This window comes from Martinezella tropici, assembly GCF_003287875.1.
GTDB lineage: Bacteria > Pseudomonadota > Alphaproteobacteria > Rhizobiales > Rhizobiaceae > Rhizobium > Rhizobium tropici_C.
Genome location: NZ_QMKK01000050.1, coordinates 1 through 205,337, shown reverse-complemented (window position 1 = coordinate 205,337; position 205,337 = coordinate 1). Strand labels below are relative to the sequence as shown.

Annotated in this window: 187 protein-coding genes, 7 tRNA genes and 3 pseudogenes; 83 read left to right on the top strand and 114 right to left on the bottom strand. The window is 60.0% G+C overall.

From position 1 onward, the window contains the following. From tuf to DQ393_RS24390, 4 genes are all read right to left on the bottom strand, one after another. Positions 1–1,145: elongation factor Tu (gene tuf / locus DQ393_RS24405; protein WP_112341912.1), on the bottom strand; the 1,145-nt coding region annotated here is incomplete at its 3' end. 403 nt (positions 1,146–1,548) lie between these two features. Further along, positions 1,549–1,977, bottom strand: coding sequence for a DUF3597 domain-containing protein (locus DQ393_RS24400; protein ID WP_015339583.1), 429 nt, complete (start codon positions 1,975–1,977; stop codon positions 1,549–1,551). 205 nt (positions 1,978–2,182) lie between these two features. After that, positions 2,183–2,256: transfer RNA gene (locus DQ393_RS24395), tRNA-Gly, on the bottom strand. A 26-nt stretch (positions 2,257–2,282) separates the two neighbouring features. After that, a tRNA-Tyr gene (locus DQ393_RS24390) sits at positions 2,283–2,367 on the bottom strand. Between the two features lie 197 nt (positions 2,368–2,564). Between DQ393_RS24390 and rlmB the strand changes: the two genes are divergently transcribed. After that, positions 2,565–3,473 carry a 23S rRNA (guanosine(2251)-2'-O)-methyltransferase RlmB gene (rlmB, locus tag DQ393_RS24385; RefSeq protein ID WP_112344263.1) on the top strand — a complete coding sequence of 303 codons (909 nt, stop codon included), beginning with the start codon at positions 2,565–2,567 and terminating at the stop codon, positions 3,471–3,473. Between the two features lie 40 nt (positions 3,474–3,513). After that, positions 3,514–4,203, top strand: a complete 690-nt coding sequence (locus DQ393_RS24380; protein WP_112344282.1) for an AprI/Inh family metalloprotease inhibitor — start codon at positions 3,514–3,516, stop codon at positions 4,201–4,203. A gap of 58 nt (positions 4,204–4,261) precedes the next feature. On the opposite strand, the gene DQ393_RS24375 is transcribed toward DQ393_RS24380, so the two are convergent. The 3 genes from DQ393_RS24375 to DQ393_RS24365 form a co-directional block, all read right to left on the bottom strand. After that, entirely contained in the window at positions 4,262–4,555 is a 294-nt protein-coding gene (locus tag DQ393_RS24375; protein WP_112344262.1) for a hypothetical protein, read from the bottom strand. 147 nt (positions 4,556–4,702) lie between these two features. Beyond that, the gene (locus DQ393_RS24370; RefSeq protein ID WP_112344261.1) at positions 4,703–4,969 is read right to left on the bottom strand and encodes a hypothetical protein; all 267 of its coding nucleotides are present in this window, start codon (positions 4,967–4,969) and stop codon (positions 4,703–4,705) included. A 131-nt stretch (positions 4,970–5,100) separates the two neighbouring features. Next, positions 5,101–5,176: transfer RNA gene (locus DQ393_RS24365), tRNA-Thr, on the bottom strand. A gap of 170 nt (positions 5,177–5,346) precedes the next feature. Here DQ393_RS24365 and DQ393_RS24360 point away from each other — a divergent pair. Beyond that, positions 5,347–6,120 (top strand): NAD kinase, encoded by a 774-nt coding sequence (locus tag DQ393_RS24360; protein WP_112344260.1) that lies wholly within the window; start codon positions 5,347–5,349, stop codon positions 6,118–6,120. A gap of 85 nt (positions 6,121–6,205) precedes the next feature. Here the strand turns inward: DQ393_RS24360 and prfB are convergent. The 3 genes from prfB to DQ393_RS24345 form a co-directional block, all read right to left on the bottom strand. Continuing rightward, positions 6,206–7,337, bottom strand: a protein-coding gene (gene prfB, locus DQ393_RS24355; RefSeq protein ID WP_112344259.1) for a peptide chain release factor 2 whose coding sequence is annotated in 2 segments (ribosomal slippage) — positions 6,206–7,267 and positions 7,269–7,337 — 1,131 coding nt in all. Because the reading frame shifts where the segments join, the coding sequence is not laid out codon by codon here. 126 nt (positions 7,338–7,463) lie between these two features. Further along, positions 7,464–9,926 (bottom strand): penicillin-binding protein 1A, encoded by a 2,463-nt coding sequence (locus DQ393_RS24350; protein ID WP_112344258.1) that lies wholly within the window; start codon positions 9,924–9,926, stop codon positions 7,464–7,466. A 259-nt stretch (positions 9,927–10,185) separates the two neighbouring features. After that, positions 10,186–11,436: an N-acetylmuramoyl-L-alanine amidase gene (locus DQ393_RS24345; RefSeq protein WP_432422026.1), complete on the bottom strand. Its 1,251-nt coding sequence runs from the start codon at positions 11,434–11,436 to the stop codon at positions 10,186–10,188. A 644-nt stretch (positions 11,437–12,080) separates the two neighbouring features. Between DQ393_RS24345 and DQ393_RS24340 the strand changes: the two genes are divergently transcribed. After that, positions 12,081–14,978, top strand: coding sequence for an Rne/Rng family ribonuclease (locus tag DQ393_RS24340; protein WP_112344256.1), 2,898 nt, complete (start codon positions 12,081–12,083; stop codon positions 14,976–14,978). Positions 14,979–15,136: 158 nt separating this feature from the next. Here DQ393_RS24340 and DQ393_RS24335 read toward each other — a convergent pair whose 3' ends face one another. Then, positions 15,137–16,294, bottom strand: a complete 1,158-nt coding sequence (locus tag DQ393_RS24335; RefSeq protein WP_112344281.1) for a pyridoxal phosphate-dependent aminotransferase — start codon at positions 16,292–16,294, stop codon at positions 15,137–15,139. Positions 16,295–16,506: 212 nt separating this feature from the next. Here DQ393_RS24335 and DQ393_RS24330 point away from each other — a divergent pair, with 212 nt between their 5' ends. The 6 genes from DQ393_RS24330 (at position 16,507) to DQ393_RS24305 (ending at position 21,384) form a co-directional block, all read left to right on the top strand. Then, positions 16,507–17,274 (top strand): DsbA family protein, encoded by a 768-nt coding sequence (locus tag DQ393_RS24330; protein ID WP_112344255.1) that lies wholly within the window; start codon positions 16,507–16,509, stop codon positions 17,272–17,274. A gap of 202 nt (positions 17,275–17,476) precedes the next feature. Then, entirely contained in the window at positions 17,477–17,914 is a 438-nt protein-coding gene (gene aroQ / locus DQ393_RS24325) for a type II 3-dehydroquinate dehydratase (RefSeq protein ID WP_112344254.1), read from the top strand. Between the two features lie 24 nt (positions 17,915–17,938). Then, positions 17,939–18,415: an acetyl-CoA carboxylase biotin carboxyl carrier protein gene (gene accB / locus DQ393_RS24320; RefSeq protein ID WP_112344253.1), complete on the top strand. Its 477-nt coding sequence runs from the start codon at positions 17,939–17,941 to the stop codon at positions 18,413–18,415. A gap of 4 nt (positions 18,416–18,419) precedes the next feature. Continuing rightward, positions 18,420–19,772 (top strand): acetyl-CoA carboxylase biotin carboxylase subunit, encoded by a 1,353-nt coding sequence (accC, locus tag DQ393_RS24315; RefSeq protein ID WP_181592414.1) that lies wholly within the window; start codon positions 18,420–18,422, stop codon positions 19,770–19,772. A 3-nt stretch (positions 19,773–19,775) separates the two neighbouring features. Then, positions 19,776–20,405, top strand: coding sequence for a leucyl/phenylalanyl-tRNA--protein transferase (aat, locus tag DQ393_RS24310; RefSeq protein ID WP_112344252.1), 630 nt, complete (start codon positions 19,776–19,778; stop codon positions 20,403–20,405). A gap of 343 nt (positions 20,406–20,748) precedes the next feature. After that, a complete protein-coding gene (locus DQ393_RS24305; RefSeq protein ID WP_112344251.1) occupies positions 20,749–21,384 on the top strand; it encodes a DUF1062 domain-containing protein in 636 nt (211 codons plus the stop codon). 63 nt (positions 21,385–21,447) lie between these two features. Here DQ393_RS24305 and DQ393_RS24300 read toward each other — a convergent pair whose 3' ends face one another. The 3 genes from DQ393_RS24300 to DQ393_RS24290 all read right to left on the bottom strand — a co-directional run bounded on the left by DQ393_RS24300 (position 21,448) and on the right by DQ393_RS24290 (position 22,910). Further along, the gene (locus DQ393_RS24300; RefSeq protein WP_112344279.1) at positions 21,448–21,888 is read right to left on the bottom strand and encodes a DUF2155 domain-containing protein; all 441 of its coding nucleotides are present in this window, start codon (positions 21,886–21,888) and stop codon (positions 21,448–21,450) included. Positions 21,889–21,991: 103 nt separating this feature from the next. Further along, positions 21,992–22,390, bottom strand: a complete 399-nt coding sequence (locus tag DQ393_RS24295; protein WP_112344250.1) for an NADH:ubiquinone oxidoreductase subunit NDUFA12 — start codon at positions 22,388–22,390, stop codon at positions 21,992–21,994. A gap of 106 nt (positions 22,391–22,496) precedes the next feature. After that, the gene (locus tag DQ393_RS24290; protein ID WP_432422025.1) at positions 22,497–22,910 is read right to left on the bottom strand and encodes a GNAT family N-acetyltransferase; all 414 of its coding nucleotides are present in this window, start codon (positions 22,908–22,910) and stop codon (positions 22,497–22,499) included. A 101-nt stretch (positions 22,911–23,011) separates the two neighbouring features. Between DQ393_RS24290 and DQ393_RS24285 the strand changes: the two genes are divergently transcribed. After that, positions 23,012–23,656, top strand: coding sequence for a hypothetical protein (locus DQ393_RS24285; protein WP_112344248.1), 645 nt, complete (start codon positions 23,012–23,014; stop codon positions 23,654–23,656). A gap of 57 nt (positions 23,657–23,713) precedes the next feature. Here DQ393_RS24285 and DQ393_RS24280 read toward each other — a convergent pair whose 3' ends face one another. From DQ393_RS24280 to DQ393_RS24270, 3 genes are all read right to left on the bottom strand, one after another. Then, positions 23,714–24,217 carry a GNAT family N-acetyltransferase gene (locus DQ393_RS24280; RefSeq protein ID WP_112344247.1) on the bottom strand — a complete coding sequence of 168 codons (504 nt, stop codon included), beginning with the start codon at positions 24,215–24,217 and terminating at the stop codon, positions 23,714–23,716. 3 nt (positions 24,218–24,220) lie between these two features. Further along, positions 24,221–25,726, bottom strand: a complete 1,506-nt coding sequence (gatB, locus tag DQ393_RS24275; RefSeq protein WP_112344246.1) for an Asp-tRNA(Asn)/Glu-tRNA(Gln) amidotransferase subunit GatB — start codon at positions 25,724–25,726, stop codon at positions 24,221–24,223. Between the two features lie 87 nt (positions 25,727–25,813). Next, positions 25,814–26,323 (bottom strand): GNAT family N-acetyltransferase, encoded by a 510-nt coding sequence (locus DQ393_RS24270; RefSeq protein ID WP_112344278.1) that lies wholly within the window; start codon positions 26,321–26,323, stop codon positions 25,814–25,816. A gap of 300 nt (positions 26,324–26,623) precedes the next feature. Between DQ393_RS24270 and DQ393_RS24265 the strand changes: the two genes are divergently transcribed. After that, on the top strand, positions 26,624–26,881 hold the full coding sequence (locus DQ393_RS24265; RefSeq protein ID WP_112344245.1) for a YjhX family toxin: 258 nt from the start codon (positions 26,624–26,626) through the stop codon (positions 26,879–26,881). A gap of 61 nt (positions 26,882–26,942) precedes the next feature. Here DQ393_RS24265 and DQ393_RS24260 read toward each other — a convergent pair whose 3' ends face one another. From DQ393_RS24260 to DQ393_RS24240, 4 genes are all read right to left on the bottom strand, one after another. Continuing rightward, positions 26,943–28,940: a DUF4139 domain-containing protein gene (locus DQ393_RS24260; RefSeq protein ID WP_112344244.1), complete on the bottom strand. Its 1,998-nt coding sequence runs from the start codon at positions 28,938–28,940 to the stop codon at positions 26,943–26,945. A 216-nt stretch (positions 28,941–29,156) separates the two neighbouring features. After that, the gene (gene gatA / locus DQ393_RS24250; protein WP_112344242.1) at positions 29,157–30,638 is read right to left on the bottom strand and encodes an Asp-tRNA(Asn)/Glu-tRNA(Gln) amidotransferase subunit GatA; all 1,482 of its coding nucleotides are present in this window, start codon (positions 30,636–30,638) and stop codon (positions 29,157–29,159) included. Between the two features lie 58 nt (positions 30,639–30,696). Continuing rightward, positions 30,697–30,984, bottom strand: a complete 288-nt coding sequence (gatC, locus tag DQ393_RS24245) for an Asp-tRNA(Asn)/Glu-tRNA(Gln) amidotransferase subunit GatC (protein ID WP_037194314.1) — start codon at positions 30,982–30,984, stop codon at positions 30,697–30,699. An 86-nt stretch (positions 30,985–31,070) separates the two neighbouring features. Further along, positions 31,071–31,781, bottom strand: a complete 711-nt coding sequence (locus DQ393_RS24240) for a metal-dependent hydrolase (RefSeq protein WP_112344241.1) — start codon at positions 31,779–31,781, stop codon at positions 31,071–31,073. Between the two features lie 117 nt (positions 31,782–31,898). Here DQ393_RS24240 and ruvX point away from each other — a divergent pair, with 117 nt between their 5' ends. Continuing rightward, the gene (gene ruvX, locus DQ393_RS24235; protein WP_112344240.1) at positions 31,899–32,393 is read left to right on the top strand and encodes a Holliday junction resolvase RuvX; all 495 of its coding nucleotides are present in this window, start codon (positions 31,899–31,901) and stop codon (positions 32,391–32,393) included. Here the strand turns inward: ruvX and DQ393_RS24230 are convergent. The 4 genes from DQ393_RS24230 to DQ393_RS24215 form a co-directional block, all read right to left on the bottom strand. Beyond that, positions 32,330–32,662, bottom strand: coding sequence for a DUF6105 family protein (locus DQ393_RS24230; RefSeq protein WP_112344239.1), 333 nt, complete (start codon positions 32,660–32,662; stop codon positions 32,330–32,332). The two genes, ruvX and DQ393_RS24230, sit on opposite strands and share 64 nt — an antisense overlap. 299 nt (positions 32,663–32,961) lie before the next feature. Beyond that, positions 32,962–33,618: a TetR/AcrR family transcriptional regulator gene (locus DQ393_RS24225; RefSeq protein ID WP_112344238.1), complete on the bottom strand. Its 657-nt coding sequence runs from the start codon at positions 33,616–33,618 to the stop codon at positions 32,962–32,964. Positions 33,619–33,722: 104 nt separating this feature from the next. After that, positions 33,723–34,340 (bottom strand): GNAT family N-acetyltransferase, encoded by a 618-nt coding sequence (locus DQ393_RS24220; protein WP_112344237.1) that lies wholly within the window; start codon positions 34,338–34,340, stop codon positions 33,723–33,725. A gap of 3 nt (positions 34,341–34,343) precedes the next feature. After that, positions 34,344–36,002 (bottom strand): acyl-CoA dehydrogenase family protein, encoded by a 1,659-nt coding sequence (locus DQ393_RS24215; RefSeq protein ID WP_112344277.1) that lies wholly within the window; start codon positions 36,000–36,002, stop codon positions 34,344–34,346. 183 nt (positions 36,003–36,185) lie between these two features. Here DQ393_RS24215 and DQ393_RS24210 point away from each other — a divergent pair, with 183 nt between their 5' ends. The 10 genes from DQ393_RS24210 (at position 36,186) to rpmG (ending at position 47,789) form a co-directional block, all read left to right on the top strand. After that, the gene (locus tag DQ393_RS24210) at positions 36,186–37,142 is read left to right on the top strand and encodes an aspartate carbamoyltransferase catalytic subunit (protein WP_112344236.1); all 957 of its coding nucleotides are present in this window, start codon (positions 36,186–36,188) and stop codon (positions 37,140–37,142) included. Continuing rightward, positions 37,139–38,428, top strand: a complete 1,290-nt coding sequence (locus DQ393_RS24205) for a dihydroorotase (protein WP_112344235.1) — start codon at positions 37,139–37,141, stop codon at positions 38,426–38,428. Before DQ393_RS24210 ends, DQ393_RS24205 begins: the two co-directional genes overlap by 4 nt. Before the next feature lie 31 nt (positions 38,429–38,459). After that, on the top strand, positions 38,460–39,080 hold the full coding sequence (plsY, locus tag DQ393_RS24200) for a glycerol-3-phosphate 1-O-acyltransferase PlsY (RefSeq protein ID WP_169644910.1): 621 nt from the start codon (positions 38,460–38,462) through the stop codon (positions 39,078–39,080). Continuing rightward, positions 39,080–40,228: a DNA-processing protein DprA gene (gene dprA, locus DQ393_RS24195; protein WP_112344233.1), complete on the top strand. Its 1,149-nt coding sequence runs from the start codon at positions 39,080–39,082 to the stop codon at positions 40,226–40,228. Before plsY ends, dprA begins: the two co-directional genes overlap by 1 nt. Positions 40,229–40,502: 274 nt before the next feature. Beyond that, the gene (topA, locus tag DQ393_RS24190) at positions 40,503–43,172 is read left to right on the top strand and encodes a type I DNA topoisomerase (protein ID WP_112344276.1); all 2,670 of its coding nucleotides are present in this window, start codon (positions 40,503–40,505) and stop codon (positions 43,170–43,172) included. Continuing rightward, positions 43,169–45,547 carry a ribonuclease R gene (rnr, locus tag DQ393_RS24185; protein ID WP_112344232.1) on the top strand — a complete coding sequence of 793 codons (2,379 nt, stop codon included), beginning with the start codon at positions 43,169–43,171 and terminating at the stop codon, positions 45,545–45,547. The genes topA and rnr overlap by 4 nt, the downstream gene beginning before the upstream one ends. Before the next feature lie 31 nt (positions 45,548–45,578). Next, on the top strand, positions 45,579–46,034 hold the full coding sequence (locus DQ393_RS24180) for a DUF983 domain-containing protein (protein WP_112344231.1): 456 nt from the start codon (positions 45,579–45,581) through the stop codon (positions 46,032–46,034). Next, positions 46,031–46,348, top strand: coding sequence for a hypothetical protein (locus DQ393_RS24175; RefSeq protein ID WP_146758994.1), 318 nt, complete (start codon positions 46,031–46,033; stop codon positions 46,346–46,348). Before DQ393_RS24180 ends, DQ393_RS24175 begins: the two co-directional genes overlap by 4 nt. Beyond that, positions 46,341–47,525, top strand: a complete 1,185-nt coding sequence (locus tag DQ393_RS24170) for an MFS transporter (RefSeq protein WP_112344229.1) — start codon at positions 46,341–46,343, stop codon at positions 47,523–47,525. Before DQ393_RS24175 ends, DQ393_RS24170 begins: the two co-directional genes overlap by 8 nt. Before the next feature lie 96 nt (positions 47,526–47,621). Beyond that, the gene (rpmG, locus tag DQ393_RS24165) at positions 47,622–47,789 is read left to right on the top strand and encodes a 50S ribosomal protein L33 (RefSeq protein ID WP_003547442.1); all 168 of its coding nucleotides are present in this window, start codon (positions 47,622–47,624) and stop codon (positions 47,787–47,789) included. An 814-nt stretch (positions 47,790–48,603) separates the two neighbouring features. Here rpmG and DQ393_RS24160 read toward each other — a convergent pair. Together DQ393_RS24160 and DQ393_RS24155 are read right to left on the bottom strand one after the other, a co-directional pair. Further along, positions 48,604–49,977 (bottom strand): PleD family two-component system response regulator, encoded by a 1,374-nt coding sequence (locus DQ393_RS24160; protein WP_112344228.1) that lies wholly within the window; start codon positions 49,975–49,977, stop codon positions 48,604–48,606. Positions 49,978–49,993: 16 nt separating this feature from the next. Next, positions 49,994–50,365 (bottom strand): response regulator, encoded by a 372-nt coding sequence (locus DQ393_RS24155; RefSeq protein WP_028754034.1) that lies wholly within the window; start codon positions 50,363–50,365, stop codon positions 49,994–49,996. 131 nt (positions 50,366–50,496) lie between these two features. Between DQ393_RS24155 and DQ393_RS24150 the strand changes: the two genes are divergently transcribed. Both DQ393_RS24150 and DQ393_RS24145 read left to right on the top strand, forming a co-directional pair. After that, on the top strand, positions 50,497–50,805 hold the full coding sequence (locus DQ393_RS24150; RefSeq protein ID WP_112344227.1) for a DUF3572 domain-containing protein: 309 nt from the start codon (positions 50,497–50,499) through the stop codon (positions 50,803–50,805). Between the two features lie 2 nt (positions 50,806–50,807). After that, complete coding sequence (locus DQ393_RS24145) at positions 50,808–51,455, top strand: hypothetical protein (protein WP_112344226.1); 648 nt, start codon at positions 50,808–50,810, stop codon at positions 51,453–51,455. A 30-nt stretch (positions 51,456–51,485) separates the two neighbouring features. Here DQ393_RS24145 and DQ393_RS24140 read toward each other — a convergent pair whose 3' ends face one another. Beyond that, on the bottom strand, positions 51,486–52,064 hold the full coding sequence (locus DQ393_RS24140; protein ID WP_112344225.1) for a GNAT family N-acetyltransferase: 579 nt from the start codon (positions 52,062–52,064) through the stop codon (positions 51,486–51,488). Positions 52,065–52,147: 83 nt separating this feature from the next. Here DQ393_RS24140 and DQ393_RS24135 point away from each other — a divergent pair, with 83 nt between their 5' ends. The 3 genes from DQ393_RS24135 (at position 52,148) to DQ393_RS24125 (ending at position 56,130) form a co-directional block, all read left to right on the top strand. Then, complete coding sequence (locus DQ393_RS24135; protein ID WP_112344275.1) at positions 52,148–53,437, top strand: DNA polymerase IV; 1,290 nt, start codon at positions 52,148–52,150, stop codon at positions 53,435–53,437. Between the two features lie 188 nt (positions 53,438–53,625). Then, entirely contained in the window at positions 53,626–54,666 is a 1,041-nt protein-coding gene (locus DQ393_RS24130) for a glycoside hydrolase family 25 protein (protein ID WP_112344224.1), read from the top strand. Positions 54,667–54,858: 192 nt separating this feature from the next. Further along, positions 54,859–56,130 (top strand): L,D-transpeptidase family protein, encoded by a 1,272-nt coding sequence (locus DQ393_RS24125; protein WP_112344223.1) that lies wholly within the window; start codon positions 54,859–54,861, stop codon positions 56,128–56,130. Here DQ393_RS24125 and dnaE read toward each other — a convergent pair. Further along, entirely contained in the window at positions 56,127–59,621 is a 3,495-nt protein-coding gene (gene dnaE / locus DQ393_RS24120; RefSeq protein ID WP_112344274.1) for a DNA polymerase III subunit alpha, read from the bottom strand. The two genes, DQ393_RS24125 and dnaE, sit on opposite strands and share 4 nt — an antisense overlap. Positions 59,622–59,976: 355 nt before the next feature. Here dnaE and DQ393_RS24115 point away from each other — a divergent pair, with 355 nt between their 5' ends. Both DQ393_RS24115 and DQ393_RS24110 read left to right on the top strand, forming a co-directional pair. Further along, positions 59,977–60,573, top strand: a complete 597-nt coding sequence (locus DQ393_RS24115) for a hypothetical protein (protein ID WP_112344222.1) — start codon at positions 59,977–59,979, stop codon at positions 60,571–60,573. Positions 60,574–60,648: 75 nt separating this feature from the next. Then, a complete protein-coding gene (locus tag DQ393_RS24110; protein WP_112344221.1) occupies positions 60,649–61,116 on the top strand; it encodes a DUF5680 domain-containing protein in 468 nt (155 codons plus the stop codon). Between the two features lie 109 nt (positions 61,117–61,225). On the opposite strand, the gene DQ393_RS24105 is transcribed toward DQ393_RS24110, so the two are convergent. The 26 genes from DQ393_RS24105 to DQ393_RS23980 all read right to left on the bottom strand — a co-directional run bounded on the left by DQ393_RS24105 (position 61,226) and on the right by DQ393_RS23980 (position 85,748). Further along, positions 61,226–61,909: an ABC transporter ATP-binding protein gene (locus tag DQ393_RS24105; protein WP_112344220.1), complete on the bottom strand. Its 684-nt coding sequence runs from the start codon at positions 61,907–61,909 to the stop codon at positions 61,226–61,228. A gap of 14 nt (positions 61,910–61,923) precedes the next feature. Continuing rightward, on the bottom strand, positions 61,924–63,234 hold the full coding sequence (locus DQ393_RS24100; protein WP_112344219.1) for a lipoprotein-releasing ABC transporter permease subunit: 1,311 nt from the start codon (positions 63,232–63,234) through the stop codon (positions 61,924–61,926). A 27-nt stretch (positions 63,235–63,261) separates the two neighbouring features. Continuing rightward, positions 63,262–64,584, bottom strand: coding sequence for a proline--tRNA ligase (gene proS, locus DQ393_RS24095; RefSeq protein ID WP_112344218.1), 1,323 nt, complete (start codon positions 64,582–64,584; stop codon positions 63,262–63,264). A 622-nt stretch (positions 64,585–65,206) separates the two neighbouring features. Continuing rightward, positions 65,207–65,482, bottom strand: coding sequence for a DUF1467 family protein (locus tag DQ393_RS24090; RefSeq protein WP_112344217.1), 276 nt, complete (start codon positions 65,480–65,482; stop codon positions 65,207–65,209). A 149-nt stretch (positions 65,483–65,631) separates the two neighbouring features. Beyond that, a complete protein-coding gene (gene mce / locus DQ393_RS24085; RefSeq protein ID WP_112344216.1) occupies positions 65,632–66,036 on the bottom strand; it encodes a methylmalonyl-CoA epimerase in 405 nt (134 codons plus the stop codon). 23 nt (positions 66,037–66,059) lie between these two features. Continuing rightward, positions 66,060–67,733 carry a ribonuclease J gene (locus tag DQ393_RS24080; protein ID WP_112344273.1) on the bottom strand — a complete coding sequence of 558 codons (1,674 nt, stop codon included), beginning with the start codon at positions 67,731–67,733 and terminating at the stop codon, positions 66,060–66,062. A 14-nt stretch (positions 67,734–67,747) separates the two neighbouring features. Continuing rightward, complete coding sequence (locus DQ393_RS24075) at positions 67,748–68,512, bottom strand: biotin--[acetyl-CoA-carboxylase] ligase (RefSeq protein ID WP_112344215.1); 765 nt, start codon at positions 68,510–68,512, stop codon at positions 67,748–67,750. Further along, positions 68,512–69,954 (bottom strand): NADH-quinone oxidoreductase subunit NuoN, encoded by a 1,443-nt coding sequence (gene nuoN, locus DQ393_RS24070; protein WP_112344214.1) that lies wholly within the window; start codon positions 69,952–69,954, stop codon positions 68,512–68,514. The genes DQ393_RS24075 and nuoN overlap by 1 nt, the downstream gene beginning before the upstream one ends. A gap of 18 nt (positions 69,955–69,972) precedes the next feature. Continuing rightward, complete coding sequence (locus tag DQ393_RS24065; RefSeq protein WP_112344213.1) at positions 69,973–71,484, bottom strand: NADH-quinone oxidoreductase subunit M; 1,512 nt, start codon at positions 71,482–71,484, stop codon at positions 69,973–69,975. Further along, a complete protein-coding gene (gene nuoL / locus DQ393_RS24060; protein ID WP_112344212.1) occupies positions 71,484–73,478 on the bottom strand; it encodes an NADH-quinone oxidoreductase subunit L in 1,995 nt (664 codons plus the stop codon). Before nuoL ends, DQ393_RS24065 begins: the two co-directional genes overlap by 1 nt. A gap of 7 nt (positions 73,479–73,485) precedes the next feature. Continuing rightward, entirely contained in the window at positions 73,486–73,794 is a 309-nt protein-coding gene (gene nuoK, locus DQ393_RS24055; RefSeq protein WP_007689961.1) for an NADH-quinone oxidoreductase subunit NuoK, read from the bottom strand. Between the two features lie 31 nt (positions 73,795–73,825). Further along, positions 73,826–74,440, bottom strand: coding sequence for an NADH-quinone oxidoreductase subunit J (locus tag DQ393_RS24050; protein ID WP_112344211.1), 615 nt, complete (start codon positions 74,438–74,440; stop codon positions 73,826–73,828). 151 nt (positions 74,441–74,591) lie between these two features. Continuing rightward, a complete protein-coding gene (gene nuoI, locus DQ393_RS24045) occupies positions 74,592–75,083 on the bottom strand; it encodes an NADH-quinone oxidoreductase subunit NuoI (RefSeq protein WP_004122484.1) in 492 nt (163 codons plus the stop codon). 39 nt (positions 75,084–75,122) lie between these two features. Beyond that, a complete protein-coding gene (gene nuoH, locus DQ393_RS24040) occupies positions 75,123–76,166 on the bottom strand; it encodes an NADH-quinone oxidoreductase subunit NuoH (RefSeq protein WP_034507519.1) in 1,044 nt (347 codons plus the stop codon). Between the two features lie 12 nt (positions 76,167–76,178). Beyond that, positions 76,179–78,260, bottom strand: a complete 2,082-nt coding sequence (nuoG, locus tag DQ393_RS24035) for an NADH-quinone oxidoreductase subunit NuoG (protein WP_112344210.1) — start codon at positions 78,258–78,260, stop codon at positions 76,179–76,181. Between the two features lie 242 nt (positions 78,261–78,502). After that, entirely contained in the window at positions 78,503–79,258 is a 756-nt protein-coding gene (locus DQ393_RS24030) for a 5' DNA nuclease (RefSeq protein WP_112344272.1), read from the bottom strand. A gap of 9 nt (positions 79,259–79,267) precedes the next feature. Further along, on the bottom strand, positions 79,268–80,572 hold the full coding sequence (gene nuoF, locus DQ393_RS24025) for an NADH-quinone oxidoreductase subunit NuoF (protein WP_112344209.1): 1,305 nt from the start codon (positions 80,570–80,572) through the stop codon (positions 79,268–79,270). Positions 80,573–80,582: 10 nt separating this feature from the next. Next, complete coding sequence (locus DQ393_RS24020) at positions 80,583–81,719, bottom strand: NADH-quinone oxidoreductase subunit E (protein ID WP_112344208.1); 1,137 nt, start codon at positions 81,717–81,719, stop codon at positions 80,583–80,585. Positions 81,720–81,734: 15 nt separating this feature from the next. Beyond that, a complete protein-coding gene (locus DQ393_RS24015) occupies positions 81,735–82,052 on the bottom strand; it encodes a hypothetical protein (protein ID WP_112344207.1) in 318 nt (105 codons plus the stop codon). Continuing rightward, positions 82,052–83,242 (bottom strand): NADH-quinone oxidoreductase subunit D, encoded by a 1,191-nt coding sequence (locus DQ393_RS24010; protein WP_112344206.1) that lies wholly within the window; start codon positions 83,240–83,242, stop codon positions 82,052–82,054. The genes DQ393_RS24015 and DQ393_RS24010 overlap by 1 nt, the downstream gene beginning before the upstream one ends. Before the next feature lie 60 nt (positions 83,243–83,302). Then, positions 83,303–83,638, bottom strand: a complete 336-nt coding sequence (locus tag DQ393_RS24005; protein ID WP_112344205.1) for a four helix bundle protein — start codon at positions 83,636–83,638, stop codon at positions 83,303–83,305. Positions 83,639–83,728: 90 nt separating this feature from the next. Next, entirely contained in the window at positions 83,729–84,331 is a 603-nt protein-coding gene (locus DQ393_RS24000; protein WP_112344204.1) for an NADH-quinone oxidoreductase subunit C, read from the bottom strand. Between the two features lie 17 nt (positions 84,332–84,348). Then, on the bottom strand, positions 84,349–84,930 hold the full coding sequence (locus DQ393_RS23995) for a NuoB/complex I 20 kDa subunit family protein (RefSeq protein ID WP_015339504.1): 582 nt from the start codon (positions 84,928–84,930) through the stop codon (positions 84,349–84,351). Then, positions 84,921–85,286, bottom strand: a complete 366-nt coding sequence (locus tag DQ393_RS23990; protein ID WP_112344271.1) for an NADH-quinone oxidoreductase subunit A — start codon at positions 85,284–85,286, stop codon at positions 84,921–84,923. Before DQ393_RS23990 ends, DQ393_RS23995 begins: the two co-directional genes overlap by 10 nt. A 258-nt stretch (positions 85,287–85,544) precedes the next feature. Further along, a tRNA-Asp gene (locus tag DQ393_RS23985) sits at positions 85,545–85,621 on the bottom strand. Between the two features lie 50 nt (positions 85,622–85,671). After that, positions 85,672–85,748: transfer RNA gene (locus DQ393_RS23980), tRNA-Asp, on the bottom strand. 392 nt (positions 85,749–86,140) lie between these two features. On the opposite strand from DQ393_RS23980, the gene DQ393_RS23975 reads away from it, so the two are divergent. Then, a tRNA-Val gene (locus DQ393_RS23975) sits at positions 86,141–86,216 on the top strand. A 348-nt stretch (positions 86,217–86,564) separates the two neighbouring features. Here DQ393_RS23975 and DQ393_RS23970 read toward each other — a convergent pair. The 8 genes and pseudogenes from DQ393_RS23970 to DQ393_RS23935 all read right to left on the bottom strand — a co-directional run bounded on the left by DQ393_RS23970 (position 86,565) and on the right by DQ393_RS23935 (position 104,562). After that, complete coding sequence (locus DQ393_RS23970) at positions 86,565–87,863, bottom strand: capsule biosynthesis protein (RefSeq protein ID WP_112344203.1); 1,299 nt, start codon at positions 87,861–87,863, stop codon at positions 86,565–86,567. Then, positions 87,863–89,440 (bottom strand): LTA synthase family protein, encoded by a 1,578-nt coding sequence (locus DQ393_RS23965; protein ID WP_245430441.1) that lies wholly within the window; start codon positions 89,438–89,440, stop codon positions 87,863–87,865. The genes DQ393_RS23970 and DQ393_RS23965 overlap by 1 nt, the downstream gene beginning before the upstream one ends. A 78-nt stretch (positions 89,441–89,518) precedes the next feature. After that, on the bottom strand, positions 89,519–90,373 hold the full coding sequence (locus DQ393_RS23960; RefSeq protein ID WP_112344201.1) for an SDR family oxidoreductase: 855 nt from the start codon (positions 90,371–90,373) through the stop codon (positions 89,519–89,521). Between the two features lie 18 nt (positions 90,374–90,391). Then, positions 90,392–91,810: an aminotransferase class I/II-fold pyridoxal phosphate-dependent enzyme gene (locus tag DQ393_RS23955; protein ID WP_112344200.1), complete on the bottom strand. Its 1,419-nt coding sequence runs from the start codon at positions 91,808–91,810 to the stop codon at positions 90,392–90,394. Positions 91,811–91,812: 2 nt separating this feature from the next. After that, positions 91,813–99,276 carry a type I polyketide synthase gene (locus tag DQ393_RS23950; protein ID WP_112344199.1) on the bottom strand — a complete coding sequence of 2,488 codons (7,464 nt, stop codon included), beginning with the start codon at positions 99,274–99,276 and terminating at the stop codon, positions 91,813–91,815. A 339-nt stretch (positions 99,277–99,615) separates the two neighbouring features. Further along, positions 99,616–99,846: pseudogene (locus DQ393_RS23945) on the bottom strand (polysaccharide biosynthesis/export family protein); the annotation flags it as partial. A 25-nt stretch (positions 99,847–99,871) separates the two neighbouring features. Next, positions 99,872–103,327, bottom strand: coding sequence for an ATP-binding protein (locus tag DQ393_RS23940; RefSeq protein WP_112344198.1), 3,456 nt, complete (start codon positions 103,325–103,327; stop codon positions 99,872–99,874). Then, positions 103,327–104,562 carry a metallophosphoesterase family protein gene (locus DQ393_RS23935; RefSeq protein ID WP_112344197.1) on the bottom strand — a complete coding sequence of 412 codons (1,236 nt, stop codon included), beginning with the start codon at positions 104,560–104,562 and terminating at the stop codon, positions 103,327–103,329. The genes DQ393_RS23940 and DQ393_RS23935 overlap by 1 nt, the downstream gene beginning before the upstream one ends. A gap of 222 nt (positions 104,563–104,784) precedes the next feature. Here DQ393_RS23935 and DQ393_RS23930 point away from each other — a divergent pair, with 222 nt between their 5' ends. Beyond that, positions 104,785–105,771, top strand: coding sequence for an aldo/keto reductase (locus DQ393_RS23930; RefSeq protein WP_112344196.1), 987 nt, complete (start codon positions 104,785–104,787; stop codon positions 105,769–105,771). Between the two features lie 144 nt (positions 105,772–105,915). Further along, positions 105,916–106,653, top strand: coding sequence for an SDR family oxidoreductase (locus DQ393_RS23925; RefSeq protein ID WP_112344195.1), 738 nt, complete (start codon positions 105,916–105,918; stop codon positions 106,651–106,653). Positions 106,654–106,823: 170 nt separating this feature from the next. Here DQ393_RS23925 and DQ393_RS23920 read toward each other — a convergent pair whose 3' ends face one another. Continuing rightward, positions 106,824–107,402, bottom strand: coding sequence for a flavodoxin family protein (locus DQ393_RS23920; protein WP_181592413.1), 579 nt, complete (start codon positions 107,400–107,402; stop codon positions 106,824–106,826). Between the two features lie 183 nt (positions 107,403–107,585). Continuing rightward, the gene (locus DQ393_RS23915; RefSeq protein WP_245430440.1) at positions 107,586–107,936 is read right to left on the bottom strand and encodes a DoxX family protein; all 351 of its coding nucleotides are present in this window, start codon (positions 107,934–107,936) and stop codon (positions 107,586–107,588) included. A gap of 156 nt (positions 107,937–108,092) precedes the next feature. On the opposite strand from DQ393_RS23915, the gene DQ393_RS23910 reads away from it, so the two are divergent. Further along, on the top strand, positions 108,093–108,665 hold the full coding sequence (locus DQ393_RS23910) for a TetR/AcrR family transcriptional regulator (RefSeq protein ID WP_112344192.1): 573 nt from the start codon (positions 108,093–108,095) through the stop codon (positions 108,663–108,665). A gap of 207 nt (positions 108,666–108,872) precedes the next feature. On the opposite strand, the gene hupB is transcribed toward DQ393_RS23910, so the two are convergent. From hupB to clpP, 4 genes are all read right to left on the bottom strand, one after another. Further along, positions 108,873–109,148, bottom strand: coding sequence for a DNA-binding protein HupB (gene hupB, locus DQ393_RS23905; RefSeq protein WP_015339480.1), 276 nt, complete (start codon positions 109,146–109,148; stop codon positions 108,873–108,875). 202 nt (positions 109,149–109,350) lie between these two features. Next, the gene (gene lon, locus DQ393_RS23900) at positions 109,351–111,771 is read right to left on the bottom strand and encodes an endopeptidase La (RefSeq protein WP_112344191.1); all 2,421 of its coding nucleotides are present in this window, start codon (positions 111,769–111,771) and stop codon (positions 109,351–109,353) included. Positions 111,772–112,191: 420 nt separating this feature from the next. Continuing rightward, a complete protein-coding gene (gene clpX, locus DQ393_RS23895; protein WP_047627083.1) occupies positions 112,192–113,469 on the bottom strand; it encodes an ATP-dependent Clp protease ATP-binding subunit ClpX in 1,278 nt (425 codons plus the stop codon). 295 nt (positions 113,470–113,764) lie between these two features. Further along, a complete protein-coding gene (clpP, locus tag DQ393_RS23890; protein ID WP_004122396.1) occupies positions 113,765–114,397 on the bottom strand; it encodes an ATP-dependent Clp endopeptidase proteolytic subunit ClpP in 633 nt (210 codons plus the stop codon). 403 nt (positions 114,398–114,800) lie between these two features. On the opposite strand from clpP, the gene DQ393_RS23885 reads away from it, so the two are divergent. Next, entirely contained in the window at positions 114,801–116,057 is a 1,257-nt protein-coding gene (locus DQ393_RS23885; protein WP_112344190.1) for a GGDEF domain-containing protein, read from the top strand. A gap of 139 nt (positions 116,058–116,196) precedes the next feature. On the opposite strand, the gene pstB is transcribed toward DQ393_RS23885, so the two are convergent. From pstB to DQ393_RS23850, 7 genes are all read right to left on the bottom strand, one after another. Further along, complete coding sequence (gene pstB / locus DQ393_RS23880; protein ID WP_112344189.1) at positions 116,197–117,033, bottom strand: phosphate ABC transporter ATP-binding protein PstB; 837 nt, start codon at positions 117,031–117,033, stop codon at positions 116,197–116,199. A 29-nt stretch (positions 117,034–117,062) separates the two neighbouring features. Further along, positions 117,063–117,914, bottom strand: a complete 852-nt coding sequence (pstA, locus tag DQ393_RS23875) for a phosphate ABC transporter permease PstA (RefSeq protein ID WP_095434489.1) — start codon at positions 117,912–117,914, stop codon at positions 117,063–117,065. Between the two features lie 10 nt (positions 117,915–117,924). Further along, complete coding sequence (pstC, locus tag DQ393_RS23870; protein WP_112344188.1) at positions 117,925–118,896, bottom strand: phosphate ABC transporter permease subunit PstC; 972 nt, start codon at positions 118,894–118,896, stop codon at positions 117,925–117,927. A gap of 76 nt (positions 118,897–118,972) precedes the next feature. After that, positions 118,973–119,944 carry a phosphate ABC transporter substrate-binding protein PstS gene (pstS, locus tag DQ393_RS23865; protein ID WP_245430443.1) on the bottom strand — a complete coding sequence of 324 codons (972 nt, stop codon included), beginning with the start codon at positions 119,942–119,944 and terminating at the stop codon, positions 118,973–118,975. 315 nt (positions 119,945–120,259) lie between these two features. After that, positions 120,260–120,604, bottom strand: a complete 345-nt coding sequence (locus DQ393_RS23860) for a cupin domain-containing protein (protein WP_112344186.1) — start codon at positions 120,602–120,604, stop codon at positions 120,260–120,262. A 138-nt stretch (positions 120,605–120,742) separates the two neighbouring features. Further along, the gene (locus DQ393_RS23855) at positions 120,743–122,026 is read right to left on the bottom strand and encodes an O-acetylhomoserine aminocarboxypropyltransferase (protein ID WP_112344185.1); all 1,284 of its coding nucleotides are present in this window, start codon (positions 122,024–122,026) and stop codon (positions 120,743–120,745) included. Positions 122,027–122,186: 160 nt separating this feature from the next. Then, positions 122,187–122,615 (bottom strand): CoA-binding protein, encoded by a 429-nt coding sequence (locus tag DQ393_RS23850; RefSeq protein WP_112344184.1) that lies wholly within the window; start codon positions 122,613–122,615, stop codon positions 122,187–122,189. A 111-nt stretch (positions 122,616–122,726) separates the two neighbouring features. Here DQ393_RS23850 and DQ393_RS23845 point away from each other — a divergent pair, with 111 nt between their 5' ends. The 9 genes from DQ393_RS23845 to DQ393_RS23805 all read left to right on the top strand — a co-directional run bounded on the left by DQ393_RS23845 (position 122,727) and on the right by DQ393_RS23805 (position 130,473). Continuing rightward, a complete protein-coding gene (locus tag DQ393_RS23845) occupies positions 122,727–123,053 on the top strand; it encodes a hypothetical protein (RefSeq protein WP_112344183.1) in 327 nt (108 codons plus the stop codon). Between the two features lie 848 nt (positions 123,054–123,901). Further along, the gene (locus tag DQ393_RS23840) at positions 123,902–124,738 is read left to right on the top strand and encodes an EamA family transporter (protein ID WP_112344182.1); all 837 of its coding nucleotides are present in this window, start codon (positions 123,902–123,904) and stop codon (positions 124,736–124,738) included. A 237-nt stretch (positions 124,739–124,975) separates the two neighbouring features. Beyond that, entirely contained in the window at positions 124,976–125,440 is a 465-nt protein-coding gene (gene rplM / locus DQ393_RS23835; RefSeq protein WP_004122374.1) for a 50S ribosomal protein L13, read from the top strand. 2 nt (positions 125,441–125,442) lie between these two features. After that, positions 125,443–125,910 carry a 30S ribosomal protein S9 gene (gene rpsI, locus DQ393_RS23830; RefSeq protein ID WP_112344181.1) on the top strand — a complete coding sequence of 156 codons (468 nt, stop codon included), beginning with the start codon at positions 125,443–125,445 and terminating at the stop codon, positions 125,908–125,910. Positions 125,911–126,049: 139 nt separating this feature from the next. Further along, positions 126,050–126,313, top strand: coding sequence for a hypothetical protein (locus DQ393_RS23825; protein ID WP_112344180.1), 264 nt, complete (start codon positions 126,050–126,052; stop codon positions 126,311–126,313). Positions 126,314–126,355: 42 nt separating this feature from the next. Next, positions 126,356–126,733: an antibiotic biosynthesis monooxygenase family protein gene (locus DQ393_RS23820; RefSeq protein ID WP_112344179.1), complete on the top strand. Its 378-nt coding sequence runs from the start codon at positions 126,356–126,358 to the stop codon at positions 126,731–126,733. Beyond that, positions 126,714–127,667 (top strand): agmatinase, encoded by a 954-nt coding sequence (speB, locus tag DQ393_RS23815; RefSeq protein ID WP_112344178.1) that lies wholly within the window; start codon positions 126,714–126,716, stop codon positions 127,665–127,667. The genes DQ393_RS23820 and speB overlap by 20 nt, the downstream gene beginning before the upstream one ends. Positions 127,668–127,803: 136 nt before the next feature. Then, entirely contained in the window at positions 127,804–128,736 is a 933-nt protein-coding gene (gene argC / locus DQ393_RS23810; protein WP_112344177.1) for an N-acetyl-gamma-glutamyl-phosphate reductase, read from the top strand. 429 nt (positions 128,737–129,165) lie between these two features. Next, entirely contained in the window at positions 129,166–130,473 is a 1,308-nt protein-coding gene (locus tag DQ393_RS23805; RefSeq protein ID WP_112344176.1) for a DUF2778 domain-containing protein, read from the top strand. 124 nt (positions 130,474–130,597) lie between these two features. Here DQ393_RS23805 and DQ393_RS23800 read toward each other — a convergent pair whose 3' ends face one another. Beyond that, positions 130,598–131,701 carry a COX15/CtaA family protein gene (locus DQ393_RS23800; protein WP_112344175.1) on the bottom strand — a complete coding sequence of 368 codons (1,104 nt, stop codon included), beginning with the start codon at positions 131,699–131,701 and terminating at the stop codon, positions 130,598–130,600. Between the two features lie 112 nt (positions 131,702–131,813). On the opposite strand from DQ393_RS23800, the gene DQ393_RS23795 reads away from it, so the two are divergent. Together DQ393_RS23795 and DQ393_RS23790 are read left to right on the top strand one after the other, a co-directional pair. After that, a complete protein-coding gene (locus tag DQ393_RS23795) occupies positions 131,814–132,023 on the top strand; it encodes a DUF2842 domain-containing protein (RefSeq protein ID WP_047627098.1) in 210 nt (69 codons plus the stop codon). Between the two features lie 135 nt (positions 132,024–132,158). After that, positions 132,159–133,415, top strand: a complete 1,257-nt coding sequence (locus DQ393_RS23790; RefSeq protein ID WP_112344174.1) for a GNAT family N-acetyltransferase — start codon at positions 132,159–132,161, stop codon at positions 133,413–133,415. Here the strand turns inward: DQ393_RS23790 and DQ393_RS23785 are convergent, their stop codons facing one another. Next, positions 133,416–135,659 (bottom strand): exopolysaccharide transport family protein, encoded by a 2,244-nt coding sequence (locus DQ393_RS23785; RefSeq protein ID WP_112344173.1) that lies wholly within the window; start codon positions 135,657–135,659, stop codon positions 133,416–133,418. It abuts the gene before it with no gap. 191 nt (positions 135,660–135,850) lie between these two features. On the opposite strand from DQ393_RS23785, the gene DQ393_RS23780 reads away from it, so the two are divergent. The 6 genes from DQ393_RS23780 to DQ393_RS23755 all read left to right on the top strand — a co-directional run bounded on the left by DQ393_RS23780 (position 135,851) and on the right by DQ393_RS23755 (position 142,065). After that, complete coding sequence (locus DQ393_RS23780; protein ID WP_112344270.1) at positions 135,851–136,426, top strand: polysaccharide biosynthesis/export family protein; 576 nt, start codon at positions 135,851–135,853, stop codon at positions 136,424–136,426. Positions 136,427–136,437: 11 nt separating this feature from the next. Further along, the gene (locus tag DQ393_RS23775) at positions 136,438–137,583 is read left to right on the top strand and encodes a glycosyltransferase family 4 protein (protein ID WP_112344172.1); all 1,146 of its coding nucleotides are present in this window, start codon (positions 136,438–136,440) and stop codon (positions 137,581–137,583) included. A gap of 76 nt (positions 137,584–137,659) precedes the next feature. Next, complete coding sequence (locus DQ393_RS23770) at positions 137,660–139,219, top strand: undecaprenyl-phosphate glucose phosphotransferase (protein WP_112344171.1); 1,560 nt, start codon at positions 137,660–137,662, stop codon at positions 139,217–139,219. Then, positions 139,216–140,478, top strand: coding sequence for an O-antigen ligase family protein (locus DQ393_RS23765; RefSeq protein WP_112344170.1), 1,263 nt, complete (start codon positions 139,216–139,218; stop codon positions 140,476–140,478). The genes DQ393_RS23770 and DQ393_RS23765 overlap by 4 nt, the downstream gene beginning before the upstream one ends. Beyond that, the gene (locus DQ393_RS23760; protein ID WP_112344169.1) at positions 140,475–141,710 is read left to right on the top strand and encodes a glycosyltransferase family 4 protein; all 1,236 of its coding nucleotides are present in this window, start codon (positions 140,475–140,477) and stop codon (positions 141,708–141,710) included. The genes DQ393_RS23765 and DQ393_RS23760 overlap by 4 nt, the downstream gene beginning before the upstream one ends. A 64-nt stretch (positions 141,711–141,774) precedes the next feature. Next, positions 141,775–142,065 carry a helix-turn-helix domain-containing protein gene (locus DQ393_RS23755; protein WP_112344168.1) on the top strand — a complete coding sequence of 97 codons (291 nt, stop codon included), beginning with the start codon at positions 141,775–141,777 and terminating at the stop codon, positions 142,063–142,065. Between the two features lie 73 nt (positions 142,066–142,138). Here DQ393_RS23755 and DQ393_RS23750 read toward each other — a convergent pair whose 3' ends face one another. Both DQ393_RS23750 and DQ393_RS23745 read right to left on the bottom strand, forming a co-directional pair. Next, entirely contained in the window at positions 142,139–143,161 is a 1,023-nt protein-coding gene (locus DQ393_RS23750; protein ID WP_245430439.1) for an extracellular catalytic domain type 1 short-chain-length polyhydroxyalkanoate depolymerase, read from the bottom strand. Between the two features lie 221 nt (positions 143,162–143,382). Beyond that, the gene (locus DQ393_RS23745; RefSeq protein WP_112344167.1) at positions 143,383–143,595 is read right to left on the bottom strand and encodes a hypothetical protein; all 213 of its coding nucleotides are present in this window, start codon (positions 143,593–143,595) and stop codon (positions 143,383–143,385) included. A gap of 400 nt (positions 143,596–143,995) precedes the next feature. Here DQ393_RS23745 and DQ393_RS33895 point away from each other — a divergent pair, with 400 nt between their 5' ends. Both DQ393_RS33895 and DQ393_RS23735 read left to right on the top strand, forming a co-directional pair. After that, a complete protein-coding gene (locus tag DQ393_RS33895; RefSeq protein WP_245430438.1) occupies positions 143,996–144,184 on the top strand; it encodes a hypothetical protein in 189 nt (62 codons plus the stop codon). A gap of 135 nt (positions 144,185–144,319) precedes the next feature. Further along, entirely contained in the window at positions 144,320–145,018 is a 699-nt protein-coding gene (locus DQ393_RS23735) for a thermonuclease family protein (protein ID WP_112344166.1), read from the top strand. A gap of 38 nt (positions 145,019–145,056) precedes the next feature. Here DQ393_RS23735 and DQ393_RS23730 read toward each other — a convergent pair. Continuing rightward, a tRNA-Pro gene (locus tag DQ393_RS23730) sits at positions 145,057–145,133 on the bottom strand. Between the two features lie 87 nt (positions 145,134–145,220). Then, the gene (locus tag DQ393_RS23725; RefSeq protein ID WP_112344165.1) at positions 145,221–145,625 is read right to left on the bottom strand and encodes a BA14K family protein; all 405 of its coding nucleotides are present in this window, start codon (positions 145,623–145,625) and stop codon (positions 145,221–145,223) included. Between the two features lie 175 nt (positions 145,626–145,800). Between DQ393_RS23725 and DQ393_RS23720 the strand changes: the two genes are divergently transcribed. Then, the gene (locus DQ393_RS23720) at positions 145,801–146,058 is read left to right on the top strand and encodes a hypothetical protein (RefSeq protein ID WP_112344164.1); all 258 of its coding nucleotides are present in this window, start codon (positions 145,801–145,803) and stop codon (positions 146,056–146,058) included. Positions 146,059–146,205: 147 nt separating this feature from the next. On the opposite strand, the gene DQ393_RS23715 is transcribed toward DQ393_RS23720, so the two are convergent. From DQ393_RS23715 to DQ393_RS23680, 8 genes are all read right to left on the bottom strand, one after another. After that, positions 146,206–146,532 carry a hypothetical protein gene (locus DQ393_RS23715; RefSeq protein WP_112344163.1) on the bottom strand — a complete coding sequence of 109 codons (327 nt, stop codon included), beginning with the start codon at positions 146,530–146,532 and terminating at the stop codon, positions 146,206–146,208. A 251-nt stretch (positions 146,533–146,783) separates the two neighbouring features. Further along, positions 146,784–147,890, bottom strand: coding sequence for a porin (locus DQ393_RS23710; protein ID WP_112344162.1), 1,107 nt, complete (start codon positions 147,888–147,890; stop codon positions 146,784–146,786). 347 nt (positions 147,891–148,237) lie between these two features. Next, on the bottom strand, positions 148,238–148,777 hold the full coding sequence (locus DQ393_RS23705) for a MerR family transcriptional regulator (RefSeq protein WP_112344161.1): 540 nt from the start codon (positions 148,775–148,777) through the stop codon (positions 148,238–148,240). Positions 148,778–149,012: 235 nt separating this feature from the next. Continuing rightward, positions 149,013–149,351 carry an integration host factor subunit alpha gene (locus tag DQ393_RS23700; RefSeq protein ID WP_112344160.1) on the bottom strand — a complete coding sequence of 113 codons (339 nt, stop codon included), beginning with the start codon at positions 149,349–149,351 and terminating at the stop codon, positions 149,013–149,015. Positions 149,352–149,458: 107 nt separating this feature from the next. Then, positions 149,459–150,430: a beta-ketoacyl-ACP synthase III gene (locus tag DQ393_RS23695; protein ID WP_112344159.1), complete on the bottom strand. Its 972-nt coding sequence runs from the start codon at positions 150,428–150,430 to the stop codon at positions 149,459–149,461. 19 nt (positions 150,431–150,449) lie between these two features. Then, complete coding sequence (plsX, locus tag DQ393_RS23690; RefSeq protein WP_112344158.1) at positions 150,450–151,496, bottom strand: phosphate acyltransferase PlsX; 1,047 nt, start codon at positions 151,494–151,496, stop codon at positions 150,450–150,452. A 101-nt stretch (positions 151,497–151,597) separates the two neighbouring features. Continuing rightward, on the bottom strand, positions 151,598–152,155 hold the full coding sequence (locus DQ393_RS23685) for a YceD family protein (protein ID WP_112344157.1): 558 nt from the start codon (positions 152,153–152,155) through the stop codon (positions 151,598–151,600). Positions 152,156–152,165: 10 nt separating this feature from the next. Continuing rightward, complete coding sequence (locus DQ393_RS23680; RefSeq protein ID WP_181592412.1) at positions 152,166–152,780, bottom strand: ubiquinol-cytochrome C chaperone family protein; 615 nt, start codon at positions 152,778–152,780, stop codon at positions 152,166–152,168. A gap of 222 nt (positions 152,781–153,002) precedes the next feature. Between DQ393_RS23680 and DQ393_RS23675 the strand changes: the two genes are divergently transcribed. Further along, entirely contained in the window at positions 153,003–153,512 is a 510-nt protein-coding gene (locus tag DQ393_RS23675) for an outer membrane protein assembly factor BamE (RefSeq protein WP_112344155.1), read from the top strand. Between the two features lie 93 nt (positions 153,513–153,605). On the opposite strand, the gene DQ393_RS23670 is transcribed toward DQ393_RS23675, so the two are convergent. From DQ393_RS23670 to ribH, 3 genes are all read right to left on the bottom strand, one after another. Next, entirely contained in the window at positions 153,606–155,744 is a 2,139-nt protein-coding gene (locus DQ393_RS23670) for a sodium-translocating pyrophosphatase (RefSeq protein WP_112344154.1), read from the bottom strand. Between the two features lie 247 nt (positions 155,745–155,991). Continuing rightward, the gene (gene nusB, locus DQ393_RS23665; protein ID WP_112344153.1) at positions 155,992–156,474 is read right to left on the bottom strand and encodes a transcription antitermination factor NusB; all 483 of its coding nucleotides are present in this window, start codon (positions 156,472–156,474) and stop codon (positions 155,992–155,994) included. A gap of 3 nt (positions 156,475–156,477) precedes the next feature. Next, a complete protein-coding gene (gene ribH, locus DQ393_RS23660; protein WP_112344152.1) occupies positions 156,478–156,933 on the bottom strand; it encodes a 6,7-dimethyl-8-ribityllumazine synthase in 456 nt (151 codons plus the stop codon). Between the two features lie 196 nt (positions 156,934–157,129). Here ribH and DQ393_RS23655 point away from each other — a divergent pair, with 196 nt between their 5' ends. Genes DQ393_RS23655 through DQ393_RS23645 form a run of 3 tightly spaced genes read left to right on the top strand, consistent with a single transcriptional unit; the run spans position 157,130 to position 158,703 of the window. Continuing rightward, positions 157,130–157,639: a cupin domain-containing protein gene (locus DQ393_RS23655; RefSeq protein WP_112344151.1), complete on the top strand. Its 510-nt coding sequence runs from the start codon at positions 157,130–157,132 to the stop codon at positions 157,637–157,639. A 41-nt stretch (positions 157,640–157,680) separates the two neighbouring features. Continuing rightward, positions 157,681–158,199 (top strand): GNAT family N-acetyltransferase, encoded by a 519-nt coding sequence (locus DQ393_RS23650; RefSeq protein WP_112344150.1) that lies wholly within the window; start codon positions 157,681–157,683, stop codon positions 158,197–158,199. A gap of 21 nt (positions 158,200–158,220) precedes the next feature. Beyond that, a complete protein-coding gene (locus DQ393_RS23645; RefSeq protein ID WP_112344268.1) occupies positions 158,221–158,703 on the top strand; it encodes a GNAT family N-acetyltransferase in 483 nt (160 codons plus the stop codon). A 47-nt stretch (positions 158,704–158,750) separates the two neighbouring features. Here DQ393_RS23645 and DQ393_RS23640 read toward each other — a convergent pair whose 3' ends face one another. From DQ393_RS23640 to DQ393_RS23605, 7 genes are all read right to left on the bottom strand, one after another. Next, complete coding sequence (locus tag DQ393_RS23640) at positions 158,751–159,371, bottom strand: riboflavin synthase (protein ID WP_112344149.1); 621 nt, start codon at positions 159,369–159,371, stop codon at positions 158,751–158,753. After that, entirely contained in the window at positions 159,371–160,480 is a 1,110-nt protein-coding gene (gene ribD, locus DQ393_RS23635) for a bifunctional diaminohydroxyphosphoribosylaminopyrimidine deaminase/5-amino-6-(5-phosphoribosylamino)uracil reductase RibD (protein WP_112344148.1), read from the bottom strand. The genes DQ393_RS23640 and ribD overlap by 1 nt, the downstream gene beginning before the upstream one ends. A 2-nt stretch (positions 160,481–160,482) precedes the next feature. Then, the gene (nrdR, locus tag DQ393_RS23630; protein WP_112344147.1) at positions 160,483–160,959 is read right to left on the bottom strand and encodes a transcriptional regulator NrdR; all 477 of its coding nucleotides are present in this window, start codon (positions 160,957–160,959) and stop codon (positions 160,483–160,485) included. 9 nt (positions 160,960–160,968) lie between these two features. Beyond that, positions 160,969–162,267 (bottom strand): serine hydroxymethyltransferase, encoded by a 1,299-nt coding sequence (gene glyA, locus DQ393_RS23625; protein WP_112344146.1) that lies wholly within the window; start codon positions 162,265–162,267, stop codon positions 160,969–160,971. Positions 162,268–162,444: 177 nt separating this feature from the next. Continuing rightward, complete coding sequence (locus DQ393_RS23620; RefSeq protein WP_112344145.1) at positions 162,445–163,758, bottom strand: L,D-transpeptidase family protein; 1,314 nt, start codon at positions 163,756–163,758, stop codon at positions 162,445–162,447. Between the two features lie 529 nt (positions 163,759–164,287). After that, positions 164,288–164,803 carry a transcriptional regulator LdtR gene (ldtR, locus tag DQ393_RS23610; RefSeq protein ID WP_112344267.1) on the bottom strand — a complete coding sequence of 172 codons (516 nt, stop codon included), beginning with the start codon at positions 164,801–164,803 and terminating at the stop codon, positions 164,288–164,290. A 133-nt stretch (positions 164,804–164,936) separates the two neighbouring features. Then, entirely contained in the window at positions 164,937–165,377 is a 441-nt protein-coding gene (locus DQ393_RS23605; protein WP_112344143.1) for a DUF6163 family protein, read from the bottom strand. A 143-nt stretch (positions 165,378–165,520) separates the two neighbouring features. On the opposite strand from DQ393_RS23605, the gene hemB reads away from it, so the two are divergent. The 6 genes from hemB to DQ393_RS23575 all read left to right on the top strand — a co-directional run bounded on the left by hemB (position 165,521) and on the right by DQ393_RS23575 (position 169,592). Further along, complete coding sequence (gene hemB, locus DQ393_RS23600; protein WP_112344142.1) at positions 165,521–166,534, top strand: porphobilinogen synthase; 1,014 nt, start codon at positions 165,521–165,523, stop codon at positions 166,532–166,534. A gap of 77 nt (positions 166,535–166,611) precedes the next feature. Beyond that, positions 166,612–167,070: an RDD family protein gene (locus tag DQ393_RS23595; protein ID WP_112344141.1), complete on the top strand. Its 459-nt coding sequence runs from the start codon at positions 166,612–166,614 to the stop codon at positions 167,068–167,070. A gap of 183 nt (positions 167,071–167,253) precedes the next feature. After that, on the top strand, positions 167,254–168,033 hold the full coding sequence (locus tag DQ393_RS23590; RefSeq protein WP_112344140.1) for an arginyltransferase: 780 nt from the start codon (positions 167,254–167,256) through the stop codon (positions 168,031–168,033). Continuing rightward, entirely contained in the window at positions 168,034–168,930 is an 897-nt protein-coding gene (locus DQ393_RS23585) for a DMT family transporter (RefSeq protein WP_112344139.1), read from the top strand. Between the two features lie 51 nt (positions 168,931–168,981). Next, positions 168,982–169,203, top strand: a complete 222-nt coding sequence (locus tag DQ393_RS23580; RefSeq protein ID WP_112344138.1) for an AbrB/MazE/SpoVT family DNA-binding domain-containing protein — start codon at positions 168,982–168,984, stop codon at positions 169,201–169,203. Next, positions 169,200–169,592: a type II toxin-antitoxin system death-on-curing family toxin gene (locus tag DQ393_RS23575; RefSeq protein ID WP_112344137.1), complete on the top strand. Its 393-nt coding sequence runs from the start codon at positions 169,200–169,202 to the stop codon at positions 169,590–169,592. The genes DQ393_RS23580 and DQ393_RS23575 overlap by 4 nt, the downstream gene beginning before the upstream one ends. A gap of 103 nt (positions 169,593–169,695) precedes the next feature. On the opposite strand, the gene parC is transcribed toward DQ393_RS23575, so the two are convergent. Next, the gene (gene parC, locus DQ393_RS23570; protein ID WP_112344136.1) at positions 169,696–171,954 is read right to left on the bottom strand and encodes a DNA topoisomerase IV subunit A; all 2,259 of its coding nucleotides are present in this window, start codon (positions 171,952–171,954) and stop codon (positions 169,696–169,698) included. 231 nt (positions 171,955–172,185) lie between these two features. On the opposite strand from parC, the gene DQ393_RS23565 reads away from it, so the two are divergent. Beyond that, complete coding sequence (locus DQ393_RS23565; RefSeq protein ID WP_112344135.1) at positions 172,186–173,373, top strand: hypothetical protein; 1,188 nt, start codon at positions 172,186–172,188, stop codon at positions 173,371–173,373. A gap of 67 nt (positions 173,374–173,440) precedes the next feature. Here DQ393_RS23565 and DQ393_RS23560 read toward each other — a convergent pair whose 3' ends face one another. Then, entirely contained in the window at positions 173,441–174,097 is a 657-nt protein-coding gene (locus DQ393_RS23560; protein ID WP_181592411.1) for a TetR/AcrR family transcriptional regulator, read from the bottom strand. A 66-nt stretch (positions 174,098–174,163) separates the two neighbouring features. Here DQ393_RS23560 and DQ393_RS23555 point away from each other — a divergent pair, with 66 nt between their 5' ends. Next, positions 174,164–175,333, top strand: coding sequence for a serine hydrolase domain-containing protein (locus DQ393_RS23555; RefSeq protein ID WP_112344134.1), 1,170 nt, complete (start codon positions 174,164–174,166; stop codon positions 175,331–175,333). 74 nt (positions 175,334–175,407) lie between these two features. On the opposite strand, the gene aspS is transcribed toward DQ393_RS23555, so the two are convergent. Then, on the bottom strand, positions 175,408–177,198 hold the full coding sequence (aspS, locus tag DQ393_RS23550; RefSeq protein ID WP_112344133.1) for an aspartate--tRNA ligase: 1,791 nt from the start codon (positions 177,196–177,198) through the stop codon (positions 175,408–175,410). 266 nt (positions 177,199–177,464) lie between these two features. On the opposite strand from aspS, the gene DQ393_RS23545 reads away from it, so the two are divergent. The 4 genes from DQ393_RS23545 (at position 177,465) to DQ393_RS23530 (ending at position 182,936) form a co-directional block, all read left to right on the top strand. Beyond that, positions 177,465–178,856, top strand: coding sequence for a multicopper oxidase family protein (locus tag DQ393_RS23545; protein WP_112344132.1), 1,392 nt, complete (start codon positions 177,465–177,467; stop codon positions 178,854–178,856). Between the two features lie 169 nt (positions 178,857–179,025). After that, the gene (rnd, locus tag DQ393_RS23540) at positions 179,026–180,171 is read left to right on the top strand and encodes a ribonuclease D (protein ID WP_112344131.1); all 1,146 of its coding nucleotides are present in this window, start codon (positions 179,026–179,028) and stop codon (positions 180,169–180,171) included. A gap of 191 nt (positions 180,172–180,362) precedes the next feature. Then, positions 180,363–181,415: an adenylate/guanylate cyclase domain-containing protein gene (locus DQ393_RS23535; RefSeq protein WP_112344130.1), complete on the top strand. Its 1,053-nt coding sequence runs from the start codon at positions 180,363–180,365 to the stop codon at positions 181,413–181,415. A gap of 162 nt (positions 181,416–181,577) precedes the next feature. Further along, the gene (locus tag DQ393_RS23530; RefSeq protein ID WP_112344265.1) at positions 181,578–182,936 is read left to right on the top strand and encodes an esterase-like activity of phytase family protein; all 1,359 of its coding nucleotides are present in this window, start codon (positions 181,578–181,580) and stop codon (positions 182,934–182,936) included. 50 nt (positions 182,937–182,986) lie between these two features. Here the strand turns inward: DQ393_RS23530 and ppx are convergent, their stop codons facing one another. The 4 genes from ppx to DQ393_RS23510 form a co-directional block, all read right to left on the bottom strand. Continuing rightward, positions 182,987–184,507 (bottom strand): exopolyphosphatase, encoded by a 1,521-nt coding sequence (gene ppx, locus DQ393_RS23525; RefSeq protein ID WP_112344129.1) that lies wholly within the window; start codon positions 184,505–184,507, stop codon positions 182,987–182,989. A gap of 11 nt (positions 184,508–184,518) precedes the next feature. Then, positions 184,519–186,720: an RNA degradosome polyphosphate kinase gene (locus DQ393_RS23520; RefSeq protein WP_112344128.1), complete on the bottom strand. Its 2,202-nt coding sequence runs from the start codon at positions 186,718–186,720 to the stop codon at positions 184,519–184,521. 75 nt (positions 186,721–186,795) lie between these two features. Next, positions 186,796–187,509, bottom strand: coding sequence for a DnaA regulatory inactivator HdaA (hdaA, locus tag DQ393_RS23515; protein ID WP_112344127.1), 714 nt, complete (start codon positions 187,507–187,509; stop codon positions 186,796–186,798). Positions 187,510–187,511: 2 nt separating this feature from the next. Next, entirely contained in the window at positions 187,512–188,642 is a 1,131-nt protein-coding gene (locus tag DQ393_RS23510; RefSeq protein ID WP_112344126.1) for an AI-2E family transporter, read from the bottom strand. A 222-nt stretch (positions 188,643–188,864) separates the two neighbouring features. On the opposite strand from DQ393_RS23510, the gene purM reads away from it, so the two are divergent. Together purM and purN are read left to right on the top strand one after the other, a co-directional pair. Next, positions 188,865–189,938 (top strand): phosphoribosylformylglycinamidine cyclo-ligase, encoded by a 1,074-nt coding sequence (purM, locus tag DQ393_RS23505; protein WP_112344125.1) that lies wholly within the window; start codon positions 188,865–188,867, stop codon positions 189,936–189,938. Further along, a complete protein-coding gene (purN, locus tag DQ393_RS23500; protein WP_112344124.1) occupies positions 189,935–190,606 on the top strand; it encodes a phosphoribosylglycinamide formyltransferase in 672 nt (223 codons plus the stop codon). Before purM ends, purN begins: the two co-directional genes overlap by 4 nt. Before the next feature lie 234 nt (positions 190,607–190,840). Here purN and DQ393_RS23495 read toward each other — a convergent pair whose 3' ends face one another. The 3 genes from DQ393_RS23495 to DQ393_RS23485 form a co-directional block, all read right to left on the bottom strand. Further along, entirely contained in the window at positions 190,841–192,010 is a 1,170-nt protein-coding gene (locus tag DQ393_RS23495) for an alpha-D-ribose 1-methylphosphonate 5-triphosphate diphosphatase (protein WP_112344123.1), read from the bottom strand. 140 nt (positions 192,011–192,150) lie between these two features. After that, complete coding sequence (locus DQ393_RS23490; RefSeq protein WP_112344122.1) at positions 192,151–192,744, bottom strand: NUDIX domain-containing protein; 594 nt, start codon at positions 192,742–192,744, stop codon at positions 192,151–192,153. Next, the gene (locus DQ393_RS23485; protein WP_245430437.1) at positions 192,741–194,864 is read right to left on the bottom strand and encodes a molybdopterin-containing oxidoreductase family protein; all 2,124 of its coding nucleotides are present in this window, start codon (positions 194,862–194,864) and stop codon (positions 192,741–192,743) included. Before DQ393_RS23485 ends, DQ393_RS23490 begins: the two co-directional genes overlap by 4 nt. Before the next feature lie 81 nt (positions 194,865–194,945). Between DQ393_RS23485 and DQ393_RS23480 the strand changes: the two genes are divergently transcribed. Then, complete coding sequence (locus DQ393_RS23480) at positions 194,946–195,797, top strand: 23S rRNA (adenine(2030)-N(6))-methyltransferase RlmJ (RefSeq protein WP_112344120.1); 852 nt, start codon at positions 194,946–194,948, stop codon at positions 195,795–195,797. Positions 195,798–195,830: 33 nt separating this feature from the next. Then, positions 195,831–196,424, top strand: coding sequence for a glutathione S-transferase (locus DQ393_RS23475; protein WP_112344119.1), 594 nt, complete (start codon positions 195,831–195,833; stop codon positions 196,422–196,424). Positions 196,425–196,435: 11 nt separating this feature from the next. Here the strand turns inward: DQ393_RS23475 and DQ393_RS23470 are convergent. Beyond that, positions 196,436–196,924, bottom strand: a pseudogene (locus DQ393_RS23470) (LysR substrate-binding domain-containing protein); the annotation flags it as partial. Between DQ393_RS23470 and DQ393_RS23465 the strand changes: the two are divergent. Further along, positions 196,920–197,156 (top strand): annotated as a pseudogene (locus DQ393_RS23465) (short-chain dehydrogenase/reductase); the annotation flags it as partial. The pseudogenes DQ393_RS23470 and DQ393_RS23465 overlap by 5 nt on opposite strands. Before the next feature lie 73 nt (positions 197,157–197,229). Here DQ393_RS23465 and DQ393_RS23460 read toward each other — a convergent pair. Further along, a complete protein-coding gene (locus DQ393_RS23460) occupies positions 197,230–197,862 on the bottom strand; it encodes an outer membrane protein (protein ID WP_112344117.1) in 633 nt (210 codons plus the stop codon). 363 nt (positions 197,863–198,225) lie between these two features. On the opposite strand from DQ393_RS23460, the gene DQ393_RS23455 reads away from it, so the two are divergent. The 5 genes from DQ393_RS23455 (at position 198,226) to DQ393_RS23435 (ending at position 202,678) form a co-directional block, all read left to right on the top strand. Continuing rightward, positions 198,226–198,993: an SDR family oxidoreductase gene (locus DQ393_RS23455; protein ID WP_112344116.1), complete on the top strand. Its 768-nt coding sequence runs from the start codon at positions 198,226–198,228 to the stop codon at positions 198,991–198,993. Continuing rightward, on the top strand, positions 198,990–201,032 hold the full coding sequence (gene uvrC, locus DQ393_RS23450; RefSeq protein WP_112344115.1) for an excinuclease ABC subunit UvrC: 2,043 nt from the start codon (positions 198,990–198,992) through the stop codon (positions 201,030–201,032). Before DQ393_RS23455 ends, uvrC begins: the two co-directional genes overlap by 4 nt. Before the next feature lie 211 nt (positions 201,033–201,243). Then, positions 201,244–201,831, top strand: a complete 588-nt coding sequence (pgsA, locus tag DQ393_RS23445) for a CDP-diacylglycerol--glycerol-3-phosphate 3-phosphatidyltransferase (RefSeq protein WP_112344114.1) — start codon at positions 201,244–201,246, stop codon at positions 201,829–201,831. Continuing rightward, positions 201,831–202,085 carry a molybdopterin converting factor subunit 1 gene (gene moaD / locus DQ393_RS23440; protein WP_069616328.1) on the top strand — a complete coding sequence of 85 codons (255 nt, stop codon included), beginning with the start codon at positions 201,831–201,833 and terminating at the stop codon, positions 202,083–202,085. The genes pgsA and moaD overlap by 1 nt, the downstream gene beginning before the upstream one ends. Positions 202,086–202,210: 125 nt before the next feature. After that, positions 202,211–202,678, top strand: a complete 468-nt coding sequence (locus tag DQ393_RS23435) for a molybdenum cofactor biosynthesis protein MoaE (protein ID WP_112344264.1) — start codon at positions 202,211–202,213, stop codon at positions 202,676–202,678. 3 nt (positions 202,679–202,681) lie between these two features. Here the strand turns inward: DQ393_RS23435 and DQ393_RS23430 are convergent, their stop codons facing one another. After that, positions 202,682–203,578, bottom strand: coding sequence for a branched-chain amino acid ABC transporter permease (locus tag DQ393_RS23430; protein ID WP_112344113.1), 897 nt, complete (start codon positions 203,576–203,578; stop codon positions 202,682–202,684). A gap of 67 nt (positions 203,579–203,645) precedes the next feature. Here DQ393_RS23430 and DQ393_RS23425 point away from each other — a divergent pair, with 67 nt between their 5' ends. After that, entirely contained in the window at positions 203,646–204,194 is a 549-nt protein-coding gene (locus tag DQ393_RS23425) for a CGNR zinc finger domain-containing protein (protein ID WP_112344112.1), read from the top strand. Then, on the top strand, positions 204,191–204,712 hold the full coding sequence (locus DQ393_RS23420; RefSeq protein ID WP_112344111.1) for a hypothetical protein: 522 nt from the start codon (positions 204,191–204,193) through the stop codon (positions 204,710–204,712). The genes DQ393_RS23425 and DQ393_RS23420 overlap by 4 nt, the downstream gene beginning before the upstream one ends. Positions 204,713–204,785: 73 nt before the next feature. Here DQ393_RS23420 and tnpA read toward each other — a convergent pair whose 3' ends face one another. After that, the gene (gene tnpA, locus DQ393_RS23415) at positions 204,786–205,220 is read right to left on the bottom strand and encodes an IS200/IS605 family transposase (protein ID WP_112340015.1); all 435 of its coding nucleotides are present in this window, start codon (positions 205,218–205,220) and stop codon (positions 204,786–204,788) included. Positions 205,221–205,337: the final 117 nt, after the last annotated feature.

Genomic DNA, 205,337 nt, shown 5'->3' with positions numbered 1-205,337 from the left:
CCGACGGTACGGCCGCCTTCGCGGATAGCGAAGCGGAGCTTTTCTTCCATCGCGATCGGAACGATCAGCTCGACGGCAACCGTTACGTTGTCGCCAGGCATAACCATTTCCGTGCCTTCCGGAAGCGTCACGATGCCCGTCACGTCAGTCGTACGGAAGTAGAACTGCGGACGGTAGTTCGTGAAGAACGGCGTATGACGGCCGCCTTCTTCCTTCGTCAGGATGTAGGCTTCTGCCATGAACTTCTTGTGCGGCTTGACGGAACCCGGCTTGCACAGGATCTGGCCACGCTCGACGCCGTCACGGTTCACACCGCGGATCAGCGCGCCGATGTTGTCGCCGGCCTGGCCCTGGTCGAGCAGCTTGCGGAACATTTCAACGCCGGTAACCGTCGTCTTCGACGTCGGACGGATGCCGACGATTTCGACTTCTTCACCAACCTTGACGATACCACGCTCGACGCGGCCCGTCACAACCGTACCACGGCCGGAGATCGAGAACACGTCTTCGATCGGCATCAGGAACGGCTGGTCGATCGGACGCTCAGGCGTCGGGATGTAGGCGTCAACCTGAGCCATCAGCTCGCGGATCGCGTCTTCGCCGATCTTCTTGTCCGAATCTTCAAGAGCAGCAAGCGCCGAACCCTTGACAACCGGAATGTCGTCGCCCGGGAAGTCGTAGGACGACAGAAGTTCGCGAACTTCGAGCTCGACGAGCTCGAGAAGCTCGGCGTCGTCAACCTGGTCGACCTTGTTCAGGAACACGACGATTGCCGGAACGCCAACCTGGCGGGCGAGCAGGATGTGCTCGCGCGTCTGCGGCATCGGGCCGTCGGCGGCCGAGCAAACCAGGATCGCGCCGTCCATCTGTGCAGCACCCGTGATCATGTTCTTGACGTAGTCGGCGTGGCCGGGGCAGTCGACGTGCGCATAGTGGCGGTTCGGCGTCTCGTATTCAACGTGAGCCGTCGAGATCGTGATGCCACGAGCCTTCTCTTCCGGAGCAGCGTCGATTTGGTCATACGCCTTGAACTCGCCGAAGTACTTCGTGATCGCTGCCGTCAAGGACGTCTTGCCGTGGTCGACGTGACCGATCGTCCCGATGTTAACGTGCGGCTTATTGCGCTCAAACTTACTCTTTGCCATTTGAATGCTTCCTGTGAACGTAATGAGTGACCCCGGCGAACCGGTTTAGTGCCGCCGTTTAAGGCTTTCATCGCATTTGCGCAAGACTTAATTGCAGGGCCTATTCCCGGCGAAGTCAGAGCGATTGCGCATGATCCGCAGCCTTCGTCATTCCTTCGCCGCGCAAGTGTCGCCAGCCGATCCGGAAAGACATAAAAGCATTTGCCGGTTCAGGCGCTTAGATAGGAGCGCTCTGGAAAGAATTCCAGATGCAAAACCGAACCGAAGCAGCACTCGCCACCAACGAAATACGCCCTCGCCGAAGGGCAAGGGCGCAAAACCATCAAGCAACGGCGACTAGCGCGCCACGACTTGCTCTCCGGAGGACGGCAAAGCCCACCAGTCCATCCAGGCTCGATGCCTATCAATCGAGAAGATCGGCGGGCACTTTGCCGCCGTTATCGGCGAGCTTCTTCAAAAGAGCCTTGTGCAGGAACATGTTCATCTTGGCGGAATCGCCGGCATCACCAGTGTAGCCGAGCTCCTGAGCCAGCTCCTTGCGCTCCGAAAGGCTCGCATCCATGCCGAGCGCCTTCATGAGATCGACGATCGAATGCTTCCAATCCAGCTTCTGGCCGCTCTTCTTGACGGCGGCGTCGAGGATCGAGGCGATATCCACTGGAGCGGACGGCGCGCTGGTCGCGGGCGATGTTGCTGCCGTGGTCGCTGAAGGAGCCGGTGTCGGCGCAGGCGCCGGATTGGCGGTTGCGGCTGTCGTCGACGGCGCCGGAGCTGCCTCGGCAGCCTTTGCCTGCCCCCAGATTGCACCCTTGATCTTGTCGAAGATACCCATTTGCGCTCTCCCGTTTCGGTTGCCAGAGCAATATGTATCGCTCGCGCGAATATAAGCAACCCTTCATGTCAAATATGCAAAGGTGGCACCAGAGCGAGTGCGGACATGAAAAGGGCACAGCCGCACGCAGAGCAACGAATAGGCAAACATAGAGATCGCTCGGCCCGGAAGCTAGATAATCGACGAGCTAACAATTTGAAAAGATTGGAGCGGGTAGCGGGAATCGAACCCGCGTATTCAGCTTGGAAGGCTGCTGCTCTACCATTGAGCTATACCCGCGCGGGTGATCAAGATCCGATCCGGAATGGTGGAGGGAGTTGGATTTGAACCAACGTAGGCTGAGCCAACGGATTTACAGTCCGTCCCCTTTAACCACTCGGGCATCCCTCCAGTATTCCGACTGGATCTTGCGACCAAGTTGCTCGACCTTGGCGTCGCCGCCGTGATCTGCGCCGCGTATATGACCGGACGATTTCAGTCTGTCAACACAAGGAATTGGCAAAAATGACGAAAAAATTTCAGCCTGTGGGAAAAGCCCGCGGCCGAAAGAGGCTATGCGCCCCGGAAGGCGCTGGTTATAAAGCCGCATGAGCAAAGATAGAACATCCGGCCGCTCCGGCCCTGAAAACACCGCCGACGACAAATCGGCCAAGAACACGCATTACGCCACCCTACGCCGCGCGCATCGCGACGCCAAGCGTGAGCGCGGCGAAATCCCGACACCGGCTCCGCAGAAGCGAAAGCGGGCTGGTGCGGACGATTGGAAGCCGCCGGCGCTCGCGCCCGAGCAGGTCTTTCTCTATGGCCTGCATACGGTCCGCGCCGCGCTTGCCAATCCCGAGCGCCGGAACATCAAGCTGTCGACGACGCAGAATGCGCTGGTGCGGCTGGAAATCGGCCCGGTCGACTCACTCGGCATTCCCGTCGAGATCGTCTCGCCTCAGGATATCGACAAGGTGCTCGGGCCTGAAGCGATCCATCAAGGGGTCATGCTGGAAACCCGCCCCCTGCCCGTGCGTCGCCTCGAGGCATTGAAGGACAGCCCGTTGCTGCTCGTTCTCGATCAGGTGACGGATCCGCACAATGTCGGCGCCATCATGCGCTCGGCCGTGGCCTTCGACGCAGGTGCCGTGATCACGACGCAGCGCCATAGCCCGACCGAATCAGGCGTGCTCGCCAAATCCGCCTCCGGAGCGCTCGAACTCATACCTTATATACAGATCACCAATCTCGCTGATGCGCTCGGCGAACTGCATCGGCTCGGCTTCACGACGATCGGGCTCGATTCGGAAGGGCCGGCGCCGCTGGAAGGCACGTTCAGCGGCGACAAGATCGCGCTTGTGCTCGGCTCGGAGGGCAAGGGGCTGCGTCAGAAGACTCGCGAGACCGTGAATGTACTGGCTCGGCTCGACATGCCCGGCGCCATCAAATCGCTCAATGTCTCGAACGCAGCCGCGATCGCGCTATATGCGACGCGGTCCTATCTCAAATCATAGCGGCGCCTGTGGCGGCCGCGGCATGTCGGGAGAATTTGCCTTGATCCGTGCTTTCGGTCTAGCGGCGGCTTCCGCCGCCTTCGTTCTGACAGTGGCCCAGCCAGTTCCAGCGGCCGACGACGAAGTCGTTCAGGCGCAAACCGGCACATGGCTGGTTGCGCCTGAAAGCGGCGCCAAGGGCTGCCGCCTCACCTTCGGGGCAAACACAGTCCCTGGCGGCCATGAAATCACCGGTGCCGATGCCTGCACGACGCCCCTGCCCGCTCTCGCCAAAGCCCGCGCCTGGAATTTCACGGACGACGGCGCTCTCGCCATTGCCGATGCCGAGGGCAAGCCGTTGATGCGCTTCCAGCAGGAGGAAGGCTCCCCGTGGGAAAGCGAAGGCGGCGACCCTACATGGCTGTTGCCGGCGCTGGGCGATGTCGATCATGTGCCGACCGTCGCAAGCCTTGCCGGCGCGTGGCGCATCCAACGGCCCGACGGAAAGCCGGTCTGCGATATCACGCTGACCACCGACAAGGATCAGGACGGCACCGCCAAAATGTCGCCAGGCGGGGACTGTGCCGCCGAGATCAGCGAGCTCAAGCTTTCGCTCTGGGCGGCCGAAGGCTTCGGGCTGGTGATGCTGGGCAGCGATGGTTCCTCCCTTTCCTTCGACATGAAGCCGGACGGCAGTTTCCAGAAGTCCGAGGAGGAGGAAGGCGAACCGCTCCTGCTGGTCCGCAAATAGGCCGGCCGAAGCATATAGAAGCACGCCCACCGCGAGCGCTACATCAAGCGCTTAAGGCTCATCGTACGATCATCGGCGCCGGGTGCCAGGCCGATTGGCGCCAAAGCACCCTCTCGGTAACCGGGCAGCCATCCTGCAGCTTCGCCCAGGAGGTGACATTGAGGTTCATCTCGCATTGCGCCAGGTAACTCCGCCCCCCGACGGTCATACAGGCGACCTCGCCGACCGCATGCTGCTTTCCATCCGTATTTTTGCAGTAGCAGTTTTCACCCGCTAACGCTGACGCGCCCGTGATCGCCGTGATCACGACAAGCGGCAATCCCAAGACGACATGCCGCGATATCTCGCGCATGAACGTATCCTCCCCGCCATTGACGGGATGAAGTGTATGCCGATTTCTGACGTTGTAAATGCATCTGCAATCCCGGGCAGGCAGGCGAATGGATGCATGAAGAAACGGGGGCGATTTGATGCGGCTCGCCAAGACCTGTCGGCAGGCTCAGTGAACCATAGGGTCCGCGTCGTCAAAGAACGATCTGATGCCGTCGCGCGCGATCGTTGCCAGGAATTCGTCGAACGCCTCGCGGTCGGTCGCGAAGGGCTCTTCCCATTCGATCAGATCTTCTTCCGGCGTAATGACTTCCATCCGCCAGTCGGCATTGGTGCCGGCCGGACGAAAGATATCGACCAAGACGGTCACACCGTCATCGGTGAATTCACCCGAGAGTTCGGAATGCTCTAGCTTGGGCTTCTTAGGCTTGGTCATATGTTTCCAGAGACTTGATATCGCGTTGATGATCTCGCCGACATGCTGAAGGCTTCGGCATCATACATTATTGTGCTGCTGCCGGTTTTTCATACCAGTGATCAACAAGGCATCCAAGTCTTGGAAAAATCTGGTGCCCCCGGCAGGGTTCGAACCCGCGACCCCCTGATTACAAATCAGGTGCTCTACCAACTGAGCTACAAGGGCATATGCGCATGCCAACTAACAGATTTTGAAATCCTGTAAAGGGAAAATCACTCGTTCGGACTTAAAGCTGGGGATCAGCATGTGGCCTCAACGATTTACCAGTCCGATTGAAACGTCTTGTCGCAGAAGGGGAATAACATTACCTAGTATGGCCACTTAAAGGACATTGCATGTCACGCAATCTTCAATCCGTTTGCTTTCTCGCCTCTACCGCGCCGGAGGCTCAGGCGGCGCAGCAGGACCTGATTCGCCTCTATGGCCAGACGCCGCAGGAGAGTGCGGATGTCGTCGTGGCGCTCGGTGGTGACGGCTTCATGCTGCAGACACTGCACAGCACCATGAATTCCGGCAAGTGCGTCTATGGCATGAACCGCGGTTCGATCGGCTTCCTGATGAATGACTATCGAACGGATTGCCTGGCCGAGCGCATAGAGGCGGCCGTCGAAAACGCATTCCATCCGCTGCAGATGACGACGCGCAATGCCGACGGCAGCTCCCGCGTCGCGCTCGCCATCAACGAGGTGTCCTTGTTTCGCCAGTCCTATCAGACGGCGAAACTGAAGGTCGAAATCGACGGTCGGGTCCGTCTGCCGGAGCTGATCTGTGATGGCCTTATGGTAACGACGCCGGCAGGCTCCACGGCTTATAATCTCTCCGCCCATGGCCCTATCCTGCCGCTGGAGGCACCGCTGCTGGCCATGACGCCGGTCAGCGCCTTCCGCCCTCGTCGCTGGCGCGGGGCGCTGCTGCCGAACAAGGTCACGGTCGACATCACCGTGCTCGAAGCGGAAAAGCGCCCGGTCAACGCCGCCGCCGACAATGCCGAGGTCAAGTCCGTTCTCGGCATCCAAATCCGCCAGAGCGAAGATACGACGGCCCGCATTCTTTCGGATCCGGACAGATCGTGGTCGGACCGGATCCTTGCGGAACAGTTTTCGGATTGAAGCTGGAATTTACAACGCGCTTGCCAATAAAAAAGCCCCGACCGGGGCTTTTTTATTGGTTTTATTGGTGCTGGAATGTTCGAACTCACTCGACGTCGTCGACGACCGCATCGGCCGCACCGCTGATGCGATGCGCAAGGGCGGCTTCCATGAATTCGTTGAGATCACCGTCCAGAACGTCGCCGGGCGCGGTACTGGCAACGCCGGTGCGCAGGTCCTTGACCAGCTGGTAGGGTTGCAGGACATAGGAACGGATCTGGTGACCCCAGCCGATATCCGTCTTCGAAGCGGCTTCGGCGTTGGCCGCCTCTTCCCGCTTCATCAATTCCGCCTCGTACATGCGGGCGCGCAGCATGTCCCACGCCTTGGCGCGGTTCTTGTGCTGCGAGCGTTCCTGCTGGCACTGCACGACAATGCCGGTCGGAATATGCGTGATGCGCACGGCCGAATCGGTGGTGTTGACGTGCTGGCCGCCGGCGCCGGACGAGCGATAGGTGTCGATACGGCAATCGCTTTCGTTGATCTCGATCTGGATCGAGTCGTCGACGACCGGGTAGACCCAGATCGAAGAGAACGAGGTGTGGCGGCGCGCATTGCTGTCATAGGGCGAGATACGGACAAGGCGATGCACGCCCGATTCGGTCTTCAGCCAGCCATAGGCATTGTGGCCCTTGATGAGCAGCGTCGCGGACTTGATGCCGGCTTCTTCGCCGTCATGAACTTCCAGGAGTTCCACCTTGAAGCGCTGACGCTCGGCCCAGCGGGTATACATGCGCAGCAGCATGTTCGCCCAGTCCTGGCTCTCGGTACCGCCGGCGCCGGAATGGACTTCGAGATAGGTGTCGTTGGCATCAGCCTCGCCGGAAAGCATGGCTTCCACCTGCCGGCGGGCAGCTTCTGCCTTGAGGGCCTTCAGGGCTTCTTCCGCGTCACGCACGACGTCGTCATCGCCTTCTTCCTCGCCGAGCTCGATCAGCTCGACATTGTCGGCAAGCTGCTGCTCGAGAGCGCGCACGCCGTTGATGCCGTCATCGAGCTGCTGGCGCTCGCGCATCAGCTTCTGCGCTTCGGCGGCGTCATTCCAGAGGGTCGGATCCTCTGCCTTGTTATTCAACCAGTCCAGTCGTCTTATCGCCTGGTCCCAGTCAAAGATGCCTCCTCAGCAGGGTGATAGCCTGCTTGGTTTCATCGACTACTTTCTCGATTTCGGCTCGCATAGTCCCACTTCTTCATTTCACCGCTCGATGCGAACGGCCATCCAATTCAAAGAGTGCTGGTGACATAGATATACATGCCGCTGGTGTAAAGCCCCGCGGCATGACGATCTGACAAATAGGATGGGATCAGAAGAGACCGCCGGCCCCGGACGTAACCGCCTGGTTCGCCTGTGGCGACGTCCTTAGAATTTCCTCCGGCGCCACCTGCGCGGCGGCATCGCCACCACCAATGACCTGGAGGCTCGTTGCCGGGCCGGTACCGGGCTTGAAGGCTTCCATGATGGCATTCGGATCGCCCTGCTGCGCTGCCATGCCGGTCGCGCGATTGACCGCGACCATCGTCATGCCAGCCGGAACCTGGAATTTCTCCGGCGGTTGATCTTTCGTCGCCGCCTGCATGAATTCGTTGAAGACCGGCGCTGCGAGCGCGCCGCCGGTGCCGCCCCGGCCCAGCGTGGTCGGCGTGTCATAGCCGATGTAAAGGCCGGCGACGAGGCTCGGCGTGAAGCCGACGAACCAGGCATCCTTTTCATCGTTGGTGGTGCCGGTCTTGCCGGCGACATCGGTGTTGAGCTTGATCTTGCCCGCGGCCGTACCGCGGATAACGACGCCCTGCATCATCGACGTGACCTGATAGGCCGTCATCGGATCGAGCACCTGCTCGCGATTATCGGCGATGACCGGCTCGTCCTGATTCTGCCAGGCATTCACATTGCAATTGTCGCAGACGCGCTCCTCATGCTTGAAGATCGTCTTGCCGTAGCGGTCCTGGATGCGGTCGATCAGTGTCGGCTTGATCTGCTTGCCACCGTTGGCCATGACCGAATAGGCCGAAACCATGCGCAGCACCGTCGTTTCGCCCGCGCCGAGCGACATGGCGAGAACCGGGTTCATATGGTCGTAGATGCCAAAGCGCTCAGCATATTCGGCCACCAGCGGCATGCCCATATCGGCTGCGAGACGGACCGTCATCAGGTTGCGGGAATGCTCGATGGCGAAGCGTAGCGTGTGCACGCCGCCGCCCTCGCCTTCGTAGTTCGTCGGCTTCCACACATCGCCGTTGCTGAGGGTGATCTGCAGTGGATCGTCAAGAATGACGGATGCCGGCGTATAGCCGTTATCCATCGCGGCGGCGTAGACGAACGGCTTGAACGACGAACCCGGCTGACGCTTGGCCTGGGTCGCGCGGTTGAATTCGGACTGTGCATAGGAGAAGCCGCCGACCATGGCGAGCACGCGGCCGGTATGCGGATCCATGACGACCAGGCCGCCCTGTACCTTCGGCGGCTGGCGCAGGCGATAGCTGCTGGAATCGGCGTTGCCGGTCTTCTGCACGTAAATCACATCGCCGGCGCTCAGCACGCCACTCGGCGATTTCACCGATTTGCCGCCCGCAGACCGGTAGGCCCAGCGCATGTCGGCAGCAGCGATCGTGCCGCGCTTGCGCTCGGGCGAAACCTTGCCGGCCGCATCGACGCTCGGCTGCAATCCGATGTCGACACCCTGATCGGAAGCGGAGAGGACAACGGCGACCTGCCACTCCGGCACGTCGCTCAGCGCTGGAACCTTGGCAAGCTCGGCACCCCAATCCTGCGAAGTCGCGATCTGCTTGAGCGGGCCGCGGTAACCGCGGCGCTCGTCATAATCGACCAGACCGTCCTGCAGGGCCTTGCGTGCCTCGAGCTGCATCTGCGGGTCGAGCGACGTGCGGACGGAAAGGCCGCCTTCATAAAGGGTCTTTTCCCCGTATTGGTCGATCAGCTGTCGGCGGACTTCTTCGGCGAAATAATCCGAGGCGAAGAGCGACGGGCCGCTCTTCGGCGGCACCACGCCGAGCGGCTGCTTTTTTGCCTCTTCACCGTCGCTCTGGCTGACATAGCCGTTCTCCACCATACGGTCGATCACCCAGTTGCGACGGGTCAGCGCTGCCTCGGCGCGGCGGAACGGATTGTAGTTGGACGGTCCCTTAGGAAGCGAGGCCAGATAGGCCGATTCGGCAATGGTGAGCTCGTTGACGGATTTGTCGAAATAGGTGAGCGCGGCGCCGGCGATGCCGTAGGAATTCAGGCCGAAATAGATCTCGTTCAGGTAGAGCTCGAGGATCTTGTCCTTGCTGTAGGCCTGTTCGATGCGGAAGGAGAGAATGGCTTCCTTGATCTTGCGGTCAAAGGTCTGGTCGGCGGAAAGCAGGAAGTTCTTGGCGACCTGCTGCGTGATGGTCGATGCGCCGACGAAGCGGCGGCCGGAACCGATGTTCTGCAGGTTCACCACAATGGCGCGCGCCAGGCCGCCGACGTCGACGCCGGGGTGATTGTAGAAATTCTTGTCTTCCGCGGACAGGAATGCTGCCTTGACGCGATCGGGAATGGCCTGGATCGGCACGAAAAGCCGGTTCTCCCGCGAATATTCCTTCATCAATGCGCCGTTGCCGGCATGAATGCGTGTCGTCACCGGCGGTGCGTATTTCGCAAGCACTTCATAGTCGGGAAGCTCCTTGGAGACCACGCTCAGATAGATGGCCGCCGCAGCCGCCACACCCAGAAACAGGAGGCAGCCCAGCCCAAAGAAATATCCAATCAGTCTGATCATGTGATACTACCGGTGCTTGTTCTTCATGCGGCATGTGCGCGAGATCATCGCATAACCACGGGCGTTTTGCATGCTCGCGGTGTTAATGCAAGACGGCAATGAAACAAAGCCGTGCTTCACTCGCGAGCGGATGATAGTTCGCTGTAAAGGCGGGAATGTGAGCAAAATAGGGCTCGCCCTCGGTATTCCCAGTTTCATGCAATTCTAATATTTAAAGCTGTGACATGGAAGCCACGGCTGATCATGACATTCGGCCCTGTCAGCCGCCGTTCGCGATGATCGATACGCGATATTTTTTTACTGCATCGGCCAGCCTGTCGGCGACCTTTTGCCGCCAATCGAGATCGAGCAGCAGCTTCTCGTCCTCCTTATTGGAGAGAAAACCGAGTTCCAACAGGATCGAGGGCACATCCGGCGCGGTCAGGACCTGGAAACCGGCGTGGCGGTGTGGATTGTTGATCATGGAGATCTGGCCATCGAAGGAGGACAACACATCCTGTGCCAGCGAGATGGAGAAGGCCTGCGTCTCGCGGCGGGTCAGATCCATCAAAATGTCGTTGACGGCAGCCGGCTGTGCCTGAGCGTCGGTCCCGGCGATCTGATCGGACTTGTTTTCACGATCGGCGACCTCGCCGGCAAGCCGGTCCGATGCTTTGTCCGAGATCGTATAGACGGTCGCTCCGCGGATATCCTTCTGCTTCAGCGTATCGGCATGCAGCGAAATGAAAAGCGAGGCGCGATTCTGGCGCGCGATGGTCACCCGCTCCGACAGCGATAAATATTGGTCCTTGTCACGCGTGAGAAAGGCCTTGATGCCGGGCTGGGCATTCAGCTTGTCGGCAAACATCTTCGCGAAGGCAAGCGTAATGTCCTTTTCCTGCGTGACGCCGTCGGTGCCCGTCGCGCCCGCATCGATACCGCCATGACCGGCGTCAACGGCGACGAGGAAGATATTCGGATCGGCCTTCTGCGTCGGCTCGACGGGACCGACGTCCCGGGCGGTATCGTCGCTCGTCCAGCTCTGCTTCTTCACCAGTTCGGCAAATTGTTCGGCAGGCACCATCTCGGCATCGAGCACAAGCCGCTGCCCCTTGCCCCCCTCATCGGCCTGCACCTTGGCCATGACCAGCTTTACCGGCTTTTTTGCAGTCAGCACGATGCGGGCGCTGTCCGCATCCATCGTACCATAGCGGATATCCTTGAAGAGACCGGTCGGCTTGAGATCCGCGGCCGGGAAGCCGAATGCTGTCGCCGGCAGATCGACCACCACGCGGGCGGGATTGTCGAGATAATGAACCGTGAAGGCCGGCTCCCGATCCATATCGATGACGATACGCGTGCGGGCGTCGTCACCGGCTATGCGCGCACCGTAGGCGAGCAACGGGCCATCCGCCGCCATGGCAGGCGCAAACGCCGAAAACACGATAAGAATCACAAGGGCAAGGGCCGCTGCCGCAAATCGCAAAGCCCTCACGCCAATCTCCGCCACATGCCGCAATCCCTTTACCAAGTGTCCAACGCGCCCCATATTGGTTTCAGCGTTGTTTTTGAAGGCCCCAATAGCGGGAACCAGATTTGACGTGATGGCCGCACCGATGATGCGCCGGGGACGAATCGTTGATCGCCGCTCCCCGCGTTCTCATCATCCGACGAATCCATCAATATTATGGCATACTTGGCTTTCCCCTTGCTATTGTGACAGATAAAACATACAACGCATATTAGGGTAGAAGTGTTGACGGGATAGAGTCGCCGCAAAGGCAGCCGCCTCGAGTACCAGGCGCCATAAGCGGCAGTCATCCGCCGTCTGCAGTACTTCCGCTCCAAACAGTGGATATCTGAATTTCTGGTTTCAAACGGGAAGTTCATCGGTGGAGAGCCACCAAACGCTCTTTAGAGAGCACATTCATCGGGCCCCGCTTTGTGGGTCTAAGGCATAGTCGATCTCGCTTGGTTACGGATGTCACCGCAGCAGCTTTTTCAAAAAGTGAACAGACCCCAGGGAAGTAATGCCCCGGCCGCCGTCTGGATGCTGTCATCTCCGAACCACTTGCGACTTTCATTATCCGGTGCAGCAACGGCGGATCATATCCGGCTTGTCCCAGTGACAAGCAGGTCCCCATCCGGTTGCCTGCGCCGAGGAGCACAGCTTTCATGGCAGACAAAATGCTTATCGATGCGTCTCACGAGGAAGAGACGCGCGTCGTTGTCGTTCGCGGGAACCGCATAGAAGAATTTGACTTCGAGTCTCAGCACAAGAAGCAAATCCGCGGCAACATCTATCTTGCAAAAGTAACGAGGGTCGAACCTTCGCTTCAGGCCGCTTTCGTTGACTATGGCGGCAACAGGCACGGCTTCCTGGCCTTTGCCGAAATCCATCCCGACTACTATCAGATCCCCCTCGCCGATCGTCAGGCGCTTCTGAAGGCCGAGGCCGAGGAGCATCGCCGGGACGATGACGTCGAGCACGTCGAAACGGCGCTCGACCTTTCAAAGCAGGAACAGCCCGATATCGGCATCGTTCCCAAGGCGAATGAAGAAGCCGAAGTACCGGCCGCGATCGCGGAAGAAGCCTCCGCTCCGGAGGCAGTCGCGCCCGCCGAGGAAGCAATTCCGGCCAAGAAGGCCAAGCCGCGCCGCAGCCGCAAGAAGGCGGCAGCGGAAGCCCCCGCCGAAGAGACCGCCGCCCCGGAAGCGACGGCAGCCGTCGACGCGCCGAGCGAGGACGAGGACGGTCCGTCTGGCGAAATGGCTGCCATGGTCGAAACCGATTCGATCTCCGAAGACGTCCGCTCCTCCAAGCGCCGTCATGACGACGACGACGATGACGATCACGACCATGAAGAGGAAGTGATCGAATCCGTCGGTGCGGAAGATGCGATGGAAGAGGTTCCCGATCGTGCCCAGCGCAAGCCGCGCAAGCAGTATCGTATCCAGGAAGTCATCAAGCGCCGCCAGATCCTGCTGGTGCAGGTTGCCAAGGAAGAGCGCGGCAACAAGGGTGCGGCACTCACCACCTATCTCTCGCTTGCGGGCCGCTACTCGGTTCTGATGCCGAACACGGCGCGTGGCGGCGGTATTTCCCGCAAGATCACCAATCCGCAGGACCGCAAGCGCCTGAAGGAAATCGCCAAGATGCTCGAAGTGCCGCAGGGCATGGGCGTCATCCTGCGCACGGCCGGCGCCAACCGCACCAAGGTCGAGGTCAAGCGCGATTTCGAATATCTGATGCGCCTGTGGGAAAACGTCCGCACGCTCACGCTCGCCTCGACCGCGCCTTGCCTCGTCTATGAAGAAGGCAGCCTGATCAAGCGCTCGATCCGCGACCTTTACAACAAGGATATCAGCGAGATCATCGTTGCCGGTGAAGAAGGCTATCGTGAAGCGAAAGACTTCATGAAGATGCTGATGCCGAGCCATGCCAAGGTGGTCCAGCCCTATCGCGACATCCACCCGATCTTCTCGCGCTCCGGCATCGAGGCGCAGCTCGACCGTATGCTGCAGCCGCAGGTGACGCTGCGTTCCGGCGGCTATCTGATCATGAACCAGACGGAAGCGCTGGTTTCGATCGACGTCAACTCCGGCCGCTCGACCCGCGAACATTCGATCGAAGACACGGCGCTTCAGACCAACCTGGAAGCTGCAGAGGAAATTGCCCGTCAGCTCCGCCTGCGCGACCTTGCCGGCCTGATCGTCATCGACTTCATCGACATGGAAGAGAAGCGCAACAACCGCGCCGTCGAGAAGAAGCTGAAGGAATGCCTGAAAAACGACCGGGCCCGCATCCAGGTGGGACGCATCTCGCATTTCGGCCTCTTGGAGATGTCGCGTCAGCGCATCCGCGCCTCGGTTCTGGAAAGCACGACGCAGATCTGCTCGCATTGCGGCGGCACCGGTCACGTTCGCTCGCAGTCTTCCGTTGCCCTGCACGTCCTGCGTGGCATCGAGGAATATCTGCTCAAGAACACGACGCATGACATCACCGTGCGCACGACGCCGGACATTGCGCTCTATCTGCTCAACCACAAGCGCCAGACGATCATCGATTATGAAAGCCGCTTCGGCGTCGCGATCGTCATCGATGCCGACAATGCCGTTGGCACGCAGCATTTCGCGATCGATCGCGGCGAGCCGGTCGCCAATCCGGTGAAGATCGAAAGCCTGTTCAACTTCGCAGCCATCCCGGACGATGATGACGACGATGTCGTCATCGAAGCCGAGGAGGACGAGGACGAAGAACTGGAAGAAAAGGCGGCGACCATCACCGAACAGCCCGCCCGCGCCGAAGGCAATGAAAATGGCCGCAAGCGCAAGCGTCGCCGCCGTCGTCGTGGTCGCGGCAACGATGCCCAGGCAGCATCGGCTTCCGAGGACATCTCTGCGGCCGCTACCGCCGAGGACGCTGACAGCGAAGACGACGACGAAGGTGATGCCGGCGCCGAGAACGCCGCATCCGCCGACAATGAAGACGATGCACAGCAGAAGCGCAAGCGCCGCCGGCGCGGCAAGCGCGGTGGTCGTCGCAACCGCGAAAACCAGGGTGGCGAACAGAGCGAAGGCAGCGCGTCGGAAACCGATGAAGCCTTCGAAGCCGATGCAGCCGACGGCGATGACAGCGAAGAAGAGGCAAGCGTCACGGTGGCGGAAATCGCCGTTGCCGAGGGCGAGGCCGCTGTCGAGGCTCAGCCTGCCATGGCAGCCGTCGAGACGGCGGCGACCGTTACCGAGGATGTGAAGCCCGCCAAGGCACGTGGCCGCCGGAAGGCAAAGGCTGCCGAGGCATCGCCAGTCGAGACGCCTGTTGTCGAAGAGGCAGCCGTGATCGAGGGCGAAACCGAAGCGGTAGCCGAAATTGCCAAGGCTCTCGACAATGCAGCCACACCCGAGGCTATCGAGGACGAAGCCAAACCGGCGCGCGCCAACCGCGAGTCCAATGTTTCCTCGTCCGCTCCGGTGGTAACCTCCACCCGTGCCAATGAAGGCGGCGATGGCGAAGGTGAGCCGACCAAGCCGAAGAAGGCTGGCTGGTGGCAGCGCCGCGGATTCTTTTAAGTAGACCGATCTGCAATGAAATAAAAAAATCCGACCGTGGTGACGCGGCCGGATTTTTTGTTTCCCAAGCGCAAAGGCGGCCGGTCACGTGCCAGCGCACGTCTCCGCAACTTGCGGCAGCGCTTTCGCAAGCCCGCACAAATTATTGATTCCGGACTCTATTTCAGCCAGGCGGCCATGCGTTCGGTCGCCTCTTCGATTTCGGCATTCGAGCCGGCATAGGAGATCCGCATTGCGCGATGTCCTTCCACGGGATCGAAGTCGAGGCCGGGCGTGGCAGCGACATTGATTTCCGCCAGCATCTTTCGGGCAAAGGCCATGCTGTCATTTGTGAAACGGCTGACGTCGACATAGGCGTAGAAGGCGCCATCCATCGGCGAGGCAATGCGGAAGCCGATCTCAGGCAGTCGGCGCATGAGGAAATCGCGATTGCGGCCATAGCTTTCGCGATAGATATCAAGCTCGGCGCCTGCGCCGAGTGCCGCCTCGGCGGCGATCTGCGACAATTCCGGCGCAGAAATGTAGAGGCTCTGAGCCACGCGCTCTGTGGGCCGCACCAGCCGTTCCGGCAGAACCATCCAGCCGATGCGCCAGCCGGTCATGCAATAATATTTCGAGAAGGAATTGATGACGATCGCCTCGTCTGTCAGTTCCAGCGCACTCGTCTCCTCGCCGACGAAGGTCAGCCCGTGATAGATCTCGTCGGAGATGAAGGCGATGAAACGGTCGGCGCAATAATCAGCCAGCGCCTTCAGCGCCGCCCTGCCCGTCACCGTGCCTGTGGGATTGGCGGGGCTTGCCAGCAGTACCCCCTTCGAGCACTTGCCGCTTGCCACCTGTGCCGCTTCCAGGCTCTCGGGTGTCAGCGTAAACTGCGTTTCCTCGGTGACCGGTACCTCGACGACATCGAGGCCAAGTGCGGCAAGGATATTGCGATAGGCCGGATAGCCCGGCCGGGCGATGGCGACACTGTCGCCGGCGTCGAATAACGTCAGGAAGGCAAGATTGAAGCCGGCCGACGATCCGGTGGTGATGGCAATCCGCTTCGGGTCGATGCTCAAGCCATGGCGAGCCTGATAATGGGCGGAAAGGGCCTGCCGCAGGGCAAGCGTCCCCAACGCATCGGTATAGCCGATGCGGCCATGGCCTAGGGCTGCGCGTGCTGCCTCCAATGCCGCCTGTGGAGCTGGATGCGAGGGCTGCCCGACCGCCATGGAAATGACCGGGTGCCCGGCCTGACGGCGTCGCGTCGCCTCCGCCAGCACATCCATGGCATGGAAGGGTTCGACATCGCTGCGCTTGGATAGGGAAAACACGGTCAATTCTCTCTCGGATCGGATCGGCAAGCGACATTTGCCGCAATATCGGCTCGTTCACAATCCTGCGATTGCGGCTTTGTCGTGAAAATTCCTGTTTCTGGAAATAAGGACGCACCGTAAATTGTCGATGCATATTTGCGGATGCCGACCCGACGATGCTATGGCGCATTCAAGAATGACGTCTCCGCTCAGATCCAAACGAGGACCCAATGACCTTTTCTCTCAAAAGCCTGCTGACGGTTTCGGCGATTGCCCTGACAGCGTCCTTCGCCACAATCCAGCCGGCCGCCGCGCTGGATGACCAGCAGAAGAAGGAAATCGGGGATTTCATCAAGGAATATCTCGTCGAGCATCCGGAAGTTCTGCTGGATGCCCAGGCAGCGCTCGAAAGGAAGCAGGACGAAGCCCGTATCGCCCAATCATCCCAGGTGATCGACCAGAACAAGGACGCGATCTTCAATTCCAAGGACGATGTGGCCATCGGCAATCCGAAGGGCAACATCACCGTCGTGGAATTCTTCGACTATAATTGCACCTACTGCCGGCATGCGCTCGGCGATATGGACACGCTGCTGAAGCAGGACAAGGATGTGCGTTTCGTTCTCAAGGAATTCCCGATCCTCGGCCAGGATTCGGTTGCCGCTTCCCGTGTCTCCAGTGCTTTCCGCCTGCTTGCACCTGAAAAATACGAGCAATTCCATCGTAAGCTGCTGGGCAGCGACGGGCGCGCCTCCGAAGACGCCGCCATCGAGGTCGCCACTTCGCTCGGCGTCAGCGAATCCGCCATTCGCGCTGAAATGGCAAAGGCGCCGAACACCGATATGATCAAAGCAACCTATCAGCTTGCCTCAGATCTCAACGTGACAGGCACGCCCGCCTATGTGATCGGCAACGAGATGATTTCCGGCGCAATCGGTCTCGACGCCATCAAGCAGAAGATCGCCAACGTCCGTAGTTGCGGAAAGACCAGCTGCTGATCGGCGAGAACCACACTCACGACGGCAAAGCAAATAGCCGTCCGCATTTTGGCAGCTTCGAAACGGCGCCGCGGCTCGACGCGGCGCAAAAATGCCAAAATCGCGGCGTTTCCACACCTAGAGGCATGCAACCTTCGCTCCGGGGCTTTCCTACAGGGCCTCGGGAGTCTATAGGTTGCGCTGCACTTTGACGGAACATCTAATGGCGCAAACAATTTTTGTCCTCAACGGACCCAATTTGAATGCCTTGGGCAAGCGCGAGCCGGGCATCTATGGCGGCAAGACGCTGAAGGATATCGAAGCCGACTGCAAGTCTGCAGGCGAAAGCCTGGGCTTCATTGTCGATTTCCGGCAAAGCAATCATGAAGGCGTGCTGGTCGACTGGATGCATGAAGCGGACGACAAGGCTGCTGGTATCGCGATCAATCCCGGCGCCTATGGTCATACGTCGATCGCGCTGCACGATGCGATCCGCGCCATTTCCATTCCCGTGGTGGAGGTGCATATCTCCAATATTCACGCACGCGAAGAATTCCGGCACAAATCGATGATCGCGCCCGCTGCAAAGGGCATGATCTGTGGTTTCGGACCTTATGGCTACATCCTGGCGCTTCATGCGCTTAAATCCATCACCCAATAACAAAAATACAGGGCAAGAAATCCAATGGCTGAAAAGAAATCGGGTATCGACCAGGCGCTGATTCGCGATCTCGCCAACATTCTCAACGACACCGATCTGACCGAGATCGAAGTCGAGCAGGAAGATCTGCGCATCCGCGTATCGCGTGCCGGCACGACCCAATATGTTCAGGCGCCAATCGCCGCTCCCGCCGCCTATGCCGCTCCGGCTGCAGCAGCTGCTGCAGCCCCGGCCGCCGCGGCGCCTGCAGGCAAGACCCGCAATCCCGACAACGTCGTCAGCGCACCGATGGTCGGTACCGCCTATCTGGCGCCGGCGCCGGGCGCGGCCGCTTTCATCCAGGCCGGCTCGGTCGTGAAGGAAGGCCAGACGCTGCTCATCATCGAAGCCATGAAGACGATGAACCAGATCCCTGCGCCAAAGTCCGGTACCGTGACCGAGATCCTCGTTCAGGACGGACGTCCGGTCGAGTACGGCGAAGCCCTGGTCGTCATAGAGTAAGTCCATGCCCATGATTTCGAAGATTCTCATAGCCAATCGCGGAGAGATCGCCCTGCGGGTGCTGCGCGCCTGCAAGGAACTCGGCATCGCGAGCGTTGCGGTGCATTCCACCGCCGATGCGGACGCGATGCATGTGCGGCTTGCGGATGAGAGCGTTTGCATAGGCCCGCCGCCATCGCGCGAAAGCTATCTCAACATCCACCAGATCGTCGCCGCCTGCGAGATCACCGGCGCGGACGCCGTGCATCCCGGTTATGGATTCCTTTCGGAAAATGCCAAGTTCGCCGATATTCTCGAGGCGCATGGCATCACCTTCATCGGTCCGACGGCGGAGCATATCCGCCTCATGGGCGACAAGATCACTGCCAAGGCCACCGCGCAGCAGCTCGGCATTCCGGTCGTTCCCGGTTCCGACGGCGAGGTGAAGACCGAAGCGGACGCGCTGAAGACGGCGCGCGAGATCGGCTATCCGGTGCTCATCAAGGCAACCGCCGGCGGCGGCGGCCGCGGTATGAAGGTTGCCCGTACGGAAGAAGACTTGATCGAAGCCTGGACGACGGCACGCACCGAAGCGGGCGCCGCCTTCGGTAATGATTCCGTTTATATGGAAAAGTACCTCGGCAAGCCGCGCCATATCGAAATCCAGGTTTTCGGCGACGGCGAAGGCAACGCGGTCCATCTCGGCGAACGCGACTGCTCGCTGCAGCGCCGCCACCAGAAGGTCTGGGAAGAAGCCAATTCCCCGGCGCTCAACGTCGAGCAGCGCATGAAGATCGGCAAGATCTGCGCCGACGCGATGAAGAAGCTGAAGTATCGTGGTGCCGGTACCATCGAGTTTCTCTACGAGAACGGCGAGTTCTATTTCATCGAAATGAACACCCGCCTGCAGGTGGAGCATCCGGTGACGGAAGCCATTACCGGCATCGACCTCGTACACGAGCAGATCCGCGTCGCCTCCGGCGGAGGTCTCTCGGTGACGCAGGATGACGTGCATTTCCAAGGCCATGCCATCGAATGCCGCATCAATGCCGAAGACGCCCGCAGCTTCATCCCCTCGCCCGGCACGATCACGCATTTCCACGCGCCCGGCGGCCTCGGCGTGCGTATCGATTCCGGCGCCTACCAAGGCTACAGGATCCCCCCATACTACGACAGCCTGATCGGCAAGCTGATCGTGCATGGACGCACCCGCGTCGAATGCATGATGCGCCTGCGCCGCGCGCTTGACGAATTCGTGGTGGACGGCATCAAAACCACTCTGCCGCTCTTCCAGGATCTGGTTTCCAACCAGGATATCGCCAACGGCGATTACGATATCCACTGGCTGGAAAACTACCTGGCAAAAACATCGGCCTAACCTGTGCCCGGAGCGCGCGGCAAACATCCCGGCGTTACCCCGGAAATCTTGTTGCGCGCCTATTCCATCGGGCTTTTCCCGATGGCCGAATCGGCAGACGACCCGGAAATCTTCTGGGTCGAGCCGGAATTGCGGGGCATCATCCCTCTCGATACGTTTCACGTCTCCAAGAGCCTCGCCAAGAAAATCCGTCAACATCCCTTCGACATTCGTTTCGACACCGATTTTGAGGCCGTCATCGCGGCTTGCGGCGAGCAGACGAGTGATCGCCCCAGCACATGGATCAACGAGACGATCCGCTCGCTCTACGCCACCCTGCACCATATCGGTCATGCCCATTCGGTAGAGGCTTGGGAAGGCGACAGGCTGGTCGGCGGTCTCTATGGCGTTTCACTGGGGTCGGCTTTCTTTGGCGAAAGCATGTTCTCCCGCCGCACGGATGCTTCAAAGATCTGTCTCGTCTATCTGGTGGAGCGCCTGCGCGAACGCGGCTTCACCCTGCTCGACACACAATTCACCACCGAGCACCTGAAGACATTCGGTGCCATCGACGTGCCGAAGGATGCCTATGCAAAAATGCTGGAGGAGGCGATGGAATCACCCAATCTCAGCTTTTCCGACGATCAGGCATAAACACCGGAAACCCTGGCGTCATCGAACTCACACCACTTCAAATTCCGGTTGCGGTCTGCTATCCCTCCTAGCGAAGAGCGTTGGTGCATAGAGGTTCCACTTTGCCGTCGTAAATACCGGTCTCATCCAGATCACCCAGTGCATCGGAGCGGCAAGACGCCGCTCGCTGCATGTTCATGTCCATCGGGTGATGGCCTGAGACCGGTTTGGCATTGTCAAAACGCGCCTGCGCAGCCACCGCTGTCTCAGCTCTTCAGCCGTCCCGCAATATCGCCATACCGTGCCCTGACGGGCTTGTCTCACCGCCAGCTTGGTGGACTTCCAGACGGAAGACCAAGACGGTATGTGCAATATTCTTCAGGTCCGTTGGACCATTTCTCCTCGAACTTCGCCTCAGCCATGGATCGCCTGCAGCGGCTGCGGAGCTCCGAGACCCTTCAGATCGAGCGGCAAGATCAGGCTCAATGCCAATGGCAAAAGGCTTGATGCCTGGCTGGTCTATAAATGCATCGATTGCGACAAGACCTGGAACCGGACGCTTTTCGAGCGCCGCACCGTTTACGATCTCGGCCCCTCCACGCTCGAGGCACTGCAGCGCAGCGATCCTCAGTGGGTCCGGACGCAGGAATTTGATCTCGACGGGCTGAAGCGGAAAGCCAAGCGCATCGAGGAGCCGCCGGATGCGGCCATCCGGAAAGAGATGGTGCAAGAGGCAAGTAATTGGGTGCTGTTGGAAATCGAGATATCAGCCGAGTTTCCGATGAACCTTCGCCTCGATCGGTTGCTGGCCGCGGAACTGGCAATCTCGCGATCACGGCTCCAGGCTCTCTACGATACAGGCAGATTGAAAGCCGATCCGGAGCGCAGCGATTTCCTGCGGCACAGGCCGAAAGACGGCATGCGGATCACCCTCGACCTGTCAGAGGCCGTAGACCGCCAAGCAATAGGCGACGCGGCGACCAATCCGGAACGAGGCTAAAACTTTGCCCGCAGAAGCCTTGCTTCTGCGGGCTATGCAAATCTGCTGCGTATATCGAGCGGCTTACTTCGCACCGGCGGTGTCCGGCGGCGGAACGTCGGACTTCTGCTTGCACTCTTTCAGCCAGACGTCATAGATCGGGTGCTCGACGGCGTTGAGGCCCGGGCTGTCGGCAAACATCCAGCCGGTGAAAATGCGACGGATGCGGCGGTCGAGGGTAATTTCGTCCACCTCGACGAAACCGTCCACCTTCTGCTGCTCGGTTTCGTCCCGCGAATAACAGGCGCGCGGCGTCACCTGCAGCGCGCCGAACTGCACGGTCTCGTTGATATAGACATCGAAGGTCGTGATGCGGCCGGTGATCTTGTCGAGCCCGGAAAACACGGCGACGGGATTGGTGATGCGGGCGGCCTCAGCGGTGGGGGCTGCCATGATGCCGACGAAGAGAGCAGCACCCATTATAGCCACTGCACGCAAAGAAGCGCTCCGCGTGAAAACCATCATATCCGCCAATCTCCGCTTGGTCTCGGTCAAGGCGCCGAGCATGAGCCGGCATATGTCGCGCCTAAAGCCCAATTGTGGCCAAAGGACGAGCCGGCTTCTCCGCTCAGTTGCCCGGGGTCCAGGCGTCGTAATCGCCGGTCACACGCGGACGCTCGCCGGCAACGGCGAGAGAGCCCGGCGGACGGTATGCCTGCGGCGAGCCAGTCGGATTGGCGCGGTGTTCCTTCTGCCAGTCCTTGGCGACGTAGTTTTCCTTGGTCGGCGGAACGTCGGTACGATGATGCATCCAGCCGTGCCAGCCCGGCGGAATGGCCGAAGCTTCGGCATAGCCCTTGTAGATCACCCAGCGCTTCGGAAGGCCGTAGGAGGACATGCCACCTTCGTAATAGACGTTGCCGAACTCATCCTCGCCGACACGCTTGCCAAACCGCCAGGTCGCAAACCGCGTACCCAAAGTCTGACTGTTCCACCAGGTGAAGGTCTGTACGATGAAATTCCACATGTCTTTTCCTCGATACCCGCTGAGGGGCGAGCGATACCAGAATTCGATAGTTTGCTTATGCCGCCCCTGAACCGGCTTGTCCAGTGATTCCAGCGGGCAAATGGCTTCATTTCAATGTCATCTTGAAGCCCAGATGCGTCGGCTTGAAACCCAGTCTCTCATAGAAGCGATGCGCATCCTTGCGCACCGCATTCGAGGTCAGCTGCACCATCCGCATGCCGCGAACCTTTGCCTCGTCGATGCAGAAATTGATCATCGCCGCCCCGATCCCTTGCCCGCGCATATTAGCTCGCGTCTGGACCGCTTCGATGATCATGGCGGAGGATCCCCGCCCGACCAGCGCCGTCGTGATCATCATCTGGAACGTCCCGACCACTTCTCCGGCGAGTTCGGCGACATACAGCGTCTGATCCGGCGATGCCGCGATAGTGCGAAACGCACGGAGATAATCGTCATAGGCAGAGGGATCGGTCGTATCGCCGTGACCGCCCACGGCATCGGCGGCGAAGAGGCCGATCAAGCCGAGGAGGTCGGATTCTTTCGCTTCCCGGATAAGTAGTTCTTGTGAGGGCAATATATCGTACTTACGTCTTTGTTCCGTGGAGGAACTTAAAGGCAATCATGTCGACCAGCGAAACGTATAGGATCGAATACGACAATTCTGCGTTGGGGTCCGAGGCAGCAGCGTATATATTTTTCACGGTAGGGCTTGTTTTTATAGCCTTTCTTTCAAGAAGCGACATCATCACAAGCATCGCGTGGATATCACTTGCGCTGATGACCGCGTACGTCGCTGTCAAGGCACTGCTAAAGCTTATCTTTCAGGTGCGAAAAGCAATTGTGATCATATCGCCGAAAGGCATAAAGGATGCTCGATTGGGCTCAGATTTTATCCCTTGGGACGACATCGAGAAAATAGACGTCCCCGCGCCACGCCGAAGCCTGGGCAAGATGTTGGGCATCATACTCCTGGGCTTTTGCTTGCTCGTCGTGGCGATAATCCTATCCGAAGGTGGGGTTATCCCTGTCGAGGCGCTCGATTGGAGCCGGCCGGACCACCATGTTTGGTTGCTATTGGCTCCAGGGCGTCGCGTTATGGGGCAACTACGCAGCTCAAAGCACCTCGTCCGCCAAGTGACTGGGGATATGCAGCACGTTTGCATCGCGGTTTCGGATCTGGCCTACCAAAAGCTGGAGCTTCTCGAGCTGATCGTCAAATTCCATGCACGCTACAAAAAAGCAGAGAAAACTGAAGTAGTGGCCTAGCCAACAAAGGCCGCGCTCGTGACCAAAGAGACCGGCACGCGGGCCAAAGGCAACCGACTACTGTGTAGCCAATGGCTTCTCGAATATCAGCGCCGGAATGCCCGATTGCCCGCTGCCGCAGTTTTCCGTGCGGCCAACCTCGACAAAGCCGTGGGCTTGGTAAAAGGCGATGGCCGCCTCGTTCTGCGGATCGACCTCGAGGCGCATGATCTCGGCGTCCGGGAAGCAGGTCTCCAGCTCAGCGAAAATATCGCGGCCGATACCCTCGCGCTGATGCTTTGGGCTGACATAGAGCATGTGAAGCATGACGGTTTTCGTCATCTCTTTGGACATGGCGGCATAGCCCATGCCGCCGATCGTCTTCCCGTCATCGGCCACCAAAAATTCGGAATTCTTGTTCGCCAGCCGCGCCTTCAATGAAGCCGTCGAATGCCAGGAGGCATGCAGCTCACTGACCTTTTCCGGACCGTAGATCCGGTCATAGGTCGCATGCCAGGTCTCGCCGAGCAGAGCGCGGACCTTTTCCAGGTCCTGCTCGCTGGCGGTGCGGACGAAGAACACCGGCTATTCCTCTTCGATGCCGAGCTTGGCCTTGACCAGCGCCTGCACGGCCTGCGGGTTGGCCTTGCCGCCAGTCGACTTCATCACCTGGCCGACGAACCAGCCGGCAAGCGTCGGCTTTGCCTTGACCTTGGCGACTTGATCCGGGTTCGCGGCGATGATCTCGTCGACAGCCTTTTCGATCGCGCCGGTATCGGTGACCTGCTTCATGCCGCGTGCCTCGACGATCTCGGCGGGATCGCCGCCTTCGTTGAGCACGATTTCGAACAGATCCTTGGCGATCTTGCCGGAGATGGTTTCGGCCTTGATCAGATCGATGATCGTGCCGAGCTGGGCAGGCGAAACCGGAGTCTCTTCAATGTCTTTGCCGGTTCTGTTCAGAGCGCCCAGCAGGTCGTTGATGACCCAGTTGGCAGCCATCTTGCCATCGCGGCCGGCGGCAACGGCCTCGAAATAATCGGCGATCGCCTTTTCCGAAACCAGAACTGATGCGTCGTAGATCGAAAGGCCGAGTTCGCGGACGAAACGCTCCTTCTTGTCGTCGGGCAGCTCCGGCAGATGCTCGGCAAGCTCCGTAACGAAGGCATCGTCGAATTCGAGCGGCAGCAGATCCGGATCGGGGAAGTAGCGGTAGTCATGCGCATCTTCCTTGGTGCGCAGGGACCGCGTCTCGCCCTTGTTCGGATCGAACAGGCGGGTTTCCTGGTCGATCGTACCGCCATCCTCCAGAATGCCGATCTGACGGCGCGCTTCATATTCGATCGCCTGGCCGATGAAGCGGATGGAGTTGACGTTCTTGATTTCGCAGCGCGTGCCGAATTCGCCGCCCGGACGGCGGACCGAGACGTTGACGTCGGCGCGCATGGAGCCTTCGTCCATGTTACCGTCGCAGGTGCCAAGATAGCGTACGATCGAGCGCAGCTTCGTCATATAGGCCTTCGCCTCGTCGGCCGAGCGGATATCCGGCTTGGAGACGATTTCCATCAGCGCGACGCCGGAGCGGTTCAGATCGACGTAGGACATGGTGGCGTGCTGATCGTGCATCGACTTGCCGGCATCCTGCTCGAGGTGCAGGCGCTCGATGCCGATCTCGATATCCTCGAACTGGCCCCGACGGTCCGGACCGAGCGAGATGACGATCTTGCCCTCGCCGACGATCGGATCCTTGAACTGCGAGATCTGATAGCCCTGCGGCAGGTCGGGATAGAAATAGTTCTTGCGGTCGAAGATCGAACGCTTGTTGATCTGCGCCTTCAGGCCAAGGCCGGTGCGCACGGCCTGCTTGACGCATTCCTCGTTGATGACGGGCAGCATGCCGGGCATGGCTGCATCGACGAGCGACACATTGGAATTCTGAGGCTTGCCGAACTCCGTCGAGGCGCCGGAGAAGAGCTTGGACTTGCTCAGCACCTGGGCGTGGACTTCCATCCCGATAACGACTTCCCAGTCACCGGTGGCACCGGGAATGAAGCGTTTCGGATCTGGCGTACGGACGTCGACAATGGTCATGGGAAGCTCTTGTATAATGCTGTTTTCTGCTTTGGTGAGGTAGAGCAATTGGCGAGGCGGCGCAAGGCTTTCGGCGTCGGCGGCGTGCTATATGCCCGGGCCATAGACGCCGTCGCTCTCCTCGACCAGCGATTTCGAAAGCCCGACTGTGGGAACATCGCTATCGAGCTTCGGGGAATAGACGATCGACAGCCAGCGGATCTCATAGCCGCGCGCCCTGAAGAAGGCGATGGCGTCGGTATTTCCCGCATGGCTCTGCAGAGAGACCTTTTCCAACCCCTGCTCGCGCACATCCTGCTCAATCCGTGCAAGCAAAGCCGAGCCGAGGCCGCGCCGCGCGAAATCGGGATCGATCCAGAAATCGGAGATCGCCTCGTCGAGCGCTTCGCGCGCTGCCCATCCCACAGCCTCGCCGTTCAACTCGATAACGGTGATCGTCAGCCATAGATTGCTGGTGAAATTGGTAAAGGCTTCGCTTGCACCTTCCAGCAGTTCACCCGTGCCGCCGATCGCGCTCATCGCCTTCTGCCAGGAGCGCAGGCCGATGCTTGCCAGCACCGCCGTTTCACCTTCATGGGCATTGCGAATGTGGATCATCGAGCCCCCGTCGTTTGAAAACAGTAAAGCATCGGGCAAAGGCTTTTGCCAGCGGCGAGATTCGCTGGCACGCCTGGCGGCGGAAAGACCCCTTCAGAGTTGAACTTGACCTCGAGGCGCAACCTGCTTTAGACAGATGCATCAACGGAGTTTTGATGTCTAACTTTTGTCAGTCCCGGTAAAGGCCCCGCTTGCAAGTCTTCTTGCGTGCCGGGCCTGAAAAACGAAGCCCCGACTTCCCGAAGGGAAGGCTCGGATCGTTTTTGTGCGCCGTTTGGCGCTATACGGATTCTGACAACAATGGACATTTCCCGCACCGAACAGCGCATTCTCCACCTGCTCGCCCAGGGCGGGCGCATCGAAATCGAACGCAGCGACAGCAAGAAGATCGAGACCGTCTACTGCTTTACGCGAGACGGCTGGATCTATCCCGATTTCGGCATCGACCTCTTTCGCCGGCTGAAGCGCCTCAAGGCCATCAAATCCAAGGACGGCCATCCCTATCGCATTAGCGAAAAGGGATTGCGGCTGGTGAGGGCGCAGCTGAACAATCGATAGAACAAGCCCGAGAGCCACCCTCTGTTGGGCGGCTCTCGCCGATCGATGTGAGGTGCGGCGATCAGAACGTCCTGATGATGTGACTCACGTGGTCGCCCCGACGATCGCTTTCCTGCTGCACCGCATCGCGCCTTTCATTCATCGAGGCGATTTGATCCTCGCTGTCAGCCAGAGCCTTCAAATAGCGCTTCTTCAAATCGCTGTTGTCAGGCACGGCGCCGAGATTGCGCCTTATCCGCTCCTGCTCATTGACGGTTTTCTCGATTTCGCTATCGAGGCTCGCCAGTTCGTTCTGGATCGCGACCTGCCTTTTGCGTGCATCGGCGAGATTTGTAAGCTTGTCCGTCAGTTCCTTGTCATGGGTCGAGGCCGACCAGCCGAGCAGCATGTCCGGATCGGTATCGACCAGGGCGTAGCTGTTGCTCTGAAGCTGTTCGTCGACAGCCGTCAACACTTTTTCCGCGCCCGCCGGCACGATCGCCTTCAGCCGCTGGTGCGTTGCCGTCTTGCCGAAGCCTTCGGCCGATGAGAACGACCAGCCATCCCTGATCGGGTGCTCGATGATGACGGTTCTTTCCCCATCGAGCGCACCTGACACGGTGTATGTCGTCGTCTGGCGATATTTGACGGTAGCATTCATCACCCCATCGGAAACTTTCAGCGAGGCGATCTCCTCCGTCGGTGTCTGCTGTTCACTGATCGATACCTTTCGGTCGGTCGCAAAGCTGGCGAGGCGCGTGTCATCCTTCGGCAGCGCCGATAGCTGGGAATCGCCGATATAGCCGGTCTTGCTGTCGTAGAGCGTCAGAATCCCCGATGGCATGCTGACCCCGGTGGTGTTCTTGAGCATTACGGCGGCAATGGGATTGCGAAGGACGCTGCCGGCCCGATACATATCCACCATGTCGGCCTCCACGTCCGCATCCATGATCGGCACCGACAAGGTATCACCATTGGCCAGATCATAGATCCCCGGAAGCTCGAAAGTGGCCGAGATATCGCTTTCGGTCGCGGCGGTGGGATTGGTCGCGGCAATCTGCATGGGCGCGGCCGGACTTTCCAGCTCGTCAGCCGCGTACGCCTTTCTGCTGACGCCGCCCATCATCGCTTTTGCAGGCGCTGGTACGGCTCGTTCCTCGACATTTGCCGACAGACGCTGCCGATTGGACAGGTCCCCGCTATCTGCATCAGGAACATTGTTCGACGCGGTATGAACGGGCACTTCCTGCCGCTCTCTCCAATAGAGCTGGTGCAGGCCCTGCTTCAGGGTTACCGGCTCGGCCGAAGTCAGTGTCAACTTGATGCCCTTCCAATCCTCGCCGCTGGCATTTTCCAGCACTGTCCATGCCTGCAAGTGCGCCTTGTTATTTCCATCGATGACGACTTTATAAGCCGTTTTCCAGATCGGCGACGGCACGACATAGGTCAGGCCGACGGCACCGCTGTCCTTCACACCGTTCACCTTGATATCGACGGCGCGCGTGCGGTCGTTCTTGCCGCGAGCGATGGTTGTCGCGGCTTTCGCGATCTTCGCTCTCAGGTCGGGATCTTCAAACCGGACGGAGGCATCTTCACCAAGTGTCAACGTCTCCACCGCTCCATCCTGGTCGATAACAGTCAGCAGGTAAGTCGGGGCCTTCTCGTCGGCCTTCCTCGTCTCGATTCCCAGAATGTTTCCTTCGACAGTCTTGCCGCCGCTGGTGACCGATACTTTGGCGCCCTGCAGCGATGTCAGAAGCGACGGCACGGATGAGAGCGCTTCCAGACTGAACGGCAGGCCCTTGAACGTTTCCTGCAACGGCTGTGGCCCTGCCAGTGAGATGCCGGCCACCGAACCTGCAAACCCGTTGACCACAAGGCTCTTCAGGATGTCATCGACCTGATCGAGCGGCACCTCGATCCGGATCACGCCGTCGCTGTTGACATCAGCCGATCGGGAAACCTGAGCCAAGCCGCCCGAGGACAGGGTGATGGATCGAATGGCCCCATTGTCGGCCGCCAGCGATATCGCTGGACATGACGCGCCGAGGAGCAGGATCGCCGTGACTTGCTTGAGCATGAAGAGACCTTCCGATTCGGTTGCAGAGGACGAGACCACGCGGCTCTCTGCAATTTATGATCGTATTTCGGTCCAAAGTGTGATGGCGTTCAGGCGGAATATTGGCATGCCCAAAAAGGGCCGCCCGGATTTCCGGGCGGCCCTTATGATAAGTAGCATCAGACGTCGCGAAGCTTGACGAGATTGGTCATCAAGCCACTCGTCTCATTGCAGTGCTTACCACCACTTCGCCGGCGTGAACTTGCCGGCGGCCTGTTCGATGACGTGGGCGGTCTTGAAGAGGGTTTCTTCTTCGAACGGCTTGCCGATGAGCTGCAGGCCGAGCGGCAAGCCCTTCTGGTCGAGGCCGGCGGGGACGGCGATGCCCGGCAGGCCAGCCATGTTGACCGTCACCGTGAAGATATCGTTCAGGTACATCTTCACTGGATCGGACGCGAGGTCCTCGTCGGCGATGCCGAAGGCCGAGGATGGGGTGGCGGGCGTCAGGATGGCGTCGACGCCGGCGTTGAAGGCCAGTTCGAAGTCGCGCTTGATCAGCGTGCGAACCTTCTGGGCACGCAGGTAATAGGCGTCGTAATAGCCGGCCGAGAGAACATAGGTGCCGATCATGATGCGGCGCTTCACTTCCTGGCCGAAGCCGGCAGCGCGGGTCTTCTCGTACATGTCGACGATATCCTTGCCGTCGACGCGCAGGCCGTAGCGAACGCCGTCGTAGCGGGCGAGGTTCGAGGAGGCCTCGGCGGGCGCAACGATGTAATAGGCCGGCAGTGCGTATTTCGTATGCGGCAGCGAGATGTTGACGATCTCGGCGCCAGCATCCTTCAGCCAGGCAATACCCTGCTGCCAGAGCGTCTCGATCTCTCCCGGCATGCCGTCGACGCGATATTCGTTCGGGATGCCGATCTTCATACCCTTCAGCGACTGGCCGAGCGCGGCTTCATAATCCGGCACCGGCAGGTCGACCGAGGTCGTATCCTTGGCATCGACACTTGCCATCGACTTCAGAAGGATGGCGGCATCGCGCACGTCGCGGGCAATCGGGCCGGCCTGGTCGAGCGACGAGGCGAAGGCGACGATACCCCAGCGCGAGCAGCGGCCATAGGTCGGCTTGATGCCGACGGTGCCGGTGAAGGCTGCGGGCTGGCGGATGGAGCCGCCGGTGTCCGTGGCCGTCGCGCCGGCGCAGAGATGGGCGGCAACCGCAGCGGCCGACCCGCCGGACGAGCCGCCCGGAACCAGCTGCTGGTTCGAACCTTCGGCACGCCAGGGGTTGATCACCGGGCCGTAATAGGAGCTCTCGTTGGAAGAGCCCATGGCGAACTCATCCATGTTGAGCTTGCCCAGCATGACGGCGCCGTCATTCCAGAGGTTCTGCGTGACGGTCGATTCGTAGTGCGGCTCGAAACCATCCAGGATGTGGCTGCAAGCCTGCGTATGAATGCCTTCCGTGCCGAACAGGTCCTTGATCCCAAGCGGAATGCCTTCCAGCGGACCGGCTTTGCCTTCCGCAAGGCGGGCGTCCGACACCTTGGCCATTGCCAGCGCCTTTTGCGGCGTCACCTTCACATATGCATTGAGCTGAGCATTGGCAGCCTCGATCGCCGAGATATAGGCCTCGGTCAGTTCGGTGGCGGTAATCTCCTTGGCGCGCAGCTTGTCGCGGGCTTCGGCAATGGTCAGGCTGGTCAGTTCGCTCATTTTGTTTCGCTTTAGATCTGGAATTGGGCAACGGGTCGGAAAAGGCTCGAAGGAACCGTTATTCGACGACTTTGGGCACCAGGAAGAAATTCTGATCGGTATTCGGCGCATTGGCGACGATGTCGGCAGCCTTGTTGCCGTCCGTTACTTCGTCGGCTCGCTTCTTCATCGCCATCGGGGTCACCGAGGTCATGGCCTCGACGCCATCGACATTCACTTCGGAGAGCTGCTCGACGAAACCAAGAATGCCGTTCAGCTCGCCCATCATCCGCTGCGCTTCGTCTTCGTTGACGGCGATGCGGGCAAGATGGGCGACGCGTTTGACGGTGGCGAGATCGACGGACATGGCATTCTCCGGATAGGTGACTTATCCACTAAAGTGAATTTGCTTCACGCTATAAAGGCCATGCCCGCCATACGCAACGGGTATCGTCAGGCAGAAACGCTCTCGCCTACCTTCGGCGCGGCAACCGCCGTCTTCGAGCCTTCCATGCCGGCGATGAACTTTTCCGGCGTCTGGTCGATGATCGGGAACGTGCCGTAGTGGCAGGGAATGGCGGTCTTGAAGTTGAAGAAGCGCTGGCAGGCGAGTGCCGCCACAGCACCGCCCATGGTGAAGCGGTCGCCGATCGGCAGGATGCCGATATCGGGCTGATGCAGTTCATTGATCAGCGCCATATCCGAGAAGATGTCCGTATCCCCCATATGGAACAGCGTCGGCTCGTCGTCGAAATGCAGCATCAGGCCGTTCGCATTGCCGAGCGCGTGGGAAACGCCATCCTCGGTGATCTGCGCGGAGGAATGCAGCGCATTGGTGAAAGTGGCCGAGAAGCCGCCAAGGCCGATCGTGCCGCCGGTATTGCCCATTTCCAGCTTCTCGACACCCTTGGTGCCAAGCCAGGAAGCGAGGTCGGCATTGGCGAGAACGACCGCGCCCGTGTCCTTGGCGATCTGAACCGTGTCACCCACATGGTCGCCATGGCCATGCGTCAGCAGGATATGGGTCACGCCGGCGGCGACGTCCTTGATGTTGAGACCGGCGGCCGCAAAAGAAGAATTGTAAGACAGAAATGGATCGATCAGTATTTTTGCCGTCGCCGTTTCAATGCGAAAAGCGGAGTGGCCGAGCCAGGTGATCTTCATTGGATTTCTCCTTATGACTTGATTTGAAATGTAAGGCTGGTGTCTAGGAAATATCTCAAACCGCAACAAAGAAAAGCGGTTAGGACTTCAATTTGTTTTGACAGGAGCACGACCCTGATGACGACGCTGACCATCGAAGATCTAGCCGCGACGCTCCTGCCCGGCCAGCCGATTGCCGGCCTCGATCTCGGTACCAAGACGATCGGACTTGCGATGTCGGATCTCGGGCGACGCTTTGCAACGCCTCGCCCCGTCATCAAGCGCGTGAAGTTCACCCAGGATGCCGAAACATTGCTCGCCTTCGCCGAGAAGGAAAAGGTCGCGGCCTTCGTCATAGGGCTCCCGATGAATATGGATGGCTCTGCCGGACCGCGCGTGCAGGCAACGCGTGCCTTCGTGCGCAGCATGTCGGAAAAGACCGCCCTGCCCTTCGTCTTCTGGGACGAGCGGCTTTCGACCGTTGCCGCCGAGCGGGCGCTTCTCGAAATGGACGTCTCGCGTGCCAAGCGCGCCGAGCGCATCGACTCGGCAGCGGCAAGCTTCATTCTTCAGGGAGCTTTGGACAGGCTGTCGGCGCTCGGAAGGGCAAGCTTGCCCGATTTCGACGACTGACGGCGCTTCCACCATCCGATGATGGCTGCTCGGCGACGAAAGCCGTAGATTGCAAAGACCAGCAGGCTGTCGAAGGCGATGGCGCGCGCCACCAGTGGCGGGATGGTTTCCGGCGGAATGCCGAGGATCTTGCCGTAGATATCGAAGACCAGGTCATGCATCTGCCGCGTCAGCATGAAGATGCCGAAGCTCATGTCGTAATACGACAGATAATACCACGCCCCGAGAAAGGAGACCGGTCCGGCCCAGCAAATCAACAACCACTTCATGCGGTACCCCTTCGACGCTGAAATTGCGTCGTGCCAGCCGAAACGATGAGCCAGTTCGACAGCGCCATGGCGCTCAAAACCATCGCGGGCAGCGTGATATCTAGTGCGAGGACGGCAAAGAACATCACCGCCGTAACGAGAAACACTAATTTAGCGGGTCTCAACCCCATGGCTGCACGCTTGATGGTTAACTAATCATCTTTCAACAGTGACGAGTTAACCGCCGCGGCGCAATGTAAACCATTTGTTAAGGTTAACGGCGAAGCGGGCCTGTGGATATCCCTGCCCGATGGCCGATATCAGCCGTAAACGCCGCGCACGATCCGCTTCAAGGCCGTTGCCGCCTTCTCCCAATCCTTGCCGTTCTTCAAGACGAGACCGGCGCATTGGTCGCTGACGGCCGCAGCCAAGACGATATGCTGGATGGCCGCAAAGATCATGGCATTGACCGCCTGGGCATCGACGCCCTTAGGCGGCACCAGCGAGCCGCGCATGCGTTCGATCCAGCCGGCAAGCGCCTTGGAGCGGGCCTCGGACAATCGGCGCACCTGCTCGCTATTTTCGGAGACTTCCCAGGCGACGATGCGACGCATGAGGGGATCAGCGCGCAAAGCATCGAGAAACAGCATCGAAAGCCGCTCCATCAGATCGCCATAGGTCAAAAGGAACATGCCGCCGGTATCGTCGGGAATGCGATCAGTGACCCAGCTGCCGAGATCGGTGCCGATGGCCTCCACGAGACCATTCAAGCCGCCGTAATAGCGGTAAATCAGCTGCTTGTCGCAGCCGGCGCCGCGGGCAACCGCATTGATGCCGAAATTCTGGAACCCCTCCTCCGCCAGCAGCCGCTTGGCAGCATCGAGGATGGCCTGCTCCGTCGCAGCGCGATTGCGCACGCGCTTTTCCACGACGGGCATTTCCACGGGGATTTTAACGGCAGCGTTTGCGGGGGCCATCGACTCGACTCCAATCTGTCACCGAGCGGTGAATAACAAGCCAAGTCGCCTCGAACAACAAAGCCGAGATGGCTCGCGTCCGCCAAAACGCGCGAATCCACAGATTAGAGATATTGACCAAACCATATCGTGGTCTCGGACGCCAGACCCGGCGGGAGCTCCACGGGAACGAAACCGCGCGATGACCAGAAGCGGACGCCGCCATGATTGCCGCTGTTGGCGCCCAAATGGATGCCTTTGACGCCGCCGGCACGGGCATTCGCGATCCAACGATTGAGCAGTGCAGTGCCGATGCCCCTACCCTGGGCACGCGGCAACAGATTCATATGAATATGCGCAGGGAATCTCTCGACAAGGATCGCAGGCGCCTGCTTGGGATGATGTATGGCCGATATGCGCTCCTGATCCGCATCCCAGAGCGCCGGATCACCCGGCGGATCGGCATAGCTCTGCCGCAAATGCGGCCACCATTCGCGCTCCAGCCGTTCCTCGAACGCCACGGTATCAAAGACGCCTGCAATGTAACCGAAGACACCCTCGTCGTCCTCGGCGACGAAAACCAGTTCGGGATGAAGCGCGGCGTAGGGCGCGGAATAGATGTGGCCGATCAGCCGGCCGTCCCGATGCAGCGGAGCCGCATCCTTGCCGGCATCGCCTGTTGCGAGCGAGATGGCATAGAGTTGATCGATGTCCTCGGGGCGAACGGTTCGAATGGAAGCCATTGCTTATGTCGCCGGCGGATACAGCAGATCGACGATGTAGCTGGCGTCGAAGCGGGAATCGAGCATGCCGTAGGTGGCGCGCCAGCCACCGGCGAGACGCGTCTCGATGAAGGCATCGGCAATCTTGCCGGCTCCGAGGCGATAAAGCTCGGCCGCACCGGCTGCGAGCGCCATCTGCTCGATCAGCAGGCGGGCGGCGCCCTCATCCTGCTCGCAAAGCGCCATGGCGGCACGCAGGACATCAATGGTCTTCTTGCCAGCCGGGCCGAGATCGCGGGCGAGACCGGCAAAGACTGTTTCGAACAGGTCCCTTCCCCGGTTCAACACGCGCAGCACATCAAGCGCCATGACATTGCCGGAGCCTTCCCAGATCGCGTTGACGGGGGCTTCACGATAATGGCGGGCGATCGGACGCTCTTCGATGTAACCGCTGCCGCCGATACACTCCATGGCTTCATAGATCAGCGCCGGCGCGATCTTGCAGCACCAGTATTTGGCAACCGGCGTCATGACCCGGGCATAGGCCGCATCCTCCGAGCTGCCGCTTGCCTTGTCGAAGGCCTCGGCCAGGCGGAAGGCGAGTGCGGTCGCGGCGGCAACATCAAGGGCCATATCGGCAAGCACGCGCGTCATGATCGGTTGATTGACCAGCATCTTGCCGAAGACGCTGCGGCCGCGCGCATGATGCACGGCTTCGGCCAGCGACGCGCGCATGATGCCGGTGGATGCCAGCGCGCAATCGAGCCGCGTCAGCGTCACCATGTCGAGGATCGTGCGGATGCCGGCATCGGGTGCACCGAGCAGGAAGCCGAACGTATCCGTGAACTCGACTTCGGAGGAGGCATTCGAGCGGTTGCCGAGCTTGTCCTTCAGCCGCTGGAAGTGCAGGCCGTTGGCCGAGCCATCCTCCAGAAGCCGCGGCACGAGGAAGCAGCCCATGCCATCCTTGGTCTGCGCCAGCATGATGAAGGCATCGCTCATCGGCGCCGACATGAACCACTTGTGGCCCGAAAGCCTGTAGATGCCTTCGCTGACCTTATCAGCACTCGTCTTGTTGGCGCGCACATCCGTGCCGCCCTGCTTTTCCGTCATGCCCATGCCGATGGTGACGGCACTCTTCTGCATGGCCGGCTTGTTGGACGAATCGTATTTGCGCGACAGGATCTTCGGTGCCCAATCCTTCTGCACCGCCGGGGAAGCCATCATGGCGGCGACCGAGGCGCTGGTCATCGTGAGGGGGCACAGATGGCCGCATTCGAGCTGAGCCGTCAGATAGAAGCGAGCGGCGCGCACCTTGTGCGAGTGACCCTTCGCCTCCGGATCGGCTTGCGCATCCCAGATCGAGGAATGCAGGCCCATCGCCATGGAGCGGCGCATCAGCGCATGCCAGGCCGGATGGAATTCCACGACATCCAGACGCTCGCCGCGCGGGCCGTGGGTGCGCAGCTGCGGCACGCCCTGGTTTGCCATGCGCGCCAGTTCCTGAGCTTCGTGCGAGGTGACGAAACGACCGTGCTGCTCCAGCTCTTCCCGTATCGAACGCGGCAGGCCGGAAGTGAGATCGACGATCAGCGGATCGGAACGATAGGCATTGATACCGGTCCAGAGGCTCGGCTGGTTCAGGTCGGCAAAGGGGTCGTCAGTCCGGGTCGGTTGGGTCATGAATCGCTTGTAGAGCAAGAAGGTTGCAAGGGAAACCGGAAGTTACGTCTCCCAGCAGCATAGGTCCTGTAGCGGGATTCGGGCGAAATTGCATGGGGACACGTAGCCTCGGCGCATGCCGCCGCTTGCCCCGTGGGCGCTCCCTCTTTATAGACCGCCTGACGAAATCCAGAGGGCAGGTTCATGGTCTTCTTTCCCCACCGCCACCTCATCGGCATCAAGGGCCTCACCGAGCAGGATATCACCTATCTTCTCGACAAGGCCGACGAGGCGGTCAAGATCAGCCGCCAGCGCGAGAAAAAGACGTCGACGCTTCGCGGGTTGACGCAGATCAATCTCTTCTTCGAAGCATCGACGCGCACGCAATCCTCCTTCGAACTGGCCGGAAAACGGCTCGGCGCCGATGTGATGAACATGTCCGTCGGCAATTCCTCGGTCAAAAAAGGCGAGACGCTGATCGATACGGCGATGACGCTGAATGCGATGCGGCCTGATGTGCTCGTCATCCGCCATTCGAGCGCGGGCGCCGCAGCACTTCTGGCGCAGAAAGTCTCCTGCTCGGTCGTCAATGCCGGCGACGGCCAGCACGAGCATCCGACCCAGGCGCTTCTCGACGCGCTGACGATCCGCCGCGCCAAGGGCAAGCTTTCACGCATCACCGTGGCGATCTGCGGCGACGTGCTGCATTCGCGCGTGGCCCGCTCGAACATCCTGCTGCTGAACGCCATGGGGGCGCGCGTCCGTGTCGTAGCGCCTGCCACACTGCTGCCGGCCGGCATCGCCGACATGGGCGTCGAGGTCTTCCATTCGATGAAGGAAGGGCTGAAGGATGCCGACGTTGTCATGATGCTGCGGCTGCAGCGCGAGCGCATGTCCGGCGCCTTCGTGCCTTCGGTGCGCGAATATTATCACTTCTACGGCCTCGACGCCGAGACGCTCAAGGCCGCCAAGGAGGATGCGCTCGTCATGCATCCAGGCCCGATGAACCGCGGGGTGGAAATCGCCTCGGAGGTGGCCGATGGCCCGCAAAGCGTCATTGCCGAACAGGTGGAGATGGGCGTCGCCGTGCGCATGGCCGTGATGGAGACCCTGCTCGTTTCGCAGAACCAGGGTCCCCGCACTGAGGGAGTGGGCGCATGAGCAACTCGATCGTCCTCCAGAACGTCCGGATCATCGACCCCTCACGCGATCTCGATGAAGTCGGCGCCATCGTCGTCGAAGACGGCGTGATCGTTGCCTCCGGCAAGGATGCGAAAAACCACGGCATACCCAAAGGCGCGACCATTCGCGATTGCAATGGTCTCGTCGCCATTCCCGGCCTCGTCGATGCGCGCGTGCATGTCGGTGAGCCCGGTGGTGAACATCGCGAAACCATCGCCTCCGCCAGCCGTGCGGCAGCCGCCGGCGGTGTGACCTCCTTTATCATGATGCCGGATACGGATCCGGTCATCGACGATATCGCCCTGGTCGAATTCGTCCGGAAGACGGCGCGCGATACAGCCGCCGTCAACGTCTATCCGGCAGCAGCCCTCACCAAGGGGCTTGCCGGCGAGGAGATGACGGAAATCGGCCTGTTGCGGGAAGCGGGAGCCGTCGTGTTCACCGACGCCCATTCCGGCGTCCACGATAGCCAGGTCCTGCGTCGCATCATGACCTATGCGCGCGAATTCGGCGCGGTGATTTCCTGCGAAACACGCGACAAGTATCTCGGCGCCAACGGCGTCATGCACGAAGGCCTTCTGGCAAGCTGGCTTGGCCTTTCGGGCATCCCGAAGGAAGCCGAACTGATCCCGCTGGAGCGCGACCTCCGCATTGCGACGCTGACACGCAGCCACTATCATGCGGCAATGATTTCCGTGCCGGAATCGGCCGAGGCGATCCGCCTCGCCCGCTCGCGCGGCGCCAAGGTCACCTGCGGCATCTCGATCAACAATCTCGCGCTAAACGAGAACGATATCGGCGAATACCGCACCTTCTTCAAACTCTACCCGCCGCTGCGCTCCGAAGACGATCGCACAGGCATGATCGAGGCGCTGGCCGACGGCACGATCGACATTATCGTCTCCTCGCATGATCCGCAGGATGTGGATACGAAACGCCTGCCGTTCGGAGAGGCCGAAGACGGTGCCGTCGGGCTGGAAACGCTGCTTCCGGCAGCGCTCCGGCTCTATCATAGCGGCCAGGTCAGCCTGATGCGGCTCGTCGATGCGCTCTCGACGCGGCCGGCGCAGATCTTCGGGCTCCCCGCAGGCACGCTGAAGCCGGGCGCCAAGGCCGATATTGCGCTTGTCGATCTGGACGAGCCTTGGCTTGTCGCAAAAGACATGCTTCTGTCGCGCTCGAAGAATACACCCTTCGAAGATGCGAGGATGAGCGGCCGGGCAGTTGCAACCTATGTTGCCGGCAAGCTGGTTCACAGTCTCTAGGGCAGGCCCGAGGGTTTACGGAGAATAAGACGTGATGGCGGATTTCTGGACTTGGCAGCTTACCCCGCAGACCGCGCTCGCCGGCCTCGTCATCGGCTATCTGCTCGGCTCGATCCCATTCGGTCTGCTGCTGACGCGCATGGCCGGCCTCGGCGACGTGCGCAACATCGGCTCGGGCAATATCGGCGCGACCAACGTGCTGCGCACCGGCAACAAGGGGCTTGCGGCCGCGACCCTGCTGCTCGATGCCTTCAAGGGTACGGCCGCCGTCCTGATCACCGCGCATTTCTTCGGCGGCGATGCCGGCGCGCTGGCCGGCTTCGCCGCCTTCATCGGCCACATCTTCCCGATCTGGATCGGCTTCAAGGGCGGCAAGGGTGTGGCGACCTATCTCGGTATCCTGCTTGGTCTTGCGCCGCTGATGGCGCTGATTTTCGCCATCGTCTGGCTGGTCATCGCCTTCACCACACGCTACTCCTCGCTTTCCGCGCTGGTTGCAACCCTTGTCATACCGGTTGTATTGTGGATATTGGGTGTCGACAAGATCGCCGCCGTCATGGCGCTGATGACTATCATCTCCTGGTACAAGCACAGGGCCAATATTATCAGGCTGACCGCCGGGACGGAAAGCAAGATCGGAGCGAAGGGGTAATGGACACAGGCGGCGCAAGACGGATCGGAGTTGCGCTGACCGAAAGACAAAGGATCGCCTGGCTCAGGCTTATCCGCTCCGACAATGTCGGACCATCGACCTTTCGCGATCTCATCCATCATTATGGTTCCGCCGAAGCGGCACTTGCCATGCTACCGGAGCTTTCGCAGCGCGGCGGCTCGACGCGCGCCGTTCGCATCGCCGACGAGCGGGACGCATTGAGGGAGCTCGAGGCGGCGCATCGTTTTGGCGCGCGCTTCGTCGGTATCGGCGAACCGGACTATCCCCCTGCCCTTCGTGAGATCGACGGCGCGCCGCCGCTTCTTGCCGTCAAAGGCAATGTGCCGGCAGCGACACGCCCGGCAATCGGCATGGTCGGCTCGCGAAATGCCTCGATCAGCGGCGCCAAATTCACGGCCATGATCGCCCGCATCTGCGGCGAGGCCGGCTATGCCGTGGTCTCCGGTCTGGCGCGCGGTATCGACACCGCAGCCCACCGCGCCAGCCTCACGACCGGCACGATCGCGGCTTTGGCGGGTGGGCTCGACCAACCCTATCCACCCGAGAATATCGGCCTGCTGAACGAGATATGGGACGGCAATGGGCTCGCCGTCAGCGAAATGCCCTTCGGCTGGGAGCCGCGGGCACGCGACTTTCCGCGCCGCAATCGCCTCATTGCCGGTATCTCGCTCGGTGTCGTGGTCGTCGAAGCGGCAACCCGTTCCGGCTCGCTGATCACCGCCCGTCTTGCCGGCGAATTCGGCCGGCTCGTCTTCGCCGTTCCCGGCTCGCCGCTCGATCCGCGCTGCGAAGGGACGAACGGCCTGCTGAAAGACGGCGCGATGATCGTGACGACGCCGGACGATATCGTCGAAGCGTTGCGGCCGCTCGCCGAGCCGGACCTCTTCCGCCCGCGCCCGGCCGAAGCGCCCGTCGAACGGAGCAAACCGCTTTCTGCGCCGCCCGATGATGCCGAGCGCGACCATATCGTCGAGGCGCTCGGGCCGACGCCGGTCGAAATCGACGATATCGTCCGCCATACCGGCCTGCCGATTGCGGCTGTTCATTCCGTCCTTCTCGAATTGGACATGGCCGGCCGGCTGCATCGGCATCCCGGCGGATTGGTGTCGATCTCCATGCCGGATTGAAAACTGTGACACGCATACCAATTCTAAGCATCGCCGCGCCAAGCTCAAAAATCGCATTACAGCGCCGCGCGTCACATATGACGCGCAAAGGTCGCTGTAACACGTTAAAGGTGCTGTATAATTTTATCCTTCAATCGATTCCGATTTAAGGAATTATGCAGTAGCCTCTTGACCGCGACGATTTCCCTGTCCATGTCGGAAGGCCGGGAAGACGGAAAAACCCGGTATCTCCCGCGCCTTATGTCGGCGCGACCTCTTATTCAGAGACTTGATGATGAACGTTGTAGTGGTGGAATCGCCTGCCAAGGCCAAGACAATCAATAAATATCTGGGACCCGGATATAAGGTTCTTGCATCCTTCGGCCATGTGCGCGACCTGCCCGCCAAAGACGGTTCGGTGCTGCCGGATCAGGATTTCGAAATGCTGTGGGAAGTCGATGGTGCCTCGCAAAAGCGCATCAAGGACATCGCCGACGCGCTAAAAACCTCCGACGGTCTGATTCTGGCGACCGACCCGGATCGCGAGGGTGAAGCCATTTCCTGGCATGTGCTCGACGTGCTGAACAAGAAGCGCGTCATCAACGGCAAGCCGGTGAAGCGCGTCGTCTTCAATGCCATCACCAAGAAGGCGGTGCTCGACGCCATGGCCGAGCCGCGCGACATCGACGTGCCGCTGGTGGATGCCTATCTCGCGCGCCGCGCCCTCGACTATCTCGTCGGCTTCAACCTGTCGCCGGTTCTCTGGCGCAAGCTGCCCGGCGCCCGCTCGGCCGGCCGCGTACAGTCCGTCGCCCTTCGCCTCGTCTGCGACCGCGAGTCGGAGATCGAACGTTTCATCTCGGAAGAATACTGGAATCTTTCCGCGATCCTGAAGACGCCGCGCGGCGACGAGTTCGAAGCCCGCCTCGTATCCGCCGACGGCAAGCGCCTGCAGCCGCGTGCGATCGGCAACGGCGAAGAGGCCGGCAAGCTGAAGGCGCTGCTCGAAGGCGCCTCCTATGTCGTCGACACCGTCGAGGCGAAGCCGGTCAAGCGCAATCCGAGCCCACCCTTCACGACGTCGACGCTGCAGCAGGCCGCCTCCTCGAAGCTTGGCTTCTCAGCCTCGCGCACCATGCAGGTGGCGCAGAAACTCTATGAGGGCGTCGATATCGGCGGCGAAACCGTCGGTCTCATCACCTATATGCGTACCGACGGCGTGCAGATGGCACCGGAAGCGATCGATGCCGCGCGCCACGCCATCGCCAACCAGTTCGGCGACCGTTACCTGCCGGAAAAGGCGCGCTTCTATTCCACCAAGGCAAAGAATGCCCAGGAAGCACACGAGGCGATCCGTCCGACCGACTTCGACCGCGTGCCGGACCGCATCCGCAAGTTCCTCGATGACGACCAGCTGAAGCTTTACGACCTGATCTGGAAGCGCGGCATCGCCAGCCAGATGGCTTCGGCTGAAATCGAGCGCACCACCGTCGAGATCCTGGCCGATAACGCCGGCAAGAAGGCCGGCCTGCGCGCTGTCGGCTCCGTCATCCGTTTCGACGGCTTCATCGCCGCCTATACCGACCAGAAGGAAGACGGCGAGCAGAGCGACGACAGCGAAGAAGGCGGCCGGCTGCCGGAGATCAATGCCCGCGAAAATCTCGCCAAGCAGAAGATCAATTCGACCCAGCATTTCACCGAACCGCCGCCGCGCTATTCGGAAGCATCGCTGATCAAGAAGATGGAAGAACTCGGCATCGGCCGCCCCTCCACCTATGCGGCGACGCTGGCGACGCTGCGCGACCGCGATTACGTGACCATCGACAAGCGCAAGCTGGTGCCGCAGGCCAAGGGACGGCTGGTGACAGCCTTCCTCGAAAGCTTCTTCACCAAATATGTCGAATACGACTTCACCGCCGACTTGGAAGAGAAGCTTGACCGCATCTCCGCAGGCGAGCTGAACTGGAAGGACGTGCTGCGCGACTTCTGGCGCGATTTCTTCGCCCAGATCGAGGACACGAAGGAACTGCGCGTCACCAATGTGCTCGATGCACTGAACGATGCGCTGGCGCCGCTCGTCTTCCCGAAGCGCGAAGACGGCAGCGATCCGCGCATCTGCCAGGTGTGCGGCACGGGCAATCTCTCGCTGAAGCTCGGCAAATACGGCGCCTTCGTCGGTTGCTCGAACTATCCGGAATGCAATTATACCCGCCAGCTTTCGTCGGAAGGCGGTGCGGAGGCTGAATTCAACGGGTTGAACGAGCCGAAGGCGCTCGGTACCGATCCGGTGACCGGCGAAGAGCTGACGCTGCGTTCGGGCCGCTTCGGTCCCTATATCCAGCGCGGCGACGGCAAGGATGCCAAGCGTGCCTCGCTGCCGCGCGGCTGGAAGCCGGAGGATATCGATTATGAGAAGGCGATGGCGCTGATTTCGCTTCCACGCGACATCGGTAAGCACCCCGAGACCGGCAAGATGATCTCGTCCGGCATCGGCCGCTATGGCCCCTTCCTTCTGCATGATGGCAGCTACGCCAACCTCGAAAGCGTCGAGGATGTCTTCACCGTCGGTCTGAACCGCGCCGTCACCGTTCTTGCCGAAAAGCAGAGCAAGGCAGGCGGCGGAGCGCGCGGCGGTACGCCCGCGGCATTGAAGGATCTCGGCGCGCATCCGGACGGCGGCGGCTCGATCACCGTTCGTGACGGCAAATATGGTCCCTACGTCAATTGGGGCAAGGTCAATGCGACCCTGCCGAAGGGCACGGATCCGCAGGCGATCACGGTCGAGGAAGCCCTGGCTCTGATCGCGGCGAAGGCCGGCAAGAGCGGCGGCACCACCAAGAAGGCGCCTGCCAAGGCAAAGGCCGCTGCAGCCGGCGCAAAAGCGACGAAAACAACCGCCAAACCGAAGGCTGCTGCAAAGAAGCCTGCGGCCAAGACGACAGCGAAAAAGAAGAGTGCAGAGTGAGCAGAGAACCGCGCGGCAGGACCTCATCGTCGGAACGGCGTTCCGGCAAACCCGGCCGCGCCGGCAAGGCAGGCGGTGACGCAGAGCCGATGATGGCGATCGTCCACGGCGTTCTGCCGCCGCGCGAGGTCATCCTGCGCTTCATCGCCGACCATCCGCAACAGGCGTCCAAGCGCGAGCTCGCCAAAGCTTTCGGCCTGAAGGGCGAGAGCCGCGTCGCGCTGAAGGACCTTTTGCGCGAGCTTGAAGAAGAAGGCATGGTGCAGAAGAGCCGCAAGTCGCTCATCCGCCCCGGCGCGCTGCCACCGATCGCCGTGCTCGATATCACCACCCGTGACAAGGATGGCATGCTGATCGGCCGTCCCGCCGAATGGGCTGAGGAAAATGTCGTCGCGCCTGCCGTGTTGATCAAGCAATCCTCCTCGCCCGCCGGCCGCAACGGCAAGGGCAAGGCGCCTGTCGCCGGCATGGGTGACCGCATCCTCGCGAAGATCTTCTCGGCCGTGGATCGCGGCGGCCCGGCCTATACGGCCCGCATCATCAAGGTCATCGACAAGCGGCAGGGCGCCTCCATGGGTGTCTTCCGCGAAACGCCGGGCGGCGGCGGACGGCTGATGCCCATCGAACGGCGTGGCGAGGAGATGGTGATCGACCCGGATTATACCGGCGGCGCCAAGGATGGTGATCTGGTCGAAGTCGAAGTGGCGCGTCTCGGCCGCTTCGGCCTGCAGCGCGCCAAGGTCTTGTCGGTCATCGGCTCCGTCGCGTCGGAAAAGGCGATCTCGATGATTGCCATCCATGCACATGGAATCCCACACGTTTTCCCCGCCGCCGTCATCGCGGAAGCCGATACCGCCAAGCCGGCCACCATGTCCCATCGCGAGGATTGGCGCAGCCTGCCGCTGATCACCATCGACCCGGCCGACGCCAAGGACCATGACGACGCCGTCTATGCCGAAATGGATCCCTCACCCGACAATCCGGACGGCGTGATCGTCACAGTCGCCATCGCCGACGTCTCCTGGTACGTGCGCCCGAACTCGCCGCTCGACCGCGAGGCGCTGAAGCGCGGCAATTCGGTCTATTTTCCCGATCGCGTCGTGCCGATGCTGCCGGAGCGCATCTCCAACGATCTCTGCTCGCTGAAAGAAGGCGTCGACCGCCCTGCCCTTGCGGTTCGAATGATCTTCTCCAAGGAAGGCCGCAAGGCCGGCCATACCTTCCATCGCGTCATGATGAAGAGCGCAGCCAAGCTTTCCTACCAGCAGGCGCAGGCGGCGATCGACGGCAAACCCGATGACAAGACCGGACCGATGCTGGAGCCGATCCTGAAGCCGCTCTGGCACGCCTATGAGATTCTGAAAAAGGGCCGCGACCGGCGCCAGCCGCTCGAGCTCGACATGCCGGAGCGCAAGATCCTGCTGAAGCCGGATGGCACCGTCGATCGCGTCTTCGTGCCGCCGCGCCTCGACGCGCATAAGCTCATCGAAGAGATGATGATCCAGGCGAACGTCGCCGCTGCCGAGACGCTGGAAAAGCGGAAGCAGGTGCTGATCTATCGTATCCACGATGGCCCGACGCTCGCCAAGCAGGAAGTGCTGCGCGAATTCCTCGCCACCCTCGGCATTTCACTTGCCAAGGGCGGCAACGTGCGCGCCAACAGCTTCAACGGCATTCTCGCGAAAGCCGAGGGCACAGCGCATCAGACCATGGTCAACGAGATGGTGCTGCGCTCGCAGAGCCAGGCGATCTACAGCCCCGACAATATCGGGCATTTTGGCCTGAACCTGATGAAGTACGCCCACTTCACCTCGCCGATCCGCCGCTATGCCGACTTGATCGTGCATCGCGCTCTTGTCGGCTCGCTCGGCCTCGGCGAAGGCGGGATCACGCCGGACGAAGAAGCCTCGCTCGACGATATCGCTGCCGAAATCTCGACTTTCGAGCGCCGCGCCATGGCTGCCGAGCGCGAGACGGTTGACCGGCTGATCGCCCATCACCTCGCCGGCCGTGTCGGCGCGGAATTCGAGGCGCGCGTCGGCGGCGTCACCAAGTCGGGACTTTTTGTCACCCTGCCGGACTATGGCGCCGACGGTTTCATCCCTATATCTACGCTCGGCACCGATTACTTCATCTATGACGAAGCCCATCAGGCACTGACGGGTGAAAGAACCGGGCTCGGCTATCGTCTCGGCGATGATGTCAGCGTGAGGCTTGCCGAGGCCGTGCCGCTTGCCGGGGCTCTGCGCTTCGAAATGCTGAGCGAAGGCAGGCCGATGCCGACCGCGGTGCGTTCATTCCACAAGGCGACCCGCCGCAACAAGAACCCAGCCCGCAAGGCGCCAGGCACAAGACCGCCGCGCGGACGCAGATAAAAGGCGGCTGCCGGCAGAAGGAAACGCATTCATGACGGGCAGCCCATCCGACTCTCCCACCCGCTTCGGTGGCTCCGATGAAAGCGAACGTCCGCTTGGGCGGTCGATTTCCCGCGGCATGCTGAACCGCTGTCCGCGCTGCGGCACGGGCAGGCTCTTCCGCGCCTTCCTGAAACCGGTGGATCACTGTGCCGTGTGCGGTGAAGAGATCTTTCACCAGCGCGCCGACGACCTGCCGCCCTATCTGGTGATCCTTGTTCTCGGCCACATCATCGTCGGCGGATACATGCTGACGGACATGACTTTCAAATTGCCGCTCTGGGCACATCTTGCCATATGGGCACCCATTACCGTCATCGCGGCTCTTGCCGTCATTCAACCAATCAAGGGCGGTGTCATCGGCCTGCAATGGGCGCTGCGGATGCATGGATTCGGCGGACATGACGACAGTCCGGAAGAATGGGATGAGGGAAACGGCCGGTCGTGACAATGTATGCCCGCCTGCGCAGCCGGCCCGGACGAAGGGCCGAGGTTGTTTCACATCGTTACACTCTTCTATCGGGAATTACGATCGATTCGCCGCATATTCGCGATTCGCGTGAGCTGGTTCATCAGCAACGGCTTGACATCGGCAACATTTCTTGTCTGAACATGCCGCGCGTCAAGGGGACTGCTCCGGAGGGTTTGACCGATCTCATGAAAGCCGACCCGTCACCTGAATTTGGCCAAGCCGTGGCTTTCTATATTGCGCATCCGGATCGATTCGCCTGCCTCATGCTCCAGGATTTAGTTTATGCTTGAACCGACGAACGACAAGGCCGGCCACGTCGAAGAAATTCACTGGCCTTCGCTCGTCGCGGCCATTGCCTCCGTGTCGGCCGTCGGCATCGCCATCGGCCTGGGCCTGCCGCTTCTCAGCATTATTCTCGAAAAGCGTGGCATTCCTTCAAGCCTGATCGGCCTCAACACAGCGATGATGGGCGTTGCCTCGATGCTGGCCGCGGTCATCACGACCAAGCTCGCGCACCGCTTCGGCGTCGTGCAGACGATGATCTGGGCGGTCTTTCTCTCGGCGTTAAGCTCGCTCGGCTTCTATTACGCGGATAACCTGCTGCTGTGGTTTCCGCTGCGAATCGTTTTCCATGGTGCGACCACCACCCTTTTCATCCTGTCGGAATTCTGGATCAACGCCACTTCGCCGCCTTCCAAGCGCGGCTTCGTGCTCGGCCTCTATTCCACGGTGTTCTCGCTCGGCTTTGCGGCCGGCCCCCTGCTCTTCTCTGTGGTCGGCAGCGAGGGCTTGCTGCCCTTCATCGTCGGCGCCTGCATCATCCTCGCGGCCGCCATTCCGATCTTCATTGCGCGCAACGAGAGCCCGATCGTCGACGAGAAGCCCGAACTGCATTTCGTCCGTTACATCTTCCTGGTGCCAACGGCAACGGCGGCTGTCTTCGTGTTCGGCGCGGTCACCGTCGGCGGCGGCTCGCTGTTCACCAGCTATGCGACGCGCCTCGGTTTCAACGAATCGCAGGCCGCCTTGCTGTTGACCGTCATGGGCGTAGGCAATTTCGTCTTCCAGATTCCGCTCGGGCTCCTTGCCGACCGCATGCGCGACAAGCGGCCATTATTGTCGATCATGGCCACCATCGGCCTTATCGGCGCGCTTCTGCTGCCATCGCTGTCATCGAGCTGGATCATTCTCGCCATCATCCTGCTCTTCTGGGGCGGCTGCGTTTCGGGCATGTATACGGTGGGGCTCAGCCATCTGGGCACGCGACTGACCGGGGCCGATCTGGTGGCTGCCAACGCCGCCTTCGTCTTCTGCTATGCCGTCGGCATGGTTCTCGGTCCACCGACGATCGGCACGGCCATGGATCTCGCCAATCCCAGCGGCTTTGCCTGGGCCGTTGCCTTTTTCTTCGGTCTTTATGTCCTGCTTTCGGGGATACGGCTGCTTTTCATGGGCAACAGAGGTTGACTTTTCGGGCGCGATTTGTATTTTCGCGCCAGAATTCGCCGTGGACCTCCGCACTGGCCGTCCACGGCGTTCATTTTTATTAAAGGCAGGACGACTATGGCCAAGGCTACCACCATCAAGATCAAGCTGCTGTCGACGGCCGACACTGGTTTCTTCTACGTCACGACGAAGAACAGCCGTACGATGACGGACAAGATGACGAAGACGAAGTACGACCCGGTTGCGAAGAAGCACGTCGAGTTCAAGGAAACGAAGATCAAGTAAGTTTCCTAAACTTCAGGTTACAAAAAGGTGCAACCTACGGGTTTGCGCCTTTTTTGTTTTTACTGGAGATTTCCGGGACAAAGTCCAATTTTACGACATCATCCGAGCTGAAAAGATAACGCCTGGACGACGAAGAAAAAACGCCGCCTTCGATGACCGAAGAGCGGCGTTTTTGAATTGGGGGCCGGCTAGCCTGCAAAACGGCACGAGGAACCGTTCTCTTTCTGCCTGCCAGCCGACCGACCCCACGACCCAGGAGATGCGGCGGACCTGAGCATCATGGGGTATCTTCAAAACCCTTACGGGCTGTTTGTATATGAGACTAAATTCGCGCGAAATCGAAAGGAAATCAACAAATTCTTAATGATAAAAAATGCTTGTCTTCTCTGATGGTTAAAATTCATGACTTCGGCAAAAAAGAATGTCCGATAGTTTTAATAAACCTGGGTCAAGAAGTCCTAAAGAATAAAGATATAATTCCTGTGGTGAAGGAAAATTCGAAATACATATATTAAAGCACAATTGAATATATAAATTACTTTCAGTTAAACCTTCGCTTCGTGACTTACATATAATGGAAAATTTTCAAATAATCCTCATCTAACAAATAAAATAACGACGAGTTTTCAAGGTTACCGCAAATGCGCACGTATTCATGCGATGTTTAGGAAAAAACTACACGCCTTTTCCTCAGCAATACAAGAGGCGGAGCATCCTGGAGGAACAGAGAACAAATTTCTGAATGCCTGTTCAAAACTTGAAAAATACCTCTCAATATAGAGAGGCGACCTCCGTTTCTTATGGTCTGTTTCCATCAAGCAGCCGAGGCGACGACCCTGTTGCGCCCAGCTCTTTTTGCTTCATAAAGCGCAAGATCGGCCTGTTTCATCAATTGCTCCGGCGTCTCGATCGTGTCTAAACGGGACGAAATGCCGAAGGATGCGGTAATGTTAAGCGGGACACCATTATCTCGTAATTTCACCGGCATATTTTCTACCACAGCGCGCAGGCGCTCGGCGACGGCGGCCGCAATATCGGCCGGGGTGTCCGGCATGATGACAACGAATTCCTCTCCGCCGTAACGGCAGGCCAGATCGGCACCGCGCACCGTAGAGCGGATACGCGCGGCGAACTCCTTCAACACCTCGTCCCCGGCGTCGTGACCATAGGTGTCATTGACGGTCTTGAAACGATCTATGTCGGTGATCAGGACGGAAAGCGGCCGTCCCCGTGCCAGAGAACGATCGAAAAGCACCTTGAGATGATTGTCCAGGTATCGCCTGTTGTGCAAGCCGGTGAGCGCGTCGGTGACGGCAAGCTCGATGGTCTGCTGCACGCTGGCACGCAGCCGGTCGTTATAGCGCTTGCGCCGTATCTGCGTGAGACAACGGGCGACGAGCTCGTTCGGATCGATCGGACGGACGATATAGTCGTTGACGCCAAGATCGAGCGCGCGGACGATGATCTCGTCGGCGCCCTGCTCCGTCACCAGCAACACCGGCAGGAAGCGTGTACGTTCCAACGAGCGAAGTTGCGAGCAGAGCCGAAGCGGATCGTAGTTTTCGAAGTTCGAATTCACGATGACGAGCTCGAACGGCCGCTCGGCGGCCTCGAACAGCGCGGCCTGCGGGTCGGACATTGCGACGACCTGTGCGATCGGCTTCAGCGTGCGGATAATGCGCTCTTGCGAATTGGCGCGACCATCGACCAGAAGCACCTGCCCGGCTTCGTCGGCGCGACCATCACCGGCTCGAAGCAGATCCTCGATGCCGAAATTGCGCGCGGTCTCGCTGCGCACGTTCAATTCGTCGCTCAGCGTCTTAAGGCGAAGAAGGCTCTTGACGCGGGAGATAAGCTGGAGGTCGTTGACCGGCTTCGTCAGGAAGTCGTCGGCGCCGGCCTTCAATCCGCGCACACGGTCTGCCGGCTGGTCGAGCGCGGTCACCATGACGACGGGGATATGGGCCGTACGCGAATCCGACTTCAGGCGCTCGCATACTTCGAATCCGTCCATGCCGGGCATCATGATGTCGAGAAGGATGAGATCGACCTGGGCATTCGCACAAATGGCGAGCGCCTTCAAACCGTCTTCCGCCGTCAGCACTTCGAAATATTCGGCAAGCAGCCGCGCCTCCAGAAGCTTTACGTTGGCGGGGATGTCGTCAACTACCAGGATGCGCGCGGTCATCGGCTTTTCCCCATCATCAGGCGTCGCCCAGATAGGTCTTGATGGTCTCAATGAATTTCGGTACCGAAATCGGCTTGGAAACATAGGCCTCGCATCCGCCCTGGCGAATGCGTTCTTCATCACCCTTCATGGCAAAGGCCGTAACCGCGATTACGGGGATGACGTGGAGATCATCGTCTTCCTTCAGCCATTTGGTGACTTCCAGGCCGGAAACCTCCGGAAGCTGAATATCCATGAGAATCAGATCCGGACGATGCTTGCGCGCGAGATCGAGCGCTTCCATGCCGTTGCGGGTCTGGATCGTCGTATAGCCGGAAGCCTCGATCAGATCGCGAAAGAGCTTCATATTGAGCTCATTGTCTTCTACAATCATTACCTGCTTAGGCATGGAAAGCTGTCCCTGCATCCGGTATTGCATCCATTCTCTCGAAATATAGGGTCGCGAGGAACCGATTCCAGAAATACTTGAATCGCAAACTACCGGCATTTGGTTGAAAAATAGGTAACTTACCCTTCAAAATGCAAAGTAACTTCAAGAACCCGAAGAAGAATGCGGCCGACCCGCAAGAGACTGCGATCGCCGTACTCGGCTGGCTGGCCAACGAACCGGATATGTTCGGCCGTTTCCTGGCACTGACGGGCGTGGAGCCGGCACAGGTGCGCAACGCCATCAACGAGCCCGCCTTTCTTGCCGGCATGCTTGACTTTCTCATGAACCATGAACCGACATTGCTGGCCTTTTGCGAGGCGAACGGCATTCCACCGGAGGCCGTCGCCGCCGCGTCGGCGCATTTTTCGCCACCCGGCCTTGCCTCTGGGGAATATTGACCATGGATGCCCCTTTCGAATTCGACGTATCGCATATCCGGCTGCAGGAACGGCCACTGATCGTCTGCGATGTCGACGACGTCGTCTTGCATTTCTTTGCCCCTTTCCTGACCTTCATCGACGGCGAAGGCTATGAATTCCTGCCACGTTCCTTCCGACTGACCGGCAACATCGTCTCCAAAGACAATGACTCCGCCTTGGAAGAAAAGGAAGTTCACCGGCTGATCGAAGTCTTCTTCGAGGCGCAGGAACAATGGCAGACCCCTTTCGAGCGCGTTGTCGACACGCTCGGCGAATTCTCGAAAGACGCCGATATCGTCTTCCTCACGGCCATGCCGCCACAGTTCTGGGCCCAGAGACGCCGCCTGCTCGACAAGCTCGAACTTGCCTATCCCCTGCTGGCATCGCTGCAGCCGAAAGGGCCGATCGTGCGCTCCCTGCATCGGCGGCGCGGTGTGCCCGTCGCCTTCGTCGACGACATGGCCCATAATCTGCATTCGGTCAGCGAGCATGTTCCGGAATGCCTTCTGATCAATCTGAAGCCCGATTCCATCGTCCACCGCATGGCGCCAGCCGTCGCGGCGGGGATCCCCGAAGCAAACGAATGGAGCCAGGCGGCGCCGCTGATCCAGGCCCATATCGTGCGCTGAAGCCATCTGGCCCGATATCCGCGCCCGGCATCAGAGAACGAGGCGCATCAGCGGCCTGCCATCCTTGCGCTTCGCCACCTCCGAAAATCCGGCCGCTTCGAATATGCGTTGCGAGCCCACATAAAGGCCGACAGATTTCGATTGCTTGGTGCGCTCGATCGGACAGCCCTCCAGCAGCCGCGCACCGGACGCCTTGGCAAAGTCGACGGCCTCCGAGAGCATGCGATGGCTGTATCCCTTGCCACGATCGCGCGCATTCATGAAGAAGCAGCTGACGGCCCAGATCGAGCTATCCTCCGCATCGGCGGGATCGAGCGGGCGGGATACGGTTTTGGGAGAATTCCATTGCGGGAGCTCTGCGCGCGGACCGACCTGCACCCAGGCAATCGGCTGCGCGTCGATATAGCCAAGGAGACCGGGTGGCGGCCCGGCCGCGATGCGCGCCTGCATGAACCGCTTCTTGGCCGCCGCATCCATCGTCTTGCGTTGCGAGGTCGGGACGCGAAAATAGGTGCACCAGCAGCCGTAGCAGGCGCCGCTCGGTCCGAAAAGCGCCTCGAAATCGTCCCAGCGCTCGGGCGTTAATGGCTGCACGCTTAAATTCCGCACTCCCTGCTCCCCGACAGTTTTCCGGCTTGAGACTCACAAGCTTAAAACATAAAGTAGCGATGTTCAATTTTTGTTCTCGTTCAATGACCAATGCGCCCGACAAGATCTCAGGTTTCTGTCGCGATTGCTTGAGCGAGCAATCGATCGCACGAACGCGCTGCCGCAGCTGCGGCAGTCCTCGCCTCGTCTATCACCGCGAACTCTACGGACTGACGCTGGCGCATATCGACTGCGACGCCTTTTATGCCTCGATCGAGAAACGCGACAATCCGGAGCTGGCCGACAAACCCGTCATCATCGGCGGCGGCAAACGCGGCGTCGTCTCCACCGCCTGCTATATCGCCCGCATCCATGGGGTGCGCTCCGCCATGCCGATGTTCAAGGCGCTAGAAGCCTGCCCGCAGGCTGTCGTCATCCGACCGAATATGGAAAAATACGTCCGTGTCGGCCGCGAGGTTCGAGGCATGATGCAGGAACTGACACCCCTGGTGCAGCCGCTTTCGATCGATGAGGCCTTCCTTGAGCTCGACGGCACGCAGCGGCTCCATCACGATCCGCCGGCCCGCATTCTCGCCAGGTTTGCCCGGCGGGTCGAACAGGAAATCGGCATCACCATCTCGGTCGGCCTTTCCTATTGCAAGTTCCTCGCCAAGGTCGCCTCCGACCTGCAGAAGCCGCGCGGCTTCTCCGTCATCGGGCGTGAAGAGGCGCTCTCCTTCCTGGAGCCACGCTCCGTCACGACCATCTGGGGCGTCGGCAAGGCCTTTGCGGCGACGCTCGAAAGCGACGGCATCCGCACCATCGGCCAATTGCAGTCCATGGAGGAAGGCGACCTCATGCGTCGCTACGGCGTCATCGGGCAGCGGCTTTTCCGCCTCGCCCGCGGCATCGACGACCGCACGGTGCATCCAAACGAAGCGGCAAAGAGCGTGTCTTCCGAAACGACTTTCTTCGACGACATTTCGCGCCATGACGATCTTGTGCCGATCCTGCGCGATCTCTCGGAGAAGGTTTCGCGGCGCCTGAAGCGTAGCGGCATTGCCGGGCAGACCGTGGTGCTGAAGCTGAAGACCGCCGACTTCAAGACTCGCACGCGCAACCGCCGCCTGGAAGATCCGACCCAGCTTGCCGACCGGATCTTCCGCACCGGCCTGCGGCTGCTCGAACACGAGACCGACGGCACGAAATTCCGCCTCATCGGCATTGGCGTCACCGACCTTGGCGACGCGGCGCGCGCGGATCCGCCCGATCTTGTCGACGTGCAGTCGACGCGACGCGCAGCAGCAGAAGCTGCCATGGACAAACTCAAAGAAAAATTCGGCAACAGGACGGTCGAGACCGGCTATACGTTCGGCGATAAACGCCATAGATAACAATGCTTAAAAAAGTCACCTACCGGTGATATTGAGCCGTAGCTCAAATAATCACGCCACGCGCGCGATTCTTGAGGGCAAGAAAGCTCGGATTCAAACTTTTTTGGTAAATTTCCATTAGGACTTGGATTCTGTGACTTCCGAACGGCGCGGATCCGCCGTCGATTGTGTTTTGCGTACAGGTTCCTATGCGTCTATCGGCTGTATCGACCATTCTTCTTGCCTGCCTGACGATCTCAGGCTGCGCCGCCCGAGGTGAGCGCGAAGCAGCGCAAGCCAGCCCGCCTTCGAAGGAAACGACCAGTTCCATCGCAAAGAGTAATCGGCCGGTGCCATCGGTCGAAATCGGCGAAACGGTCTCGCGCGTCGAGCAGCAGCAGGCCTTGGCAGTTGCAATGCCGACGGACGTCCGGCCGGAGGCATTTCTGCCCTCCGAACAAGGCGGGGACGACACACCCGTACCGCTGCAGCGGCCGCTCGCCATGCTCGCACCGTCGAATCCCATGCCTCGTGCCATGCGGCAGCAGCCGATGCAGATCTATAGCCACCGCTTCCGCGACGCCAAACCGATCAATTTCGGCTCTTCCACATCGCCCCGGAAGCTTGCCGTGCATGGCGTCGACGTCTCGCGCTGGCAGGGCGAGATCGACTGGGATACGCTGCGCACCCAGGGTGCGAACTTCGTCTACATCAAGGCGACTGATGGAGGCGATCATCTCGATCCGATGTTCAGGAAGAACTGGCGGGCCGCCCAACAGGCCGGCCTGAAACATGGCGCCTATCATTTCTTCTATTGGTGCCGGACGGCCGGTGAGCAGGCTGATTGGTTCATCCGCAACGTGCCGAAGGAGGCAGGCGCGCTTCCGCCCGTCATCGACGTCGAATGGAACGGTGAGTCGAGCTGCAAGCGGCGCCCTTCGCGCGAGCAGGTGCTTGCCAAGATGCAGGTCTTCATGGACAAGCTCGAAAAGCATTATGGCCAGCGCCCGATCGTCTATACGGCGCCGGATTTCTATCGCGACAATCTCAGCGGCGAACTGCTCGACTATCCCTTCTGGCTGCGCGCCGTGGCTCAACATCCGTCCAAGGTCTATCCGGGCCGGAAATGGCTGTTCTGGCAATATTCCGGTTCAGGCGTCTCCCACGGCGTCGAAGGCAGGATCGACCTCAACGCCTTCCACGGCAGCGAGCAGGACTGGCACAACTGGGTAGCCTCCAGCGTCCATTGATCTCCAGATCGCCGTTGATACCTTATGCCGAAGCAGGGCAGCCAGCCTCGCTTCGGCATAGCTGAATCTTGTTTCGAACACGCAACATCAGGATTTAGCGGTAGCGATAAGGCAGGTCTTTTCGGCAAGCCTTCCTTAAACTTCAAAGCATAACCTTGGCAGTACGAGTATTGCGTATTGGTTTGTGTTCATATGAAGCCGTTTCTGTTGCTGGGGCTCGGGCTGTTGTCGGCCACCGCCCTCTCACATCCTTCTCTTGCCGCGCCGGATGCCCGCACGCTGCAGATCGTGGTGTCGAAGGACAGGCAATCGCTTGCCGTCTATGATGGCGACCAGGTGATCGCAACCTCTAAGGTTTCGACCGGCAAGCGGGGCCATACGACACCAAGCGGCATCTTCTCCATTCTGGAAAAGAAGGTCTATCACGAGTCAAATCTCTATTCGGCCGCGCCCATGCCCTACATGCAAAGGCTGACCTGGTCGGGGATCGCGCTGCACGAATCCAACTCGGTTCCGAATTATCCGGCGTCCCACGGCTGCGTGCGCATGCCGAAAGCCTTTGCCAAGATGCTCTATCAGATGACCGAGCGCGGTGTGCATGTTGTGATCGCCAATCAGCCGCTGGTGCCGCAGGCTTTCGAGAGCGCGATGCTGTTCCAGCCGCCGGCAGCACCTCCCCCAGCGCTGTTTTCCGGCATCGAACTGCGCCCAATGACCGCAAGCTTTCTGCCGCAGGGGCAAGCCCTTCAGGTCGCAACGAATGATGTGACTTCGATCCGGATGCCGAAAGTCCAGGAAACCATTGCCCCGCCCGCCGATCCGGCACCGCTCAGCATCCTCATCACCCGGCGCGGCCTGCGCGAGAATGTGCGTGACCTCCAGACCATTCTGAATGGGATGGGTTTTATTACCGGAACGCCCGACGGCATGCTCGGGCCGGCAACGGTGCAGGCGATCGAAGATTTCAGGAAAGCGCATGACATCAAGACGACGGGCAGTCTTGTCAGCCCCGCGCTGATGAAAGCGGTCTATGCTGCCGCCGGCAAGGGCGAACCGCCGAACGGCGCGATCATGGTCCGCCAGAACTTCAAGCCGCTCTTCGAAGGCCCCGCCATCATCGCCGAGCCGCAAGAGGCGCTCGGCGTGCATTTCTTCACAGCCAACGCCATCGACCGGATCAGCGGCAAGGCAGACTGGTTCGGCATGACGCTCGAAGAAGATCTCAGCATGCAGACGAAGAAGCGGTACGGCATCACCAGCGAGGAGCAATCGCAATCGCTCGATGCGGCCGGACAGGCGCTTGCCCGCATCACCATTCCCGACGACGTCCGCCACCGCATCGAGGATTTGCTGACGGCCGGATCCTCGCTGACGATTTCCGACACCGGCGTTGGACCGGAAACCGGCAACGGGACCGATTTCATCACCATCACCAACAATGGTGCGCTTGGGAAAAAGGGCTAAACCAGCTCCACATCGATGACACCAGGCGCCGTACGCAAGGCGGCGGCAATTTCCGGCGTGATGCGATATTTCTCCGGCAGCGCCACCTCGACCTCGCGCAACCCCTCCTCCTTGATGACGATGAAGGAGACGAGGCCGTCACCTTTGGCATTCAGATGCGCGGCAACGGCTTTCAGCGGCCCGGAATCGCGGACATAGACGCGCAGTGCCTTCTGCATCTGTAGCGACTTCTCCTCCAGCGACTGCGCCGTCTGCAGGCGCAGGCTGATGCCTTCCGGACGCTCATCCGCCTGGGCTGTTATAACGAAGGATTTTCCGACTTCGAGCACATCACGATACTGGTTGAGCGTCTCCGAGAAGAGCACGGCTTCGAACTGGCCCGAAGCATCGGAGAAAACGAAGATCCCCATCTTGTTGCCGGTGCGCGTCTTGCGCTCCTGCTTCGAGATCACCGTGCCGGCCAAACGCCCGTTGCTGGCGCCCTGTTTCACCGCGGCCGAGAACTCGGCGAAGGGCTGTACCCGCATCTTGTCGAGCACGCTCTTATAAGTGTCGAGCGGATGTGCCGTCAGATAGAAGCCGAGCACCTGGAATTCGCGCAGCAGCCGCTCCGAAGCAAGCCAGGGCGTATAGGGCGGGAACACGATCTTTTCCGGACCGGAGGCCGCACTTCCGAACATGTCGTGCTGGCCGCTGCGCTTGTTTTCCTGCGCGACCTGGGCATAGCCCATGATGCGATCCAGGCCGGCGATGAGCTGCGCGCGATCGATCTCGAAGCAGTCGAAGGCGCCGGCGCAGATCAGGCTTTCCAGAACGCGGCGGTTGATCTGCTTGGGATCGATGCGAAGGCAGAAATCCTCGATGCTGGCAAAGGGCTGATCGCCGCGCACCTCGACAATGTGATCAACGGCGGATTCGCCCACACCCTTGATGGCCGCCAGCGCATAATAGATGCGGTTGTCACCCGTTTCGAAATGGCGGAAAGAGGTCTGCACCGAGGGCGCGATGACCTCGATGCCCAGGCGCTTGGCATCCTGGCGGAAGTCGTTGACTTTCTCGGTATTGGACATATCGAGCGTCATCGACGCTGCCAGGAACTCCACCGGATAGTGCGCCTTCATATAGGCGGTCTGGTAGGAGACAATGGCGTAGGCTGCGGCGTGCGACTTGTTGAAGCCGTAATTGGCGAACTTGGCGAGCAGATCGAAGATAACGTCGGCCTGCCCCTTCGACACGCCGTTCTTGATGGCGCCATCGACGAAGCGCTCGCGCTGCTGGTCCATCTCCGCCTTGATCTTCTTACCCATGGCGCGGCGCAGAAGATCGGCTTCGCCGAGCGAATAGCCGGAGAGCACCTGGGCGACCTGCATCACCTGCTCCTGGTAAACGATGACGCCTTGCGTTTCTTTCAGCAGGTAGTCGATCTTCGGGTGGATCGACTCGATCTCCTCCTCGCCATGCTTGCGGGCATTATAGACCGGAATATTCTCCATCGGGCCGGGGCGATAGAGGGCAACCAGCGCGATGATATCCTCGATGCAGTCCGGGCGCATGCCGATCAGCGCCTTGCGCATGCCCGCACTTTCCACCTGGAACACGCCGACCGTCTCGCCGCGCGAGAGCATGTCGTAAGTTTTCTTGTCGTCGAGCGGGATGCTGGCGAGATCGATCGAGATGTCGCGCTTGGCGACGAAATCGACCGCCGTCTTCAGGACGGTCAGAGTCTTGAGGCCAAGGAAGTCGAACTTCACGAGGCCGGCCTGCTCCACCCATTTCATGTTGAACTGGGTGACCGGCATATCGGAACGCGGGTCGCGATACATCGGCACCAGCTTCGAAAGCGGGCGGTCGCCGATGACGATACCGGCGGCGTGGGTCGAGGCGTGGCGATAGAGGCCTTCGATCTTCTGGGCGATGTCGAGAAGCCGGGCGACGACCGGCTCCTTGTCCGCCTCCTCCTGCAGGCGCGGCTCCTCCTCGATCGCCTTGCTGAGCGGGGTCGGATTGGCGGGATTGTTCGGCACGAGCTTGCAGATCTTGTCGACCTGGCCGTAGGGCATTTCCAGCACGCGGCCGACGTCGCGAAGGGCGGCGCGCGCCTGCAGCGAACCGAAGGTGATGATCTGCGCCACCTGCTCGCGGCCATATTTGGCCTGCACGTAGCGGATCACCTCTTCACGCCGATCCTGGCAGAAGTCGATATCGAAGTCCGGCATCGAGACGCGTTCCGGATTGAGGAAGCGCTCGAACAGCAGCGAGAAGCGCAGCGGATCGACGTCGGTGATGGTGAGTGCGTAGGCGACCAGCGAGCCCGCACCCGAGCCGCGGCCCGGCCCGACCGGGATATCATGCCGCTTGGCCCATTTGATGAAGTCCGAAACGATCAGGAAGTAGCCGGGGAACTTCATGCGCTCGATGACGCTGAGTTCGAACTCCAGGCGCTCGCGATAATCCTTTTCCTCATAGCCTGGCGCCATGCCGAGCGAGGCGAGACGCTGGTCGAGCCCCTCGACGGCCTGGGCGCGCAGCTCTGCCGACTCGGCGCGCTCGGCCTCCTCCGCATCATCGGTCGCGCCGGTGAAACGCGGCAGGATCGGCTTGCGGGTCTTCAGGATGAAGGAGCAGCGGCGAGCGATCTCGACCGTATTTTCCAGCGCCTCCGGCAGATTGGCGAAAAGCTTCGCCATGTCGGCACGGCTCTTGAGATAATGATCCGGCGTCAGACGAAAACGCGTATCGTCCGAGACGATGGCGTTATGAGCCACCGCCATCAGCGCGTCATGCGCGTCGTAATCGTCACGCGTCGGGAAAAAGGCCTCGTTGGTCGCGACCAGCGGAATCTCATGCTCGTAAGCCATCGAGATCATCTTCTGCTCATGGCGGCGATCATAAGCGCCATGGCGCTGCAATTCGAGATATAGCCGGTCACCGAACAGGCGTTTCAAGGTCAGCAGACGGGAGAGCGCCTGCGCGGCATGCCCCTCCTTCAGCGCCATATCGATCGGCCCGCTCAACGAGCCGGTCAGCGCGATCATGCCTTCCGTGCCGATCTCTTCCAGCCATGAGCTGGTGATGTGAACGGCACTGTTGCCCTCGCCGCCGAGATAGGCGCGGCTGACAAGATCGACAAGGCGTTCATAGCCCCGCTCGGTCGCAGCAAGCAGCACGATGGACGGCAGCTTGGCGAGCGCCTGCTGCGGCCCGCGTTTCTCACTTTCGCTGCCATCTTCCATGTCGATCGATACCTGGCAGCCGATGATCGGCTGCAGACCTTCGTCCATCGCCTTCTGCGAGAATTCGAGAGCAACGAAGAGATTGTTGGTATCGGTAATGGCGATGGCCGGCTGGCTGTCGCTGGCAGCCTTGGCCAATATCTTCTTGAGCGGCAGCGCGCCCTCTAGCAGCGAATAAGCGGAATGAACCCTGAGGTGCACGAATTCCGGCATCTCACCGGCCGACGCTGCCACGCCGCTGCCACCCATATCCGCCATCTCAAACCCTTCCGCATGCCCACATGAATCGGTGTTATTCTCGGCATTGCGGATCGTAAAGTCCATAAGTTGCTCCCATCAAATATGGGAACAGCAAGAGCAAATGGGGATAAAACTTACATCGCCATCATGATGAGGGAAAAGCTGGTGACGAACATGACGATGGAGGTGAATGCTGCAACGTCTCGAATGATATCGGTCATTTACGCGTTCCTTACTCGTTATGTTTCTTTTTTGTTCTATTTTTGTTCGAGAGTCAATAGGAGCATCAATAAATTTCATCGCACGACTTTTCCGTTCTCCGATGGACGCCGGAAATGCCCGGCGCTATTGAGATGCGAACAGGGAGACCACGATGACATCACTTGCCTGCGCTCTCATTCTCCTTTCGCTGACAACTACGGCCCGCGCTGAAGATGCGATCGCGCCCGGCCGCATCATCGACGCCGCGATTGGCGATTGGAACAAGGACGGCAAACCGGATCTCGCACTTCTGGTGGCGCCCTCCCCGGATGATCAGGCCGACAATCCGATCGGCATCCATATCTACCTGCGCGATGACGAACACTCCTTGCTGAAGCTCGCCGCAAGCGCTCCGAACAAAATATGGGGCAGCGTCGAACCCGGCGGCATCGTCGGCCAGGAGCCGTCAATCTCGGCGCTCCCAAACGGCTCGATCGCGATCGTATCGCAGAATGACGCCATCGGCCGCGATCGCTGGACTCAGACATTGACGCTCGCCTATCGCAACAACAACTTCGTGGTGGCCGGCTACACCTACGACTCCCGCGACACGCTCGAACCGGACAACAGTCACAGCTGCGACTATAACGTTTTGACCGGCAAGGTGACCAAGGATGGCAAGACGCTGAAGGCCGATGCCAAGACCGTGACCATCCAAAACTGGCAGGACGATCTCGGCCAGAAGGCCTGCGAAAGCGGGCATCGCTAGCGCATGTTCTCTTTTTGTTCTTTACAAGCCCAACGTTGAATGGCATCCTACCCCCTCACCAAAATGGAGAGGGTCATGCCGGATCTCGCCGAGCTGAACGATTTTATTGTCATCGCCAAAGCGGAGACCTATGTCGGCGATGGCGAGAGGCTGCCGTCCTGCCGCAGCGGCTCACATGATATCGGCTATACAAGCGGCCGCTGGCGCTATCTCGACAGCTATTTCGGCGGCACGGACTTCGCCGGACAGGAGCTTGTGTGGTGTGACGGCGAGCCGGTCTGGGCCATGAATTATTTCGGCCATATCGTCGAGCCTGATCTGATCGACGGCACCCGCGCCGGCATGGTCATCAAGGCGGCACTTCTGCGTCTCTATCTCGATGAAAAGCGCTTTCTCGGCGGCTTCGAGTTCGAACATGCCTACGGCCGCTATATCGACCGCAGCACCGGGTCGTGCAACCACTTCACCGGCCATGAGGCCATCATGGTGAAGGACCGCAAGGCCTATGAACTGGATTATCGCGGCGGCCTGATCGTACCTTAGAGCGGCACAGCGTTTCTCGAAATCACGGAACCGCTCTATATCTTCGTGATCTCACAATTCCGGATGGAAAACCACGCAGCACTGTTCCTGGAATTGCTTCAACGGGCGATCAGACCTCGACCACCTTGCCTTCGCTTAGGGTGACGCGGCGATCCATGCGAGCGGCGAGTTCGTGATTATGGGTGGCGATCAAGGCAGCAAGACCCGACTGGCGCACCAGCGCCTCCAGAGCATCGAAGACGTAATGCGCGGTCGCCGGATCGAGGTTGCCGGTGGGTTCATCCGCCAGCAGCACCAGCGGCGCGTTGGCGACGGCGCGGGCGATCGCGACGCGCTGCTGCTCGCCACCGGACAGCTCCGCCGGGCGGTGATCGGCGCGATGGCCGATGCGCATATAGTCGAGAAGCTGGGCGGCCCGCTCGCTCGCATCCTTGCGCGAGAGGCCGGAAATGAGCTGCGGCATCATGATGTTCTCGAGCGCTGAGAACTCGGGCAACAGATGATGGAACTGATAGACGAAGCCGATCTCGCTGCGGCGCACCGCCGTGCGCCTGTCGTCGGACAAGGCCTCGCAGGCCTGGCCGTTGACGACCACCTCGCCGCCATCGGGATGCTCCAGCAGACCAGCCACGTGCAGCAGCGTCGACTTGCCCGTTCCTGAAGGCGCCACCAGCGCGACGATCTCACCGCTGCGCAAGGCGAAATCGGCCCCCTTCAGGATCGACAGGCGCGTCTCACCCTGCCCGTAATGACGCTCCACGCCCGAAAGCTGGAGAACGACGTTGCGTTTCATCAAATGCGAATTCCTTATTCGTAGCGCAACGCCTGCACCGGATCGAGCCGCGAGGCACGCCAGGCCGGAAAGATCGTAGCAAGGAAGGAAAGCGTGAGAGCCATTACCACAACCGAGACGGTCTCACCGAGATTCATCTGAGCCGGCAATTTGCTGAGGAAATAGACTTCCGGATTGAAGATCACGGTACCCGAAATCCAGGAGAAAAACTGACGGATGGACTCGATATTCAGGCAGACCACAACGCCGAGGATCACACCCGCAAGCGTGCCGACGACGCCAATGGCCGCGCCTGTCATGAAAAAGATACGCATGATGGCGCCCGATGTCGCACCCATGGTGCGCAGGATGGCAATATCGCTGCCTTTGTCCTTCACCAGCATGATCAGGCCGGAGATGATATTCAGGGCTGCGACAAGGACGATCAGCGTCAGGATCATGAACATGGTGTTGCGCTCGACCTGCAGGGCCGAGAAGAAAGTGGCATTGACCTGCCGCCAGTCCGTCAGGAAGATCTGTCGCCCGGCGGCTTCTTCGATCTTCGGCCGCAGCTCATCGACATCGTCGGGATTGGTGACGAAGAGTTCGATCTTTTCGACGATGCCTTCGGCGTTGAAGAAGACCTGCGCCTCCTCCAGTGGCATGAAAACGACCGAAGAATCATATTCCGACATGCCGACCTCGAAGATACCCGAGATCGTGTATGCCTTGACGCGCGGATTGACGCCGAAGGGCGTGACATCGCCGTCCGGCGCCGTGAGCGTGATCTGATCACCGACTGTCAGCCCCAGTTGCCGCGCCAGTCGGCTGCCGACCAGAACACCCTGCCCGGACGCGAAGCCGACCATATCGCCGGAGACAACGTGATCGGAAACCGACTTGAGTTTCGTCAGGTCTTCCGAGCGGATGCCGCGCACCAGTGCGCCAGTGCCCGAGCCACCGCGTCCCGAGGCGAGTGTCTCACCCTCCACGAGCGGCAAGGCCATGGTGACGCCGGGCACGGCGGAAAACTTCTTTGCCAGCTCGGCATAATCACTCAGCGGCGAATCGATGGGCTGTACCACCACATGGCCGTTGAAGCCGAGAATCTGCTTGAAGAGTTCGGCGCGGAAACCGTTCATGACCGCCATGACGATGATCAGCGCCGCGACGCCGAGCATGATGCCGACCAGAGAGAAGCCGGCAATGACCGAAATCGAAGCTTCCTTGCGCCGGGAGCGAAGATAGCGCCAGGCAACGAGCCGTTCGAAACCGGAGAACGGGCGAGACGATGGGCCGGCCTTGAACGAATTTTCCTGCTGTTCCACTGCCGCGCTCACCGCCATTCGCCTTCCATCCTATTTAATCGTCAATCAGCCGGCCAGCCGCTTGATTGCCGCATCGACCGTCATCGTCTCGCGAGCGCCGGTCTTGCGGTCCTTCACTTCCACTTCGCCGCCCGCGATCGAACGCGGCCCGACGATGATCTGCACGGGCACGCCGATCAGATCGGCCGTCGCGAACTTCGTTCCGGCACGCTCGTCGCGATCGTCATAGAGCACGTCCCTGCCGGCCTTCGACAGCGCGGCATAGACGGTTTCGCAGGCGTCATCACAAACCTGATCGCCGGCCTTCATGTTGATCACCACGACATCGAACGGCGCGACCGATTCCGGCCAGATGATTCCGTTCTCGTCATGCGATGCTTCGATGATGGCGGGAACAAGGCGTGTCGGTCCAATACCGTAAGATCCCATGTGGACAGCATGCTCCTTGCCGTCCGGACCCTGCACTTTCGCACCCATCGGCTCGGAATATTTCGTGCCGAAATAGAAGATGTGGCCGACCTCGATACCACGCGCAGACAGGCGATCGCCTTCCGGAATGGCGTTGAAGGCGGCCTCGTCATGCATTTCCGAGGTGGCGGCGTAGACCGAAGTCCATTTATCGAAGATGCTCTTCAGGCTGGCGGCATCATCGAAATTCGTGTCTTCGCCCGGAATGTCGAAATTGACGAAATCCTTGTGGCAAAAAACTTCCGACTCGCCGGTATCAGCAAGAATGATGAATTCGTGGCTGAGATTACCGCCGATCGGGCCGGTATCGGCACGCATCGGGATTGCTCTCAGGCCAAGACGATTGAAGGTGCGCAGATAGGCGGCGAACATCTTGTTATAAGATTGCACTGCGCCTTCCTGCGTCAGATCGAAGGAATAGGCATCCTTCATCATGAATTCGCGCGAGCGCATCGTGCCGAAGCGCGGACGAATCTCATCACGGAACTTCAGCTGGATATGATACAGGTTCAGCGGCAAGTCCTTGTAAGACTTGATATAGGACCGGAAGATGTCGGTGATCATCTCCTCGTTGGTCGGGCCGTAGAGCATCGGACGGTCCTGCCGGTCCCTGATGCGCAGCATTTCCTTGCCGTAAGCGTCGTAGCGGCCGCTTTCCTGCCAGAGCTCGGCCGACTGCAGCGTCGGCATCGACAGCTCGATGGCACCGGAACGGTTCTGCTCCTCGCGGATGATCTTGTTGACTTTGTCGAGCACGCGCTTGCCCAATGGCAGCCAGGAATAGATGCCCTGCGACTGCTGGCGGATCATACCGGTGCGCAGCATGAGCCGATGGGAAACAATTTCAGCCTCCTTGGGGTTTTCCTTCAGGATGGGCATGAAGTAACGAGACAGACGCATGACGCTTGTTCCAGATGGTTTGACGTTCCGCTCGCAGCGGAATCGTTAGTAAATTATGTACTGGAGGCAGTTCATAACTGCTTCGGCGTTGGAAGGAAACCCGCATTCTGCAATAGAAGAATTTGGCAAATGCCCGGAAATACAGGCGATACGGCCTATTTCCGATGTTTCGAAAAAGCGCACGTTTATAAGGATTTACGACGAAAATCTGTCAACAGAAAAATTCTGCGCCACTGTAGCAAAAAAGCAAAAAAAAGGATGACAAAGCTCAATCTTTGAGCTAATTTTAGCTCACAAAAGAGGCAGGAAGGCTAAATTCTTGTCGTTTCGCGGTCAAGTCTTGGGAGGATCAGATCTTAGGCGCGCTCGTTCGCTGCCCCGGTAACGGATAAGGATCACGCGATACTTTAAAACAAGGCTTATAGCCTTGTTTTTTTTTGCTTTCTCAGCCTGATCCTCCGCCGATCAGCCGCTCTCGCGAGAAAGCCCACTTTCAGCCCTTCAGCCAAGATACGACAAACGCACCGGGAATTCTCTGCGCCAGCCACATGACAGGCGTGTGACGAATTGATGGCGATTGCAGGGCCATGCGACTTGGGGCTGCTTTACTCTACTATATAGATCACTGATAGCTTGGAACGATCTTAGGAATGGAATCTATACTCAATCCGAAGTAATGCGACGCGACATACCAGGCGCCGTAAATAAGAGCAGACACCAGCGTCGTGACGAGAACCACCCGCCAGGCCCGAAACTTCGTCGGGGCGCTTTCGACAGTGCCGAGGACCACATGCTCGTCTTCGGCCTGGGTGCGCAGGCCAAACGGCAGGACGGCGAAGAGCGTAATCCACCAGATAACGAAATAAACGGCGAAACTGGCAATGATCTGCTGGGCCATTATGCTCCCTTCGAGACGTGTTTACCCGTCTCCTCCTCTTCCAAACTGCTTATAGGGGCAAAGCGGCCGTCTTTCAAAGTGCCGATCAGCGCACTGAAAGCAGATTCAGATTTTAGGCCAGTTCCGCCCAAAATCATCCGGCTCCGATGTCACACCTGCTCAAGCTCGATGAGCGTGCCGAAGAAATCCTTCGGATGCAGGAAGAGTACGGGCTTGCCATGCGCGCCGATCTTCGGCTCGCCATCGCCAAGCACGCGTGCACCGCTGGCTGTCAGTTGATCGCGTGCCACAAGGATATCCGCGACTTCGTAACAGATATGGTGCATGCCGCCATCCGGGTTCTTGGCGAGGAAGGAGGCAATGGGCGAAGCTTCGCCCAGCGGTTCGAGCAGTTCGACCTTGCTGTTCGGCAGCTCGACGAAAACGACGGTTACGCCGTGCTCCGGCAAGGATTGCGGCGCGGATACAGTTGCGCCGAGCGTCTCGCGATAGGCTCGGGAAGCCACGGCGATATCAGGAACGGCGATCGCGATGTGATTGATGCGTCCCAACATGACCCTCTCCTCCCGATCAGACCTCAGCCGCCGGTGCGCGTGATGAATACGGTCACGACCGGCTTCTTGCCCCAGCCCTGGTTGGCGGCGGCGCGCACTGCTCGGCGAGTGGCCTCCTGCAGCATGTCCAGATCCTTCCGACGCGCGCGCGGAATGCTCTCGATAGCACTAACGATGGCGTCGAAGAGCGTATCCTCCATCTCCTCGCCTTCATCATCATAGGCCGGCAGGCCGATCGGCACGACATCGGGATCGCCGACGATATCATAGCGCGCATCGAGAACGACGTTGACGGCGACGTGGCCGACATAGGAGAGCTTCTTGCGCTCGCCGATGCCCATCTCGTCGAAATCGCCGATCAATATGCCATCTTTGAAGATGCGCCCATGCGGCGCTTCGCCGATCACCTCGACCGGACCGGGCGCAAGACGCACGACATCGCCGTTGCGCACCCGCGGCACGGTGGCAATGCCGCTCTGTTCGGCCAATTCCTTATGCGCGGTCAGATGGGTCGCCTCGCCATGCACGGGGATGACGACCTTCGGACGCGTCCACTCATACATCTTCTGTAATTCGTTGCGCCGGGGATGGCCGGAGACGTGCACCAATGCCTCGGCATCCGTCACCACATGCACGCCCTGTTCGATCAGGCCGTTCTTGATGTCCTGGATCGCCTTCTCATTTCCGGGAATGGCGCGCGAGGAAAAGACGACGATATCGCCTGATGCCAATGCGACATTGCGCATTTCGTCACGCGAGAGTTTCGCCAGCGCGGCTCGGGATTCGCCCTGGCTGCCGGTCAGGATCACCACGACCTTGTCGCGCGGGATATAGCCATATTCGTCTTCGGCGATGAAGGGCTTGATGCCTTCCATGATGCCGATATCGCGGGCGACGTCGACGACGCGCTTCAGCGAGCTGCCGAGCAGCAGCACTTCGCGGCCGGCGGCTTCGGCAGCCTCGGCAATGGTGCGGATGCGGCCGACATTCGACGAGAAGGTGGTGATTGCCACCCTGCCCTCGGCGTCTTCAATGATCCTGCGCAGGCTTTCGGAGACGTCTTTCTCCGAAGGCGAAACACCATCGCGCAGGGCATTGGTGGAATCGCACATCAGCGCCAGCACGCCCTCATCGCCGAGTTGGCGGAAGCGGGTCTCGTCGGTCAGCGGCCCGAGCGACGGCTCGTGATCGATCTTCCAGTCGCCGGTATGGACGACATTGCCGAGCGGCGTGCGGATCATCAGCGACATCGGCTCGGGGATCGAGTGATTGACGGCCACGCCTTCGATCTCGAAGGGGCCGACATTGATGCGATCGCCAGCCCTGAACAGCGTCACCGGGATCTCGCCCATCGACTTCTCATAATCGCGCTTGGCCTCAAGAAGACCGGCGGTAAAGGCAGAGGCATAGATCGGAACATTCAGGCCCGGCCAAAGATCGTTCAGTGCGCCGTAATGATCCTCGTGCGCGTGGGTGATGATGATGCCCTTGAGGTTCTTGCGTTCCTTGGCGAGGAAACGGATATCCGGCAGGACAAGATCGACACCAGGCAGATCCGGTCCCGGGAACGTCACGCCGCAATCGACCATGATCCATTGACGCTGCTCCGCCGGACCATAGCCGTAGAGGGCGAGATTCATTCCGATCTCGCCGACGCCGCCGAGGGGCAGAAACACCAGTTCGTCTTGCTTCGCCATCTGATCCCCAACCATCATCTAAAAAAAACGTCGCCCGCGGCGATCGGCATGATCCTGCCGTCCTCGGTCTCGAGCAGCAACAAGCCATTATCATCGATTCCGGAGAAATGGCCCGAAATCGAGCGATCCGGCAAGTTCACCGTGATGTTTTCCCCTATGCCGCATGCGACTTCGCGCCAGCGCGCTGTGATCTCGCGAACGCCCTTGCCGCGATTCCAGACATCAAGCGCTTCGGACATGGCGCCATAAAGGTGAGCAAACAGCTCATCCGGCGACACCATCGAGCCCTGCTGCCTGAGGCAGGTGACGGGATACATCGGATTGTCAGGCATGACGGCAATATTGATGCCGATGCCGATGACGAGCGCATAGCGGCCGTCGGGCAAGGCCTCGCCTTCGATCAGAATACCGCAGGTTTTCTTGCGGCCGATCAATATGTCATTGGGCCACTTGATCTCTGCAGGTTCTGCGGCCAGCGGCAGCACGCTACGAACAGTCTGATGTACAGCAACCGCGACTGCAAGCGGCAGGGAACCGAGGCGGTCCATCGGAGCGGGATCGATCAGAAGAAGAGAGGCGTAGAGATTGCCGGCTCCCGACACCCAAGGGCGACCGCGGCGACCGCGTCCACCCGTCTGGCGCTCGGCAGTAACCCAAAGGTTCCCGGGATCATCGGCGCGCGCACGCTCGAGGCACACGCTATTCGTGGACGACGTCTCTTGAAGGGCATCGTGCCGGAAGTCGGCGAGCGACTTCCGGCTATTCATGTCAGACGCCATCAAAACAGCGTCGCGGCAGCCAGATCAGCAGCACCGCCGATTGCGCCACCGAAGAAGACATAGGTGATGACGAACAGGCCGGAGAGACCGAAGACGAGGCGCAGCGAACCGGCCGTGCGTGTGAATTCGTCCTTGGCTTCATCGAACCACATCACCTTGATGACGCGCAGATAGTAGTAAGCGCCGACGACCGAGGCCAGAACGCCGATGATGGCGAGCGCATAGAGATGCGCCTGGATAGCCGCGACGAAGACGAAGTACTTTCCGAAGAAGCCTGCGAGCGGCGGAATGCCGGCCAGCGAGAACATCAGCGCCGTCAACACGACCGCCATGAAGGGGTTAGTGGTGGAAAGGCCGGCGAGATCGTCGATGTTTTCAACCTGGCGGCCATCCTTCCGGCGCATCGCCATGATGATGGCAAAGGAGCCGAGCGTCATGACCATGTAGATGACCATGTAGAGCATGACGCCGGAGACGCCGGTCTTGGTGCCGGCGGCGAGGCCGACGAGCGCATAGCCCATGTGACCGATCGACGAATAGGCCATCAGTCGCTTGAAATTACGCTGACCGATCGCGGCGAAGGAGCCGAGCAGCATCGAGGCGATCGAGATGAACACGATGATCTGCTGCCAGTCGGCAAGCACCGGATGGAAAGCGGTGACGACGATGCGGGTCAGGATCGCCATGGCGGCAACCTTCGGCGCGGCCGCGAAGAAAGCGGTAACCGGCGTCGGCGCACCTTCATAAACGTCGGGCGTCCACATGTGGAACGGCACGGCGGAGATCTTGAAGGCGAGGCCGGCAAGCACGAAGACCAGACCGAAGACGAGGCCGAGCGAACGGGTCTCGGCGCTGAGTGCAGTCGCGATCGCATCGAAGGTCGTGTGACCGGTGAAGCCGTAAACCAGCGACATGCCGTAGAGCAGCATGCCCGACGACAGCGCACCGAGAACGAAGTACTTCAGGCCGGCTTCGGTCGACTTGACACTGTCGCGGTTGATGGCGGCGACGACGTAGAGGGCCAGCGACTGCAGTTCCAGCGACAGGTAGAGCGAGATCAGGTCGTGCGCCGAGATCATCAGCAGGATGCCGAGGGTCGCGAGCACAAGCAGAACCGGGAACTCGAAGCGATCGAGCTGCTGCTCGCGCGCCTGTCCCATGCTGAGGAACATGGCGACGATCGAGCCGACCAGCGCGACGATCTTCATGAAGCGGGAGAAGCCGTCGGCGAGATAGGCGCCGCCATAGGCAAGCCCCTCGCCCGGCACGAAGATGATCCAGAGACCGGCCACCGCGAGAAGCGCGATGGCAAGACCGGTGACCGTGGGTCCCGAACGCTCGCCCGAGAAGACGCCGATCATGAGCAGCACAAGCGCACCGACCGCGAGGATGAGCTCCGGAATGGAAAGATGCAGGCTTGCAAGAATTGTGTCAGCAGTCATGTCGAATAAGTCCCGTCATCAATTCATCGACAGCGCAACATTCTGCGCAGCGTGCAGGGCAGCGGTATAATTGTTCACCAGCAGATCCACCGAAGCGGCCGTGGCATCGAAGATCGGAGCCGGATAGACGCCGAAGAGGATCGTGAGCGCGATCAGCGGATAGAGGATCAGCTGTTCACGCGGTGACAGATCCAGAAGCTTCTTCAGGTTTTCCTTTTCCAGCGCACCGAAAATGACGCGGCGGTAGAGCCAGAGCGCGTAAGCCGCCGACAGGATTACGCCGGTCGCGGCAAAGAGCGCAACCCAGGTGTTGGCGCGGAAGACGCCGATCAGGGTCAGGAATTCGCCGATAAAGCCGGACGTGCCAGGCAGACCGACATTGGCCATGGTGAAGACCATCATGGCGACGGCATATTTCGGCATGTTGTTGACCAGGCCGCCATAGGCCACGATCTCGCGGGTATGGGTGCGGTCATAGATCACGCCGACGCAGAGGAAGAGCGCGCCCGAGACGATGCCGTGCGACAGCATCTGGAAGATCGCACCCTGAACGCCCTGCTGGTTGGCCGCGAAGATACCCATGGTCACGTAACCCATGTGGGCGACCGACGAATAGGCGATCAGCTTCTTGATGTCGTCCTGCATCATCGCGACCAGCGAGGTGTAGATGATGGCGATGACCGAGAGCGCGAAGACGAGCGGCGCGAAATATTCCGAAGCGTTCGGGAACATGCCGAGCGAGAAGCGGATGAGACCATAGCCGCCAAGCTTCAGGAGAACACCTGCCAGGATGACCGAGCCTGCCGTCGGCGCCTGAACGTGCGCATCCGGAAGCCAGGTGTGGACCGGCCACATCGGCATCTTCACCGCGAAGGAGGCGAAGAAGGCGAGCCATAGCCAGGTCTGCAGCTGCGGCGGGAACTTGTAAGCAAGCAGCGTCGGGATATCGGTCGTACCGGCCTGCCAGTACATCGCCATGATGGCGAGCAGCATCAGCACGGAGCCGAGCAGCGTGTAGAGGAAGAACTTGTAGCTGGCGTAGACGCGATCCTTGCCGCCCCAGACACCGATGATCAGGAACATCGGAATGAGGCCGGCTTCGAAGAAGACGTAGAACAGCACGATGTCGAGCGACACGAACACGCCGACCATCATCGTCTCGAGGACGAGGAAGGCGATCATGTAGTCCTTCAGCCGCTTTTCGACTGACAGCCAGCTCGCGAGTACGCAGAAGGGCATCAGGAAGGTCGACAGGATGACGAACAGCATGGAGATGCCGTCGACGCCCATATGATAGCTGATGCCGCCGGTCAGCCACTCATGCTTTTCGATCAGCTGGAAGCCCGGATTGGCATTGTCGAACCAGATCCAGACGAACAGCGACACGATGAAGGTGACGATGGTCGTCGCCAGCGAGATGTTCAGGACATTCCGGCGGCCGTTGGCCCCGTTCTCCTGCGTGAACAGCAGGAGAAGGACGCCGACCAGCGGCAGAAACGTGACCGTTGAAAGAATAGGCCAATCGGTCATCAGAGGGAACTCCCGAGCATCATCCAGGTAACGAGGGCGGCAATGCCGAGCAGCATCGCGAAGGCATAGTGATAGAGGTAGCCGGTCTGCAGGCGCACGACGCGGTTGGTGACATCGACGACGCGGGCGGCAATGCCGTTCGGGCCGATGGTGTCGATGACCCCGATGTCGCCCTTCTTCCAAAGGAAGCGGCCAAGCGCCTTGGCGGAGCGGACGAATAGGAAGTCATAGATCTCGTCGAAGTACCACTTGTTCAAGAGGAACTCGTAGAGCACGCGCTGCTGCTGGGCGAGACGGCGCGGCGTTTCCGGCGACTGGATATAGAAATACCAGGCGGTGACGAGGCCGAGCAGCATGGCGATGAACGGGCTGAGCTCAACCCACAGAGGCGCATGTTCCATCTCTTCGAGGATCTTGTTGTCCGGGAGCGTGAACAGCGCATGCTTCCAGAATTCCTCGTAGGCGTGACCGACGAAATCGGCGTTGAAATACATGCCGGCGGCAACAGCGCCGATCGCCAGCAGGTAGAGCGGGATCAGCATGACATTCGGCGATTCATGTACATGGTGCATGACCTCGTGCGACGCGCGGGGTTTGCCGAAGAAGGTCATGAAGATCAGGCGCCAGGAATAGAAGCTGGTGAACATCGCGGCGATGACGAGCAGCGTGAAGGCGAAGCCGGCGGCTGCATTGTGCGAGGCGAAAGCCGCCAGGATGATCGCGTCCTTCGAGATGAAGCCGGCAAAGCCGATGTGGGTCAGCGGGATGCCGACGCCGGTGATTGCCAAGGTGCCGATGATCATCATCCAGAAGGTCTTCTGAATATGCGGGCGCAGTCCGCCCATATGACGCATGTCCTGCTCGCCGTCGACGGCGTGGATGACCGAGCCGGCACAGAGGAAGAGCAGCGCCTTGAAGAAGGCGTGGGTGAACAGATGGAAGATCGCAGCACCATAAGCGCCGACGCCGAGGGCGACGAACATGTAGCCGAGCTGCGAACAGGTCGAGTAGGCGATGACGCGCTTGATGTCGTTCTGCACGAGGCCAACGGTTGCGGCGAAGAAGGCCGTGATCGCGCCGATGATGGTAACGACGGTCAGCGCATCCTGCGACAGTTCGAAGATCGGCGACATGCGGGCGACGAGGAAGACGCCGGCGGTGACCATGGTTGCGGCATGGATGAGCGCCGAAACCGGCGTCGGGCCTTCCATGGCGTCCGGCAGCCAGGTGTGCAGCAGGAACTGCGCCGACTTACCCATCGCGCCCATGAAGAGCAGCAGGCAGACGGCCGTCAGCGCATGGCCGCGATCGAGATGCATGCCGAGGAAATTGAGCACGATATCGCCCGGCTGACCGCCTTGCCCTGCGGCAAAGCTCTGTGCGTTGCCGAAGATGACATCGAAATTGATGGAGCCGAAGAGAACGAAGACGCCGGCAATGCCGAGTACGAAACCGAAGTCGCCGACGCGGTTGACGATGAAGGCCTTGATCGCCGCTGCGGAGGCCGACGGCTTCTTGAACCAGAACCCGATCAGCAGGTAGGAGGCGAGACCGACGCCTTCCCAGCCGAAGAACATCTGGGCAAGGTTGTCGGAGGTCACCAGCATCAGCATGGCGAAGGTGAAGAGCGAGAGATAGGCGAAGAAGCGCGGACGATGCGGATCGTGATGCATGTATCCGATCGAATAGACGTGAACCAGGGTCGAGACCGAATTCACGACGATCAGCATCACCGAGGTCAGCGTGTCGACGCGCAGCGCCCAGGAAACGTCGATGCCGCCGGACTGGATCCAGCGCAGCACTTCAACCTTGATCGGGCCATCCGTATGGCCGAGCGCCACCGTGAAGAAGACGATCCACGAGAGGACGGCCGCGATGATCATCAGGCCGGTGGTAACATATTCCGAAGCCTTGGCGCCGATCGCACGGCCGAAAAGGCCGGCGATAACAGCGCCAATCAGGGGAAGAAAGACGATAGCCTTATATAAGAACATAGCTTTATCAGCCCTTCATCACGTTGACGTCTTCGACGGCGATGGAGCCGCGGTTACGGTAGAAGACGACGAGAATTGCAAGACCGATGGCAGCCTCGGCGGCGGCGACAGTCAAAATGAACAGAGCGAAAACCTGGCCGACGATGTCGTTGAGGAACGACGAGAAGGCGACCATGTTGATGTTGACGGCGAGCAATATGAGCTCGACGGACATCAGGATGATGATGACGTTCTTTCGGTTGAGAAAGATACCGAAAACGCCGAGCACGAAGAGGATGGCGCTGACCGTGAGGTAATGGGAAAGTCCGATGACCATGTTCTTGTTCCTTTGATCCTCGTGCCCCGCCTCAGACGCCCTGCCCCGGCTTGACCTTGACCACCTCGACGGCAGTCGCGGGCGTGCGGGCGACCTGTTGGGAAATGTTCTGGCGCTTGATGTGCGTGCGATGCTTCAGCGTCAGCACGATTGCGCCGATCATCGCGACCAGCAGAACGAGGCCAGCGATCTCGAAGAAATAGACGTAATTGGTATAGAGCACGTCGCCGAGGGCGGCGGTGTTCGTCCGGGTCGCCGGCGCCGGGATCGGCATGGCGACGGATTTGGCAATAGTGGGCGAAATCACACTGCCGCCGATGACGACAATCAGTTCGGCGGCGAGGATAATGCCGATCAGCGCGCCGATCGGGGCATATTCCAGAATGCCGGCTCTCAGCTCGGTGAAGTCGATATCGAGCATCATGACGACGAAGAGGAAGAGAACCGCCACGGCACCGACATAAACGACCAGCAGGATCATCGCCAGGAATTCAGCCCCCATCAACAGGAAGAGGCCAGCCGCGTTGAAGAATACCAGGATAAGGAACAGGACCGAATGGACCGGATTCCGCGCCGAGATGACCATGAACGCCGACGCCACAGCGACAAAGGCGAAGATATAGAAAAAAAGAGCCTGCAGACCCATGTTGGTGCCTTTTTCGTCTTCCCCCGGGCAGCCGGGAGTTTCCCTGCCCGATGGAGCTCGGCCGGACAATAGGTCCGGCAAAGCCCCGGTCTAGATTCAACCGCAACGGCGACAATCGTGGCCGCCTGTCACGGCATATTCAAAACTCCGCTCAGCGGTACGGCGAATCCATCGCGATGTTGCGCGCGATTTCGCGTTCCCAGCGGTCGCCATTGTCGAGTAGCCGCGCCTTGTCGAAGTAGAGCTCTTCGCGGGTCTCGGTGGCAAATTCGAAGTTAGGCCCTTCGACGATAGCGTCGACCGGGCACGCCTCTTGGCAGAAGCCGCAATAGATGCACTTCACCATGTCGATGTCGTAACGCACCGTGCGGCGGGTGCCGTCGTTGCGGCGCGGCCCGGCTTCGATGGTGATGGCCTGGGCAGGACAGATGGCTTCGCAGAGCTTGCAGGCGATGCAGCGCTCTTCACCGTTGGGATAACGGCGCAGCGCATGTTCGCCGCGGAAGCGCGGGCTGACCGGCCCCTTCTCGAAGGGGTAGTTGATCGTCGCCTTCTGCTTGAAGAAATAACGCATCGACAAAAAGAACGCGCCGACGAATTCCTTGAGGAACAGCGAGCTGACGGCGTTGGACAAACCGGCCATCTTAACCTCCAAAACTGCCAGAAGCGGGGAGAGACATCATCATGCCCATCCCGTCAGCTTCAGCACGAATGCAACGATAACGACCATGGCGAGCGACAGCGGCAGGAAAACCTTCCAGCCAAGGCGCATGAGCTGGTCGTAGCGGTAGCGCGGCACGAAGGCCTTGACCATCGCGAACATGAAGAAAACCAGGCACGACTTCAGCAGGAACCAGATGATGCCCGGAACCCAATTCAGGATCCAGATATCGACCGGAGGGAGCCAGCCGCCGAGGAAGAGGATCGTCGTCAGCGAGCACATCAGGACGACGGCGGCATATTCGCCGAGCATGAACATCATGTAGGGCGAAGAGCCGTATTCAACCATGAAGCCGGCAACCAGCTCCGATTCCGCTTCCGGAAGGTCGAAAGGCGGACGGTTCGTTTCAGCCAGAGCCGAAATGAAGAACACGATGAACATCGGGAACAGCGACAGCCAGTGCCAGTCGAGGAACGAGGCCGGCAGGCCGAGCTTGGTGCCGAGGCCGGTCTGCTGTGACAGCACGATATCCGTCAGGTTCAGCGAACCGACGCAGAGCAGGACGGTGACGATGACGAGGCCGATCGAGACTTCGTAGGACACCATCTGTGCCGCCGAGCGCAGCGCGCCGAGGAACGGATACTTCGAATTCGAAGCCCAGCCGCCCATGATGATGCCGTAAACTTCAAGCGACGAGATCGCCAGAATGTAGAGGATGCCGACGTTGATATCGGCAACGACCCAGTTCTGCGCGACAGGCACGACGGCCCAGGTCGACAGTGCCAGCACCACGGAAACCAGCGGAGCCAGCAGGAACACGGTCTTGTTGGCGCCGGCCGGAATGATCGGCTCCTTGAACATGAACTTCAGCAAGTCAGCGAAGGACTGGAACAGACCGAAGGGGCCGACGACGTTCGGGCCGCGGCGCAGCTGGACGGCTGCCCAGATCTTGCGGTCGGCAAGCAGAATGTAGGCGATGAAGATCAGCAGGCAGACCAGGAGCAGCAGAGACTGGCCGATCATGATCAGCGCCGGCCAGAGATAGGTCGAAACGAATGAATCCATAGTCCTCTGCCCTTACTCTGCCGCAACGCGGAAATTGTTGCGGGCCAATGCCGAGCACTCGGCCATGACAGCCGATGCGCGCGTTATCGGGTTCGTCAAATAGAAGTCTTTGATCGGCGAAGCAAATGCCGATTTGCCCATCGCGCCGGCTTTTTTCGCAAGTGCGGCAATTTGGGCGCTATCGCCTTCGGCAATCTCGTCGATCCCGGCGAAATGGGGGAAGGCTGCGTAGAGCTTGGCCCGCAATTCTCTCAGCGAATCAAAGGGAAGCTTCTTGCCGAGTACGTCGGAAAGAGCACGGATGATCGCCCAGTCCTCGCGGGCGTCGCCCGGTGCAAAACCGGCGCGGTTGCCCATCTGGACACGGCCTTCGGTGTTGACCCAGGTGCCCGACTTTTCGGTATAGGCGGCCGCAGGAAGGATGACATCGGCGTTCTGAGCGCCGTTATCGCCATGCGAGCCGATATAGACCGTGAACTTCGCGCTCTTACGGCTGAAGTCGAGTTCATCGGCGCCCAGCAGGAAGAGGACATCCATCGACGATAGCATGGCAGCGGCATTGACCCCCTTTGTGCCCGGCACGAAGCCGAGATCGAGGCCGCCGACGCGCGCGGCTGCCGTGTGCAGCACGGCAAAACCGTTCCAGTCTTCCTTGACGACGCCGACGGCGGCAGCGAGCTTGGCGGCATTTGCCAGAACCTCGGCACCGTCTTCGCGGGTGAGAGCGCCCTGGCCGATGATGATCATCGGCTTCTGCGCATTCTTCAGCACATCGGCGAAGCTGTGCGAGCCGCTGACGAGATCGGCCAGCGTGTCCGGCCCAGCGCCGAGATAATCATAGGAGTAGCGAAGGTCGGCGGCTTCACCGATCACGCCGATCGGGAACTTGCCGCGGCGCCAGCGCTTGCGGATGCGCGAATTCAGCACGGCAGCCTCGAAGCGCGGATTGGCGCCAATGATCAACAGCGCGTCGGCGGCTTCAATACCCTGGATGCTCGGGTTGAAGATGTAGCTTGCGCGGCCGAGCGACGGATCAAGCGCCGTCCCGTCCTGGCGACAGTCGAGATTTTCCGATCCCAGCGACTTCAGCAACTCGCCGAGGGCATACATTTCCTCCACCGAGGCGAGATCGCCGGCGATCGCGCCGATCTTGCCGCCGCTGGTGGCGGAAACGGCCGACTTGATGGCGGCGAAAGCGTCGCTCCAGGTCGCCGGCTGCAGGCGGCCGTCCTTGCGGACATAGGGCTTGTCGAGGCGCTGCGTCTTCAGGCCGTCCCAGATGAAACGGGTCTTGTCGGAGATCCACTCTTCGTTGATCTGCTCGTTGACCCTCGGCAGAACACGCATGACTTCGCGGCCGCGGGTATCGACGCGGATTGCGGAACCTAGAGCGTCCATGACGTCGATCGATTCGGTCTTGTTCAGTTCCCACGGACGAGCCGTGAAGGCGAAGGGCTTCGAGGTCAGCGCGCCAACCGGGCAAAGGTCAACAACGTTGCCCTGCAGCTCGGAGGTCATTGCCTGCTCGAGATAGGTGGTGATTTCAGCATCTTCACCGCGGCCGATGAGACCGAGTTCGGAAATGCCGGCAACTTCCGTCGTGAAGCGGACGCAGCGCGTGCAGTGGATGCAGCGGTTCATCACGGTCTTGACGAGCGGGCCGATATATTTGTCTTCGACGGCGCGCTTGTCTTCCTGATAGCGCGAGCTGTCGATACCGAAGGCCATGGCTTGGTCCTGCAGATCGCATTCGCCGCCCTGGTCGCAGATCGGGCAATCCAGCGGGTGGTTGATCAGCAGGAATTCCATCACGCCTTCGCGGGCCTTCTTGACCATCGGCGTGTTGGTGAAGACTTCCGGAAGCTCGCCGTTCGGGCCGCCGCGGATATCGCGAACACCCATGGCGCAGGATGCCTGCGGCTTCGGCGGGCCGCCTTTCACCTCGACGAGGCACATGCGGCAATTGCCGGCCACCGACAGTCGTTCATGGAAGCAGAAGCGCGGAACTTCGGCGCCGGCTTCCTCGCACGCCTGGATAAGCGTGTAGTGATCCGGAACTTCGATCTCTTTACCGTCAATCTTCAGTTTAGCCATCGTCCACTCAGTCCTATGTCACGTCTCCAGCCCGATCTGGCCGCAGACAATTTCATGATCGCAGACCGGATTGCCATCGGGGAGGCTCAAACGCCTGATAGCACCGGTTTGCTCACAATAAGCTTTGCCAAGCCTTGTCCCCGCAAGACCAGCTTTGCGATCGCAACATCGCGGGCATCCCCGCAATCATCCCAATCGCGTTCATTCACCCTCCCCGGCCACCGGATGCAGCCGAGGAAAACTCAACTCCGCCCTTTCGGCAGCAGCGCCTTCGCCTGGCCGACCCAGTCATCGCGCCGGATGCGACCATCGAAGCCGAGTTCCGTGTCGATCCGCTCGATATCGGCATCGCTCCAGGCGGCGATATCGGCGAAACGCCTGATACCACGTCCGTTCAGCACCTGCTCGAGCTTCGGGCCGACACCCGAAATACGCTTGAGGTCGTCAGCCTTTACCGCGGCCTTGCGGCTGCGAACGGGCGCCGGCTTTGCGGCTATCGGCGCCACCACCTCAACCTTGGCCTTCCTCTCGGCAGGGGCCTTGCTCTTGGCGGGCGCCGTCACGATCTCAGCAGCGGCGACCGGCTTTGCTTCGGCCCTCTTTGCGACTGCCGGCTTCGGCTTGACAGCCGCCGGCTTCGAAACGACCGGCTTAGCGGCAGGCGATGCCTTGACCGGCTTCGCCTCCCCTGCCCCTTCTTTCCTTGCCGTCGGCTCCGCAGCGGCAAGGACATCCTTCTCTTCACCCGGCTCGGCGGCACGCTTGCTTGCCGCCTCGACCGCACCTTGAAACGCACCAAAGAACGCGCCGGCGATCTGTGATGTAACGCCGAAGCCAATGGCTGCCGCAGCAGCGAACGCCGCTGCCGGATGCGCCATCAGCGGATGGATCGGCATGACCGGCGAATCCCGCAGCATATCGGCGGCGATGCGGCCGAAATCGACCGATACGTGATCGCTCGCTCCGCTTCCCTGCCTGATATCCTTGATCTTCGCCATCATCGGTCCTTATTCGGCTGCTTCCAGCACCGCGCCGTGGCTCGTCGCATTGGCGGTGTACTGGTCGATGCGCTTTTCGATCTCCGGACGGAAATTGCGGATCAGACCCTGCACCGGCCATGCGGCGGCGTCACCGAGCGCACAGATAGTATGGCCTTCGATCTGCTTCGTCACCTGGAACAGCATGTCGATCTCGCGCTTCTGGGCGTTGCCGCGTGCCATACGCTCAAGAACGCGCCACATCCAGCCCGTGCCCTCGCGGCACGGCGTACACTGACCGCAGCTCTCATGCTTGAAGAAAGCCGAGATACGGGCAATCGCCTTGATGATGTCGGTCGACTTGTCCATGACGATCGCCGCAGCCGTGCCGAAGGACGACTTGACCTCGCGCAGGCCGTCGAAATCCATCGGGCAGTCGATGATATCGGCGGCCGGAACGACCGGGCACGATGCGCCGCCGGGGATGACGGCCAGCAGATTGTCCCAGCCGCCGCGAATACCGCCGCCATGCTTTTCGACCAGCTCGCGGAACGTGATGCCCATCGTCTCCTCAACCGTGCAGGGACGGTTGACGTGGCCGGAGAGCATGAACAGCTTCGTGCCGACATTGTTCGGACGGCCGAAAGAGGAAAACCAGCCGGCGCCGCGACGCAGGATTGTCGGGGCAACGGCGATGGATTCGACGTTGTTGACGGTCGTCGGGCAGCCGTAGAGACCCATATTGGCCGGGAACGGCGGCTTCAGGCGTGGCTGGCCTTTCTTGCCTTCCAGGCTTTCGAGCAGCGCGGTTTCCTCGCCGCAGATGTAAGCGCCTGCGCCGTGATGAACGAAAACATCAAAATCCCAGCCGAGCTTGTTGTTTGTGCCCAGCAATCCGGCATCATAGCACTCGTCGATCGCTGCCTGCAGAGCTTCGCGCTCGCGCATGTACTCGCCGCGAACGTAGATGTAAGCGGTATTCGCACCCATGGCGAAACCGGCGATGACGCAGCCTTCGATCAACGTATGCGGATCGTGGCGCATGATATCGCGGTCCTTGCACGTGCCCGGTTCGGACTCGTCGGCGTTGACGACCAGATAATGCGGACGACCGTCGCTTTCCTTCGGCATGAAGGACCACTTGAGACCGGTCGGGAAGCCTGCGCCGCCGCGGCCGCGAAGGCCCGAAGCCTTCATCTCGTTGATGATCCAGTCACGACCCTTTTCGAGGATTTGCTTCGTGCCGTCCCAATGGCCGCGCGACATCGCGCCCTTCAGAGACTTATCCTTGAGGCCGTAGATATTGGTAAAGATGCGATCCTGATCCTGTAACATGCTTCACCTCTTACCGCGGCTTCTTGCCGAAGACCTTGATATATTCCGCTTCGCCACCCTTAGCGAGTGCCTCAGCCTGCCTGACCCAATCGTCACGTTCGATCCGGCCCCTGAAATTCAGATAGCCATCGACCCAGCGGCGCTCGGCCTCATTCCAGCTCGCAACCTGTGCGAAGGTGAAAATACCGATTTCATGCAAGGTCCCTTCGATCTTCGGACCGACACCTGAAATGAGCTGCAGATTATCCGGCTGTGCGGGCTTTTCGATACCAGCCGGACGATCCTTGTCATCGAGCGAAGGCTTCTGGGCGCTGCCCGCCTTTTCCGATACAGCTGCGGACGCCGCGGTTCCCGAAAGCGGCTGCGTTTCAGCGGCCTTGGCATTCTTGGCTGCTTCCTTCGGTGCCGTTGCCGGCGTCTTCAGGCTCGTGTTGGTTTCCGCGTCCGTGCTCTTGGCACGGGCAGCTTCGGACGGCGGAACCGAAACAGCCTCGGCGGTCGTCTTGGCCTTGCTTGCTGCGCCCTTTGCCTTCGCCTCATCCGACAGCAAACTCGTCAGACCACCTTCGGGAGCGGAGAAAACGCGATCGATCTGCGGGCCGGTCGGAACTTCACTGCCCTTGCCTGCGGCGAACGCGTCGATGATTTCTTCGAGGCGTGCCGGCGTCAGATCCTCATAGGTATCCTTGCCGATCACCACCATCGGCGCGTTGACGCAGGCGCCCTGACATTCGACCTCTTCCCAAGAAAGCGTGCCATCGGCATTGCGCTCGAAGGCATGGTCGTTGATCCGGCTCTTGCAGACCTTGATCAGCCCTTCGGCACCGCGCAGCATGCAAGGCGTCGTGCCGCAAACCTGGACGTGGGCGCGCGTGCCGACCGGGTGCAGCTGGAACTGGGTGTAGAAGGTTGCGACCTCAAGCGCGCGGATATAGGCCATGTCCAGCATGTCGGCGATCGTTTCGATAGCCGCCTTGGTGACCCAGCCTTCCTGCTCCTGCGCGCGCATCATCAGCGGAATGATCGCGGACTGCTGGCGACCATCGGGATATTTCTTGATCGTCTTTTCAGCCCAGACCGTATTCTCCGCATTGAAGGCGAAGGCGGCAGGCTGGAATTGATCTTCGGCAAGTCGACGAACGGACATCTTTCACGCCTTATCTCAGTTTAAGGACCCACACCGCGTATTCGTCAGGGACGAGAATTCGCAGGCATAGGCCGACTGGTCTTTCTGCATAAACACAACAAACTTGCCACCGTTCGGCACAGCGGCCTTGATTTGATAACCACGGGAAAGGAGATCGGCGATCGTGGAATCCGCGCTCGCCTGTACCTCACTTCCACCTTTTGCAGACTTCCCGCCGATTGCGGTCGAACCCTGCATATTGATGTTCGGCAGGGCCTGTGTGTTGCCCGTCTGCTGGGCCGAAGCGCCGCAGGCAAACAAGATCACAGGGATAGCAACCTGCCAGGCTCGCATCAGCGATCCACCTCACCGAACACGATGTCGAGCGAACCAAGCACCGCGGCGACGTCGGCGAGCTGATGGCCGCGGCACATGAAGTCCATGGCCTGCAGATGCGCATAGCCCGGCGCACGGATCTTGCAGCGATAAGGCTTGTTGGAGCCGTCGGAGACGAGATAGACGCCGAACTCGCCCTTCGGCGCTTCGACAGCCGCGTAAACCTCGCCCGCCGGCACGTGATAGCCTTCGGTGTAGAGCTTGAAGTGGTGGATCAGCGCTTCCATCGAACGCTTCATCTCGCCGCGTTTCGGCGGCACGACCTTGCCGTCGAGCGAGGAAACCGGCCCGACCCTGGCATCCCCCAGCAGGCGATTGACGCACTGCTTCATGATGCGGACGGCTTCGCGCATTTCGATCATGCGGATGAGGTAACGGTCGTAGCAATCGCCGTTCTTGCCGATCGGAATGTCGAATTCGAGATCGGAATAGCATTCATAGGGCTGCGCCTTGCGCAGGTCCCATGCGGCGCCCGAGCCGCGGACCATCACGCCGGAGAAGCCCCAAGCCCAACAGTCTTCCAGCGAGACCACGCCGATATCGACGTTACGCTGCTTGAAGATACGGTTGCCGGTCAGAAGGTCGTCGATATCGTCGAGCGCCTTCAGGAAGGGATCGCACCAGTCGCCGATATCCTGCACGAGCTTTTCGGGGAGATCCTGGTGAACGCCACCCGGACGAATGTAGGCTGCGTGCATGCGAGAGCCGGAGGCGCGCTCATAGAACACCATCAGCTTTTCACGCTCTTCGAAGCCCCACAGCGGCGGCGTCAGCGCGCCGACGTCCATGGCCTGCGTCGTGACATTGAGAAGATGCGACAGGATGCGGCCGATTTCCGAATAGAGCACGCGGATCAGCTGGCAACGGATCGGGATATCGATGCCGAGCAGCTTTTCAACGGCGAGCGCATAGGCGTGTTCCTGATTCATCGGCGCCACGTAGTCGAGGCGGTCGAAATAAGGAACGGCCTGAAGATAGGTCTTCGATTCGATCAGCTTTTCAGTGCCGCGATGCAGCAGGCCGATATGCGGATCGACGCGTTCCACAATTTCGCCGTCCAATTCGAGGACAAGACGCAAAACGCCGTGCGCAGCCGGATGCTGCGGACCGAAATTGATGTTGAAGTTGCGAACGTTATGTTCTGTCATTGCAATGCGCTCCGCTTATTGCAGGCATTAGCCACTAGGCAATAGGCAATAGTGTAACCGTTAGCTCTCATATCCATGTCGTTCGTCCTGCAGCCGGCGGATAAGGGAACGCAGCATCCTTCCGATTTCGTCACTCATCGATATCGCCGACCCAACTTGCTCCAGGGTGACGACGCCTACTCGCGTCGAAATTATCAGATGCGTCTCCAACTCCTTCAGCGAACCTTGTGCAATCTTCAGATGATGGACATAAGCTCCTGTCGCTTCGCGCCCATAACCTTCCGCGATATTTGCCGCGATCGATACGGATGCACGCCGTATTTGCGAGACCAGGCCGTAAATCTCTTCCTTCGGAAATTCCTTGGTCAGAGCATAACATTCTACAGCAAGATCCATGGCGCGCTGCCACACCGTAAGGTCCTGATAGGAATTAATCGCCGTTTGCCATTCTCCTATTGCCTATTGGCTACTGCCTATTGCCTCAGCTTACTGCTTCGCCTTCTCGTCACCCGGGAGCACGTAATCCGTGCCTTCCCAAGGAGATAAAAAGTCGAAATTGCGGAATTCCTGCTTCAGTTCCACTGGCTCATAGACGACGCGCTTGGCGGCATCATCGTAGCGGACTTCGACGAAACCGGTCGTCGGGAAGTCCTTGCGCAGCGGGTGACCTTCGAAACCATAATCGGTCAGGATACGGCGCAGATCCGGGTGTCCGGTGAAAAGAACGCCGTACATGTCCCAGGTTTCGCGCTCGAACCAATCGGCGCCGGGAAAAAGGCCACAAGCAGAGGGTATAGGCCGATCCTCGCCGACAGGAACCTTGACGCGGATGCGCAGGTTCTTCTTCGGCGAAAGAAGATGGTAGACGACATCGAAGCGCTCGGCGCGCTGCGGCCAGTCCACGCCACAGATATCCGTGATGTTGACGAAACCGCATTTGGCGTCGTCACGCAGGAAGGTCAGCAGGGCGATAACGTTTTCGGCCGTCGTCGTCACATTCAATTCGCCGTACTTGATCTCGCTCGATGAGATCAGGGCGCCGCGAACTTCCGTCAGATAAGCCGCGAGCTCGTTCAGGGCTTCACTCATGATACCTGTCCCCTGCCTTACCGTTCGATCGTGCCGGTGCGCCGGATTTTCTTCTGCAGCAGAAGCACGCCGTAAAGCAGCGCCTCCGCCGTGGGAGGACAGCCCGGAATGTAAATATCGATCGGCACCACACGGTCGCAGCCGCGCACGACGGAATAGGAATAGTGATAATAGCCGCCACCGTTGGCGCAGGAGCCCATCGAGATGACGTAGCGCGGCTCGGGCATCTGGTCGTAAACCTTGCGGAGTGCGGGCGCCATCTTGTTGGTGAGCGTGCCGGCGACGATCATGACATCGGACTGGCGTGGCGAGGCACGCGGCGCAAAACCGAAGCGCTCGACGTCGTAACGCGGCATGGAAACCTGCATCATTTCGACAGCGCAGCAGGCAAGACCAAACGTCATCCACATCAGGGAGCCGGTGCGGGCCCAGTTGATCAGCTCGTCGGTGGAGGTGACCAGAAAGCCCTTGTCGGCGAGTTCGTTGTTGATCTCGCCGAAGAACGGATCGTTGCTGCCGACTGGCCTACCGGTCGCGGGATCGATGATCCCCTTCGGCTGCGGCGCTACGAGCGTCGTGTTGCTTGGGGCTACTCCCATTCCAGGGCTCCCTTCTTCCATTCATAGATAAAGCCGATGGTCAGCACCAGCAGGAACACCATCATCGACCAGAAGCCGAACCAGCCGATCGCGCCGAAGGAGACGGCCCACGGGAAGAGGAAGGCGACTTCCAGATCGAAGATGATGAAGAGAATCGATACCAGGTAGAAGCGGATATCGAACTTCATGCGGGCGTCATCGAATGCATTGAAGCCGCATTCATAGGCCGACAGCTTTTCCGAGTCAGGCGCCTTGAAGGCGACGGCAAACGGCGTAATCAACAGCGCCAGGCCAATCACCAGGGCAATACCAATGAAAATCGCTATCGGAATATAGGAACTGAGCAGTCCAGTCATCATGTCCATCCCTGCTTGCGGTCAGCGCCGGGGCGGCGCATCTGAGCGAATGCCCAGCAAGCGAAAGAGCGTTGCAACAGAGCCGTGGTTAGCGCAGGCGGAGCGCGCGCGCAAGCCTTTTGAATCTGTCGTTCGAGGTCCTGTCGAGCGGTTGATATCAATATGTTGCGACGACAACGCGACAAATTGGCGCAAACGCGAAAAGGCTCTTTCGCAATCGCAATAAAATGATGTTTGATTGTAATGGCTTGGAGAGAATGGCGCGAGTGACGGGGCTCGAACCCGCGACCTCCGGCGTGACAGGCCGGCACTCTAACCGACTGAGCTACACCCGCGCATTGCTTGGCCTTTCGGCGCGGTGCCAGATCCGGAATTTACCTTGAAATGGCGCGAGTGACGGGGCTCGAACCCGCGACCTCCGGCGTGACAGGCCGGCACTCTAACCGACTGAGCTACACCCGCATTTCATTTCAAGCATTCCGGATGCTTTCGCACCCATCAAAGCGGCCCTCGCCGTTCGATAAGCGGCTAACTACGGGGTTCGTGTTTGGGTGTCAAGCAGGTTTGAATACAAATCGATGACAGAGTGTGAATTGTTATCGACAAGCCTGTCCGTAATTTTCCGTTCCGTCGATTTGGCATGGCAGGTTCCCGCCTCATGCATTTCATCGGTACCTGATATGCACCGCATTGATCGGCATATCTTCACATTTATGGATGTGGATGACGGGTGGCCAAAGATGCGCAAAATCCAAAAAAATCAAAAAATCTTCACAAACACTCTTGCGGTTTTTCCCCGTTCCGCATAGATCACGGCCACCGAACGCGGCGGGCCGATGACCCGCTTCGCAGAAGGGCGATTAGCTCAGTTGGTAGAGCGCCTCGTTTACACCGAGGATGTCGGGAGTTCGAGTCTCTCATCGCCCACCACTCCCTCTCGAATTCAATCAGCGATTTTTTCAGATCGGAACGATGCTTTTCGTGTCCGAACGGCGGTTTTTCGTGTCCGGTTAAGTGCAGCTCAGTAATTGCCGAAAATAACGACTGCCAGAAGCACGGCGGAAACAAGTACAAGGGCTGCGATGATCATCAGCAGCTCCTTCAGCATGAACCTTTCCATCCTGCTGTCATCCATGATGTTTGCTCCCGGCAAACCGTTATTCGCTTTCCCGGCGTCGAATCGCTGCGCCAGGTTCAGCTCCAGTCCACATGTAAGTCGCCGTATTGTCAATTTCAGGGTCGAAGATCCTTCCTGCGACCGTTTCCTTTTCGTCACGCTCACGGCACATGAATCTTCGATGGCCGTCGCCGCGGCGGCGGGTCGACATAGCCGTCGGGCAGATTGACCGTCCGTGACAACAATCTCTCGGCAATCTCAACGGCGGCGGCACGCGCGCCCTCCCCCGAGCAGAAATTGCCGCGGACCTGTATGGCGGTCGCGAGCAGCTTGAAGAATGCATCGCGCAGCTCCGGCGATGGCGGCCTCGGCTCATGCCAGAATCGATCCAGATCCCCCCGGTCACTCAGGCCCTCTATATCGTAAATCGCCGCGCCGAGCGCCTTGACGGGCTTGCCGGCCCGCAATGCCGTAAGTGCCGCCGTGGAATTGACCGTTACCATCCCCTCGCTCGCGGCCATCAGCCGGTCGAGATCGCCGCCATCTATGAAATGGAGACGGGAGGACAATCCACAGGAAGCGCCGATGTTGTCGACATAGGCCCTCCAATCCATAAGTCCGTTGTCGAGCGGATGCAGTTTCAGGACGAGATGCGTTTCCGGCGCGGCATTTTCCGCAAAAGACCAGAGAATCAGCCTGATGGCATCCTGCTGCCGATGAAAGGGCGAGTGCGCCCGCAGCTGGAAATCGGTCTGAAGCTGCAGTGGATAGACGAAGAATCGCTTGCCGCCGGCAAGCAGATGCTCGACCACGTCCTCCGCTTCACGCGACCTTCTGCTGCTTGAGGGAAGTCTCCTCAACCACCCGGCATATTCCATAAGCGGATGATAGAGCCCATGACGCCGATAGCCCGGATAGAGAAACCATAGAAAGACGGTCGGCAGATAATAGACGAGGTCGTAGAGCGCTTCGGCGAGGAACGTCTGGCTGTAGCGGCGCGTCCAGTCCGGATCGGGCAGATCGGACGCCGCTTCGAGAATATGGCCGGGATCATCCGGAAAATGCGAATTGGAGGAGAGCCCGTCGCGCTCCAGAGTCACCCAATCCGGCCGCAAATATCCCATCTCGACGACGTTGATGCCGACACCCAGCCGGCGCGCCTCCTCGATGGCGACCTTATGATAGGGACGCTCTTCGCCGTGCAATATCATGTCGGTGACATTTTCGACCGCGATTCGCCGGCTGACATATGCGCGCCAGCCGGCAAAATCGCCGCGATAATTGAAGGCGCTGCGCCAGCGCCACGAAACCCAGTCGCCGGCATTGAGGTTGATGCGAATGCAGCGGCTGCCTGCCATTTCCAGGAGTCCGGCGATCTCGATGAAGAGCGGCGAGGATGGCCCCTGCAGAAACAGGAACGTGCGAGGGGTATCGTCCCGTTTCCCCTGCCCGTCGGCCATTACTCCGGAACCTCGGCCCGAAGGCCCGCATAATGCAGCAACGCGCCGATCAGGTTCCACGGCGCCTCTTCCCGCGATGGCTGCGGCTTTTGCGAATGGGCTCGTGCGCGGCCAAGAGGAACGATGACATAATCGGTCCGCGGATCCGGGAACGGGTCGGCGAAGGCCTTCAGCAAAGGCGCGTGATCGCCATAGAAAAGAAGCCAAATCGGGCGATCCAGCCTGTCGAGATGATGGGCAAGATTGCCGAGCGCGTGATCGGCGCGCATCAGCAGCTCGCCATAAATATCCACGGGATCGACCAGATCCCCGCAACGACCCGGCTCCCAGGGACCATGATTCGCCATGGATGCGACAAAGACGAAATTCTTGTCGGTGCCATCATCGTCGATCGTCCGAATCACGCTCTTCGTCAGCGAGAGATCGCTGACATAAGGGCCATCGCGGTCCGGATTGTGATCGAATTCGTCCAGCATCATCATTCGGTCGAAGCCGAGTTGCGGCAATGCCTTGTGACGGAGGAAGAAGGTCTTGTCGTAGGGGTGAATGAACTGCGTTTTCCAGCCCGCTTTCTTGAGTCGCGCCGGCCAGACGACATCCTTGTAATGGCTGGCGCGCAGATAGGGATAGCTGGCGTCGATATGTACATTTTCGGGCAGCAATCCGCTCAAGACAGCAAATTCCGTCCGGAGCGTGTAGCCTCCCTCGAAAACGCTGGTCATGCGGCCCCATTGCGCGGCCCGCTCTCGCAAGCGGTCGAGATTCGGGAGCTTGACGTTTTTGACGCCGAAATGCCTGAGGTCGATGAAGGATTCGGATTGCCAGACGACAATGAGCGGCTCGTCCTCGCCGTGATCCCAAAGCTCCTGAAGCGCCGAGATGAAACGACCGGATAATTCCGAGACGATCGCCTCGCGCCGGACACCGACCCAGATGACGAAATGAAAGACCACGGAAGCGAAGGTGCCGAACCGCACGGTATCGATCTTGACATCGACCTTGCCCAAGAACTTCTGCGTGAAACGGCATACCGGTTCGCTAACAACTCGGCTGAACAGGGCAAGCCAGGGCGCAAAGGCAACGGCAAGCATCAGGAGAACCCAGAGCAAGCCGTTGGAAGCCGGCAGAACCGATGGCTCCATATACATGTAAAGGCCGCTGAGGCCGAATACGTAAGCGAAGGCAATCACCCAGAAGACGATGTTCAGCGACGTCGCGTAGAAAATCTCCTTGTATTTGAAGACATCGACCACCAGCGCTATGTCCGAGAATACCAAGGGCTCCCGGATGAATTCGAATTTTGCCCGCGAAATTCCCGAGAAAATGACGAAGAAGCTGATGACCGCCTGCGTGCTGTAGATGGGGCGCCAGGAAATCGCGAAGAAGGCGGCATAGATCAGTGCAATGACCGGAATTCGCACCGCCCAATCGCAAACGAGGCGCCGCCAGCTTCTTGCCGTGCGGTTCTGCGCATTGACGGCCATCGGCATCGCAAACGGATCGGTCAGGAAGACGATGACGCAGGAAAGCACGAAGCAGGCGACCGTCAAAAGAATTGGAAAATCATGCAGCTTCAAGATCGCGCCATCCAAATGCCTGCTGCCTGTCGCAACGTTTTCCAAATCCGCGGGAACGGATCCGACAATTGTTTCGTATTACTTATCACGATCAAAACCTTGCTCGGCCGTCTCGGCAAGACCGGGATATGCATCCTGCCCAAATATTTTTCGCGTTTTGCGCGAAAGCCACCATTTCAGCACCGGCTTTATCTGCGACCCGAAATAGGCAAGCGCGGTCAGAGACAATCCGAAGTGGATTTTGGCCTGTCCCCGATCCAGCCCGCGAACGATTCTCGCGGCCACCGCCTCCGCGCTCCAAGGCTTGACGGATCCCATCAAGATTTCCGCCTCGCGCGGTCTGCGGGAGATTTCGCGCCGATATTGTGGCGTCAGCGTATCGGGCGGAAAGCAGATGGAAACGCATATGCCGGTGGCCGCCGCCTCGGCACTCAAGGCTTCGGCAAATCCGGCCAATGCCGATTTCGATGCGCAGTAGGCGGTATAGCCGAAGATGCCGATCAGGGCAGCACCCGAGGAGATCATCATGATCCGGCCGCCGTGCCGCCGCTTCATGCCGTTGTAGACAGCGCGAACGGCATTTGCCGTTCCGAGGAAATTGATGGCGATCTGCTCATCGAAAACCGATACCGGCATCGCGTCGAAGACCTGGGGTTCGACGATACCAGCCGAGGCGATGAGGATATCGCAGGGGCCGAAGGACGCCTCGCAAAGCTCCACCGCCTGCGCGGTCTCCTCGGCCGAAGCCACGTCCACGGAACATACCCGGATAAGGGCGCCGTCGATGCCTTGAAGCGATGCGATCTCGGCTCGCGCCTCCTCGAGGCGTCCGGGATGACGGGCGAGAAGCGAAACGCGATCCCCCCTGGCCGCATATAGTTTCGCTATCGCCAGACCAATTCCGCTCGAACCTCCCGTGACGATAACGTGCATGAGACAATCGTCCTGAATTTACGGGCCAGTCGGGGCTAGGCCCATTGGCAGCAATTGCATCATCTTGTCCATATCGAGTGATGCGAGCCCGAAATTGCGGTCCAGCAAACTCTTCAGTTTTTCTGCCGTCAGCGCGACGGCGTGCCGAATTTGCTCTTCGGTATGGTTACAGGTGATGAAGAAGCGAAGCCGCGCCATGCCTTCGGGGACGGCCGGATGGATGATCGGCAGGACATTGATACCTTCGGCCAGCAGATCGTTCGAAAGCTGCGCTGCCCGAAGCGAATCGCCGACGATGACGGGCACGACCGAATGGCCAGCACTGAGGCCGGTATCGAGGCCTGCCGCCCTAGCCTCTTCGAGGAACAGCCGGCCGTTGCGCCCGAGACGTTCGGTTCGCTCGGGCTCGGACTGCAGGATATCGAGACCGGCGATAGCGGCGGCGGCAAGAACGGGCGACAGCCCGACGCTATAGACAAAGCCGCCGGCTTCCGCCTTCAGAATATCGGCAAGCGCACGGCTGCCGGCGATATAGCCGCCGCAACTCGAGGTCGTCTTTGAAAGCGTACCCATCCAGATGTCGACATCCCGGGGATCGAGGCCGAAATGCTCGAAAGTACCGCGCCCCGTCTTGCCGAGAATGCCGAGCGCATGCGCCTCGTCGACCATCAGCCAGAAACCGTAGCGCGCCTTCAGCTCCAGCAGGGCCGGCAGATCGGCGATATCGCCATCCATCGAATAGATGCCTTCGACGACGACCAGGATACGGCGGAAATCGGATGACAGCGTCTTCAGGATGGTCTCGAGGCTGTCGACGTCATTATGCTGGAAGAGCCGGCGTGCTGCACCCGACAGCTTGATGCCGGCGAGCGCGCTGTTGTGAATGAATTCGTCGTGGATCACCAGATCCTGCGGCCCCATGAGGCAGCCGATCGCCGCGACATTGGTCAGATAGCCGCTGACGAAGCAGACGGCGGCATCGACCCCATAGACCGCGGCAAGCTTCCGTTCCAATTCGATATGCCCCGGGCGCTCGCCCGCGACCAGGCGGCTCGCCGAAGCCGAGATACCGAAACGATCGACCGCCTGTTTGGCGCTTGCCGCGACATGCGGATCGGTATTGGTCGCCAGATAGTCATAAGAGGCGAAATTGATGAATTCGCGTCCGCCAATGCGTGTCGTCGCCCCGGCCGCAGCATCGTGCGAGCGATAGAAGGGGTTGGCAACGCCGAGCAATTCACCGGCGATGCGCTGCATTGCGACGCGCTTGTACTCCGGCAAGTCTTCGAACCGCGCTGCCTGGCGCTGTTGTGCCGGCGGCTGCCTGTTCAAACGTTCGGCCCGGTTGCGCCCGGAGGATTCGCCGACGCGACGCATCTGCTCCAGCAGCTTGCTCTTCTTCTGCTCCGCCTGGCTGCCGTCATTAACATCATGCATCGTCACTGAGCGGCCCTTTTTTCCTGTTCCGCGGCATGGCTGCGCGCCAGCTGCTCGACGATCTGGTCATTGCCCGCGGCAGCAGCCTTCACATCGTCGCCATTGCGATTCATGACACGGTCCCGCAAACGGCCGACAACGTCGCCGACCGTCGTGCCCTCGCCGACACCGCTCAAAGGAATGTCGAAACCGGTCTTCTGCTGGAAGCTCATGCCGAGTTCCATCGCCATCAGGCTATCGAGGCCGATATCCTTCAAAACCTTGTCGGGCGTCACGCTATCCTCAGTGACACGCAGAATTGCAGCGATTTCCGCAGCAACGAGCGCATGCAGGGCGGCTCGGGCCTCCTCCTCCGATTTGCCGGTGATCAACTCCCTTAGATCGATGCTGTCTCCCTCGTTCAGAGCTTGACGGCTGCCCGTATACCGCATCAGCGGTTCGAAAAGCGAACGATCGGCGATCGGCAACAGGCGAACGGCATTCCAGTCGATCTCGGCGATCATGACGGCTGCGGCATCAACAGCGCCGGTGTCGGCCAGAATATAGCGCTCCACCTGTTCCAGCGCGTCGCGCGCCTTCAATGCGGCGTTGCCCAGGCGCTTGGACAGAAGATCATTGACCTCGCCGTTGCGCGCAAGGAAGCCCTTGTCGGCGATGGCGCCGAAGCCGACGGCCAAGGCCGGCTTGCCGGCAGCGCGACGCGCGCGAGCCAGGCCTTCCAGATAGCCGTTTGCCATCACATAATTGGCTTGCCCAGGATTGCCGAGCATGGTCGTTGCCGAAGAGAAGAGCAGAAAGAGCTCAAGCTCGTCGCCCCGCGTTAAACGGTCCAGAGTTTCGGCGCCGCGCATCTTGACCTCGAGAACAGGGCGATTGCGCTCGGGCGTCAGATTGGCAAGAAGCGCATCATCCAAGACCATAGCGGCGTGAACGACACCCTTCAGTGTTCCTTCGGCGCGAAGCGATGCAAGCAGCGTCTCGACCGCGGTTGCATCGGTAATATCGCAGGCATGCAGCGTCGCCACGACGCCTCGCCTTGCCCAACCGGCCATCGCCTTCCTGGTTTCCGTGTCGGCAATGCCTCGGCGCGAGCACAAGGCTATGCGGCGCGCGCCTCTGGAGACGAGCCAATCGGCGGCGGAAAGCCCAAAGCCGCCGATACCGCCCGCAACCAGGAAAATGCCCCTGGCATCGAAACGCAAGGATTTTGCCGGAGCCCGCAAGACGCTATCGACCCCCGGAACGGGTGGCCGCACGACAATCTTGCCGATATGGCCGGCATTCTGCATCAAGCGGAATGCATTGCCGATCTCGTCATGGGCGAAGGCGCGATATGGCAGCGGCGTCAGCTTTTCTTCAGCGAAAAGCTGTCCGATCTCGGTGAAAATACGCCGCGCAAGATCGGGCGCATTGACCAGCAGCTGATCCGCATCGATGCCGAAATAGCTGACATTGCGCCGGAAAGGCCGCAGGCCGATCTTGCGGTCGGCATAATAGTCGCGCTTGCCAAGTTCCAGGAAACGACCGAATGGTTTGACCAGCTCGATGCTTCGCTCCATCGCTTCGGAGAAAAGCGAATTAAGAACGAGATCCACGCCCTCGCCGCCGGTAAGACGGCGCACGCCCGAGACGAAATCCAGAGAGCGGGAATCGAGCACATGATCGGCGCCGAGCATTTCAAGGAAGCCGCGCTTCTCGACCGTGCCGGCCGTGGCGATCACCCTGGCACCTCTATGCTTGGCGATCTGGAGTGCCGCCAGACCGACGCCGCCGGCAGCGCCATGGATCAGAATGGTCTCACCCGGCTGAATGCGCCCGAGCTCGACCATCGCATAATAGGCCGTCAGAAAAGCAACCGGCACCGTCGCGGCAGCAGCGGCTTTCATTCGCTCCGGCAGCTTGGTCACGCCGTCGCGCCGGACCCGAACATGGGTCGAGAATGCAGCCGGTCCGATGCCCATAACCGTGTCGCCCGGCTGGAGATCATCGACCGCATCGCCCACGGCCGAAATTCTGCCCGCGAACTCCATGCCGATCGTGGCACCGGCGAAGCCATCTTCCAGGGCCTCTTCGGGCAGGAGACCCATCGCCCACATGACATCGCGGAAGTTGAGGCCGGTGGCTTCGACCGAAACGACGACCTCGCCTTCGCCAGGCACGGGAAGGCTGGTTTCCTCCCAGGCCATGCTGTCCAGGCGACCGGCGACACGCTGGCGAATCGTTGCAGCCTCGAAATCGCGGCGGCTCGCTTCGCCGGCACCGAAGGGGCCGGCAGCGGCTCTGATTTCGCGGACTTTTCCGGTCAGGCGATCCAGAACCCACTCCCTGTTCTCCGTCTCCGCCGCCATTAGCGCGTCGATGACCGCAACAATCCGCTTGTCATCCGCATCGGCATCCAGCAGATGCACATCGAAGGCATCATATTCGTTTTGAAGGACACGTCCGAAGGCCCAAAGGCCCGCATTGGCCTCGTCGACAGGACCAGCCGCCAGCGGGGAACCGCCCGGGGCAACGACGATCAGCCGGAACTTTGCTCCATCGCTTTTCCGCGACAATAGATTAGCCAATTCGGCAAAGACCGACAGACGGGACAGCGAGAGTTCCGTCGCCTCGCCGGACTTCCTGTTTGCGAGATAGACGATCCCACGAGTATCGCGATCGATTGCACCGACGATATTGGCAAGATCTGCAGGCGATGCGCCGAGATCGATGACCGTCATTCTCTTATCGAGTTTGGCCAGGCCGTTCCTGCCTTGCTCCGACAGGATCAGGATCGGCTCGGCGGCTTCAGCGGCGCTCGACGTTTCCGGTCGCCGTTCAGAGACAGCCATCACTGCGATCAGGGAACCTTCGGGGAAGGTCAGCTCGCGGATCCGAGGCTTGGCAAAGCCAAGTGTTTCCAGCAGATCTTCGATCTGTTGCGGCGTACCGAGCCGCCCGACCGGGAATTCCGGCGATTGGCTATCTGCAAACCAGCCGTCGGATAGGCCGAAGACGAAATCATTGAAGGCGCTCGGCGCACGGTCGGCCAGCAACAATTGCCCACCGCCGGCGGCGACCGTCCACAAAATCCGCTTGATGTCGTCATTGTGCCGCATCAGATGCTGGCTCTGATCGCCGGACGCGACGACGACGTCGGCAATGGTACGATCCGCCAGCCTGGCGGGGTCCGTCACGATGACATGCGCATCGCGCTCGAAAGCGATCTCCAGCGCGCGGCGGGCGTGCTCGCGGGGCTCGGCGATGAGAAGGCGTGCGCCAGTCACGGAGGCAGCGGCCGCCAGCTTGCGGCTGAAAGCGGCAGATACGGAACCGATCTCAAGAATGTGCTCGATCTCCCCGGCATTGGCTTTGATGGCGGACGTCAGGGCCTCCGCAAGCAGGGAAAGCCGCCTTTCGCTCAAAGGAGAGTGAAGAAGCATATGCTCCAGGGTCGCTCCACTCGAAATGCTTGTGCCTCGATTCGCTGGCTCCTGCTCCACGACATGCGGCCGGATCATCGCCAAATGCTCGAGTGTCTCGCGATAGGCATTGCCTACGAGAACGGCCTCCGCCACGCGCTCTGCATCCTCGCGATAGATTTCCTGCAGCAATTCAGCCAGCGGAGGCAAAGTCGGCTCTTGCGGAACCTCCCATTTGCCCTCATTTGCCGTCGCTATGCCGGCGTCCTCGAGAATATAGAGGCAATTGACGAGAAACGACCTGAACTCGGCATCGCCGGGTAGGCTGGAGAACGCGACGCTGCCCCTGCGATCGGCTAAGGTCAGCGCTATGTCGTGGCAGGCGCGATAGACCGCCGCATCGAGAAGAAGGCTCGCATTGTTGAGCGCACGGTTTCCTTCGAAGCTCGACTGCGGTGAAATCTGCAATGCGCCGGTGCCGACTTCGTCTCTGCCGGCACGAATGACCGATGGCATGCTCTCGTAGTGAAACGCAACGGACTCCAGCGTTGCCCGGCGGCGCAGTTGCGTGCGGCGGAAGCGGCAATCATCGAGAACCGCTACCGGCTTGCCACTCGCATCGAACAAGGCAAAACATGCCTTGACCGAATTTGCGCTGAACCGATCGATCTCGATCCGCGCCTTGACAATCGATCTTCGCCTGCCGAAAGCCGTCACGGTGCCGAAGTGAACGGGAATATAGGGCGCGCCGGCCTCATCGCCGGACAACTGATCGAACAATGCAACGAGACCGTGAAACGCGGCGTCGACCGACATGGGGTTGAGATTGTAAGTTCCGAAAGGATGCGCAGGTGCGGCCGGCGGCTTCAGATCCACCTCGATGAGATCGTGACCGAAAGCGATCGCCTTTGCCAAAAGCCGGAAATGCGGGCCGTAATGCAGTCCGAAACGTTCTGCGGTTTCATAGGTCACTTCGGAGGTCAGAAGAGATTTGCGATCCCTGCCCGATCGTTCGACAGCTTCGGCGAAGCTCTCGCCGCTCAGAGGCTTGCGGCATCGCCCGACGGCATGCACCGTCCATTCGTCACGGCTGAGGCGTTCGCGCGACCGGATCTCGATATCGCCGGTTTCGGACGACAGGATGGTCGACAGCTCGACCATGTGATCCTGCGACAATTCAAGCGGCCGCATGATTTCGAGATTGCCGATCTCAACCTCGTCCGCCCCATAATATTGCTGTGCCGCCGTAACGGCGATTTCGACGAAGCCGCTGCCGGGCATGATTGCCTTGCCGTCGACCACGTGCTCGGCAAGATCCGGAAAAAGACGAGCGTCGAGATGGTTCTTCCACGTCGAACCATTGAGGTCGGTCCGCCAGCCGAGCAGCGTATAGGGATTCTTTCGGTCGCGACCGAAAATATCGATCTCGTCGGCTGTCGGTTGCGTGCGCAATTCCATCGGTTCGAACGGCAGGGACGGCAGCCTGACGAAAGCGTTGCGCGTGGCGCTGCCGCGTGCGCGTAGCGCCGGCGCACCGTTGGCGACTGCCCTCGCGAATGATTGTGAAACCGGATCGTGACCGGCAACGGGCGCTTCGCGCAGCAAGGTCGGTATGGCAATGACTTGAACCGAAGCTTGCTTGGCGATCTCCGTCACATAGTTGGACAGGATCGGGCGCGGCGAAATTTCGATGAAGAGGTTGCATCCCATCGCCATGGCCGTCTGACAGCCGGCCTTGAAGAGTACGGGATCGCGGACGTTCCGCCACCAGTATTGCGTATCGAGCAGCCGCCCGTCGCGCAGTTCGCCAGTCACGGTCGAAATGAAGGTCCCTGCCCCGCTATCAGGCGCCAGATCGGGCAGATCGGTCAGAAAGGCATCTCTGGCACGATCGATGATCGGGTGATGGAACGGATAGTTGATATCGAGAATGTGCACGACGATCTGGGATTTGCGCGCCGCATCCCTGAAAGCTTCCACCTCGTCGACCGGCCCGGAGATCGTTACCGAATTCGGCGCATTGATCGCCGCAATACAGATATTGTCGAGGCCATGGGACCTCGCAAAAGCCAAGGCGGCATCCTCGCCCAGTACAACGGCAGCCATCTTGCCTTCGCCGGCAAGAAGATCCTGATGCAGCGAGCGCTTGGCGACGATTGCGACCGCCTCGGCAGCCGTCAGCGCCTTGGCGGCATAAGCTGCGGCGATTTCGCCGACCGAATGGCCGAGAACGGCATCCGGCCTGACACCCATCGACCACAGGCAGTCCGAGAGAGACGCCTGGATTGCAAACAGCAGCGGTTGCGCAATCTTGGTATCGGCAAGCCGAGCGGAAAGATCCGCGGCGACCAGTATATCCGTCAGCTTCTCGCCGAGATAATATTCGAAAAGGGCGCTGAAGGATTGAAAGCATTGGCGGAAATGGCGGTTTTCCTCGTAGGCACCCACACCCATGCCTGCCCATTGCGACCCATTGCCGGAAAAGACGAAGGCAATCCTGGCGGCTTGCGCCGGTGCCTCGCCCGCCTCGCCGACCAACATTTTGCCGGACAGGTGCGCGTCGATCGCGGCAAGTATCGCCGCACTATCCTTCGCCCGCGCCGCAAAACGATGACGCATAGGCTCGCGATTGGCAGCGGCGGAGGAGACGATCTGCCGCGCGTCCCTGGGCTCGGCGCTTTCAAGACGCATTTTGTATTCCGCGAGCAACTTTGAAAGCGCGGAAGCCGTATGGGCGCTCGCCGCAAAAACTAGCCCCTCGCCTCTGATTTGCGGCTCGGGCGGAGCAACCGGATCGGGATCACTGATGACGACGTGTGCGTTGGTGCCACCAAAACCAAAAGAGTTGATACCAGCAAAACGCGGTTGCTTCGCAGGGAGCAATTCGATCGCGGATGTATTGACGCGGACGTTCAAACCTTCGAAGTCGATCGCCTCGTTGGGGCGGTCGAAATGCAGGGAAGCCGGAAGGAAATTATTCTCCAGCGCGATGATTGCCTTCAGCAGTCCGAACAGGCCGGATGCGGGTTCGGTATGGCCGATATTGGTCTTGATCGACCCGATTGGCACCGGCGCCCGCCGGTTGCGTCCTATGACTTCGCCGATCGCCCAGATTTCGGCGGGATCGCCGACTTTCGTTCCCGTTCCATGGCCTTCGATGAAGGCAATGCGATTGACATCGATCGCATGCCCTTCATAGATCGACTGCAGCAAGGCTGCCTGCGCCTCCCGCGACGGCATGGAGATGCCGTTGGTCCGCCCCGAGGAATTGACGCCAATGGCATAGATCCTGGCATAGCTGCGGTCCTTCTCGCGCAGGGCGACATCCGTGCGACGCAACACGATCGCCGCACCGCCTTCTGCCCGAACATAACCGCGTCCATCGTCGTCATAGGCGCGGCAGAGGCCTTCCGGCGACAGCATGCGCGCCTGTGCAAAGCCGACAAAGGACATCGGATGGAGCAGGACATTGATGCCGCCAACGATTGCGGTATCGATTTCGCCGCCTTCCAACGCCCTGACCGCCTGGTCGAGCGCCACAAGCGACGAGGAACAGGCCGTGTCGATCGTCATGCTTGGCCCGCGCAGGCCGAATATGTGCGAGATGCGATTGGAAACGATCGAAAGCGTATTGCCCGTCATGAAATACGGGCCGCCCGAGGCTGGATCTTCAAGCGTCAGGTTCCCGTGCTCAAGGGAAGATGCGCCGACATAGACGCCGACCCGCTGCCCCTCGAAACCGTCAATCGGCAGATTTGCATCTTCCAAAGCCCGCAAGACGACATTGAGAAGGATGCGCTGCTGCGGGTCCATCTGCATCGCTTCGCGCTGGGAGAGGCCGAAAACCATGGGGTCGAAGGCGTAGACATTGTCAAGAACGCCGGCCGCATATGTGTAGGTCTTGCCCGGAACGCCCACAGCCGGATGCCAAAAGCGAGCGAGATCCCAGCGCTCTTCAGGTATACGGCTTATCGTGCAACGTCCTTCCTTGAGGACAAGCTGCAGTTCTTCAATCGAACCCGCCCCGGGGGCAACGCTTGCGCGTCCGATAATTTCAACCGTCATGATATCTCAGCAATATTCTACGAAGTGCACCAGGCTGACCAATTTCAATATCAACTGCCCACATCATCATTATCTATGGTTGTCACTGATAAAAAATCTGCGTGTACAACCAGTATGCGGCAGTGCAACAACCGATGCAATATGAGATCTCTCAGCCCCTCACCGCGTAGAAAATCGCTGCCCTTGTTCACGTTCCCTGTAATTATTTCCGCATTCAGTTCGCGACGAATTCCGCCCGTTCACAAGGCATGATCCGTCACGATCATACAGATGTCGGCACTCACCAACGAATAGAGGCACAAGCAGCCGTCGCCAGAGCTGCAAAGCCCCATCGCCCGGCTACTGTCCCAGATTCGCCGCAGTCGCCGCTCCTTGCGAGGCAATACCCAATGGCGTGCCGATAAGGTTCAAGAATTTTCGAATATCAACCGACGGATGACGCGAGACATAGATAACGTCGCGGCTCTTGACCGGAAAGGTCTGTCCAACGACCAGGCTATCGGGATTGGACATGTCAAAACGGTAGACGATCGGATAGCGTCCCTTGGCATCGGGCACCATCCCCGTCGATGCCGTAGCGCGATCTGCGAGCCGGTCAGAGCTGGATCAGATCCAGATCCTTGCCGATTTCGCTTTTGGCAATGTCGACCACACTTCTCTCATGGGTAAAGAGGATCGTCTGGAAGCGATCGGCCGTTGCGGCCAGTACCTGTAGACCGGCGCTGACGCGCTCGTCGTCGAAGGTCTGGAAGATGTCGTCGACGATCAACGGCGCAGGCTCGTTGCGGGCGGAATAGTCTTCGAGGAATGCCAGCCGCAGCGCGAAATAAAGCTGATCGCCAGTGCCTTCGCTCAAGCCGTCGAGCGGCACGCGTTCGCCGGCCGCGCGTTCCGCGAGCAACTGCAGCGCGTCGCTTTCATCGTGGGCTTCGACCAGGCGGGAGAAGCGGCCACCCGTCAGCTGCGAGAATAGCTCGCCGGCACGCCGGATGACCGGATCGGCCTGCCTTTCGCGATAAGCCTCCATCGAACCGGCGAGCATGCGGGCCGCAATCTTCAGGACAACCCATTGCCGCGCGAGATCCTTTGCCTCCTGCTCGGCCGAGAGCTTTTCAAAAACCGCGTATTCGGCGCTGACACCTGTTTCCAGCGCCTGCCGCTGGCGGCGGTTCTCCGCCAGCCGTGCGGAAAGTTCGCCATGCACGGCGAACTGCCGCTGGTCTTCCTCGGTCAGCCGCTCGATTTCGAGATCGGCGGCGACGCGTTCGAAGCCGGCCAGCTCGGCGCGAAGATCGTCTTCGGCCTTGCCGTCAGCCTGCTGGCGGAAACGATCGCGGCTTTCGACGAGCCGGGCGGTGAGACGCGTGCGTTCGCGCAGGCGAGAGAGGAGTGCCGGCAGGTCCTCCATACCGCCTAGATCTGCAGTCAGATGATCGAGTTCAGCAACAATGGCTGCGAGCGCAGCCTCCTGGCGTGCCACGAGCCCTTCCCCGCGCTGCTGCTCTTCTTCCAGGGCGTCGCGCTTCTTCAACTCGCCGCGCGTGGCGTTGACGCGGGTGTGCAGCGCCTCGGCAGCAGCATCCGGTGGCAGATGGTCCAGCTCATAACCGCTATTGGCGGCAAGGGTCGCCAGTCGCCGCTCGAAATCCGCCATGTCGCGCCGCATGCCATTGACCCTACGCAGGCGGTTTTCGCGCTCCGCCAGGACATCGGGCAGCTCCTGCCATGCCTTCAGGGCGGCACTCGCCATCTCCAGGGTCGTGTCGGACGGCAGACCGAGCAGTTCCGCGGCTTTGGCGAATGCGCCGCGCCAATCGGTGTACTGTCGTTCCAAGCTCTGTTGCTGGTCGTCGAACCGGGCCAGCCGTTCACGCGCCGCGCCGATCTCCCCTTCTCGCGTGCGGCTTTCGCTCCAGCGTTCGGACAGAAGACGCAGATGCTTGCGCAGACCTTCCGCAATCGCTGCCGGCGGAAGGCGGCCGCTCTTATAGTCGGTTGCCTCGACGATATCCTGCAGAGCGGGCAAGACGCGGTCTTCGGCCAACGCATTCTCATCCCGTTGATCGACTAGCTCTCGCAACGCCTTGCGCTCGCGTCGCAACAGCTCTACTCCGCGGCGCCATTCCAGCATCGTCGATGGGTCGATGGCATCGACGCCGCAAGGCTCAAAAAGGGCTGCAAAGGCTGCCTGTGCATCCTTCAGCGCTTTCTCGCAACCCCTGAGCCGACCGTAAGCCTCCTCCCGCTCCTGCATTAGACGCGCCTGCCGCAAACGATAATCGGCATGGCGTGCGACACGATCCGCATCACTAAGGGCGGCATCGGCCAGACGGTCCGCCTCGGCCACGCTGACGGTCAGTGCCGCAAGCAGCTTAGTCTCCGGCACGGCGCCGTCCGTCCATCTCTGCTGGATGACGGCCCATTGCGCATCGCGATTTTCACGCGCGGCGATGAGCTGTTCGCGCGCGACGATCGGCCCGGTGCGCTCGGCATCCACAAGCGTTCGTGCTATCTCAGCCAGTTGCTCATCGTAGGTCTGCAGCTTGGCGGTAGCCTCACGCACCTTCGATCGAGCGGCGTCGATGATATCGCGATGTCCTGTAATCTCCGGCACTTCCGGCAGCGGTACCGAGAACAATGCACCAATGTCACCGACAGGTGGCTGCAGCCGCGCGGCTGCCTCATGAAGATCGGCTTCGGTGCGACGTATCTGCGTTTCCAGTCCGTCGAGGCGGGCCAAGGCAGAGAGATCGCTGCCCAAAGCCTCAAGCTGGTCAATATAAGGTCTCGGGTCGATCAGCCGCCCGTTGAGGCTGTCCTTCTCGAGCGTGGCCAAATGCTTGCGCTCACTGTCCGCTTGCTCGGCAAGCGACTGCCTCTGCCGCGCAAGCTGCCTGCCCTGCTCCACCAGCTCTGAAAGGCGCACGCGGTCAATATCGCTCGGCTGCTGCCGTTCCAGCTCGGCTTCGGCAAGACCGAGGCGACGGGCAAGCTGCGAGAGCGTCATGTCGTAACCGGCAAGCTCCTGATCGACGCGCGGCAGATCGTGACGCTGGGCGCGGTAGTTGCCGGTATCGGCAAAGAGCTGCGTGATATCGCCCGACATCTGCAGCAGCGCTTCATCCACCTGGATGCCTGCGAGGTCTTCCTCGGCGCGCGCAACAGCTTGCCGAGCACGGCGCAGTTCCTCTTCGCTTGCCTGCCTCTCGCGCAATCTCTGTTCGAGCGTATCGGCGAAGCCATCCGGTATGGCGGCGAGATCGGAAAGGCCGTCGAGTGCTTGGCTTTCCGCATCGATCTCGGCGAGCAAGGGCTGCAGGGTCTTCAGCCGCTGGAGCCGGTCCAGCGCCTCGCGTGTGCTGCGGCGCTCCGCCTGCAGGCGCGCAAGTTCCGTCTCCAGCTCGGCCGCTTCGGCAAGCAGCTTCTTCCAGTCGCCGGACTTCAACTCGTTGTCTCGCTCTGCCTTGCGGGCATCTTCGTACCGGTCGAGAGCCTGATAGAAGCCGCGATCCTTCGAGCGCCTGGCTGCATAGATGCCGTCGGCTTCAACTTCCAATGACTGGCGCAGGCGGGACAGGCCGGTCAGGCCGGACGCCGCCGAGAACAGCAGGCTGCCGATCTCGCCGCCGCTGCGCAACATGGCGGTCGCGCCTTGCCGCAGTCGCTGCGAATCGAGGCCGAAGGCACGCTCGAAGACATCGCGGCTTAAATTGCCGAGGAAGGGCGAAAGTACATCTTCGGCGAGCGCCGTCTCCTTATCGTCGGGCGCGAGAAGCGTCCCCTTGCGGCCACGGCGGCGGCGGAAACTCAAGCATGTACCATCGCGCGCGCGGATGTCTGCTCCGATCCGCAAAGCCCCGGGTTCATGCAGGAAGCTTTGCTCGGCCGCCGTCGGGAAACCGAACAGCAGATCGGAGATTGCGCTGAGAGCCGAGGATTTGCCAGCCTCGTTCGGACCATAGATCACATGCAACCGCGCACCGGAACGAAAATCGATCGGGCGATCGGTCAGCGCGCCATAGCGGAGAATATCGAGGCGGGTGAAGCGCATCAGCCTGCCCTCTGCCCGCGCGCCAGCAGCAATTGCCGCGCCTCTTCGATGAGGGTGTCCATGCCGTCGTCCAGCGGCAATTCCGTTGCGCCAAGGCCACCCGGCAGGCGCACGGCGATCTCGTCGATCAACCGGTGAGCTTCCGCCAGAATATCCGCATCGCCGGCATGGTCTGCCAGTAGCTGGCGCAGATCAAGCACGCCGTCCGCCTCTGCCGATCTTTCCGGCAGCGGTTCCAGCCGCAGTTCCAGCTTTTCCAGCCAGATATCCTCATGCACGCGGTGGCAGGCGGCTTCCACCTCATCGCGCCATTGCTGGCGGTTGGCAGCTATCACACCGTGTAATGGCGTCACACCGGAAAGCCGGACGCGCAGCGCGGTCATACGACCCGCCATCTCATCGGCAATTGGCTGCACCGCCTGCTCCACATGGCGCAGGATCGCCGCCTGATCGTCCTCCGGATCGACGACAATATCGGCCTGCGCAAAACGGGCCTCGTCGACGATGATGCGCTCATGCACGATGCGTCCGTCTTCGACGGTCACCAGTACCGCACCCTTGGCACCGCGTTCGCGAATGTTGCGTCCCTGCAGATTGCCCGGAAAAATGACGAGCGGATCCTGCGCCACCACTTCATAGTCGTGCACGTGGCCGAGCGCCCAATAGTCATAGCCGCGCGATCGCAGGTCGTCGACAGAGCATGGAGCATAAGGCGCATGCGGCTCGCGGCCGGTGAGCGAGGTGTGAAGAATGCCGATATTGAACCAGCCGGAGACGGGTGCGGGGTAGGAAATCGCCAGATTGTCGTTGGCGGAGCGTTCGGCAAAGCCCTGGCCATGAAGCGCCACCTTCAGCGCTTCCAGCCTGACGCTGCCCGGCTTGCCCGTCGGAAATTCGTGGACGTTTGGCGGCAATGTGATGGTCTTGGTGATGACGCTTGCCGCATCGTGATTGCCGCGCAGCAGATAGACCGGAATGCCCGCGCGCTCCAGCCGCGCCATCTCGCGATTGAAGAACAGGCCGATCTTGTTGTCCTTCCAGTCGCCGTCATAGACATCGCCGGCAATCACAAAGAAATCGACGCCCCTTTCAATCGCCAGATCGACAAGCGTCGAGAACGCCTTGCGACTGGCTTCGACGAAGACCGCAGCGACGGCGGCATCCTTCAGAGCCAGGCCTTGAAAGGGGCTGCCAAGGTGCAGATCGGCGGCATGAATGAAACTGAAAGAGGGCATGGGTTCCGATAGCAGTCAGATATCCGGACTTTCCTTTTAAGGAAACGGAGACGCGATGAACACCGCATGCACCACTTCATCCAATGGTTTCGCAAGCCAGGTGGAGTCTGTCATATTTCTCAGTCACGCGATTGCGATCCGCAATCGCCGATCCGCGCTTGTGGCCCTGTCGGGCGGCTGCTACTGCGCTATCATCTTACGAATAAAGAGAGGAGACTTTTCATGAGACATCATGCTTTCGGACGGACGCCCTTTATCGTGACCGATGTCGGCTTCGGCGCCTGGCAGATCGGCGGCGCATGGGGCGATGTCAGCGAGGCCGATGGCCGCGCAGCATTGAACGCCGCCCTCGATGCCGGCATGACCTTCATCGATACCGCCGACGTTTATGGCGATGGCCGCTCGGAAAAGATCATCGCCGACGTCCTGAAGGCGCGTGGCGGCGAGCGCCCGATGGTGGCAACAAAGGCTGGCCGCCGGCTGAACCCGCATGTGGCCGAGGGCTATACCAAGGCCAATCTGGAAGGCTTCATCGACCGCAGCCTGAAGAACCTCGGCGTCGAGAGCCTTGATCTCGTGCAGCTTCACTGCCCGCCGACTGAAGTTCTTTATCGGCCCGAAGTCTTCGCCGGTCTCGACGAACTGCACAAGGCCGGAAAAATCAAGGGATATGGCGTCAGCGTCGCACTGGTCGAGGAGGCGCTGAAGGCGATCGAGTATCCGGGCGTGCTCAGCATCCAGATCATCTACAACATCTTCCGACAGCGTCCCGATCACCTGTTCTTCAAGGAAGCCAAGCGCAAGAACGTGGCCGTCATCGCCCGCGTTCCCCTCGCCTCCGGCCTGCTCTCCGGCAAGATCACCCGCGATACGCAATTCGCCAGCGACGACCACCGCAGCTTCAACCGCCATGGCGAGGCCTTCGACGTCGGCGAGACCTTTGCCGGCGTACCGTTCGAAGTCGGTCTTCAGGCCGTGGAGGAGGTGCGCAAGCTGGTTCCGGCCGGCGTGAGCATGGCAGCTTTTGCGCTGCGTTGGATCCTGATGAACGAGGCCGTCACCGTCGTCATCCCTGGTGCCCGCAATGCCGAGCAGGCCAAGGCCAATGCCGCCGCGGCCGATCTGGCTCCCCTTTCAGCCGATGTCATGGCAGCCACGCGCGAGATCTACGAGCGTCTGATCGCGCCGCATGTTCACCATCGCTGGTAACATCCATATCTGAAATGGTGGCCGGAAGGCGCTTTCGGCCACCATGGGCATGTTGTTCCGTAGGTGCGGGGACGGCATCAATATGCTGCCCAAGCTTGATGCCATTGAGGAAAAGGGGCCGGACAGGTTCCAAGGAGGAATGTCATGAAAGTAGCGCTGGTAACGGGCGCCTCTCGCGGTCTGGGTGCGGTGATCGCCTTGGAGCTTGCCGAGGCTGGCTGGGCCGTCGCCGTCAATTATGCGAGCGATACGCGGGGTGCCGAGAGGGTTGTCGAGACCATCCGGCAGCGTGGCGGGCAGGCATTTGCCGCCCGGTTCAGCGTGATCGACAAGGACCAGCTTGTGGACGGGCTGGAAAAGATCAGGGCATCGCTCGGACCCGTCGATCTCATCGTCAACAATGCGACGGGTCCCCAGCCGGACATGCCGCTGATGGAGCAATCCTGGCGGACTTACCTCGACCAGCTCGAATTCTTCGTCAAGGCGCCGCTGGAGCTGCTTCAGGCCGTACTTCCCGATTGGCGGGCGCGCAAATCCGGCCGCGTCATCAACATCGGTTCCGAGATCGCCGAGCTCGGCAATCCGAATTTCGGCAATTATGCCTCCGCCAAGGGCGCCATGTTATCGATGACGCGCTCCTGGGCGAGAGAGCTGGCGCCGGAGGGGATTACGGTCAATCTCGTTGCGCCCGGCTGGATTCCGGTCGAGCGTCATGCCGGCGCTTCGCAAGAAGCAAGGGACGGCTATCTCGCTCATACGCCTATGGCCCGTTTCGGCACGCCCGAAGATATCGCCGATGCCGTCGTCTTTCTCGCTTCCAGCAAGGCAGATTTCATCACCGGCCAGAAGCTCGCGGTCAATGGCGGGCGGACATTGCTCTGATATCACCAGGCGGCGAAAACGGATCAATGGTGCAGCCGGGCGAGCAGAGCGAGCAGCCTCGGTTATTGCCTGTTTCCTGACATCGCCACGTGCGGATCGGCCGATCAGGTTGCAGGCAAACTGCTCTGCTCGCCGGAATCTCCTGTCTTTCACATGCTGAGGTTACGGCATCAGGCACCTTGAGCCGACGCGAACCGCTGCGCAACTCGCGCAACGCGCTCGCCGTAAGCTCGAGCAGTTTCCAGGTCGCCGATCGACATTTCGCTCGGGGCTGCGTCGGCATCGCATTGCGCCATTGGCGCGATGTAGGATCCCATCCTGTTTGCATCGTCGCGCTTCGAAGCCTTCACGTTCGCCGGCTTTACCCCCAAACTGACCCAAAGACCTCCGTGCTGCCCCGCCAGAAGAACGAAGTATTCGAGAGTATTGAGTTTATCGCCGTTCAAACTGGCGCTGTTGGTGAAGCCTCCGAAAACCTTGTCCTGCCATTTGCTGGTGAACCAAGCCTTCGAGGACGTATCGGCGAACTTCTTAAATTGCCAGCTCGGGCCACCCATGTAGGTGGGCGATCCGAAGACGATGGCGTCGGCGGCGTCCAACGCGGCCCATCCGTCATCGGAAAGGTTGCCATCCGCATCGATGGCGCAAAGTACCGCGCCCGCCCCTTCCGCTACGGCTTCCGCCATCCGCTGGGTGTGGCCGTAGCCGGAATGATAGACGACGACTGTGCTTGCCGTGCGATTTGACATGATGGTTTTGGCCTCCTTCTGGCCATTGCTTTGCGCTTTCCGGAAGCGAGGTCGCTCCGACCGGCGTCTTCTTCCAGGTGGATTGATGACAGAGGGTGGAGAAACCCGACGCCCCGGCGGGGGTTTTCTTCGGGCAGCTATGCACAGGCCTTCATCTGGAAGGCACTTGTTTGCCGCCAGATTTCAGACTTGGCCGCTGATACCCGCCAGTGCCAGCAGCAACAGGAACACGAAAGGTGGCGGAAGTTCTCGATAGTTCCGGATACGAAAAATGGCAGCGATCGCGACGAGCATGATGCAGGCGCCCAATACAATCCCGATATATCGGGTGCCGGCTGTAACCAAAAGCACCGCGGTTGCGAGCTCAAAGGCAGCCGTGACCCAGCACCACCAGAACGGAAATCGAAGTTGCACGAACCCCGCGCGGATTTTCGGATGTCCGCTCGCGTTGACGACAGCGCCAACGAGAAACGCCCAGGCGGCCAGCCAGACGAGGATGGTATCGAGTGACGTTGTGCCTGTGAAAAGTTTCATGGGAAGACTCATTGATATTCTCTTCGCTGATGAACCGAGCGTATGAAGCTGTTATAGCGATAATAATTATTCTAGCATTGCTAGTTTGTCAATCGACGTTCCTTTTGATAGTTTCGCATCAGGAAAATCGCGGCGCATGCAGATTGAGGACGCAGGGTGGGTATCAGCGAACGCAAGACTCGAGAGCGAGGCGAACGTGAACGCAGGATCGTCGTCGCTGCGAGGACGATCGCGGAACGTGACGGCTGGGCTTCCGTCACGATCCGGCGTCTCGCGGAGGAAATAGAATACAGTCAGCCGGTTCTCTATTCGCATTTCGAAAATCGCGATCAGATCGTCGGAGCGGTCGCGCTCGAAGGTTTCGGCGAATTGGCCGCGATACTCCGCGCCGCAATCCGGCCATCGTCCACGTCAAAGGAGCGCGTGGAAGACGTCGCAACCGCTTATCTTGATTTCGCTTTCGATCGCCCTGCGATGTACGAGGCAATGTTCGTCCTGCCGACCGGGCTTCGTTTCGCCAGATCCGACACGCCGGCTCAGCTTCGCGATGGTTTTGGAGCCATGGCGACGGTGATCGCGCCGTTCTCCCAGGATGCGGATACCGCTACCGAAACCTTCTGGGCAGCACTTCACGGTTTGGCAGAGCTTGAACGCCACGGGCGGATAAGACCCGCTTTTCGGGCTCAACGTATCGCGCTCATTACGCAGATGGTGTCGGGTCAACCCTGAGAACGCGTCTTGCGATTAACCTGATCGCGCATAGATGGCTTGGAAAATGCGGGATAAGGCGAAGGGTATAAGCGCTTGGAGTTTGGCTGTTGAGGCCCAAAGCAGCCACGGTGGCATTGCTGCAGGAAGCCACAAAAAAGGGCCCGCAAACGCGGGCCCCGATGTTGTCCACCCGCAAGGCAAAGCCTCGCGGCGGGTGAAAACGAATTAGCTGTTGACCGAGTCCTTCAGGCCCTTGCCGGGCGTGAACTTCGGTACGTTGCGAGCAGGAATATCGACCTCAGCGCCGGTGGACGGGTTACGGCCCTTCGTGGCTGCACGGTGGGAAACGGTGAAGCTGCCGAAACCAGCGAGGCGAATGTCGCCACCCTTCTTCAGTTCAGCCTGGACAGTATCGAAAACAGCGTCAACAGCGGAAGCAGCGTCAGCCTTCGTGATACCGGCCTTCTCGGCCACTGCGGACACGAGCTCATTCTTGTTCATGTTTCCACCCCTTTCTTTGGTATGAAACGACTTATCAGTAAGCGGGGCGCAAAATAGGAATGCTCTTACCCGCCGCAACCCCAAAAGCCCTGCAAATCAAGGAAAAGCAAGCACCGCCGTGCGCTTTTCACAAAAAAAGACCGGCAAAATTGCCGGTCTTTTCGCCTTTTGGATCAATTCGACAGAATTGAGGCGAAGAGCCTCAATGAGCGATGGTCGAACCGACTTCGTCAACGCCTTCAACGGTAGCAATTACAGGCGTTTCCACGGTGCCGTCCCATTCGATCGGCTCGGGCCGGCGAACAAGCGCGTGCTTGATCACCTCACCCATGCGCGACACGGGGATGATTTCCATGCTGTTCTTCACGTTGTCCGGAATCTCCGCCAGATCCTTGGCGTTTTCTTCCGGGATCAGCACCTTCTTGATGCCGCCGCGCAGTGCCGCCAGCAGCTTTTCCTTCAGGCCGCCGATCGGCAGCACGCGGCCGCGCAGCGTGATTTCACCCGTCATGGCCACATCCTTGGAAACCGGGATGCCAGTCATGATCGAGACGATCGCGGTTGCCATGGCAACACCGGCCGACGGACCATCCTTCGGCGTCGCACCTTCCGGCAGATGCACGTGGATGTCGCTCTTGTCGAAGCGCGGCGGTTCGATACCGAAATCGACGGCGCGCGAACGGACGTAAGACGCCGCCGCCGAAATCGATTCCTTCATGACTTCCTTCAGGTTGCCGGTGACCGTCATGCGGCCCTTCCCCGGCATCATCACGCCTTCGATCGTCAGCAGCTCGCCACCGACCTCAGTCCAGGCGAGACCGGTCACGACACCGACCTGATCCTCGCGCTCGGCTTCGCCATGGCGGAAGCGCGGAACGCCCAGATATTCGTCGATATTCGCAGCGGTGATCGCAACGGACTTGGTCTTGCCCTTGATGATCTCGGTGACCGCCTTGCGGGCGAGCTTCATCAATTCGCGCTCGAAGTTACGCACACCGGCTTCGCGGGTGTACTGCTGGCTGATCGCCATCAGGGCATCGTCGCTGACCGAGAATTCATTCGGCTGCAGCGCATGTTCCTTGATGGCCTTCGGCAGCAGGTGCCGCTTGGCGATTTCGCGCTTCTCGTCTTCGGTATAGCCGGCGATACGGATGATCTCCATGCGGTCCATCAGGGGCGCAGGGATATTCAAGGTATTCGCCGTCGTGATGAACATCACGTCCGACAGGTCATATTCGACTTCCAGGTAGTGATCCATGAAGGTCGAGTTCTGCGCCGGGTCCAGCACCTCCAGCAGGGCCGAAGACGGATCGCCGCGATAGTCCTGGCCGAGCTTGTCGATTTCGTCCAGCAGGAAGAGCGGGTTGGACTTCTTGGCCTTCTTCATCGACTGGATGACCTTGCCGGGCATCGAGCCGATATAAGTGCGGCGGTGACCGCGGATCTCGGCTTCGTCGCGAACGCCGCCAAGCGCCATGCGGACATACTCACGGCCGGTCGCCTTGGCGATCGACTGGGCAAGCGAGGTCTTGCCGACGCCCGGAGGGCCGACGAGGCACAGGATCGGTCCCTTGATCTTGGTCGCGCGCGCCTGGACGGCCAGATATTCGACGATGCGTTCCTTGACCTTTTCCAGGCCGAAATGATCCGCTTCGAGAATCTTCTCGGCATTGTTCAGATCGGCCTTGATCTTCGACTTCTTGTGCCAGGGGATACCCAGCAGCCAGTCGAGATAATTGCGCACCACGGTGGCTTCCGCCGACATCGGGCTCATCTGACGCAGCTTCTTCAGCTCCGCATCGGCCTTTTCCTTGGCTTCCTTGGAAAGCTTGGTCTTGGAGATGCGCTCTTCCAGTTCGGCCATCTCGTCGCGGCCTTCCTCGCCGTCGCCGAGCTCCTTCTGGATCGCCTTCATCTGCTCGTTCAGGTAATATTCGCGCTGCGTCTTCTCCATCTGGCGCTTGACGCGCGAGCGGATGCGCTTCTCGACCTGCAGAACCGAAATCTCGCCTTCCATGAAGCCGAGCGCCTTTTCAAGGCGAGCCTTAACGCTGGTGGTTTCCAGCATTTCCTGCTTCTCGGTGATCTTGATCGACAGATGCGAGGCGACAGTATCGGCCAGCTTCGAATAATCGTCGATCTGGCTGGCAGCGCCAACCACTTCCGGCGAGATCTTCTTGTTGAGCTTCACGTAGCTTTCGAATTCCGAAACGACGGAGCGGCTCAGCGCTTCCAGCTCGACCTGGTCTTCCTCCGGCTCGTGCAGAACGTGGCCGAGGGCTTCATAGAAATCCTCGCGGCCGGTATATTCGTCTATCTCTGCGCGCGCACGGCCTTCGACCAGCACCTTCACGGTGCCGTCGGGCAGTTTCAGCAGCTGCAGAACATTGGCAACGGTACCGACCTTGTGGATGGCGTCCGGCGCGGGATCATCATCGCTGGCATTGATCTGGGTGACCAGCATGATCTGCTTGTCCGAACCCATGACCTCTTCCAGCGCCCGAATGGATTTCTCCCGTCCGACGAACAAAGGCACGATCATGTGGGGGAAAACCACGATGTCGCGCAACGGCAAAACCGGATAGGCAATGCTCTCGTGTGCCGCAGACGTTTTCTTACTCATCTTATTTCCTTTCCGTCGTCCCGTTCCCGGGCTCTCTGCCGGCTGGGAGGGATTAGCCGGCTCTCTCACTTGGTAAACAAGTGGAGCTTCACACTACCTATTTCAAGTCATGCGAGACATGCCGCCGTCACACGGCAGCCCCGCTCGTTTACGAGGAGGAACGCAACAACAAACACGAAGCCCGGCCACTCAAAACAATCACCAGCGAAGCGGAATCCGAGGAAGAACACCGGGCTCATGCCCAACTCGCCAGATGCTCCAGAATCATTCCATGATGGCTGCAGCAGAGGCTCTTCACAACCGGTTTCGACCGCGTTCCTATAAGCTTATCCAAGACTTTATCAGCAAACTGCACGATTTTTCAAACAGAAAGGGGCCCGTCGACGACGAGCCCCCGATTCGTGATCGCAGATGCGGGCGTCAGGCCGTTGCGTTGGCCTTTTCTTCCTGCCGATCGGCATAGATGTAGAGCGGGCGGGCAGAGCCGCGGACCACTTCCTCGGAAATGACCACTTCGCGCACGCCTTCCAGTGCCGGCAGCTCGAACATGGTGTCGAGCAGGATCTTCTCCATGATGGAACGCAGACCGCGGGCACCCGTCTTGCGGACGATCGCCTTGCGGGCGATTTCGCGCAGCGCATCCTCGTGGAAGGTCAGCTCGACATCTTCCATCTCGAACAGACGCTGATACTGCTTGACGAGCGCGTTCTTCGGCTCGGACAGGATCTGGATCAGCGCATCCTCGTCGAGGTCCTCCAGCGTCGCCAGAACCGGCAGACGGCCGATGAATTCCGGGATGAGGCCGAACTTCACCAGATCTTCCGGCTCCAGCTCGCGCAGCACTTCGCCGACGCGGCGGTCATCCGGTGCCTTGACGGTCGCCCCGAAGCCGATCGAAGTCTTCTCGCCACGGGCGGAGATGATCTTGTCGAGGCCGGCGAAAGCGCCGCCGCAGATGAAGAGGATGTTGGTCGTGTCCACCTGCAGGAATTCCTGCTGCGGATGCTTGCGGCCGCCCTGCGGGGGAACCGAAGCCACCGTGCCTTCCATGATCTTCAGGAGCGCCTGCTGCACGCCCTCGCCCGAGACGTCACGCGTGATGGACGGATTGTCCGACTTGCGGGAAATCTTGTCGACTTCGTCGATGTAGACGATACCGCGCTGTGCGCGCTCGACATTGTAATCGGCGGCCTGCAGCAGCTTGAGGATGATGTTTTCGACGTCTTCGCCGACATAGCCCGCTTCGGTCAGCGTCGTCGCATCGGCCATGGTGAAAGGCACGTCGATGATGCGCGCGAGCGTCTGAGCCAGATAGGTCTTGCCGCAACCGGTCGGACCGACGAGCATGATGTTCGACTTCGCCAGCTCGACGTCACCATTCTTCGATGCGTGTGCGAGACGCTTGTAATGGTTATGAACGGCAACGGAGAGGATCTTCTTCGCCTGCCGCTGGCCGATGACGTATTCGTCGAGAACCTTGATGATGTCCTGCGGGGTCGGAACGCCGTCACGGGACTTCACCATCGAGGATTTGTTTTCCTCGCGGATGATGTCCATGCATAGCTCGACGCACTCGTCGCAGATGAAGACGGTCGGTCCGGCAATCAGCTTCCGGACTTCATGCTGGCTCTTACCGCAGAACGAACAATAAAGCGTGTTCTTCGAGTCGCCGCCGTTGCTGCCGCTGACTTTGCTCATATCACTTTCCTTCCAGCACGCCGCCAATTTCCAGATCGAAATCGCGGTCCACTCAATGCGCCCGCCGGACCTGCCCCTCGTTTGCAGATCGCGGCGCCCTTCAGGGTACTGAACGCAGATCGGTCAAAGACCAGAACTGCGTGGCAACGATCCCCCTTCGAATGCCGAATGCCATGTCACAAAAACGCTACATAGCATGAATCTTACTATTACCGCGTTCCGCTCCACATTAAACCCCTATTCGATCACAAATGGGATAGAACTGTGGCGTAGAAGTCACCGCCTCGTGGATAAATCACGAGGCGCTTTCACCTTCTATTTCGGTACGCGACGTCAGCACCTTGTCGATAAGACCCCATTCCTTGGCCTCGTCGGAGGACATGAAATGGTCACGATCGAGCGTCTGTTCAACTTCCTCGTAGGTCCGACCGCAATGCTTGACATAAACTTCGTTCAGGCGGCGCTTCATCTTGATGATGTCGCGCGCATGGCGCTCGATATCAGAAGCCTGGCCCTGGAAACCGCCCGAGGGCTGGTGAACCATGATGCGCGAATTCGGCGTGGCGAAACGCATGTCCTTGTCGCCTGCGGCAAGCAGCAGCGAGCCCATGGACGCAGCCTGGCCGATGCAGAGCGTCGAAACGGCCGGCTTGATGAATTGCATCGTGTCGTAGATCGCCATGCCGGCGGTCACGACACCACCCGGCGAATTGATGTAAAGCGCAATTTCCTTCTTCGGGTTTTCGGCCTCGAGGAAGAGAAGCTGGGCGCACACCAACGTCGCCATATGGTCCTCAACCGGGCCGGTCAGGAAAATGATGCGTTCCTTCAGCAGTCGGGAATAGATGTCGTAAGACCGTTCCCCACGATTGGTCTGCTCAACAACCATCGGCACCAGAGCCATAGCTGTATCGACTGGATTTCTCATGTGCGTCCTTTATCAAACTTGCCCCGGCGACGGAAACGCCGGGAATCGGAGTAAAAATCCTTTACTCCTACATAGAGTGTCCCTGCCCTTCACTTCAAGACGCGCAAAAGCATATCGTCAAAAAGCAGTAATGCCTGCGGGGGCGTCGACAAAGCATTTCTAAACACCGCGCCTCGAATGCCAAGATGCCATGGCGCCGCGCCACCGGCTGCCCACTGCATTTCCCGGCCGCAAGGTGAAGGAAGCATGAAAGCTACCCCGATCCGACGAGAATTCGAAGACACAAGTAAAATTTACCAACTCATTTAATGAACTTACCATCTTATTCGGCAAGGATGGGCCAATCGCGAGAATCGTTGCGCGTTTGTGCCAACGATCCGAAGGGAGTGGAGAAACACCCATCGTGCTGAATATGACCACGGGTCTGACCATCTGGTGCTCGGAAGCCATCACCCTGGCGACCGTACTGCTCTTCGCCTGGAGGCACGATCGCAAATCCCCCACCTATCTGATCTGGGCCATCGGATTTACGGTCAGCGCGGTTGGATTCGCGCTGGTGGCGGCTCGCGGCGTCGTTCCCGACATCTGGTCGATCCAGATCGGCAATGCGGTGGCGCTGCTCGGCGAAAGCGCATGGATTGCCGGGTTCCGCTTGATGGACAAGCGCAAGCTGGAATGGTCGGCACTCCTGCCGCCTGTCATCTGGGTGGTCGGCGTCAGTCTGCCTTGGGTCAGCGGCAATTTCGCCAATCGCGTCATTGTCTACGATCTTGCCGGTGCCGTCGGCGCGACCTTGCTCGCCTTTGCCGTCCACCCGGCCGATGGCCGCCGCGAGCCGGCGCGCGGGCAGCTCGGCATCGTCTTCATGGGCCTCGCCTGCTTCTGTTTCGGCTCGGCTCTCTGGATGGTGCTTGTAGCCCCCTCGCTGGAAGAGGCCATGATCTATCGCGGTTATATGGCGCTCGGCTACGGGCTGCTCATCATCGTTGCCATCGTTCTGAACGGCAAGCTGCTGATGGAGCGCGCCGAGCGTCGCTGGCGGGCGATCTCCATCACCGATGCGCTGACGGGGGTTCTGAACCGGCGCGGGCTTCAGGAAAGCTATGAGATTCTCGCCGGAGAAGGACAGCAACAGCGGCCACAGAAGCTCGCCGCGCTGCTGTTCGACCTCGATCACTTCAAGAAGATCAACGATCGCCACGGCCATCAGACGGGCGATGCCGTTCTGACAGAATTTGCCCGTATCGCCCGGCAGTTCGTGCCGCGCAGCGGTGCGTTCGGCCGAATGGGTGGAGAAGAATTCGTCGCCTTCGTTCCCATAGAAGATCAGTCCCAGGCCGAAGCCTTGGCCGAAACCATCCGCGCCGATTTCTGCCGTGTGCCGCTGCTTGCTGGGCGCACGCTGGTGCCGGCAACCGTCAGCATCGGCGTTTCGATCATGCCGCGCGACACCGTCAGCTGGGACCGCCTGGTCTCATTCGCGGATCACGCGCTTTATGCCGCCAAGCGCGCCGGCCGCAACTGCACCATCGTCTTCAATGAAATGGAAACTGCGAAGGAGGCGGAGGCAGCGCCGGGCGCCGACGACGGCGAGCTTGTGCCGACCCTTGACGATCAGATTCATGCTCTGAGGCGCATGGGCACGCTCGCCAGGATGTGACCGGCTCGTTCGGCACATCCATCGCATGGGCTTTGGTTTGATCAAATCGCACGACTGCCCCGCAAAGGGGCCATCCTGAACACAAAAGGCGCGCTTCGGCAGCGCGCCTTCACAGATTACGCGGCAATCTCCGTCCGTATCAACCGTAACGACCGGTGATGTAGTCTTCCGTGCGCTTGACCTTCGGCGCCTGGAATATCTGCTCGGTCGCGCCATATTCGATGAGTTCGCCCAGATACATGAAGGCGGTGCTGTCGGAGATGCGGCTTGCCTGCTGCATGTTGTGCGTGACGATGACGATCGTGAAATCACCCTTCAGCTGCGATACCAATTCCTCGACCTTGGCGGTCGAGATCGGGTCGAGAGCCGAGGTCGGCTCGTCGAGCAGCAGGACTTCGGGGCGAATAGCGATGGCGCGAGCAATGCAGAGGCGCTGCTGCTGGCCGCCGGAAAGGCCAAGTCCGCTCTGGTGCAGCTTGTCCTTGACTTCGCTCCACAGCGCGGTCTCCGTCAGCGCCGCCTCGACGCGGACGTCCATTTCCGCCTTGGAGATCTTCTCATAGAGGCGGATACCGAAAGCGACGTTTTCGTAGATGGACATCGGGAACGGCGTCGGCTTCTGGAACACCATGCCGACCTTGGCGCGCAGATCGTTCAGATCGACGTCCTTGGTCAGGATATTGCGGCCATCAAGCAGGATCTCGCCGGCAACCGTCTGGCCCGGATAAAGATCATACATGCGGTTGAAGGTGCGCAGCAGCGTGGACTTGCCGCAACCCGAAGGGCCGATGAATGCGGTGACCGCATTCTTGCGGATATTCATGTTCACGCTCTTCAGAACACGATGGCCGTTCTGATAGGTGAAATCGAGTTTCTTCACCTCGAGCTTCGCGAGCGCACCGAGATCCGACTGGGAAGCAGCGTCCTTCCCCTGTTGTGCGTTGACGCTCTGGAATTTGCTGTCGCTCATGTTCATGGTCTCATTCCTATCGTTCGACGGCTGCGTCATTGGCGGCGCCCACTCAGGACACGGGCAAGGATGTTCAGCGCAAGGATGGCAACGGTGATGATCAGCGCGCCGGCCCAGGCCAGTTGTTTGAGATCCTCGCCGGCATCGGCGGCAAGCGTGTTGATGGCAACCGGCAGCGTGGCGATCGGACCGGTCAGGCCCGTATTCATGAATTTGCTGTAGCCGGCAGTGAAGAGAAGCGGTGCGGTTTCGCCGCTGATGCGGGCGATGGCCAGCAGAATGCCGGTGAGAATGCCGGTCCAGGCGGAACGGTAGATCACCATCATCATGGACTTCCATCGCGGCGCACCGAGCGCGGCGGTCGCTTCACGAAGCGCATTCGGCACCAGCAACAGCATGTCCTGCGTCGTACGGTTGACGACCGGGAGCGCGATCAGCGCCAATGCGAGGATGCCCGCGATGGCGGAGTTGCCGTGCATGGGCACGACCACGGCGCCGTAGACGAACACGCCGACGATGATCGAGGGTGCGGACAGCAGAATGTCGTTGATGAACTTGGCAGCCTCGGCAAGTTTGGTGCCGTTGGCATATTCCACCAGGTAGGTGCCGGCGAGAATGCCGATCGGCGCGGCGATCAGGATGGCGCAGCCGGTGACCAGCACCGTGCCGTAGATTGCGTTTATCAGACCGCCGCGCGAGCCCTGAGCCGGGATCGACATGGTGAACACGTCGAGGCTGAGCGCCGATACACCGCGATAAACCAGGCTGACAAGGATCACGCTGAGAAAGAATATGCCGAGAATGGCCGCGAGGAAGGACAGGGCCATCATCACCTTGTTCTTCGTATAACGCCTCGACACGAGATTCTGACGAACTGCATTTTCCATGGTTTTTCCCTCAGAGCGAGTCGCCGCGGCCGATCATCCACCTCGCTGCGGCAAGCACGCAGAAGGAAAGGACGAACAGAAGCAGGCCGAGCGCAATCAGGCTCGACAATTGCAGACCGTCGGCATCGCCGAAGTTGTTCGCGATCTGGGCGGAAATGGTGGTGGACGGCGAAATGATCGACGATTGCAGACGGCTTACCGAGCCTACGACGAAGGTAACGGCCATGGTTTCGCCAAGAGCGCGGCCGAGGCCGAGCATGATGCCGCCGACGAGGCCGCGGCGTGTGTAGGGGATCAGGATGTGGCGGGCCACTTCCCATGTGGTCATGCCCATGCCGTAGGCGGATTCGCGCAGCATCGGCGGCACGGTGCTGAACACGTCGCGGGAGATCGCGGTGATGAAGGGCAGGATCATGACGGCGAGCACGAGGCTTGCCGTCAGCAGGCCGACGCCCGGGGCCGGCGGCTGGAACAGCAGGCCGATCACCGGCACCCGGCCGACCGTCGCGATCAGGAACGGCAGGATATAGTTCTGCATCAGCGGCACCAGAATGAACAGGCCGACGATGCCGTAGATAATGGAGGGAACGCCCGCCAGAAGCTCGATGGCGGTGCTGATCGGACGGCGCAGGCTGCCGGGGCAAAGTTCCGTCAGGAATATGGCGATGCCGATGCCGAGGGGAACAGCAATCAGCATGGCGATGAACGAACTTACAAGCGTACCGACGACGGCAGGCACGGCGCCATAAATATCGGCCGGCGCGCTCCACTTGGTGCCCCAAAGGAACGACAAGCCAAAGGTCTGAAATGTGGGCAAGGCATCGATGACAAGAACCACGAGGATTGCCAGCAGCAGAAGCACGACAAGAACAGCCGAGCCAAGCGTCATCAAATAGAAAATCCGATCCTGGATTCGGAATTTTCTGGTCGCGGCGGAGGTATTCACAGCCTGAAAGCCCGCCATCTGAGTCGCGTCAGCCATCGATTTCCCCTTGTCCTGTCACAAAAGGCGGACAGGGAAAAACCCTGCCCGCCGCAATTTTCTCGCCTAGCACAAATTACTTCGTGCCGAAGTCCGTCTTCCAAGACTTCTCGACGATCTCGACAACATTGTCTGGGACCGCGAGATAAGACAGGGCGGCCGCGTCCTTCTGGCCATGCTCATAGGACCACTTGAAGAACTTCAGCGCTTCTTCGTTCTTAGCAGCGTCGGCCGGCTTCTTGTAGAGCAGAACCCAGGTCGAGGCGGCAATCGGCCAGCTCTTTTCGCCCGGCTGATTGGTGATGATCAGGTTGAAGTTCTTGGCCTTGGCCCAATCGGCGTTGGAAGCGGCAGCCTTGAACGTTTCCAGGCTCGGCTCGATAACCTTGCCGGCAGCGTTCTTCATCTTCGCAAAACCGATGTGGTTGGCGACGACGTAGGAATATTCAACGTAGGAGATCGAACCAGCCGTCTGGTTGACGGTGGTGGAAACGCCTTCCGAGCCCTTGGCGCCGAAGCCGACCGGCCATTCAACAGCCGTGTTCGAGCCAACCTTTTCCTTCCACTCCGGCGAAACCTTCGACAGGTAGTCGGTGAAGTTGAAGGTCGTGCCCGAGCTGTCGGCGCGGTAAACGACGGAGATCGGCGTGGAAGGCAGCTTCACCTCCGGGTTGAGAGCCTTGATGGCCGCATCGTCCCACTTGGTGATCTTGCCGAGGAAGATGTCGGCCAGCGTCTTGCCGTCGAGAACGAGTTCGCCCGGCTTTACGCCTTCGACGTTATAGGAGACGACGATGCCGCCGGAGATCATCGGGAACTGGGCGATGCCGTTCTTCTCGAGGTCAGCGTCGCTCATCGGCTTGTCCGAAGCGCCGAATACGATGGTCTTGTCGAGAAGCTGCTTGATGCCGGCGCCCGAACCGACCGACTGATAGTTGACGACATTGTTCGTCGCTGCCTTGTAGCCTTCGGCCCACTTGGACAGAACCGGAGCGATGAAGCTCGAGCCGGCGCCCGTGATGTCGGCAGCCGAGGCCGAAACGGACATAGCCGCGATGAAGCCTGCAGTCAGGCAAAGCGAACGAAATTTCTGATTCAACATGATTGAACTCACTTCCCAGAGTGATGAAAGGGATGGCGGGCAGAAGCTGAGCACGAAGTATCCCATCGGTTAGGAACCCCACCTCGACCTCCTGGCGACAGTGATGGCTCTAATGCCGCATTGTTTCAGTTTGATGACAGTTTAATGAAGCGGCGGTGACACAACCTGTGGCAATCATCACGGTCATCACGGATCCGCACGGAACGGACCGCCGCGGGCAGCAGGCGAACGCGAACTTCATGTTTTGATTCAACGACGTCGTCAGAGACGGATCACATAATCCTTGCGAGTCGTTTCAATGACTTCCCAGATCCCCTTGAAGCCCGGTTTCAAGATGAGGCGGTCGCCTGCACGCAGATGAAAGGCTTCGCCGTCGTCAGCTGTCACAATGGAATAGCCGGAGAGAATGTGAAAGTACTCCCACTCGTCATAGACGATCCTCCATTTGCCCGGCGTCGCTTCCCAGACACCGGCATAAAGGCCGCCATCAGCCTCGTCGAGGTTCCAGGTTCGAAAAATCGGAGCTCCTGAAATGAGACGATCCGCTGCGGGCGCACCTGCCTCTGGCTCCACGCCATCGACATTCAGTTGCAGATAGGTTGCCACTCAACTCCCCCGTCGATCACGTTTCGCCAAGATCAAAAGCCCGCAATCACCATTCGGCGATCGCGGACCGCGACAACATGAAATACGCTGCGGTCAAAGGCGCTGTCGAGCTTTTTCGGTCTTCTTTCGGTTCAGGCTTCAGACTTTTGCGAGCGCCTGCTCCAAGTCGGCTATGATGTCCTTGACGTCCTCGATGCCGATGGAGAGGCGCACAACGTCCGGACCGGCGCCAGCAGCGACCTTCTGCTCGTCGGTCAACTGCTTATGCGTCGTCGAGGCCGGATGGATGACGAGCGAGCGCGTGTCGCCGATGTTGGCGAGATGCGAGAAGAGCTCCAGCCCTTCCACCAGTCCCTTGCCCGCTTCATATCCGCCTTTCAGGCCGAAGGTGAAGACAGAGCCGGCCCCTTTCGGCGAGTAGCGCTGCTGCAGGGCATGGTTCGGATCATCCTCCAGACCGGCATAATTGACCCAGGCTATCTTCTCCCGGCCCTTCAGCCAACGCGCGACGGCAAGGGCATTGTCGGAGTGTCGCTGCATGCGCAGCGGCAGCGTCTCGATCCCCGTAAGAATCAGAAAGGCGTTGAATGGCGAAATTGCCGGTCCCAGATCGCGCAGGCCGAGAACGCGGCAGGCAATGGCGAAGGCAAAATTGCCGAAGGTCGCGTGCAGCACGATGCCATTATATTCCGGCCGCGGCGAGGACAGCATCGGATAATTGCCCGAGGCCGACCAATCGAACGTACCGCCGTCGACAATGATACCGCCCATGGAATTGCCGTGGCCGCCGAGGAATTTCGTCAGCGAATGCACGACGATATCGGCGCCATGCTCCAGCGGCCGGATGAGATAGGGGCTAGCCATGGTGTTGTCGACGATGAGCGGCAAGCCGTGCTTATGTGCGATAGCTGCGATCGCGGCGATGTCGACGAAGGTGCCGCCCGGATTGGCAAGGCTTTCGATGAAGATGGCGCGGGTGCGCCCGTCGATCTGCGCCTCGAAGGTGGCGGGATCCACTGGATCGGCCCAGCGCACCCGCCAGTCGAAGTTCTTGAAGGATTGACCGAACTGATTGACCGAGCCGCCGTAAAGCCGACTGGCGGCGACGAAATTGTCGCCCGGCTGCATGATGGCGTGGAAGACCAGCAACTGAGCCGCGTGACCCGAGGCAACCGCAAGCGCTGCCGTTCCGCCTTCGAGAGCCGCCACCCGCTCTTCGAGCACGGCCTGCGTCGGGTTCATGATGCGGGTATAGATATTGCCGAACTGCTGCAATCCGAACAGCGCGGCGGCATGATCCGCATCCTGAAAAACAAAGGATGTCGTCTGATAGATCGGCGTTGCGCGGGCGCCGGTCGCTGGATCAGGCTGCGCTCCCGCATGGATTGCCAGCGTGTCGAAGCCAGGATTGTTCGTCGGCATGATCTTCCCTCCCACCAAACTTATTGTGCTAGGAAGATCATAGCGGCCGGGACATGAAAGTTAACCGCGAACTTTGCCGTGCTCTTCGGCTCGCGGAAAAAACTTGCCATATTTCAGTGGGTTCGCGCGATAATCAGCCGGGGCCTGCCACGCGTCCCGATCAGGCGACCAGACGCGGATATTCGATGGCCGGGCAACGGTCCATTACGACCCTGAGACCCGCCGCCTCGGCTCTTGCCGCCGCCGCATCATCACGCACGCCGAGCTGTCCCCAGATGACCGGCGGCCGCGGGTCGATCATGATGGCTTCCTCGACGACGGACCGAAGATATTCGGGCGCCCGGAACACGTCGACCATATCGACAGGCTCGGGAATGTCGGCCAGATGCGCATAGACCCATTGTCCGAGGATTTCCTTGCCGGCCTGCCCGGGATTGACGGGGATGACGCGATAGCCTCTGTTCAAAAGATAGGCCATCACTCCGTTACTTGGGCGAGCAGGATTGGGCGAAGCGCCCACAAGTGCAATGGTCCTTACCGATAGAAGGATATCGGCAATATAGGAATCGTCATAATTGTCGTGGTTCATCACGAAGCCTCCCACTTCGATCACACTTGCGTTTTCTCGCAAATATGGAAACCGCAGCGACCGTATCCACGTATATACTGTATTATAACAACTTCAGGGAGGATTGCTCCGATGAAAAAAATCGTGCTGTTGGGCCTGGCAATTGCTTTCGCCGCCACCCCGGCTCTCGCCATATCTCGGTATAATTCAATGTCCATGACCTGCGCCGAAGCGAGGGCCATGATCAACCGCGAGCGCGCGGTCATCATGCGCTATCCGGCCAGAAGGACACCCAACATGACGCTTTATGACCGATATGTCGCAAACGCCGACTCATGCGATGTCGGTTACTATGCCTATCAGGATTACCTTCCCACCAAGGACCGAGCCTCCTGCCCCGTCTATACGTGCCGGCCGGCCACCGATTTCGACGACGACGAATTGATTTTCCGACGCTGATCGCCATGCGCCAAGGCTGGCCATCGAAGATGCTTCAGCCCCTAGACACAACCAATGATTGTCATTGAGGTGGCATGCTATCGACATAGCGGCCTTGCGCATCACGTCGCACGCTTGCATTCAAAGCAGTTTTTGAAGCGTTTGCATAGATTCCCGCAGGCCGCGAAGTTACGTTCGCAGGAAATGCAATCTTTGTTCTCTATTCATTCACATATAAATTAGAAATAACTCATGTAGCCGCGTTTGAAATGAGAACCGATTGCGAACATGGAAAACATGATGTCCCTTAAATTATCCACAGAATAATTTTCGTGATCGTGCGGAGATATACCCTGAATCTCGGCGACTTTGCAGTTTCTATACTTGAGACAAGGTTTGTTTTTCAACGTGGCGTCCGCCAGCCATAGTGATATCAAATGGAAATATTTTTCATTATTTGCAGAATTAGCCACTAAGTTCGATAGCTCAGCTGACGTTATGTCGCCTTTTGCCCGCGATTTTCACCCACGCGGCTTTGCCATGACCCACTCCAGGCCTTTCGCCGACGGAGCGCACTGTCGTTTTTAAGTAAGTGGTGTCTAATGCTACTCACGCGTTCACAGGACATGCGATATTTGTTCGCGCTTCATACCCCAATAAATTAGCCACTTATAATGTGCGGAAGAGGGATTTGGAACATAGAAGGAACCCCCTTCAAATGCCGGCCGCTCGAATTTGGCCGGGATGAGGCAAGTCTTTATATCAGAGTATATTTCGTTGCTTTTTGATGTATTGCGGATCATATGAAAGCCTGACTCCCACAAAATGCCAAGCATCTGCGCCTGATCCGTTAATCTCCGAGGTTTTTCGTGTCTTTCGACGTTATCGCGCTCGTTCTATTCGGCGCCCTGCTGCATGCGACGTGGAATGCGATCATCAAGGCCGGAACCGATAAATCGCTCGATGCGGCACTTGTGTCGGCCGGTGGCGCGGTTGCAGCGCTCCCTTTGCTACCGTTCCTCCCCTTGCCGGCCGCTCCCGCCTGGCCGTTCATCGGCGCTTCGGCCATCCTGCAATTTGCCTATTTCCAGCTTGTCGCCGCCGCCTATCGCGCCGGAGACATCGGGCTCGTCTATCCGCTGATGCGCGGCGTGGCGCCGCTTATCATTGTCTCGACCAGCAGCTTCATCCTCAAGGAGACGCTCTCGGGCGGCGCGCTGATCGGCACGATGACGATCTGCGCCGGTATATTGACGCTGGCCTTCGAGGCACGGAAGGGTGGACGCCGGGCCATCATGCTTGCGCTTGCCAATGCCGTCGTCATCGCGACTTATACCTATGTCGACGGCATCGGCGCCCGGATATCGGGCAATTCGGTTTCCTATACCCTATGGATGGCGCTACTGCCTCCCATTCTCCTTTTCGCCTGGGCGATCTCGCAACGCGGTGTCGGTGCGGTCGCCGCCCACATCCGGTATAACTGGTGGCGCGGGTTTATCGGCGGCGGCGGTTCGATCGCCTCGTACGGACTGGCATTGTGGGCGATGACGAAGGCGCCGGTGGCGATGGTTGCCGCCTTGCGCGAGTCATCGATCCTTTTTGCTTTGATCATCTCCGTCGTCGTCTTGAAGGAGCGCTCCAGCATCTGGCGCTATATTGCCGGCGCCATTATCGCCGCCGGAGTGCTGATTTTACGGCTTGGCTGACGGCAAAATGTGTGGTTTTACTATACCACAAATACAAGCCATTGATTTTTATGCATATTTTTTATAGTCATCCGATCTGGCGATATTGACCCAGGAGCCTAATCGCTCTATAAGCCGCCGCAGATTGCAGCCTTTCCGGGCTGCTTTCTTTTTGGCACGCATCCTTGCGCGTCAAACCAAGCAACAAGAAACGCCCAGACGCCTTCGGGCCAAGGGTCCTAAAAGAGAGTATGCAACATGGCAACCTTCTCCCAGAAGCCTGCAGAGGTGGAGAAGAAGTGGGTTCTCATCGACGCCGAAGGGCTTGTCGTTGGCCGTCTCGCTTCTATCATCGCAATGCGTCTGCGCGGCAAGCATAAGGCTACCTTCACGCCGCACGTCGACGACGGCGACAACGTCATCGTCATCAATGCCGACAAGGTCGTCTTCACCGGCAAGAAGTACGAAGACAAGGTTTACTACTGGCACACCGGTTATGCCGGCGGCATCAAGGAGCGTACGGCTCGCCAGATCATCGAAGGCCGCTTCCCGGAGCGCGTCGTTGAGAAGGCCGTCGAGCGCATGGTTCCCCGCGGTCCGCTCGGCCGTCGCCAGATGAAGAACCTGCGCGTCTACGCCGGCTCGAACCATCCCCACGAAGCCCAGCAGCCCGTCGTTCTCGACGTCGCCAAGCTGAACAAGAAGAACGTAAGGAGCGCCTGATAATGGCTGACCTCTCCTCCCTGAAGGATCTCGGCACGGCATCGGAAGCTGCTGCTCCGGTTCACGTCCGCAAGGTCGACTCGTTCGGCCGCTCCTACGCGACCGGCAAGCGTAAGGACGCCGTCGCCCGCGTATGGGTCAAGGCCGGCTCCGGCAAGATCATCGTCAACGGCAAGGACTACACGGCTTATTTCGCCCGTCCGGTTCTGCAGATGATCCTGCGTCAGCCGATCGTCGCTGCTGCCCGTGACGGCCAGTTCGACATCATCGCAACCGTTGCCGGCGGCGGCCTCTCCGGCCAGGCCGGTGCCGTTCGCCACGGCCTGTCCAAGGCGCTGACCTACTTCGAACCGGGCCTGCGCTCGGTCCTGAAGAAGGGCGGCTTCCTGACCCGCGACAGCCGCGTCGTCGAACGCAAGAAGTACGGCCGTGCAAAGGCACGTCGTTCGTTCCAGTTCTCCAAGCGTTAATCGCTTATCCGAGATCGGACATTGGAAAGGCCGGGGTTTCCCGGCCTTTTTCTTTTGCGGCATTGAAAATGATGCAGATTCGCCAAGGCAAGGGACCGGTTTTGTGGCAAGGTCCGACCACAAGCTCAGGGAGAGTTCCATGCATAGATTCGTCTTTCCGCTGCTGCTCCTGACCGTCAGTGTCTCGCCCGCCCTATGTGACGATGCCAAACCGGCCGAGCCTGCCGAAAGCGCCGCGGATATGCAGAGCATGAAGGATTTTCTTCAGGCGAACCCGGATTGCCGCGAGTTCAACGACAGCTGCTCCTATTGTATCGTGACAGATGGGCGGGCCGACTGTTCGACGCCGCAGATCGCCTGCGTGAAAAAGGCGTATCAATGCACCGCCAGATCGGGCAAATAAGCGTCACGCATATTCGTCTGCGATTAACCCGTGAGGCACGCCATGAGCACGCACAGAACATCCCGTTTTGCGGCGACCCCCGAGCCGCCCTACTACATCGTTTCCTTCGCTTCGGTCCGAACGGAAGGAGACAATGGTTACGGCGCCATGGGCGAGCGCATGGAGGCGTTGGCGCTGGAGCAAGACGGCTGTCTCGGGCTTGAAAGCGCGAGAGGCGCCGATGGCTTCGGCATCACCAACTCCTTCTGGCGGGACGAGGAAAGCATTCTTGCCTGGAAGAATGTGGTGTCGCATCTGGCCGCGCAAAAACTCGGGCGCGAGCGCTGGTACGAACAATACAAGGTTCGCATAGGACGAATAGAACGGGCCTATGATTTCCAGCTGAACAAAGGAGATACTCTTGCCGAGCGCGTCGATTGACCATGCCTTCACGGCGACCAGCCTGACCTCTGCCGCCAGCGACCCGACCTTCGCAGGCGCGCTCTCCTTCATGCGCCGCCGCTTTTCCAAATTGCTTGATGGCGTCGATGCAGTGGTGTGGGGCATTCCCTTCGATGCCGCGACCTCCAACCGGCCGGGAACGCGCTTCGGTCCGCAGGCAATCCGTCGTGCTTCGGCGATCTTCGACAATGATCCGCAATATCCCTTCAACCGCGATCTCTTCGCCGAGATGGCCGTCATCGACTATGGCGACTGCCTGCTCGACTATGGCAATCATCAGGATACGCCGGCAGCGATCGAGCGGCAGGCAAGGACGATCCTCGACAGTGGCGCCTTCTTGCTGACCCTCGGCGGCGATCACTTCATCACCTGGCCGCTGTTGAAGGCGCATGTCGCCAGGCACGGGCCGCTGGCGCTGGTGCAGTTCGACGCCCATCAGGATACGTGGTTCGATGACGGCGGACGCATCGATCACGGATCCTTCGTCGCCCGCGCCGTGCGTGAGGGATTGATCGATCCGGACCGCTCCCTCCAGATCGGCATCCGCACGCATGCGCCTGACGATTTCGGCATCCAGATTCTTTACGGCCACCAGGTCGAGGAGATGAGCGCCGCCGATATCGCCTCTACGATCATCTCCCATACCAAGGGTGCGCCGACCTACCTGACCTTCGACATCGACTGCCTCGACCCCGCCTATGCGCCGGGCACGGGAACGCCGGTCGCCGGAGGTCCCTCCAGCGCCAAGATCCTGTCGGTGCTGCAGAGACTGCATCAGCTCGACATCAGGGGTGCCGATGTCGTCGAGGTCTCGCCCGCCTATGATCACGCCGACATCACCGCCATTGCGGGCGCGACCGTGGCGATGTATATGCTCGGTCTCCACGCCGAACGACGTGCGAGCGATCGCTGACGCACGATTTCGGAACAGCGCGGCGGTTTTTGAAGACCGTCGTGCTGCCTCCGAAGCGGCCGTTATGAAATTGAATCAACTGCATGGCAAACTGAGTCCGGAAACACTCTCAACCTATTGAAAGAGCAGGAATACGATGGCACCGAAGATTTTCATCGATGGCGAACACGGCACCACGGGCTTGCAGATCCGCATGCGCATGGCCGACCGCCGCGATGTCGAGCTTCTGTCCATTCCGGAAGCCGAGCGGCGCAATGCCGCCATGCGCGAGGACATGCTAAACAGCGCCGATATCGCCATTCTCTGCCTGCCCGACGATGCGTCGAAGGAAGCGGTAAAGATGGTGGCTGCCAACAATAATGTTCGCGTCATCGACACCTCGACGGCCTTTCGTATCCACCCCGACTGGGCCTATGGCTTCGCGGAAATGGACAAGGATCAGGGCGACCGGATCAAGTCTTTGCGTTTCGTCGCCAATCCCGGCTGCTATCCGACGGGTGCGATCGGCCTCATCCGGCCGCTGCGCGCCGCCGGCATTATTCCGGCGGACTATCCCGTGACGGTCAACGCCGTTTCCGGCTACACCGGCGGCGGCAAGCAGCTGATCGCGCAGATGGAAAATCCGGATCATCCGGATGCGATCACCGCGCCGCACTTCCTCTACGGGCTGCCGCTGACCCACAAGCACGTGCCCGAGATGACGACGCATGGCCTGCTCGACCGGGCACCGATCTTTTCGCCATCCGTGGGGCGTTTCCCCCAGGGCATGATCGTGCAGGTGCCGCTGCATCTTGGCGATCTGGCGGAGGGTGCAACGCTCGAAAGCATCCATGCTGCGCTCGTCGAGCATTATGCCGGCCAGGATATCGTCCAGGTCGTCTCGCTCGATGAGAGCCGCGCCCTTCCCCGCGTCAATGCCGTCGAACTTGCCGGCCAAGACACGATGAAGCTCTTCGTCTTCGGCACGCCGGGCGGCGCGCAGGTCAATCTGGTGGCGCTGCTCGATAATCTCGGCAAGGGCGCATCGGGTGCAGCCGTGCAGAACATGGATCTGATGCTCGGCGCTTAAATCGCCCGACACAGGTGACGCTTCACCAACCCGGCCCGTCCTCCGCAAAGGATCGACAAGGCCGGGTTTTCTTATATCGGCAGCAGCCCATTCGCGATTTCAAGCGCACAAATCCGCTCGGCCTTATTTCCGCCTTCTCACTAAATTAGCTGGCGCTGCACGGAAATGTGATCGGCCATGAGGCTCCGCGACCAATTGGCGGGCGGATTTGCTCTTTAACGGCTTCACTGACCGAACGAACAGGGCGTTCAAAGCTATCCCTTTTTTCAATGAATATCCGAGAATGAACCATCGTAAAGGAATTGGTTACCATAATTCGGCATGCTTCCAGACAGTCGGCAAGTCGGCGGCCGGACGCGGCTTTCGCGTTAGGGCGCGTGTGCGTTTTTGAGCCGGCGTGGTGTCTGTGTAGTTTGGATAACGAGTATCATGGCGTTTGCGACCGAGACCTTCGGTAACTTCAATTCGCGTTCCGGCTACGCCCCGCGATCGAAAAAATCCTTCCGAATCCGTCCCGGTACCTTGGCAACCGGCGCTGCCGTAGCGGCTTTCGCCTGGATTGCCGCGACGCTCATGACAACGCAATCGATGGTGCTGTCGCTTCCCGGCGCGGCTTCGTCCGACAATTTCCTTGCGCCGCGCGCCTCGGCCTTCATTGTACCGCAGAACCATGTGATGCGTCCCACCCATATCGCCGCGCAGACGACATCGCTGCATGGGCAGAGCCGTTTCGGCGGCATGGCTGACGCAGAAGTTCAAGCGAAAGCCGCCGGCACGGACGCGGTTCGCTTGCAACTGGCGAATGCCCTGGCGCAGCAGGCCTCCGAGATCAAGCAGGCACAAAACGCGGCGGCAAGCATCAAAAGCGGCCGTATCGAAGTAGCCGCTGCTCCGCCGGAAACGATCGACCGTCTGCGTAAAGTAATCGCCGTAACCTTCGCTATCGCTGTGCAGCAGCTGAACCAGGTGAAATATGCCGCGGCCCTGATACCCGCTGCAAGCCCCGTAAACCCGACCGCGCAGCCGGCTGCCATTGCCGCGGCAGCACCCGCGGTGAGCCTGCCTGCCGTTGCCGAAGCGAAGCCATTGCCCGCCAAGGATGCCGACATTGCCGTGGCCGAGGCCGTGCTCAACGTCATCCCCGTGGCCCGCCCTGTCCGCGAAACGCCGGTAGAGCGCGCCGGCGCCACCGCCGCTATCGCCAAGGCAACGGGCAACGAGACTGCGGCTCAGCCGTCATCGCGCTTGATGGCCTATGCGGATCCGGACGACAGTTCCGTGCGCAAGACGAAGCCCTTCATCAATCCCTTCGCTGCCATCAGCCCCGGCGCAGGCACTGCGATCTACGATATCGAGGCGAAGACCGTCTATCTGCCGAGCGGCGAGCGCCTCGAGGCCCATTCCGGCCTCGGTCTGATGCGTGACAATCCCCGCTATGTCGACCGCAAGAATACCGGCCCGACGCCGCCCGAAACTTATAACCTGACCTATAGGGAAAGCCTGTTTCACGGTGTGCAGGCGCTGCGCCTGACACCTGCAAACGGCGCCCGCATCTACGGCCGCGACGGCTTGCTGGCTCACACCTACATGCTCAGAGGGGGTCGTGCCGAATCGAATGGCTGCGTGGTCTTCAAGGATTACAGCCGCTTTCTGGCCGCCTTCAAGCGTGGCGAAATCAAGCGTCTGAAAGTGGTCCCGCGCGTGTCGTCGACTGCAAGCGTCGCCTCGGCGCGTTAGAGCTTTCCCGCTTTTCTTCGAATCGCGAAAAGCTCTATCTTCTTATTCTCCAACGCATTCCAGACGGAAAACCGCTCCGCACTTTTCCTGGAAATGCTCTAAAAGGATCGCGGCGCGATACGCCTCAGTTTCCCACGACAATCGACGTCTGATGCGGCAGTTCGCCGTAGAAACCCCGCCAGTTGGCAATGGCGAAGCCGAAGACGATCAAGGCGCCTGCCTGATGCGCAAGGGCCAGATCGAGCGGCACATGCAGCAGCAGGGTCGAAATGCCGAGGATCGCCTGGATCAGCACCAGCACGAACACGATGACGGAGCGGCGCGCATGCGTGGTTTGCGGCGCTGCCCGCAGCGAGATGATCATGTTGAAGGCGACGACGATGAACAGCGCATAGGCGCCGAGACGGTGGACGAACTGGACTGTCTTCGGGTTCTCGAAGAAATTGATCCAGCCCGGCGACTGTATGAAGAGGTCTCCAGGTACGACAGCTCCATCCATCAGCGGCCAGGTATTATAGGAGAGGCCGGCATCGAGACCGGCGACCAGCGCGCCGAGATAGATCTGGAACAGCGCCATGAAGGCGATGAGACCGGCAAGCATCGCCGAATAACGCGTCGGCGGCGGTTCGTTCGAATGCGGCGACAAGGCGCGCATGAACCACATGCAGGCGGCGAAGATCAGACAGGCGGTGACGAGATGGGTGGCCAGGCGATATTGGCTGACATCGGTGCGCGCTTCCAGGCCTGAAGAGACCATCCACCAGCCGATCGCCCCCTGAAGACCGCCAAGCACGAAAATGCCGGCCAGCGGCAACCAGAGCTTCCGTTCGACACGGCCGGTCAGAACGAAGAACAGCAACGGCACGCCAAAGATGATGCCGATGGTGCGCGCCAGCAGACGATGCGCCCACTCCCACCAGAAAATGGTCTTGAACTCGTCGACCGTCATGTCCTTGTTCAGGATCTGGAATTGCGGGATGCGTTTGTAGAGGGTGAACTCCTCTTCCCATTCCTGCGCATTCAGCGGCGGGATGACGCCGTGGATCGGCTGCCATTGCGTGATCGAAAGGCCTGAATTGGTAAGGCGCGTCGCCCCGCCCACCAGCACGAGGCCGAACAGAACCAGAAGCACGCAGGCAAGCCAGATGCGGATGGCGCGGCGATTGCGGTCCTGACGGGCCACTTCCTTCAAAATCGCCTGTTCGGTCGTAAAATTAGTGGCGGCCATGGCTTCTCCCTTCGATCAGGCTGTTGATTTGCCCGATAGGGGCGTGCAAAACAAGTCCCGGGAGTTTGCGGCATGCCGTCGCGGCATGTCGTCGTCAAGAGGAGAAAATCCCGTGCCGCTTCGCCTGCGCAAATTCATAGGCATGATCCTGCTCGTGCTGTTGGTTGCAATCTATGCGATCGTTGCCATGATCGTTGCAGTGCGAACGCTTGCGGATCAACCCGGCTGGGTTCATTTCCTGTATTTCTTTTTCAGCGGCATCATCTGGGTATTGCCGGCAATGGGCATCATCAAGTGGATGGCCGGCCCACGTCCGCAATGAGGCTCGCCTGGCCGTGATTTACACAAGGCTAACCCTGATCCGCGCCTTCCAGCGCGTGACTGTCTCATCTTAAGCCAAAAATAAGCCGTTGCCTGCCAGACTGCCTTCGAATGCCGCCGGAGCGGAGAAGATCGGATGCAGACCCAAATGCGAGATATCGCCGGCATGCCGCCCGCCGAGACAGCGGACGGGCGCACGGCATCCAATCGGATGGAGCCGGTCAGAGCCGATCGTCTTCGGATCGACATCGTCGACAGCATGGCACCGCTGGAAGCGGAATGGCGCATGCTAGAGCAGGACGATCTCGCCTCGCTGCACCAGAGCTATGATTGGTGTGCGGCCTGGGCCGAAAGCTTTCGGCATCCTCTCGCCATCGTTCGAGGTTCCATCGGAGGTCGCCTCGCTTTCATTCTACCGCTGGAAATCATTCGCAGCCGTGGAATAAGGCGCGCAGAATTCATCGGGAGCCGACACAGCAACATCAACACCGGCCTGTTTTCGGCCGAGTTTCTCGCGGATGGGAAATTGACCTCCGCCCAGGCGGCAGCCATCGCGGCCGCTTTGCGCGGCAGGGCGGATCTCGCCATCCTACGCAACGTACCTTTCGAATGGCGTGGCCGCGCCAGCCCGCTGGCCTCCCTCCCCGCCGTCGAAAACCAGAACCATGCCTTCCAGATGCCTTTTCTTGGCAGTTTCGAAGCAAGCCTGAAGCAGGTGAACGCCAAGCGGCGGCGCAAGAAGTTCAAGCATCAAAGCAGAATTCTCGACGCCAAGGGCGGCTACGAATACGTGATTGGCGACCCCGATGAGCAGGATGCTCTCCTGGGCCTGTTCTTCCGCCAGAAGGCGATCCGTTTCCGTGAGGCCGGTCTGCCCGACGTCTTCGACGATGCTCCGACCAAAAACGCGCTGCACGCGCTGCTGCACCGGCGCGGAAACAACACGGCCGACGCGACGTTGCAGATGCACGCGCTACGCCTCAAGGGCGAGCATGACGGGCACATCCCGGCGGTCGCAGCCCTTTCCCGAAAGGGAGATCACGTCATCTGCCAGTTCGCCTCCATCGACGAGACGCTGGTTGCCGAGGCGAGCCCCGGCGAATTGCTGTTCTGGCTGATGATCGAGCGACTGCATCGCGAAGGCGCCGCCCTCTTCGATTTTGGCATCGGCGACCAGATCTACAAGCGCTCCTGGTGCCCGATGGAAACAGTGCAGCATGATCTGTTCCTGCCGATCTCGGGCATCGGCCATCTCGCCGCAGCGGCACACCGGAGCATGACGCGCACGAAAGCGGCGATCAAGTCCAATCGAAAGCTCTATGCCTCCATCCAGCGAATACGGGCACGCCGCAGTGCCGACGCGCCGCCGGCAGGCGATGCCGACGGGGACTGATCAGGCGGCGTCGCGGCGCGTATCGGGATCATGTTCCTCGCGCCATCCGGACATCAGGATGATGTGTTCGTAGCCCGCTTTCTGGAACTCCGCCATCGCGGCAATGAACTGGCCCTCTTCGGGCTCCGGCATGGAAAGTATGATTTCCGTGTCCTTGCTGCGCGTCAGCCGCGCGACGCCGGAAACTTCGGCCGCGCCGCATTCCACCAGAACGATATCATAGGCCGAACCGAGCGCATCCAAGATCAGCGAAAGGCGGTCGGCGCCGCGCATGGCGCGGGCAAGATCGCTCATGCCTTGCGGGACGAGATGGGCGTCCGACAGCCGATCCGGGTGGATCGTGTCGCCAAAGGCGGCTTCGCCACAAAGCAGATCCGTCACGCCGGCAAGCTCTCCATGTTCGGCCATCAGCCTGGAGGGGCATCCCGAACCGGTCATGTCGACCAGCACGACGCGGCTTCCCGCATCGGCGATGGTCCGCGCCAGCATCACCGTCGCGGTGGATCCGTCGTCACCGGTCGGTGATATCGCGATTGCCAATCGCGATCCGTTGTCGATCAAATAATCGGCGACGGATTGGATGGAGAAATCCTCTTCCTCCTCCACCGCATGACCTTCGCTCTGCGGTTCATCTGTCCCACCGATGGCGGGATCCGCGGCCTGGATAGGTGTTTCCTCCATCGGAACCGAAAGCAGGCTCGCGTGCATCGCGCCGCGGCTTGCCCTGACAGCGGCGAGAGCCGGCATCATGTCGGTATTGATTGTGGCATCGGCTGGGTTGTCGGCCTGGGTCTGCCCAGGCTCTCCGGCCGAGGCTGCCGCTTCCCTGCGCGCAGGACCGATGGGCCGCAATGCCCGGCCGCTGAACAACTCAGCGAGCATGATGACGATGGCAGTCAGGATAAAAGTCGCCAAGGTCGCAACGATGACGATGGGACCGACCTTCGGAAAAGACGGATCGGCCGGCTCGACAGCGGTGGAGACTACGCGGGCATCGGCAGGGCTCGAATTCTTGTCGGCGCGCGACGTGGCCTCGCGATAGCGTGCGAGATAGGTTTCGAGCAATTGCCGCTCGGCCGTCGCCTCGCGTTCCAGCGCATTGAGGCCGACCTCGTCCTCCCCTGCCCGCGCGCTGGCGGCCTTCAGCGTGTTCGATTGCGCCAATAGCTGCTGTTCGCGCAGCTGCGCCACCTTTGCCTCGTTCTCAATGCTGGCCAGAATTTTCTGGGTCTCGCGATTGATCTGCTGCCGGATATCGGCAAGCTGCGCGCGCAGGCTCTTCAGACGAGGATGACCATCCATCAGTGTCGTGGACAAATCCGAGATTTGCGATTCCAGGCCGGATTCCGTCGCCTTCAGCCGCTGGATGCTCAGCGACCCGGAGACATCGGCGAGCGTGTCGGTGGAACGGCCGCTGGACAATGCACTGCGCACGGCTTGCGCCCGCGCCTCGGCATTGGCGCGGTCGCCGCGCACCTGAGCGAGCTGAGTGGAAATATCCGCAAGCTGCTGCGTGGCGAAATTGCTGTTCTGGCTGGTCTGAAGAAGGCCATTGGCGGAGCGATAATCCGCGACCTTCTTTTCGGCCTCGCTAACCTTCTCGCGCAGCTTGGCGATCTCAGGCTCCAACCAGCGTGTCGCCTCGCTGTTGGAATCGAGTTTGGCACCGCTCTGCATCGACAGATAGACCTGCGCCATCGCATTGGGAACGCTGGCCGCAAGATCCGGATCGCGGGAGGTGAAGCTTATGCCGATGACGCGCGAACTGTTGATCTGGTAAACCTGCAGGCGGCTGTTGAAGGCATCCAGCATCCGCTCTTCCGGTGCCTTGTCGGCAGCAGCGCGCTTCAGGTGCAATTTAACCAGGATATCGGAGAGCGCGGAGCCATTGTTGCCGGCGGCGAATTCAGTGCGATCGTAGAGCTTGAGATTGGTAATGACCTGCTTGACCAGATCCGCCGACTGCAGGATCTGCACCTGGCTGGCAATGTTGAGCTCGTCCAGCAAGGGCGCCGAACTGGAGTCGTTGTTGGCCGTCGTCGTCGCAAATGCCGGCGCGCGCTGCTCTATCAGAATACGCGCCTCGCTGCGATATTCCGGTGACACGAACTTCGCGAAGACGAAGGCCAGACAGGCCCCTGCCAGCGTGATGGCAATGACGCGCAACCGCCGCTGCCATACGGCGCGGAAGAGCTGCGCGAGATCGATGTCCACATCCTGCTGGGTGTTGTTGACACCGGACATATACAAGAACTCCGTAATAGAAAGTCGGAATTAATCGTAAACGACTATGGTAACCCAAGGGTTAATAGTATTTCTCGAGCGTTATTTTGAGATCCACTAATTTCTGCCGGAATTTCCTTCGCTCTTTACCGGCCGTTAACCCTAACGGATTGATAACGACGACAGTGTTTTCCCTTTCCTATGAGCGCGAAATGCCCTTCGCAAAGCCAAAGATATTCCTGGCACTTGGCGTGGCAGCCGTGAGCGCCGCGCTTACCGGCTGCAATACCTATCAGCCTGCGCCGAAAGCCTTCAATGAGGCTACTATCCAGCCCTATGCGCTCGACAGCGGCGACCGGCTGCGCGTGACGGTGTTCGACCAGCCGGGATTGACCAATACCTATACGATCGACCAGGCCGGCTACATCGCCTTCCCGCTGATCGGCCAGGTGCCTGCCCGCGGCAGGACATTGCAGCAACTTTCCGGCCAGATCGCGCAGAAGCTCCGCCAGGGCTATATACGCGACCCCGACGTGACCATCGATATCGACCGCTATCGCTCAGTCTATATTATGGGCGAGGTCGGTCAGCCCGGCCAATATTCCTACGTGCCCGGCATGACGATCCAAAACGCCATTGCGGTTGCCGGCGGCTTCACGAGCAGGGCCAACCAATCCAATGCCGATGTCACCCGCAAGATCAACGGTCATGTCATGACGGGACGGGTCGGCATTTCGGATCCGGTGCTGGCAGGCGACACGATCTATGTCAGAGAGCGGTTGTTCTAACCGCACCGCTCATGGCCAGACCACTCCGAATACTCCATTGCTTCAGATCGCCGGTCGGCGGGATTTTCCGCCATGTCCGCGACCTGGTGGAAGAGCAGAGCAAGGCGGGACATCAGGTCGGCATCCTTTGCGACAGCCTCACCGGGGGCGAACATGAGGATCGCCTGTTCAGCGATATCGCGCCCTTTCTGGCGCTTGGCGTGATCCGGCTGCCGATCCGACGGCAGATCAGCCTTTCGGATACAGCGACGCTTTGGAGCAGTTACAAGGAAATCAGAAGTTTGCGGCCGGACGTGCTGCATGGGCACGGCGCCAAGGGCGGCCTGCTTGCGCGCGTTCTCGGCTCGATCCTGCGGGTCAACAGGTATCGCGTAGCCCGCCTCTATACCGCGCATGGCGGCAGCCTCCACTTTCCCCGCGCCTCGCTGCAGGGCATGCTGGTGCATAGCATGGAGCGCATGCTGGAGTTCCTGACCGACGGGCTGATCTTCATCTGCGATTTCGAACGGCGCACCTACGAGAGGAAGATCGGCAAACCACGGACCCGCTCCGTCATGATCTACAACGGCATCAGCGACCGGGATTTCCGCGTTGTGCCGACACGATCGGACTCGGTGCATTTCGTCTACATCGGCATGCTGCGGGACCTCAAAGGTCCCGATCTGTTCGTGGACGCCTTTGCGAGGACCGAGCGGCGGATCGGCAGGCCGCTTTCGGCATTGATGATCGGCGACGGGCCGGACAGGGAAAAGTACCAGAAGATGATGACCGAGCGCGGCCTTGGCCACCGCATAGGCATGCTTCCGGCCATGCGTGTCCAGGAGGCCTTTACGGTGTCGCAGAACGTCATCGTTCCCTCCCGCGCCGAAGCCATGCCCTATATCGTCCTGGAAGCGCTTGCCGCCGGAAAGACCGTCATTGCCTCGCGCGTCGGCGGCATTCCGGAAGCGCTCGGCGAAAACAGCCCGGCGCTCGCCAAGCCGGAGGACGCAGACGACTTGTCGCGCGTGATGGCTGAGGCGATAAGCGAGCCGGAGTTCGGCCACCGCAACATGCCTCATATCGAAACAATCCGCTTAAACTTTTCTGCCTCGGCCATGGCTCGAGATACTCTGCGTCTGTATCAAAATATACTTGGCATGGACGGCGACGTTTAGAATACAAGCAAGTGTTGTAAGTGTTTCTTAGCTGATATCTGATAGCCATTTTCCGGTAACGACCGGATAAATTGCCATGAACACCAGTGAGAAGTCCGAGCAATTTAACTTGGACAATATTCGCAAGCAGGTTTCGGAAATCCGCACCCGCGATGCCGAAGAGCCGCGCAGCGACCAACCGGGCAGCTTGAATGCCTATGCCCGGCAAATCGCCGAACAGTTTCGCGAAACCAATCAGTCTCCGGCGATCATCGTGGGGCAGTATCGGCTGTTCGAGTTCCTGTCATTGCTTGCGCTCGGGCTTGCAACCCTATTTTTCGGAACGGCGCCGGACGATCATCCGTTCGTGTCGAAGGCTGCGGTAACCATCGCGCTCAGTGGTCTTGCCATCGTGTTTCAGCAGATCGCCGATGCCTATCAGATACCGATATTGCGCACGCCGCATCACTTCCTGCACCGGATTCTCGGAGCGTGGGCTGGCGCATTTGCGGTCATGGCCATCGCGCTTATCCCGTTCGACATCAACAACATCTATTCGCTCCATCTTCTCGGCGTGTGGCTCGCGGTGGGTGCTGGGTTCCTGCTCGTCGCCCGGCTGCTTTTCGCCTATGGCATTCGCAACTGGGCCCGCAACGGCATCATGGAAAGGCGCGCCGTGATCATCGGCGGCGGCGAACCGGCCAAGGAACTCATCCGCGCCCTGGAACACCAGCCCGACAACGACATCCGCATCTGCGGCATCTTCGATGATCGCGGCGAAAAGCGCTCGCCCGTCATGGTCGCCGGCTATCCCAAGCTGGGGACGGTGATGGAACTCGTCGAATTCGCCCGGCTCGTGCGTGTCGACATGCTGATCATAGCGCTTCCGATCAGCGCCGAAGAGCGCATCCTGCAGCTGCTCAAGATGCTGTGGGTGCTTCCCGTCGACATTCGCTTGGCGGCACATGCCAACAAGCTGCGGTTCCGTCCACGCGCCTATTCGCATGTCGGCGCCGTGCCGATGCTCGATATCTTCAACAAGCCGATCCGGGATTGGGACGGCGTTGCCAAGCGCATCTTCGACATTTTCTTCAGCCTCGTGGCACTCGCCCTACTCTGGCCAGTGATGCTGGGGGCAGCGATCGCCGTGAAGGTGACCTCGAAGGGGCCGGTCTTCTTCATGCAGAAGCGCCATGGCTTCAACAACGAGATCATCAAGGTCTTCAAGTTCCGCTCCATGTATACGCATATGAGCGATCCTACGGCGCGCAACGCCGTGACGAAGAACGATCCACGCGTCACTCCCGTCGGACGCTTCATCCGCAAGACGTCGATCGACGAGCTGCCGCAGCTTTTCAACGTGCTGCTCGGCAATCTCTCTCTGGTCGGTCCACGGCCGCATGCCGTGCTTGCCGCCAGCCATAACCGCACCTACGCGGATGTCGTCGAAGGCTATTTCGCACGCCATCGCGTCAAGCCCGGCGTGACCGGCTGGGCGCAGATCAACGGCTGGCGCGGCGAGATCGACAGCGACGACAAGATCAAGTTCCGCACGGCCTACGATCTCTACTATATCGAGAACTGGTCGCTGCTGTTCGACCTGAAGATCCTGTTCCTGACGCCGTTCCGTCTGCTCAATACGGAAAACGCCTATTGAGCGCGATCGACCTCCCATCGTCCGGCGTCGCCCAGCCGCAGCTTGCCGCAATGCGGCTGGTCGGCACTGCGAGCGTCGCCGTCGGCGTGCTTCTCTCCGGCTTCGTGATCGCGGAGCCGGCGCCCTATGAGCTGTGGCTCGCCTTTCTCATCGGCATATGGTTCATCCTCGGGCTGAAGATATCGCGGAGCATCGCGCCGCTTCTGGCGCTGTTCCTGGCATTCAATGTCGGCGGCATGCTCTCGATCACGCAGATGCATGATCTTACCGCCGGCAACCATCTGGACGGTCCGATCTATATCGCCGTATCCACCTTTCTGGCGCTGAGCTCCGTCTTCTATGCGGCCATTACCGAAGATAGCGAAAGACGGCTGAAGCTGATCTTCAATACCTGGGTGGTGGCGGCGCTGATCACCGCGAGCCTCGGCATTCTCGGCTATTTCCATGCCATGCCGGGTTTCGACATCTTCACCCGCTACGACCGCGCCATGGGCGCCTTTCAGGACCCGAACGTCTTTGGTCCCTACCTGGTGACACCGAGCATCTACCTCATGCACGGCCTCCTGATCGGCGACCTGAAGAAGGCTCCGATCAAGGGCGTCTGCCTCTTCGTCCTGGCCTTCGGCATCTTTCTCTCCTTCTCCCGCGCGGCCTGGGCGCTGTTCGCATTCGCCTCGTTGATGCTGATCTTCTGCATGCTGCTGAAACATCGCAGCAATAGGTTCCGCTTACGCATCCTGGTCATGTCGCTGACGGCGATCATCCTGATGGTCGTCCTGCTTGTCATCGCGCTGCAGTTTCCGCAGGTCAGCGACCTGTTTTCCACGCGCACGCAGCTCGTGCAGAGCTATGACGGCGGACATCTCGGCCGCTTCGAACGCCACAGCATCGGCTTCATGATGTCGATGGAACGGCCGCTCGGCATAGGGCCCCTGGTCTTCGGCCAGATCTTTCGCGAAGACGAGCACAATACCTGGCTCAAGACGCTGACCACCTACGGCTGGCTCGGCTTTATTTGCTGGATCAGCATGATCTGCTGGACCATCTACATCGGCTTCCGCAATCTCCTGAGGGAACGCCCCTGGCAGCCCTTCGTGATGATCGCCTGGATCGTCATTCTCGGCCATGTCGGCATCGGCAATGTCATCGATACCGACCATTGGCGTCATCTTTACATGTTGATCGGCATCGTCTGGGGCTGCGGCGCTCTCGAGCAAAAGTATCAGCGTGGCTTGGGCAGAAGGGAAGCAGCGCCTTGAACATCCGTACCAACGTCAAGCGTCTGTCACTGCTGCAGGTTCTCGAACCAAGCGGCGGCGGCTCCGGGCGGCATTTTCTCGATCTGTGCCGGGCGATGCAGCATCGCGGCCATTCGGTGACCGCCATCTATTCGCCGGTGCGCGCCGAAACCGCCTTTGTGACGGAGTTGGAGAACATCGGCCTGGACCATGTCATTCCGCTCGACATGCGGCGCGCACCAGGTCCTTGGGATCTCTCGGCCTGGTGGCAGCTTCGCAGGATTGCGGCAGCATATGGGCCTTTCGATCTGATCCACGGCCATAGCTCGAAAGCCGGCGCGCTGACGCGCCTGCGGCTGCCGCGACGGCATGCGCCGGTCCTTTACACGCCGCATGCCTTCCGCACCATGGACCCGACGCTCGGCGCCAAGGGACGGTTGATCTATGGCGGCATCGAGCGCTTTCTCGGCACCTGGCTGACGGATCGCCTGGTCTGCGTTTCGCAGGACGAATATAATCATGCCGTCTCGCTCGGCATTCCCGAAGCGCGCCTAAGTGTCGTCGTCAACGGTGTCAACGCGCCGCCTCTCAGCCAGCGCGCGGCCATCCGCAAGAAGTACGGCATCCCGCAGGGCGCCCTTCTCTTCGGCTTCGTCGGCCGGATGACCCGCCAGAAGGCACCGGAGCGCCTTGTGGATGCCTTTGCGCGAATAGCCGCAGACATGCCGCAAGCCTATCTGCTGATGATCGGGATCGGCGAACTGGCCGAGAGCGTCAAGGAGAAGATCAAGGTCGCAGGCCTCGAAGACCGCGCGCGGCTCGACGGCAGCGTGCCGGGCGTGACCGCCATCGACGCTTTCGATGCCGTGGTCATGCCGAGCCGCTACGAGGCGATGTCCTACGTGATGCTGGAGGCTGCAGCCGCCGGCAAGCCGCTGCTGCTCGCCGATGTCGGTGGCGCGCGCACGGTGCTGGAACACGGCAAGAACGGCTATATCGTCCCGAACAGCGACGACCCGGAAGCATTGGCAGCCGCGATGGCGCGCCTTGCCGATCCGATGCTGCTTGCAAGCCTGACAGCGGAGGCTCGGCGGCGCAAGGATGGCTATACGCTGAGCGGCATGGCCGACGCGACCGAAAAAATCTATCATGATTTGCTTGGTCGCCCCCTCCCCGCACTATTGGAACTGGAGGGAAATGCCAGGTTGCTGGATACGGTGGAGGGCCGAAGAAAGAGCGCGGCCGCCCTTTAGACTTCCGCGTGATTTTTGTTCGAAACCAGTTCCGCTTTCGGAGCCGATGCGATAGACTTAACCCATGATTACTTCAGCGCAATTACGCGGCGCACGCGCCATGCTCGGACTGACGGTGGAAGCGCTTGCCAACGAAAGCAAGCTTCCGGTTTCGACGATCGAGGCACTGGAAACGGATGGCGCCTCAAGCGATTTCAAGGCACTTTCCGCAGTCCGTTCCATCTTGGAAAATCACGGCGTCGTCTTCCTCGCCGGCGGCAGCGATGGCACTGGCGGTCCTGGCATACGCTTCAAGCATTGGTCTGAGAATGACGGCATCCGGCCCGAAAACCTGAATGCCACCAATGACGACTAGAGTACGGCGCGCTCTAATATCCGCTCCGGCGCTTTAGACGCTGATCTTTCGCAAGCCGTTCATACGGTGTGCTTCAAGCCGACAACTTCCAGCTTTTGACGAGTTCTTCGGGCGCCGACAGTACTGCGGGCAGGATGAAGCGTTCGGTATCGTTGGCCGGCTCCCAGCCCTCGACAGCAGAACCGACGGGCAGGCCATGCCCGAAATCGTGCAGCGTTACGAGCTCCAGGATCATGTTGCCGTAGTCGTCGCGCCATTCGCGCCGCTCGCCGCCTTCGAAGAGACGCAGCCGGCCTTTGGTGCGCGGACGCTCATGCGCAGCCAGCCATTGCGCCACGGACGCCTCCGCATTGGCGAAGGACACGACCTCATCCTCATCGCCATGCCATATGGAGACCGCCGGATAGCGCGCAGCTTCGGGCGAGACTTCGCGAACGAGTTCGCCCCATTTTTCACTTGTCTTGGTCGAGCCCCGCCTCATGACGTCGAGCGCCGACATGGCATCGCGGGCGGCGCCGAAAGGCAGGCCGCCGATGATGGCGCCCGCTGCAAACAGCTCCGGATAGGTTGCCAGCAACGCAGCCGACAGGGCGCCGCCTGCCGAGAGGCCCATGACGAAAATCCTGCCGTCATCGATATCGTGGACCCGACGGCTGAAATCGATCATTTCGCGGATGGAGCCGAGTTCGCCGCGGTCGCGCGTGACCATGCTCGGACGAAACCAGTTGAAACAGAGATTGGGATTGTTCGACATCTTCTGCTCGGCATAGAGCACGGCAAAGCCGTGCGCGCGAGCGAGCGCAGTCCAGCCGCTGGCACGATCGAAATCCTCGGCATTCTGGTGACAGCCGTGCAGGATAACGACGAGCGGCATCGGGCCTTTGACGCCCGGCGGCACATATTCGAACATGCGCAGATCGCCGGGGTTGCGGCCGAACCACAAAACCTCCGTCAGACGCTGCGGCGCAAGCCGCGCGGAAACACGACGGCGTGATGGCTGCGACAGCGGCCGCGTCATTGGAAATTTGAGCTGCGGCAGCTCTACGGAATCGACGAGCAAGCGGCGAAGCCGGCTCGGAACTTTAAAATTCATCATTGACCTTTCCATCCACGCCAACGGCGATCGTTTTTCATCGGCTGCGTCTGGCGCGCACTGTTTCTCTCCAGAATCAGTGACATCAAGAAATCGAATCTCTTTGTGCAACGCAGCAAATATAGGGAGGCGGGGCGGCTTCGAACAGGCACAAAGCATCATTGCTGCTATGTGAAATCAGCCTAAATCGATTAGATCGCTGACCATAAAAAAACGCAGTTGCGTCAGAAATAAGCCCTGGCAAGCGCGAGAAGTTTTGCGTCGTCCTTCACGCCCTGGCGGTAAAGCTGGATGATCAACGCCCCAAGACGCTCAGCTTCCGGACTGCGGGAGTTCATGCCACGATCCTTGCAAACGGTGTCCAACACCTTCTCCAAGCGATCCAGATCGTCTGAAAACAGGGGCAAATCCCGCGGATGAATAGGAGTTTCCAACATTCGTGCATCTCGTCATCTTTCGGGTAGAAGCACGCTGAACCTCGCCGTCACCCGCATCATATCCGACGATGGAACCAGACTATGCGCTTTGCACGCAGGCTTGGCAAGGAAGCATTTTCGGCACTCACGTCCGTCTGATTCGCAGATACAACGGCGATTCCCATCAGGACTACAATTTTAAGTGACCAGATCACCAAGCCTTTATCCGCATTTGCGATAAGCGGGAAAACAGAGGCAAGACGATGAACAGATTTTTGATCCCGACTTTCCTGGGCATGGTGCTTTTCACCGCGACGCAGCCGGCCCTCGCACAGAATTTCCAGAACCTTCCCTGCGCAATCCCCGCCAGCCTCCGGAGGGATATATTTCCGTACAATCCGGAATATCGATCTCCTATCCGGTGACGGACGGCGATAACGAGGAACAGCAGGAGAAGGCCTTGAAATCCTTCTACAAGATCGCGGCGAGCAGCTGCACGACCCTGCTCGAAACCATCGCCGATGCCTGCGAGATCAGCGCCATGTCGAGCAATAGTTCGGTCAACAACCTCGACAACCGCGGCACAAGACTTCCGTCGGCGGACAGGTGACAATGTCGGTGAAACTCAAGCCAGCGGCGGCAGTCGCGAAGTAGCCTCTCCGATCCGAGTGTGCAAATCCGGTCCGAGCCAACGGATCGGTAAGAAATGGCGGCGATAATCCCCTCGCAATCGAGGGATGATACCATGGCGAAAGCGAAACGACGCACGCGGCGCAAACCGCAGTCCAAGGCGGGCAATTCGATGTGGCTATGGGGCATGGTCGGCCTGGCAACCGTCGCCGGCATCTATGCCTATCAGCATCGCAAGGAAATGCCGACGATACTTGCCCATGCCGGTGCAGTCGCCGGCATACCGCATATGGCCCGGGAAGCGCCGGTGCCGGAAGCCAAACCACAAACAAGGACGGCCGCGATGGTTCCCGAGCCGCGCGCCGCGGCATCGGTCCTGCCCGTACCACCCGCCGCCATTCCCGTGGCATTGCCGGTCAGCAGGACACCGATCGAACGGCCCGTCCCCAGCCTGCGCCCCCAGGCCGGTGGCCGTTTCGTGATTTGCGGCCCCGGTTCCGGAACGAATTGCGTGGTCGACGGGAATACCTTCTGGCAGAACGGCGTCAGGATTCAGCTGGCCGATATCGACGTACCGGATGCGGATGCCGCGCGCTGCCCTGGCGAGAGGCAGAAGGCAATGACCGCGAAACTGCGCCTCCAGGCCATTCTCAATGACGGGACCTTCGTGCTTTCCGGCAGCAGCCGCCCCGATGACCGCAATGGCGGCAAGCTGCGTATCGCCATGCGCGCCGGCCGCTCGATCGGCGACCAGATGGTCTCCGAAGGCCTTGCGCGCCGCTGGACCGGCCAAGCGCCGTCCTGGTGCGGTTGATTTTTCTGAAAATTCGATTGGGAGTTCAAGGAGATAAATGGTCGGGGCGACTGGACTCGAACCAGCGACCCCTTGACCCCCAGTCAAGTGCGCTACCGGGCTGCGCTACGCCCCGACCTGCCGAAACGGCTTGTTTCGTTTAGAGTTTCGAGTTTCCCGACGCAAGCGAAAAGTAGCGGCTTGCTCAGAAAAAGTTGCGCGCTCAGCGGCACTCCCGCCTTGGCCCATAGCTCGGCTGATAGGTATTGTCCGAGGCGCGGTAGGAGAGATAGCGGCTGGCGCAGGCGCGGGCATGATCGTCATCATAGTAACCTTGAGCGCGCTGCCCGCTGAATAGCGTGCCGGTGACGAAGGACTTGAAGAGCACGCCGCTGTCCGAATTATCGTCATAATAACTGTCGTTACCATGCAGCCTATGGCCGCTGCCCCACCGGTTGTGGTGATGCCTATGGCCGTGGCCATGATCATGCACCTGGACAATGTCCGACTGGACAGGTGCTGGCACGGATAGGGCCGGCATGGTGATGGCACCCGCCGGCATGGCAACACCGGCTGCCAGCAAAAGGCCAAAGCCCGCGGCAGCTATCGACCTGGCGATCGTAAACATATGCGACTCCTTCGAAATCCGGCGACAGCATCATGCACTTCTGCGTGAAAACCTTGCTGCCGGGCATGCCGTGATTATTTGTATATAGTGACTTGGAGCCACACTCATAGATGCCCCTCCGTCTTTATTGCGTGACGGTTTTCCGGGGATACGAAGCGAGCGGAAAGTTAAGGCCATGAAACCCGTTATAATGCTTATGCTGTGCGCATCGTTGCTTGCAGCCTGCACGACAACCGAACCGCTGCAGCCCATTCCCGGCAGCATCACCTACGGCGGCCAACCGCATATGAAGTTGACGAAATCGCCTCCCGGTTCGCAATTTCAGCATCGCTTCACCAACCAGTGGGGCGAGGATGTCATTGAAACCTATATCATCCAACCCGACCGGAGCCTGAAGCTCGTCAACCGTCAAGTGACGAGCCCGCCATTCTGACAGCCAGAACAGTTCTTTGCTTTACGCAAACCCGGACGGAAAACAGCTGTGCGCTTTTTCTGGAATTGCTGTGGTTGCTCATGAAACGAAAACTCCGCCGGTGTGAGCCGACGGAGGAAGCATGCGAATGGCTGACGACGGCGACGCTTACCAGCAGCGATAGCAACGGCGGTAGTAAGGCCGGCCGTAGTAGCCGCGATGGTGATGATCACTGACGGCAGCGCCGACGAGAACGCCGCCGATGATCCCGGCAGCGGCAAGTCCGGCAGCCTGATTTTCAGCCTGCTGCGCCTGGACGCGGTTTGCCTGATAGGTCGCGCCAACGCAGCGATTGTAACGCTGTGTGCCGGGGCGGAGCCCCTGCGATTGACAGGTCATTTCGGCATTCATCGCAGATTCCTGCGGCGTCTGGCAGCTCGACAGAATGGTGGTAATGGCGACGAGACTCGCGGCCACGGTGGCACGTATGCGCATATTCCCTCCGGCAATTTAAGATATAGTCCCGATGAAGCGAAATACAGCCAACGGTAAGCTTTAGCAAGCAAGAGTCGGGCAAATAGCCACAGATAACAGTCGAAAATGCCTGAAACTACGCGCAAGAATAGTATTTTGCTTAACAACTCAATAGGATAAAGCTGAGAAAGAAGAAGGCCCCGTTAGAGAACAGGGCCTTCCGCATTCAACCCGCCCATATACGCCGGCGGCCGAGATCACTTAATCTCGGATTAGAAATTCCGCTCGAAGCGGAGAATGCCGGCAACCGTGTCGTCCTTGATGAAGTCGTAGTGCATGTAGGTCACTTCAGGCTCGACCAGGAAATTCTTGACCGGATAGATCTTGAGGTTGGTGGTCGCTTCGAAGATCTTGGATTCGGTGTAGGCAAGCTGCAAGTTCCACTTCAGCTTGTCATTGATCGGCACGGCGACACCGCCCCAGAGAGCCCAGTCCCCCCAGCCGCACTTGGCGGCGTTGACAGCGCCGCTCGAGGTCGTGCACGCGGAAATGTCCTGGTTGGTGCCAGCATATTTGTTGAGCTTGTCGCCATCGGTGTTCCAGCCACCCATCAGGAAGGCTTCCACACCGCCGAACTTGGCATCGATGCGAGCCTTGATCGCCCCCTCTTCGACGATCGAGTCATAGCCGCCGACAATCTTGAAGCCCCAGTTGCCGGCCTTGTAGCCAGCGCCAGCGACGACGTCGGGAGCATAATGATTGGACTTGTCGTCCGTCCACCATCCTGCGCCATAAGATGCCTCACCATCGGAGGTGGAGTAGCTGTCCTCCAGCGAGATCACAGCCGTGAAGCCATTGCCTGCGTCGTAGTTGTAGGTCAGCTGGTTGAGTTCGTATGGACCGTCATAGATCGCATCGTCGTTGATGACATCGCCGGCATAACCGGCATAGAGGTTGAACTGCGAGTCGAGCTTGCCAACCGTGAAGCCGGCAAGGCTGATATTGGCAAACAGGAGCTTGGAGGAGGTCGCACCACCATCGTTCCACTCCCAGCGGAAGATGGTGTTGGTCTTCAGCGGACCGTATTCGGTATCGGTTGCGGTATCGACATTAAGTTCCACGCGCTCGTGCCAGAGCGTTCCGACCTTGCTGCGGGGATTGTAAGCATCATACCACTCGCCTTCCGTACGAACCTTTCCGCCAATCTTCAGGCAGGTTTCGGTGCCGGGAATATAGAAATAGCCTGTTCCGTACGCATCGCAGATACGGACATATTCTAGCGGTTCGGGTTCGGCGGCGACAATAGCGTCAGCGGCATGGGCGGCGCTCGCTGCGGCGATAGCAGCGGCGGAGCCAAGAAGAAGGCTCTTGATGTTCATGGTATCTCCATTCGACTATCCATCAGGGATGGAGTCTCCCGGCAGACAACAACGTGCCCCTCCATGGCCTGACTGGCTGTTCCCCTCACACAGGGCGAAGCAAGGAAGCTTCCCCGTCAAACTGGACCTGCGGCACTACCACGGCAAGTTAATAAGGCTTACGAACTAATTTCCGCGACACAGAAGGGTGGCGCGCGTGACAAAATTATCACGCTCATTTGTGCGGCTAATGAAGTTACCATCGTTGTATGACCAGAGACGGTAAGGTCATGACGACACTTGGCTGCCGTTGCGCCTCACTGGAACAAAAAGCATTTCACATGATCAGCAATCCCGGCCGGTTGCTGTCATCGCACCTGATCGAGCAGACGTTTGCATTCCAAAAGATCGTAGAGCGTTTCCTGCAGCAAAGCGCGATCTTCCTTGCCGACGCTGGATTTGCCGATGGAAACATCCGGTACGCCATCGTCGCCGCTCACGAAATTGAAGAAACGGCGGCTGATCGGCGCTTTGGCGCGGCCGACGATCTGATCTTCCTCGGCATTGCCGGAACTGACGCGGGGCTCGACGGTGGCAGGTTCCTGTGCGGCGGCAAGCGCTTCGACGCTGGCAAGATCGCCATGGCCGACCGCAATGACAAACTTGTTGCCGTTGGTCTTCAGAAGCTTCTGAACACCCTTGATCGTATAGCCGTGATCATAGAGCAGATGGCGGATGCCATTCAGCAGGTCGACGTCCTCGGGGCGATAATAGCGCCTGCCGCCACCGCGCTTCATCGGTTTGATCTGCGGAAACCGGGTTTCCCAGAACCGTAGGACATGCTGCGGCAGATCAAGGTCTTCCGCGACTTCGCTGATCGTGCGAAATGCATCCGGGCTCTTGTCCATCATCTTACTCCTACAGGGCGCGAGCGGCGCCATCGGGCCGGATCACGCAAGAGAAGGTATGGGATCCGTACCCTCCTGCGATGCGACTCACCATATTTCAACGGTTTGGCGGCGGAAATTCAAGTCATCTCTTCAGCCGCTGCACAGGCAAACGCCGAACGGCAGGCAACAGCGCATCAAAAAGGCCGCAGAACAAGGCATGCGGCCGATATCGATACGGGATCTCTGGGACGGATCAGGAGGCAGGATTTGCCGGCTTGGTCTTCGCCTTGCGGCTTGCATGCGCTTTCAGGATGCGCGTCTTGAGGACATTCGATGCCTTGAAGGTCATGACCCGCCGCGGCGAGATCGGCACTTCCTCACCGGTCTTTGGATTGCGTCCGATACGCTCATTCTTGTCGCGCACCTGAAACGTCGCGAACGAGGAGAGTTTCACGGTTTCACCACGCACGATGGCGTTGCAAATTTCATCGATCACAGTCTCGACGAGCTCAGCCGACTCCGTTCGGGAGAGACCGACTTTCCGGAATACCGACTCCGCCAAGTCTGCGCGCGTCACTGTCTTGCCCGTCATAGCTCCCCGCCCATATCAATGCGTAATCTTCTTCAAGCCTTGCGAGACTATTGCCCTTGCGCCGCACGGTCAAGCTCTTGTTCGGAACGGCTTTTAGAGATGCGGCGCTACCAACGCAGCAACACCGCTCCCCAGGTGAAGCCGCCGCCCATGGCTTCCAGCATCACCAGATCGCCTTTCTTGATTCGACCGTCACCGGCCGCAACGGCGAGCGCAAGAGGGATCGATGCCGCCGACGTGTTGCCATGAAGGTCGACGGTGACCACAACCTTCTCGGGAGCAATTCCGAGCTTTTTGGCCGAGCCATCGATGATGCGGCGATTGGCCTGATGCGGCACCAGCCAATCCAGATCATCAGGCGTGGTGCCCGTCGCATCGAAAGCGGCCTGGATGACGTCGGTAATCATGCCGACGGCGTGCTTGAACACTTCACGACCCGCCATGTGCAGCACACCGACCGTGCCTGTCGTGGAAGGACCGCCATCGACATAGAGCTTGTCCTTATGCGCGCCATCGGAGCGCAGGCTCGCCGTGAGCACGCCGCGATCGGTCGTGGCGCCGCTCCCCTCGCCTGCCTCCAGGATCAGCGCGCCGGCGCCGTCTCCGAAGAGAACGCAGGTCGTCCGGTCCGTCCAATTGAGGATGCGGGAAAACGTCTCTGCGCCGATGACGAGGACGCGCTTGGCAAGGCCGCCACGAATATAGGCGTCAGCCGTCGTCACCGCATAGACGAAGCCGGTGCAAACGGCCTGTACGTCGAAAGCGAAGCCATGATGCATGCCGAGCCGGTTCTGGATATTCACCGCCGTTGCCGGAAAGGTATTGTCCGGCGTCGAGGTCGCGACGATGATCAGATCGAGATCATCCGGCGTCAAACCGGCATTCGCAAGGGCGGCGCGTGCCGCCTGCTCGCCCAGGGACGCCGTCGTTTCGCCTTCACCGGCGACATGGCGCTGGCGGATGCCCGAGCGCTGGACAATCCAGTCGTCGCTCGTGTCGACGATCTGCTCCATCTCGGCATTGGTCATGACGCGTTTGGGGAGCGCCGCCCCGAAACCGCGGACTATTGAACGGATCATTCTGCGTGTACCCCGTCGCTCATGCCGCTTCCGGCCCGATCGGGGGCAGCCGTTTGGCATGATATTTCTTCAAGTCGTTTTCGATTTTCTGCGTGAGACCGTTCTTGGCCATGTCGTAGCCGACATCGATGGCGGCCGCGAAGGCTTCGGCATTCGCGCCGCCGTGGCTTTTGATGACGATGCCGTTGAGACCCAGGAACACACCGCCATTGACCTTGCTCGGATCGAGCTTTTCCCTCAGCAGGTCGAAAGCGCCCTTGGCAAAGACATAGCCGATACGCGCCAACAGGGTGCGAGACATGGCCGCGCGCAAATAGGCGGCGATCTGCTTTGCCGTGCCTTCCGCCGCCTTTAGAGCGATATTGCCGGAAAAACCTTCCGTGACGACGACGTCGACGGTGCCCTTGCCGATATCGTCACCCTCGACGAAGCCCGAATATTCGAGTGATTCAAGATTGGCTTCGCGGATCAGGCGGCCGGCATCCTTGACGTCTTCCTGGCCTTTGATTTCCTCGACGCCGACATTCAGCAGGCCGACGGTGGGGCGCTCGATCTCAAAGAGCGCGCGCGCCATGGCGCCACCCATCAGGGCGAAATCAAGCAGCTGCTGTGCATCGGCGCCAATGGTGGCGCCCACATCGAGCACGATGCTTTCGCCGCGCAGCGTCGGCCAGATCGCGGCGATCGCCGGACGCTCGATATTGGCCATGGTGCGCAAACAGAACTTTGCCATCGCCATCAGCGCACCGGTGTTGCCGGCGGATACGACGACATCGGCCTCGCCCACCTTCACGGCTTCGATCGAACGCCACATGCTGGAAACGTAACGGCCTCGACGCAAGGCCTGGCTCGGCTTCTCATCCATGCTGATGGCGACATCGCACTCGTGAAGGACGGATTTTTCCCGAAGCTTCGGATATTTGGCGAGGACCGCTTCGCAGCGATCCTTCTGTCCGTACATGATAAAAGTGATATCGGGATGCCTATCCAGCGCCTTGGCCGCGCCGGGAACAACAACCTCTGGGCCAAAGTCGCCACCCATTAGGTCAAGAGAAATTCTGATCACGCGTCCCTAGTCCTTTTTCTCCGCCAGCCTGGCGAATTTGGCGTCAAAATACCGTTTTCTCCCCCGGTTACAACTGAATTGTGCTCAATTGCCAAGGAGATCTATTCCTTTTTCCAGTCTTTCAGAACGGCGAACGGCGAAGGTTTCTTGTCATCTTCGTCCGTGTCTTCAATGTGCGCATCGAACTCGACTCCAGGCTTGCGTGGATAGGGATCGATGGCAAGAGCCGCGAATTCCGCAACCACCGCGCCGGCGTCGATCGTATCGCCCGTAAAGGTCTCCGGAAGGTCCGGACCGTCGGGATCAAGCACCATTTCGCCCGCATCCATGGAGGGCGCACGCGCCAGCTTTGAGTCCTCGGGCACAAAAATATGCTCGAAATCCTCGTCGATCTCGGATTCGACCGGCTCCAGCGTCACCACGCAGGCCTGAACGATTTTCGCCCTGACATTACCCTTGATGCGAACGCCATCGCGCTTCCAGCGCGAGATCTTGAGATCGGCGTCGAGCTTGCCCACCGAAAGCACATCCCAAAGGGCGGCAAGCCCGGCCAGTTCGCGATCATCCGCTTCGATGTGCACGTCCACCGGGTTGGCGGAAATGTGGCCGACCTTCACCGGATAGGAAAATGGCGTTTCGTCGGAATCGTGTCTTTTCATTTTTCTTCTCCTAACCGGGCTGTCGGTCGAGTTTGGGCGGTTGCGGCAGCGTCGCGGATCCCGTGGCGATCTGATCTTCGGTTACCGCCGCCAGATGCGCTTCCGCCGTCAGCATCCAGCCAGCCAACGCGGTCATGGAAGCCGCCGCTTGCTCCCCTTTGGGATAGATGTTGCGCTGTAGCGCCGTGGCAAGCGCCGCGCGATCATTGCCATCCATGGCAGCCGCATAGCTTTCAAGCCGCCCATAGAACATGCCGGCCAGCTTCTTCATGCGTTTCGGCACGCTGTTGTCGCCAATCCCAAGTTCGCGGATCGAATAGTCGATATCTTCGAAAAACGCATCCACAATTTCCTGTGCGAGTTCCTGGCCGCTGGTTGTCGACGACCGCGTGCGGCGGAAAAACAGGATCATCATCACGGACAGCAATTCGAAGCGCCCCATCACCGTATCCGGCACGTCATAGTCGGTATAGAAAACCGGCTGCCGCGCCATGGTTGTCAGGACCTCATACTGCCTGACGACGATGATCTGATTGTGATTTCTTTTGCGGAAGAGCCCAAAAATCATGAGAATCCCGGAATTGGCTCCTTCAGAGCGCGCCGTTTTTGCTTGGCCGTGTTGCATCCACGCAAAAGCTGGTTTACCGAAGCAGGCGCGAATTGCAATGCCGTTTGTGCCCGCTTCGAGGCTCCTGCCCTTACCGTCGTCACGTTGTGCATGATCGGTGATGAAGAGTGCCGAACAACGTCTTTGTGCCTTTTCCAATCGCGGAAAGGCCACAATGATGTGCACAGCAAGGTCATACCGGCCGTCCGGCCATCGGATTGATTCATTAGGGGAGATGAGATGTCGTTGACCAGACGGTATTTCAAGTCTGACATTACTTTCAGCAGCGGTGCCGCCATCGCCCTGGTGATTGCGACCTTGGGACTTTCAGGTTGCAAGACCAGCGAGGTCATGAACAACGGTTACATCTTCGATCCGCAGTCGCTCGCGCTTGCGCCGGTCGGCTCCAGCCGCGAGCAGGTTCTGCTCTCGCTCGGCACGCCGTCGACCACCGCAACCTTCGACGGCGAGGTCTTCTATTATATCTCGCAGAAGCGCACCCGCGCCGTTGCCTTCATGAAGCCGAAGCTGGTCGACCAGAATATTCTGGCGATCTATTTCGACAAGGACGGCGTCGTAAAGCAGGAAGCCAACTATACGCTGAAGGACGGCAAGGTCTTCGACATGATCAGCCGTACGACGCCGACCGGCGGCCGCGACATCACCTTCCTGCAGCAGATCCTGCAGGGCAGCGGCAACGGCGTCAACGGGGCGAGAAACTTCCTCAACAACCTCAACCCGGGCCAATAAGCCGGAAGCTTTTCACAGAAAACCCGCGAGACAGGCATGTCTCGCGGGTTTTCGTTATGAGTTCGGTTTGCTTTCTTTGATCTTCTCCGGGCTTTAACCGGCGAGAATGGCGAGCAGAAGCAGAGCCACGATATTGGTGATCTTGATCGCCGGATTGACGGCCGGGCCTGCCGTGTCCTTGTAGGGATCGCCGACGGTGTCGCCCGTGACCGACGCCTTGTGGGCTTCCGAGCCCTTCATATGGCGCGTGCCGTCCTTGTCGACGAAGCCGTCCTCGAAGCTCTTCTTGGCGTTGTCCCATGCACCGCCGCCCGACGTCATCGAAATGGCGACGAAGAGGCCATTGATGATCACGCCGAGCAACGATGCGCCAAGGGCTGCGAAAGCCGAAGCCTTGGAGCCGGAGAGCAGCAGGACGCCGAAATAGACGACGACCGGCGCCAACACCGGCAGCAGTGACGGGATGATCATTTCCCGAATGGCGGCCTTGGTCAGCAGATCGACGGCGCGGCCGTAATCCGGGCGTTCCGTGCCCTGCATGATGCCCGGTTTCTCGCGGAACTGCCGGCGCACCTCCTCCACGATCGAGCCGGCGGCGCGGCCGACGGCCGTCATGGCGATGCCGCCGAAGAGATAGGGAATGAGGCCACCGAACAGCAGGCCGGCGACGACGTAAGGGTTCGAGAGCTCGAACGAGATCGTGCCCACATTGGCGAAATACGGGAACTTGTCGCCGTGCGCCGCAAAATATTGCAGGTCGTTCGAGTAGGCCGCGAACAGCACCAAGGCGCCGAGACCGGCCGAACCGATGGCATAGCCCTTGGTGACGGCCTTGGTGGTATTGCCGACCGCATCCAGAGCATCGGTGGATTTGCGTACCTCCGGCGGAAGATGCGACATTTCCGCAATGCCGCCGGCATTGTCGGTGACGGGGCCGAAGGCATCGAGTGCGACGATCATGCCGGCGAGGCCGAGCATGGCGGTTACCGCGATCCCGGTGCCGAACAGGCCGCCAAGCTGATAGGTGGCGATGATGCCGCCGACAATGACGATTGCCGGCAGTGCCGTCGATTCCAATGAGACGGCAAGCCCCTGGATGACGTTGGTGCCGTGACCGGTGACCGAAGCCTGGGCGATGGAATTGACCGGCCGCTTGTTCGTGCCGGTATAATATTCAGTGATGACGACGATCAGCGCCGTGACGATCAGGCCGACGATGCCGCAGGTGAAGAGCTTCGCGCCGGTGACTTCGAAGCCACCGACTGTGCCGACCGAGCCCCAGCCGACGGTCAGCGAGGTAGCGATCGCCAGGCCGATGATCGACAGGACGCCGGTGGCGATGAGGCCCTTGTAGAGGGCGCCCATGATGGAACCATTGGCACCGAGCTTCACGAAGAAGGTGCCGATGATCGAGGTGATGATGCAGGTGCCGCAGATCGCCAGCGGATATATCATCGCGGAACCGAGGAGCGGCGACCCGGCGAAGAAGATCGCAGCGAGAACCATGGTGGCGACGACCGAGACTGCATAGGTCTCGAACAGGTCGGCCGCCATGCCGGCGCAATCGCCGACATTGTCGCCGACATTGTCGGCAATGGTGGCGGGGTTGCGCGGATCATCCTCCGGAATACCGGCTTCGACCTTGCCGACGAGGTCGCCGCCGACGTCGGCGCCCTTGGTGAAGATGCCGCCGCCGAGACGGGCGAAAATCGAAATCAGCGACGCGCCGAAGCCGAGCGCCACCAGCGCGTCGATGACATCGCGCGAGCCGGCTTCATGGCCGAGAATGCCGGTCAGGACGTAGAAGTAGATGGAGACGCCAAGCAAGGCGAGGCCCGCGACCAGCATGCCGGTAATGGCGCCCGACTTAAAGGCAATATCAAGGCCAGCCGACAGGCTCTGCGATGAGGCTTGCGCGGTGCGGACATTGGCGCGTACGGAGACATGCATGCCGATGAAGCCTGCGGCGCCTGAGAGGATTGCGCCGATCAGGAAGCCGAAAGCGGCTTCGGACGACAAAAGGAGCCATGCCGCGATGAAGACGATGATCCCGACGATGGCGATGGTTCTATATTGGCGCGCCAGATAGGCTTGCGCTCCTTCACGAATATACCCGGCAATCTCCTGCATGCGGGCGTTGCCCTGATCGGCTGACAGCACCGATCGGGTTGCCCATACGGCGTAGATCACCGAGAGCAGTCCGCATGCGATCACTCCTAAAAGAATCGACATTTCGCTTTTTCCCTCCAAAAAAGCCGGCGGTTCACTCCGCCCCCGGCCGCCTGCAACAACGCTCAGCCCCCTCCTCCAGGGGAAGAGCAATGTGCAGTTGCGAGATTGCTGTCGGGATAACGTCGCGTCAAGACCGCCCGCGGGTAAAATACCCGCAGGAGGTTCAAAAGAATATTCGAAGGTGAATTCAGGCGCGAACGAAGGAAACGAAAGTGGCCTGCGTTACGATTTGCGCGCTCGGCGAACCTTATTTCTTGGCTTCGCCGCGAACCTGCTTGGCGATTCGGTCGAGCACCGCATTGACGAGCTTGGGCTCGTCCTCCTCAAAAAAGGCGTGCGCGATCTCGACATATTCGGTGACGATGACCGGAACAGGCACGTCCTTACGGTCGAGGAGCTCGAATGTGCCGGCGCGCAGGATGGCGCGTACGGTGCTGTCGAGACGTGACAACGCCCAGTCGTCCTGAAGGGCCGACCCGATCAGGGGATCGAGCTTGGTTTGATCGCGCACGACACCCGACACGATGGAACGGAACCAGGAGGCATCAGCCTTCAGATAGGTCTCTCCGTCCAGTTCCTGCCCGAGACGATGGGCCTCGTATTCAGCCACCACCTCCAGAACGCCGGTTCCGCCGATATCCATCTGATAGAGCGCCTGCACCGCCGCAAGGCGCGCAGCGCCTCGCTGGTTGGCGGGCTTTGCCGGTCGCTCGTTATCCTGATTGCTCATGAATTATGCACCCAACTTCTCTTTCAGCGCGATCATGGTCAGCGCCGCACGGGCAGCGAAACCGCCCTTGTCCTTGTCCGAACGGCGCGCACGCGCCCATGCCTGCTCATCGTTCTCGACGGTGAGGATACCATTGCCGATCGCGAGGGATTCGCTGACGGCCAGATCCATCAGCGCTCGCGAGGATTCATTGGCGACGATATCGAAATGATAGGTTTCGCCGCGGATAACCATGCCCAGGGCGACATAGCCGTCATAGACGACGCCGCCATTGTCGCCGCCGTCGAGCGCCATGGCGATCGCAGCCGGGATCTCCAGCGCACCGGGAACGGTGACGATATCATAGGTCGCGCCAGCCTCGTCGAGAGCAGCCTTGGCACCGTCGAGCAGTGCATCGGCCATATCGTCATAGAAGCGGGCTTCGACGATAAGGATATGGGCATTGGAAGAGCTGGTCATACATCACCTGCGGATTGAGAGGGCGCGGCACCTTGTCAGGCCGGGTCAAACCACGGCGGGCCTCGCTTGGCAAGTGTTTTTAATGGCTGGCGCCAATTCCGGCCCTATTTGGAAATCACCGGCGCAACGCGAAAATTGTGGCTTTCGCCAACGCAACCGCTTCGATAATAATTCAAAGCCTGCAAAGGGGAGGTTCATGACAAAGAAATCCGCACCCGCCGTCAATGTCGGCGCGCTCGAGCTGGAGCATTGGCAACAGGGCAGCTTCTTTGCCGGCAGCGACATCTCCTTCGGAGCGTTGCTCGGCCTGAAGAATCTCGGGATCAGCTATAGCGAAGTCCCGCCCGGCAAATCCGGCTGTCCGTTTCACAACCATCATGTCGAGGAGGAACTCTTCGTCATCCTCGACGGCGAAGGCGAATATCGCTTCGGCGAGCAGCGTATCGCAATCAGCAAGGGCGACGTATTGGGCGCCCCCGCCGGCGGCCCGGAAACGGCGCATCAGCTGATCAATACCGGCCCCGGCGTGCTCATCTATCTCGCCATTTCCACCAAGGCACGAACCGAAATCGTCGAATATCCCGATTCCGGCAAGTTCCTGGCGAAGACCAATAATGACGGCAAGGCGACGTTCCGTACGATCGGCCGCGCCGCCGCCGGCAACCTCGACTACTGGGACGGCGAGCCCGGCGCCTCGAACGACTAAGCATCACCAAGGGACAGAGTTCAGCAAAGCTCCATATCTCCATGACCCATATTCCGACACTGACGACCGATCGCCTGCTGCTACGCGGACACAGAGTCGATGATTTCGAAGAATTCCTCGACCTCTGGAAACATGAGGAGATCGTTCGCTTTATCGGCGGCGAAATGCCGACACGTGAACAGGTCTGGGCCCGCCTCCTGCGCTATGCCGGCCTATGGCATCATCTCGGCTTCGGCTTCTTTGCCGTCGAAGAACGCCAAAGCGGCAAGCTGATAGGCGAAGTCGGTTTTCTCGATCTGCACCGTGACATGACGCCGATGACGGAAGGCACGCTGGAGGCCGGCTGGGGCATTACGCCGCCAATGCAGGGCAAGGGCTATGCGACAGAAGCCATGAACGCAGCGATAGCCTGGGCGGACAGCCAGTTCGCAGACCGGCGCATGACCTGCATCGTGGACCTGGAGAACGTACCGTCGCTGCGGGTTGCCGAAAAGATCGGTTTCCGGCGCATCGGCGAAGTCACGTTCAAGGACAGATGCAATGCCATATTCGAGCGTTAGGTGGCGTTGCGGGTGATTGTCATGCCGGTTTCGGGGGATAGGTTTTCGGTCAGACCTTACGGACCGGATGATGCCCAAGCCACGATCGACATTTTCCTGAGCGCCATTCGCAAGGTCGCGTCGAAGGACTACAGCCCGGCTGAGATCGCCGCCTGGGCGAAGGTCGACGATGCCGAGATCTGGGCGCAATATCGCGCCAGCCGGCCGACCTGGCTTGCGTTGGATGGCTCCACGCCCATCGGCTTTACCGATCTGAAATCGGATGGTTGCCTCGACATGATGTTCGTTTCGCCCGATTATCAGGGAAAGGGCGTGGCCAGCCTACTGCTTGCAACGGTCGAAAGAGCTGCGCGCAAACAGGGCCTTCAACAGATTTTCACCGAAGCGAGCTTGACCGCCCGCCCCTTCTTCGAACGCAAGGGTTTCGTCGTCGTGGCCGCGCAGCGGGTCGAAAAGCGCGGCCAGACATTGTCGAACTTCCTGATGGAAAAAGCGCTCGCATAAGCTGGCGAGGCGCCGATCGACGCTTCCCCACAGCAAGCCTATGAAATCTAAGCTTCGCTGACGACCGGGAATTCCGCCAGCCGGGCGGCGTAGCGGGCCATGGTGTCGACTTCGAAATTGACGAAGTCACCGGCCTTGCGCTCGCCCCAGGTCGTGACCTCAAGCGAATGGCGGATCAGGAGCACATCGAAATCAGTCCCATCGACGGCATTGACGGTCAGCGAGGTGCCATCGAGCGCGACCGAACCTTTGGGCGCCACGAATCTTGCGAGATGTTCCGGCGCGCGCACGCGAAAGCGGGTCGCATCACCTTCGGCCGTGACCGAGAGGATTTCCGCCTTGCCGTCGATATGGCCTGATACGATGTGGCCGCCGAGTTCATCTCCGATCTTGAGGGAGCGTTCGAGGTTGACCCTGGAACCGGTCTCCCACGTGCCGATCGTCGTCAGGCGCAGGGCTTCTTCCCATGCCTCGACCTCGAACCAGCGTCCGTTGCTGCCCTCTTCCGGCAGGCCGGTGACCGTCAGGCAGACGCCGGCATGCGAGATAGACGCGCCCATATCGATCGTCGCCGGATCGTAATTGGTGGCAACGCGCAGCTTGATGCCCTCCTTCAAGGGAGAAATGGATTCGACCGTGCCGACATCGGTGACAATTCCGGTAAACATCAAAAACCTCTTTCAAATTCGTCGCAGCGGTCATCGCCGAAGCGGCTTTCGCCGATATGCATGAAACTTGCCGGGATATTGGATTTGACGACGGGCGATTCAATACCACCCTCGCCGATATCGGAAGGCCCTTGGAAGAGCAGGATGCGGTCGACCAGGTCAGCGGCGAGGAAACGCCGCGCCGTATTGGCGCCGCCTTCCACCAGCAGGGAAGAGATGCCACGCGTGCCCAAGGCTTCCAGCAACTCTCCCGGTTCGCTCAAATTCGACTGCAACACTTCGACGCCGGCGGCATCGAGGGCTGCGCGGCGAGCCAAAAAGGCACTGTCGGTATTGTCGTCGAAGGACGGCGGATTGGCGGCAACGGCGATAACCGGATATTGCCGTGCCGTCCTTACCAGCTTGCTGCCAAGCGGCAGCTGAAGATCCTCGTCGATGACGATGCGCAAAGGCGAGCGGTATTCCAGGCCGGGAAGCCGGCAGGTCAATTCCGGATCGTCTGAGATCGCAGTGCCGATGCCGACGAGAATTGCGTCGCTTTCGGCCCGCAGCATCTGCACCTGCGCCCGCGAAATGTCGCCGGTGATGCGCACCTGCCCCTCGCCCGTCTTGCCGATCATGCCATCGGCGGAAATGGCAAGCTTGAGAGTCACATAGGGGCGGTTTCTCGTCTGGCGCATGAGATAGCCGGCAAGAGACCGCCTGCCCTCCGTTTCCAGAATGCCGGCATCGACTTCGATGCCGGCTTCGCGCAGCATGTTGATGCCGCGCCCGGAAACGCGCTGATCGGGATCGGTGACGCTGATGACGACACGCGCCACCCCATAGGCAATCAGCGCCTCGGCGCAGGGCGGCGTCTTGCCATAGTGGGAACAGGGCTCGAGCGACACATAGGCGGTGGCGCCTCGCGCCGCCTCGCCCGCCTCGGCCAGGGCCTGAGGCTCGGCATGCGGGCGACCGCCCAGCGCTGTCACGGCGCTGCCCAAAACGACGCCATCCTTGACGATGACGCAGCCGACGGACGGATTGGTCGAGGTCAGCCCAAGATGCCTGCGCGACAGGCGGATGGCCGCGGCCATGAAACGCTCGTCCTCGGGCCGCGGCGCCATGGTCAGGGATCCAGCGGATCGCGGGCGATCTTCGCGTTGATCTCTTCGATCACGTGCTCGAAATCTTCCGCATGCGAAAAATCGCGATAGACGGAGGCATAGCGCACGAAGGCGACGTCATCGAGGCTCTTCAGCGCCTCCAGCACCTGCAAACCGATCTGCTCGGAGCTGATTTCGGTCTCGCCGGAGCTTTCAAGGCGGCGGACGATGCCGGACACGGCGCGCTCGATCCTGTCCCTGTCGACCGGACGCTTGCGCAGTGCGATCTCGAAGGAGCGCACCAGCTTGTCGCGATCGAACGGCACCTTGCGGCCCGTCTTCTTGATGACCATCAATTCGCGCAGCTGAACGCGCTCGAAGGTGGTGAAGCGGCCGCCGCAATCCGGACAAATGCGCCGACGGCGGATGGACGTATTGTCCTCCGCCGGGCGCGAGTCCTTGACCTGGGTGTCTTCTGAGCCGCAGTAAGGGCAGCGCATGCGCTCTCCTTAGCCCATGTAGCCGTACATCGGGAAGCGGTCGGTGAGCTTGACCACTTTCTCGCGCACGGCAGCCTCGACGGCGGCATTGCCTTCATCGGAATTGGCGACCTTCAGGCCATCGAGCACTTCGATGATCAGATTGCCGATTTCCCGGAACTCGGCTTCCTTGAAGCCGCGCGTCGTGCCGGCCGGCGTGCCGAGGCGGACACCGGAGGTGACAAAAGGCTTTTCGGGGTCGAACGGAATGCCGTTCTTGTTGCAGGTGACATAGGCGCGGCCAAGTGCGGCTTCCGCACGCTTGCCGGTGGCATTCTTCTTGCGTAGGTCGACCAGCATCAGGTGGTTGTCGGTGCCGCCGGAGACGACGTCGACGCCGCCGGAGATCAGCGTTTCGGCAAGCGCCTTGGCGTTCTTGACGATCTGAGCCGCATAGTCCTTGAAATCAGGCTGCAGCGCTTCGCCGAGGGCAACGGCCTTGGCGGCGATGACATGCATCAGCGGGCCACCTTGAAGGCCGGGGAAGACGGCCGAGTTGAACTTCTTGGCCAGATCCTCGTCGTTGGTGAGGATCATGCCGCCGCGCGGGCCGCGAAGCGACTTATGCGTGGTCGTGGTGGCGACATGGCAATGCGGGAACGGCGACGGATGCTGGCCGCCGGCAACGAGACCGGCGATGTGGGCCATGTCGACCATCAGATAGGCACCGACGCTGTCGGCGATCTCGCGGAAGCGCTTCCAGTCCCATATGCGGGAATAGGCGGTGCCGCCGGCGATGATGAGCTTCGGCTTGTGCTCTTCGGCCTTGCGCTGCACTTCGTCCATATCGAGCAGGTTGTCGCCTTCGCGAACGCCGTAGGACACGACGTTGAACCACTTGCCGGACATGTTGACCGGCGAACCATGCGTCAGGTGGCCGCCCGAATTGAGGTCGAGGCCCATGAAGGTGTCGCCCGGCTGCAGGAGCGCGAGGAAGACGGCCTGGTTCATCTGCGAACCGGAATTCGGCTGGACGTTGGCAAAGTTGACGCCGAACAGCTTCTTGGCGCGCTCGATGGCAAGCTCTTCGGCGATATCGACGAACTGGCAGCCGCCATAATAGCGCTTGCCAGGATAACCTTCGGCGTACTTGTTGGTCATGATCGAACCCTGCGCTTCCAGAATGGCGCGCGAGACGATGTTTTCCGAGGCGATCAGTTCGATTTCGTGACGCTGACGACCGAGCTCCTTGCCGATCGCACCAAAGATTTCCGGATCGGTATCGGCAAGCGAGCGATTGAAGAAGGGTTCGGTGGACGCATTGGTCATCGTGAAAGCTCCTGAACGGGCCGGAACGGCAATGCAGACGGTATTAGCGTCAGGGTCGCCGGAGAGCAATACGATCAGCGACATTTGCTGGGCAAACTACGATGAGCGACGCCGGCAAACGAAAAAGCCGCACCCTGCGATGCGGCTTCCATGTCGATGGGGTTCGAACAACGCCGATTATTGAACCGGCTGCTCCATGCCCTCAGTCGTATTGAGCGCCAACTGGGAGTTGCCGTCGAGATTATAGATATCGTCGCGGAACTGGACGATGCCGTCGCGGGCGCTCCAGGCGGAGATGTAGACGAAATAGACCGGCACTTCCGACGCCAAGGTGATCGGCGTGTTGACGCGGCTGGAGATGACCTGCTCGATGTGCTGACGCGGCCAGCCCGGGGTTTCGGCGAGCAGCCAGGTCGCGAGGTCGCGCACGTTCTGAACGCGCACGCAGCCCGAGCTGTCGAAACGCATCAGCTTGTTGAACAGGCCCTGCTCAGGCGTGTCGTGCATGTATTCGTTATTGGGATTATGGAAGTTGATCTTCGTGGACGCCATGGCATTCGTCTTGCCCGGATCCTGACGGAACATCAGGTCCGGCGCCTTGTCCGAATTCCAGTCGATCGTCTCGGGTGCTACTTCCTGGCCCTTGCCGTCGATAAGGCGAATGTTGTTCTTCGTCAGGTAGGTCGGGTCCTTGCGCATCAAGGGCACGATGTCCTTGATGACGATGGAACGCGGCGCCGTCCAGTACGGGTTGAGGATGACCTCGTAGATCTTTGAATTGATGATATGCGTCGGCCGCGATTCCCGACCGACGATCGCCTGGTGGCGCAGCGCGACCTGACCATCCTCGACGGCTTCGACACGTGTCGCCGGGATGTTGACCATGACGTGACGACGGCCGAGATCGGACGGGAACGTCTGGAGACGAACAAGATTGGTGTTCAGCTGCTGCAGGCGGACATTGGCGGGGATGTTCATCGCCTTCAGCGTGAAATCACCCAGGACGCCATCCGCCGGCAGGCCGTGACGGGCCTGGAAACGCTTGACCGCGCCGTCGACATAGGAGTCGAAGGCAGAGGACATACCAGCCTCACGCGGCAGGTCGCCTGTGATCATCAAATGCTGGCGCAGCGACTGTACGGCCGGATCGGTCACACCGAGCTGCAGCGGCTGCTGGCTTGTCGGATTGATCTGCGGCCATCCGCCGTTGGCGGCAATGCTCTGATATTGCGCGATCGCCTGCTGAATATTCGATACGGAATCTGGCCCAAGGATTGGCGCGTTCGACTGGACGGCGGCGGCGGTACGCGCCGCAGCCTTCGCGTCGAATTGGTCGTCCCAATTGCCACGCGAGCGGTCGTTGATCAATGCCTCAAGCGGAGTTGCGTTTTGTGCAAGGGCCGGAGCGGCCAATGCGGCAGCGCCAAGAGTTGCAGCCGACCGCAGGAAAGAGCGGCGCGAAAAGGGTTCCATTCCGTTTTTCTTCGACATGTCCTAACCGTTCAACGCTGCGATCCAAATCATGCGCAGCCAAGAGAGGAAGCAGTAAATAGCGCAAGCTCGCGCCAAGTAACGCCGCTCAGTATCAATCAGCGCCCTTAAAGCACCACCAAAAACTTCGCCACGAACTATCACAATATTGCGAAGCGAAGACCTTTGGGGCGAAAGATCGATTTCGAAAGCGCTGCTTGCCGTCCGTTTCCGCTGTCATAGCAATATGGCCAATTCGTGTCGTCCGGCATGGAACTTGCCTTGCCGCGCGACGCGGAAATAAAAGCCATGTTGCAATTGCTAAAATACCACAGCTGCGCGTGGTTCATAGCGTGTCTTGAACCGGCGTCAATGGCGCATGCATCCTGCAGATTGGATATGACACAAGGCAAGGAGCGGACGTGGCAAAAACCGCACAATTATAGCGCCGCAATGCATTCCAGCCGTACACGCAGGGCAAGCCGGACACGCAGGGAACGTGTCCGGCTTGTATTTACTGGAAGGTCTTATGATTGATCGGTACCGCTACTTACATGCGGTAAGCGATGCTGTCGTTCCAGAAGCGGTCGAGGCGCTGCAGGAGCTTGTTCATCTGGGTGAATTCGTCGGTGCCGATGCCGCCGACCTTGTCGATCGAGCCGATGTGGCGCTCATAGAGCTTGGCAACGGTTTCGGCGATCTCCTGGCCGGTTTCCGTCAGGCTGATGCGGACCGAGCGACGGTCGATGCGCGAGCGCTGATGGTTGATGAAGCCGAGGTCGACCAGCTTCTTGACGTTGTAGGAGACGTTGGAGCCGAGGTAGAAACCGCGCGAGCGCAGTTCACCGGCCGTCAGCTCGGAATTGCCGATATTGAAAAGGAGCAGCGCCTGGACGGCGTTGACGTCGTCGCGACCCTGACGGTCGAACTCGTCCTTGATAACATCAAGCAGGCGGCGGTGCAGACGCTCGACTAGGTGAAGGGATTCCATGTAAAGAGCCCGGATGTCGTCAACCTGCTGATCCCGAGCGTTTGCAACTGCCTGCGGCTTGATTTTCGTGTTCATCATGACTTGGCCTCACTCTGTTTTGTTTGGCGGTGTCGTTTTCTTCCCGCCTTGAGTGAGACCCTATCGAATACACATAAAATTCTACTTAAACTGCAGGCTTAACAGCATCTTACCAGGAAGTGTTGCTGTCTCAGGGTAAATCAACCATTACCTGCTGGCGACGACGCCGGCGTGTCTCCTGCCACAACAGGACGCGGAAAGCGCAATAAATCACCGCGACACAGGCATGCAAGATCATGATCAGCGGATTGGATCCGAATATCTCCGGCCAGACGCCGTACATCAGCCCCTGCCCGCCTGCGGCCAGCACCCACATGACCGGCCCCCAGGAGACGGTGAGCCACAATCCGAGCGCGGCAACGGGAAAGACGACGGCAAGACCGGCACCTGCGACCTTCCACGGCAGGGCCAGCAGATCGAAGCGGGCATGACCGTCCAGCGAATAGCCGACCAGCATCGCCCAGTATTGCAGGCCGAGCCAGAAACAGGCGATCGCGATCAGCCGCAGGAACAGCACGAACAGGATGTCCGTCAGCGTATTCTTGGGTACGGTCGAAGAATCAGGTTCCATGCGCGAACAATACGTAGGAGGCATCGGCCTCGCCAGAATATAATGGCTGCGGCCTTTCGCCTGGTTTTGAATCCTGGGGACAGCGTGATAGGTACGCGGCCTATACAGAGTGCCATAAATAGACGAAGAAGGATGGCGGCATCATGGAGAACAAGACGCATCTCGTTGACGAGATCACCGGGCATCGCCGCATGCGACGCAACCGCAAGGCCGACTGGACGCGTCGCCTGGTGCAGGAGAACCGGCTGACGGTCGACGATCTGATCTGGCCGATCTTCGTGATCCCGGGCACCGGCATCGCCGAGCCGATCCCTGCTATGCCCGGCGTCAACCGCATGACGGTGGACAAGGCCGTGGAAGCGGCCAAGGAAGCGGCCGATCTCGGTATTCCCGCGCTCGCCACATTCCCGAACATCGAAATGGAGCTGCGCGACGAGACCGGCTCCAACAGCCTCGAGAAGAACAATCTTATCAATCTTGCCACTGCCGCCATCAAAAAGGCCGTGCCTGGCATCGGCGTCATAACCGACGTAGCGCTCGACCCCTTCACCAGCCACGGGCATGACGGCATCCTGCGCGGTAACGAGATCGTCAATGACGAGACGGTCGAACAGGTGGCGCGTGCCGCGGTCTACCAAGCGGATGCCGGAGCAGACATCATCGCGCCTTCGGAAATGATGGACGGCCGCATCGGCGCGATCCGCCAGGCGCTCGATGCCGCAGGCCACCAGAGCGTCGGCATCATGAGCTATGCGACGAAATTCAGCTCTGCCTTCTATGGCCCTTACCGCGAGGCGATTTCGACCGGCGGCCTGCTGAAGGGCGATAAAAAGACCTATTACATCGATCCGGCCAACGGCACCGAGGCGGTGCGCGATGCCGCGCTCGATGTCGAGGAAGGCGCCGACATGCTGATGGTCAAGCCCGGCCTGCCCTATCTCGATATCTGCTGGCGGCTGAAGGAGGCGTTCGGTCTTCCGACCTTCGCCTATCAGGTCTCCGGCGAATACGCGATGATCAAGGCAGCCGCCGCCAACGGCTGGATCGACGGCGAGAGAGTGATGCTCGAAACCCTGCTCGCCTTCAAGCGCGCTGGCTGCGACGGTATCCTCACCTATTTCGCCGTGGATGTCGCCAAGCATCTCGCGCGAAAATAGCGCCGTACCATTCGCTTATTGTATTTGCCGGACCTGATACCATATGTTCGGCAAATGTTTCCCCAAGGAGGAAAGCAATGAGCCTGAACCCCAGCCCGCTCTATGCAGCACCGGATGACTGGCGCGCCTATAGTGGCGTGCTGAGCCGGCGCATCTTTGCATTCATCGTCGATTACATCATCGTCGCGCTGCTGTGCATTCCGGCTGCCGTCGTGCTGTTTTTCGTTTCGATCCTGACGCTGGGGCTTGGCTTCATCCTCTACCCCGCCCTCTTCGTCATCGTAGCCGGTTTGTATTTCGGCTGGACGCTCGGCGGCCCCTACCAGGCTTCGCTCGGCATGCGCGCCATGGGCCTTACCATGGTCCGCGTCGACGGACGCCGAATGGATTTCCTGACGGCGATCGTCCATCTGGCACTGTTCTGGATCCTGAACTCCGTCTTGACGCCGCTGATCCTGCTGGTAGGCCTGTTTACCGATCGCAGTCGGCTGGTGCACGACCTGCTGCTCGGCACGGTCATCGCCCGCACGGCCTGAAACACGCACGTCGCGATGTCAAATAGACGATCCCTCGCGGGGTAAAACCACCCGCGAGGTGGGATCCGAGTGCATCATGAATTAGGAAACTTCGATCTTTAGCGAAGGACGTAGTTGACGTTTTCTAAACTTGAGCCATGCTTGTAAAAAACAGGTGCCGAACGAAAGGGCAATCAACGGCAGATGAACACGCAGTCGACGCCTTCTCCGCAGTTTTATCTGACGGCACCGGCCTCCTGCCCGTACCTGCCGAACGAGATGGAGCGCAAGGTCTTCACGCATCTCGTCGGCCCGCGCGCGGCCGAGATGAACGATATCCTCACCCAGGGCGGCTTCCGGCGCTCGCAGAACATCGCCTATCGGCCTGCCTGCGAGGCCTGCCGCGCCTGCGTGTCGGTCCGCATCCTTGCCCAGGAATTCGAGCCCACCCGCTCGATGCGGCGCATTCTGGCCGCCAATAGCGACGTCATCGCCACCGAATTTCCCGCGCAGCCTTCGAGCGAGCAATATTCGCTCTTCCGCCGCTATCTCGACTATCGGCACCAGCACGGCGGCATGTCCGACATGACGGTGCTCGACTATGCGATCATGGTCGAGGATACGCACGTGAATACGCGCATCATCGAATATCGCCGCCGCGAGGAAGGCTCGGGGCTGGAACAGCGCCCGAAAGGCGAATTGCTGGCGGCGGCTCTCACCGACGTCATGAGCGACGGGCTGTCGATGGTCTATTCCTACTTCAATCCCGACCTCGACGCACGATCGCTCGGCACCTTCATGATCCTCGATCATATCAAGCGGACGAAGGCGCTCGGCTTGCCGCATATTTACCTCGGCTATTGGGTCAAAGGCTCGCGCAAGATGGACTATAAGACGCGCTTTCAGCCCCAGGAGCATCTGACCCCGCGCGGCTGGGAGCGTTTCGATCCCGCCGCCGACGGCGATAAAGATAACCTGCGCTGAATGTTTCCCCGTCTTTCGGATCATCAAAAGGGCCTGCTGCTGGCGACGCTTGGCGGGCTCGCGTTATCGATGGATATACCGCTGATTCGGCTTTCCAGCGGTGAGGTCTGGTCGGTGCTGTCAGCGCGCAGCCTTGCGACCATCGTCGTGGCGCTTGCCGCACTTTTCGTTATCCGCCGTGTTAAGGGGTCGCTGCGGGGCGTGCTGCCAGGCTGGCTCGGACTTCCCGTCGGCTTCTTCTACGGGCTGACGACCATCGCTTTTCTCCTTGCCGTCTATTACACGACGGCGGCGAATGTGGTGTTCATCATCGCGCTGAACCCGATGTTCACCGCGCTTCTCTCCTGGATCTTCCTCAAAGAGCGCCCCGCTCTTTCCACCTTCATGACCATGGCGGTCATGATCCTCGGGGTCGGGCTCATCGTTGGTGACGGTATGGAGGGTGGGCATATGCTTGGCGATGCACTTTCGGTGCTCGCATCGTTTTCCATCGCCTGCGCCATCACCATCAGCCGTGCCTCCGGCCGGGATATGGGCTTCGCTTCCTTGCTGGCCGCCGTCATCCCGGCTGCCGTCGGGCTCTATCACATTGCGCCTTCCGGTTTTTCCATCGAACATCCCGGCTGGATCCTCCTCGACGGCGCCGTGCTGATGCCGCTTTCCTTCTGGTGCCTTGCGACAGGCACGCGTTTTCTCTCCGCGCCGGAAGTAGCCATGTTCTATCTGCTGGAAACGATCCTCGCGCCGATCTGGGTCTGGCTGATCTTTCTTGAGGCGCCGACGAACATGACACTCGCCGGCGGCGCCATCCTGATCCTGGCGCTTGCTGCTCATTCGCTCTGGCAGGCGCGGGTCAAGGCGAGAGCGGCGTTAGCCGCACAGGGCCTTGCGCATTGAAACAACGGCCGCCCGATGTTATAACCAGGTTATTACATTGGAGCTGAACCCATGAACGTTACCATCCGTAAGATCGGCAATTCCGAAGGCGTGATTATTCCGAAGGAAATCCTTCACAGACTCGGCCTGAAGAATGGCGATGCATTGGAAATACGCGAAATAAACGGCAACATCGAGTTGGTTCCGGAGCGCGCCGATCTCGCCGAACAACTGCGGGCTGCGCGGCTTGGCATGCAGAAATATCGTGCCGCTCTGCGTGAACTTGCAAAATGACCGAATACAAATGGCTCTCCCGCGAAGCCATCGAGATCATGCACGAGGAACAACTCGCCGAGCATGGTGGCTTGCCCGGTTTGAAGGATGAAAATGCTTTGGAAGCGGCGTTGGCCCGTCCGCTCCACAAGGCTGCATATGGCGAAAATGACGTATTCGCTCTGGCCGCCGCCTATCTTTATGGCCTGGTGCGGAACCATCCTTTTTCCGACGGGAACAAAAGAACTGGTTACCTGGCGGCGTTCACATTTCTCTACATCAATGGCTATTTGATCGAGGCAGACGATGGAATGATCGTTGCATTCGTACTAGGTGTCGCAGCCGGAGAAATCGATGAAATCGGCGCCACGCACTTCTTCAAAGACTTCTGTATTCCGCTCGCCGGGTGACGGGCTGCCGTATCAGTCACCCCGGCCCTTCGCTAGGGCTCAGGGCGTTCGTCGCTGCAATCGACCCAACGGGCCGATTGCTCGGACCTAGGTCCATCGATTCTCACCCAGAAAACCGGCCACTTCTGGGGAAGCCCTTTGGGACGGCACGGCCGGCGCCGGCGCGGTCGCCCAACCATTCCACCAATTCGTCCTTGTTTTTGGTGAAGGTGCGGCCGGCACTGTCTTCCCAGGTCAGGCCATCGGCAATCGCGAAGCACCTGATATCGGCGACGCCGCCATCCTTGTAGCGCTGCAGGCGCACGCCCTTGCCGCGCGACATTTCCGGCACCTGCGAAAGCGGGAAGATGACCATCTTGCGGTTCTCGCCGACCACGGCAACGTGGTCGCCCGAAACCGGAACCAGAAGCTTCGTTTCGTCGGGATAGGAGACATTCATGATCTGCTTGCCCTTGCGGGTATTGGCGACCAGTTCCGCCTCGGCAACGATGAAGCCGTTGCCCGCCGTCGATGCAATCATCTGCTTGCGCTGCGGATCGTGGACGAAGGCCGTCAGCACGTCCTGATCGTTTTCCATGTCGATCATGATGCGCAGCGGCTCGCCGTGGCCACGGCCGCCGGGCAGCTTGTCGCCACCGAGCGTATAGGCCTTGCCGCCGGTCGTAACGATCAGGATCTTGTCCGTCGTCTGCGCCGGGAAGGCAACCTTCAGTCCGTCGCCCTCCTTGAAAGTCAGCGACGAGGTATCGGAAATATGACCCTTGAGGGCACGGATCCAGCCTTTTTCCGAGACAACGACGGTGATCGGCTCCTTCTCGATCATCGCCTGCTGAATGGCGGCATCGTCGGCCTCCGGCGCCTCGGCAAACTGGGTGCGGCGGCGGCCAATATCGGTCGCCTTGGCGAATTTCTTCTTCACCTCGCCGATTTCCCATGACACCGTCTGCCACTGCTTTTCTTCCGAAGCCAGCAGCGCCTCGATATCGGCCTTCTCCTTCGTGAGGCCGTCGAATTCCTTGCGAATCTCGAACTCTTCCAGCTTGCGCAAGGAGCGCAGCCGCATGTTGAGGATCGCCTCGACCTGATTGTCCGTGAGGCCGAACCGCTCCATCATCACAGGCTTCGGCTCATCCTCCTCGCGGATGATGGCGATGACCTCGTCGATATTGAGATAGGCAACCAGCAAGCCGCCGAGGATTTCGAGGCGCTTTTCGATGGCGGCCAGACGGAAACGCGAACGGCGCAGCAGCACCTCGCGGCGATGGTCCAGCCATTCCCTCAGCACCTCGTTCAGCGCCATGACCCTGGGGATGCGGCCCATGGACAGGACGTTCATGTTGAGAGGGAAACGACTTTCCAGCTCAGTCAGCTTGAACATCGATTCCATTAGGATGGTCGCGTCGACCGTACGGCTCTTCGGCACGAGAACGACACGGATATCCTCGGCGGACTCGTCACGGACATCCTCGAGCAACGGCAGCTTGCGCGCCAGTAGCAGTTCGGCGATCTTTTCGATCAGCCGTGACTTCTGCACCTGGAACGGAATCTCCGTGATAACGATCTGGTAGCCGCCGCGACCGAGATCCTCGATCTCCCATTTGGAGCGGACACGAAAGCCGCCGCGACCGGTCTTGTAGCTTTCGATAATGCTCTGGCGATCATCGATGATGATGCCGCCGGTCGGGAAATCCGGGCCTGGAATATACAGTTCCACCAGCTTCTCGACCGTCGCATCGCGATCCTTGATCAGATGCAGCGCCGCGTCGCAGATCTCGTGGACGTTATGCGGCGGGATTGATGTTGCCATGCCGACGGCAATGCCCGAGGAACCGTTGGCGAGCAGATTGGGGAACGCGCCCGGCAGGACGACCGGCTCGGAATTCGACTCGTCGTAGGTATCGCGGAAATCGACCGCGTCCTGATCGATCCCTTCGAGCAGCAGTTCGGAAACCGCCGTCATCTTGGATTCGGTATAACGCATCGCGGCCGGGCTATCGCCGTCGATATTGCCGAAATTGCCCTGGCCGTTGACCAGCGTGTAGCGCTGCGAGAAATCCTGAGCGAGACGCGCCAGCGCGTCATAGATCGACTGGTCGCCATGCGGGTGATAGTTACCCATCACCTCGCCGACGATCTTCGCGCATTTGCGGAAGGCTGAGTTCGGGCGGAGCCCCATCTCGCTCATCGCATAGACGATGCGGCGATGCACCGGCTTCAACCCGTCGCGGACGTCGGGAAGAGCGCGTTGCGTAATGGTCGACAGAGCATAGGCCAGATAGCGCTCTTCGAGCGCGGCCTTCAGGTCGACCGGAACGATGTTGTCGTCGCCGTCACCGGGCGGCGGTGTCAGATTTTTTCCCATGGTCCTTGACTATCGGAGATGGCGATTCCCGGCAAGAAATCAGCGGAAAGCACCTGTGGATGAAGGCATTTCGGCCATTCTGCGAGATGGCCACCGATGCATTTTTGCTGCACTGGGACGCTATATTCATTGTCATTGGATTTTCAAAGAAAGATCAATATAAGTCGGCGCAGTACACGCGCAATCTGTACACCCCCGCCGATACCACCGGCTCAACGAGGAAACGCCATAATGACTTTCTATCGGACCACGCGGTTGATGCTCTGCAGCGCTGCCATCCTGTCTTTCGCAAGCTCGGCTTTCGCCCTCGACGGCAACGATCTGCTGAAGAAGATCAACGACATCTACGGCCAGCAGGGCGCTTCGATTGCCGCTGGGGGTATCGATATCGACGGCAGCACCGTGACGCTGAAGGCGGCAAGCTTCAAGACGGCCGATATGGGCGAGGCCATCCCGCTTGGCGACATCACCCTGGATGGCGTCGAAGAAAGCAATGGTGGCTACACGATCGACGAAATCGACTTCGCGGATGTCGATTTCAAAAAGGATGGCACAGCCGTTTCCGCCAGCGATCTCAAGCTGAGCGGCGTCGAAATCCCGGCTGATGCCACCAAGGGCGATCTCGGTTCGCTGCTCTATTACAAGAGCGCCCATGCCGGTGAAATCTCCGTCAGCAAAGACGGCGCAGAAGTGTTCTCGATCGAGGGCGCCGACGCAACGATGAACAAGCGAGACGACAAGTCGGGCCTCGACTTCGACGCAAAGATCAACGGCATCAAAGCCGATCTCAGCAAGGTCGATGACCAGAAGTCCAAGGAAGCGATCGAAGCGCTCAAGCTGCAACAGATCGATGGCACGATCGCGATGAAGGGCAGCTGGGAGATCGGTCCCGGCACGATCGATATCAGCGAATATTCCTTCGACTTCAAGGATATCGGCAAGCTGAACCTCGCCTTCAGCATTTCCGGCTATACGCCTGCTTTTGCCAAGTCGCTGCAGGAAGCGCTCAAAACGGTTCGCTCCAATCCGAACCAGCAGGAAGCGCAACAGTCGGCCGGTCTTGCCATGCTGGGCCTGCTCCAGCAGCTGACCTTCAACAGCGCCCAGATCCGCTTCGACGACGCTTCGATCACCGCACGCGCGCTCGATTTCGCCGGCAAGCAGCAGGGCGTCACCGGCAAGCAGTTGGCCGATACGCTGAAGGCGATGACGCCGATCATGATGGCGCAGCTCAACATTCCGGAACTGCAGAACGCTGTTTCGTCCGCCGTCAACGCCTATCTCGACAATCCGAAAAGCCTGACCGTCACCGCCGCCCCCGGCAAGCCGGTGCCGGTGCCGATGATCATCGGCGCCGCCATGGGCGCACCGACGACGATCCCGCAGGTGATCGGTCTCAAGGTTTCCTCGAACGACTGAGCAGCCGTTCGCTTGCGATGCTATTCAGAAACCCGGCGATTTCGGTCGCCGGGTTTTTCTTTGCGAGTTAAGTTTCCTGCCTTGGCTGATACGTCTTCAGTTCGCTGAGCGCATGGGACGACAAGGCAAGCAGTTCCTCCGTTGTCGCACCGTCGCGCGCCTGGACGGACATGCCCTGCACGATCGCGCCGAGAAAGCGAGCGAGCGAGCGAGCATCGACATCCGGCCGCATATCACCTTCCGCAATACCGCGCTCGATCCGCGCGGCGAAGATATCCAGCGTCTGCAGGCGCATCGATGCGACATGATGGGCGATCGGCTCGTTCTCCTCGGCGCAGTTCAGGACTGCCGTCGATATCATGCAGCCTTTCGGGTGTTCCGGCGCCGTGAAGATCTTGGCGGAATTCGTCAGAAAGCGCTCGAAGGCGGTCACCGTATCCAGTTTGTCCTGAAAGGGGTTGCCGGGCTCCGGCCGGGGCATGCGCCGGTATTGATCGAGCGTCTCGCGATAGAGCTCGGCCTTCGAACCGAAGGCCGCGTAGAGGCTTTGCGGCGTGATGCCCATGGCCGCCGTCAGATCGGCAATGGAGGAACCGTCATAGCCATGCTTCCAGAAAGTATCCCGCGCGGCGGCAAGAACCGTTTCCCGATCGAAAGCGGGCGGACGCCCACGCTTGCGTGGTGAAGAATTTTCCATCTCTTCCTTATTTTTCACAATGGTCACTCTAGAATTATTTCCCGATCTGGTTTATTCAGGAATGGTCACTGTGATTATAGAAGGTTTTGCTCCATGAGTCTTCCCCTGGAAAATTCCGCGCTTGCGAGCGGCGGCAGCCTTGCAGAAGGCGTCGACATCGCTGTTGATTCCGCCTTGTCGGACAAGAGGCTGGTCGGAGCGGTGGTCCTCATCGCCCGCGATGGAGAACTGGTCTACGCCCGCGCCGCCGGTCTGGCGGATCGGGAAAACAAGGTGGCCATGCGGGAAGATGCCATCTTCCGCCTCGCCTCCGTCACCAAGCCGATCGTCGCCATCACGACCATGCGGCTTGTCGAACAGGGCCGCATCGGGCTCGACGATCCGATCACCAAATGGCTGCCGGATTTCCGGCCAAGGTTGCCGGATGGTGGTGAAGCCGTGATCCGTATCCAGCATCTTCTTACGCACACCTCCGGGCTGATTTACACATTTGCGGAGCAACAGGACGGCCCGTATCATCGTGCCGGTGTATCCGACGGCCTAGACATACCGGGACGGTCGCTGGACGATAACCTCAAGCGCATCGCCGGCGCCCCCCTTGCCTTCGCTCCCGGCGATGGCTGGCATTATTCGCTGGCGATGGATGTCCTTGGCGGCGTCATCGAGAAGGAAACCGGCGTTTCTCTCGGCGATGCGGTTACGGAGCTAGTCATGAAGCCGCTCGGTCTCTCCGACACGGCCTTTTCCGTCCGCGACCGCAACCGACTGGCTGCCGCCTATGTGGATGGCAATCCCGAACCGCAACGCATGGGAGACGAGACGCTCGTTCCGATCTTCGACGGCACGATCCGCTTTGCACCCGATAGGATATTCGATCCCACTTCCTACCACTCCGGCGGCGCCGGTATGGCCGGAACGGCAAGCGACATCCTTGCAATTCTGGAAACGATCAGAAAGGGCGGAGCTCCGCTGTTGTCGGCCGATACGGTGAAGACCATGATGACCGATCAGGCGGGCGGGCATATGCAGGCGCAGCAGGCCGGCTGCGGTTTCGGCTACGGCTGGTCCGTCGTCCTCGATCCCGTGGTCGCTCAAGTCCCCTTCTCGGCTGGCACGATCAAATGGGGTGGCGTCTATGGGCACAGCTGGTTCGTCGACCCCAAGGAAAGGTTGACTGTCGTGGCGCTCACCAACACGACGCTCGAAGGCATGTGGGGTCAGTTCACCATGGATCTGGCGAAAGCGGTCTATGCCGCGATCTAGCTGATGCCAGCAGGCAAACAAAAACCCGGCGATTTCGGTCGCCGGGTTTTGCATTTTGTCAAACCTTGGAGGACTTAGTCCTTCTTCACCGGCGGTACCGGGCGGATCGCCAATTCGCGCAGCTGCGTCGGCGTGGCGGCCGAAGGAGCGCCCATGAGCAGATCCTGCGCCTGCTGGTTCATCGGGAAGAGCGAGATCTCGCGCAGGTTCTTGGCTCCGACCAGCAGCATGACGATGCGGTCGATACCGAAGGCAGCGCCACCGTGCGGAGGCGCACCATACTGGAAGGCGCGGTAGAGACCGCCGAAGCGCTCTTCGACGTCAGCCTGGCTGAGACCGACCTTTTCGAAGGCGGCGACCATCGTCTCCGGTGACTGGTTACGGATCGAGCCCGACGCGATTTCGAAGCCGTTGCAGACGGCGTCGTACTGGAACGCCTTGATCGTAAGGGGATCCTGGGTCTGCAGTGCCTCAAGGCCGCCCTGCGGCATCGAGAAGGGGTTGTGGGCGAAATCGACCTTCTTTTCTTCCTCGCTCCATTCGAAGAATGGGAAGTCGACGATCCAGCAAAGTTCGAAACGGTCGCGGTCGACCAGGTTCAGCTCCTCACCGGCCCTGGTGCGTGCCTCACCAGCAAACTTGTAGAACTTGGCGGGATCACCAGCAACGAAGAAGCAGGCGTCGCCGTCATCAAGACCGAGCTGGGTGCGGATCGCATCCGTGCGCTCTTCGCCGATGTTCTTGGCGAGCGGGCCAGCGCCTTCGAGCTTCTCGCCTTCCTTGCGCCAGAAGATGTAGCCGAGGCCCGGCTGGCCCTGGCTCTGCGCCCAGGCGTTCATGCGGTCGCAGAAAGCACGCGAGCCGCCGGTCTTGGCCGGGATGGCCCAGACTTCGACCTTGGGGTTGGAGGCGATCATATTGGCGAAGACCTTGAAGCCGGAGCCGGCGAAATGCTCGGTTACCGCTTCCATGACGATCGGGTTGCGCAGGTCAGGCTTGTCGGAGCCGTACTTGCGGATGGCTTCGTCATAGGGAATGCGCGGCCATTCCTTGGTGACCGGCTTGCCTTCGGCAAATTCTTCGAACACCTGGGTCATCAGCGGGCCCATGGTGTTCCAGACGTCTTCCTGCGTGACGAAGCTCATCTCGAGGTCGAGCTGGTAGAATTCACCCGGCAGACGGTCGGCACGCGGGTCTTCATCGCGGAAGCAGGGTGCGATCTGGAAATAGCGGTCGAAGCCGGCAACCATCAGCAGCTGCTTGTACTGCTGCGGCGCCTGGGGCAGCGCGTAGAAGGTGCCGGGGTGGATGCGGCTCGGCACGAGGAAGTCGCGTGCGCCTTCCGGCGACGATGCCGTCAGGATCGGGGTCGTATATTCGGTGAAGCCGACTTCTCCCATGTGGCGGCGCATGGAGGAGATGATCTGCGTGCGCTTGACGATGTTCTTGTGCAACGTCTCGCGGCGAAGGTCGAGGAAGCGATACTTCAGGCGCACGTCTTCCGGATAATCCGGCTCGCCGAAAACAGGCAGCGGCAGCTCCTTGGCGGCGGAGAGCACTTCGATCTCCTGGGCGTAAAGCTCGATCTCGCCGGTCGGCATGTTCTTGTTGATCGTGTCTTCAGTGCGCGCCTTCACCAGACCGTCGATGCGGATGACCCATTCGCCGCGAACGGTTTCGGCGAGCTTGAAGGCCGGGGAATCAGGGTCGGCAACGACCTGGGTGATGCCGTAGTGATCGCGCAGGTCGATGAACAGCACGCCGCCATGATCTCGGACGCGATGAACCCAGCCGGCAATGCGGACGGTCGAACCGACGTCGGACTTGCGCAGGGCGGCGCATGTGTGGCTGCGATAGCGATGCATAATATTATATCCTGGACTTGGCGGGCGGCGGCGAAAGGACACGCAGACCCCTCGCCCGCCGACGAGAAAATCGGGCGGAAAAGCGCATGGTGCGCCCGATTTGTCAAGGCTCGAACGCCGGAAGTCAGCTTAAAGCTGTTTTCAGTCTCTACGCAAAACAGCATCCGCAAGTGGCCGCTGCGGCGGTTTGGCTACCTCGATGCTATTGCTGAACAGCGAGGTCAACTTTAAACAGGCATCCTTATATCGTCGCCCCGGAGCATGACATGCCGATCCTCACCCGTCGCAATCTCCTGAAAGCTTCAGCCGTTGCCGGAGCCTATGGCGTTGGTCTCGGCATCGCCGGAAAGCTTATGGGCAAGGCGGCCGCAGCCGAGCCGCTCACGCTGAAGACAGCCAGGATCGAAGCCAATCTCACCGATGGCGGCAAGACCAAGAACGTGTTGACCTATGGCGATGCCGGCATGCCGCCGATCGTGCGCATGAAGAAAGGCGAACCCTTCGCCGCGCGGCTCATCAACGGCATAGACGATCCGACGACCATTCACTGGCATGGCATCCGGCTTCCCAACAATATGGACGGCGTGCCGTTCCTCACCCAGCCTTATATTTATACCGGCGATCATTTCGACTACACCTTTACGCCGCCGGATGCCGGCACATTCTGGTATCACCCGCATTGCAATACGCTGGAACAGATGGGCCACGGCATGACCGGCGTCATCGTCGTCGAAAACCCCAAGGATCCCGCCTTCGATTCGGAAGTGGTGCTCAATCTGCGCGACTGGCGCCTGGGGGGAGACGGCCAGTTCATCGCCCAGTTTCGGCCGCGTGATGCGGCCAAATCCGGCACCTATGGAACGGTCCGGACCGCGAACTGGCAGCAGCAGCCGCAATATGATGCCCCTTCCGGCGGGCTTGTGCGCCTGCGCATTGCGATCACTGACGTCACACGTATCTATTCCTTCCGCATGGACGGCGCGGAGGCGACCGTGATCGCGATCGACGGTAATCCCGTGCCGCAGCGCTTTCCGCTCGATCTTCTGCAGCTCGGACCGGGGCAGCGGCTGGAGCTCGCCGTGCGCATGCCCGACAGCGAAGGTGCGGTCGTCAGGCTCGAGGATATCAAGGGCACCGATCCCAAGGTGCTGGCAACGCTGCGGGCAGTCGGCAGCTCTCTGAAGCGCGATCTCCGCGATCTGGCGCCGCTGGAAGACAATCCCGTGCAGAAGGCCGATCTTGGCGCGGCAACACATATCCCGCTCATTCTCAGCGCCACGGCGGAAAACACCGCCGACAACAGCATCTGCGGTTCGCTCGGCTACAGCTTCTGGGCCATCAACAAGGTGCCGTGGCCGGGCGATACCCCGGACCCCACAGCGCCGCTTGCCGAACTCAAGCTCGGCAAGAGCTATGTCATCGACATGGAAAACGTCACTCCGCACAGCCATCCGATCCATCTGCACGGAATGAGCTTCACGGTTCTGTCCTCCTCGACACGGCAGGTACAGCCATTCGTGTCGGACACCTATCTGATCCAGCCGGATGAAAAGGTTCAGCTCGCCTTCGTTGCCGACAATCCCGGCGATTGGCTGCTGCATTGCCATATCATCGAGCATCAGAAGACGGGCATGACCAGTTACGTGCGTGTGGCATAAGCAGCGGCAAACAGCGCTGGCCCCAGCGGTTTCCACCGAAGCGCCATCCGCTTCCATTAATTTCCGTCAAAAGCGAAATGCGGCAAAGGCTTTGCCCGCGAAAGTATTGACATATCCGGCTGAAAGGAGAAGGAAGTTAAGGAAGTATTTTACCATTGAATGTGTTGATATGATCGAAACTACCGCCCAATTGGAGGCGGCCTGCCAAGAGCTGGCCAAGTCGGAATTCATTACCATCGATACGGAATTCCTGCGAGAAACGACCTTCTGGCCGGAGCTGTGTTTGATACAGATGGCAAGCCCTACGACCGAAGTGCTGGTGGACCCGCTGGTCAAGGGGCTGGATCTGGCACCCTTCTTCGAACTGATGGCCAACCCATCGGTCTTGAAGGTGTTTCATGCTGCGCGCCAGGATATCGAAATCATTTTCCATCGCGGCAACCTCATTCCGCACCCGATCTTCGATACGCAGGTCGCGGCGATGGTCTGCGGCTTCGGCGATTCGGTTTCCTACGATCAGCTCGTCAGCCGCATCAAGAACGTCCATATCGACAAGTCCTCGCGCTTTACCGACTGGAGCCGGCGCCCGCTCTCGGAAAAGCAGCTCGACTATGCACTCGCCGACGTGACGCATCTGCGCGACGTCTATCTCTCGCTCAAGGAGCAATTGCAGCGCGAAGGGCGCGCCTCCTGGCTGCAGGAGGAGATGGCGATCCTCGAAGCGCGCGAGACCTACGACCTGCATCCGGACGATGCCTGGCAGCGGCTGAAGATGCGGCTGCGCAAGCCGCAGGAACTGGCCGTCCTTAAATTCGTGGCCGCCTGGCGCGAACGCGAGGCCCGCGCCCGCAACGTCCCGCGCGCCCGCGTGCTGAAGGATGACGCGATCTATGAGATTGCGCAGCAGCAGCCGAAGGATACCGAAGCGCTGGCGCGTCTGCGCACCATTCCGAAGGGTTGGGAGCGCTCGGCCGCCGGCACGGCCGTGCTCGAGGCGATCAATGCGGCGCTGGCGTTGCCGAAATCGGAGATGCCGCATCCGCCGCGCCATCAGCAGGCGCCAGAAGGCACGGCTGCCGCTTCCGAATTGCTGAAGGTGTTGCTGAAGCTGATTGCGGAAAAGCATGGCGTCGCGCCGAAAGTAATCGCCAACAGCGACGATCTCGACAAGATCGCCGCCGAGGGCGAGAAGGCCGATGTCGCGGCCCTAACCGGCTGGCGTCGCGATCTTTTCGGCGAGACGGCTTTGCAGCTGATACAGGGGCAAGTGGCCCTGCGCTTCGTCGGCAAGCGGATCGAGACGGTCGCCCTCTAGCCGCGACATTCTCCTTTCCCGGCGCCTTGCGATTGCGTATGATTCGCGCATCGAGATAGCGGCCGCCATCACGATTGCGCCGCAAATCTCGTGGAATGAACGTCTTGTGTAATCGTTATCTTCGATGACGTTCCAGTTCGCCGGCGCAATCCCGCGTCGATGACAGGCGTCGTTTCTCGGCGGAAAAGTGAATGGACATCTTCCATTCGATGCGCAACTGGATCCTGACGTCGCTGTTCGTCGCTTCGACGGGCGTCATCTATGGCAAGCTATTCTTTCCGCAGGCACCGATGTACATCGGCGCGGTCTTCGCACTGTTCTGCGGCATGCCGCTGCTGGTCTTCGAACGCCGCATGATCCTGCCGCGGCTAAACGACTGGATGCATCGGCTGCCGACACCGGCCTTCATCCTTTCGGCCCTCGTCGTCGACTTCCTGCTGATGAGCGCCGGCTATGCCATGGCGGGCAGTATCATGAAGCTGCTCGGGCTGGTCGATGGCTCCTGGAAAGACCTCACGCTGCTGAAGATTGATGTCTATCTCTACGCCGTCGTCGTGACCGCCATCGTCATTTTCATCGGCCGCGTGCGGGAGTTGCTCGGGCGCGACGTCTTCTCCAGCCTGTTGACCGGCCGCTACCGCAATCCGGTGCAGGAGGAGCGTGTCTTCCTCTTCATCGATCTCGTCGGCTCGACGGCTTTTGCCGAAGAACATGGCGACCTGAAAACACAGGCATTCCTCGGTGCTGTATTCGGTGCTATGGCTGAGCCGGTGCGGCGGCACAAGGGCGCGATCGACGACTATATCGGCGATGCCGCCATCATCACTTGGCCGCTTCAACGGGGCGTCAAGAATGCCAATTGCGTGCGCTGCGTCTTTAACATCCTCGACGATATCGAAAAGAACGCCGAGACTTGGCTGAAATCCTACGGCCGGGTGCCGCGTTTGCGAGCCGCTCTGCATGGCGGCAGCGTCGTAACGGCGGAAATCGGCGTCGACCATCACAAGATCGCCTATTTCGGCGACACGGTGAACACGACCGCAAGGCTGGAGTCTCTCTGCAAAACGCTGGAGCGCCAGGTGCTCATTTCCAGCGATCTTGCCAGACGGATGGAGCTTCCCGAAGAGATCGTCAAGGAAGAGCTTGGCGAACATGCCGTTCGCGGCCGCGATCAGCACCTTGGCGTCATCGCCCTTCATAGGCAGAGCCGGGAGGCTCTCAAGGCGATCCGCAGCAGATTGTAGGCGGTGCAAAGCCAGGCTGCATTTCGAGATCGGCGCACGCCTGAGCTTCACATCTCACGGGTTGTCCACAGTCACCAAAACTTCACCTGGGCGTTAAGTCGCCGACATGGCTCGCCTGTTAAGCGGGATTGTTTCGCCACTCCTCGCCAACAAGGTGACATGATGACCCGAATTCTTTCCGCCTCCACGGCACTCTTCATTCTGCTTGCCGCCTCGGCCCAGGCCGACGAGCAGCAATTCAAGGCAAAGCTCGTCGGCCAGGCCATCCTGCCGGCCAACACCATCACTGCCGCCCCCGCCGATACATCTGATTTCCTGAAAACCTCAGGCAAATTCACCACGCCGGACCGCAAGCGCACGGATGCACTTGGCACAGTGCCGGGCAAGGATGGCGCCCGCGTCACCGACCTGAAGCTGCCCTTCGCCGGCCAGCCGATCCAGGGCTTCTCCGGCATCAAGACCATGCCCGACGGCACCTTCTGGACGCTCTCCGACAACGGCTTCGGCTCCAAGCAGAACTCCTCTGACGCGATGCTTTTCCTGCATCAGCTGAAATTCGACTGGGACAACGGCAAGGTCGAGGTCGTCAAGAACCTGTTCCTGTCCGACCCGAACAAGAAGGCCCCCTTCCCGATCGTCATGGAAGGCGCCGACAAGCGGTACCTGACCGGCGCCGACTTCGACATCGAATCGATCCAGCCGGTTGCCGATGGCTTCTGGATCGGCGACGAATTCGGTCCCTACCTGCTGAAATTCGATACGAACGGCCAACTGACCGACGTCTTCGCAACGACGCTCGACGGCAAGCCGGTCATGTCTCCCGACAATCCGCTGATCCAACTACCGGGCAATCCGACGCAGAAGATGCCGGCCTTCAACCTGAAGCGCTCCGGCGGCTTCGAGGGTCTCGCCATGTCGAAGGACGGCTCCAAGCTCTACGGTCTGCTGGAAGGCGCGATCTACAAGGATGACGGCCAGATGGAGAGCGTCGACGGCAAGACGGCTATCCGTGTCATCGAATTCGACGTCGCCTCGAAGAGCTGGACAGGCCGCAGCTGGCTCTATCCTTTCGCGGACAAGGGCGTTTCGATCGGCGATTTCAACATGCTCGACGAAACGACGGCCCTCGTCATCGAACGCGACAACGGCGCCGGCACGAAGGACAAGGCCTGCGCCGATCCCAAGCAGCCGAAGCCGGATTGCTTCGAGGCCCCGGCCGAGCTGAAGCGCGTCTACAAGATCGAGTTCAGCGACGCCAATGTCGGCAGGTCCGTCCGCAAGATCGGCTATATCGACCTGCTGCGCATCGAAGATCCCGATCACAAGCGCCGCCAGGGTGGCGGCGAAGGCTTCTACGACATGCCCTTCGTCACCATCGAGAACGTCGACCGCGTCGATGCCACGCATATCGTCATCGGCAACGACAACAACCTGCCCTTCTCGGCAGGACGCGCCGTCGACAAGGCTGACGACAATGAGTTCAGCCTTCTTGAAGTGGGTGATTTCCTGAACGCGAAATAAGTCGCGGCGAAACGGCCTCTCCCTGTTTTGCGGGGAGAGGCTTCAAAACTCTATTCGAAGCGGAAGGTCAGGCGGCGATTGGTGAGCTTGCCGAGCTGCTGCAGCCGCCCATCCAGCCTCTCGCCGGCAAAATCGTGATACTCGGCTGGAACGACGAATTCGAGATCCACATCCGGGTTTGTCGAACGGCGAAACGACAGATTGCGGACGATGCCGGGCATCGAGGCCGAGAAGAGATAGACGACACGCAGCAGGCCGCCGAGCAGCTTGGCCCGCTCGATGTAGAGCGGGGTTGCGATCGTTGCGAGCGGCTCGGTCGCTCCGTCGTCGTTCAAGCCCTCGAAACGGTAGTAGTTGGCAAGCGCGATGAAAGCGCGGCCGGCATGGGTGATGCCGACAAAGGAGGTGTGGGCGATGATATTCAGCGCCTGCAGGCCGCGATAATCAGGATGGGCTCGCCAGCTGATGTCGGCAAGTAGGCACGCTGCCTGGCGATAACGGCTCTCTTCTTCGGTCTCGGTGATACCGAAAAAGGGCATCATCCGCCCGGTCCAATCGGCAAGCTCGCGGGCATGTTCCGGCGAACGCGCCCGCAGGATGGCAAGCTCGCCTGCTGCGGTGAGCAGCGGATCGCTGTTGCGCTCCGCCTCCGTCAGTAGCGAGTAGAGATACCCCTCGCGGACGCCCTGTGCGGAAAAGGAGATAACGGATGGCTTCATGGCCGTCAGCACTTCGCGCATCGCGACCGCGCCGAAGGGCAGCAGCGAACGGCGATGCTTGGAAACCGCCTGCAGAGCCGGGTCCTTCGAATCCTTCGATTCGACGATCTGATCCAGGAAGCGGATCATTTCATCGAGCTGCACTTCATAGCCCTGCATCATGTGCAGCGGATATTTGCGGATTTCCATGTGCAGCTTGGCTACGCTTCGCCATGTGCCGCCGACTGCATAGAAAGTGCGGCCCTCGCCCTTGCTCAACAGCTTCGCCGTCTTGACATGCTTGCGCGCGAAGCTGCGCGCCTTTTCGATCGAGCCGCCGGAATATTCAGAGAGGCGCAGGCCGCCGAGCGGCAGCGTGATGCCCTTGCCGATCTCCCGGTCCTTGATGTCGATCAGCTCCAGCGAGCCGCCGCCGAGGTCGCCGGCAATGCCATCGGGGTGGTAAAAACCGCTGATAATGCCGAGTGCGGAGAAGCGTGCTTCTTCTTCGCCCGAAAGTACCCGCACCTTGCGCTGAAGAATGGCTTCGGCCTGGTGAATGAACTGCGGACCGTTGCTGGCCTCACGCGCTGCGGCTGTCGCCAGCACATAGATGGTGGATGCGCGTGCCTGATCGGAGAGCGCCTTGAAGCGATGCAGCGCGGCCAGTGCCCGCGCCACGCTTTCCTCATCCATCTTGCCGGTCAGCGCTATGCCCTTGCCGAGGCCGCATAGCACTTTCTCGTTGAAAAGGATGGTCGGAGACCGCGAATGGCCTTCATAGACGACAAGACGGACCGAGTTCGACCCGATATCGACAACGGAGACAGGGGCAATACCCGGAAGGCGCCCCTGGGCTTCAGACTCAACCATGAAGGTCCATTTTATTTGTTGCGGCCCGACAGCAGTCCAGCGATGAGTTTCGGTGCACTGGATTTCAAGGCTTCACCACGACCCGACAGGCTGGGGTTGGTCATGAAATACTGCTGCGCATTAAATGGCTCTTTTCCCTGGCGCACTTCCATGCGCCGTGAAGTCCCGTCCGGCAATATCTCGTAGCTCTGCTGATTGTCAATGATATTGCCCAGCATGATCTGCGAAAGCACCTGTTCATGCACGGTCTTGTTGGTGAGCGGCACGAGGGTTTCGACGCGGCGGTCGAGGTTTCTCGGCATCATGTCGGCCGAGCCGATATAGACCAGCGCCTTGTCCGACGGCAGGCCATGACCATCGCCGAAGCAGAAGATGCGGCTGTGCTCCAGGAAGCGACCGACGATGGACTTGACCCGAATCCTTTCGGAAAGGCCGGGAATCTGCGGACGCAGGCAGCAAATCCCACGCACGACAAGCTCGATATCGACGCCGGCGTTGCTGGCGCGATACAGAGCGTCGATGATATCGGGATCGACGAGCGAATTCATCTTCATCCAGATCGCCGCCGGACGGCCGTTCCTGGCGTGCTCGATCTCGCCGTCGATATGCTGGAGGATGCGCGGACGCAGCGTATAGGGCGAGACCGCAATCTTCATGCCCTCCTCCGGCTCACCGTAACCGGTGATGAAGTTGAAGATATTCGCCATATCATGAGCGATCGTGGGATCGCAGGTGAAGTAGGAAAGATCGGTATAGATCTTGGCAGTGACCGGATGGTAGTTGCCGGTGCCGAGATGGCAGTAGGTGCGCAGCTTGCCATCTTCGCGGCGCACGACCATGGACATCTTCGAATGCGTCTTGAGCTCGATGAAGCCAAAGACGACCTGCACGCCGGCGCGCTCCAGATCGCGCGCCCAGCGGATGTTGGCTTCTTCGTCGAAGCGGGCCTTCAGTTCCACCAGCGCCGTAACCGATTTGCCGAGATCGGCGGCATCGATCAGCGCGCGGACGATGGGGCTATCGTTCGACGTGCGGTAAAGCGTCTGCTTTATCGCCAGAACGTCAGGATCCCTAGCAGCCTGGAGAAGAAACTGGACCACCACGTCGAAGGACTCGTAGGGGTGGTGGACGACCATGTCCTTTTCGCGGATCGCAGCGAAGCAGTCGCCGGCATGTTCGCGGACGCGCTCAGGAAATCGCGCATTATAGGGCTCGAAACGCAGATCGTCGCGCGGCGCCTTGCAGATTTCCGACAGCGTGTTGAGCGCGAGAAGGCCGGGCAGAACCGCGATGCGGTTTCCCGGAACGTTCAGCGACTCCACCACGAACTGGCGAAGCTCGAGCGGCATTTCGGAGTCCGTCTCGATGCGGATCACCGAGCCGCGGCGCCGCCGCTTCAGCGCGGTTTCGAAGAAGCGCACCAGATCCTCGGCCTCTTCCTCGACTTCGATATCGCTGTCTCGGATGATGCGGAAGGTACCCGAGCCCTGCACCTCGTAGCCGGGATAGAGCCGGTGGATGAAGATGTTCACCACATCTTCGAGCGTGATGTAGCGGATGACGTTGCTGGCATCTGGCAGGCGCACGAAGCGGTCCAGCGCCGGCGGCAGGCGCAGCAGCGCGGTCATCGGCTCGCGACCGTTCATGCTTTTCAGCTGCAGCGCGATCGAGAAGCCGAGGTTCGGAATGAACGGGAAAGGATGAGCTGGGTCGATGGAGAGCGGCGTCAGGACCGGGAAGATCGCCTGTTCGAATTCGGTATGGAGCCACTGGCGGTCGGCATCGGAAAGGGCAGCCGGGCGGACGATCAGAATATCTTCCTTGGCGAGATATTGCTGCAGGACGGCCAGCGAGGCCTGCTGCTCCATCTGCAGATTGTCGATCTCGCGCAGGATGTCGTCGAGCTGCTCGGCGGGCGTCTTGCCGTCTGGGGTGCGCACGAGGATCTTCTGGCGCACCTGGCCTTCGAGGCCGGCGACGCGTACCATGAAGAATTCATCGAGGTTGGCGGCGGAAATCGAGAGAAAGCGGACACGTTCCAGCAGCGGATGAGCGGTGTTCAGCGTCTCTTCAAGGACGCGGCGGTTGAACTGCAGCCAGGAGAATTCGCGGTTGATGAAGCGCTCCGGGCTGGTCATCAATTCGCTGACCGAAGGTGCGGCCTCTGGATTTTCCTGGTTGGCGTCCTGATGTTCCGTGAGTGCCGAGTCCATGTTCCACCTACCCTCTTTCCAATCCTGTGCCACGTATATCAGTTTGACGACGGAACTGTGACAGTCGGTGTCAGCTCAATCCGGCTGACCGGAATTGCCCAGTTCATTCAAGACCTCAGCGGCCAACTGGCGCGTGATCCTTGTGCCCCGCCCAAGTGCCAGCCGGTCCAGCCTGTCGACGATCATCTGCGCTGCGTTGAGTGAGCGCTCCATGCGGTTGACGATATAAAGGACGAGTTTGTCATCGATATAAAGCTGGCGGTCGGCAAAGAGCTTGACGATCACCTGTGACAGCAATTCCTCGTCCGGCTCGCCGATCTCGACCACCGTCGCCGCCTTCAGGCGGGAGCGCAGGTCGGGCAGCGTCACCGGCCATGACATCGGCCAGAGCCGGCTCGTCATCAGGAGACTGGTACCGTTTTCGCGGACGCTGTTGATGACATGAAAGAGCTCGGTATCGTCAAAACCGAGGCGATCCACGTCTTCGAAGATGACGGGGTCATTCGCCGCTGCGACGGCGGCGTCGGAGCCGGCCACCGGATGAATGTGGACTGCCCCGCACCGTTCGGCCCAGATGCTGGCAAGATGCGATTTGCCGGAGCCGACGGGACCGGCCAGAATGACGACCGGCGACGGCCAGTGCGGCCAGGAATCGACGATCTTCACCGCCGCGCTCAAGGGATCGGCGACGAGCAGGTCGTCGCGCCCGTTGGCGGGATCGTGCGTAAAGGCCAAGGCCAGCTGTTCGGCGGCCTTGCGCCTGAGATCAGCGTTCTTTGCGTCGGTCATGTCTAGCTATTCTCGGTCTTGCCGGCCTTGGCTCTGCGCGCCTTGCCCGCTTCCGAGCGTCCGTAATAGAGATCGCTCTGAAGGTACCGCGAAAGGGCGAAGCGGACAAGAACGCCGCATGCGGCAGCCGCCGGAACCGCGATCAACAGGCCGACGAAACCGAAAAGAGCGCCAAAGGCAAAAAGGGCGAACATCAGCCAGACCGGATGCAGGCCGACGCTTTCGCCGACGAGCTTCGGCTGCAATATGTTGCCTTCGAGGAATTGGCCGGTGAAGAAGACGGCGAGCGTCAGACCGACCCAAAGATAATCGGGCCAGAATTGAACGAGCGCAACCCCGACGGCCAGAACAAGGCCAACCAGCGAGCCGACATAGGGGATGAAGCTGATCATGCCGGCGAAGAGGCCAATCAGCAGGCCGAAGTTCAAGCCGACCAGCGACAGGCCGACACCATAATATACGCCGAGGATGATGCAGAGCGACCCCTGCCCCCGGATGAAGCCGGCGATCGCCTGATCGATATCGCGAGCGATCTGGCGGACGGTGGCGACGTGATCGCGCGGTGTCCAGTCGTCCACCTTGGCGATCATACGATCCCAATCGAGCAGAATGTAGAAGGCGACAACAGGTGTAACGACCATCAGCGAGATGATGTTGACCAGCGCCTTGCCGGAGCTCCAGATCTGCGCAAACAGCCCGCCGATGAAGCTAAGCCCGTCGGACATGATGCTGGAGAAATTGTCCTTGATGGCTCCGAGCTGGTTGCGGATCCAGTCCGGCAGCACCATCGTCTGCGCTTTGGCGATCAGCTGCTGCACCTGCTGCACATAGGACGGTATGTGCTGGATGAAGTCGTTGAACTGGTTGATGATGATCGGAATGAAGATCGTGAGCGCCAGTGCGAAGATCAGCACGAAGGAGACGAGGATCACCACCGTCGCCATCAGGCGGCTGAGGCCGATCCGCTCCAGCCGGTCGGCGACCGGATCGAGGAAATAGGCAACCGCCATGCCAGCGATAAACGGCAGCAGGATCGTGCTGAAGATGTAGATGAAAGCGATAAAGACGACGAGCACGATCACCCAGAACGTGACTTGGCGCTTGAGGCTCGCCCCGCTGACCTTTTGCTCCATCGTCTTCCCCGTTGTCTCGCGCCCGTTTGCCGTGTGCTTAGGACATAGGATGACGCCGCAATTATGGTCAAGTCTGCGGCCGGAAATCTGCCTTGGGCGATGGGAAGCGGGGAAAATCGCAGGGTTTGCGGCGCTTGCGCCTTGCATAAAGGGCCCTATCATGCAATGGCGAGCCGATCAAAGCCCTGTCATAATGGACGGGCGGCCATCGGAGGCGGAAGCATGAGCCAGTCTGGAAAAAACGGTCTGACCTATAGCGACGCGGGCGTCGATATCGACGCCGGCAACCTGCTGGTCGAAAAGATCAAGCCCGCCGTCCGTTCGACGCGCCGGCCGGGTGCGGACGGCGAAATCGGCGGCTTCGGCGGCCTGTTCGACCTCAAGGCTGCGGGCTTCACCGATCCGGTGCTGGTCGCCGCCAATGACGGCGTCGGCACCAAGCTGAAGATCGCAATCGACGCCAATTATCATGATACCGTCGGGATCGACCTCGTGGCCATGTGCGTGAACGATCTGGTCGTCCAGGGCGCCGAGCCGCTCTTCTTCCTCGATTACTTCGCCACCGGCAAGCTCGACCCGGACCAGGGTGCGGCGATCGTCGGCGGCATTGCTGCCGGCTGCCGCGATGCAGGCTGTGCGCTGATCGGCGGCGAGACGGCGGAAATGCCGGGCATGTATTCCCACGGCGATTACGATCTGGCGGGCTTTGCCGTCGGCGCCGCCGAACGCGGCCAACTGCTACCTTCGGGCGATATTGCCGAGGGCGACATCATTCTCGGCCTCGCCTCGTCAGGCGTTCATTCCAACGGCTTCTCGCTGGTGCGCAAGATCGTCGAGCTTTCCGGCCTCGGCTGGGATGCGCCGGCGCCATTCGCCGAAGGCAAGGCGCTGGGGGAAGCGCTGCTGACGCCGACGCGCATCTATGTGAAGCCTCTGCTGAAAGCCATCCGCGAAACCCATGCCCTCAAGGCGCTTGCCCACATCACCGGCGGCGGCTTTCCGGAGAACATTCCGCGCGTGCTGCCGAAGCATCTGGCTGCCGAAATCGATCTTGCTGCGGTTAAGGTGCCGCCGGTGTTCTCCTGGCTGGCCAAGACGGGTGGCGTCGAAGCGAAGGAAATGCTGCGCACCTTCAACTGCGGCATCGGCATGATCGTGGTCGTCGCTCAGGAAAATGTCGATGCCGTGAAGGCCGTGCTTGAGGCTGAAGGCGAAGCCGTCGTTACGCTCGGCCGCATGGTCGCGCGCGAAGAAGGCGCTCCCGGCACCGTCTATAAGGGCACGCTCGCTCTATGACCACGCCGCGTAAACGCGTCGTCGTCTTCATTTCGGGCGGCGGCTCCAACATGCTGGCTCTTCTGAAGGCCACGAAGGCAGCGGACTACCCGGCCGAGATCGTTGGCGTCATTTCCGACAAGGCGGATGCCGGCGGGCTGGCAAGGGCTGCGGCTGAAGGCGTTGCAACATTCGCTTTCGTGCGCAAGGAGTTTGCCGGCAAGGAAGCCCATGAAGAGGCGATCCTTTCGCAGCTTGACGCCCTCTCGCCCGATATCATCTGCCTTGCCGGCTATATGCGGCTGCTTTCCGGCCGCTTCATCCAGGCTTACAAGGGCCGGATTATCAACATCCATCCCTCTCTGCTGCCGCTTTTCCCCGGCCTGCATACGCATCAGCGCGCCATCGAGGCCGGCATGCGCATTGCCGGCTGCACCGTGCATTTCGTCACCGAAGGCATGGATGAGGGCCCGGTCATCGGCCAGGCGGCCGTGCCCGTGCTCAGCGACGATACCGCCGATAGTCTCGCCGCCCGCGTGCTGACGGTCGAGCATCAGCTTTATCCGCAATCGCTGCGGCTGCTGGCGGAAGGCAAGGTCAGGATGGAAGACGGCAAGGCCGTGAGCCTTGGCAAAAACCCTGCTGTCGATGGACGGCAGATTTTGTCACTGCTTGGGGACGCAGGTTAAATAGGGAATTCTGTGGCTAAACGCCCCTTCATCCGCCCTTCGGGCACCTCCTCCCCAGGGGGAGAAGGGAGAAGCGCTTCAGGTGCTCCCATTTCAGCAAAGTCATCGCGTTTGGGGTTATGCGACTTCCTTTGAAGCGGAAGTCTAGTCTTCCCAGCAAAGTGCTTTTGCCGGGATCGGCGTTTATAGCGACCGGATGAGGGGGAGCCAGATGTCTCACCCTCACAATCCTCCTCAAGCCGCAATCGCCATCAACGGGTGCAGCGTGCCGTCGCTATAGACGATGCGGCCGCCGCGGAAGGTGGCGCGGATGCGGTGAACCGAGCCGGGCTCGACGGCCACCAGATCGGCAAGCTGGCCGACGGCGATTTCGCCGCGATCCGTCAGACCGGCCGAACGGGCAGCATTGGAGGTTGCCGTTGCAACGGCCGCCGGCAGACCGCCAGCAACAATGTCGGCGATCTTGAAGATCGCCGGCACGAAGGCCGCCGGGTGATAATCGGCCGCGATGATGCCGAGCAGGCCCGAGCGCGCCGCATCGAGGGCGCTGAGATTGCCGGACATCGACTGGCCGCGAAGCGCGTTCGGCGCTCCCATCAGGGTCCAGAGACCGCGGCGGCGGGCTTCCTCCGCAGCCGGTCCCGTCACCGGAAATTCGCTGATCGTCACGCCGAGATCGTGCATCGCCGCCACCTTCTCGGCACTGTCGTCATCATGCGAGGCCAGCGACAGCTTGTGCTTCAGCGCGAGTTCGACCACCTCATGGAGCTTGCGCTCGATCTCAGGATCCTCGCGCTGCGCGATGCGCTGTGCGACCACTTCCTCGGCGGCCTCCCGCGACATGGAGCGGCGCTCTGACATGCTGCGGATGTAGCTTTCGATGTCGTTATACTGCCCCTGCCCCGGTGTATGGTCGGTGAGCGAAACCATATCGACGGAGCCTTCTTCCAGAAGCCGCTCCAAGGTCGGCGCAGCGCCGAGATTGGTGATTTCGTAGCGTGCATGGACACGGTGGTCGATCAGGAGTTCGTCGCGCAGGCTGCCGATGCCGCGGATCACTGCCGAGGTGGTTTCGAGCGAACGGACGTGGCCGTAGACGCTTTCGGTCGCAAAGGAGAGCGCGGCGAAGGCGGTGGTGACACCGGCCGCCGCCAGCTTCTTGTCCAGTTCATGAATGCCGAAATCGATCGGCATCATCGCATTCGGACGCGGTGCGATCTCGCGCTCCACCATGTCACAGTGCAGATCGACGAAGCCCGGCATCAGCAAGCGGCCGCCGCCGTCGAAGGTCGGACTTTCCACCGGCTCCGAGCGGATTTCGGCAATCACGCCGTCCTCGATGCGCACCGCACCCTTCTCGACGACTTCATTGGGAAGAACGAGCGTGAAATTGCTGAGCCACATCGGCTTTCTCCTGAAACAGCGTCAATGAAGGAGGCTCGGAAACATTCGAATGTTTCCGGCCAGCACGCCCCGGTAAGCTTGATTCGTGACATTGTGATGAATGAGGGCCGAGCTTCCACAAAGCTTCCCCAAGGCAAAAGCTATTTCAGACTCGCGACATTCAAAACCGCCCATTGCAGCAGCATGATCGTCTTGGCGTCGGAGATATCGCCCTTCTCGATCATGACAATCGCATCGGACAGGCGAACCTCCAGGACCTCGATATCCTCATGCTCTTCCGCAAGCCCGCCGCCATCGGCGACACGGTCGGACGTGTCGATCACGGCGGCGAAGAAATGGATGACCTCGGTCGAGGAGCCGGGCGACGTCATCGATTTGAAGAGGAAGCGGATGTCGCGCACGCGAAAGCCGGTCTCTTCCATGGCCTCGCGGCGGATCGCCGCTTCCGGATCATCGCCGTCGAGCAGACCGGCTGGCACTTCGATCATCCAGGCTGGCTCGCCGACCAGCTGGGCCGGCAGACGATATTGCCGGACGAGCACCACGGTTTCATGGCTGGGATCATAGAGGAGAATGCAGGCGGCCGGCGTGCGATGATAGACCTCGCGCTTCAGCCGATGATTTTCGCCCTGTGAATCCGTGTAGTCGATCTCAAATGTGCTCAGCCGCGTCCATTGATCCGCCAGCGTCTCCTCGCTGACGATCTCGGCTTTCGCCTTTTCGAATTTACTCATGCCACGTCCTTGCGAAGCCATACCTTGTTGTCGTGGACAGCCGCGCCGCCATAGGGTGCAACTGGATCGGCGCCGGTGAGCACATTGATGCCCTCGCCGTCAACATGAGCCTTGTTCGGCCAGAGGCCCTCGGCGATCAGCACGCCCGCCTTCACTTCTGTGGTCACGCGCGCATGCAGGCGGATATCACCGCGGCCATTGCCGATGCGGACCAACTCTCCATGGATGATCTCGAGTGCTTCGGCATCGGCCGGATTGATCATCACCTCGGGACGGCCTTCCTTCTGCCGCGATGTCTTTGTCTCAGCGAAACTCGAATTCAGGAAGTTGCGCGATGGCGAGGTCGCGAGCCGGAACGGATGCTCGGGATCGGCCATCTCGATGACATCGACCTGATCCGGAAACTCCGGCAGCTCGACATGCGGCCCGAGCAATCCGACCGACGCCGGCGGGCGGTTCGGCGCCGGTTGATTGACCCAGTCCGGGCGGAAACGGAATTTCCCGTCGGGATGGGCGAAGCCCTTGATGAAATGGGCCTCCTCGAAATCCGGTTGGCGATCGAACCATTTGTGTTCGAGGAAATAATCGTAGTCCGGCAAGCCGCTTCTGGACAGAACCCGGTCGATCATCTCGCGAGCCGAAAAACCGAAGCCGGGGCGATCCGCAACGCCGAGACGCTTCGCCAGCTCCTCGATCACGAAGAGATTGCTGCGCACTGTCGGCGGCGGCTCCACAAGCTTCGGGCCGAGAAGGATGTGGTTCTGGCCGCCGGCACGATAGATGTCATCATGCTCGACAAACATGGTGGCGGGGATGACGATATCGGCCATGTCAGCCGTATCAGTCATGAACTGCTCATGCACGGCGACGAAGAGATCGGAGCGGGCGAAGCCGCGCTTCACCAGCCGCTGCTCCGGCGCGATATTCACCGGATTGGTATTCTGGATCAGCATGGCCGTGACCGGACCGCGATGGCGAAGCGCGACGGCATCGCCTGTCAGGGCGCGGCCGATCTGCGACTGATCGATCATGCGGATATCCTGATCCTTCATGGCGCGGCCGGTCAGTTCGCTCGCATCCATGCGGAAAATATCGCTGTTCGAATGGAAGGCGCCGCCGCCCTCATATTGCCAGGAGCCGAGCACCGTCGCGACCGAGGCTGCCGCATGCATGGCGATCGCGCCGTTGCGCTGGCGGGTAAAGCCATAGCCGAGGCGGAAATAGGTCTTCTTCGTCGTCCCCACGAGCTTGGCGAAGGCTTCGATCTCGTCGACCGAAAGGCCGGTGATTTCTGCAGCCCATGCCGGGGTCTTCGATTTCAGGTGCTCTTCGAGGCCAGCGGGATCGTCAGCATATTTGGCCATGTAATCGCGGTCGGCATAACCGTCGCGGAAGGCGATGTGCATGACGGCGCAGGCAAGGGCCGCATCCGTGCCCGGCTTGACGATCAAGGCCATGTCGGCCTGCTTCATCGTCGGGTTGTCATAAATATCGATAACGACGATCTTGGCGCCGCGTTCCTTGCGGGATTTCACTGCATGGGTCATGACGTTGACCTGGGTAGCAACCGCATTCGTGCCCCAGATGACGACGCAATCGGTACGGCCCATCTCGCGCGGATCGGGACCACGCAGCACGCCGGTCGCCATGGTGAAGCCCGTCCAGGCCGGATTGGTGCAGATCGAGGAGAAGAAGCCGGAATAGCGCTTGGCATGGCGCAGCCGCTCGATGGAATCGCGCTGCACCCAGCCCATCGTGCCGGCATAGAAATAGGGCCAGATCGCCTCGCTGCCGTCCTTGGCTTCGGCCTTGATGAAAGCTTCGGCGATCTCGTCGAGTGCATCTTCCCAGGAAATTTCCTGCCAGCGCCCCTCGCCCTTTGCGCCGGCGCGGCACAGCGGCTTCATCAGGCGATCGGGATGGTAAAGCCGCTCGGCATAGCGCGCGACCTTGGCGCAGATGACGCCCGAGGTATAGGAATGATCGTTGGCGCCGCGAACCCGGCCGATCCTGCCGTCTTCCGTCAGATCGACCTCCAGCGCGCAGGTGGAGGGACAGTCATGCGGACAGGCCGTGTGGCCGACGCGCGATTTGGCTTGGATGGGGGTCGCAATGTTCATGATGTTTGTATATTTCAAGCGATGTCCGGCCACTAGAGACAATCCGGCCCATCTCAACAATTCATGCGGACTTCACCGACAATGAACTATCGGCACATCTACCACGCGGGCAATTTTGCCGATGTCTTGAAACACGCTGTTCTCGCGCGCCTCGTCCGCTACATGCAGAACAAGGACAAGGCCTTTCGCGTTCTCGATACCCATGCCGGCATCGGGCTTTACGATCTGTCGTCCGAGGAAGCCCAGAAGACCGGCGAATGGCTTGACGGCATCGGCAGGGTGCTGGAGGCGGAACTCGTGCCGCAGGTCGCCGATCTGCTGGAGCCCTATCTCGTCGCTATCCGTGAGCTAAACCCTGAAGGCGGCCTGAGGCTCTATCCCGGCTCGCCGAAGCTCGCCCGGATGCTGTTTCGCCCGCAGGACCGGCTTTCGGCGATGGAACTGCACCCGGACGATTTTCAGCGGCTGCACCGCCTGTTCGAGGGCGATCATCATGCACGCATCACCGAACTGGACGGCTGGCTGGCGCTCGGCGCGCATCTGCCGCCGAAGGAGAAGCGGGGCATCGTGCTCGTCGATCCGCCTTTCGAGGAGGAAGGCGAATATGAGCGGCTGATCGACGGCCTGGCCAAAGCCTGGCGCCGCTTTCCGGGCGGCACCTATTGCCTCTGGTATCCGATTAAGAAGGATGCGCCGATCAAGCCATTTCACGAGGCGCTGCAGGCGCTGGAAATTCCGAAGATGCTCTGCGCCGAGCTGATCGTCAAAAGCGATCGCGGCTTCACCGGGCTTACCGGCTCCGGCCTCATCATCGTCAACCCGCCCTTCACGCTGAAGGATGAGTTGCATGCGCTGCTGCCGGCCTTGAAGGATATTCTGGCGCAGGACCGTTTCGCCTCGCAGCGCGCCTTCTGGCTGCGTGGCGAACATTGAGATTTATCACATACACATCCCGCAGGTGATTTCATGAGACTTCTTTGCTCGCCCACTTCCCCCTTTTCCAGCAAGGTGCGCATGGCGGCACGCCATCTGGGCATCAAGCTTGAGGAGATCCATGTCGACACGAATGCCGGTCCGACGCTGCTGATCGACAACAACCCGCTCGGCAAGATCCCGACATTGCTGACCGGCGACGGCGAGGCGATTTTCGACAGCCGCGCCATCATGCATTATTTCGACCGGCGCGAGGGTGGGCTCTATCCATCGAAGAAGGGCAAGCGCACCGAGATCGAGGTTCTGGAAGCGCTGATCGACGGCACCAACGAGTGCCTGCTGTCGATCGTCTACGAGCGTCGTCTTCGCGAACCCGAGAAGCAGCATCAGCCCTGGATCGACCGGCAGTGGACGAAGGTCAGCCGCGCCCTCACCCATCTCGATGCAGAACCGCCGAAAATCGGCAAGAAGCTGCATGCGGGTCATTTCGCACTTGCCTCCCTCGTCGGCTATCTGCAGCTCCGCTTCGAAGGACAATGGGAAGCAGACTATGCGGGGTTGACGGACTGGGCGCGCAAGTTCGAGAAGCATTTCCCCGATTTTCCGGCGATGAAGCCGCAGGTCTGACGCTGTTCGGCTCAGCTCTGGCGAGCAGTCTCGGCCTTTACAAAATCGATAAAGGCGCGCAAAGCCGTCGGCAGCTGCCGGCGGCTCGGATAATAGAGGAAAAAGCCAGGATAATAGGGGCACCAGTCCTCCAGCACGCGGATCAGCCGGCCATTCTCCAAAGCCGGCAGCGCGTGATCCTCGAACACGAAGGCTAGACCGGAACCATTGATGGCGGCGTCCAGCATGATGTCGAGATCGCCAAGCGTGAGCGGCCCCTGCACCTCGATCTCCAGCTCGATGCCCCCGCGCTCGAACTCCCAGCGATAATAGGTGCCGCTCGCGAAACGGTAGCGGATGCAGGGATGATCTGTCAGATCGTGGGGTGTGACCGGTTTGGGGAAACGCTGAAAATGCTCGGGCGAGCCGACGATCGCCGTCCGCTGGCGAGGCCCGATGGGGACAGCGATCATATCGGCGGCGATGCGTTCGCCGAACCGTATGCCGGCGTCGAAACCGGCGGGGGCGATGCGCGATTTCGCGGCCGGCCATAACCACGGCCAGCCAGGCGATCCCGCACGGCTTGCAAAGTCGGTGATCACGCTTGCTCATTCGGCCAATCCGCCGCTGCGCATGCCCTTCGGCTCGGATACCGTCGGCGCGATCGAGACCAAGAATGACTATGTCGCCAGGGAACTGGCCGAGTGGCGCGAACTGGCTGTCTCGACCGATTTCCCGAAGGACGCCGCGTAAGCAGCTGGCCTATGAAACGGAAAAAGCCGGGGCGCAAACCCTGGCTTTTTCTTCATTCCATGCCGTCAAGTGATTAGAACTTGACGCCGATACCGACCTTGACGCTCTGTTCGTCGTAACCACGAGAGAACCGACCGGAGTCGAGGTCGAAGTTCTTCTTGCCGTAGTCCGTGTAACGGTACTCGAGGCGAGCGGTGATGTTGTTGGTGATGAAGGTTTCAGCACCTGCACCGACCGTGTAGCCAACAGCCGTCTTGCTGTCGGACGAGGTCGCGTCTTCCAGCTTGTTCTGGCCAAGGGCCAGACCGGCCGTGCCGTAGAGCATGAACGGGTTGAAGTCGTAACCGATACGACCGCGAACCGAGCCGTTGACACCGTTCTTGGCGGTCAGGCCGTTGCGGGTGCTGTCGGCACCGGAGTAGCCGAGGTCAGCTTCAACACCGTATACGATCTGGCCCTGCTGCCAGTTGTAGCCGGTGAAGGCCTGGCCGCCCCAGGCGTAGGCGTCGCCGTTGCGGGTGAAGTGACCGGCGTTCCAGTCGCCGGCACCACCGATGTAGAAGCCGGACCAGTTGTTGACGGCCGGAGCTGCTTCCTGAGCGACGGGCGGCTGCGGAATCTGCTCGACAGCGTCAGCGGCGTGAGCTGCGGTGTAGCCGCCGAGAGCGAAAGCGGAGACCATGAGGGTCTTGATAAGAGTACGCATACTTTTCTCCTTTCAGTCCCGTGGGCCCCGCTTACTGTCCTTGACTTCGAAGCGCCACGAGCAATTAAAAAATATCCCTCCCGGATCGAGGTTGAAATTGGAATGCAAATGAGGAATTGGAAGAGCCAAAATATGATATCATTGTGGCACAGACATGGCTGAATTTCGATGTTGCTTCATCGCAACAGAGGAATTGTTAACCATAACCAATGGTTAAAGCGTGTATACTTATTTTAATCTAAATATATCCGAAGCTTTACATAAGAAATCTCAAAGAGCGTCATTTGCTCTGCATCTTTTCATATGGTGTATCGACGCCCTATATGAGCGTCGATTGGATAACGACGAGCAAAAGGCAATCTCTTGAGCCAGGAAAAACTACGCACGGCGTTGATAACCGGCGCTTCCAAAAGAATAGGCAGGGCAATTGCCGAGGATTTGTCGGCTGACGGCTTTGCGGTGGCACTGCACGCCAACCAATCCCTTGCCGAGGCAACGGAGATTGTGGCGAAATTGCAGCAAATGGGCCGAAAGGCGATTGCAATCAAGGGCGATCTGCTAGATTTGGCCGAGACGTCAACCCTTGTCGAAAGGGCCACGGATGCTCTTGGCCCGCTCGATCTCCTGGTCAACAATGCCTCAGCTTTCCTCGGCGATTCCGCCGATCGTTTCGACGCGGAAGCCTTCGACGCACATTTCGCTGTGCATGTTCGCGCCCCTTCTATCCTGGCTGCCGATTTCGTGCGGCAGCTTCCCGAGCCGCATCCGGGCCTGATCGTCAATATGGTCGACCAGCGGGTCTGGGCGCTGAACCCGCGCTTCTATTCCTATACGCTGTCGAAGGCAGCGCTTTGGACGGCGACACAGACGATGGCGCAGAGTTTCGCCCCCCGCATCCGCGTCAACGCCATCGGTCCCGGCCCGACAGTGCGCAGCGTGCGGCAGAGCGAGGAGGACTTTCAAGCGCAGATCGACGGCCTCATATTAAAGGCGGCGCCGGGGCTCGAAGAATTCGGCCGGACCATCCGCTTTCTTTTTGACACGCCCTCGATCACGGGCCAAATGATAGCGCTCGATGGCGGCCAGCATCTTGCCTGGGAAACGCCAGACGTGTCGGAGAGTGCGGAATGAATGGAAGAAAGCTGCCCGACGGCGGCGTTCTCTATGACGAATCAGAGGATATCGAGGACGACATCGAGGTGGAGGGCGATGCCGCCGCCTCCCCCGTTGCGCCCGTCGATTGGAACGAAGGTGGAAAGAACGAAAGCGGGCTTCGCGGCGCCGAATTGATCGCCGAATTCGTCAAGCGGCTGCCGAACAACCCCGGTGTTTACCGCATGTTCAACGAGGCTGGCGACGTGCTCTATGTGGGCAAGGCTCGCAGCCTGAAGAAGCGCGTCTCCAATTATGCCTTGGGCAAGGTGCATTCCAACCGCATCGCCCGCATGGTGCGCGAAACCGCCAATATGGAATTCGTCACCACGCGGACGGAGACGGAAGCGCTGCTGCTGGAAGCGAATCTGATCAAGCGCTTGCGCCCGCGCTTTAACGTCCTGCTGCGCGACGACAAATCCTTTCCCTATATTCTGATCACGGGGGATCATCGCGCACCGGCGATCTTCAAGCATCGCGGTGCCCGCGCCCGCAAGGGCGACTATTTCGGCCCCTTCGCTTCGGCTGGGGCGGTCGGGCGCACCATCAATTCGCTGCAGCGGGCCTTTCTGATCCGCACCTGCACCGACAGCGTCTTCGAGACGCGCACGCGGCCCTGTCTGCTCTATCAGATCAAGCGCTGTTCCGGCCCCTGCACGCATGAGATCAGCGATGCGGGGTACGGCGAACTGGTACAGGAGGCGAAGGACTTCCTTTCCGGCAAGAGCCAGAACGTCAAGGCGCACATGGCGGAGGCGATGAATGCTGCCGCCGAGGATCTGGATTTCGAACGTGCCGCCATTTTCCGCGACCGTCTGGCGGCGCTCTCGCATGTGCAGAGCCATCAGGGCATCAATCCGGCCGGCGTCGAGGAAGCCGATGTCTTCGCCATCCATCACGAGGGCGGCATTTCCTGCATCCAGGTCTTCTTCTTCCGCACCGGCCAGAACTGGGGCAACCGCGCCTATTTCCCGAAGGCTGATCCGTCGCTCTCCGGCGCCGAAGTGCTGAACGCCTTCCTCGCGCAATTCTATGACGACAAGCCGGTGCCGCGGCAGATCCTGCTGTCGGAGACGGTCGAGGAAATCGAGCTGCTGGCGGCTGCCCTCAGCGAAAAGGCCGGTCACAAGGTCACGATCCTCGTGCCGCAGCGCGGCGAAAAGCGCGATCTGGTCGAGCATGTCATCGCCAACGCCCGCGAGGCGCATGGCCGCAAGCTGGCGGAAACCGCCTCGCAATCGCGGCTGCTCGAAGGCTTCAGGGAAACGTTCAAGCTTCCCTACACACCGCAACGCATCGAGATCTACGACAACTCCCACATCATGGGCACGAATGCGGTCGGCGGCATGGTCGTCGCAGGGCCGGAAGGCTTCGTGAAAAACCAGTACCGCAAGTTCAACATCAAATCGACCGACATCACGCCGGGCGACGACTTCGGCATGATGCGCGAGGTCATGACTCGCCGTTTCTCCCGGCTGCTGAAGGAAGAAGGCAAGCCTGATCGGGCCGCTGCCGTGGAGGCTGCCGGCACCGATACAGTCGACCAGCCTTTTCCCGCGTGGCCCGATGTCATCCTTATCGACGGCGGCCAGGGGCAGATGACCGCGGTACGTGCTATCCTCGAGGAACTTGGGATTACCGACAGCGTCATTGCCATCGGCGTCGCAAAGGGTGTCGACCGCGAGGCCGGACGCGAACGCTTCTTCGCCCCTTCGGGCGAAAATTTCACGCTGCCGCCGCGCGATCCCGTGCTCTATTTCATCCAGCGCCTGCGCGACGAGGCGCACCGCTTCGCCATCGGCTCGCATAGGGCGCGGCGCAAGAAGGAGATGGTGAAGAATCCGCTGGACGAGATCGGCGGCATCGGCCCTTCGCGCAAGCGCGCGCTGCTGCAGCATTTCGGCACCGCCAAGGCGGTATCGCGCGCAGCGCTCTCGGATCTCATGGCGGTGGAAGGCATTTCCGAAGCCGTCGCACGGCAGGTCTACAATCATTTTCACGAGGACGCCGCGAAATAGAAAAAGCTGGTCGCAAATTCCACGCAATGGCGGTGAAAAAACAGAAACAATATTGACGATAAGGTTGCCAAACCATCATCTAGGATTTGATCCCAAAAAGTGCGAAGCGGTTTTTGGAGAAGATCGAAACAATCAAATTCCCGGAGCAAGATGAGACCCGAAACCGAGCCTCATCGTGCTCCGTCGAGATAACCGAAACGAAACGATTTCCATGGCTTCGCGCGCTTACAGCATCCCCAATCTGCTCACCTACGGCCGCATTCTCTGCGTACCCCTGATCGTTCTGTGCTTTTTCGTCGAAGGTAAGCTGGAGGGCTCCGATTTCGCGCGCTGGGTCGCGCTGTGGATCTTCGTCATCGCCTCGATCACCGATTTCCTCGATGGCTATCTCGCGCGGATCTGGAACCAGACCTCCAATATCGGCCGCATGCTCGATCCGATTGCCGACAAGCTGCTGGTTTCCGCCATCCTGTTGCTGGTCGCGGCTGACGGCACGATTGCCGGCTGGTCGCTCTGGGCCGCCATCATCATTCTTTGCCGCGAAATCCTGGTCTCCGGCCTGCGCGAATATCTGGCGGCGCTGAAGGTCAGCGTTCCCGTGACGCGGATCGCGAAATGGAAGACGACGGCCCAGCTCGTCGCCATCGCCTTCCTTCTGGCTGGGCCGGCGGGCGACAAGGTGCTACCCTATACGACGGAGATGGGCATCGTCCTGCTCTGGGTCGCAGCGCTTTTGACCATCTATACCGGCTATGATTATTTCCGGGCCGGACTGAAGCATGTCGTGGATGAAGAATGATGACGAAACTCGTCTATTTCGCCTGGGTGCGCGAGCGGATCGGTAAAGCCGAGGAAGAGATTTCCCTTCCCGCCGATGTCGTCACAGTCGGCGATCTACTGAGTCATTTGAAGGGCTTGGGCGAGGAATACGAGGCGGCACTTCAATTTCCCCAGGCGATCCGCGTCGCGATCAACATGGAGCATGCGGAACACGATGAGCCGATCGCCGGAGCGCGGGAGATCGGGCTCTTCCCGCCGATGACCGGGGGGTGAGGAGCGGTCGGGCGAAGCCCGAGCAATCGATCCAGTGAATCGATTGCAGCGACGAACGCCCTGAGCCTTGGCGAAGGGTCAGGAGGCTGCTCAGCATGTTTGCGAAGCCGATCAAGGAAATTGCGATGATTTCACCATTGGTCAAAGTCCAGCGCGAGGATTTCGATCTCCAGGCGGAGATCGACCAACTAACCTCCAGGCGCCACGATATCGGCGCAGTCGTGACCTTCTCGGGCCTCTGCCGCGACGAAGGCGGCACTTTGGGTGCGCTGGAACTCGAACATTATCCAGGCATGGCGGAGGCGGAGATCAACCGCATCGCCAAGCTTGCCATCGAGCGTTTCGAGCTGCTTGGTCTCACCGCCATCCATCGCTACGGCAAGATCGCGCCCGGCGAGAATATCGTGCTCGTCATTGCCGCCGCACCGCATCGGCAGGCCGCCTTCGACGGCGCCAATTTCGTCATGGATTTTCTGAAAACCTCCGCGCCCTTCTGGAAAAAGGAGCATGGCAAGGGCGGAGAAGAAGGCGGCTGGGTTTCGGCCAAGGATGCCGACGATGCCGCGCGGGCCAAGTGGGCCGGCAACAAATAGGCTTCAGGGCACCACTCTTTCACGACGGCTGAGGACCAGCAGCAGCACGAGCAGCGAGAAGATGACGAAATCGCGCCACAGGAACGGGCCGTAAGCACCCCACATCGTCTCCGTCAGCCCAAGAAGTGCCGCTCCGCCCGCCGACTTCAACGGATCGGAATAGCCGCCAACCGCCGCAATCATCAGCACCTTCAGCCCGAACATCAGCCCCGCCCCGAAATCCATCGTTCCGTAATAGGAGGTGGCAAGTAGCCCGCAGATGGTCGCGACGAGTGCGGAGGCGACATAGGCGAGCAGGAAAACGCGATTGGCGCTGGCGCCGCAGAGCTCGGCGGCGAGAGCGTCGTCGGTCACCGCCCGCCAGATGCGCCCCCAACCCGTGCATTTCAGGACATAGGCGCCTGCCAGAATGACAAGGATCATCAGCGCCGTGTTGAGCAGCTGGATCTCTGTCAGCGTCACGCGGAAATCGCCGCTATCCCAGAAGACGATCGGGCCATTCAGGAAGGGCGGCAGCCAGATGCCACGCGTATTGGAGGCCAGCCGGGCGGTTTCCATCAGGATGATCATCATGCCGAGTGCCGCGACGATGACGGTATTCGGGGACTTTCGCGACAGCGGCAGCATGATCGCGCTGCCGACGAAAAGACCGGCGCCGAGCGTATAGCCAGCCGCGATCACGGCACCGGAGGCAAAGGCAGCCGGTAGGATCAGATACATTCTCGTGTAGCCGATATCGGTAAAAAGCACGAGCATCTGGCCGGCAAACGCAAACAGTGCGCCATAGGTGATATCGGCCCGCTTCATGACCCCGAACGCAATGGAATAGCCGAAGGCCAGCGCCGCATAGAGTGCAGCGAGCGGAACGGCATTCGCCAGTTGCTGCAGAAGATAGGCCATTCACTCCCTCCGAGGAACAGGTAAATAGTAACTGGCAAAATGAATTTTACCAGTTATAATTTTCTCCATGAGCTTTTCCTGGACCCCGCATCGTTTTTCCGGTGGCGCGCTCGCGCTCGATGTCGCCAACAGCGTCATCCTGCGCCATGACGACGAGCGCCGGATCGACCGTTTCGAGGCAGTGGGACAGATGGATAGCTTCCCGAAGGCAGCCACCAATTTCTGCGCGGAGCGGGCACTCTTCGGCGATATCCTGCCGGTGAGACAGGAGAACAGAACCGATTTCATTGCCCTCCGCGAGTTGATCGACCGCTATTTCCGGGCACGCGTTCTTGGAGATGCTGCGGATCTGCTGCTTTCGGACCTGCTTGCGGCCTTGGCTCGCGTCCTGAAGCGCGCCTCACCCGATGGGCTCGATGCCGCGACGGTACATTCGACGCTGCGCCTCATCGCCATGCCCGATCCCGAGCGGATGAAGATCTGCCGCAACTGCGGCTGGCTCTTTATCGACCGCAGCAAGAACAAAAGCCGCGCCTGGTGCGACATGGCGGTTTGCGGCAACCGAGCCAAGGCTAGCCGGCACTACCGGCGCAAGAAGGAGGAGACTGCGCCATGACGATAAGAAGGATTATGCTGACAACGATAAGTGCCGGGATCATCGCCGGTCTGGCGCTGGCCGGCTGCCAGCGGAAGGACGATGAAGGCCCGACGCAGCTCACCGGCCGCCTTTTCGTCTTCAACTATCGCGTGGCGAGCGCAAGCTACATGATTACGCTGAAGAAGATCGCCCCAATCCCTGAGGGAACGACGGCCGTTGCTGAATTCGAAAATCCCGCCGGCGGTGATCCGCTTGTCGTCAACCAGAAGATCTATTCCTTCTGGGACAAGATCACGCTGGAAAGCCCGGACCTTCATTGCGTGCGCAAGGATCGCCCCTATTCCGTCTCGATCAAGCTGGTGGATGCCAGCGACAAGACGATCCAGACGATCAAGACCGAGGTCAAATCCGATCTGGACCAGACTGTGCTGCCGACGAAGCCGCTGGTCGTCGGCCCGGTCTATACCGCCAATCCAGATGTCTTCAAGGGCGATGGCAGTGCCGATTACGGGCATGATGCCGCCTGCCCGGCATGAAAGTCATGACCTCCACCAGAGGTGGAGGTTTGAAACGCTGCGCTTGAACCGCTAGAAGCGGTATTGTTAGCGCTTAGTAGCTACGATTGAAGAGGTCGGCAAAGTCGGAAGCTTTGTCGGCCTTTTCCTGATTACGGATATATTGTCTGACGACCTGCTCGTTATAGCCCGTCGTCGATACGAAATACCCGCGTGCCCAAAAGTGATACCCTTTGTAGCGGCGCTTGCGCGCATATTTGTTCGCTACGTAAAGGGCCGTCTTGCCCTTCAAGAAGCCGACAATATGCGAAACCGAGTATTTCGGCGGGATCGAGATCAACATATGCACATGGTCGGGCATCAGATGACCCTCCTCGATCTGGCAGCCTTTCTGCTGTGCCAGCCGACGCAAGAGTTCTCCCAACTCACGCCGCACGTCCCCGTAAAGTCTTTTCGTGCGGTATTTGCTGCCAAAAACAATGTGATACTTGCAGTCCCACGTCGCATGCGAGAGCGTTTGCTCATCCATAAAACCTCCTTGTTCGAAGTCTGGGCCACCCCAGCGGTTCAAGCAGGAGGTCTCTCAACTACCGTGTAGAACTCGTCCAGTCCTCCACCGTAGGTGGAGGTTTATTTATCGATATAA

What these genes read in the sequence shown, in the direction of transcription:
- DQ393_RS24400 (WP_015339583.1), bottom strand. Translation starts at nt 1,977, where the DNA reads ATGGGTATCTTCGACAAGATCAAGGGTGCAATCTGGGGGCAGGCAAAG.
- rlmB (WP_112344263.1), top strand. Translation starts at nt 2,565, where the DNA reads ATGAGCAAAGATAGAACATCCGGCCGCTCCGGCCCTGAAAACACCGCC.
- DQ393_RS24375 (WP_112344262.1), bottom strand. Translation starts at nt 4,555, where the DNA reads ATGCGCGAGATATCGCGGCATGTCGTCTTGGGATTGCCGCTTGTCGTG.
- DQ393_RS24370 (WP_112344261.1), bottom strand. Translation starts at nt 4,969, where the DNA reads ATGACCAAGCCTAAGAAGCCCAAGCTAGAGCATTCCGAACTCTCGGGT.
- DQ393_RS24360 (WP_112344260.1), top strand. Translation starts at nt 5,347, where the DNA reads ATGTCACGCAATCTTCAATCCGTTTGCTTTCTCGCCTCTACCGCGCCG.
- DQ393_RS24350 (WP_112344258.1), bottom strand. Translation starts at nt 9,926, where the DNA reads ATGATCAGACTGATTGGATATTTCTTTGGGCTGGGCTGCCTCCTGTTT.
- DQ393_RS24340 (WP_112344256.1), top strand. Translation starts at nt 12,081, where the DNA reads ATGGCAGACAAAATGCTTATCGATGCGTCTCACGAGGAAGAGACGCGC.
- DQ393_RS24330 (WP_112344255.1), top strand. Translation starts at nt 16,507, where the DNA reads ATGACCTTTTCTCTCAAAAGCCTGCTGACGGTTTCGGCGATTGCCCTG.
- aroQ (WP_112344254.1), top strand. Translation starts at nt 17,477, where the DNA reads ATGGCGCAAACAATTTTTGTCCTCAACGGACCCAATTTGAATGCCTTG.
- accB (WP_112344253.1), top strand. Translation starts at nt 17,939, where the DNA reads ATGGCTGAAAAGAAATCGGGTATCGACCAGGCGCTGATTCGCGATCTC.
- accC (WP_181592414.1), top strand. Translation starts at nt 18,420, where the DNA reads ATGCCCATGATTTCGAAGATTCTCATAGCCAATCGCGGAGAGATCGCC.
- DQ393_RS24305 (WP_112344251.1), top strand. Translation starts at nt 20,749, where the DNA reads ATGTGCAATATTCTTCAGGTCCGTTGGACCATTTCTCCTCGAACTTCG.
- DQ393_RS24300 (WP_112344279.1), bottom strand. Translation starts at nt 21,888, where the DNA reads ATGATGGTTTTCACGCGGAGCGCTTCTTTGCGTGCAGTGGCTATAATG.
- DQ393_RS24295 (WP_112344250.1), bottom strand. Translation starts at nt 22,390, where the DNA reads ATGTGGAATTTCATCGTACAGACCTTCACCTGGTGGAACAGTCAGACT.
- DQ393_RS24285 (WP_112344248.1), top strand. Translation starts at nt 23,012, where the DNA reads ATGTCGACCAGCGAAACGTATAGGATCGAATACGACAATTCTGCGTTG.
- gatB (WP_112344246.1), bottom strand. Translation starts at nt 25,726, where the DNA reads ATGACCATTGTCGACGTCCGTACGCCAGATCCGAAACGCTTCATTCCC.
- DQ393_RS24270 (WP_112344278.1), bottom strand. Translation starts at nt 26,323, where the DNA reads ATGATCCACATTCGCAATGCCCATGAAGGTGAAACGGCGGTGCTGGCA.
- DQ393_RS24265 (WP_112344245.1), top strand. Translation starts at nt 26,624, where the DNA reads ATGGACATTTCCCGCACCGAACAGCGCATTCTCCACCTGCTCGCCCAG.
- DQ393_RS24260 (WP_112344244.1), bottom strand. Translation starts at nt 28,940, where the DNA reads ATGCTCAAGCAAGTCACGGCGATCCTGCTCCTCGGCGCGTCATGTCCA.
- gatA (WP_112344242.1), bottom strand. Translation starts at nt 30,638, where the DNA reads ATGAGCGAACTGACCAGCCTGACCATTGCCGAAGCCCGCGACAAGCTG.
- gatC (WP_037194314.1), bottom strand. Translation starts at nt 30,984, where the DNA reads ATGTCCGTCGATCTCGCCACCGTCAAACGCGTCGCCCATCTTGCCCGC.
- DQ393_RS24240 (WP_112344241.1), bottom strand. Translation starts at nt 31,781, where the DNA reads ATGAAGATCACCTGGCTCGGCCACTCCGCTTTTCGCATTGAAACGGCG.
- ruvX (WP_112344240.1), top strand. Translation starts at nt 31,899, where the DNA reads ATGACGACGCTGACCATCGAAGATCTAGCCGCGACGCTCCTGCCCGGC.
- DQ393_RS24230 (WP_112344239.1), bottom strand. Translation starts at nt 32,662, where the DNA reads ATGAAGTGGTTGTTGATTTGCTGGGCCGGACCGGTCTCCTTTCTCGGG.
- DQ393_RS24225 (WP_112344238.1), bottom strand. Translation starts at nt 33,618, where the DNA reads ATGGCCCCCGCAAACGCTGCCGTTAAAATCCCCGTGGAAATGCCCGTC.
- DQ393_RS24220 (WP_112344237.1), bottom strand. Translation starts at nt 34,340, where the DNA reads ATGGCTTCCATTCGAACCGTTCGCCCCGAGGACATCGATCAACTCTAT.
- DQ393_RS24215 (WP_112344277.1), bottom strand. Translation starts at nt 36,002, where the DNA reads ATGACCCAACCGACCCGGACTGACGACCCCTTTGCCGACCTGAACCAG.
- DQ393_RS24210 (WP_112344236.1), top strand. Translation starts at nt 36,186, where the DNA reads ATGGTCTTCTTTCCCCACCGCCACCTCATCGGCATCAAGGGCCTCACC.
- DQ393_RS24205 (WP_112344235.1), top strand. Translation starts at nt 37,139, where the DNA reads ATGAGCAACTCGATCGTCCTCCAGAACGTCCGGATCATCGACCCCTCA.
- dprA (WP_112344233.1), top strand. Translation starts at nt 39,080, where the DNA reads ATGGACACAGGCGGCGCAAGACGGATCGGAGTTGCGCTGACCGAAAGA.
- topA (WP_112344276.1), top strand. Translation starts at nt 40,503, where the DNA reads ATGAACGTTGTAGTGGTGGAATCGCCTGCCAAGGCCAAGACAATCAAT.
- DQ393_RS24180 (WP_112344231.1), top strand. Translation starts at nt 45,579, where the DNA reads ATGACGGGCAGCCCATCCGACTCTCCCACCCGCTTCGGTGGCTCCGAT.
- DQ393_RS24170 (WP_112344229.1), top strand. Translation starts at nt 46,341, where the DNA reads ATGCTTGAACCGACGAACGACAAGGCCGGCCACGTCGAAGAAATTCAC.
- rpmG (WP_003547442.1), top strand. Translation starts at nt 47,622, where the DNA reads ATGGCCAAGGCTACCACCATCAAGATCAAGCTGCTGTCGACGGCCGAC.
- DQ393_RS24160 (WP_112344228.1), bottom strand. Translation starts at nt 49,977, where the DNA reads ATGACCGCGCGCATCCTGGTAGTTGACGACATCCCCGCCAACGTAAAG.
- DQ393_RS24155 (WP_028754034.1), bottom strand. Translation starts at nt 50,365, where the DNA reads ATGCCTAAGCAGGTAATGATTGTAGAAGACAATGAGCTCAATATGAAG.
- DQ393_RS24150 (WP_112344227.1), top strand. Translation starts at nt 50,497, where the DNA reads ATGCAAAGTAACTTCAAGAACCCGAAGAAGAATGCGGCCGACCCGCAA.
- DQ393_RS24145 (WP_112344226.1), top strand. Translation starts at nt 50,808, where the DNA reads ATGGATGCCCCTTTCGAATTCGACGTATCGCATATCCGGCTGCAGGAA.
- DQ393_RS24135 (WP_112344275.1), top strand. Translation starts at nt 52,148, where the DNA reads ATGACCAATGCGCCCGACAAGATCTCAGGTTTCTGTCGCGATTGCTTG.
- DQ393_RS24130 (WP_112344224.1), top strand. Translation starts at nt 53,626, where the DNA reads ATGCGTCTATCGGCTGTATCGACCATTCTTCTTGCCTGCCTGACGATC.
- DQ393_RS24125 (WP_112344223.1), top strand. Translation starts at nt 54,859, where the DNA reads ATGAAGCCGTTTCTGTTGCTGGGGCTCGGGCTGTTGTCGGCCACCGCC.
- dnaE (WP_112344274.1), bottom strand. Translation starts at nt 59,621, where the DNA reads ATGGCGGATATGGGTGGCAGCGGCGTGGCAGCGTCGGCCGGTGAGATG.
- DQ393_RS24115 (WP_112344222.1), top strand. Translation starts at nt 59,977, where the DNA reads ATGACATCACTTGCCTGCGCTCTCATTCTCCTTTCGCTGACAACTACG.
- DQ393_RS24110 (WP_112344221.1), top strand. Translation starts at nt 60,649, where the DNA reads ATGCCGGATCTCGCCGAGCTGAACGATTTTATTGTCATCGCCAAAGCG.
- DQ393_RS24105 (WP_112344220.1), bottom strand. Translation starts at nt 61,909, where the DNA reads ATGAAACGCAACGTCGTTCTCCAGCTTTCGGGCGTGGAGCGTCATTAC.
- DQ393_RS24100 (WP_112344219.1), bottom strand. Translation starts at nt 63,234, where the DNA reads ATGGCGGTGAGCGCGGCAGTGGAACAGCAGGAAAATTCGTTCAAGGCC.
- proS (WP_112344218.1), bottom strand. Translation starts at nt 64,584, where the DNA reads ATGCGTCTGTCTCGTTACTTCATGCCCATCCTGAAGGAAAACCCCAAG.
- DQ393_RS24090 (WP_112344217.1), bottom strand. Translation starts at nt 65,482, where the DNA reads ATGGCCCAGCAGATCATTGCCAGTTTCGCCGTTTATTTCGTTATCTGG.
- mce (WP_112344216.1), bottom strand. Translation starts at nt 66,036, where the DNA reads ATGTTGGGACGCATCAATCACATCGCGATCGCCGTTCCTGATATCGCC.
- DQ393_RS24080 (WP_112344273.1), bottom strand. Translation starts at nt 67,733, where the DNA reads ATGGCGAAGCAAGACGAACTGGTGTTTCTGCCCCTCGGCGGCGTCGGC.
- DQ393_RS24075 (WP_112344215.1), bottom strand. Translation starts at nt 68,512, where the DNA reads ATGGCGTCTGACATGAATAGCCGGAAGTCGCTCGCCGACTTCCGGCAC.
- nuoN (WP_112344214.1), bottom strand. Translation starts at nt 69,954, where the DNA reads ATGACTGCTGACACAATTCTTGCAAGCCTGCATCTTTCCATTCCGGAG.
- DQ393_RS24065 (WP_112344213.1), bottom strand. Translation starts at nt 71,484, where the DNA reads ATGACCGATTGGCCTATTCTTTCAACGGTCACGTTTCTGCCGCTGGTC.
- nuoL (WP_112344212.1), bottom strand. Translation starts at nt 73,478, where the DNA reads ATGTTCTTATATAAGGCTATCGTCTTTCTTCCCCTGATTGGCGCTGTT.
- nuoK (WP_007689961.1), bottom strand. Translation starts at nt 73,794, where the DNA reads ATGGTCATCGGACTTTCCCATTACCTCACGGTCAGCGCCATCCTCTTC.
- DQ393_RS24050 (WP_112344211.1), bottom strand. Translation starts at nt 74,440, where the DNA reads ATGGGTCTGCAGGCTCTTTTTTTCTATATCTTCGCCTTTGTCGCTGTG.
- nuoI (WP_004122484.1), bottom strand. Translation starts at nt 75,083, where the DNA reads ATGGCCGGTTTGTCCAACGCCGTCAGCTCGCTGTTCCTCAAGGAATTC.
- nuoH (WP_034507519.1), bottom strand. Translation starts at nt 76,166, where the DNA reads ATGGATTCATTCGTTTCGACCTATCTCTGGCCGGCGCTGATCATGATC.
- nuoG (WP_112344210.1), bottom strand. Translation starts at nt 78,260, where the DNA reads ATGGCTAAACTGAAGATTGACGGTAAAGAGATCGAAGTTCCGGATCAC.
- DQ393_RS24030 (WP_112344272.1), bottom strand. Translation starts at nt 79,258, where the DNA reads ATGGCGAAGATCAAGGATATCAGGCAGGGAAGCGGAGCGAGCGATCAC.
- nuoF (WP_112344209.1), bottom strand. Translation starts at nt 80,572, where the DNA reads ATGTTACAGGATCAGGATCGCATCTTTACCAATATCTACGGCCTCAAG.
- DQ393_RS24020 (WP_112344208.1), bottom strand. Translation starts at nt 81,719, where the DNA reads ATGTCCGTTCGTCGACTTGCCGAAGATCAATTCCAGCCTGCCGCCTTC.
- DQ393_RS24015 (WP_112344207.1), bottom strand. Translation starts at nt 82,052, where the DNA reads ATGCGAGCCTGGCAGGTTGCTATCCCTGTGATCTTGTTTGCCTGCGGC.
- DQ393_RS24010 (WP_112344206.1), bottom strand. Translation starts at nt 83,242, where the DNA reads ATGACAGAACATAACGTTCGCAACTTCAACATCAATTTCGGTCCGCAG.
- DQ393_RS24005 (WP_112344205.1), bottom strand. Translation starts at nt 83,638, where the DNA reads ATGGATCTTGCTGTAGAATGTTATGCTCTGACCAAGGAATTTCCGAAG.
- DQ393_RS24000 (WP_112344204.1), bottom strand. Translation starts at nt 84,331, where the DNA reads ATGAGTGAAGCCCTGAACGAGCTCGCGGCTTATCTGACGGAAGTTCGC.
- DQ393_RS23995 (WP_015339504.1), bottom strand. Translation starts at nt 84,930, where the DNA reads ATGGGAGTAGCCCCAAGCAACACGACGCTCGTAGCGCCGCAGCCGAAG.
- DQ393_RS23990 (WP_112344271.1), bottom strand. Translation starts at nt 85,286, where the DNA reads ATGACTGGACTGCTCAGTTCCTATATTCCGATAGCGATTTTCATTGGT.
- DQ393_RS23970 (WP_112344203.1), bottom strand. Translation starts at nt 87,863, where the DNA reads ATGGCCGACGGGCAGGGGAAACGGGACGATACCCCTCGCACGTTCCTG.
- DQ393_RS23960 (WP_112344201.1), bottom strand. Translation starts at nt 90,373, where the DNA reads ATGCACGTTATCGTCACGGGAGGTTCGAGCGGAATTGGTCTGGCGATA.
- DQ393_RS23955 (WP_112344200.1), bottom strand. Translation starts at nt 91,810, where the DNA reads ATGCATGATGTTAATGACGGCAGCCAGGCGGAGCAGAAGAAGAGCAAG.
- DQ393_RS23950 (WP_112344199.1), bottom strand. Translation starts at nt 99,276, where the DNA reads ATGACGGTTGAAATTATCGGACGCGCAAGCGTTGCCCCCGGGGCGGGT.
- DQ393_RS23940 (WP_112344198.1), bottom strand. Translation starts at nt 103,327, where the DNA reads ATGCGCTTCACCCGCCTCGATATTCTCCGCTATGGCGCGCTGACCGAT.
- DQ393_RS23935 (WP_112344197.1), bottom strand. Translation starts at nt 104,562, where the DNA reads ATGCCCTCTTTCAGTTTCATTCATGCCGCCGATCTGCACCTTGGCAGC.
- DQ393_RS23930 (WP_112344196.1), top strand. Translation starts at nt 104,785, where the DNA reads ATGAGACATCATGCTTTCGGACGGACGCCCTTTATCGTGACCGATGTC.
- DQ393_RS23925 (WP_112344195.1), top strand. Translation starts at nt 105,916, where the DNA reads ATGAAAGTAGCGCTGGTAACGGGCGCCTCTCGCGGTCTGGGTGCGGTG.
- DQ393_RS23920 (WP_181592413.1), bottom strand. Translation starts at nt 107,402, where the DNA reads ATGTCAAATCGCACGGCAAGCACAGTCGTCGTCTATCATTCCGGCTAC.
- DQ393_RS23915 (WP_245430440.1), bottom strand. Translation starts at nt 107,936, where the DNA reads ATGAAACTTTTCACAGGCACAACGTCACTCGATACCATCCTCGTCTGG.
- hupB (WP_015339480.1), bottom strand. Translation starts at nt 109,148, where the DNA reads ATGAACAAGAATGAGCTCGTGTCCGCAGTGGCCGAGAAGGCCGGTATC.
- lon (WP_112344191.1), bottom strand. Translation starts at nt 111,771, where the DNA reads ATGAGTAAGAAAACGTCTGCGGCACACGAGAGCATTGCCTATCCGGTT.
- clpX (WP_047627083.1), bottom strand. Translation starts at nt 113,469, where the DNA reads ATGAGCAAAGTCAGCGGCAGCAACGGCGGCGACTCGAAGAACACGCTT.
- clpP (WP_004122396.1), bottom strand. Translation starts at nt 114,397, where the DNA reads ATGAGAAATCCAGTCGATACAGCTATGGCTCTGGTGCCGATGGTTGTT.
- pstB (WP_112344189.1), bottom strand. Translation starts at nt 117,033, where the DNA reads ATGAACATGAGCGACAGCAAATTCCAGAGCGTCAACGCACAACAGGGG.
- pstA (WP_095434489.1), bottom strand. Translation starts at nt 117,914, where the DNA reads ATGGAAAATGCAGTTCGTCAGAATCTCGTGTCGAGGCGTTATACGAAG.
- pstC (WP_112344188.1), bottom strand. Translation starts at nt 118,896, where the DNA reads ATGGCTGACGCGACTCAGATGGCGGGCTTTCAGGCTGTGAATACCTCC.
- pstS (WP_245430443.1), bottom strand. Translation starts at nt 119,944, where the DNA reads ATGTCCGTTTCGGCCTCGGCTGCCGACATCACGGGCGCCGGCTCGAGC.
- DQ393_RS23855 (WP_112344185.1), bottom strand. Translation starts at nt 122,026, where the DNA reads ATGCCGACGAACAATCCTGGCTTCGACACGCTGGCAATCCATGCGGGA.
- DQ393_RS23850 (WP_112344184.1), bottom strand. Translation starts at nt 122,615, where the DNA reads ATGAACCACGACAATTATGACGATTCCTATATTGCCGATATCCTTCTA.
- DQ393_RS23845 (WP_112344183.1), top strand. Translation starts at nt 122,727, where the DNA reads ATGAAAAAAATCGTGCTGTTGGGCCTGGCAATTGCTTTCGCCGCCACC.
- rplM (WP_004122374.1), top strand. Translation starts at nt 124,976, where the DNA reads ATGGCAACCTTCTCCCAGAAGCCTGCAGAGGTGGAGAAGAAGTGGGTT.
- rpsI (WP_112344181.1), top strand. Translation starts at nt 125,443, where the DNA reads ATGGCTGACCTCTCCTCCCTGAAGGATCTCGGCACGGCATCGGAAGCT.
- DQ393_RS23825 (WP_112344180.1), top strand. Translation starts at nt 126,050, where the DNA reads ATGCATAGATTCGTCTTTCCGCTGCTGCTCCTGACCGTCAGTGTCTCG.
- DQ393_RS23820 (WP_112344179.1), top strand. Translation starts at nt 126,356, where the DNA reads ATGAGCACGCACAGAACATCCCGTTTTGCGGCGACCCCCGAGCCGCCC.
- argC (WP_112344177.1), top strand. Translation starts at nt 127,804, where the DNA reads ATGGCACCGAAGATTTTCATCGATGGCGAACACGGCACCACGGGCTTG.
- DQ393_RS23805 (WP_112344176.1), top strand. Translation starts at nt 129,166, where the DNA reads ATGGCGTTTGCGACCGAGACCTTCGGTAACTTCAATTCGCGTTCCGGC.
- DQ393_RS23800 (WP_112344175.1), bottom strand. Translation starts at nt 131,701, where the DNA reads ATGGCCGCCACTAATTTTACGACCGAACAGGCGATTTTGAAGGAAGTG.
- DQ393_RS23790 (WP_112344174.1), top strand. Translation starts at nt 132,159, where the DNA reads ATGCAGACCCAAATGCGAGATATCGCCGGCATGCCGCCCGCCGAGACA.
- DQ393_RS23785 (WP_112344173.1), bottom strand. Translation starts at nt 135,659, where the DNA reads ATGTCCGGTGTCAACAACACCCAGCAGGATGTGGACATCGATCTCGCG.
- DQ393_RS23780 (WP_112344270.1), top strand. Translation starts at nt 135,851, where the DNA reads ATGCCCTTCGCAAAGCCAAAGATATTCCTGGCACTTGGCGTGGCAGCC.
- DQ393_RS23775 (WP_112344172.1), top strand. Translation starts at nt 136,438, where the DNA reads ATGGCCAGACCACTCCGAATACTCCATTGCTTCAGATCGCCGGTCGGC.
- DQ393_RS23770 (WP_112344171.1), top strand. Translation starts at nt 137,660, where the DNA reads ATGAACACCAGTGAGAAGTCCGAGCAATTTAACTTGGACAATATTCGC.
- DQ393_RS23755 (WP_112344168.1), top strand. Translation starts at nt 141,775, where the DNA reads ATGATTACTTCAGCGCAATTACGCGGCGCACGCGCCATGCTCGGACTG.
- DQ393_RS23750 (WP_245430439.1), bottom strand. Translation starts at nt 143,161, where the DNA reads ATGATGAATTTTAAAGTTCCGAGCCGGCTTCGCCGCTTGCTCGTCGAT.
- DQ393_RS23745 (WP_112344167.1), bottom strand. Translation starts at nt 143,595, where the DNA reads ATGTTGGAAACTCCTATTCATCCGCGGGATTTGCCCCTGTTTTCAGAC.
- DQ393_RS23735 (WP_112344166.1), top strand. Translation starts at nt 144,320, where the DNA reads ATGGCGAAAGCGAAACGACGCACGCGGCGCAAACCGCAGTCCAAGGCG.
- DQ393_RS23725 (WP_112344165.1), bottom strand. Translation starts at nt 145,625, where the DNA reads ATGTTTACGATCGCCAGGTCGATAGCTGCCGCGGGCTTTGGCCTTTTG.
- DQ393_RS23720 (WP_112344164.1), top strand. Translation starts at nt 145,801, where the DNA reads ATGAAACCCGTTATAATGCTTATGCTGTGCGCATCGTTGCTTGCAGCC.
- DQ393_RS23715 (WP_112344163.1), bottom strand. Translation starts at nt 146,532, where the DNA reads ATGCGCATACGTGCCACCGTGGCCGCGAGTCTCGTCGCCATTACCACC.
- DQ393_RS23710 (WP_112344162.1), bottom strand. Translation starts at nt 147,890, where the DNA reads ATGAACATCAAGAGCCTTCTTCTTGGCTCCGCCGCTGCTATCGCCGCA.
- DQ393_RS23705 (WP_112344161.1), bottom strand. Translation starts at nt 148,777, where the DNA reads ATGGACAAGAGCCCGGATGCATTTCGCACGATCAGCGAAGTCGCGGAA.
- DQ393_RS23700 (WP_112344160.1), bottom strand. Translation starts at nt 149,351, where the DNA reads ATGACGGGCAAGACAGTGACGCGCGCAGACTTGGCGGAGTCGGTATTC.
- DQ393_RS23695 (WP_112344159.1), bottom strand. Translation starts at nt 150,430, where the DNA reads ATGATCCGTTCAATAGTCCGCGGTTTCGGGGCGGCGCTCCCCAAACGC.
- DQ393_RS23685 (WP_112344157.1), bottom strand. Translation starts at nt 152,155, where the DNA reads ATGAAAAGACACGATTCCGACGAAACGCCATTTTCCTATCCGGTGAAG.
- DQ393_RS23680 (WP_181592412.1), bottom strand. Translation starts at nt 152,780, where the DNA reads ATGCAACACGGCCAAGCAAAAACGGCGCGCTCTGAAGGAGCCAATTCC.
- DQ393_RS23675 (WP_112344155.1), top strand. Translation starts at nt 153,003, where the DNA reads ATGTCGTTGACCAGACGGTATTTCAAGTCTGACATTACTTTCAGCAGC.
- DQ393_RS23670 (WP_112344154.1), bottom strand. Translation starts at nt 155,744, where the DNA reads ATGTCGATTCTTTTAGGAGTGATCGCATGCGGACTGCTCTCGGTGATC.
- nusB (WP_112344153.1), bottom strand. Translation starts at nt 156,474, where the DNA reads ATGAGCAATCAGGATAACGAGCGACCGGCAAAGCCCGCCAACCAGCGA.
- ribH (WP_112344152.1), bottom strand. Translation starts at nt 156,933, where the DNA reads ATGACCAGCTCTTCCAATGCCCATATCCTTATCGTCGAAGCCCGCTTC.
- DQ393_RS23655 (WP_112344151.1), top strand. Translation starts at nt 157,130, where the DNA reads ATGACAAAGAAATCCGCACCCGCCGTCAATGTCGGCGCGCTCGAGCTG.
- DQ393_RS23650 (WP_112344150.1), top strand. Translation starts at nt 157,681, where the DNA reads ATGACCCATATTCCGACACTGACGACCGATCGCCTGCTGCTACGCGGA.
- DQ393_RS23645 (WP_112344268.1), top strand. Translation starts at nt 158,221, where the DNA reads ATGCCGGTTTCGGGGGATAGGTTTTCGGTCAGACCTTACGGACCGGAT.
- DQ393_RS23640 (WP_112344149.1), bottom strand. Translation starts at nt 159,371, where the DNA reads ATGTTTACCGGAATTGTCACCGATGTCGGCACGGTCGAATCCATTTCT.
- ribD (WP_112344148.1), bottom strand. Translation starts at nt 160,480, where the DNA reads ATGGCGCCGCGGCCCGAGGACGAGCGTTTCATGGCCGCGGCCATCCGC.
- nrdR (WP_112344147.1), bottom strand. Translation starts at nt 160,959, where the DNA reads ATGCGCTGCCCTTACTGCGGCTCAGAAGACACCCAGGTCAAGGACTCG.
- glyA (WP_112344146.1), bottom strand. Translation starts at nt 162,267, where the DNA reads ATGACCAATGCGTCCACCGAACCCTTCTTCAATCGCTCGCTTGCCGAT.
- DQ393_RS23620 (WP_112344145.1), bottom strand. Translation starts at nt 163,758, where the DNA reads ATGTCGAAGAAAAACGGAATGGAACCCTTTTCGCGCCGCTCTTTCCTG.
- ldtR (WP_112344267.1), bottom strand. Translation starts at nt 164,803, where the DNA reads ATGAACACGAAAATCAAGCCGCAGGCAGTTGCAAACGCTCGGGATCAG.
- DQ393_RS23605 (WP_112344143.1), bottom strand. Translation starts at nt 165,377, where the DNA reads ATGGAACCTGATTCTTCGACCGTACCCAAGAATACGCTGACGGACATC.
- hemB (WP_112344142.1), top strand. Translation starts at nt 165,521, where the DNA reads ATGGAGAACAAGACGCATCTCGTTGACGAGATCACCGGGCATCGCCGC.
- DQ393_RS23595 (WP_112344141.1), top strand. Translation starts at nt 166,612, where the DNA reads ATGAGCCTGAACCCCAGCCCGCTCTATGCAGCACCGGATGACTGGCGC.
- DQ393_RS23590 (WP_112344140.1), top strand. Translation starts at nt 167,254, where the DNA reads ATGAACACGCAGTCGACGCCTTCTCCGCAGTTTTATCTGACGGCACCG.
- DQ393_RS23585 (WP_112344139.1), top strand. Translation starts at nt 168,034, where the DNA reads ATGTTTCCCCGTCTTTCGGATCATCAAAAGGGCCTGCTGCTGGCGACG.
- DQ393_RS23580 (WP_112344138.1), top strand. Translation starts at nt 168,982, where the DNA reads ATGAACGTTACCATCCGTAAGATCGGCAATTCCGAAGGCGTGATTATT.
- DQ393_RS23575 (WP_112344137.1), top strand. Translation starts at nt 169,200, where the DNA reads ATGACCGAATACAAATGGCTCTCCCGCGAAGCCATCGAGATCATGCAC.
- parC (WP_112344136.1), bottom strand. Translation starts at nt 171,954, where the DNA reads ATGGGAAAAAATCTGACACCGCCGCCCGGTGACGGCGACGACAACATC.
- DQ393_RS23565 (WP_112344135.1), top strand. Translation starts at nt 172,186, where the DNA reads ATGACTTTCTATCGGACCACGCGGTTGATGCTCTGCAGCGCTGCCATC.
- DQ393_RS23555 (WP_112344134.1), top strand. Translation starts at nt 174,164, where the DNA reads ATGAGTCTTCCCCTGGAAAATTCCGCGCTTGCGAGCGGCGGCAGCCTT.
- aspS (WP_112344133.1), bottom strand. Translation starts at nt 177,198, where the DNA reads ATGCATCGCTATCGCAGCCACACATGCGCCGCCCTGCGCAAGTCCGAC.
- DQ393_RS23545 (WP_112344132.1), top strand. Translation starts at nt 177,465, where the DNA reads ATGCCGATCCTCACCCGTCGCAATCTCCTGAAAGCTTCAGCCGTTGCC.
- rnd (WP_112344131.1), top strand. Translation starts at nt 179,026, where the DNA reads ATGATCGAAACTACCGCCCAATTGGAGGCGGCCTGCCAAGAGCTGGCC.
- DQ393_RS23535 (WP_112344130.1), top strand. Translation starts at nt 180,363, where the DNA reads ATGGACATCTTCCATTCGATGCGCAACTGGATCCTGACGTCGCTGTTC.
- DQ393_RS23530 (WP_112344265.1), top strand. Translation starts at nt 181,578, where the DNA reads ATGACCCGAATTCTTTCCGCCTCCACGGCACTCTTCATTCTGCTTGCC.
- ppx (WP_112344129.1), bottom strand. Translation starts at nt 184,507, where the DNA reads ATGGTTGAGTCTGAAGCCCAGGGGCGCCTTCCGGGTATTGCCCCTGTC.
- DQ393_RS23520 (WP_112344128.1), bottom strand. Translation starts at nt 186,720, where the DNA reads ATGGACTCGGCACTCACGGAACATCAGGACGCCAACCAGGAAAATCCA.
- hdaA (WP_112344127.1), bottom strand. Translation starts at nt 187,509, where the DNA reads ATGACCGACGCAAAGAACGCTGATCTCAGGCGCAAGGCCGCCGAACAG.
- DQ393_RS23510 (WP_112344126.1), bottom strand. Translation starts at nt 188,642, where the DNA reads ATGGAGCAAAAGGTCAGCGGGGCGAGCCTCAAGCGCCAAGTCACGTTC.
- purM (WP_112344125.1), top strand. Translation starts at nt 188,865, where the DNA reads ATGAGCCAGTCTGGAAAAAACGGTCTGACCTATAGCGACGCGGGCGTC.
- purN (WP_112344124.1), top strand. Translation starts at nt 189,935, where the DNA reads ATGACCACGCCGCGTAAACGCGTCGTCGTCTTCATTTCGGGCGGCGGC.
- DQ393_RS23495 (WP_112344123.1), bottom strand. Translation starts at nt 192,010, where the DNA reads ATGTGGCTCAGCAATTTCACGCTCGTTCTTCCCAATGAAGTCGTCGAG.
- DQ393_RS23490 (WP_112344122.1), bottom strand. Translation starts at nt 192,744, where the DNA reads ATGAGTAAATTCGAAAAGGCGAAAGCCGAGATCGTCAGCGAGGAGACG.
- DQ393_RS23485 (WP_245430437.1), bottom strand. Translation starts at nt 194,864, where the DNA reads ATGAACATTGCGACCCCCATCCAAGCCAAATCGCGCGTCGGCCACACG.
- DQ393_RS23480 (WP_112344120.1), top strand. Translation starts at nt 194,946, where the DNA reads ATGAACTATCGGCACATCTACCACGCGGGCAATTTTGCCGATGTCTTG.
- DQ393_RS23475 (WP_112344119.1), top strand. Translation starts at nt 195,831, where the DNA reads ATGAGACTTCTTTGCTCGCCCACTTCCCCCTTTTCCAGCAAGGTGCGC.
- DQ393_RS23460 (WP_112344117.1), bottom strand. Translation starts at nt 197,862, where the DNA reads ATGCGTACTCTTATCAAGACCCTCATGGTCTCCGCTTTCGCTCTCGGC.
- uvrC (WP_112344115.1), top strand. Translation starts at nt 198,990, where the DNA reads ATGAATGGAAGAAAGCTGCCCGACGGCGGCGTTCTCTATGACGAATCA.
- pgsA (WP_112344114.1), top strand. Translation starts at nt 201,244, where the DNA reads ATGGCTTCGCGCGCTTACAGCATCCCCAATCTGCTCACCTACGGCCGC.
- moaD (WP_069616328.1), top strand. Translation starts at nt 201,831, where the DNA reads ATGACGAAACTCGTCTATTTCGCCTGGGTGCGCGAGCGGATCGGTAAA.
- DQ393_RS23435 (WP_112344264.1), top strand. Translation starts at nt 202,211, where the DNA reads ATGATTTCACCATTGGTCAAAGTCCAGCGCGAGGATTTCGATCTCCAG.
- DQ393_RS23430 (WP_112344113.1), bottom strand. Translation starts at nt 203,578, where the DNA reads ATGGCCTATCTTCTGCAGCAACTGGCGAATGCCGTTCCGCTCGCTGCA.
- DQ393_RS23425 (WP_112344112.1), top strand. Translation starts at nt 203,646, where the DNA reads ATGAGCTTTTCCTGGACCCCGCATCGTTTTTCCGGTGGCGCGCTCGCG.
- DQ393_RS23420 (WP_112344111.1), top strand. Translation starts at nt 204,191, where the DNA reads ATGACGATAAGAAGGATTATGCTGACAACGATAAGTGCCGGGATCATC.
- tnpA (WP_112340015.1), bottom strand. Translation starts at nt 205,220, where the DNA reads ATGGATGAGCAAACGCTCTCGCATGCGACGTGGGACTGCAAGTATCAC.